The following is a 230686-nucleotide window of genomic DNA, read 5'->3' as shown; positions in this document are numbered from 1 at the left end:
TCTGCCGCCCGCAAAACAAACGCCCCGCTTTCGCGGGGCGTCTCGTTTCAGGTGTTGTCCGGATCGTGCGCGAACTCGACGGGCCCTACGTCCATGCCATCGTAATCCTCTACGCCGTTGGCTTCGGCCAGGGCCTGCAGCTCGTGGTTGCGCTTGTCCAGCGAGGCTTCGTTGTGCACTTCCACGCGTTCCACGTGCAGCACGTGGTAGGGCGCTTCAGCTTCTTCCAGTTCCGGCTCGAACACCTCGACCACGGTGTAGCCCTCCCCTTCCAGCACCTTGGCCAAGCCATGCAGCGGCTCCGGGGTGGTGTTGACGAAGAAGTAGCCCCAGACCAGATCGCCATTGAGATCCCAGTCGGTATTCTCGCGGATGTTGGCGAACATCTCGTTGATTGCGGTGATATCCATCTTTGTTCCTCGTGGGTTATTTACCGCAGCCCTGCAGCTTGATGGACTGACCCTGGCGCAGCACGTAGGCCGGGGCCTTGAGCCCGTTGGCCCGCGCCAGCTCGCGCACGTTGCAGTTGAACTTGTCGGCGATCCGGCCCAGGGTCTCACCCTTGCCGACCTTGTGGCTGCGCACCGGCTTCGCCTTGGGCTTGGCCGCCGGCACCGCCACCGGCGCCGCCGGCGTGGTCGTCACCGGGGTGCTGGCCTGGATGCCCGCCACCGGCACCACGCTGCCCACCGCCACGTTGCCGGTGTAGCTGGTAGCTGCCGGGCGCACGATGGCCGCATTGAGGTCGGCGGTGATCAGCGTGCGCGCGAGGTCCGCGCGCGGGCCGCTCACGCAGTAACGGTTGTACAGCCCGGCAATGCGGGTGGTGGCGTTGATGAGGGTGCCGGCCGGGATCCAGCCATCGGCTTCGTAGCGCGGATTGAGGTTGCGCAGCGCACGCATGTAGCCATCACGGGTGCCGGTGCTGCCCAGGCAGATGGTCAGCTCGTAGATGGTGGTGGACTTGGCCAGGCGGATCGTGGCCGGCTGCGCACTGACCTTGGGGAAGTCCACGCCGTACTGCTGCGGGTGCAGGTAGATCCACGCCGCAGCGATCACCATCGGCACGTAGTCCTTGGTTTCGGCCGGGAACTGGTTGTAGACGCTGTCCACCCAGAAGCTTTGACCCACGTTCTGCCGATACACCCGCCCGGCGCGGCCTTCGCCCCCGTTGTAGCCGGCCAGCGACAGCTCCACGTTGTTGTTGAGTTCGCGCATGCGCTCGTTGAGGTAGCTGGCACTGGCTTCGGCGGCGCTGCGTGCATCGAAACGGGTGTCGAAGCCGGTGCCATCCGGACCCAGCCCGAAGCGGCGCCCGGTAGCCGGCATGAACTGCATCAGCCCGGCGGCGCCGGCACGCGAAGAGGCATGCACGCGGCCGTTGGATTCCTTGGCCATGATCCCGAACAGCAGCGCCTCGGGCAGGCCGCGCTTTTCCCATTCCGGCCACATCACCGCGCGCAGGGTCTGGTAGTTCTCGTAGGTATTCATCAACGCCGGGCGCATGTCGGTCAGCCAGCGGCGGATGCCGGCCTGCACCGCCGGGTTGTATTCGACCATGTTGTCGAAGGCGTGGCGCTTGTCGTTGAGCAGCGCGGCGGCGCGGGCGGCCTCGGGCACATCGGCGGTCAATGGGCCTACATGGTCCGGATCGGCCTCAAGCAGGCCGCCATCGCCGGCGATCACTTCGCTGTCGTCGCCATCGCGCGCATCGGCGTTGTTCTTCAACAGGCGCTTGTAGGTCACCAGCAGGTTGCTGACCTGGCAGCCCTTCTGCGCCACGCAGGCGCTGATCACGTCCTCCATGTCCTCCAGCGCGGCATCGCCTTCGTTCTTGCCCTTGGGGTCGGCGTTGTTGACCAGCACCAGCGCATCGGCGTAGCGCTTCTCGGCGGCGGCCATGCGCTGTTCCAGGGCCTCGATCTTGACCTTGTCGCGGGCGGACACGCGCTGGGCGTGCGCATCGGGCACGAACGACAGCAGGGAAGCGAACGCCAACAACGGCCAAACACGGGCAAGCAGGACAGGAACGGGCATTTTTGGCACTGTGGGCGAAAGACAGGGCAGAGTAGCCGTGCCACTCGTATCGGGGCAACCCGGTCAGGCGGCCGATACACGCCGACGTTTAGAATCCTGCCCATTCACATAGCCCCTCCACAGAGCGAGTTGACCATGGATCCGATCCTGCTCGGCAAAGGCGTCACCGATGACATCCCCGTCACCCTGCAACCCCGGCTGGGCAACCGCCACGGCCTGGTGGCCGGCGCTACCGGTACCGGCAAGACCGTGACCCTGATGACACTGGCCGAAGGCTTTTCGCGCATCGGCGTGCCGGTGTTCCTGGCCGACGTGAAGGGCGATGTCTCTGGCCTGGCCGTGCCCGGCACGGGTGCCGAGCCCCTGCTGCAGCGCGCAAAGGACATCGGCGTGGCCGATTACGCGCCGGCCGGCAGCCCCACGATCTTCTGGGACCTGTACGGCAAACTGGGCCACCCGGTGCGCACCACCGTCAGCGAAATGGGCCCGACCCTGCTGGCGCGCATCCTGGAACTCAACGACACCCAGTCCGGGGTGCTTGACATCGTGTTCAAGCTGGCCGACGACCGTGGCCTGCTGCTGCTCGACCTGGACGACCTGCGCGCCCTGCTGGGCCTGGTGGCCGACGAGCGCAAGGACATCTCCACCGAGTACGGGCTGGTCAGCGCGCAGTCGGTGGCGGCGATCCAGCGTTCGCTGCTGCGGCTGTCGCAGGATGGCGGCGAGTCGTTCTTCGGCGAACCGGCGCTGGAGCTTGCTGACCTGATGCGGGTCAATCACGACGGTCGCGGTGTGATCGGCATCCTGGCCGCTGACCAGCTGGTGCTGAAGCCGCGCCTGTACTCGACCTTCCTGCTGTGGCTGCTGTCCGAGCTGTTCGAGACGCTGCCCGAGGTGGGCGACCTGGACAAGCCCAAGCTGGTCTTCATCTTCGACGAGGCGCACCTGTTGTTCGATGACGCCCCGGCCGCGCTGGTGCAACGCATCGAGCAGGTGGTGCGGCTGATCCGTTCCAAGGGCGTGGGCGTGTATTTCTGCTCGCAGTTCCCCGACGACGTGCCGGCCAACATCCTGGGGCAGCTGGGCAACCGGGTGCAGCATGCGCTGCGCGCGTTCACCCCGCGCGACCAGAAGGCGGTGAAGATCGCGGCGGAAACCTTCGTGCCCAACCCGAAGCTGGATGTGGTGGCCGCGCTGTCGCAGCTGGGTACCGGCGAGGCGCTGGTGTCCACGCTGCAGGACAAGGGGATTCCCTCCCCCGTGCAGCAGACCCAGATCGCTCCGCCACGTTGCCGGATGGGCGCCATTACCGAGGCCGAGCGGGCGCAGGTGCGCGCCGGCAGCCCGGTCGGCAGCCGCTACGACACCGCCGTGAACCGCGAATCGGCGGCCGAGCTGCTGGCCCAGCGCGCGGCCAAGGCGGTGGAACAGCCTGACGCGCCCAAGGCGCGCACCCGCGAGCAGGATGAGCAGCAGGAAAGCGGGTTCGGCCAATCGATCAAGGATGCGATCTTCGGCACCAAGCGCCGCCAGGGCATGATCGAAACCATGGCCAAACAGACCACCCGCACCGTGGGCACCAAGCTGGGCAACCAGATCGTGCGCGGCATCCTGGGCGGCATCTTCGGCGGCAAGCGCTGAGCCGATGTCGCGTTGGCGTCCCCCGGCGGAAAAGAGTACGGCCTTGATCACCGCACAGGGCCACCAGCGGTTGAAGACCGAGCTGGACGACTTGTGGCGCGTTCGGCGCCCGGAGGTGGTCAAGGCGTTGGCGGCGGCAGCCGCCGAAGGCGATCGTTCGGAGAATGCCGAGTACACCTACCGCAAGAAGCAGCTGGGCGAAATCGACCGCCGGGTGCGCTACCTGACCAAGCGGCTGGAGGCGCTGCGCGTGGTGGATACCGTGCCGACCGATCCACGCGCGGTGTTTTTTGGTGCGTGGGTGGAGTTGGAGAACGTGGACAGCGGCGATGTCAGCCGGTATCGCATCGTGGGCCCGGATGAGACCGATGCGGGCGCGGGCTGGATCAGCATCGATTCGCCGCTGGCGCGCGCGTTGTTGAAGAAGCGTGTGGACGATGAATTTGAGGTGGAGTTGCCGAGTGGGCGGACCGGGTTTGCGATCCTGGCGGTGGAGTACCCGGCCGGGTGAGGTGTCTACGGCGGTTACGGCGTTCGTTGCGGTGCGTTACCGACGTTGAACCGTTATCGGCAAGGTGCCCGTGCAACCATGGCAGGTCCAGGAGCACGGTTGCTACCGGGCCGGGGCGGGGTATTCCCTTCCATCCCGGGCCGGGCGGAAGTACTCGACCTGGCGGTAAAACAGCACGTCCTGATCGGGATGCCAGCCCGGAATGCCCATCAACGGCAGCGGGCGAAGCTCCAGCGGATCATTGAGCAGGTCCGCACGCGAAATGGCCTGCGCCACCTGCTCCACCGCCTGCGCGTCATCCTCGCCCTGCACCACCACGCACTTGCCCACCAGCAATCGCGAAGGCAACAACGCCTGCTCCATCAATGCATGACCGAACACGGCAGACACGGCGATGGCGCCGCTGCGCCACCGCTCTGCGCCCTGTACGAACAGCGCGCTCCAATCATGCCGGTCCCACGCATGCAGCAACGAGGCATCGCGCACTCGCACGATCACCCCTGTTTCGTCGAACTGGGTCAGCACGGCCTGTGTACGATTTCGTCCAACGGCAGATGCATCAACGAGTTCGGCACACTGCCGCGCATTGAGCGCGTGCTTGATCGCCGGATGGCGCGCCCAGACCAGTGCATTGAACAGGTCATGCCAGTTGCGCGGACGGGTCGCGATGCGCCCCTGCGCAATGCGCCGCTCGTAGTGCAGGCCATCGGCAAGCAACGCATCATCCTGCTCGACCAGCTGCTTGCCGGGCAACGCAAGCCGCTGGTCCAGCGCGTCAATGGACGGCCAGTCGGCGGCCGCCATCACATCCTGGTAAGCAGCAAACGCGGCAAACAACGGATGGGCGAAGCACGCCCGATCCACCTCCCCGCGCGCCGGCGCAATGAAACGCCGGCGGCCGACCGCCCCGGGGGCGGCCGCGCCGGTCACAGCACCTTGAGGTCGAGCTGCCGGATCGTCGCGCTTTCTTCGATCAGCGCATCACCGTACAGATCGTGCTCATCGCTCTCGGTGATCTCCACGTTCACGAACTGGCCCACGCGCAGCGTTGCTTCATCAGCGTTCTCGATATGCACCAGGCCGTCGATCTCCGGCGCATCGGCCCTGGACCGGGCCACGGCGATACCATCTTCAATGGCATCGACCAGGCACTGCTGCACGGTGCCGATCTTGGCTTCCAGGCGCGCCGCGGAAATTTCGGCCTGGCGGGCCATGAACCGGGCCAGGCGCTCCTGCTTCACTTCTTCGGGTACCGCGCCGGGCAGAGTGTTGGCCATCGCGCCGGTGACCGGCGAATAGGCGAACGCGCCAACGCGATCCAGCTGCGCCTCATCCAGGAACGACAGCAGCTCCTCGAACTCGGCCTCGGTCTCGCCCGGGAAGCCGACGATGAAGGTCGAGCGCACGGTGATGTCCGGGCACAGCTGGCGCCAGCGCTGCACGCGCTCCAGGGTCTTGTCGACCGCACCGGGACGCTTCATCAACTTGAGGATGCGCGGACTGGCATGCTGGAACGGGATATCCAGGTACGGCAGGATGCGGTTTTCGGCCATCAGCGGCACCACATCGTCCACGTGCGGGTACGGGTACACGTAGTGCATGCGGGTCCAGGCATCCAGTTCGGACAGTCCTTCGCACAGCGACTTCATGCGGGTCTGGTAGGCCTTGTCGCGCCACATGCGTTCGGCGTACTTGACGTCCACGCCATAGGCGGAGGTGTCCTGCGACACCACCAGCAGCTCCTTGACCCCGCCGCGCACCAGTCGCTCCGCTTCGCGCAGTACGTCGTCCACCGGGCGCGAGACCAGCTTGCCGCGCATCGAGGGAATGATGCAGAAGCTGCAATGGTGGTTGCAGCCTTCTGAAATCTTCAGGTAAGCGTAATGGCGCGGGGTCAGCTTGATGCCGTAGTCCGGCACCAGGTCCACGAACGGGTCATGCCTGGGCGGCAGCGCGGCGTGCACCGCTTCCATCACACTGGTGTAGTCCTGCGGACCCGACACCGCCAGTACGTCCGGGTAGGCCTTGCGGATCTCCTCGGGGCGCTTGCCCAGGCAGCCGGTGACGATCACCTTGCCATTGGCGTTCATGGCCTCGCCGATTGCGTCCAGCGATTCGGTTACCGCCGAATCGATGAAACCACAGGTGTTGACCACCACCACGTCGGCCGCATCGTAGGAGGGAACGATGTCGTAGCCCTCGGCCCGCAGCTGGGTGAGGATGCGCTCGGAATCGACAAGGGCCTTCGGGCAGCCAAGGCTGACGAAGCCGACTTTGGGGTTCAGCTGGGACATGGAATCGCGGGACTCTGGGGGCCTGGGCCCACGCCGGAATGGCGCAGGGACCTGGGGGCCGGAAACGGCGGCAAGTATACCGGCGTTGGAGCTTGGGTCTGAATCGGGGCGAACTCTTGCAACCACGTGCGCTTCAGCGCCGCTGAACCGCGCGGACAGCCGGAGATGGGGCTCCCGATGATGCGCGGGCGGCGGCGTTCTGACGCCGCGCAAGAATCTCACATATCAATGAGACTGAGTGTAAAATAATCCGTCAAGAAGTGGCAATATGTAAATAAATCTGGGGTGGTGTAAAAAAATGACCGCGATCGGGTACGAATGGGTAAGAAATCATTGCAGGCTTGATGCGCTCCCCCCGCGCCGGTCTGCGCACATCCGCCCCGTGACCAGGGTTGAGCAGTTTGCCGATCATGTGGCGGTCCCTGCCGGTGTGGCGCCGGGGCAGGAGGCAGATGTGCTCGATCATCTGCTGTTCGCCCTGAAGCATGAGCATACCAACCTGGCCATTCTCATGGAGGGCATGCGCCATGTTCCCGCAGGGCGGGTCTCGGCGACCTTCCGGCAGACACCTGGGGGGGCGTATGCACGACTGGCCGGTTTTTTCTGGGAGCAAAGCAATCGCTGTCAACTTGAAGATCTACCGGCAGCGACCGGCGCGGTAGTCGACGTATTCGACCCCTCCAGGTTTGTCACCGGCCAAGACCAGCGTAATGCTCGCTGGCGTGTGAACTTCAATGGCCTGGGGACGCTGGTGTACTGCGCCACCGTGGAGAGGACACCGGCCATCAAGGAAGCGATAGAGCGTTCGGTGTTGGACAGGGCCAATCACGTCCTCAGCGGCATGGACTCGAATATCCGCGACCGGGCGTTGGAATGGGCGTATTTGAGTGAGACGCGAGGGAGCTTCGAGATCGAGGGTGAAGTACCCGGGGCGTCCAAGCAAGCAGCTTTTGTACGCGTCCTGCAGCAGGCGCATTTACGCGAACCGTTGACCGAAGACTATCTGTCGGAGTTGCAGAACATTGCGATCACCAATCCCCTGCAGAGAGCAGCGTCCTTCCGGCAGGAGCAGAACCATCTTGCCCGGGCAGATCGCGGGGCCGCTGCAGTGACCTATGTGCCGCCACCTCCCGTACTGGCACATGAGTTGATGGACGCTCTGATGGATTGGTCGAACAATCACCTGGAGGGAGTAGACCCGTTGGTCGCTGCGTCGGTGGTGTCCTTCGGTTTCGTCTTCATCCATCCCTATATGGATGGCAACGGCCGCCTCTCCCGGTTCCTGCTGCACCAGACCCTCTGCCGCGCGGGCGCTCTGGAAAACGGCCTGATCCTGCCGGTCTCGGTGGCCATGAAAAAACATGAAGCCGAGTATCTCGATGCGTTGCAACAGTTCTCGCGGCCGATGCGTGCAAAATGGGATGTCCGCTGGATCGATGCAGAGCAGTTCGAATACACCTACCTGGGTGATGCCCAATACGGCGCTTACCGCTATTGGGACGCTACGTCGGCTGCGGAGTTCTGCATGAAGATGGCTGAGCTTGCCCTGGACGATGAGCTTCGCAACGAAACCGAGTTCCTCATGCGCTACGACATGGCGCACAATGAGGTCGACAAAGCCTACGACCTGATCAATACCGATCTTGCTGTCCTGCTTGTCAGTGCCTTCCAGCAAGGCGGCGTCGTTTCAAAACGGAGGCGCGACCAGTTCCAGCATCGCGTTCCGGAGGCAGCGTTCGACTTCATTGAATCCACGGTCAAGGCAGTTCTGGCCACAGAAAGCATCAACTTTGACGCGAGGCCGCAGGCCGATAATGAAGGCCTGAACCAACAGGAGTCTGGCAATGGGTGAGTGGGTAACGCTTGATACGCATCACGGTCCGGTCCGGGCCTGGCAGGCCAGGCCGGACGGCAAGCCACGCGGGGGGCTGGTGGTCATCCAGGAGATCTTCGGCGCCAACGCGCACATCCGCGAGGTGGCCGAGGGCTTTGCTGCCGAGGGCTATGAGGTACTGGCGCCCTCCCTCTTCGACCTGATCGACGGTACCGGGACCGACCCCGACGCCCTGCCCTATGACCCGAACGGGGTGAAACAGGGCCTGGAGCATGTCAACGCGCTGGGCGTGGAGAAGGCACTGGAAGTGGTGCGGGCGGCCGCTTCGCGATTGGCGCCACATGGAAAGGTCGGTACGGTCGGCTACTGCTGGGGCGGCAGCATTGCCCTGCTCTCGGCGATGCGCCTGGGCCTGCCCTCGGTCAGCTACTACGGCGCGCGCAATGTCCAGTTCCTGGACGACCCACTCAAGGCCCCGGTCATGTTCCACTTCGGCGCCCAGGACAAGAGCATCCCGCCGGAAGCCATCCAGGCCCACCGCGAGAAGCTGCCCAACATGGAGACATTCGTCTATCCGGCCGACCACGCCTTTAACCGCAGCGTCGGACATGCGTATGATCCGGACAGCGCCGAGCTGGCGCTGAAACGCACCCTTGCCTTCTTTGCGGAGCATCTTGGATGAGCGATTTCGAACTGGATTCACGCCTGGCCGCCAACAGTGTATTGGTGGACCAAGGCCCGTTGTCGCAAGTGCGGTTGATGAACGACGAACGTTACCCGTGGCTGGTTCTGGTGCCGCGCGTAAGCGGCATCACCGAATGGCTGGAGCTGGACGGCAACCAGCAGGACCAGCTGCGCACCGAACTGAACCGATGCTGCCGGGCGCTCAAGGGCACCGATGGGGTCCAGAAGATCAACTTCGCCACGCTGGGCAACATCGTGCCGCAGCTGCACTTCCACGTGGTTGGCCGGCATGTCGGCGATCCAGCGTGGCCGGCGCCGGTGTGGGGCCACGGCCAGGCCCACCCCTTCGATGAGGCGGTGCTGCAGGAACGTGTCGCGATGTGGAAGGAACGGCTAGGATATTCGCCCCAACCCTAAGCGGACCCTGCCTCTGATGCGCTCCAACCTTGTCGCCGCCATCGTCCTGATCCTCGTCGGCCTGTTCCTGCTGGCCAGCAACCTGGGCTGGACCAACATGAACATGGGTCGTCTGATTCTTACCTGGTGGCCGGCGATCCTGGTGGCAGTGGGGATCGGGTTGTTGTTCGGACGCGGGAAATAAGAAAAAGCGCGGAGCGATCCGCGCTTTTTTGCCCTCAGGTGCGCGGCAGGGTCACGCCGGTCTGGCCCTGGTACTTGCCGCCGCGGTCCTTGTACGAGGTTTCGCAGATGTCGTCGCTGTCGGCCTGGAAGAACAGCATCTGGGCCACGCCTTCGTTGGCGTAGATGCGCGCGGGCAGCGGCGTGGTGTTGCTGAATTCCAGGGTGACATGGCCTTCCCACTCCGGCTCCAGCGGGGTCACGTTGACGATGATGCCGCAGCGCGCGTAGGTGCTCTTGCCCAGGCAGACGACCAGGGTGTCGCGCGGAATGCGGAAGTACTCCACGGTGCGCGCCAGGGCAAAGCTGTTGGGCGGGATGATGCACTCATCGCCCACGATGTCCACGAAGCTGCCCGGGTCGAAGTGCTTGGGGTCGACGATGGTGGAGTTGATGTTGGTGAACACCTTGAACTCGCGCGAGCAACGCACGTCGTAGCCGTAGCTGGAGGTGCCGTAGCTGACGATGCGCTGGCCGTTGGCCTGCTTGACCTGGCCGGCTTCGAACGGCTCGATCATGCCGTGCTGCTCGGACATGCGGCGGATCCAACGGTCACTCTTGATGCTCATGGGGGGTCCTGGGTGCGGGAATGGGCGATTCTAAAGCGATCAGAGCAGCGAAGACAGGATCGGAATGCTGGCGCGCGGGCGCTTGGCCACTTCTTCCACCAACCGCTCGGCGGCGCGCAGGTAGGCCTGCGCGGCCGGCGAATCCGGTGCCGCAGCGGTGATCGGGGTACCGGCATCGCCCTGCTCGCGGATGCCGATATCCAGCGGCAGCGAGCCCAGCAGCGGCACGCCATACTGCGCGGCCATGCGTTCGCCGCCCCCTTCGCCGAACAGGTGCTCCACGTGGCCGCAGTTGCTGCAGGTGTGCACGGCCATGTTTTCCACGATGCCCAGCACCGGCACCTCGACCTTCTCGAACATCTTCAGCGCCTTCTTCGCATCCAGCGTGGCGATGTCCTGCGGGGTGGTGACGATGACCGCGCCAGCCAGCGGAATTTTCTGGGTCAGGGTGAGCTGGATGTCGCCGGTGCCCGGCGGCAGGTCGATCAACAGGTAATCCAGGTCGTCCCAGAGGGTGTCGTTGAAGAACTGGGTCATGGCCGAGGTTGCCATCGGGCCGCGCCAGATCATCGGGGTCTCGTCTTCGATCAGGTAGCCGATCGACATGGTTTCCACGCCAAACGCGCGCAGGGGCTCGATCGACTTGTTGTCCGGGCTTTCCGGGCGCCCGCTCAGGCCCAGCATCATCGGCACGCTGGGGCCGTAGATGTCGGCGTCCAGCAGTCCGACACGGGCGCCAAGCCGGGCCAGTGCCACCGCCAGGTTCACCGCCGTGGTGGACTTGCCCACGCCGCCCTTTCCCGAACCGACCGCGATCACGTTGCGGACGCGCGGATGAAGGGTCAGGCCCTTCTGCACCTGGCTGGCATGGGGACGTCGAGAGGGGCTGGCACTCACTGCGGGAACTCCGGAAAAGCCGAACGGGACAGCCCACCACTATACAGGGGGGCTCCGGCGGCTACCGGCGCAGCATCGCCTGCGCCGCGTTGTGCCCTGGCGCACCCGTCACCCCGCCCCCGGGATGCGTCCCCGAACCGCACAGGTACAGGCCCGGTAGTGCCCCACGGTAGTCGGCCTGGCCAAGCATCGGCCGGGCGCTGAACAACTGGTTGAGACTGAGCGCCCCATGGAAGATGTCCCCGCCAATCAGCCCGAAGGTGCGCTCCAGATCCAACGGGCTCAACACCTGCCGGCCCAGCACCAGCGCGCTGAACCCCGGTGCATGCCGATCCACCGTGGCGATCATCAGATCGGCCACTTCATCGCGATGGTCATCCCAACTACGCCCCCCGGGAAGTACCGGCGCCACGTGTTGGCAGAACAGGCTGGCCACGTGCTGTCCCGGCGGCGCCAGCGAGTCGTCCAGGGTGCTTGGGATCAGCATTTCCACGATGGGCTCGCGCGACCAGCCGTGCTGGCGTGCATCGCTGTACGCGCGGTCCATGTAGGCCAACGTGGGCGCCATGATGATGCCGGCCGTGAGGTGGTCGCCCGCCCCGGGCAGCACAGTGAACGAAGGCAGCGCCGACAGCGCGAGGTTCATCCGGAACGTACCCGAGCCGCAGCGCCAGTTGGCCATGCGCTCGCGGGTGGCCAGGGGCACCTCATCGGGCGCCAACAGCTGTTCGTAGAGCAGCTTGGGATTGACGTTGGCCACCACCTTGCGGGCCCGGATGACCTCACCCTGCAGCGTCTCCACCCCCACTGCACGACCGTGTTCAACCACCACCCGGCGCACCCCGGCGTCGGTGCGGATCTCGGCCCCGGCGGCGGTTGCCGAGCGGGCCATCGCCTGGGTGATCGCCCCCATGCCGCCAATGGCATGGCCCCAGGCGCCCTTCACCCCATTACTCTGGCCAAACGCGTGGTGCAGCAGCACATAGGCCGTACCGGGCGCATCTGGACTTGCGTAGTTGCCCACGATGCCGTCGAAGCCGAACAGCGCTTTGATCGGTTCGCTTTCAAACCAGCGATCCAGGTATTCCGACGCCGAGATGGTGAACAGGTCCAGCAGCTCCTGCCGCAGTGCCGGTGCCAGCCCATGCAGCCGCCGTCCAAGCTGGCCGGCCCGCCAGAGCGCCGGCAGCTGGGTCAGCCAGTGGCCCTCGCCAACGTTGGGCGGCGCCTGCAGCGACAGCGCGCGCAGTACATCGGCAAAGGCTTCCAGGCGCTGCTCGAATGCCGGCAGGCGCTCGGCATCGCGCGCGGAGAAGCGCGCCACTTCCGAACGGGTCAGCCCGGCACCGGCCAGCAGGTAGTCCCCGTCCAGTGGCAGGAAATTATTGATCCGTCGGGGCACCACCCGCAGGCCATGCGCGGCCAGCGCCAGCTCCTGGATGATCCTCGGCTGCAGCAGCGACACCGTATAAGAGGCCACCGAATTGCGGAACCCCGGATGGAACTCCTCGGTGACTGCCGCCCCGCCCACCACCGCGCGGCGCTCCAGCACCAGCACCCGGCGGCCGGCGCGGGCCAGGTAGGCCGCGCAGACCAGGCCGTTGTGCCCGCCACCAATGATGACCGCATCCCATGTCCGCGTCGTTGAAGTGCCCATGCTGGCTGTATACACCGGCACCGGGGCGCTTGTCCCTGCGTGGCGGCAAGCGTTGCCGATGCGGGCATTGCCCTGTGCCCGGCGGCCACGTTGCACCGGCTTGCCAACGGCCATGACCTTCGACACCCTTGCAGGCCGGGTCAGCGGCGTATCGTCTGGCCCACGGTTCCCTTCCAGGGACCATCCTGAAAGATTCTTCGGCCCGGAGGCCCAACCAGTGATCTCTCGCACTCCCAAGATTGTTCTGCTGACCCTGGCCGTTTCGGCCGCGCTGGTTGGCTGCGGCAAGAACGAAACCCCGGCTACGGACAGCGCGGCCTCCACCGCCACCCCGGCTGCCACCGATTTCAAGCTCGACGAAGCCAAGCTGCCGGCCTACAACGCCTTCCACCCGTCCGACCTGGACAAGAGCCTGGACGCCTGCACCGCGTTCGGCGATTTCGTGAACAGCAAGTGGCTGGCCGCCAATGAAATCCCGGGCGACCGCACCAGCTGGGGCGCCTTCACCATCCTGGACGAGCGCTCGGTCGCCGTGCAGCACCAGCTGGCCGAACAGGTCGCGGCGGTGAAGAACCCGACCGGCATCGAAAAGATCGTCGGCGATTTCTGGGCCACCGGCATGGACGAGGCCAAGATCAACGCGCAGGGCATCGAGCCGATCAAGGCCGACCTGGCCGCCATCGACGGCCTGCAGGACAAGGACGCCATCGCCGATTACCTGCGCACCACCGCCGCCAAGGGCGAGAACGTGCTGTTCGGGTTCGGTCCGGAGGCGGACTTCAAGAACTCCAGCATGAACATGGCGTACGCGAGCCAGGGCGGCCTGGGCCTGCCCGATACCACCTACTACACCGACGCCAAGAACGCCGACAAGCTCAAGGCCTACCAGGCCCACGTGGCCAAGGTGCTGGAACTGTCCGGCGTGGCCGCCGCCGACGCCGCCAAGCAGGCGGCGGACGTAGTCAAGTTCGAAACCCGCCTGGCCAAGGCCTCCAAGTCCAGCGAACAGCTCTCGCGCGATGTCTCGCTGTACTACAACCCGGTCACCGTGGCCGACGCCGACAAGCTGACCCCGAATTTCAGCTGGAGCAGGTTCTTCGAAGCGCAGGGCATTGCCGCACCGGAGAAGTTCTCGCTGGCCATCCCCAGCTTCCACCAGGAAGTGAGCAAGGCGCTGGGCGACACCGATCCGTCGGTGTGGCGTTCGTACCTGCGTTTCCGCACCATTGACGGCGCGTCGCCGTACCTGGCCGATGCCTTCGTGCAGGAAAACTACGACTTCTACGGCAAGACCCTCAACGGCCAGAAGGAAATGAAGCCGCGCTGGAAGCGCGTGCTGGGCACCATCGAAAACGATGCCGGTGAAGCGTTCGGCCAGCTGTACGTCAAGGTCGCCTTCTCGCCCGAAGCCAAGGCCAAGATGGAAGAACTGGTCAAGAACCTGGCTGCCTCGCTGAAGGAGCGCATCCAGGGCCTGACCTGGATGAGCGATGAAACCAAGGCCAAGGCCATCGCCAAGTGGGAAACCTTCACCCCGAAGATCGGCTACCCGGACAAGTGGCGCGACTGGAGCGGCCTGACCACCGGCCGTGACAGCTACTTCGGCAACGTGCGCGCCGCCAACGAATTCAATTACAAGTGGGCGCTGGGCAAGATCGGCAAGCCGGTGGACAAGACCGAGTGGGGCATGACCCCGCAGACGGTCAACGCCTACTACAACCCGTTGCAGAACGAGATCGTGTTCCCGGCCGCCATCCTGCAGCCGCCGTTCTTCGACCCGAAGGCCGACGACGCGCTGAACTACGGCGGCATCGGTGCGGTGATCGGCCATGAAATGACCCACGGATACGACGACCAGGGCAGCCGCTTCGGGCCGACCGGCAACTTCGAGAACTGGTGGACCGATGCGGACACCAAGAACTTCAGCGGCCTGACCGGCAAGCTGGTCAACCAGTTCGACGGCTACAAGGTGGGCGACCAGGCGGTCAACGGCAAACTGACCCTGGGCGAGAACATCGCCGACCTGGGTGGCCTGGCCACCGCCTACGACGCCCTGCAGAAGGCCAGCGCCGGCAAGGAAGACCCGAAGGTGGACGGCTTCAGCCGCGACCAGCGCTTCTTCTTCAACTGGGCCACCGTGTGGCGCACCAAGTACACCCCGGAAAACGCCAAGGTCCGCCTGGCCACCGACCCGCACGCCCCGGCTGCGTTCCGTGCCATGGGCGCGCCGTCGAACCTGCCGACCTTCGCGGCCGCGTTCGAGTGCAAGCCCGGTTCGCCGATGGTCCGCGTAGGCGACAAGCAGGTGGTGATCTGGTAATCGGTCGCGCCACGGCGTGATGCGTTGAAGCAGAAGGCCCGGGGGAAACCCCGGGCCTTTTTTCTGCATGCCGCGTTTTCATCGCGGCTTGCTATAGTTCCGCGGTCTTCAATCCTTTTGGATTTGTTTCGCATGCCCAACCTTCGTCCGCTCGCCATTGCCCTCGGCCTGGGCCTGGCCACCCTGGTCGTCACCGACGCGTCCGCCGCCCCGAAGAAGAAGGCGGCCAGCCGTGCGCCTGCGGTCAGCGCGCAGTGCAGCGACTTCTACGATGCCACCAATGCCAGCTGGCTGAAGGCCAACCCGGTGCCGCAGACCGGTGCCACCACCGCGATCGGACAGCTGGCCGAGCGCACCCGCGTGCAGCAGCGCGAGCTGCTGGACAGCGCGATGAAGGCACCGCAGGGCAATGTGCAGAAGCTGCTGGGCGACTTCTGGGCCAGCGGCCTGGACGAAGCCGCCGTGGAAGCCGACGGCTCCAATCCGATCGCACCGCTGCTGACCCGCATCAACGCCATCAAGAAAGCCAAGGATGTACCGGCCTCGATCGCCGCGCTGCATCAGGTCGGCATCCCGGTGGCATTCAACTTCGCCCCGGATGTGGACCTCAAGGCGCTGGACCGCCATATCGGTTACTTCATGCAGGGCGGCATGGGCCTGCCGGACCCGGCCTTCTACACCCGTACCGACGCCGACACGGTGGCCCTGATGGGGCGTTACCGTACTTACGTCAAGCAGATCCTGGCCCTGACCGGCACCCCGGCCGACAAGCTGGAGGCCGAATCGCAGGCGGTGATCGCGCTGGAAACCGAGCTGGCGCGCAACGCGCAGTCGCTGGCTGGCATCAACAACCCGTTCAACAACTACGCACCGATTTCCACCAAGGAACTCAACAGCCGCTTCCGCAACCTGCAGCTGGACGCCTTCCTCAAGGCGCAGGGCGTCAACGACGACCTGGTGTCGCTGTCCGACCCGGCGCTGTTCAAGCAGCTCGACGGCATGGTCGCCCGGATCAAGCCGGACCAGTGGAAGGCCTACCTGCGCTGGCGCGTGGGCGATGCCATGGCCCCGTACCTGTCCAAGGCCTACCGCGATGCGGAGTTTGAATTCCGCGGCCGCGTGATCCGCGGCGAAACCATCGCCCCGGCGCGCTGGGAGCAGGTGCTCAATGCGATGAACGTGGCCGCTGGCCCGATGGTCGGCCGCGAGTACGCCGCGCGTTACCTGTCGGCCGATGACCGCCGCCAGGCGGGCGTGATCGTCGACAAGATCCGCGAAACCCAGATCGAGGCGGTCAAGGCCAGCACCTGGCTGAGCCCGGAAGCCAAGAGCGAAGCGCAGGCCAAGCTGGCCGCGCTGAAGATCGAGATCGGCACCCCGCTGCGCGACCTGGATTACAGCGTGCAGCCGATGGGCCGCGGCAGCTTTGGCGGCAACATGCTGATCGCTTCGACCTGGCGCCACCGCGAGGAAATGAAGCGCATTGGCAAGGGCAACGCCGACCGCCGCTGGGACGTGCTGCCGCAGCAGCCGGCGCTGGCCTATGACATCGCGCAGAACCGCCTGATCGTCACCGCCGCCGTGCTGCAGGGCCCGGTGTTCAATGCCAAGGCCGATACCGCCGACAAGTTCGGCAGCTACGGCGCGCTGGTCGCCCACGAACTGACCCGTGCCATCGATGCCAAGGGTTCGCTGGTGGATTCCAAGGGCGAACTGCGCAGCTGGTGGACCCCGGCCGACAAGACCGCCTGGACCCTGTTGGGCAACCGCGTAGCCACGCAGTTCAGCAGCCTCGACTTCCCCGGCGTGAAGGGGGCCAAGGTCAACGGCGAGCTGACCCGCGAAGAAAACCTGGCCGACCTGGCAGGCGTTGAACTGGCATGGGCCGCCTACAAGTCGGTGGAACCCGATGCCAAGCCGGCCGCGCAGCAGGGCTTCTTCCGTGCCTGGGCCAGCCTGTGGCCGCAGCAGCTGTCGCCGAACGAAGCCGCGCAGCGGCTGACCTCGGACATGCTTGCCCCGGGCAAGTGGCGCACCAATGCCCCGCTGTCCAACCTGCCCGCTTTCGGCGCCACCTTCAGCTGCAAGCCGGGCCAGCCGATGCAGCGCGTGGACACCGACCAGATCAGGATCTGGCGCTGAGCCAGGCGGTCATGGATTGAATGAAGGGCGCCCTTTGGGCGCCCTTCGTCCATGCGCGTAGAGCCACGCCCTGCGTGGCTGCGCGGTGCTTGGCGAAGAGCAGCCACGCAGGGCGTGGCTCTACACGCCGCGCAGGTGGTTGGGCCGCTTCGGGCCGCCCGGCGGACGCCGCTTGAATGGCGGCTGGCCGCGCCAGTAACGGATCAGCAACCAACCGAACAGCATGCCGCCCAAATGGGCGAAATGGGCCACGCCCGGCTGCCAGCCGGTGGCGCCCAGCACCAGTTCCATCACGCCGAACACGATCACGAAGGTACGTGCCTTCATCGGAATGGGCGGGAACAGCAGCATCACGCGCTGGTTGGGGAACAGCATGCCGTAGGCCAGCAACAGGCCGAACACGCCACCCGAGGCCCCCAGCACGGTGGCCGGGTCGGTCATCATCGCGCCCACCAACAACTGGCAGACGCCGGCACCGGCCACGCACACCAGGTAATAGGTCAGGAAGCGCTTCTCGCCCCAGGTCTGTTCCAGTGGCGCCCCGAACATGAAGAGCGCCAGCATGTTGAAGAACAGGTGGCTGAAGCTGCCATGCAGGAAGCCGTAGGTCAGCAGCTGCCACGGCTGGAAGTTGCCCCCCGGCGAGAACGGATCGAAGCCACCGCGCAGCGGTTGCAGCATGAACGGCTCGAACGTGCCGTTGCCGAGCAGGAACGGCTGCTGCAGCAGGAACAGCACGATGTTGGCGATCAACAGTGCCTTGGTGACGGTGGGCAGTCGCGGGAACATGGGGGCATCCTTTGGAACCGCGCCCATCATAGCCGCGCCGAAGGCGCGGCGTGGCAACCCCGGCCGTTGGCCGGCTTCCGAAGGTCTAGACCGGCCCCCACAAGGCAGCATCCAGATCATGTCCGCCGCGCGGCATATGCTTGACCCGGCCACGCTCCATCACCACGCCTTCAGCGCGCAGCCGCTGGTTCTGTTCGCGCCAGCCACGCGAGCCTTCCGGCATGGCGATGCGGCCGTCCGAGCGCAGCACCCGGTGCCACGGCAGGTCCGGGTCGTCGTTCATGCCCAGCACCCGCGCAGTGAGTCGCGCCCGGCCCGGCAGCCCGGCCTTGGCGGCGACCTGGCCATAGCCCATCACCTGCCCGCGCGGAATGGCGCGGATCACCGCAAGGATGCGTTCGCGCGCCTGCGCGGCAGCGTCAAGCGCTTCCCCGCCCGGGGCCGCCTTCTTCACGCGCGCACGCGGCTGACCAGCAGCACGCCGACCAGCACCAGCGCCGTCCCCAGGATCTGCCAGGGGCCCATGGGTTCGTCGAGCAGCCATAGACTCATCACGATGGTGGATACCGGCCCGAGCATACCCACCTGCGCGGCCAACGACGAGCCGATCCGCTTCACCGCCAGCATGATCGCCGCCACCGGCAGCACGGTGCAGACCGTTGCATTGACCAGCGACAGCCAGTACACCGGCACCGGCTGCTGGAACAGCACCGGCAGCGGGTGCAGCACCGCGAAGTGCAGCACACACAGCACGCAGGCCACGCAGCTGGCATAGGCGGTGAGCCGGATCGCGCCGATCCGCGCCACCACCTGCCCGCTACCGAACAGGTAAAGCGCGTAGCTGAGCGCACTGGCGAACACCAGCGCACTGCCCAGCACGATGCGGCCGCCTTCCAGGTGCAGGTCGTGGCCGAAGGCGAGCAGAACGCCGAGATAGCTCAACACCAGCGCGGCCACCTGCCAGCGCCCGGGTCGCTTTTTCAGCAGCACCAGGCTGATGAGCAGCACCAGGGTGGGATTGAGGTACAGGATCAGCCGTTCCAGGGTCACGCTGATGTACTGCAATCCCTGGAAATCGAGCAGGCTGGACAGGTAATAGCCGGTGAAGCCCAGCCACACCACCCGGCCGCGATCGGCCCAGGACAGCGCCGTGGCGCGCCGGGCCGACCACACCGCCAGCAGCGCGAACAGCGGGAACGCCATCAGCATGCGCAGCGCCAGCAGCGTGGTCGCATCCACGCCGTGGCGATAGGCCAGCTTGACGATCACGGCCTTGCCGGAGGCCGCGACCGCGCCGACGGCGGCGAGCAGGATGCCGGAGGTGGCAAGGCGTGGGGAGGACGTGGGGCGTGCGTGCGACATCGGGGGGATTGTCGCATCTGCCGGGTTGGCTTCGGCGGGTTTCAACTTCGGACGGTTTCAACTCCGGGCGGGAAGCGGGCGCCGTGGCAAGTTGGCTTCGGGGGCTTGTGCCGCGCTGCGCGCGGTCGCCAGGCAGGGCCAGGCGCTACGAATTGCTACGGGCGCCGGAGAATATGCAGTTGTGTTGATGCGCGCTTCAGCGCATCAACACTACCTCTTCCGCGCTGGTCGGATGGATGGCGACGGTGTCGTCGAGCTGGGCTTTGGTGACGCCCATTTTTACCGCCACCGCGAAGCCCTGGAGGATTTCATCGGCCGATTCGCCCAGCAGGTGCACGCCCACTACCCGCTCTTCTTCGCCCACGCAGACCAGCTTGAACAGGCTGCGCTGGGTGCCGTCGGCCAGGGCCTGCAGCATCGGGCGGAAGTTGGTGCGGTACACGCGCACGTCGCCGTGGCGCGCGCGCGCTTCTTCTTCGCTCAACCCCACCGCCCCCAGTGCCGGGTGCGAAAACACCACGCTGGCAACATTTTCATAATCCATCTTCGCCTGCGGTTGGCCGCCGAACAGCCGGTCCATCAGCTTGCGCGCGGCGGCGATCGCCACCGGGGTCAGGCCAACCTTGCCGGCGATGTCACCTACCGCGTGCACGCTCGGCACCGCGGTGGTCTGCCAATCGTCGACCTCGACCTCGCCCTTGTCGCCAACCACGATGCCCAGCGCCTCCAGGCCCAGCCCGGCACTGTTGCCGCGTCGGCCAGTAGCGAAGAACACCTGGTCGAAGCGTGGCTCGGTCGGGCCATCGTGGCCATGGGCGATGAGGTCGTCACCGTCGCGGCGCAGTTCGCGCAAGCGGTAATTGAAGTGCAGCTGCACGCCCTGTTGGCGCAGGTTCTCGGCCAGCTGCGCGGTCAGTTCGGCATCGAAGCGCTCCAGCAGCCGCTCGCCACGCACCAGCAACGTCACCCGGCTGCCCAGCGCCTGCAGCAACCCGGCCAGCTCCACGGCGATGTAGCCACCGCCGACGATGGCTACGCGCCCCGGGGCGCCGCACAGGTTGAAGAAATCATCCGAGACCGAGCCCAGCTCGGCGCCGGGAATGTCGGGGCGCTGCGGATGCGCACCGGTGGCCAGCAACACGTGCTCACCAGTAATGCGGATACCGTCGCTGCATTCCACCGTATGTGCATCCAGCAGCCGGCCCCTGCGCGGCACGCGCACCACGCTGTTGTCGTTCAGGCGCTTGAGGTAGCTGGCATGGATGTTGGCGATATAGCCCTGGCGATGCACCACCAGTTCCTTCCAGTCCAGCGACGGCCGCGTGGGTACATCAAAGCCCATCGCCGCCGCCAGACCGATGCGGCCGGCGAGGTCGGCGGCCAGCCACATCGCCTTCTTCGGCACGCAGCCGACGTTGACGCAGGTGCCGCCCAGTTCGCCCGGTTCCAGCATCGCCACCCGCTTGCCATGCTGTGCGGCGCGGAAGGCTGCGGCCAGCCCGCCGGAGCCGCCGCCCAGTACGATCAGATCGTAGTCATAGTGCGTTGTCATGGGCGTCAGCATGCCACGCCACGTTGCGATTCAAACGTGACGAAGCGGTTCGAATCGTTTCATCGCCGCAACGCTGGCCAGCGGCCGTAGGTCATCGCGCGCCAGATCCATTCCAGTGGCCCGAACCGGAAATGGCGCAGCCACACATGGCTGAGCAGCACCTGCAGCGCGAACAGCGCCACGGCGAACGGAATCTGCCAGGCACGCGGCATCGTCTCGAACGCGCCCAGCCCATAGCCGTAGAACAGCCAGGTGCAGACCAGCGACTGCAGGATGTACTGGGTCAGCGCCATGCGCCCCATCGGCGCCAGCACGCGCAGGCGTTGCCGCCAGTGCACGATCCAGGCCAGGTAGCCCAGGCACATCAACAGGCTGGCCAGCGAGGACACCGCGTAGGCCGCACCGGTGGTGGGCGTGAACGTGCCCGGCGCCAGGTATGGCACCCACGCCGCACTGACCAGCATCAACACCAGGCCGCACGGCAACGCGCCGCGCCGCAACCAGCGGTACGGGCGTTCGAAACGCGCCGGGTCGGTGAACGCGCCACTGCGCGCGAACCAGCTGCCAATCAGAAACATGCCCAGTACTTCCGGCCCGATGATCAGCGCGCCGGACAGGGCCGTGCCCAGGTCGCTGGCCCGCTGCACCACCGCCTGGCCGAAGCTGCCATGGCCGTACGCCTGGCGTTGCAGTTCCACGGTGTGCTGGCCCTGCGCGATGGCCGAACCCAGGGTGCCTCCCTCGCCGTCGACCTGCCCCACAAGGCCCACCATCGCGCCCAGCAACAGCATCATCAGTGCCGCGCACAGGTAGGTGATCACCCCCATCGCCGGCAGCCACCGTTGCGGCGCTTCGCGCGTGGCCAGCAGCGGCAGCGAGACCAGCGCGTAGATCACCAGGATGTCGCCGGACCACACCAGCAGCGCGTGACACAGGCCGATCAGCAGCAGGCCGCCGCTGCGGCGCAGGTAGAAGGAGGTGAAGTCGCGACGCGCCGCCTCGGCGCGCTGCGCCATGATTGCAAAGCCGGCCCCGAACAGCAGCGAGAACAAGGTGAAGAACTTGCCCTGCACCAGCACGTAGATGGCCGCATCGGCCCAGTAATCCAGGCCCTGCCAGTGCGGGTCGATGCCGGTGAACGCCAGGTCCAGCGGGCCGCTCAGCGCTTCCATGTTCATCAACAGGATGCCCAGCAGCGCGACCCCGCGCAGGATGTCGATGACTTCGATGCGGTCGCCGGCAGCCAGCGGCTGCAGCGTGGGGAGAGCAGGCTTCACGGGCGACTCGCGGACACGGGGCGGGTAGAGCCACGCCCTGCGTGGCTGCGTAACCCCGGCAAAGCCACGCCCTGCGTGGCTGCCAGGAAATCCGCACTCAGTGCTGGTGGCCGCCGTCGCCGTGCACGTGGCCGTGCTCGAGTTCCTCGGCCGCCGCTTCGCGCACGTCGACGATCTCGACCGAGAAGTGCAGGTCCTTGCCGGCCATCGGGTGGTTGAGGTCCACGTCGACCACGCTCATGCCGACCTTTTCAACGGTCACGGCGCGCGGACCGAAGTTGGTCTGCAGCACCACCTGCTGCCCCTTCACCAGCCTGGTGTCACCGAAATGCTTCTTCGGCACGCGCTGGGTAAGCCCTTCCTTGCGCTCGCCGTAGGCATCGGCGGCCTTGACATCGACGTCGAAGGTGGCACCACCTTCCTTGTCCATCATGGCGTTTTCCAGGCCCGGAATGATGTTGCCGTGGCCGATCAGGATCGCCAGCGGGTCACGGTCCTTCGAGCTCTCGATCGGCTCCTGGCCCTGCTCGGCAACGGTGTAGTGGAAGCGGACAACGCGGTCTTTTTCGATCTTCATGCGGAACTCTTGTGCTGAGGCTGCCAGGGCAGACGGGTGGGACGGGTTGTCGCCCGCCAAGTACGCCGCCATCATGACGGCCATCTGAGGCCGCGCATTATCCGGACATCACGCACATGACGCCAGTTCCGCGCTTGACCCGCTCTGTTGCCCGGCTTGCCGCCCTGCTCGCGCTGGCCCTGCTGGCGGGCTGCGGGGGGAGCAGAACGTCCCGCCCCGGCACGCCGCCAACCTCCACCCAGGTCTGGCCCACAGTGGCGCCCAACGATCCCCAGGCAGCCAATGCGGTGCTGATGCGTGCCATCGGGCTGGTCGGCACACCGTACCGCTACGGCGGCAACACGCCCGAATCGGGCTTCGACTGCAGCGGGCTGGTGGCGTACGTCTACCGGGAAATGCTGGACCTGAAGCTGCCGCGGACCTCGCGCGACCTGGCCGCCGTGCAGGGTCCAAAGATCGATCCGCAGCGGCTGGCGCCCGGCGACCTGGTCTTCTTCGGCGACCGCGGCAACGTCTTCCACGTGGGCATCTATGTGGGCGAGGGGCGCTTCGTGCATGCCCCGAGCACCGGCGGAACGGTCCGGCTGGATTCGCTAGGCGGCACCTACTGGAAGCAGCACTACACGGGCGCGAAGCGTGTGCTTCACTGAAATGAACAGGGGAAAGGTTCAAAAATGTGCGGCCGGTCACATTCATGTAAACGAAAATTTAACGAAATTTGTACCAAATCACACGTGTTACACGGCATCATCACCCATCGTTTTTTTTCAGTGACCGCCGCGTGACGACAGCCGACCTGACGTGCCAAGGCCAGAGCGCCACTTTCCGGCGCACTACCCGCCCCGCTCTTCTCGCTTTCGCCCTCTGCCTGGCCAGCCTTCCGGCCTGGGCGCAGACGGCACCGACGACCGCCGTCGATGCTGCTCCGGTTGCCACCGTTGCCGCCACCGGGATCCCCGCCGCCGCCAAGCCCAAGGCTGATGCGCCGGCCCGCAGCAAGGCCGATGCCGCTGCCAGTGCCACCCTCGCCGCCCTGCTTCCGCACCTGGCGGCCAATGACACCATTCCGCTCATGGACCGCTCGGCGATGTTCGCCGGCGACCTGAGCCGCCTGCTGGCCAACTACGATGCCAGCTCCGGCGCCAACGGCGCCGTGGTCGGCGACGCCGCCGACAACGGCAAGGTGCAGTCGCTGCTGCGCCGTGCGATGACCCTGCTGGGCACCCCGTACCGTTGGGGCGGCACCTCGCCGGACAGCGGTTTCGACTGCAGCGGCCTGGTCGGCTATGTATTCAAGACCGCGCTGGGCATCGAGCTGCCGCGCGTCTCGCGTGAAATGGCCCATGACGGCGAAGCCGAGCTGATCAACGACCGCAATGCGCTGGCTGCAGGCGACCTGGTGTTCTTCGGCCGCAGGGGTCGGGTTGACCACGTGGGCATCTACGTGGGCGAAGGCCGCTTCCTGCACGCGCCCAGCACCGGCAAGGACGTCCGCGTGGACAGCCTGGTCTCGGGCTATTGGAGCGGCAAGTTCATGCAGGCCCGCCGCGTCGAGCTCTGAGCCGGCCCGCCGGCCGCTGTACCTGAAGGCCGCTGCCCTGTGCAGCGGCCTTTTTCGTTGGGCCACCCGGTGGCCGGTACGGGGGGCAACTGGCGTTGTTCCTACTGTCGTTCGAGCAAATCCACAGCACGCGACCAGTCCCGGCCGGGTACGGCAGGGGCTGTTGACCCCGGCGTGGGGCGGCTCGCCGGGTTCACGCCGACCAGCAGACTCCGCCCGCGATCTTTCCAGTAAAGGTGACGCATGGCGGCAGTCCCTGAATATCCGGCCCGGTGTGTGATCTGGTTTGGGCAACCCCACGCGGCCGAGCGGGCCGCACTCGCAGCGGAAGGGTGGCAGGTGCGTGGCGTCGCCAGCGACGAATGCGTGGCCATCGGCATGCGCAGCAACGACCTGGTGGTCGGGCTGCTGGATCTGCGTGGCGCGCCCCCCGGCAACCTGGACCACCTGCAGGGGCTGCTGGAACAGCACCGGCACATGCGGCTGCTGGCGATCCTGCCAGCGGGGCCGCTGCCGGCGCACGCGCCGCTGCAGGCGCTGTTGGCGTGCTGCGCCGAAACCTATGCGGCGCCGCTGGATGTGTCCGGGCTGGTGCAGCAGCTGCAGCAGCTGGCCGACGGCGATGCATCGCGCGGCCCGGCCGGGGCGCAGGCGCTGGTGGGCGACAGTGCGGTGCTGCAGGTGGCGCGGGCGGCGCTGCGCAAGTTCGCGCCGGTGGAGCTGCCGGTGTTGATCACGGGCGAGACGGGTACGGGCAAGGAACTGGCGGCGCAGGCATTGCATGCCCTGTCGCCGCGCCACGCGCGCCCGTTCCTGGCGGTGAACTGTGGGGCCATTCCCCCGGCGTTGATGCAGTCGGAGCTGTTCGGCCACGAGCGCGGCGCGTTCACCGGGGCGGCGACGCGGCGGCTGGGCCTGTTCGAGACGGCCAGCGGGGGCACGGTATTCCTGGACGAGATCGGCGATCTGCCACTGGATGCGCAGACGAACCTGTTGCGGGTGCTGCAGGAAGGCACGATCGAGCGGGTGGGCAGCAACCATCCGCTGGCGGTGGATGTGCGGGTGGTGGCGGCAACGCATGTGGACCTGGAACAGGCGGTGGAGCGCGGGCAGTTCCGCCGCGATCTGTTCTATCGGCTCAATGTGCTGCGCCTGCCGATGCCGCCGTTGCGCGACCGCGGCAGCGACATCCTGCTGTTGGCGGAACACTTCCTGGCGAGCTTCCGTCGGCGCCATGTGACGCGAGCGCGCGGCTTCAGCACGGAAGCGGCGCGGGCGCTGCAGCGTTTCAACTGGCCGGGCAATGTGCGCGAGCTGTTGAACCGGGTGCAGCGTGCGGCGATCGTGAGCGAGGCGGAGTTGATCGACGTGGCGGATCTGGAACTGCTGCCGCCGCAGGTGGAGATGCCGCAACGGCTGCTCCACGACGCGCGCCAGGCCGCCGAACGCGATGCGCTGCTGCAGGCATTGCGCGAAAACGCATTCAACATCACCGCCTGTGCTCGCACGATGCAGGTCTCTCGGGTCACGGTGTATCGCCTGTGCCGGAAGCATCAACTCGCTCTGCCTGAGCTGCGTTGAAAGCGGAAAGCCTTGGTTTGCGAACGTACGGACGTGGGGCCGGCGGAGGCGGGTCGGTGGCCGGCCCTCATGAACCCGACATCGCGCGATTGGTCGATACGCGCGCTACAGGATGTACGGCACCTTGAACGCCAAGGTGAAGTCCGGCGAATCCGGCGTCAGCCCGATTCCCAACAAACTCACGATCGTGGTGTTCTGGTTCAACGCATAAGTGATGCCCAGATTGAGCGTGGCGGCATTGGCGTCGCTGCCGACGATCTTCACCCATTGGCCGCCCTTGAAGCGGGTGGAGGCGCGGGCGCTGAGCTTGTCGCTGAAGGAGATGCTGAGGCTGGTGCGTTCGTTGAAGGCGAAGGCGACGCCGGCACCGAAGTAATAGGAGCCGCCGAGTTTCACGTCACCTGGGTTGACGGTATCGGGGTTGGCGTCGAGGTCGTCGAAACTGTTCTCGAACGAATGGATGTAGCCGAGGTTGGCGAACAGGATGGCAGGGTCGGCGGTCTTGACCGCCGACAAGCCAACATTGGCCTGCCAGACGCCGTTGCCGGTCGGCTGTTGTTCGGGCACGGCGAAACGGATGAAGTCGTCGTCATCACGCTCCAGCACTTTCCAGCTGAGGCCGTAGGGTTCGCGGCCGGTGGGAGCGGTGGCGCCGACGGTCAATACGGTTTCCGGCCAGCGCCCGCGTTCGGAGAACAGTTTGTAGTTGGCGCTCAGGCTGACGTCGCCGAGGCCGTTGCCGGTGGTTTCTTCCTGGGCGATGGCAGCGGCCGAGCCGCCGGCGCCGCCCTTCTGGAAGACGGTCTTCCGGGCCAGGTAAGGCACGTCCAGGTTCAGTGCCAGGCGCGGGCTCACGCCCCAGCGCGCGGCGAGGTTGTAGGTCAGGGTATCGGACTCGACGTTCTCGATCGCGATGTTGCCCAGGAAGATGGCATCAAGGGCGAGGAAGCCGTTGAGGGTGAGTTGCTTGCGGTCATAGCGTGAGTAGGTCAGGCTGTTTTCCAGGGTGAAGCGCCGGGTGAACAGGGTCGCGGTCTGTTGCTTGACGTCGTCGACGCTGCGGCGCGAGGCCTCTTTGGCCTGCTGTGCTTCGGCAGCGGTGCTGGCGTACCCATCGCCGGTGGGCGGTGCGGCCGGGGTGTTGGCCGGCAATGGCTCGGGCGGCGCGGCGCCGGCCAGGGGTGCGGTCTTGCCGCTCAGGCGAGCCTGCATGGCCTGCACCTGCATGTCCAGTTCGCGCAGTCGGCGCACTTCCTGGGCGTAATTGGCCTTGAGGGTTTCCAGCTGCTGGATGAGTGCCTTGACGTCGGCTTCGTCGGCCGGGGTGGCGGGCGCGTTCTGCGCGTCCGCCGCAGCTGACGCCATCAGTGCCAGCGCCGCCAGCGCCAGCGGTGTCATGCGTATCGAGGTGTGCATTTCCCTGCCCTGCGGTTTGGTCTCGTTCCCCCGGCCGGCCGGTGTTACTGGCCGGGCCCCACGCCTACGCCACGGACCAGGTTCATTGCCTGGGCCACGTTCTGGTTCAGCGACCCACCGTTGGCCAGCGTCTGCCGCACCAGGTCGATCTGCATGCGGTTGCTGGCCGATTGCCCATCACTGGCAACAGCAATGCTCTGGCCGACGCTGCCATTGCGGATCCACTGCTGGACCGCGCCCACGCCCTGGATCTGCAGCTGCACGTTGGCGCTGTTGCCGTCCTGCTGCGCCACGGCGCTCACGCCGCCCTGCTGCGCGCTGGCCTGCGGGGCGCTCTGTTCGGTGGAGGTGGGTGCGGTGCCCTCGCGCACGTTCAACTGGGTGGCGTTGCTGGCCACGTTGTTGTCACCGGCCACCTGGATGCTCTGGGTGAGGCCGGCCACGTTCTGCAGCCCGCTGGAATCCACGCTGCGCCCAGGAGTCTGCGGCAGCGGCGCGTCGGCCGCAGTCACCGTGACGCTGGGCGTGAAGCTCACCTTGGGCGTGCTGCCACCGTGGCTGAAATCCATGCCCAGGGTCAGTGCGCTCTGTGCGGCCTGGTTGCCGGCCTGCCATTGGGAAACCATCGTCACGCCGAACCAGGCCACGGCATTGCCGTTGACGGTGTAGCGGCCGCGCATCAGGTTAAGTTCCGGATCGGGGATTTCGCTCAATCCCTTGCCGGGGCGTCCCTGCTCCTGCGCCTTGGGTGCATCGGCGGCCTGCACCGGGGCGATCCCGAGCAGCGCGACGAGCAATGCACTGTGCGTCCAGTTTGCGATATTCATGGTGCCTCCTAGAACAGATCGGCATGGGTGAAACCGAAATCCACCAGTTCCGCGTCGGTGATCGGTCCCTGCCGTGCATACAGCGAACGCGCACTGGGCTGTTCGCCGGGCTGCAGCAACACCGTGTTTCGGTCGAAATCGGTACCGATCACGACGAACACGGCCCGCGACGGCCATGATTCGAGAAATTCGTTGACGGGTATGCTGCGGTTGCCCAGGATCGGGTCCGCTACGTCCACCAGGTCACCGCGGACCTGCTTGAGGACCACGAAATGGCGGAAGCCCCGCACATCCATCAACACCAGTCCAGGCACGCGCAGCGAGCGCAGGCGCTCTTCGTTGACGCGGTAGCCGCGTCCGCGCATGCCCATGGATTCCACGTACCGCTTGATGTCCAGCAGCGAAAACCCACGCTGATGGACCAGGTCGGGGTCAGAGACCCCCATCATGCCTTCGATCACCGTGCCTTCGTCCGCGTCCAGGTGGTAGGCATAACGCAGGATCGTGGCCAGTGCGGCCGCGCCGCAACTGTAGTCGGTGTGTTGGCGCACCACGTTGCGGAAACGCCGCTCCTGCATGCTTTCCACGCGCTGGGTGAACACCGCGCCATTGGGCAGCACGCCGCTGAAGGCCACATCACCGGCGCGCGTGGCGCCCACCGGCAACATCAACAGCGACAACGCGCAGCACAGGGCTCGGGTCGACCACATCGGCATTGCTCCAGAAGAAGGAAGGAGCCCCTGCCCCAAAGGGGGAGGATGGAACAGGGGCTCCCGGGGAACCCGGCCATTGGCGGATGGCCGGGTTTGTTGCGCTCAACGCGTGTTGCCTGCAAAAACGGACAGGATTACTCGCCGCCACCGCCGCCCGGGGTGCCGCCACCGGTGGACGGCTGGGCCACGGCCAGGGCCAGGCTGTTGGCCTGCAGGTTGCCGGTACCGGCCGCGACGTTCACGCCGATGTTGCCGCTGGCGCTGCGGAACGCATCACCGGACAGCGAGGCGTTGTTCTCGGCACGTTCCACCACCCAGCGGGTGGTCTGGACGGTGCCGCTCAGGCTGGCACGCAGGTCGGCATAGCCCACTTCACCGTAGGCCAGGACACCCTGTTCTTCGGTGTCAAACGCAAAGCCGCCCACGCCTTCCCGGTTCGGGTTCTGCACAGCGCCCTGGGTCTCGTTGTCGTAGTCGATATGGCCGGTCGAATCGCCGCCCGTGTGGCGTTCGCCTTCCCAGCTGTCCGCGTACAGGTTGGACTGCTGGTAGGCGGCACCCTGGCCCCTGTAACCACCGAGGCCGACCGCCGCCGTGCCGCCACGGACCGTACCGCGCAGGGTCACGTCGGTGGTGTCACGCAAGGCCTTCACGTAGCCTTCGTTGGACACGGTATTGCCGGTGGAGACCTGGTTCGAGCTGATGCTCGCGGTGGCCATGCGGGCGGTGGATACCGACGCAGCCAGGGCGTTCTTCTGCTCGTTGTTGTTGCCGGCGGCGCTGTTCACGCCGATGTTGCCGGTGGCGCCGCGGAAGGCGTTGCCGCTGAGGCTGGAGTTGTTGACCACGCCATCGTTGGTGGTGGTGTTGCCGGCACCGTACTGGTTCACATACACCTGGGCATCGGACATGCCGAAGGTGAACGAGGCATCGGCAGCGGACAGCGACGCGGCGTTGTCCTGGGCGTTGTTGTCACCGGCGGCGGTGTTGAAGCCGAGGTTGCCCGAGGCGTCCTGCGCCACGTTCTCGCTGATGGAGGAGTTGTTCTCCAGCAGCTTGTTGTCGCCATCGTTGTCAGTGATCGACTGACGGTTGTCGATGATGGCAATGGCGGCCGAGTCCACTTCCAGGTCACCCGAGACGGTCGGACGGCCGCGGAACTGGATGTCCGCACCCACCTGCAGGTCCGATTCCAGGTTCACGTCCACGCCATGGTTGTTCTTTTCCTTGCGCTCGTCGGCCTGGATGTTGCTGTTCTTCTGGACGTTCTCGTTGACGGTGACGTTGCGCGTGTGGTTCACGTCGCTGGTGTCACTGTAGGTCTTGGTGGTGGTCCTGGTGTTGGTGTCGCTGTGGGTGTTGGTGGTGCTGTTGTTGCGTACGCGGGTACGCGAATCCCAGTCGTTGCGGATGTTGGTGTCGATATCGGTATCGATGTTGGTATCGATATCGGTATCGATGTTGGTGTCGATATCGGTATGGATGTCAGTGTCGATGTGGGTATCGATGTCCGGCCCGCCGTGGCGGGGTTGTGCGGCCAGCGAGGCAGACGCCAGGGCGACGGCCAGCGCAAGTACGGTCCTTTTCATGGTGGTGTTCATGGTGCCCTCTCTCTCATCACGACAATCGGGTGGATGGAACTACTCACGGGGTGGATTGCACCGAGATGCCCAACTGGTTGGCGGTGGTGTTGCCGGATCCCGCGATCTGGTTGAGTTGCAGAACGCCGTCGAATCCCTGCAGTGCGGTGTCCTCCACGGCGACACTGCGGGTTCCGGCGGAACCACCGCGACGTGCGGTGTTCTGCCCCCCTGCTGACGCGAGTGCCCCCGACGCGGCCAAGGCCTCGTCGTTCGTCTCGCGTATGCCCTGTTGCGCCAGCGTGGCAGTGACGACGTTGAGCGTCGCGTTGCCGATGCCGCTGGCCTGGTTGATCATGGCGACGCCGCTGGCGCCGTTCAGTGCCTGGCCGCCGATGCTGGCGCTGGCCTCGAGCGCACCGTCGGCGCGCACGCGATTGTTGCCGTTGCGTTGGCGCGCATCGATATTGACCTGCGCGTTCCCGCCACTGGCAATACCCAGCAGGTTGGCCTGCAGGTTGAGGTCGCCGGCGGCCATGTTGACCACCATGGCGCCGTCGGCGCCGCTCAGCGCGCGGCCGTCAAGGCGGGTCTGGTTGAGGTAGCCCAGCATGCTGGCGTAGTCGTCTACCTGCTGCGCGTACAGCGGCAGTGGCAGCACGAACAACACCCCCAGCGACAGCAGTACGGTTGCACGTTTCATTTGCCGGGCCCACCGGCTGGGGCACCGGCCGGCTGGCCGAGCGGGAACTGCGCAAGCGCACCACGCACCTGGTCGCCGATGCCGCGGGTGGCATTGCCCACCGCACCCATCGGGCCGCCGATGCTGCGACCGAGCGAGCTGCCCGAGAGCACACCGCTGTTGGTGGCCTTGCCAAGGGTGCTGTTGATGGTACTGGTGGTGACGCGCTCCACGGTGGTCTGCGGGTGACCAGCGGACATGCCTGTGTTGGAACCGAGCGAGGCGTAGTCGTCGTCGCTCAGCTCGTCCATGCCGGTCGAGGTCCCCAATGCGCCAGCGACTTCGCGCGTGGGCGAAGGATCGGCGATGAGCGCCACGCCCGGGGGGGCGGGCCGGTAAGCCGGCCGCGCGGACACATCCCGCAGCAGCACCATCTCACCCGGTTGCGCCTTCACTCCCTGCCGCGCGCCTGATGCCTGCACCGTTGCCGGTGCCAGCACCATCACCAGCAGCAGCCACGTCACCGCAGTTGCCTTGCTCCCTACGCGAACGCTGTCCATTGCGACCTCCCGTTACATGCGGAGGGATGGAGCAGCAATCGTGCCAAGTTCGAAAGCCCCGGTTTACGGGCGTTTCGCAACCCACGCAGCGTGGCAGTGGATCGTTGGTGTTACACCGGCATGCACGTTCACGCGGGCTGAACACGAGCATGCATGCGCCGAGAACCGCGATAACGCTGGCTTCACCGTGGGTTGTATCAGCGGTGTTACACCCCGCGATACAGATGTCACAGCGCGCAGTCATGAAACGCAGACGGGCCGGCAAAAAGCCGGCCCGTCTGCATGACGGCCTGACGTTTCGTACTAGGACGTACGCTCTTCGCCTTCGTCCACGCCCAGGTTGGTGGACGGGTTGTCGTAGACCTGGCGGTCGAGCAGGCCGGTTTCCTTGGCCACCAGCACCGGCACCAGCATCTGGCCGGTGACATTGGTCATCGTGCGCATCATGTCCAGGATGCGGTCGATGGCGTACAGGTAGCCGATGGTCTCCAGCGGCAGATTGGCCGCACTCAGTACCACCGTGGCCATCACCACCGCCGTGCCCGGCACGCCAGCGGTACCGAAGCTGCCCAGCACCGAGGCGATCAGCACCACTACATATTGCTCCGGCGTGAGCGGTACGCCGGTGTACTGCGCGATGAACACCGCGCACAACGCCGGATAGATCGCGCCGCAGCCGTCCATCTTGATGCTCGCACCGAGCGGCACGGCAAAGGACGCGTAGTCCTTGTTCACGCCCAGGTTGTGGGTAATCGAACGCATCGCCGCCGGCATCGCCGCGAAACTGGACGAGCTGACGAACGCCACCTGCATGCCGGGCGCGGCACCGCGGAAGAACTTCAGCGGGTTCAAACCGTGTACCAGCAGCAGGCCGCCGTAGACCAGCACGATGTGCAGTGCGCAGGCCACGTACAGCGCCAGCACGAAGCTGCCCAGCGGCAGCAGTTTTTCGAACCCGTAGCTGCCCACCAGGCCGGCGATCAGGCCGAAGGTGCCCAGCGGGGTCATCTCCAGCACGAACCGGGTAACCTGGATCATGATGTCGCTCATCTGCCCGGTCAGCCTGCGCGCTTCGGCGACCTTGTCGCCCAGCTTGACCATGGCAAAGCCGAGCAGGCCGGCAAAGAAGATCACCGGCAGGATCGAGCCACGGCCGGCGGCCAGCACCGTCTCGCCCGCCGCATTGACCCGGGTTCCAATCCCGGTCAGCGCGTAGAACACGTTGGACGGCACCACATCCATCAGCACTTTGACCACGCTGGGGACATCGCGCGGCGTGTAGCCGTGGTCCATGCTCAGGCTCAACGTGCCGGTGCCCGGCTGCATCACCGTGCCCACGGCCAGGCCGATGCCCACCGCCAGCGCGGCGGTGATGATGAACCACAGGAAGGTGCGCCCCCCCAGCGCGGCCACCGACTTCTGTCCGTGCAGCGAGGAAATGGCGTTGATCACCGCGAAGAACACCAGCGGCACCGCGATCATCTTGATCAGCGTGACATACAGATCGCCCAGCGGGCCGAACCAGACTTCGGCGGCGGGACCCAGCAGCCAACCGGCCAGCGCGCCCAGCACGAAGCCGCCGAGTACGCGCTGCCAGAACGGGATCCGCAGCCAGGCAGACACCAGCGTCATGAGCATTCCAGGGAGAGAGTGACAGCCCCTCACCTTAGCCCAACCGGCCCGCCGGGACGAGGCGCACAGAAACAAATCAGCGTGTCATCGGCGTGCCTTGCGGCGTTCTGCATAATGAACGCCCGTTTCACCATTGAGATACGCGCGTCCATGTCCCGTTTCACGCCTCTTGTGGCGGCCGTCGCCACCACCCTGCTGCTTGGCGCCTGCGCCACCTCCGCCCCCACCTCCCGCGCCGGCGCCGGCACCGTTCAGGTCGATGTACCGGCGGTGGCCCATCCGGCCGGTGAAACCCCGCAGTGGTGGTACCGCAGCGGCGCCGCCCGCGCCGCCGGCAGTGGCGCGATGGACGGCCGGGCCAGGAACGTGATCCTGTTCCTTGGCGATGGCATGAGCCTGACCACCGTGGCCGCCGCGCGCATCTTCGAGGGCCAGCGCAACGGCAACCCGGGCGAGGAGAACCTGCTGTCCTGGGAACGCTTCCCGGCCACCGCCTTCAGCAAGACCTACAACACCGATTCGCAGACCCCCGATTCGGCCGGGACCATGACCGCCATCACCACCGGCGTGAAGACCCACATGGGCGCCATCGGGGTCAGCGCGGGCAGCCGCAGCGACTGCGCCGACAGCCTGGGCAAGGGCCTGCTGACCTGGCTGCAGCTGGCCGACAGCGCCGGCATGGCCACCGGGGTGGTGTCCACCGCGCGTCTGACCCATGCCACCCCGGCCGCGACCTATGCCCATTCGCCCGAGCGCAACTGGGAGAACGACGCCGACCTGCCCGAAGCCGCCAAGGCCGCCGGCTGCAAGGATATCGCCCAGCAGTTGCTCGGCACCTCGCGCTACGGGCGCGGCCCGCTGGTCGCGCTGGGCGGCGGCCGCGCCCAGTTCACCACCGTGGAAGAGACCGACCCGGAGTACGACGACAAGGTCGGCCTGCGCCTGGACGGGCGCAGCCTGGTCGGTGAATGGAAGCAGGCGCATCCGCAGGGTGCCTATGTCTGGAATGCGAAACAGCTGCAGGCCGCGGCCAACGCCCCGGCGATCCTGGGCCTGTTCGAGCCCGACCACATGCGCTATGAGATCGAGCGCAAGGACGACCCGGCCGGCGAACCCAGCCTGGCCGAGCTGACCAGGGCCGCGATCGCCAACCTCTCGCGCCACCAGGAAGGCTACGTACTGATGGTGGAAGGTGCGCGCATCGACCACGCCAACCACAGCGGCAATGCCTACCGTGCGCTGAGCGATACGGTGGCGCTGTCCGATGCGGTGCGCGCGGCGGTGGAGGCCACCTCCGACCAGGACACCCTGATCATCGTCACCGCCGACCACTCGCACACGCTGAATTTCGTGGGCTACCCGGCGCGTGGCAACCCGATCCTGGGCAAGGTCAAGGACAAGGGCGGCGAAGACGGTGCCGGCGCACTCGACCTGGCCCGCGACGGCCTGGGCCTGCCCTACACCACGCTCAGCTACGCCAATGGTCCGGGCAACACCGGCGCCACCAACCAGCAGCCGGCCGGGCCCAAGACCTACCCGCACAACCCGAGCAGTTTCGATCCGGCCAAGGGTCGACCGGATCTGACCCAGGTGGACACCGAGCACCCTGACTACATGCAGGAAGCACTGGTGCCGATGAAGAGCGAAAGCCACGGTGGCGAAGACGTCGGCATCTGGGCACGCGGCCCGGGCAGCAAGGCCGTGCGCGGCACCATGGAACAGAACGCGATCTACCACATGATCGTGCAGGCCACCCCGCGCCTGCGCCAGCGGCTGTGCGATGCCGGTACCTGCGACGCAAAGGGCGTGCCGGTGGAATTGCCTGCGCCCAAGGCGTTCGAGCGCAAGGACGCCGGCAACTGATGTTGCCGCTGCGCCCGCCCGCACCGAGCCGGCCCCCTGCACATCGCGTGGCCGATCCCGCCAACCGATGAGCGCCGGAGATGGTCGCGCCTGCCGCCAGGGCCGATACTGTCCCTCTGCCTGACATTCCTCATTCGATGCCCACTGCCCTGCCCGCCGCCCCCGACCTGCCCGCCCCCGTGCTGGTGGGCTTCAGCGGTGGGCTGGATTCGACGGTGCTGCTGCACTGGCTGGCCCAGTCGCTGGCGCAGCGCGCGGCGGGGCTGCACGCGGTGCACGTGCACCATGGCCTGCAGGCCGACGCCGACCGCTGGGCGACGCACTGTGAAGCGGTGTGCGCGGCCTGGTCCATTCCGTTGCAGGTGATCCGCGTGACGGTTCCGCGCGAGGGCGGCGAGGGCCTGGAAGCGGCGGCACGGCACGCGCGTCGCGAGGCCTTCGCGCGGGTGCTGCGCGAGGGCGAACACCTGGCATTGGCACACCATCGCGATGACCAGGCCGAAACATTCCTGCTGCGCGCGCTGCGTGGCTCTGGCGTGGATGGGCTGGCCGCGATCCGCGCGCATGCCCCGTTCGCGGCCGGGTCGATCTGGCGCCCGCTGCTGCAGCTGCCGCGCAGCGACCTGCGGGCCCATGCCGAGGCGCACGGGCTGCAGTGGATCGAAGACCCCAGCAACGCCAGCGATGCGGCCGACCGCAACTTCCTGCGCCTGCATGTCATGCCGCTGCTCAAACAGCGCTGGCCGCAGGCCGATGCCGCCTTCGCGCGCAGCGCCGAGTTGAGCGCGCAGGCGCAGCGGCTGCTGGACGCGTCCGACCACGATGCACTGCGGCGCTGCACGGTGTCGCCCGGCGTACTCGATTGCGCGAAGCTGCAGCGGCAGCCGCGCGAACGTCGTGCGCGGCTGCTGCGGCAATGGGTGCGCAGCGCCGGTCAACCGCCATTGCCGGCCGCGGGCGTGCAGGCCATTGAACGTGAGCTGCTGCCCGCTGCCCATGATGCCGATGCGCAGTTCGCCTGGCAGGGCGTGCGCATCCGGCGCTGGCGCGGCCAGCTGTACCTGCTGCCGATGGCATTGGCGCTGCCGCTGGACTGGAGCGTGCACTGGGATGGGTCGAGCCCGCTGGCACTGCCCGATGGCGGCGAACTGTCGCTGATCGGCAGCACGCGGCTGGCCGAACCGGTGCAGGTCAGCGCGCGGCGGGGCGGCGAGCGCATCCAGCTGCCTGGCCGCAGTCATTCGCACGCGCTGAAGGACCTGCTCCAGCAGAGCGGGCTGCCACCGTGGCAGCGCCGCCAGGTGCCCTTGCTGTATGCAGACCAGACCCTGGTGGCCGCCGGCGACCAGGTGATCGCCGCACCGCTGCAGCAGTGGCTGGATGAACAGCACGCCCGCCTGCGCTGGACGCCGGGCGCGGCGTGAATTGACCCCTTGCAGCTGGCGCTTCACACTTGCCGCATGGCCAAGAAATCCCCCACTGACGCCTCCCCGGTCGCCCACTTCGAGCATTCGCTGGAAGAACTGGAGCTGCTGGTGGAGAAGATGGAAACCGGCGACATGAGCCTGGAGCAGTCGCTGAGCGCCTACGAGCGCGGCGTGGGCCTGTACCGCCAGTGCCAGCAGGCGCTGGAGCAGGCCGAGCTGCGTGTGCGCCTGCTCAGCGACCCGACCCGCCCGGAAACCGCCGAGCCGTTCGACCCGCCCAGCCATGACGGTTGAGGCCACGTTCGCACGTTGGCGCGACCGCATCGAAAGCCAGCTCGACGCCAGCCTGCCCTCGCCGGACAACGCACCGCAACGCCTGCACCAGGCAATGCGTTATGCGGTGCTGGGTGGCGGCAAGCGCATGCGCCCGCTGCTGGTGTACGCCAGCGGGCAGATCTTCGGCGGCGACGAACACGCGCTGGACGCACCGGCGATGGCGGTGGAGCTGATCCACGCCTATTCGCTGGTGCACGACGACCTGCCGGCGATGGACGACGATGCCCTGCGTCGCGGCCGCCCGACCACGCACATCGCCTTCGACCAAGCCACCGCGATCCTGGCCGGCGATGCGTTGCAGACGCGCGCCTTCGGGCTGCTGGCCGATGCGGCGTTGCCGGCCCTGCTGCGGGTGCATTGCCTGCAGACGCTGACCCACGCGTCGGGCGCGGCCGGCATGTGCGGCGGCCAGGCGTTGGATATCGATGCAACGGGCCACGCGCAGCCGCTGGCCGACCTGCAGCACATGCATGCATTGAAGACCGGCGCGCTGATCCGCGCGGCGGTACGCATGGGCGCGCTGTGTGGCGATGCACCGCACGCAGACCTGCTGCAGCTGGATGATTTCGCCAACGCACTCGGCCTGGCCTTCCAGGTCCGCGATGACATCCTGGACGTGGAAGCCAGTTCAGAACAGCTCGGCAAGACGGCGGGCAAGGACCAGGCGCAGGCCAAGTCCACGTTCCCGGCGTTGTTGGGAATGGACGGTGCGAAGGCGGAGTTGGCCGCACTGAGCGAGCGCATGCACGACAGCCTTGCCGGGTACGACGAACGCGCTGATGCGTTGCGTGCGCTTGGGCGGTTGGCGGTAGAGCGCAATCACTAAAGAACCGGCCTTCGGTCGGTGTGCGTCTGCTGCAGGCAAGAGCCCTGGTCTGCGAACGTATCTGCGCAGGGCCGGCGGGGGTGGGTTTGCGGGACCGTAGAGCGCCATGGATGGCGCGAACGAGCTTACATGGATGTACTTGCAGCGTGTCCCGCAAACCCACACCCGCCTGCCCAGCCCTGACACGTTCGCAGGCGACGGCTTTTGCTTACGCTCTTGCTCCAAACAAAAAACGCCCGGCAATGCCGGGCGTTTCTGCATTCCCGGAAAACAGGAATTATTTGATCAGGCGCAGGGTGAAGGGATAACGGTAAGCCTCGCCGTTGTTCGCCTTCACCGCCGCGATGATGCAGAACACGATGTTGAGGATGCCCACCAGCGGCGCCAGCAGGCCGCCGATGATCACGATCATCAGGATGAAGCAGATGATCATCGCCAGGGTGATGGTGATCTGGAAGTTCAGCGCTTCCTTGGCCTGGTCGGTGACAAAGCCCTTGCTGCTGTCGTCCTTGCTGATCAGCCAGATGATCAACGGGCCGATGAACCAGGTGAAGATGCCCAGCAGGTGCGCGGCCAGCGCCATGGTGCGCTGGTCGCTGGGAACCGGGCCGTCGCTGGTCGGCGGCGGCGGCGGGGCGGTGATGTTGTCGAATTCGCTCACGTGAAACTCCTTGTCCAGTGTATGGGTGGTGCGTGGCAGGCTCCCCGCCTGCCCAGGCAGCTGGAACAGGATACGTCAATCGATGCCGTCAATCGTTACCGGCAACGGTCATCCGCCCGATCAGGATCGAGCCCACGTGCACGTGCGAGCGGCGGTCGATGTCGCTGCCGACCGCTTCGATCGCCCCGAACATCTCCTTGAGGTTGCCGGCGATGGTGATTCCGTCGACCGGGTACTGGATTTCGCCGTTCTCCACCCGGAAGCCGCCCGCGCCGCGCGAGTAGTCGCCGGTGACGCCGTTGACCCCCTGCCCCATCAGTTCGGTCACCAGCAGGCCGTTGCCCATCTGTCGTGCCATCGAGGCCAGGTCGCCCGCGTTGGAATGCACCCGCAGGTTGTGCACGCCACCGGCATTGCCCGTGGTCACCAGGCCCAGCTTGCGCGCCGAGTAGCTGCCCAGCACATAGCGCTGCAGCACCCCGGCCTCGATCAGCGACGAATCGCGGGTGGCCACGCCATCGCCATCGAACGCGGTCGAGCGCAGGCCACGGCGCAGCAGCGGCCGCTCGTCGATGGCGAACCAGTCCGGGAACAGCTGCGTGCCCACGCTGTCCAGCAGGAAGCTGGCGCGGCGGTACAACGCCCCGCCGGAAACCGCGCCCAGCAGGTGGCCGATCAGCGAACGCGCCACTTCCGGTGCGTACAGCACCGACATCTGCGTGGTGGCCATCGAACGCGGGTTGAGGCGCGCCAGGGTGCGTTCGGCCGCGCGGCGGCCGATCGATGCCGGGTCTTCCAGGTCTTCGCGGGCCAACGCGCTGCTGTACCAGCCATCGCGCTGCATGCCATCGCCCTGCCCGGCAATCAGCGCGCAGCCCACTGAATGGTGGCTGCTGCGGTCGCGGCCAATGAAGCCGTGCGAGTTGGCATACACCGACAGGCTGGTGGCCGTGGCCGCCGAAGCCCCATCGGAATTGCTGATGCGCGGGTCGGCGCTACGCCCGGCCGCTTCACAGGCCAGCGCCAGGTCCAGCGCTTGGTCGGCCTGCAGTTCCCAGGGGTGCCAGCTGTCCAGGTCCGGGAACTCACGCGCCATCAGCGCCGGGTCGGCCAGGCCGGCGGCCTCGTCGTCCTCGGTATGCCGGGCGATCGCGCAGGCCTGGGCCACGGTGGATTCCAGGCTGGCCGGCTGCAGGTCGGCGGTGCTGGCACTGCCCTTGCGCTGGCCGAAGTAGACCGTGACGGCGATACCACGGTCGCGGGTGGACTCCACCGTCTCGACCTCGCCCAGGCGCACGTTCACATCCAGCCCACGCTCCTCGCTGCAGCTGACTTCGGCCTGGGTGGCGCCCAGCGCCCGGGCCCGGGCCAGCAGCTGCTGGGAGATGTCGGCCAGCTGTTCCAGGCGCTGCAGGCTGTCGTCGGCGGCATGGGCTTCAGGGGAGATCACGTTCAATGCTTTATCCTGTACGGGTGAGTGCCTGGCGCAACGCCGGGCGCAGTTCTGGATGTGGAAAGAAGACGATGCGCGGACGCGACGAAGAAACCGGTGAATTCCTTGATATCAGCCGCAGCCAGAACCGGCGCGAAGCGCTGGATGTCCTGGCCCTGGGCGAGAAGCTGGTGTCGCTGACCCCGGCCCAGCTGGCCCGCGTGCCGGTGCCGGAAGACCTGCTGCCGCACATCGCCGAGGCCAAGCGGATCACCGCGCATATCGCCCACAAGCGCCAGCTGGCGTTCCTGGCCAAGCACATGCGCCGCGAGGACGATGCCACCCTGGATGCGATCCGCGACGCGCTCGATGCCAACAGCGAAACCTCGCGCCGTGAAGTGGCCGCGCTGCACCGCGCCGAAGACTGGCGCGAGCGCCTGCTCAAGGACGGCGACACCGCGCTGAGCGCCCTGCTCGACGAATACCCGCAGGCCGACCGCCAGCAGCTGCGCACGCTGGTGCGCAACGCCCAGGCCGAGCGCGCGAAGAACAAGCCGCCGCGCGCCTACCGCGAGATCTACCAGGTGCTGCGCAACCTGCTGCTGCCGGCCGCACTGGGCCTGGATGCAGTGGCGGCCGATGCCGACGAAGACGACATCGGCGACGCCGACAGCGCCGAAGACTGAGCCGGGCTGAAGGGATGGGCGCATCCGGCAATCAGGCCTGGGTGCCGCCCACGGTGATGCCGTCGATCAGCAGCGACGGCTGGCCCACGCCCACCGGCACGCTCTGGCCGTCCTTGCCGCACACGCCCACGCCTTCGTCCAGGGCAAGGTCGTTGCCGATCATGCGCACCTTCTGCATGGTTTCCGGCCCGTTGCCGATCAGGGTGGCGCCCTTCACCGGCGCGGTGACCCTGCCGTCTTCGATCAGGTAGGCCTCGGTGGCCGAAAACACGTACTTGCCGCTGGTGATGTCGACCTGGCCGCCACCGAAGTTCACCGCGTACAGGCCGCGCTTGACCGAGCGGATCATCTCTTCCGGATCATGCTGGCCGGCGCGCATGTAGGTGTTGGTCATGCGCGGCATGGTCATGTGCGCGAACGATTCGCGACGGCCGTTGCCGGTCGGGGCCACGCCCATCAGCCGCGCGTTGAGCGAATCCTGCATGTAACCGACCAGGATGCCGTCCTCGATCAGCGTGGTGCACTGGGTCGGGTGGCCTTCGTCATCGATGTTGAGCGAACCACGACGGCCCTCCAGGGTGCCATCGTCGACGATGGTCACGCCCGGTGCGGCCACGCGCTCGCCGACCCGGCCGGCGTACACGCTGGTGCCCTTGCGGTTGAAATCGCCTTCCAGGCCGTGGCCCACCGCCTCGTGCAGCAGCACGCCGGGCCAGCCCGGGCCGAGCACCACCGTCATCACCCCGGCCGGGGCCGGGATCGCCTCCAGGTTGACCAGTGCCTGGCGCAGCGCTTCGCGCGCGAATGCTTCGGGGCGCCCGTCGGCAAACAGTTCTTCATAGCTGTAGCGGCCGCCGCCCCCGGAATAGCCGGATTCGCGGCGGCCGTGCTGTTCCACGATCACCTGCACGTTCAACCGCACCAGCGGGCGGATGTCACCGGCCAGCACGCCATCGCTGCGCGCGATCAGCACGGTGTCCACGCCGCCGGACAGGCTCACCATCACCTGCTGCACGCGCGGGTCGGCGGCACGCAGGAAGCGGTCCAGGCGCTTGAGCACCTCCACCTTGGCCTCGTTGCCCATGCCGTCGATCGGGTCCAGCGCCGGGTACAGCGCGCGGGCATTGCCGCGCACCAGCGACCGCGCCGGCTGCGCCCCGCCCTCGCGGGAGATCGCGCGCGCCGAGCGCGCCGCGCCCAGCAGCGCATCGCCGTGGATGTCATCGGAATAGGCAAAACCGGTCTTCTCACCGGCAATGGCGCGAACGCCCACGCCCTGTTCGATGGAATGGGCGCCGTCCTTGACGATGCCGTCTTCCACGCTCCAGCTTTCGCGGCGGGCGTGCTGGAAGTACAGGTCGCCAAAATCGATGCCCGGCCCCAACAGGGTGCCAAAGGTGCGTTCCAGGCCGCCTGCATCCAGCCCGGCGGGCAGCAGCAGGCGGTCTTGGGCAAGGGTGAGTGCGTTGTCGGTCATGGTCTTGATCTATGGGCGCGGGCCGGTATAGCAAGCCATGCGCGGGAGAGGGGTGAAGGCGGGGAGGGTCAACGCGCCACCGGCGGCTTGCCGGCTGGCGCCGCCGGGGCGTCGTCGCGGTCGATCACTTCCACCTTGGGTTCGGCCCACGGGCCGGTAACACGGTAGGTCTTTGCACCAATCTCGCCCAGCGGCTTGGACAGCACTGCGTTGGCCGCCGCGCCCACCGCCGCGCCCACCGGGCCGCCGGCCACCGCGCCCACCACGGTGAGCAGGTTGCCGGCGCGTGGGTTGACGTCGATGGTCTGGTCGAACTGCTGCCGGCGCAGGTCGGTGCGGCCGCGGATGCTGATGTTGGCGGCCGGGCCTTCGATCAGCACCTTGTCGGTGGTGGCCATGCCGTCGGCGAATGCCAGCGTGCCCTCCACCTGGTTGAAGGCAAAGCCCTTGGAGAAGAAGTCGCGGAAATCGAACATCAACCGGCGCGGCAGCTGGGTCACGCTGAGCAGGCCCAGCACGCGGCCGGCGCCCGGCTCCAGCTCCAACAGCTGGCCGTTACGGGCGTGGACCTGCATCTGGCCCTGCAGCGCCCCCAGCTGGAAGTCCGAGGGACCGCCCTGCCAGCCGGCATCCAGGCTGATCTGGCCCTGGCCACCGCGCAGCTGGCCGCCGTAATCCAGGTTCTGCATCAGCCCGCCCAGGTCCTCGCTGTCCACGTTGACCTGGAACTGGGTACGGGCGGCCTCGCCCATGCCCAGCCAACGGCCCTGGATGTCGATGACCTGCCTGGGCGCGCGGAACTGCAGCTGGTCCACGCTCAGCCCGTTGCTGAACGGCCGGGTGCGCAGCACGGCCTGGCCCAGCCGCGCCTTGCCGAACTGCAGGTCGTTGATGTCCAGCGACAACGGCGGAATCTTCGCCGGGTTGGTGTCGTTGGCGCTGGCCTGCACCCGCGCCGGCAGGGTGGCGTCGGCCGGCAGCACGATCGGTGCGCCATCGCCGGGTGCCTTCACCGGGGTCGGCAGCGACTGCCAATGCACCCGGTCGAGCTTGCCGACGATGGCCGCGCCATCGGCGTTGGGCACGCTCAGGTCGCCCGACAACGACGGACCGTCCAGGCGCACATCCACGCCGGAGGGGCTCGGCCGCAACTGCAGGCGGGTCTGCGGGAACACCCCGCCCACCAGCAGCAGCTGCCCCACCTGCACGTCCACGTGGCGCAGCGGCATCGGGTCGGCGTCCGGCGCACCGCCGGGCGAACGCGCCAGCGCGATCCAGTCCAGCGCGTCCAGTGAGCCGCTGCGGCCATTGACCACCAGCCCGTTCGCGGGCGGATCGCGGTCGACGGTGTCACTGCCCAGCGTGACCTGCACGCCGGTCTGGTTGTCGTGGGTGCGCGCGGCCAGGGCCAGGCGTTCGCCGAAGGCCACGTCCACACGGCCGGCGCCCATTGGCAACTGCGCCTTCACGGCGGTGGCCAGAGGTGCTTCGGCCGGCTTGTCCAGCGGCGCCGGCAGGTCCAGCCGGGTGCCAACCAGGTCCGAGTGCAGCGTGAGCAGGGTCGGCGGTTCGGTCTTGCCGCCGGGCGTCAGCTTGGGCAGTGTCACCCCGATGGTCCAGCGCGAGGTGCCTTCAATGTAAGGCTTGAGCCAGGCCAGTTCGGGTGCGCGGTCGAGCAGCTGGCCGGCATCCAGCGAAGCGGCCAGCTCCGATTCGAAGGCATGCTGCGGGTCGCGCACGTAGCCGCCGGCACGCAGGCTGAGCTGGCCGTCCTGGCCCAGGTGGCGCACTGCCAACCCTTCGGCGCCGAAGCCATCATGGCTGTACCTGGCCTGGCCGCGCATGGCATCGAAGGTCAGGTTGAAGCGTTTGTCCGACAGCGTGGCGCCATCAAGATCCACGGAGCCCTGCAGGTGTCCGCCGCCCTCATCATGGTGCAGCGGCTGCAGCAGGTCGAAGGTGACGGCCGCCGGGCCCTTGGCGGTCAGGTTGTCCAATGAATCGGCATAGGTCCTGTGCAGCGGGCTCTGCTTGAGCATCGCCAGCAACGCGCCGGCATCGCTGCGGCTGGTGGCCTTGACGTACAGCTGGGACGCGCCGAAATCGGCGATGCCCGCGTCGAAGTGGTCCACCGACACCCCGGCCAGGTCGCCACGGCCGTGCAGCTCGAAGCCGGGGCCGATGAAGGCGATATCGCCATCGACCTTGTTCATGGTCGGCCAGTCGCGCTGGAACCGGATGTTGCCGTTGTCGATGCGCCCGGTGGCCTCGAAACGGCCGTTGTGCTGGTTGAACGGCCAGTCTTCCAGGTCGCCGGTGACCAGCCCGACACCGCCGCGCACGTAGCCGCCCACCAGCGCTGCATCCAGCCAGTCGGTGGCGGTCCTGCTCATCCTGGAATGGATCCAGAAGCGCTTGGCCGCCGTCATCGGCACATCGTCGAGCTTGGCCGCCAGCTGCATCCAGGGGCGCGTGCCATTGCCCTGGAACCACATCGTGCCGCGCACATCGGCGGCGTAATCGGTGCCCTGCACGCGCAGTGCCGGGGTGCCGATGCGCCAGCCGCCGCCTTCATCGCGCCAGCCCACCATGCTGCCGGCCAGGCGCACGTCGTGGCGCACGCCGAAGCCGGTGGGCCAGTCGAAGTGCATCACCCGGGTCGGCTGCAGGTCGAGCCGGAAGCCGTTGGCATCGCCGTCGAAATGGCCCCCCACCCCGCTCAGGCCCGGCGCATGGCCGGCGGCGGCGAACTGGATCTCTTCCAGCTCGCCTTCAAAACTCAGCGGGCCATCGCGCTCGCCGGCCACCCGCACGCGGCTCATGCGCACCTGCGGTGCGGCGTCGTGCAGCCATGCGCGCAGCCCGGCATCGATCCGATCCGTCAGCGCCAGCCCGCGCAGCAGCGCGGTGGCATCGATGTTGTCGCCGGCCAGGGCCATGTGCTGGCCGCCGGCGACCAACAGGCCATCCAGCTTTTCGGTGCGCCCTTCCATGCCGATCCGCAGGCGCGGTGCGTCGGCACGCCAACCGCCCTGCACCCAGCGCCAGCGCGCGCGCAGCTGCAGGGTATCAAGCTGCAGTTGCGGGCGCTCACCACCGGCCAGCCGCGCACCGCGCAGCTGCACGCCGGCCAGGTCGGTATCGGCAGTGATCATCACCGGGCGGCGGTCGCGCAGGTCCACCCAGGCATTCAACGTGCCGGTGCCCTGCTGCAGGGCCACGCCACCGAACTGAAGCAGCGACGACCACGCACGGAAGTCGGCCGGGTCGGCAGCGAGCCAGGCTTGCCCGTTACCGTGCGCGCGATCGAAGTCCACCACTGCGGTCAGCGGCGCGGCATCAAGGTCGGCCCAGGCGCGCGCACCCACTGCCAGCCGCTGCCCGTTCACCCGCAGCCGCAGGTCGATGCGCGGCAGCTCGGTCTGTACGTTCAACGACGGCGCGTCCACCCGCAGCCGACCGCCGATGACCTGCAGTTCGCCCAGGCGGCGCAGGGTATCCAGCGGATCGCCGCCCGCCTTCGACTGCGGCAGCCCCTGCACCGACCAGCGGCCATCGGGCGCACGCTGCAGCACCAGGGCCAGGCCCCGCAGCCGCAGCTCGGTCAGCGAATGCCCCGGCAGCAGCCCCGAGTACATCGAGACCTGCACTTCGGCCTCGCCAATCCGCAGCCCCTCGCCTTCACCGATGCGCAGGCCCTTCAGCGCCAGCAACGGCCCGCGCCGGGTCCAGCGTGTCTGCAGCTGGTCGAAGCGCACCGGCTGCCCGGCACGCGCGCTCAGCCAGCCGGCCACCTTGTCCGGGTGGCGTTCGGCCAGCGGCAGCACCTGGCTGATGCTGCCCACCAGCACCGCCACACATACCAATACGATCGCCATGGCATAGACAGCATGGCGGCGAATCCTTCGCAGTCGCAGGCGCAACGGCGCGCTCATCGGGTCCTGCGAACGCCGGCGCAGCGCGGCGCGGGCAGGCTCAGGTCACAGCAGCACGACATCGAACTGCTCCTGCAGGTACTGCTCATCGGCCTGGAAGTGGATCGACTTGCCCAGGAACTCCTCCAGTTCGGCCACCGCCGCCGATTCCTCATCGGTGATCCGCGCCACCACCTTGGACGAGGCGATCACCAGCAGGCGCGCGGCGTCGAACTGGCGCACGGCCCGGGTGATCTCGCGGAAGATCTCGTAGGTGACCGTTTCGGCCGTCTTGATCGAACCGCGCCCGCTGCATTCCGGGCAGGGCTCGGACAGCTGGCGCTCCAGGCTTTCCACGGTGCGCTTGCGGGTCATTTCCACCAGGCCCAGTGGCGAGAAATCGTAGACCGTGGTCTTGGCATGGTCGCGCGCCAGCGCCTTCTCCAGCGTGCGCAGCACCTGGCGGCGGTGTTCGGCATCGGCCATGTCGATGAAGTCGATGATGATGATGCCGCCCAGGTTGCGCAGGCGCAGCTGGCGCGCCACCGACTGCGCGGCCTCGAGGTTGGTGCGGAACACCGTTTCCTCCAGGTTGCGCTGGCCCAGGAACGAGCCGGTGTTGACGTCGATGGTGGTCATCGCCTCGGTCTGGTCGATGACCAGATAACCGCCGGATTTGAGCGGCACCTGTTTGTCCAGCGCGCGGCCGATCTCATCCTCCACCCCGAACATGTCGAAGATCGGGCGGTCGCCGCTGTACAGCTCCAGTTTTTCGGCCAGCACCGGCATGTATTTGGCCACGAAGGCCTGCAGCTGGGTGAAGGTTTCCTTGGAGTCCACCTTCACCTTGTCCACGTCCTTGCGGATCAGATCACGCACCGAGCGCAGCGGCAGGCTCAGGTCTTCGTAGATCACGCTGCACGGGGCGGCCTCGCGGCCGCGGCGCTCGACCACGTTCCAGACCCGCGACAGATACGCGATGTCTTCGGCGATGGCTTCGGCCGGCTGGCCTTCGGCATTGGTGCGCACGATGTAACCATAGCCACCGTGCTGTGCGGAAAGCTCGGTGACCAGCGCCTTGAGTCGGGCACGCTCGGCTTCGTCCTCGATCCGCGCCGACACGCCCACCACCTTCGACTGCGGCAGCAGCACCATGTAACGCGAGGGAATGCTGATCTGGGTGGTGAGCCGCGCACCCTTGGTACCGATCGGGTCCTTGACCACCTGCACTACGATGTCCTGGCCGTCGCGCAGCAGCTCCACGATCGGCACCGACGACGGCGGTGGCAGCGTGGTGCCTTCGGTATCGAGGCTGGCTACCGGGGCCGGGCGCACCACGTCGTTGGCGTGCAGGAACGCGGCGCGCTCCAGCCCGACCTCGACAAAGGCAGCCTGCATGCCGGGCATCACCCGCTGCACCTTGCCCTTGTAGATGTTGCCGACCACCCCGCGGCGCCAGCCGCGCTCGATGTGCAGTTCCTGCAGCATGCCGTTTTCGATGACTGCCACTCGGGTTTCGCGTGGGGTGACATTGACCAGTATTTCTTCAGACACGGGCGACTCCCTTCGATTCAAACGCCTGCAGCAACTGCTCGGTCTGTTGCAGGGGCAATCCCATCACACCCGAATAGCTTCCCGCCAGGTGGCGGATGTAACGTTCGGCCCCGCCCTGGATCGCGTAGGCCCCGGCCTTGCCCATCGGCTCACCGCTGGCGACATAGGCGGCAATGGCCGCCTCGTCCAGCGCGATGAAACTCACCTCCGACACCACCAGCACGACCTGTTCGTGGTCGGCGGCGACCAGCGCCGCCACGGTCATCACCTGGTGGGTGCGGCCGGACAGCCGGCGCAGCATGGCGGCGGCATCGGCAGCGTCCACGGGCTTGCCGAATACCTCCCCGTCCAGCACCACCTCGGTATCGGCGCCCAGCACCACCGCGCCGGGGTCGTCGGCCACCAATGCCAGGCCGGCACGGGCCTTGTCGGTGGCCACGCGCTGCACGTAGTCCTGGGCGGTTTCCCCGGCGGCCCGTACTTCGGGCACATCCAGGTCCAGCGCGCGGAACGGTCGGTCCAGGCGCGCCAGCAGTTGGGTTCGTCGGGGCGAACGAGAGGCAAGATAAAGCATCGCGGAAGCATAACCTGCGGGCCCTGTCTGAATCGCGAGCAACACCACCGAATCGTGATCAACCCCGATAAACCTCACCAGACGTTCATCGCTCCGACACCAACCTCAACGCCTTCACATGGAGATGCACATGCGCCGCCCGACCCTGTCCCCGCTGCTGCTTGCCCTGTCCCTTGCCCTGGGAACCTCGATGACCGCCCACGCCCAGACCCAACCGGCCATTGCCGTACCGGCTGACAGCACCCTGCTCAACATCTCGGCCAACGCCGAAGCCCGCCGCGTGCCCGACGTGGCCACGCTGTCGGCCGGCGTGGTGACCCAGGCCACCGATGGCAACACCGCCATGCGCCAGAACGCCGAACAGATGGTCAAGGTGCTGGCCGCGATCAAGGCCGCCGGCATTGCCGAACGCGACGTTCAGACCAGCGGGGTCAACCTCAGCCCGCAATACCGTTATGCCGAAAACGAAGCACCGAAGATCACCGGTTACCAGGCCAGCAACACGGTCAGCCTGAAGGTGCGCGACATCGCCAGGCTGGGCAAGGTGCTCGACGCACTGGCCGCGCAGGGCGCCAACCAGATCAATGGCCCGCAGTTCGAGATCGACCAGCCCGAACCGGTCTACGACGAAGCCCGCCTGGCCGCGCTGAAGAAGGCCCAGGCCCGCGCCGAGACCTACGCCAAGTCGCTGGGCCTGCGCGTGCGGCGCATCGTGAGCATTTCCGAAAGCGGCGGCGGCAACTTCCGCCCGGTGATGATGCGCGCCGCGGCCGCGCCGATGGCCGCCGATGTTGCCACCCCGGTTTCGCCCGGCGAGTCGACCGTGTCGGTCAACCTGGACGTGGTGTTCGAGCTGGGCCGGTAAGACGCCCATGCCGGTAGCGCCGGCCGTTGGCCGGCCCACGGGATATCGGGGCCGGCCAATGGCCGGCGCTACCGGCGTATTTCTGACCGTCAGCCAAACATCCTGCCGTCCCCTGACTTCCGGCCCGCGCCGGGCTGCGGTATTGCTGTCATTGCGGGGCCCCGGCCCCTGCACGTTGATGTTCCCGCACGCACATCTGGCAAGGAGAGTGGAGCATGGTCCGTACGCATCCCCCGGTGGTACCGCTGCAAATCGACGTCTCGCGCGTGCTCGGCTGGAGCACCGCGCTGGCCCTGCATCTGCTCGCGCTGATGCTGCTGCTCATTCCCGCCGCCTATGTGGCCGCGCCACTCCCACGCGACCGGATGGTGGTGCGCATGCTCACCCCTCCCGTGCCGCAGCCCGAGCCGCCCCCGCGGGTGCAGCCACAGGAACCGGTGCCGGTGCGGGCGCCCACCACCACCCCGCGCGTGGCCCCGCTGCCGCCACCCACCGCCACCGCAGACGATGTGCTGGCGGCCCCGCCACTCCCCGCCAGCGACGTCCAGACACCGACCCTGGCGCCTGTCGAGCCGGCGCCGGCCGCCTCGGGTGAAGGCGTGCAGCTGCAGTACCGCACCGCGCCGCCGCCGAGCTACCCGATCGCCGCCCTCCGGGCCGGTGAGCAGGGTACGGTCACGCTCCGCGTGCAGGTCGATGCCGAGGGCCGGCCGGCCAGCGTGTCCATCGAACGCAGCAGCGGTTCCCGGGCGCTGGACAATGCCGCCCGGCAGCAGGTGCTGCGCCACTGGCGCTTCGTTCCCGCCCAGGTGGACGGCCACGCGGTACCCGCCGTAGGCCTGGTCCCGGTGAGCTTCTCGCTGCCGGAATGAAATACGGGAGTGAAGGGCGTGGGATTGCGGACACGGCATCCCACGTTTTTTTGATGGCCGTCACCAAACCGTCGAATTAAGCAATTTTTCACGGTTACGTCACCTGCCGGAAACCTAGATTGTCGCCGACGCTTCCGGCTTTACCGGACGCCGCTCACAACATTGTTGGTTTTCCCAGTCAGGAGAGAAGCTGTGAAACACCCGATTCAACGGTTCTACAGCAGCCGCCGCAACAATCTGGCTCAATCCGTTTCCGCAGCACTCACCGGCAGCGTGCTGCTGCTGGCCGGTGCCTTTGCCTCCTCCTCGGCCATGGCCCAGGACCCGGCCGCCACCAACCTGGACCGCATCACGGTCACCGGGTCGAACATCCCACGCACCAACACCGAAACCCCGTCACCCGTGCAGGTCGTAACGCGCCAGGACATCGACCGGAGCGGCAAGACGACCGTGGCCGAGTACCTGCAGACGCTCACTTCCGACGGTTCCGGCTCCATTCCCAAGACGTTCGGCAACGGCTTTGCCGGCGGCGGCGCGGGCATCTCGCTGCGCGGCCTGGGCGCCGGCTCCACGCTGGTGTTGTTGAATGGCCGCCGCATGGCCACCTATGGCCTGGCCGATGACGGCCAGAAGGTCTTCACTGACCTGAGCACCATTCCGCTGGATGCGGTCGAGCGCGTGGAAGTGCTCAAGGACGGCGCCTCGGCCATCTACGGCTCGGACGCCATCGCCGGCGTGGTCAACATCATCCTGCGCAGCGACTTCCAGGGCGCGATCCTGCGCGGCTCCTACGGCCTGTCCGGCGACAGCGACGGCGATGCGAAGAAGGCCACGCTGACCGCCGGCGTGGGCGACCTTGCCGAAGACGGCTGGAATGCGTTCTTCAGCCTGGACGTCGGCAGGACCGACGCCATCAAGATCAGCGACCGCAAGGACCGCAAGTGGATCGGCACCGGTGACCTGCGTCGGTGGGGCATCGCCGCCTCCGACGCGCAGTTCCTCACCGGCGCCTACCTCAACGGCGCTACCGGCGGCGGCTCCGGCCCGAACGGTTCGGTGTTCGATGACCGCAACGTGGATGCCGACAACCCGGCCTTCCTGGTCCCGCTGCCGGGCTGCCAGAGCGTGACCAACATCCCCGGCCAGACCGATGCCTCGATCGCCGAAGACGGCTGTCTGTACGATGCGGTCCAGCAGTTCCGCGACCTGAGCCCGAAGGAGGACTACGTCAACGTGTTCGGCCGCGCCAGCTTCGCCTATGGCGAAGGCGGCGAGATCTACACTGAAATCGGCTACTCGAAGAAGGAAACGGTGTTCAGCAACACCCCGTCGGGCGTATCCGGCAGTTGGGGTTACCCGGGCGGTCCGCGCAACGCCAGCAGTGGCGACGGCGCCGTGGTGCTCTCCCCGACCCACCCGGACAACGTGATCCCCGGCCAGGCCTCGCGCCTGCGTTACACGGCCTGGGACGTGGGTCCGCGCGTGACCACCAACACCAATGAGTTCACCCGCTTCCTGGTCGGCACCAAGGGCACCTGGGGCGAGTGGGACTACGACACCGCCTACCTGCATTCGGGGACGGAGCTGACCAACAAGCGTTCCGGCTTCCTGCGCTACAGCGCCGTGCAGTGCGCCCTGGGCGACCCTGCCTGCGCCGGCGGCACCTGGCGGGTCGGCGAGAATGCCGGCCTGAATTCGCAGGCGCTGTACGACTACATCTCGCCCGACATCAGCGCCCGGGCCTCGTCCAGCCTGGACATGTTCGACTTCACCGTGACGCGCAGCCTGATGGACCTCAAGGGCGGCCCGCTCGGCCTGGCGTTGGGCACCGAGTGGCGCAAGACCAGCAACAGCCTCACCCCGCAGACCTACACCGACCAGGGCGACATCATCGGCCTGGGCTATTCGGCCTACGACGGCACCCAGAACGTGTACGCCGGTTACGTCGAACTGTCCGCCCCGGTGCTGGAACAGCTGGAACTGACCGGTGCGGTGCGCTACGACAAGTACGAAAGCGGTGACGGCAAGGCCACCCCGAAGCTGGGCGTGAAGTGGACCCCGGTGGACTGGGTGGCACTGCGCGCCACGTATGCCGAAGGCTTCCGTGCGCCCAACCCGGCCGAGAACGGCGACGGCGGCCTGGCCGCATTCTCCACGGCTCGCGATCCGGTGCGCTGCGCGATCAGCCCGCCGGCCGATGCCACCACCAACTGCGGCGCGCGCTCGGTGGCGATCATCACCAGCCCCAACCCGGACCTGGTGCCGGAAGAGTCCAAGAGCTACTCCTTCGGCATCGTGTTGCAGCCGACGGCAACCACCTCCCTGACGGTGGACGCCTGGGAAATCAAGCGCACCAATGAGATCGCCCAAGGCAGCACCGCCGATGCGATCGCGGCGGGCAACGTGCTGCGCGATAGCGACCTGATCAACGGCATCCCCGGCACCGGCACCATCCTGGCGGTCAACACCGCCTACGTGAACGCCAACTCGTCGCGTGTGCGCGGTATCGATACCGATATCCGCCAGACCTTCGACATCGGCCCGGGCCAGCTGGAAATGGACCTGCAGTGGAGCCACGTGCTCAAGTTCGAGCGCACCGAAGGCGACAGCACCGTCGATTACGTGGGCACGCATGGCAACTGCGACGTGACCAACTGCATCGGCACGCCGGAAGACCGCATCAACTTCGGCACCACCTGGAAGCAGGACGCGTGGAGCGTCAGCGGCGTGGTCAACTACATCAGCAGCCTGGAGAACAAGGACCGCCGCGGTGGCGACTACCTGGCGTTCTACTGGGATGGCACGCCGGTGGAGAAGATTTCCTCGTTCACCACCTTCGACCTGTCCGGCCGCTGGAACATCACCGACGCGTTTGAGTTGAATGCTTCGGTGCAGAACGTGTTCGACCGCATCGCACCGCTGGACCCGACCACCTACGGTGGCGTGAACTACAACCCGCTGCACTTCAGCGGCGCGATCGGCCGGTACTTCACCGTGGGTGCGAAGTACACCTTCAACTGATCCCATGCAGGTGTGGGACACAGCGCCCGGGCATTGCCCGGGCGTTTTTTTGTTGAACCTCCGATGCATGCCTTCGGCCGGGGCCAAGCGCCGTACGGAAGCATGCCGCCGTGTCCTCGTTCAGGGGGGCATGTAGGCCTGACTCGCGGCGTCTGGTCGGTCAGATTCCATGCCCAAGAGGCAAATACAGCGAATGCGAATTCGTCGTGGTTTCGCGGAAGCCATAAGCGCGATAGAAACGGGCCGCCTTCTCATGCAGCGCATCCACCAACAGCACACGAACGCCAAGCTGTTCGCGCAACCCCAACCGCGCCACGGCGTGTGCCAGCAGGTAGTCCCCATGCCCCTTGCCCTGCTCACTGCTCGATACGGCCAACCTCCCCATGCGGATGGCCGGCACGGGATGGTTGGGCAAATGATATGAACGCGCCATTCCTGGAAGTCCGGCACTGCCTAGACGGCGACACTTGCGCCCCCATTCCAGCCAGGCTCCTCTCTTGGGAATCCAAAACGCCCCTCTTTCCGCCCCCGTCCCGCCTCGTGCGATCGCCCCTCACGCAAGCGCCATGGAGACGGTCCCGAATCGACCCTCCGCAGACATTACCGTCGATATTACCGTCGTTCACAATCGGCCTGACACGCGTGCAGCCTTGGCATCCATCCCGGCCCCGGTGGCGTCGCTGCCTGAGCTCCCGCGAATCGAGCTGCCTGACATTCACGCCATCAGACGCGACATTGACTCGCACATGCAGCGCGGTATCAGCAGTAACGTCTGCCGGGCTGAATTCGGCACCTCCCACCGCGCCCCGCCAACTCGGTCGCTTGATCTCACCTATGCGTTTACCAGGATTGACCAGGCAAAAACGCTGGAAGAAGCACTCCCGGCAGTGAATGTCCTGCTCCGGGCAGGCGGATGCGCACCAAGGGCAATCCCGAACGGCAGCCACCCCGGTGACGGTGCTGGCACGATGAAGCAATCCCGTACCCCTCTCGAACTCCAGAGGGACGCTGCCGGCGACCCGGCAAAGGAACGGGTACTTGCCGGCGAACCGGTCGACAAGGTAGCCCGCGTGCACGGCATCGAGAAAGGCAGCGGTCCGTATCGCATGCTGGAACACATCGCCGTGGAAGGTCCCGCGAAAGCGCGAATCATGGCCGGCGAACCGGTCGACAAGGTAGCCCGCGTGCACGGCACCGAGAAAGGCAGCGGTCCGTATCGCATGCTGGAACACATCGCCGTGGAAGGTCCCGCGAAAGCGCGAATCATGGCCGGCGAACCGGTCGACAAGGTAGCCCGCGCGCATGGCATGGAGAACGGTAGTGGCCCCTATCGCATGCTTGAATACATCGCAGTAGAAGGCCCCGCCAAAGCGCGAATCGCTGCAGGTGAACCGATCGATGCAGTGGCCGCCGCGCATGGGATCGCAAAGGGCAGCAGTGCATATCTCACGCTTGAGAGAATGCTCTGAACGGCCTGCCCTGAGCGTTGAGCTGGACGGATGTAAAAGCAGACGCCCGGGTATTTCCCGGGCGTCTTTTCGTTTGTCCTGCCGGTAGAGCCACGCCCTGCGTGGCTGCGCCATCCCATCGCTGCGCGGCGGACAAAAAAAAGCCTCACATTGCTGTGAGGCTTTTCAAAACCTGGCGCCCGAAGTTGGACTCGAACCAACGACCCCCTGATTAACAGTCAAGTGCTCTAACCGGCTGAGCTATTCGGGCGGGGTGCGCATTGTAACCAGTTTTTCGCGGCTTGTAACCCGCCTGCGCGGAATTTCTTCACGCGCGGTGATACGGATGGTTGGCCAGCATGGCCGCCGCGCGGTACAGCTGCTCGGCCACCACCAGCCGCACCAGCATGTGCGGCAACGTGAGCGGCCCGATCGACCACTTCTCGTCGGCCAGCGCCGACACGTCGGGCGAATGCCCTTCCGGACCGCCGATCAGGAACGCCAGGTCGCGGCCCTGCCCTCGCCAATGTTCCAGGCGCTGTGCCAACTGTTCGGAACTGAGCTGCCTGCCCGGCACGTCCAGCGCCACCACATAGGCATTCTTGGGCAGCGCGGCGATCACCCGCTTGCCCTCGTCTTCGGTGGCGCGGCGCGCATCGCGGCCCTTGCCGCGCAGGCCAGGCTCGATTTCCACCAGTTCGAACGGCAGCCAGTGCGAAAGCCGCTTCTGGTACTCGGCAAAGCCCTGCGCCACCCAGGCAGGTGCGCGCTCACCGGTGGCGATCAGCCTGGCTTTCATCGTCGTGCTCCTTCAAATGACGACGGCGCCACCAGGCGCCGTCGTCGTTACCCCACGCGCAGGTTTCAGCGCGCGGCGTAGTCGTCTTCGTCATCTGCGCTGTTGGACTGGCCCGGCGGCGGCTGGTCGCCGACGGTCCACAGGCGCTCCAGCGCGTAAAACTCGCGCACACGCGGCAGCATCACATGGACCACCACGTCGCCCAGGTCGACCAGAACCCACTCCGCTTCGCCCTCACCTTCCACGCCCAGCGGCATCTGACCCAGCTGCTTGGCGAACTTCACCACTTCGTCGGCAATCGACTTCACGTGGCGGCTGGAGGTGCCCGACGCAATCACCATGTAATCGGCGACGCTGGACTTGCCGATGACGTCAATCTCGACGACTTCCTTGGCTTTCAGAGACTCCAAAGCCTCACGGACGCACTCGAGCAGCTTGTCATTGGACGGCGCCGGGTTCGGCAGTTGAACCTTGATGGTCTGGGGCTGGGCTTGGTTGTTCAAAGCAGGGAAACTCGATAAATGTGGGAGCGATTATACGGGTCGAAGGAGCTGAACGTGTTCACGGCGCACGGACACCGTACAGGCCGTGGCCGGCGATGTAATCGGCCACCGGGACCGGCAGCAGTGCGCGCCAGTCCCCGCCGCTGGCGATCCGCTCGCGCACCGCTGTGGCCGATTCGCTGCGCATCGGTGCATGCAGGCGCAGCACGCGCCCGGCCGGGGCGCTGAACAGCTCATTGTCCCTGGCGGCCCAACGCCCTTCCAACGCCTGCTGCAGCGGGGCCGGCAGGGTCTGTTCAAGTGAACTTCCCGGGCGGTCTGCGACGATGAAATGCGCCAGCTCGAACAGGGACTCCCAGTCATGCCAGCTGCGCAGGCCCAGCAGGCTGTCGCTACCCACCAGCCAGGCGATCGGCTGGCGCGGCCCCAGTTCGATGCGCAGTTCGCGCAGGGTATCCACCGTGTAAGAGGGAATATCGGGCTGCCGCTGGGCGCGCTCGAGTTCGCGCCGGTCCAGCAGCAGGCCCGGCTCGTCGCCGATCGCCAGGGCCAGCATCTCGGTGCGCTGGGCGGCAGTGGCGCCCGGTATGGGCCGGTGCGGCGGATCAGCTGCCGGCAGCAGCCGCACCGCCACCTGCAACTGGTCGCGCGCCGCGCGCGCGATCGCCAGGTGCCCCAGGTGCACCGGGTCGAAGGTTCCACCGTAATGGATGCGCAGGCCCATCGGGCTCAGGCGCGGGCCAGCAGGCGTACCGCGCGCGCTTCGGCCACCGCCACCAGCAGCCGCTCCAGGCCCAGCCAGGGATCGCCGTCGGCGCGGCCCTTGGCCATGCGGTCCACCAGCCCGGCTTCGGCCACGAAGCGCTCCCAGCGCTTGGCTTCCGGGTGGCGTTGCAGGGCCCGCTTGAACGGGGCCTGGCGCGACTCCCAGATGCCACGGCTCTTCATTTCCGCCGCCAGGTTGCCACCCCGCGCCTGCACCCGTGCCAGCGCGGCAGTGGACAGCATCTCGCGGATCACCATCGGCATCAGCGCGGCCACCGCCTCGCCTTCGCCGCGCAGGCCGGCCAGCATGCGCAGCACCGCCGCCGGTTGCCCGGAGAAGGTCGCCTCAAGCAGGCGGAACACGTCGTAGCGGGCGGCGTCGGCCACCAGCGATTCCATGGTGTCCGCGTCAAGGGTCTGGCCACTGGCCAGCAGCGCCAGCTTGTCGATTTCCTGTGCGGCAGCCAGCAGGTTGCCTTCCACCCGCTCGGCCAACCGCTGCACGGCGGCGGGATCGGCACGCAGGCCCTGCTGGCGCAGGCGCCGTTCGATCCAGTCGGGCAGCTCGTGGGGCTTGATCGCCCAGGCCACCGACAGCACGCCGACCCGGCTGACCGCCTCGGCCCACTTGCCCTGGTGCGCCTTGCTCCACTCATTGCAGGTGATCAGCAGGATCACATCCGGCGCCGGGTTGGCACAGAACCGGCTGATCACCTCCCCACCTTCCTTGCCCGGCTTGCCGGTCGGCAGGCGCAGCTCCACCAGCCGGCGCGCACTGAACAGGCTGGGCGCGTTGAAGGTGGCATCGAGCTGGTTCCAGTCGAAATCGCGCCCATCGGCGTCCAATACCTCGCGCTCGGTGATGCCATCGACCCGGGCCCGGGCGCGCACCGCATCGGCCGCTTCCAGCACACGCAGGGTTTCCGGCCCGGCAATCAGGTACACCGGCGCCAAGGGCTGGCTGGCCGCCTGGCTGGCGAGCTGTTCGGGGCGCAGTTCCATCGTGCGGCCGGTCCGTGAGCGGACCGGTCAGCCGCCCTGCGGCGGCGTGGGGGCCGGAACGCTGGCTGGTGATGCGGCCGGCATGCCCGCCGGAACATCCGCAGGCGTTGCCGCCGGCTCGTCGGCCGGCTTCGCGTTGGGCGGCGTCAGCTGACCGCGTTCCAGCTGAGCCCGGACCACGCTGTCGATGCGGCGCAGGATCGAGGCAGACATTTCGCGGCGCAGTTCGTCAGCCAGGATCTCGCGCTCGGTGGTGGTGCCGGTTGCGTCGGTGGGCGGCGACACGTAATCGCGGGACAGCTCGATCACCTGCTGCGGCACCAGGTCGCTGCCGTCCTCACGGCGGAACACGAAGATCACCGCATAGCGCAGGCTGAACTCCTGGGCGCGGCCCTGGGCATCGATCGCGATGGGCAGGTCGCCCCAACGCTCGGAGACCACCTGCAACCGCGCGGCCGGCTCCTTGCTGTCCGCATCGGCAATCTGCGCACCCGATGCCTGCAGGCCACGGCGCAGCAGCTTGGCCAGCTCACTGTAGGGGGCGGTGGACACCACCTTCACCGCGGCGGTGTCTGCCGGCAGCATCAGCTTGTTGCGCAGATGGAAGCCGCACCCGGCAAGGGTCGCGGTCAAGACAAGGGCAAGCAGGAATCGGGTCATGTTCACAGTCTGGAGGAGCCGGGCTCGCCCGGCAACAGGAAAAAACGGTTACCCCGTACGATGCCCGACCCCACGTGAACACCGCTTGAGAAACAGCGCCATCGTCCTGCGCACGTAAAAATTCGTAGTGCCACGCCCTGCGTGGCAACCGCGCAACGCGCGGCACAAGGGTCCAATGCCGATTACCTGCCGGTCGCGGCTATGCAACCGGCGTTCAATCCATTCGAAGCCACCCGCCAGACGATCATGACCCCCGCTCGAAAAGCAGCCACGCAGGGCGTGGCTCTACGATGTTGAAGGTCCAGCCGATCACCCCGCCACGATGTTCACGATCTTGCCGGGCACGATGATGATCTTGCGCACGGTCAGGCCGTCCAGGAACTTCGCCGCGTTCGGCTCGGCCAGGCCCAGCGCTTCGATCTGGTCGCGCGGGGCGTCAGCTGCCACCTCGATGGTGCCACGCAGTTTGCCGTTGACCTGCACCGCCAGCGTCACCGCATCGCGCACCAGCGCGCTGCTGTCGGCCTGCGGGAACGGTTGGTCTTCCAGCAGCGTTTCGCCGTGGCCCAGCATCTGCCACAACGCATGGCTGGCATGCGGGGTGATCGGGTTGAGCAGCAGCACGGTGGCCTGCAGCGCTTCCTGGCGGACCGCACGGCCCTGCCCGGAGCCGTCATCGAACCTGGCCAGCGCGTTCATCAGCTCCATCACTGCGGCAATGGCGGTGTTGAAGCTGTGGCGGCGGCCATAGTCGTCGCCGACCTTGCCGATGGTTTCGTGGGTCTTGCGGCGCAGCGCCTTCTGCCCGGCGGTCAGCGCGGCCAGGTCCAGCGCCGGGGCGGCGCCTTCGGCCGCGTGCTTCTGCACCTGCGCCCACAAGCGGCGCAGGAAGCGCGCCATGCCGTCCACCCCGGCTTCGTTCCATTCCAGCGACTGTTCCGGCGGTGCGGCGAACATCGAGAACAGGCGCACGGTGTCGGCGCCGTAGCGGCTGACCATGGCCTGCGGGTCCACGCCATTGTTCTTGGACTTGGACATCTTTTCGGTGCCGCCGATCTCCACCGGCTGGCCATCGGCGATCAGCACCGCGCCGGTGATGCGGCCGCGCTCGTCGCGCTGCACGTCCACGTCGGCCGGGTTGATCCAGTCCTTGGAACCGTCCGGGTTCTGGCGGAAATACGTATCGGCGATGACCATGCCCTGGCACAGCAGGTTCTGCGCCGGTTCGTTGCTGTCCACCATGCGCGCATCGCGCAGCAGCTTGTGGAAGAAACGGAAGTACATCAGGTGCAGGATGGCGTGTTCGATGCCGCCGATGTACTGGTCCACCGGCAGCCAGTAGTTGCCGCGCTTGTCCACCGCGTCACGCGCACCCGGGGAGGTGTAGCGGGCGTAGTACCAGCTCGATTCCATGAAGGTATCGAAGGTGTCGGTCTCGCGCTCGGCCGCGCCGCCGCAGTCCGGGCAGGTGGTCCTGCGCCATTCCGGGTCGGACTTGATCGGCGAACCGGTGCCGACGAAGTTGACGTCTTCCGGCAGTACCACCGGCAGCTGCTCCTCCGGCACCGGCAAGGCGCCGCACTTGGGGCAGTAGATCACCGGAATCGGGCAGCCCCAGTAACGCTGGCGGCTCACGCCCCAGTCACGCAGGCGGTAGTTCACGCGGCGCTGGCCCTGGGCCTTGCGCTCGAAACGTTCGGCCAGCGCCTCGAAGGCGCCCTGGAAGTCCAGGCCGTCGAATTCGTCGGAGTTGACCAGTTCGGTCTCGCGGGTCTTGTCGCCGTACCAGTCCTGCCAGTTGCGCGGGTCGTAGGCGGTTTCGTCCTTGCGCGGGGACTTCAGCGCGATGACCTGGCGGATCGGCAGGTCGTACTTGTTGGCGAATTCGAAGTCGCGCTGGTCATGCCCGGGAACGGCCATCACCGCGCCGGTGCCGTAGCCCATCAGCACGAAGTTGGCCACCCACACCGGCACCTGGGCGCCAGTGACCGGGTGCACCGCGCGCAGGCCGGTGTCCATGCCGCGCTTTTCCTGGGTTTCCAGTTCGGCTTCGGACACCCCGCCCTGCTTCATCTCGGCCAGCAGCGCGGCCAGCGTCGGGTTGCTCCTGGCCGCGTGCAGCGCCAGCGGGTGCTCGCCGGCGATGGACACGAAGGTCACGCCCATCACGGTGTCCGGGCGGGTGGTGAACACGCGCAGCGGGTCCAGCGCGCTGCCGTCGGCGTCGCGCACGTCGAACTGGATCTCCAGCCCTTCGGAGCGGCCGATCCAGTTGCGCTGCATGGTCTTGACCGAATCCGGCCAGCCCGGCAGTTCATCCAGGCCGTCCAGCAGTTCCTGGGCGTAATCGGTGATGCGCAGGAACCACTGCGGAATCTCGCGTTTTTCCACCAGCGCACCCGAGCGCCAGCCACGGCCGTCGATGACCTGTTCGTTGGCAAGCACGGTCTGGTCGATCGGGTCCCAGTTCACCACCGCGTTGCGGCGGTAGGCCAGGCCCTTGCGCATCAGCCGGGTGAACATGCGCTGTTCGTGCACGTAGTACTCGGGCGTGCAGGTGGCGAACTCGCGCGACCAGTCGATCGCATAGCCCATGGCCTTGAACTGGCCACGCATGTGCTCGATGTTGGCGTAGGTCCACTTGGCCGGCGCGGTCCTGTTCTTGATTGCCGCGTTCTCCGCCGGCAGGCCGAACGCATCCCAGCCCATCGGCTGCAGCACGTTGTGCCCGGTCATCCGCTTGTAGCGGCTGATCACATCGCCAATCGTGTAATTGCGCACGTGGCCCATGTGCAGCGCGCCCGACGGGTACGGCAGCATCGAAAGGCAATAGTACTTCGGCTTGTCCGAAGACTCGTCCACCTCGAAGGCACGCGTACCGTCCCAGAAGGTCTGGGCGGCGGATTCAACCTGCTGCGGATCGTAAACGTTGGGTTCGACGCTGGTCATGGAAAACACGGATGCGGCGGCAAAGCGGCACAGGGTACCGCAGTGCGGCAAAGGGCTCCAATCATCGCCCTGACCGATACCGGACCGGAATGGCATCCCGTTGATAATTCACGGAATTACCCATGCCCGGATTATTTACGGCGGCGATCCCGCGCGCATTCCCGCGTGAATTGCGGTCAAAGCCGTCATTCAGGCGTGACGGACCTTGCTTGCCACCGGCAACGCGGCCGCCAGCCAGACGACCCAGGCAACGAAGGCCAGGCGCTGGGCCACCGGTGCCGGGATCACGACCTGCAGCACGAACGCGCCCACCAGCACCGCCAAGCCTGCAGCCACGTGCAGCGCCGCCAGCCGCCCCCAGCCCGGCAGGTGCCGTGCGGCAAAGCCGGACATCAGCGCGCCAGGCACGAAGGCCAGCACCCAGACCATCCAGGCGCTGGCGTGGTACTGGCTGGCCGGGCTCTCGATGTCGGTCGGGTCCAACGGCAGCACGCCCATCGCGGCGAAGGCCAGGCCGGACAGCACCAGCATCTGCCCGCCCACCCGCATCGTCCACGGCGCGGTGACCGGTACCCGCGCCAGCAGGCGCATCGCCACCACCACGGCCAGCAGCCCCGGCAACACGAAGCCGAGCAGATCGAAGACCACCGCATGCGGCACCCCGGTCGCCCCGAGCAGCGCCACCGGATGGCCCAGCGGCAGGTAGCCGGGCAATGCGGCGCCGAAACCCAGCACCGAGGCCAGGAACAGCACCGCGCCCGCAGCACCGAACAAGGGGTCGAAACGTTGCAGTGTCTTCATCGGAAGGTCCATTGGGGTTGCTTCTCAATATGGCCAGCACCATACACTGGGTACATCTTTATCGTTGATCTCCAGACCATGAGCGAACTGCCCCACGTCTTTGACGCCACCACCGAAACTTTCGAAGCGCAGGTTCTGCAGAAGTCGCTGCAGGTCCCGGTGCTGGTCGATTTCTGGGCCACCTGGTGCGAGCCCTGCAAAACCCTGGGGCCGATGCTGGAAAAGCTGGCCGGCGAGTACAACGGTGCTTTCGAGCTGGCCAGGGTGGACGTGGACAAGGAGCAGCAGATCGCTGCCGCGTTCCAGATCCGCTCGGTGCCAACGGTCTTCCTGGTCAAGGGCGGCCAACTGGTGGATGGCTTCCCTGGCGCGATTCCGGAAGGCCAGCTGCGTGAGTTCCTGGCCCAGCACGGCATCAGCCCCGCCGAGGCCCCCGAAGCGGCGGCGGAAGAACCGGCACCGCTGGACCCGCAGGCGCGGGTGGATGTGCTGCGCGCGGGCATCGCCGCCGAGCCGGACAAGGAAGAGCTCAAGCTCGATCTGGCCCTGGCCCTGCTGCAGACCGGCGCCACCGCCGAAGCCAGCGCGCTGATCGATGCGTTGCCGGCCAACCTGTCCACCGACGACCGCGCCGTGCGCGCCCGCGCCCGCCTGGATTTCGCCAAGGCGCTGCAGGACGCACCCGCACCGGAGCAGCTGGAGGCCCGCATTGCGGCCGATGGCGGCGACCTGCAGGCCCGCCACCTGCGCGGTGTGCAGCTGCTGCTGGGCGGCGAAGACGAAGCCGCGCTGACGCAGTTCCTGGCCATGCTGCAGCAGGATGAGTCGTACAGCGACAACCTGCCGCGCAGATTGATGATCGATGCCTTCAAGGTCATCGACGACGCCGCCTTGGTCGGTCGTTACCGCCGTTCGATGGCCGCGCTGCTGTTCTGAGTGCCCCGACGTTCAGAATCCCTGCACTGGTGCCGGGCAATAATGTGATCGCGGTCCAGTTTTCGACCGCGATCCATTCGAGGGGAACCGTGAGTTCGATTCGCTTCCCGCGCGCCTGCGCCGGTTCCGCCCGCCTGCTGGTGCTGCTGGCGTTACTGCTGTCCACCTTCCCGTTGCTGGCCCAGGACTGGAGCTACCGGGTCCGTCCCGGCGACACCTTGTGGGACTTGGGCGCGCGTTACCTCAAGCCTGACGTGCCATGGGAGAAGCTGCAGGCGCACAACCGCGTTTCCGACCCATACCGGCTACCGCCCGGCACCCAGCTGCAGTTCCCCATTGCCTGGCTGCTGGTGCAGCCGGCACCGGCGCGCGTGCTCGCCGTGCGCGGCCCGGTGCAGGTGCGGCTGGGCGACAGCGGCCCCCTGCGCGATGTAGTCGAAGGCGAACTGCTCGGCATCGGCGCACACCTGCACACCGGCGCCGACGCCAGCGTCACCCTGGCCTTCGCCGATGATTCGCGCCTGCAACTGCGCGAACACTCGCACCTGCGCCTGGACCAGCTCAGCCGCTACGGCCACACCGGCATGGTCGACACCCGCCTGCGCCTGGAACAGGGCCGCACCAGCAACCGGGTCACACCGGCCAAGGGCCCGGCCTCGCGCTACATCATCGATGCGCCCACCGCCACCAGCAGCGTGCGCGGTACGCAGTTCCGGGTCAGCGCCGGTGGCGAGGGCCACACCGCCGCCACCGAGGTACTGGAAGGGCGCGTGCAGGTCGGCAACCGGCGCGGCCAGCAGCTGGTCACACGCGGCCAGGCCACGCGCAACCGGGCGCTGGACGCCCGCCCCGACCGGCCCGAAGCACTGCTGCCCGCCCCTGCCCTGACCCGCGCCGGGCTGCGCCTGGACCCGTTGCCGGCGCGGCTGGCGTGGGAACCAGTAGCGCAAGCCACCCACTACCGGGTAGAAGTAGTGCGCGCCGATCAGCCGGAGATTCTCTTGTTCGCCAGGGACACCGCCGACACCACCATGACCGTGCCCGACCTGCCCCCCGGCCTGCTGCGGCTGCTGGTGCGCGCGGTCAGTGCCGATGGCGTGGAAGGCCTGGATGCACAGGCCGATTTCGAGGTCCACGACCAGCCGGCGGCACCGCTCACGATCCGCCCGGTCAATGGCGAAACCATCAACAGCCCGCGTCCACGCTTCGAATGGAGCCAGGTCGCCGGTGCCGCCAGCACCGTGCTGCAGGTCGCGACCGAGCCGCAGTTCCTGCAACCGGTGCTGGAGCAGGAAAACCATGGCACCCGGGCGCGTGCCCACGCAGACCTGGCCCCGGGCGAGTACTTCTGGCGGGTGGCCTCGCGCGACGGCAACGGCCAGCGAGGCCGGTTCGGCCAGCCGGTAGCACTGGGCATCAGCGACGCGCCGGTCGACCCCGCGCTGCAACCACCGCAGGCCGCCAAGGGCCAGCTCACCCTGCGCTGGCAGCCCGGCGAGCCCGGCCAGCGTTACCGCGTACAACTGGACCGCCGCGGCGATTTCGCCCGGCCGCTGCTCGACCAGCAGGTGGAGCAACCGGAGGTCTCCCTCAAGCGCCCGTGGCACGGCACCCTGCATGTACGCGTGCAGTACATCGATGACGATGGCTTCGCGGGCCCCTTCTCGCCCGCGCAGCAGGTCACGCTGCCGTGCCGCACCTGCCAGGGCGCCGGTGCGGGCGCCCTGTTGCTGCTCCTGCTGCTGTGAGACCCCTCACGCTCTCCTGGCCCCGGCGCATCGTGCTCGCGGTGCTGGTGGGCGTGCTGGCGGCTGTGGCCAGCCACGGGCAGTGGCTCTGGAAGCAGGATGAAGCGATCTACGATGCCTACGTGGGCGCCTGGGAGTACACGCCCGATCCGCGCCTGCTGGTGGTGGCCATCGATGACGCCAGCCTGCAACAGCTCGGCCAATGGCCGTGGCCGCGTTCCACCCATGCCCGCCTGCTCGACCGCCTCACGGCCGCCGGCAGCCAGCGCGTGGTGTTGGACCTGATGCTGTCCGAACCGGACCGCCAGGACAGCGCGCAGGATGCCGAGCTGGCCACCGCAATCCGCCGCAACGGGAACGTGGTGCTGCCGGTGTTGGCCGCGCCATCGAGTGGGCCGCGCATGGCCGAGGAACTGCTGCCGATTCCACTGATCGCGGCCAACGCCTCGACGCTGGGCCACAGCGACATTGAAGTAGATGCCGACGGCGTTACCCGTGGCCTGTACCTCAGTGCGGGCATAGGTTCACCGCATTGGCCGGCGCTGGGCCTGGCGCTGACCAGCCAACGCGGCCCGTTGTCGGGCCTGCGCGCGCCCCGCCCGCAGCACGATTCGCCGTACCAGTGGCACCGCAACCACTACGTGCGCGTGCGCTTCGCCGGCCCGCCCGAACGCTTCCCGCAGGTGTCGTATGTAGACGTACTCAATGGCGATGTCGATCCCGCCGTGCTGCGCGACCGGCTGGTGCTGGTCGGCATGACCGCCAGCGGCATCGCCCCGCGCCTGCTCACCCCGACCACCCGGGAGCGTTGGATGAGCGGCGCCGAATTCCAGGCCAACGTGGCCTCGATGCTGCTCACCCACAACGTGATCAACGTGCTGGCGCCACCGTGGCAGGCGGCATTGAGCGGACTGTTGGTGGCGTTATGCGCATTGGGCCTTACCCTGTCCCGCGCTGTAGCCAGCGCACTGCTCGCGCTGCCGCTGGTCCTGCTGTCCAGCTTCGTGATGCTGCGCGCAGGCCATGTCTGGTTCGCCCCGGCCGCCGCGCTGACCTGCATGCTGGCGGTGATCTGCGCCTGGGCACTGTGGCGGATCGCCGCCTGGCGCCGCCAGGCCAACAGCGATGCCTTGACCGGGCTGGGCAATCGCCTGCGTTTTGAACAGACCCTGCAACAGGAACACGACGCAGGCCGCCGCAGCGGCCGCCCGCTGACCCTGGCGCTGATCGACGTGGACCACTTCAAACAGCACAACGACCTGCACGGCCACCATGCCGGCGATGCAGTGCTGCGCCGGATCGCCACCGAGATCCGCGCGCATGCGCGCCGCCCGCGCGACATGGCCGCACGTTTTGGCGGCGACGAGTTCGCACTGGTGCTGCCCGACACCACCGCCGACGGCGCGGTGCAGGTGGTCGAAGACCTGATTGCTGCGGTACGCGGCATGCACCTGACGCTCGGCCCGCAGCAGCACGCGCAGATCACTCTCAGCGTGGGCCTGTACACCCACACCCCCGACGCCACCACCGAACCGCGCCATTACTTCGAAGGCGCCGACGCAGCCCTGTACCGCGCCAAGGCAGCAGGCCGCAACGGCTACGCCACCGGCGACATGGGAACCGGACCCGACGCGTAGAGCCACGCCCTGCGTGGCTGAAATCTGAAAGCCCGCGCAGAAACAAACCGCGACCATCGGCACCCCGTCCCGACGCGCGACCACACCACGGTGACCATGTCGCCCGCTGGGCATGACGCCACAACTGGCGCGGCGGCGCCAGGCACTCTCCATACGTATGCGGATGGTAGACTTCCTGCACCTCCCCTGCCTGCACCTGCTTCCAATGAAGGCCAACCTGTTCCGCCACGGACTCAATCTGTGGCCGCCGTTCCTGTTCGCCGGCATCCACGTAACCGAGGTGAGCCCGGACTATCGCCATGTCCGGGTGGAACTGCGGATGCGCCCATGGAACCGGAATTACGTCGGCACGCACTTTGGCGGCAGCCTGTTCGCGATGACCGATCCATTCTGGATGCTTACCGTCATGCAGAACCTGGGGCGGGATTACTACGTGTGGGACCGGGCGGGCGAAATCGAGTTCCTCAAGCCCGGCCGTGGCACGGTCAGCGCCGAGTTCCGGCTGGATGAGGCGCTGCTGGATCAGTTGCGGGCGGCTACCGCCGGCGGCGAGAAGTACCTGCACTGGTTCAGCAATGACATTGTCGATGCGCAGGGCGAAGTCGTGGCGCGCGTGCGCAAGCAGGTGTACATCCGGTTGAAGCCGCAGGCGCGCGGTTGACGCCGTGCCGACCAACACCCGGCACCCGGCACGGTAGTGCCACGCCCTGCGTGGCAACCGCAGAAATTCCGCCCCGGGTAGTGCCACGCCCTGCGTGGCACGTATCGACCAACGGTCGCTACCTACCTGGCCCTTTCCGTCAACACAGCATTCCCCGACAGGACGCATTCTGCGGCGGCTGACAGCGTAAACCGGCCCGTCGCCCCGCTACAATGCGCCGATGTCGCCCGAAGCCCCCCACCTTGTTCCGCGCCCTTCCCTGCAGCGCCTGTTCCTGACCGGCCTGCTCACCCTGTTGCCGATCTGGCTCACCTGGGTGGTCATCAAGTTCGTGTTCGTGCTGCTCTCGGGCATCAGCAGCCCGCTGGTGGTGCCGCTGTCGGCGCAGATTGCCGCCTCGTTCCCGCATTACCTGGGCTGGGTCAAGGTCGAGTGGATGCAGAACGTGATCGGCCTGCTGGCCACGCTGCTGGTGATCCTGAGCGTGGGCGTGCTGAGCCGGCGCGTGATCGGCCAGCGCCTGCTGCGCTGGTTCGGCGCGGTGATCAAGCGCATTCCACTGGCCAGCACCATCTATGAAAGCGCCAAGAAGCTGCTGGACATGCTGCAGACCGAGCCGGGCACCACCCAGCGCGTGGTGCTGATCGATTTCCCGCACCGGGACATGAAGGCGGTGGGGCTGGTGACGCGGGTGATCCGCGAACAGGGCACCGGCCGCGAGCTGGCGGCCGTATATGTGCCGACCACCCCGAACCCGACCTCGGGTTATCTGGAAATCGTGCCGGTGGAACTGCTTACGCCGACCGATTGGACCGTGGACCAGGCCATGAGCTTCATCATTTCCGGCGGGGCCGTGGCCCCGGAATCCGTGCCGTTTACCCGCGCCGGGGAGCGCTGAATGCGGGCTTGACGTTTCGGTGTGCATTGCCTGGGACACGCCTGGCGTGTCTTTACGCTGTACACCTGGAACCTGACCGGGAGCCGGGGATGGTTGTGTCCGGCTGATTCAGGCAAGCTCCCGGGTCTGTATAGGATTCACGGAAGCATTCGATGCCCCACCCCGCCCGTGCCTTGGCGCTTGTCATTGCCTCGCTGCTGGTCTTCAGCGCCGCTGCCCCGGCCGAAGCCGCCAAGAAGAAGGCCAACCGGCCCGCCGCCGCACAGACGCGCCAGGCCAAGCCCAAGGCCAAACCACGCGCCCGCCCTGCTGCGCCGCCTGCCCGGCAGCCGCTGGTGCGCCAGCAGACCAAGGCCGCCCAGCTCGAGCGCATCTACGATGAGTACTGGGACGCCTCGATGCGGCTCAACCCGCTGCAGGCCACCTTCCAGGGCGATGCCCGCCATAACGACCAGCTGCCCAACATCCTCTCGCCGGCCTACCGCCAGCAGTCGCACGACTTCACCGAGCAGTGGCTGGGCAAGGTCGAGAAGATCGGCCCGGACGGCCTGACCGGCCAGGACCTGCTGAGCTACCAGATCTTCGTGCGCGATGCGCGCATGTCGCTGGCCGCCGAGAAGTACCCCGGCTGGATGCTGCCGGTGAGCCAGTACTACAACCTGGGCAGCATCATGGCCATCCTGGGCTCAGGCTCCGGTGCGCAGCCGTTCAACACCGTGCAGGATTACGACACCTGGTCCAAACGCTCGCTGGGCATCCCGCCGCTGTTCGACCAGGCCATCGCCAACATGCGCGAGGGCATGCGTGCCGGCGTGGTGCAACCGCGCGACCTGATGGAAAAGGTGCTGCCGCAGCTGGATGCGGTGATCAAGCCCACCGCCGAAGAGAGCATCTTCTGGGCACCGGTGCGCAACATGCCCGACGATTTCCCCGAGGCCGACAAGGCGCGCATCACCGCCGAATACAAGCGCATGATCGAATACCGGCTGATGCCGGCCTACCGCGCCCTGCGCGGCTTCATCGCCACCGAATACCTGCCGGCCACGCGCAGCAGCGATGGCCTGTCCGCCCTGCCCAACGGGCTGGCGTGGTACACCCAGAACATCGTGCAGAGCACGGCCAGCACGCTCACCCCGCAGCAGATCCACGCGCTTGCCGAACAACGCGTGGCCAGCCTGCAGCAGCAGATCGCGGCGGTGATGAAGGAAAACCGCATCCGCGGTTCGCAGCAGAAGCTGATGCGCAGCATGCGCACCGACAAGGACTTCCAGTACGCCTCGCCGGATGCGCTGGTCGCCCGCTACAGGCAACTGCAGCAGCAGGTCGGGGCGCGCCTGCCGGCGCTGTTGGACACCCTGCCCAAGGCCTCGTTGGAAATACGCCCGGTGGAAGCCGACCGCGCCGCCAGTGCGGCAGCGGTGAGCTACCAGCCGCCGCTGCCCGATGGCATGCGCCCGGCGGCGCTGTACGTGAACACCAATGCCCTGCCCACGCGGCGCAGCTGGTCGGCACCGGCGCAGTACCTGCATGAAGGCATTCCCGGCCATCACGTGCAGCTGGGTCTGCAGCAGGAACTGGACAAGCTGCCACGCTTCCGCCGCCTCGGCGGCGACGTGGCGTTCGTGGAAGGCTGGGGCCTGTATGCCGAATCGCTCGGCGATGAACTGGGCGTCTACCAGGATCCCTACGCGCGCATCGGCTACCTGCAGGGCGCACTGACCCGCAGCGCACGCATGGTGGCCGACACCGGCGTGCACGCGCAGGGGTGGAGCAAGAAACAGGCGGTGGATTACCTGGTCAAGACCGCCGGCGTGGCACCAGAAGACGCGGTCGCGGAGGTGGAACGCTTCATGGCGCTGCCCGGCCAGACCCTGGCCAACGGCCTGGGCGAACTGAAGATGATCGAACTGCGCGACAAGGCCAAGGCCGCACAGGGTGCGCGCTTCGACCCGCGCCGCTTCCACGCCGAAGTACTGCGCGATGGCTCGATGCCGCTGGACATCCTGGATGCGAAGATCGAGCGCTGGATTGCCGCTCCGGCCACCAGCGAGGCGCCGCCGGCGCGTTGAAACGCCATGCGGGCCGCAGCGTGCGGCCCGCACTGCAGATCAGGCTTCCTCGGGCTTGGGACCAAGCTTTTCCTCATCACCGAAGATCATGGCCTGCATGAACTCGTGGCACCACCATTTCCGGGCCATTTCCCTGGTCACTTCCGCCATGTCCGGCGGAATCGGCTTGACGTCATGCCCGGGCTCCGGCGGGTCGATGCCAGGCTCCGGCGGGTTGATGGACGGATCGTCCACGGCGGCCTGCATGCGCTGCATCAGCGTCTGTTGCCGGGCCTGCAGACTGCCTTCGTTCAAGGGCGTGGCAACGCCCAATATTTCAATCATCACTCCACTCCATTCGGGGTCAGGGGAAACGGCAACCGTTTGAGCCGGGCATCGATCCCGAGCGCATACGCACCGGCGCGTTGTTGCGCGGCCGTCTCCAGTGCATCGGCATCCACACTGGCTTCCACCGCGGCGGCAATGGCCGACACCGGATCCAGTTCAAACAGCAGCGGGCCGGCCTTGAGCATCGGCAGTGCCGAGCGCGCAGTGGCCACCTGCAGCGCCGGTGCCTGCGGCTGGCCGGCAAGGTGTGCAAGTACCGCATCGCCCAGTTCGGGGTTCTGCTCCGGCACGTACAGCACCAGCGACGACTCGGCGGCAGCGAGCAGCTGTTCGCAACGGCGCACCACCAGCGTTGCTTCCACGCCTTCGGCCGCCAGGCTGGCTGCAATCACCTCGCGCAGCCTGCCCAGCACTGCCTCGCGCAATGCCTGCACGTCGCCCAGCGCTGCCGCCAGCAGCGGCACCGCTTCGGCAATGGCGTCCGCATAGCCCTGCCGGAATCCGTCGACACGGGCCTGCGCGATGGCCGCGTCCACCTGGGCCGGCACCGCCCCCAGCACCGCCGAGGCACGGCGGCGCGCGGCCGATTCGAGCTGGTCCGCACGCGCCGCCTGGCCCAGGGCGCTGGGTGCGATCACCCCGCCCTGCGCATGCGCCAGCACGTGCTCAGGAAAGCTTTTCAACATAGGTCACCGCCGTCCAGAAAAGGTCCATATCGATACGCTCGCGCGCCAGCGGGCGTACGCCGTCACCGGCCATCGGCGCAAACGGAAGCGACAGCCGCGCAGAGAGCCAGGCCGGCAGCAATGGGGCCAGCGGTTGAAGCTCTACGCCTCCCCACTGCAGCAGCACGGCAGACAGGTCCGTCGGCACCGGCTCCTGTACCACGCCAACAGGCTGCTGCGCATGGCCTGCCCGCATGAACGCCTGCACCGTGGCAGGGAGTGCCGAACAACCGCGCTGCGACGGCAGCCACTCGCGCAGGCGCGCGGCCGCCATCAGGGTTGCCAGCTGCGGCAGCTGCGGCCAGAGGCCGATCAACCGCCGCGTCAGCTGGTCCGGTGGCGCCTCCAGTGACGCTGGCATGGGAAGACGTCGTTGCCGGATCAACGTGGTATTCAGCCAGCGCTGCTGGTCAAGCGTTGCGTCGGCGTACGCCGCCTTCCACGGCCGGTAGTACGCGGCCGGTGCATACGCGATGTGCATGACCTCATGCACCGCGCCACCGCCTCCAGCCGCGCGTACCATCCTGACGACCGGACATCCGCTGCCATGTGTTGCGTGCACGGTTGCCTACCGCCGGTACCAGCCGGACCAGCACCCAGCCGCCCAGCAGCAACAGCAGGGCCACGGCGCCGCACAGCACCATCAAGGCTACCGGCAGGCTGCGCTCGTTGCCGGCAGTCACCGCCAGCGTGCGCGGGCCCTCGACCTCCGTGAGGATGACCGACACGTTGTCGTACTCCACGCCGTCGAAGGTGTTGCGCAGGAATCGCTTTACTGTCTGCAGCAGTACTTCGGCATCGATGCCGGGCTCATGTGCCACCACGGCGGCCACGTGCATGCGACGACGTTCGGCACGCCGGCCTTCGGTACCCAGGTTGGCGTCATAGTTCAGATGCACACGACTGGACTGCACGCCATCAATCAGCTGCAGCGACTCCTCCAACCGCTGTTCCACCGCCGAAATCAGCCGCGCACGTTCACCGAGCGGCGTACTGACAAGAGAATCGGCCGGGAACGCCGCAGATACCTGGCTGCGCGGCGCCGACGGCAGGTCGTTGCGTTGCATCAGGTCAATGGCTTCTGGCAGGTCGCGTGGCCCGACCTGGACCTGATATCCGCCTTTGCCGAGGTTGAGCTTCTCGGCATCGATATTGTGGCGCAGCAGCACGGCAATCACTTCATTGGCCTGGCGCTCGTCCAGGTTTTCCAACAACGGCTTGCGTGCGCAGCCCACCAGCAGCACCAGCGCAAGCAGCGGCAGCACCACGCGCCACCGGCCCAGGCGACGCACAGTGTCCGCAAAAGGCGGCATGTTCATGATTTGAGCAGCGTCTCCACCGTCTTGTTGGCGTGGTTGGCGAGGCCGGCGGCCACGATCATGCGCTTGGTGTAATCGGCCAGGTTCAGCTGCAGCTCGTACAACGCAGCGGGGCTGGACGCGGTGACGGGGTCGTTGCTGGCTGCCTGGATCGCGGCAAGGTCATTGCCGGCGCTGACATAACCGTTGGCCAACGCATGGCTCATGCGGTCAGAGAGCGGTACGGCGACGCCTTCAGCGCCGCCCACCACGTCGATCTCGGTGGCGATCTGTGTCACTTGCACGGGTGCATCTCCTGCGGAACTTCCGCATACGGTCCTGGTACCGGCAGCACGGCTGCCGGCACAGGATTTCATCAGCCCAGGTTGCGGGCGTTCTGCTTCTGCATGTCCGACAGGCTCTTGGCCGAGTTCGACTGCAGGGTGCGGTAGGTGGTGTAACCGGACAGGGCGGTCTGGTAGTCGGCAAGATACGCCGGGTTGGTCGGATCGCCGCCTTCACCGTTCTCGTCACCTGCGATCTTCGCGAACGCTTTATCCAGCGCGTCCTTCAGCTTCGCCACACCTTTGTCGAATTTATCGCTGTGATCGCCCAGCCAGCCCCACTGCGGCCCCTGCACATCACCGTCAAAATCGCTACCAGGTTCAGGCCTGATAACGCCATGTACTGCCAAAGTCATCGCAATTTCTCCAAAGAAATAAGGAAACTCAACGGCTACCTGCCGTGGAAAACTCCCAGCGACCCTCGCCCACAGAAAGCAGCTGGTCCTGGGAATACTGGTAGGAACGCCCCTTGAGCAGGTCGTCCCACAAACGGATGCTGATGCGCACGCGACGCTCGCCCCACTGCTGCACGAAGTCGTCGCGGTAACGCGCCATGGCGTGCAGCGATGCGTCATCAAGGAATACATCGTTGGAGATGCTCGCCCGCCCAGCGTGGTTGCCGGTCCGGGTGGTAATGCCCCGCGCGCGCAGTTCGTCGCGGGCCATCGCCACCAACTGCCCATCGCCCACCGAGCGGACATCGATGCTGGCGGCGTACGGCATCTGCGGCACCAACAGTGCCTGCACCTGGCGGCGGCGCTCGGCATCATTCATGCCCAGTGCGGTGATCACCACTTCCGGGTGCTGCGGGTCGCGCAGGCGGATGACCGCATACGGCACGCTGGAACTGTCCAGCACCGCGCCAATGCGCGCCGCCTCCACATGGCGGTCGCGGTACTGATCGCCCAGGCGCCCGGCGCGCTGGCTGGCACGCTGGCCCCAGGCCACGGCTTCGGCGTTGTCGCCAAACGCGTACAGGCGGCCATCCGCATCGTGCACAACGGTGTAGTTGTAGGGTGACTTCGCCAGCACCGCTTCCAGCGTGCGAACCTGAGTGGCCGGGCGCTGGCGGTCGTAGAGCCACCAACCGCCTGCGCCGACCACCAACACCAGCGCCATCGCGGCAATCCAGTGACGGGCGCCAACACCGCGCGTGGGGCGTTTCACAGGCGTAGAGGTCACACCTTCGTCGACGACTACCGGCAGGCGATGATCCAGCACCGCAGTCGACCAGGACTCCGCGTCCGGGCGCACCGCCAGCGCCAGCCCTGCAACGTGCACGACGACATTGAGCGGCAGCGCCTGTGGAAGCCAGAGATCTGAACCTTCCGTACGAACTTCCAGCGTAATGCTGTCGTCGGTCAAGTGGACACGGAACGACGCAGGTGCAAGATCGCCGGGGATGTAGAACACGTTGTCGGCATTTGCCAACGTGGCGCCCAGCTGGCCCTGGTGCAGGGTGCGGGCCGGGCCGACATGGAACACGGTGTCGCCGGGCGAGAGGGTGAATTCCACACCATCGAGCGGGCCGGAAAGCAATTTCAACTTGTGCGCGGGGAACATTGGAGTCCGGGGAATGCGGGATCGGAAGCGCCGTTGCACAAGGCATTGCGGCGACGACGCGCAGACTGACAGCTCCCCCGGACCCCTTACATGAAGAAAGTTTCAATGTCCGTTTACTGCATTTTGTTGCAGTGCTGCCTATCGTTGAATGCACTGACGTCGCACGTACTGCGGCGATCGAGCGGTTTCGATTCTGCCGCGATCAGTGGTGCGAGCGTTGGTACAGCGCAGAAACTTTCTCGACGTATCGCCGCGTTTCGGCAAATGGGGGCACGCGGTTACCGTGGCGCTGCACCGCGCCTTCGCCCGCGTTGTAGGCGGCCAATACAAGGGTGAGGTCGCCACCGAAACGGCGCTTGAGCCAGACCAGGTACGCGGTGCCTGCGCGCAGGTTCTGCAGCGGATCAAACAGGTCGCTGGCGCCAAAGCGCTTGCCGGTGGCGGGAATGACCTGCATCAGGCCGAGCGCGCCTGCGTGGGAACGCGCCTGCGGGTTGTAGGCGGATTCCACGGTGACGATGGCATGCAGCAGTCGCGCGTCCACACCGTGCTCAGCGGCGACCTGCTCGATCAGGGGGCTCCAGCGCGCTGCGGCCTTCGGAGCGGGCGTCACGTTGGGCGCACGTGGAACCGGCTGTGGCACGTACGGCCGCAGCGGATCAAACGCCTTGGCCCCCGCGAGGGGGGCCGTGGATACCTGTAGCTGGCCATTGCGATCCAGGCTGGCGAACACCTGGCTGGCACTGGCCGGTGGGACGGTGGCGGCCAACGCCACCACCAGCCCCGCTTTCCACTTCATCACGCCAGCGCATCCGGACCGGCGATCGCCAGATGCAGATCGGCCAGCGTGACCACATCCCGCAGCGCCTCGGCAGTCGGCAGGGTAGCGCCGGCTTCCTCGATCTGGATCAGCAACGCGTGCATCTCCAGCGAGTCCACGTCCAGGTCTTCGACCAGACGCTGCTGCGAACCGACCTCCTCCAGCGGCCGCCCAAGATGGGCGGCCGCCAGTTTGCGCAGGTCCTGCAGGCTCAATACCGTGGTCACGGTGCTGCCCGCTGCTGGATGACACGTTCCAGGTCGGCCATAAGCGCTGCCCGCGGATCAATCGGAGTACCTACCCGCGCGACCGGCTGGGGGTCCCAGCTTGCCTCCTCGTTCTGCGTCGACGCTACTTCACGTTCGGCCTCTTCCCTCAACTTCCGCGCTCTCAGCAGATCGACGATACGGGCCAACTCCACCTTGTGTGCCGACTTGGGTTCCGCCGTTTCGAGGTCGGCGACCCTGGCGACAGGCTGGGCCTCCCAGTTTGCACGGGCAAAGCGTGTCGGCGAGTCATTGCCGGAGTCGTGGCTTTCGGTACGCTGCCACTCCGCTGCGGTATCGGCAGCATCGGAAATGGATTCGATCTCGGAGAAGTCCTCGAGCACCCCGTCTGCCTCGCTCGACTCCGAACTACTGATCGAGGAGGCGGCCCCGGATGCGGGTTCATCCCGGCCCGGACCGAACTTTTCCCTGAAGCGCTCCCATTGTTTCGCGCGGAATGCCGCGAGCTCCGTATCGCTCTGTTGCCGGCTGAGCTCACCACGGGACACCCTGGATCCCTTGATGATCAGCTGCCCGAACGTATCGGCGTCGATGCCATCATCCGAATCCACGCTCAGCTGCGAAACGCTGCGCGTGAACGGCAGCGAGGTCCGCGCGACCTCCAACGGCGTTGGCGTCGCCCGGTTCAATACAGACTGTGGTGATTCAGCCGATGGCGTCAGCCCACGCGGCGTGAAATCAACGGTGATGCTTTCGTCGTCCCGCGGCAACTCCACCGCATCATCAAACCGGACCTGGCGCGACAGTTCGCCACGCGACGACCGGGAACCGGCAATGATCTGGTCGCGCAGCGAGTCGGCGCGGCTGCTCGCAGAACTCACACTTGCGAGCGAGTCCAGGCGGCTGCGTGCCCCCACCGGCTGCACCGATTCAGGCGCCGAGGGGATCGATCGTGCCGGCACAGACATCGGCGAGGGAACGGCAGCGGGTATCGACGGCATCATCTTTCGGCTCCTGAATGCTTCGAATGCCTGGTCCAGTACGGACGCTGGCTCTCTGATCACCATGGGGGTCGGCGGCGCCGGGGAACGATGGTTCCTGTCCAGCGCATGCTTCGGCATGACGTTGCCCTGCCCGTGTCGCTGGATGAGCTCCAGGAATTCATCCAGCGGTGCCGCCGCCGGCTCCTTGACGGGACCGGTGCTGAACGGAACGAACGGCGTACCGGCGTTTTCGCCGCGCTTCTTGACGTAGTCCTTCACGTCGCTGGGCAGAATCACCCGGAGGGGGCTGAAGCCGTTCACCGCGTCCCACGGCCTGTCCGCCTTGTACGCGCGCTCACCCGTCGGTGCGAACGGATCAGGGTCCAGCGGCCCCACGTCTATCCTCAGCGCGCTCAGGTAGTGCCTGTACTCCTGATACAGGCCGTTGGCTGCGAACGGCGCACGGGGGTTGCCCAAGCGATTGCCATCATTGCGATCCTGCAGCCGGCGGTTCTGCTCGTTCCGCTGGCCCTCCAGACGCTGCTGCGTACCGCCCAGACGTTGCTGCCGCTGCAGTCGGTTACTGGAGTGATCGGTCTGATCCAGGCCATGAAGCTGGCGGCCACGCTGCTGCTGATCGTCGGGATGGATAATATCGTCCAACTGGCCGTCCGGCGGGAGCTGGCCGCCCGATGGGTTGCGGATCTGGTGATCGGTGCGTTCGTACTTGTTGCTCTGGTCACCGAGCCCGCGCGTGTCCTTCTGGTTACCCTGGCTATCCACATTCCTGCGGAGATGCTGGGCGCCTTCGCCGTTCTGCGAGTTCAGAGCGTTCTGGTTGCCCTGATCGAACTGGTTGCGCTTGTCCAACTGGTTGCGCTTGTCGAACAGGTTCCGCTGGTCAACCTTCGTTTCCCGATCAGCCCGCAGCACACCGTCGCCATTGCCAGCGTCGGCACGGCCGCGCGGCTGCTCCGGGTCGGTGTTGGCCGAACCATCAGCGCGCACGGGGCCCTTCTGGTCGTCATTGCGAGAGATCAGGTCGTCTGTCGAGGTCGCTTTGTCCTCAACATCCACCTGAATGCGGTCGCCCTGCGGAACGCGCGTCTGCCCATTGCCGTTGGCGAACTTTTCAAGACGCTCCTGTGTCTCCAGCAGCCGTCGCTCCAGCTTGTCGATGTACTCATCCTGATTTCGTACGATCTCAGTCAGCCGCCCCCGTTCGAAGGCATCCTCCCGGGCGTCATTCAACAGGTTGCGCAGATCGCTCAGCTGGAGCGGCGGCTTGTCGAGCAGCTTGATGAGGTCGCTGAAGTCGTTCTTGACAACGTTGTAGTTGATCGGAGCGCCGTCCCGCATCTTCTGCTGCACCCATGCAGGCGGTTCGGGTGGGGCGTTCGAGCGCTGCGGTGCGTCAGGCTCGTCCCCAGCGGAGCCCCGCTGGCTTTGCAGAATGTATTCCGGCGTCTTGAGCAACTGCAGGACCGCAGTCTGCAGGTCCTCGGTGCCGCCGCTCTCCAGCAGCGCCTTCAGCACCTGATCCAGGTGCCTCGCCGCCTGCGCCTGCAGTACCTCGCCCCATTCCGGGGCGCCCTCGGCCTGCTGGAACTTGCCCACAAGGTTGGGAAGCCGCTCGGTCAAACTGTTTGTCATGGCTTCTGGCAGGATTGCCCGCGCCACCCCAGCCAGCAGTTCCTGCCCACCGATTTTGGCAGCGCACTCAACCATGACCCTCTTCCCTGCAGCAACCGCATCACAGACCTTCTCGGTACTCGGGCAGAAAGCAAGGTAAACCGCGTCGGGTTCGGTTCGTTTGCATTTTCCGGTCTTGATTCCCGTCTTGATGATGGCGTCATCAAGCTGCTTCAAATGCTTGACCAGCTTTTCATCGCCGGGTGATGCACGCAGCAGCGACGCCACGCCCTCGCGTACCGCACCGATTGCCGTGAGATGAACCAGCAGAACAGGGCCCAGATTGTCACAAGTGTCTGGGCTAAGCAGCTGCAGCGTTCGGTTCAACGCAGCCGCGTCCTTTCCGGAGACGTTCTTGAGGGCGTCCTTCATAACGTCGTGTGCCACGCCGATCGCGTGGCCATGTGTCCTGCGCTCATGCGTACCGGGCGTGCGGCCAAGCTGGCAACGCGTGAAGCTCGGCGCGTTGCGCATATCGGTCAGGGACAGCTTTCCCAGCACCCCGTGCAGAAAGGCATTATTGGGAATTCGGGGGGCCGCGGCGGGCCCAACCGGGTTCGCATTCATACCAGGCATAACGTTTCTCCAAACAGCTGCATAAGTCAGTTCCGTGCACGAAGCGCTTGGTGGCTTCGGCGAAAGTGTCGGCCGCGGAGCTCAGGCTCACGGGGCCCGCAAAACGTACTCAGGGGTCTTCAACAGGTGAAAGATGGCGGCTTGCAGGTCCTCGGCACCGCCACACTCCAGATACACCGTCAGCGTCCGGTCCACGAATCGGGCGGCCTCCGCCTGCAACACCTCGCCGAACTCCGGAGCACCTTCGGGCTGCTGGAACCTCGCCAGCAGGTGCGGCAGCCGCTCGGCAATGCTGTTGGTCATGGCTTCTGGCAGGATCGCCTGCGCTACCCCGCCCAACAGTTCCTGACCACCAATCTTGGCGACGCAGTCCACCATGACCTTCTTGCCCGCCGCAACCGCATCGCAGACCTTCTCGGTGCTCGGGCAGAAAGCAAGATATACCGCGTCGGGTTCGGCTCGTTTGCACTTACCGGCCTTGATTCCCGTCTTGATGATGGCGTCATCAAGCTTCTTCAAATACCGGATCAGCGTCTGATCATTGGGCGTAGCACGCAGCAACGCCTCCGCCCCCGCACGCACCGCGCCGATTGCCGTGAGATGAACCAGCAGCACAGGGCCCAGGTTTTCGCCGGTCCGTATACTCAACAGCTGCAGCGTTCTATTCAGCGCGGCCGCGTCTTTGCGGGATGCGCTTCCGACGCCGGCCACCATCAGGTCGTGGGACACACCGATCGCGTGACCATGAGCTCTGCGCTCATGTATACCGGGCGTGTGGCCAAGCTGGCAACGCGTGTAACTTGGGGCATTCCTCACTTCGTGCAGGGACAGCTTCCCCAGCACCCCGCGCAGGAAGGGATTGACCGGCATTCGGGGCGACGCGACCGCGCCGACCGGGTTCGCATTCATACCAAGCAAAGTGTTTCTCCAGGCAGCCGCACAGGTTGGAAGCCGCGGAGGAAGCTCACGTCGGCTTCGCTGATCTTGTCGATTGCTGGGCTCAATTTCTCTACAATATTATTGAATTTACGGATCATCTCATTGAGCTTCTCGCCCAACACCTTGTGACGTGCTTGATCTGTTCCATGTTGCTTTCCTTGGAACTGATCCAGGCGTTGTAACGTGCACTGTCCATCACGTGATCGGCGGGCAGCGGGACGGCAATACCCCCTCTCTACTTTCCATCAGCGGAAATACCGGCACTGAGTTCCAGCGCCGGCTGAGTGATCTACTGCTGCGAACAATCAATGCCTGGGCGCAGTGAGCTCCACCGCGCCTGGACTTCATCAGGTGTTGTGCACGTAGGCGTTGTTGGCCTCGGACATTTTGTCGATGGAGGAGCTCAGGATCTTCACGATGTTGTCGAACTTCTGGGTCATCTCATTGAGCTTTTCACCCAGTACTTTGCTGACGTGCTTGATCTGCTCCATGTTGCTGTCCTTGGCAGAGACCCAGGCGTTGTACTTGGCACTGTCCCATTTCACCGGATACGTCCCGTCTGGATTGTTCGGCCGATATGGCATGGTGTCTACAAGGTCCTGCACCGCCTTCATATTGATCTTGACGTGAAACTTTCCATCGGCGGACTGGGTAACTGCCAGCGGAATGCCCATGGACTTGACAAACGCGTCCGCTTGAGCGCGCGTTGAGAATGAAGCAAGAGCATTGGAATCAAGGCCATAATCATCCATCAGTTTCATCAGATCATGAGCAATCTTGTTGAAATCGATGACGACGTCGCCCTTGTCTCCAGACGCTTCAGGCTTTATCTGCTCCATGATGTCGGAGAATTCCTGGTAGAACTCCAGAAACTTGGCCAGGGATTCCTGGTACTTGCTCAACCATTCGGTCTTCAGCACCTCCAGCAACGCACTGATCTGGGCAAAGAAGTCGGCGTGCGAGTTCCAGATCAGGCCGCTCATATCCATGTCGGCCGGATTCTGCATCGGCGACACGAAGCCCGGCAGGCTGACGTTGTCCTCTTCTTCCACCAGGATCTGCGGCACCAGGAATGAAAAGATGCGCAACAGATCAGTCTGCTGGCGCGTAGACGTCTGCAGGGTGTGCTGCAGCGCGCTGGCCAGCTCGGACTCCTTCTGCTTCTTCCGCTTCAGGTCTTCCATGGCAACCGAATCCGCAAGGACTTCCGTTGCCGCCGGCCCCAGCGTGCCCAGGCCGTCTCCTTCCAGCGCGCTGCTCAGCGCAATCTGTTGGGCCATGGCGCTCCTCGCGCTACGGGCCGCCTGTCCCAGCTGGAGCAGGCGGGAGCGGGTTTCCGGGTCTAGCGCAGGGGCTTCCAGGCTGCCCTGCTTGATGTCGCCCTGCAGGGTCTGCAGGTGGTACATGGCCCCCTGTGCGGCGGCGCTCTTGGTGATTTCCATCAGCTACTCAAGACTTTGAAATGATGTGGGCGGAGGTGGACGAGATCAGGTTGAGCAGGCTTTCATACAGCTGCGCGGCGGCGTCGCGCATCTCACGCGAGCGGGCCGACTGATCCTGCTGCTCATCTGCGATGCGCCGGAAGACATCGGCCACCTGCAGCAATAACTGACGCTCCGCCTCGGTCATTTCGGCTTCGATCTGCACACCTGCGGAGATGGTGCCGCCGATTCCCGGAGCCAGCATGTTCAGCATCATCGCTTGGCTGGCGGGAATCTGCGCGTGCGCCATGGAGGCCCCATGACCTTGATTCAGGGGCTCCGGCGCTGTGCCATGCGAACCCTGCTTTGCCGAGTGGTTGATGGCACGTCCGTCGGCCGCGAGATCGGGCTGAATATCTGCGTCGGCGAGCGCGCCACCCTTCTGCGCCGGCACGGAACTTCCGTCAACGTTTCGTGCCGAACGAAGCTGATCGCTTGGCGTGCCGCTGGCCTTTATGCCACCGCTGACCTTTGCATCGGAAACGCTTGCATTGTTCCCGACACCCTGATTGTTCTTCAGGCTGCCGGTCTGCATCGACGTCGACTTGAAGGTCTGCTTCAACGCCGCCCCGCCGATTGCGCCGGTGAGCACGGCCGAACCGATGGCACCCCCCAGGTTTTCACGGGCCTTCTCGACCCCCTTCTCCCCGGCAATGATGGTGATCTCGCGCTGCATCGTCACCATCTGCGCGCTGTTGTCGCGATCCAGCTTTTCGAACTTGAGCAGCAACTGCCGCAACAGGGCCAAAAGACCACTGAACGGACTGGAGACGATCCAGGCGCCTGCGTTGGCCGAACGCTCCCGCATATCCGCGTCGGCACCGGTTACCCCCTCCGGGCTGCTGGCAATCACCGGGCCATCCATGACGGTGCGCGCGGCTCCTTGGGCAGCAGCGCCTTCTGCAGCGCGTACAGTCGCGCCTTCTTCATGCTGGGTCGGGTCCTGGCTGCCGATAAGGGCGGACAGTACCTGCTGCAGCTTGCCCACGATGCCGGTCAGGCGGGTGCTCGCATCGTCCAGGGAGATCGTGGGTGCACGCAACACCACGGGCGATGCGGCGCTGGTACGTCCGTCTCCGGTCTTCGGGCCCACCAGCAGCTGGCCAGCAATGGCGTCGGTGAGAAGGCGGACGATTTCGTCGTCCATGGCCGTCTGGACCGGCGCGACAGGACGCAAGCCGGCGGCTACCTCCTGCCCGGAGCCCTTGATACCCGGTTCCGAAGGCGGAGAGGCATAACGTGTGGCGTTCAGTACGATTGCGTCGGTCATTGGGTGATCCTTGAAAGTTGAGAACTGTCGGTGCGCGGCTCAGGCCGCGGCACTGCCGATACGGGTGGTGACAAACCGGGCAGCGTCGTGCTGCGCTTCCTGTACGTTTGTCATCTGATTGAACAGATCGAAGATCAGGTTGTTGGTCTGCATGAAGTATTCGAGGATCTTCTGGATCAGGTCACGGAAGATCTTGCTGTCCGCCAGGCCAACTTCCAGATCCTTCAACAGCTTGGCGGCATCGATGTACATATCGGCGATGATGATGGCGCCTACGCCCTGGCTGGCCTGGTTGGCGAACTGCAGGGTGTGCGAGGCCTTGACGGCCTGACCGGTGCGCACCGCAAGGTTATCGGCATTGCTGCCAGTGACCTTGGCGGCGGTCTTGCTGATCGCCTTGGCAACGTCGTCCACGGTGTGGCTGATTGAGCGCGCAGCCGCTTTGATCATCTGCGGCAGTGCTTTGCTGATGGCTTCGGAGACGGCGCGGGTGACGGCCTTGGCCAGGTGCTGCACGGCAGCGGTGCCGGCCATTTTCTTGGTCAGCACAACGGCGGCAATGATCATGGCAGCCACGGCGATCACGCCGAGCACGTCTTTGATCTTGTCGACAATGTCCGTGGACACCCCCAGCTTGGTGAGCACGTCGCCGATCACGTTGCCGACCTGCTTCACCAGCTCCATCACCAGCTTCATGATGGGCTCCATGATCTTGCCCATCACGTTCAGGCCCAGCTCTTCGCCGATGGCCAGGGCCAGGCCCACACCCGCCAACACCATGCTGGCACCGCCGGTGAACGGCGCGGCGACCACCGCCACCACGGTCACCACCCAGCCGATGATCTTGCCGATGCAGCCCATCTTCTTCTGGGCGGCCTCGGCCTTGGCCAGTTCATCCTGGTACTCCTGCGAGCGGCGCAGGTTCTCGGCCTCGCGCAGCTTCAGCACCTCCTGGAGCAGCTTCGTTTCGGCTTCCAGCTTGGCGTCATTGGCCTTGCCGATGATCTCCTGCAGCACAGCCAGCAGCTCGCTGAGCATCGCGGCATTGGTGCGGGCCTTTTCATCGCCACGCGCACTGACACTGCCATTCGGGTCGAGTTTGTCGGCTTCGCTCTTGAAGGCTTCCAGGTCGCCCAGCGCCTTGTCGAGCACGGCCACCGCCGCTGCCAGCGCCTTGGTCGCTTCGCCCACCCGGGCCTGCTGCTCGGCCGCCTTGCCCTTGGCCGCTTCCAGCTGGGCGCGGATGGCGTCCTGCTCTTCCGGCGGTGCGTCGGCCAGCGCCTGTTCCAGCTTCGCGACCTCGGCCTCGGCCTGCTTCAGGGCTTCCAGTGCGGCGGCAAGTTCGCCTTCGGCGGTACCAACGTCGCCCATGGCCGCGTCCACCAGCGCCTGCGCCAGGCGGATCGCTTCGGACAGCTCGGCGGCCGTGGCGGCGCGCTGGGCCAGGCGCTGCTTGACCAGTTCCAGCTGCGAGGCCAGGCTGCGGCTGTTTTCCGTGGTGATCAGTTCGCTCAGCTGCATGACCAGCAGGGTCATGGCCGCTTCCGGGGTCATCGGCGCCTGCGGGGCGCTGCCCGCGCTGGCCTGCTGCATGGCGGCCCGGACCAGCCGGGGCATGTCGGCCTTGCGCAGCGCCGGTGCGTTGGGGTTCGGTGCTTCCGCCGCAGCGGATTGCCCGCTGCGCTCGCCGGCTGCCTTGGCCAGCATGTCCAGGACTTTCCTGTCGATGGCCTCGACCTGCTGCAGCGACGCCGAGCCAAAGCCGGCGGCAACCGTTGCGGCATCGTCCCGTGCGGCGGGTGTTGAGCTGAAGGCCAGCGGCGTGTGGCTGGCGGAAGCGGTGATGATCATGCGGAATCGGTTTCCTCAGTGGTATCGGGAGGGGCGGTGCCATTGCTGGCCAACGCCTGCAGGTAGACCTTGGCCCGGGCAAGCAGGGCCGGATCGGTGGAGCGCAGCTGCACGGTTTCGAAGCAGCCCTTGGCCAGAGCGAGCTTGCCCATGGCCAGGTGGCACTGGCCGACATGCAGCATCGGCCGTTCGTCGCCCTTGAGCAGCGCGTAGGCCAACGCGTACATGTCGATGGCCTTGGCGTATTCCTTCTTCATCTGCAGCACTGCGGCCAGGCCGAGCGCGTAGTCGCCGTTGTAGAAGTCGTACAGGTACAGGAAGCGGAAGAAGGTTTCGGCTTCGTCCAGGCGGCCGTCGGTGTAGAAACGGTGCGCATAGGCGTAGACGCTTTCCAGCAGGTCATCGCTGACCCCCTTCAGATCCTTGATCGCGGCACCGGTCTGGGCGCCTTCGAACAACAGTTGGGCCAGTTCATCGAGCTGGGCCTGGTCGGTTTCGGATCCAGCGGGGGCGTCGGGGGCATAAGTCATGGTGGTTTACCGGGTTGGTGCCAACGGCGCTGCAGGACAAGCACAGTGTGGCGGGGTTGCAAAGGGGGGACTTTCGGGTTTCCCTCATCCGACGGGCGGGCGCGGAGGCGTGCCGTCAAGATCGGGTGTCGGGTCTGGCGCGGACGCGCTGTCGTGAGCGGAATCTGAAGGCGGTTCGGCGTGGTTGCGCTCGATATCCTTCAGCCACAGCAGGATCCGGCTGATCGGGGTGGTCAGGTCGGCCGGCACGAACTGGTAGCGGCGCACCTTGAAGAACACCGCACGAGCGACCGGGATGTCGCGAACTACCGGAATACCCCATTTCTCGGCCAGGGCGATGACCTTGCGCGCGCGGTTGCCGCGTTCGCGCAACGACACGAACTGCAGGCCGGGGTAGTCCGGGTGGATGAAGATGCCCACCGCAATGTGGGTGGGATTGGCCAGGATCAGCGAGGAGCCGGCAATGTCCGACTGCACCTGTGCGGAGAGTTCTTCGCCGATCTGGCGACGGCGCTGCTTGATTTCCGGGTTGCCGTTGTGGTCCTTGTGCTCCTGCTTGACCTCGTGCTTTTCCATGCGCATTTCGCGGATGTAGAGCCGGTATTCGACGAAGGCGGCGGCCAGCGCGATCGGCGACAGCACCGCCAGCAGCAGCGCGGTGCTGCGCCAGCCGACGCTGTGCCAGAGCGCGCCGGCGGCCTTGTCGGGCATCTGCACCTGGGCGAACAAGATGGGCGCGAACAGCTTCCAGGCCAACACGGCGAAGATCATGCCGGCCAGCAGGTACAGCACTGCGGTGACCAGGCCCTTGATAGTCTTGAGCGAGAACAGGTTCTTGAAGCCGGAAATCGGATTGACCCGGGCCAGGTCGATGCGCACCGCTTCGGCGGCGATGACACCGCGGCTCTGCACCAGCGAGATGAGTACCGCCGCGACGATCGCGGCCGCCCCCACCGGCACGGCGATCCACAGGAACGCGGTGGTTGCCTGCCAGGCGGCCTCGGCCGGGGTGAGGCTGAAACCGCGTTCGGCCATGCCACGGTAGAAGCCGTGCAGCGCACGGCTGGAGATCATCGTGGTCATGGCGACCAGCCCGGCAATCAGCACCGTCAGGCCGGCCAGATCACGGCTGACGAAGCTCTTGCCCTTCCTGGATTCCTTGAGCAGGCGGTGCGGGGTGGGCTTTTCGGTCTTCACTTCGGCACCGCCAGCAGCAGTTGCAGGGCGTCGGTGGTATCGCGGATCAGCGGCACCTGCTGGGCCACGGTGGGCATGAGGTAGAACAGCAACGCGATGAAGGCGATGTACGACTTGACCGCCAGCGAGATGGAGAACGGATTCATCTGCTGGGCAAAGCGCGACAGCACGCCAAGCAGCACTTCCACCAGGAACAGCAGCAGCAGTACCGGCAGCGCCATGCGCACCGCGCCGGCCAGCAGGGTGCCGGCGAAGTCCTGCACGCGCGCCAGGTCCAGCGTGAGCACGCCGCCCATGGGAATCAGCACGTAGCTGTCCTGGATCACTTCCAGCAGCACCACCATGCCGTCGGTAGCCAGGAACACCACCACGCTCATCAACTGCAGCAGGTTGGAGGTTTCGGTGGCCTCCATGCCGCTGACCGGATCGAGCATGGCGCCGATACCGGCGCCGCGCTGGTTGTCGATGATGGCGCCCATGCCGTGGAAGATGTGGAACGGCAGGGCTACCACCAGCCCGATGGCGGTGCCGATCAGCACTTCGCGCAGCACCACGCCGGCCATCGAGAGGATGTCCGGCGGCACCGTGGCGCCGGCCGTGGAGGGCCACAGGCCGATCAGGATCATCATCGCCACCACGGTCCGGGTCATCTTGGCCGGCATGACGCCCGGCGACAGATAGGGAATCCAGACCAGGCAGGCGCCGATGCGGGCCATGCCCAACAGGGCCGGCAACCCATGGTCGCGGGCCAGCGCGACCAGTTCGGTGTCGAGCGCGGAGAGCTGCACGGCCCTACCCGTTCAGCGCGGTGTGCAGCGCCAGCCGGGCGAAATCCAGCATGCGCGCCGACATCCAGGTCATCAGCACCAGCAGGCAGGCGATCACCGCCAGCAGCTTGGCACCGTAGGGAAGGGTCTGCTCCTGCAGCTGGGTGACGGTCTGGAACAGACCGATGGCCAGGCCGACGATGGTGGCCACGGCCACCGGCGCGGCCGACAACAGCAGGATGAGCAGCAGGCTTTTGTTGCCCATGAACATGATCGCGTCCATGGCTACATCGGCACGTCGAGGTACTGGCGTACCAGACCCTGCGACAGCAGGCTCCAGCCATCCATCGCCACGAACAGGATCAGCTTGATCGGTGCGGAGATGGTCACCGGGCTCATCATCATCATGCCCAGCGACAGCAGCACGCTGGACACCACCAGGTCGATCACCACGAACGGCAGGTACAGGTAGAAGCCGATGCGGAAGGCATCCTTCAGCTCGCTCAGGGCATAGGTGGGCATCAGCGCGAACAGCGAGCGCTCATGCGGCTCCAGGTCGGGCACGGGCATGCCGTCTTCGGCGTGGCGGGCGCGTTCGAAGAACTTCAGCAGTTCCGGGTCCGAATAGGTGGCCAGGTACACTTTGTAGCCGTCCAGGCTGCTGTCCAGGAACGTCACCACCGCCGCGACCGAGTTGAGCGGCGCCTCCAGCGCGAGGTAGGCGTCGTACATGTTCTGCACGATGGGCTGCATCACGTAGAAGGCCAGCATCAGCGCCAGCGCGTTGAGTACCATGTTGGAGGGCACCTGCTGCAGGCCCAGGCCGTTGCGCAGCAGCACGAACACCACCGAGAACTTCAGGTAACAGGTGCCCGCTGCGATCAGGAACGGAAGCAGCGCGGCCATCGACATGACCGCGATCAGCGAGATGTCGTTGTTGACGAAATTCATGGCAGCACGGGCGCCTGCGCCAGCTGCACGCCGAGCTGGTCGCCCACCTGTACCAGTTCGCCACGAGCGACAAGCTGGCCGTTGACGCGCAGCTGCAGCTGCTTCCAGGCGTCAACCGGCAGGTTGACCACGGTACCGGGCTGGAGGCCATCCAGTTCGCCGATGGAATGCTGCAGCTGGCACAGCACCACGTCCACGTTGACCGGCAGGCGCCGGATGTCGATGCCCGGCGCGGCGGCGTCGGTGCCCGCCGGGGTGGCGGAGGGGGCAGGCGGGGCGATGTCGGCGCTGCCGTCATCGTCGTCGAGGAAGTCGAAGGGTGTGTTCACGGAGATGGTCTCTAGGGTGAAGTCGAAGGAGTACAGGCGGTGGGCGCCGGTGCGTGCGACCGGTTGCAGCTGGTCGAGCAGCAGCACCGCACCCGGTGCCAGGCTGCGCAGCCGGTGCAGCGGCAGGCGCAGGCGGGCGATGCCCAGCTCCACGGGCACGCGCAGGCGCTGGGTGGCGGGAGACAACGCGACACCGGTGCCGCCGTCGGCGTGTTCGACCCAGGCCAGGCCCTGGGCGGTGGGCAGGCAGGGCTGCGGCCCCTGGCCCATGCCAAGCGCCGTGACCGGCACCACCTCGCGAAGGCAGACCTGCGCGGCATGGAACGGTTCGGCGGCAATGTCCAGCAGCGGCCGGTCCGGCAGCCAGCACGCCAGCGCGGTGTGGTCGACCAGTTCGGACCAGGCCAGGCCGGCCAATGGCGGCAGCATCGCCGGGCACCACTGGTCGGCCGCCACGACCAGGCGCAGCGCGCCGCCATGGCCGTTGACGTCAAAGCGCAGCATCGCGCCCCGCGCCGGCAACGGCTGCCAGGCGGGAGTGATCCCCGCGCGCGCGACCGCCTCAACAGTGGCGGCCTGCGTTGCGCCAGCCGGGGTCAGGGCGGGAAAGGGCCAGCGCCGGGCGTTCATGCGTGGCCCTGGTCGCCGCGACGACGGCGCTCATCGGTGGCGCTGTCGCTGCTTTCCACGGCGATCTGCAGTTCGGCGCCCGGCGGCGCCAGCGCGGACGACAGCGCCTGCCCGACCCGTGCCGAGGACGGCTGCATGTACAGCCGGCCGCCGTCCAGGCGGGCGCTGACCGAGTGGCCCGCACCCCAGCTGTTGAAGGACACGTTGATGTGGCTGGCAGTGTCGGCGCGCTGGACCATGGCCGTCTGCAGCGCTTCAGCCTGGCGCACCGCGCGGACGTGCTGGCGGGTGCCGAGGTTGGCCTCGGCACGGCGCGCGTCGGCCATCGACTGGCCGTCGGGTGCCGCCTCGCCGTTGTGCTGCTGCGGCACCACAGAGGCGCCGGCGGCAGTGGGGGGCGTGCCGGTATCGGGCACTGCCGGACGTTCGGCCACCGGCGACGGGACGGGGGCTGCCGCAGCCGTCGGGATGTCGGTGACGCCGGCGGCAGGCGGCGCTGTGCCAGCTGCCGGCGGCGCGCCAACCACGGCGCCGGGTGCGGTCAGCCCGCCCTGCCCACCTTGCGCAGACGGCGAACGCGAAGGCGTCGGTGCGGCGACGGCGCCCGCAGCGGCCTGCGCCGACGCGGAAGGCGCGCCTGCCGGTTCCGTGTTGAGCAGGGCACCGTTCGCAAGCGCCGGCTGCAAGGCTGCTGTGGCCACGTGGGCGCCCGCAATTGCAGGTGCCTTGGTGCCGGTCAGGACGCCGTCAACCAAGGCGGCGGTCGGTGGCGTCGCACTTTCGTTGCCCGGCAGCACCGCTGGCATGGGCGTGGCGACCGTCGGCAGCGGGCGCGACGCATTACCCGGCAGCGCCGGCGTTGCCGCCTCCGCCTGCGCATGCTTTCTCGCCACCTGCAGATCCTGGTGGCCGACGTGCAGGCCGAGCCTGCTGCGCTCGTGCGGGACCGTCGACACGGTCGCCACATCCCGTTGCGGCAACGGAAGCAGGGTCTGCTCCAGCGTCAGCGCCGTATCTGTCTCCGAATCGTCCGGCGCCGGCATCCTCTCATCGTCGCGCGGCGGCGCCTGTTCGGCCGCCTGCTGCGCGGTCGGCTGTGGCTGCCGGGCCTGCACGCGTTCGCTCAGCGGGACCGGTTCAACCGGGCTGGCAGCCGCAACGGCAGACTGCTGTTCTTGAATCTTCAACGACATGTGTATTCCTCTTGAATCTGGCGTTCCTGGCGGCGCAGGCGCGCCTGCCGGTGCTTCTGGTCGATGTGCGCGCCGACGGCCTGCAGGCGGCGCGCGCGTGAGTGGTGCCCGGCGGCGGCGTGGCGCAGCTGGTGTTCCTGGTCGCGTGCATCGCCGGCCTGTTCCTGCAGGTGGCCTGCACGCAGTTCGCATTCCAGGACGTGCGCGCGCGCGATGGCGACACCGCGCAGGCGTTCGAACAGGCGCTGGCGGTCCAGCCCGTGTTCTTCGCCAAGCTGTGCCTGCTGCAGCCGTTCGTCGGCGGCGCTGCGCAGCGTCTTCGCTTCCTGCTCGCGCCGTGCGGCCTGCTCTGCCTGCTCGCGCGCTTCGCGGCGCAGGCGGTGCGCGCGATGGTCGAGCAGCGTGGCCAGCCGGGCCGGGTCAGCGGGCGAGCGCATCGAGTGCCTCCACGGCAGCATCCAGCGCCACCGGTTCGTGCAGCGACTGGCGCAGGAAGGCCAGCAAGCGGGGTTCGCGGGCCACGGCATCGTCCTGCTCGGGTTGCGCGCCGGGACGGTATTCGCCGATGTCGCGCAGCAGCTGCAGGTCGTCCAGCCGCCCCATCACCGCGCGCACGCGGGTGGCGGCGGCGGCCTGGCGTTCGCTGGCCAGCTGCGGGTACAGGCGGCTGGCGCTGCGCAGCACGTCGATGGCCGGGAAGTGGCCACGCTGCGCCAGGCGTGGGCTCAGGTACACATGCCCATCCAGCAGCGATTTGACTTCCTCGCCCACCGGGTCCGGGTCGGCGTCGTCTTCCAGCAGCACCGTGTAGAACGCGGTGATGCTGCCGGACTGCGCATTGCCGGGGCGTTCGACCAGCCGCGGCAGCGCTTCGAACACCGAGGCGGGAAAGCCCCGGCGCGCGGGCGGTTCGCCGGCCGACAACGCCACGTCGCGCAGCGCGCGGGCGTAGCGGGTGGCCGAATCCATCACCAGCAGCACGCGGCTGCCCTGGTCGCGGAAGTACTCGGCGATGCGGGTGGCGACCATGGCTGCGTTGACCCGGGTGGCCGGCGAGGAATCGGAGGTGGCCTGGACGATGATCGTGCGGGCGGCGGCGGGACCCTGGCGGATGGCGTCGACGAACGACGCCACTTCGCGGCCGCGTTCGCCCACCAGCGCCACCACCCGCACATCACAGTCGGCATTGGCCAACAGCATTTCCACCAGCGTGGTCTTGCCGCAGCCGGCGGCCGCGAAGATGCCCATGCGCTGGCCTTCACCGACCGTAAGCAGGGCGTCGAGCGCGCGGATGCCGGTGGCGAACGGCACCTGGATCGGGCGCCGCTGGCGGTAGTCCAGCGGCGCGGCCTGCACCGGCGCGGACACGCCGGCGTCATCCACCGCGCCTCCGGTCTGCAGCCGCTCCACGACCTCGCCGAAACCATCCAGCACGCAGCCGAGCAGGTGCGTGCCCAGCGCCACCTGCAACGGCCGCCCGGTGGCGGCCACGACGACGTCGGCGGCCAGGCGTACCGGTGCACCGATCAGGGCCAGGGTGGCCACGCCATGGTCGACACGGGTGACCACGCCATGGGTCAACACACGGTCATCGCGTGCGGAACGGCGCACGTGGCAGTGTTCGCCCACGGCGACATCGGCCAGCGGTACGCGCAGCTCCCCGGCACGCATCGCCACGGGCGTTGCGCACGGGCGCCAGCAGGGCGTGGCCGCTGTCACCGCAGCAGGGCCTGCAGTTCGATCACACGGGCGTGGAAGCCCTCTATGGCCGCCGCCAGCAGACTGGATTCATGGCGGCAATCGGGCTGCAGCACACCGCCGACCAGGCAGCCGTCTTCCAGCTGGCGCAGGGCCAGGCAGCCGTTGGCGAAGTGCGCGGCCGGCGCCGACAGCGCCGTGAGCAGTTCGTCGGCGCGGTTGCTGAAGCGCTCGGCCGGCGAGGTATCCAGGCGCCCCCACAGGTACACCATGTCGTCAACCGGATCGAGCAGCAGCTCGCCCACGTCGGCAAAACCCATGACCACGGACGAATGGGTGTCGAACTGGAACCGCGACGGGTCGCAGCCCAGCTCCTGGAGGGCGGCGTTGAGGGTATCTAGCAGGGAGGTCATAAGCTTCTCATCACATCAAGGGTGACCGTGTCGGAGATCTCGGCGAACGAGAGCACCGGGGTCGAGGGGAGGCGGTTTTCAATGAAGCGCTTGACGAAGCGGCGGATGTCCGGCGCCACCATCAGCACCACGTCGGGGCGGTGCGCGGTCACTTCGCCCACGTGCAGCGCGAAGCGGTCCAGCAGTTCGCCGGCTTCGGCCGGTTCGAGGTTGAGGTAGGCCGCGCCCTGGCTCTGGCGGATGCCGGCACGGATCTGGTCTTCGACCGGGCTGGAGACCAGGATCGCGGGGATGCGACCGTCGCGGGCGAAGCGCGCGGAGATGTAGCGCGACAGCGCGCCGCGCACGTGCTCCACCAGCAGGATCACGTCCTTCTCGCGCTGGCCCCACTGGGCGAGGGTTTCCAGCACTACCTTCATGTTGCGGATGGACACGTCTTCGCGGAGCAGGCGCTGCAGTACTTCGGCCACGCGCTGGATGGGCATGTGCCGGTAGGTTTCCTTGACCAGTTCCGGGAAGCGCTTTTCCAGTGCGTCCAGCACGTGCTTGGCTTCCTGGATGCCGAACAGCTCGCCCACGTTGCGCAGTACCGCCCCGTGCAGCAGCCGCCGCAGTTCCTCGTAATCGCTGGAGACATCGCAGCCCAGCGCGCGCACGTCTTCGTGGGTGTCGGCTGGAACCCAGCGCGCGGTGCCGCCGTCGTGCGGTACCACCAGGCCCATGTCGAGCGCGTCGAGTTCGTCCTGCCGGCCCCAGACGCGGACATGCCCCCCCACGACCTGCGATGCAGCGGCGGGGATCTCATTGATCAGCACCTTCACTTCGTGGTCCTGGGCCGGGGTGTGACTGCGCATGACCAGGGGGGCGAGCTGCATGCCGGTATTGACGAACGCGTCGTGGCGCAGCTGTTCTTCCCACTGGCCCGCCATACCGGCCTCGTGCAGCGGCGGCGGCATCAGCAGGATCAACGGCAGGGTTTCGCTGGTCAGCCGCGCGGCGGTGTCGCCCTTGCCGGCCGGAGCGGCAGCACCGCCCTGCCCCGTGGCAGACGCGGCGGTGCCGTCGGCGGTCTTGGCACGGCGCAGGCGCCATACCAGCATGGCGGCCAGGCCCACGGCCAGGCCGGCAAACACCGGCAGCGGGAAGCCGGGCAGCAGGCCCAGCAGCAGCACCAGCACCGCGCCGGTGCCGAGTACGACATTGCTGTTGAACAGCTCGCCCAGGATGTTGGCGCCGAGGTTGTTGCTCTCGCCGCTGACCCGGGTGACGATGAAACCGGCGCTGATGCAGATCAGCAGGGCCGGAATCTGCGCGACCAGGCCGTCGCCGATGGTCAGCAGGGTGAAGGTGTTGAGCGCCTGCGAAAACGCCATGCCGTGCTGCAGCATGCCCACGGCGATACCGCCGAACAGGTTGACGAACACGATGACGATGCCGGCGATGGCGTCGCCCTTCACGAACTTCATGGCACCGTCGTAAGAGCCGTACAGCTGGCTTTCGCGTTCCACATCGCGGCGGCGGCGCTGCGCCTCTTCCGAGGTGATGGCCTCGGCGCGCAGGTCCGCATCGATGCTCATCTGCTTGCCGGGCATGCCGTCCAGCGAGAAGCGTGCGACCACTTCACCGATACGCTCGGAGCCCTTGGTGATGACGATGAACTGGACCAGGGTGATGATGGCGAAGATCACCGCGCCCACCACCAGGTTGTCGCCCACCACGAAGTCGCCGAAGGCGCTGATGATGTGGCCGGCATCTGCGTCGAGCAGGATCAACCGGCTGGTACTGACCGACAGCGCCAGCCGCATCAGGGTGGTGAACAGCAGCACCGAGGGGAAGGTGGAGAAGTTGAGGATGCGCTCGACGTAGAACGAGCTGAGGAAGATGACGATCGCCACGGCCATGTTCAGGCCGATCAGCAGATCGACCAGGAAGGTTGGCAGGGGGATGATCAGCATGGCCACGATCACGGCCATCAGCACCACCAGCGCCATTTCCGGGCGCAGGATGCCGCGGGCGCGCGCGCCCAGCCCGCTCACGGCGGTAGTGGCATTGCTGCTCATACGCTCACCCCGCCGGCGTGGCCGGCGTGCCAATGCTCACGTTTCATGCTTTCCACCACCATGATCTCCAGGGACTGCGCGGCGCGCTCACGCGCGACGTCATCGCTCCATACCGCGTCGGGCAACCCGCCCAGCGCACGGCGCAACGCCTGCACCAGGCGCGCGCGTTCCGGTGCCGACAGCGCCACGCGCGCGTCGGCCAATGGGCCGGTGAACAGGCCGGCCCAGTCCTGCAGGCCGCGCACCACATCCAGCAACCCGCCCACCACCGCTTCGGCGGTGGTGGACAGCCGCGCCAGCAGTCGGTCGCGGGTCGCCTCCTGCACCAGCAGGTGGTCGGTCGAACGCAGCACGGCCAGGTTGCGCACCTGGCGCAGCAGCCGGCCAAACTCCAGGTGCGAGGCGCTGGGGTCGAGCGAGTACATGTCCGCGCCGAGCGCCTGTTCCATGAAATCGACCACCTGCGCGCGCCGCTCGAAGCCGTACAGCGCGATCCAGCCGGCGTATTCGCCGACGCAGTCCTGGTGGTTGCCGATGAAATCGCGGTAGCTCTGGCGCAGGGCCCGCGCAGAGAACTGGCTGCCGCGTGCGGCCAGCCGCGCCTTGATCGCCACGTTCAGGCCACCGCGCGTGGCTGCGCCATTGCCCTGCGCGGCCTCGTCGGCGAGCAGCTGCTCCAACGACTGCTGCAACAGCTCGCGCAGTTCCTGCAATTCGTCATCGGCGATCAACGAACGCAGCACCGCCAGCATGTCGCTGGGATCGGGGAACAGCTGCCTGAGCAGCGCCAGAAGCTGCATCGGGCTGCGCATGCCGTCCAGCAGCGCGCGCAGGTCGGTGACCTTGCTGTACACCTCATCGTCCAGTACATGGTCGATCCAGGCCTGCGATTCGCCGGTGCCGGTGCTGCGCTGCCCGTCACGGCGGCGCTGCAACGAGGCCACCAACGCGGCCAGGTCGTCCTGCATGGACATGGCGGTGGCCAACGAGCCCGGCCTGGACGGTTTGCCCAATCCGGACAGCAGGTCTTTCGCGGTATCGTCACGGTCGCCCTGGGTACTGGCCTGGCGCGGCGTGACCGGCAGCGGCACGGTGACGTGTCGGTTAATGGCCGGCAGTGCCATGCGCGCCCTCCGCCGGATTGAGGTGCGGATGCAATGTACGAATCTGGTCGCGGACGTCGTCGCCCACGCCGGGGCCATAGATGTCAGGCATGCGGTAGCCGTCGACGGGATCGCTGCCGGTGAGCAGGCGCGGCTGGATCAGGAACACGCGCACCAGGCTTTCGGCCGAGCGGCTGTCCTGGCCGAACAGCTTGCCCACGCCGGGTATGCGGCGCAGGCCTGGAATGCCGCTGTAACCGTCGTCCGATTGCGTTCGGGTGTATCCCCCCACCAGCAGGCTGAGCTGCTGCGGCACTCTGGCCACGGTGTCGATCACGGTACGGTTGACCAGCGGCAGCGCGTCCACGGACCGGGTGCCGTCGGCCGCGCCGTCCTCGATCTTCAGCTGCATTTCCACTTCATTGCCGCTGGAAATGCGCGGACGCACGCTGATCAGGGTGCCATAGGTCACCTGCTCCAGCGATGTGGCACGCTCGCCTACCAGCTGGGTGTAGAAGGTCTGGTTGCTGTCGAAGTAGGCTGGAATGTTCTCCTGGGTCAGCAACACCGGGCGCGAGATGATGTGCGCGTCGCCCTTGCTCGCCATGGCCTGCACCGAGGCAAGGAAACGACTGCCATCGAGCGTGCTGACCGAGGGCGACTGGTTGATGCCGATCGCCAGCCGATTGCCGATGTTGATGCCACCGCTCCAGTTCACGCCCAGGCGGTCCAGCTCGGTCTTCTTGATGTCGATGATCCACAGCGACATCTCGATCTGCTTGCGGGGGACATCAAGCTCGCCCACCAGGCGCTTGACCTGCTCGATCTGCGCCAGCGTGCCGCGCACGACCAGGCTGTTGGTTTCCGCATAGGCCATCACCACGGCGGGACTCGGGCCTACCGGCACGGAGCTGGCCACCTGCGCTGCCGGCTGCGCTGCCGGGGTTGCCGGCAGGACCTCTTCGGTGATGGTGGCCGGATCGACCGGCATCGACGGCTGCTTGACCACGGCACCGAAGTCGCCCAGCTGGAGGACCCCGGCCAACACGTCGGCCAGGCCCGGCAGGGAGACTTCGCTGGTGCGCAGGCCGTAGCGGCGCCCGTTGACGAAGCTGTGCTCCAGCTTGATCACTTCCACATGATGCGGGCTGGCGTCGGCGCCTTCGTAGAGGTCATCGAGGTAACGCGCCGCGTTCATCACGATGTCCACATACACCGGCGGGCCGGCCACGTAGAACGTGCCGTCGGCGCCGCCACCGCGCACCGGGTAACGCGTATCGGACAAGCGCGCCTTGCGCAGGAAGTCCGACAGCGTGGCGATCGAGGTATGCCGCAGCCGGCCCACGGCGTTCTTCTGTTCGTCGGCGTCGTACACGTAGATGGACTGGCCGTCGCTGTACCAGACCAGGCCCAGTTCAGCCGAGACCTTGGCCAGTACGTCCAACGGCCGCGCCAGGTCGAAGCTGCCGCTGACTTTCTTTTTCTGCGCTTTCGGGCTGATCACCACCGCCTGGCGCGCACGCGCACCGATAGCGTTGAGCAGGTGGCTGGCGTTGTCGGCGCGGGAGACGAAGCCGGACGCGTGCGGCAGGTCGGCGCGATCCTGGATCGCGGTGCCTTCGAGCGGGGTCTGTGCGAAGGCAAGGGAAGGTACGGTCAACAACAGCAGGTACAACGACAGGGAACGCATGGATCACTCGTTGGGCGTCGAGACGGCCCGGTAGACGGAAAGGGGCGAACAGCCGATCAGCGATTTGACGTCGGTGCAGAAGTGCGACAGCGACGCATAGCCGTGATCGGCGGCGAGATAGGTGAACGAGCGCGCGCGGCCCGGATAGGCCAGCAGCGCCCGCGCGGCGCGCTGGATGCGCAGCTCACGTTTGAGCGGGCGGCCCAGTACCTGCCGGCAGCGCCGGTGGAACTGCGCCGAAGACAGGCCATAGCGCTGCGCCAGCGCAGCCACGGTGTTTTCGCCGCCTTCGTCGAGCAGGAAGCGCATCAGGCCGTAGCTTTCGCTGCGTGCCAGGTGGCGCAGCAGCTGGGCAGGCTGGCTGTCCTCGGGCTGCCCGGCACCGCGGGCCAGCTGGTCGATCAGCCAGGCGGCCGCCACATCCGGGTTTTCCAGTGCGGCCGGCACCACCCAGCACAGCTGCGACGGCTCGCCCGCCGGGCGCTGGACGCGGCAGGCATGGTCGAAGTGGGCCAGCGCCCGTGCCATGCCACTGCCGGCCAGCGGGATGATGTTCAATCCGGTCGTGCGCGGCAGCGGCACCCCCGCCAGCAGCAGGCGGTCACCGGGCGACAGCTGGACGGCCTGCCCACCGACCATGAAGTCGACGTGGCCCAGCCCTGCATTGACGATGATGTGCATCCGACCACTCCATTCAGGCTCTGCCGAGGCGGCACGCGGTCTGCGGCCCCTCTCGATGTGGGCTGCATGTTGGAGACGGCGGGGGGGCAAGGCTCTACAAGAAGTTAGAAAGCCGGCCCGAGTTGAGGTATTTGTAGCGACCCCACCTGCACGGTTGCGCGAATGCGCCACCAGGAATCGATCCCATGACACCCCTGCTCGGCATCCACCATGTCGCCCTGATCTGTGCCGATTACGACCGCTCGCGCGACTTCTACGTCCGCGTGCTGGGCCTGACCGTCAAGGCCGAACACCACCGCGCCGCACGCGATTCGTGGAAGCTGGACCTGGCCCTGCCCGACGGCGGCCAGCTCGAGCTGTTCTCGTTCCCCTCGCCTCCGGTGCGGCCCAGCCGCCCGGAGGCACAGGGCCTGCGCCACCTGGCGTTCCGGGTGGCGGCACTGGAGCCGATGATCGAGCGGCTGGCCGCCGAGGGCGTGCCGTGCGAGCCGATCCGCATCGATGAATACACCGGCCAGCGCTTCACCTTCTTTGCCGACCCCGACGGGCTGCCGCTGGAGCTGTACGAAACCACCTGAATACGTTGTGGCCGCTCCCCGGGATGCGTTCCGTACCAGAGCGAATGGGTATACAGTCCAGCTGTCCCGGCCCCGAGCCGGCATTCACGGACATCCCTGGGAGGGGAACATGCGCAAGACCTTCAAGACCCTGCTGCTGGCACTGCCGCTGGTGATGGCCGCGATGTCGGCCGCGGCGGCCGATGGCGCGGCCGGCCGCTGGAAAACCATCGACGACAAGACGGGCAAGGTGAAGTCGATCGTCGAAATCACCCAGGACAGCAAGGGCACGCTCAGCGGCAGGGTGGTCGAGATCCTGCATTCCGACCGCGGCCCGAACCCGGTCTGCGATGGCTGCGAGGGCGCCAACAAGAACAAGCCGGTCAAGGGCATGACCATCCTGTGGAACCTCAAGCCCGACGGCACCAATGCCTGGGCCGGCGGCACCATCCTGGATCCGGCCAACGGCAAGACCTACAAATCCAAGCTCAAGCTGCAGGCCGGTGGCGCCAAGCTCGACGTGGCCGGCTGCATCGCCTTCATCTGCCGCACCCAGACCTGGGTCCGCGAATAAGCCATCAGCTGCATAAAGCGCTGGAAGATCAACGGCCTGGGGCCGGGGCGGGTTTACCGCTCCGGCCCTTCGCCTTTCCGGGGACCATGCGATAATCCCGCGTTCCCCCGGCCCCCACGCAGATCATGACCCGCACTGCTCTTGTCACCACCGCCCTGCCCTACGCCAACGGCCCGCTGCACCTGGGCCATCTGGTCGGCTACATCCAGGCTGATATCTGGGTGCGCGCGCGGCGAATGAGCGGCGGCAGGACCTGGTTCGTATGCGCCGATGACACCCATGGCACCCCGATCATGCTGGCGGCCGAAAAAGCCGGCGTGACCCCGGAAGCGTTCATCGCCAACATCCAGGCCAGCCACGAGCGCGATTTCGCCGCCTTCGGCGTCGCGTTCGATCATTACGACTCGACCAACTCGGCCGGCAACAAGGCCTTGACCGAAGCGTTCTACCTCAAGCTCGAGGCGGAAGGCCACATCACGCGCCGTTCGGTGGCCCAATTCTACGACCCGGCCAAGGGCATGTTCCTGCCCGACCGCTACATCAAGGGCATCTGCCCCAACTGTGGCAGCGCCGACCAGTACGGCGACAACTGCGAAGTGTGCGGCGCCACCTACGCTCCCACCGACCTGAAGGACCCGCGTTCGGTCATTTCCGGCGCCACGCCGGAAATCCGCGATTCGGAGCACTTTTTCTTTGAAGTGGGCCGCTTCGAAAGCTTCCTGCGCGAGTGGCTGGCCGGCGACGTGGCCCTGCCCGGGGTCAAGGCCAAGCTGGGCGAGTGGCTCAATGCAGAAGGCGGGCTGCGCGCGTGGGACATCTCCCGCGATGCACCGTACTTCGGGTTCCAGATTCCGGGCCACCCGGGCAAGTACTTCTACGTGTGGCTGGATGCGCCGATCGGCTACCTGTCCAGCTTCCAGGCGCTGTGCGCGAAGAACGGCGAGGATTTCGACGCGCACCTGCGCGCCGGTACCAGCACCGAGCTGCACCACTTCATCGGCAAGGACATCGTCAACTTCCACGGCCTGTTCTGGCCGGCGGTGCTGCACGGCACCGGCCACCGCGCGCCCACCCGCCTGCACGTCAACGGCTACCTCACGGTCGATGGCGCGAAGATGTCCAAGTCGCGCGGCACCTTCGTCATGGCCCGCACCTTCCTGGATGCCGGGCTGGAACCGGAGGCGCTGCGCTACTACTTCGCGGCCAAATCGTCGGGCGGCGTGGACGATCTCGACCTGAACCTGGGCGACTTCATCGCGCGCGTCAATGCCGATCTTGTCGGCAAGTTCGTCAACCTGGCCAGCCGCTGCGCCGGCTTCATCAGCAAGCGCTTCGACGGCCGCCTGGCCGATGCGCTGCCCGATGCGGCGCAGTACGACCGCTTCGTCGCCGCCCTGGCCCCGGTGCGCGAAGCGTATGAACGCAACGATCCGGCCGCCGCGCTGCGCCTGACCATGGCGCTGGCCGACGAAGCCAACCGTTACATCGACGAACAGAAGCCATGGGTGATCGCCAAGCAGGAAGGCGCCGATGCGCAGCTGCAGTCGGTGTGCACCCAGGGCCTGAACCTGTTCCGCGTGCTGGTCACCGCGCTCAAGCCGGTGCTGCCGGCCACCGCCGCGCAGGCCGAAGCGTTCCTGGCCGCGCCGGTACAGCGCTGGACCGACATCGCCTCGCCGCTGCTGGCCCACACCATCGCCGTGTACAGCCCGCTGTTCACCCGTATCGACCCGAAAATGATTGACGCCATGACCGACGCTTCCAAGGACACCCTCGCCGCGCCCGCACCTGCAGCCCCGGCCAAGCCCGCCAAGGCGGCTGCGCCTGCTGCCGCGCCGGCCCCCGCCCCCGCTGCGGCGGCGGAAGGCCCGACGTATATCGGCATCGACGATTTCGCCAAGCTGGACCTGCGCATCGGCAAGGTACTGGCCTGCGAGTTCGTCGAGGGCTCGGACAAGCTGCTCCGCTTCGAGCTGGATGCCGGCGAGCTGGGCAAGCGCCAGATCTTCTCCGGCATCCGTGCCAGCTATGGCGAACCGGAAGCGCTGGTCGGCCGCAGCGTGGTGTTCATCGCCAACCTGGCCCCGCGCAAGATGCGCTTCGGCCTGAGCGAAGGCATGATCCTGTCGGCCGGCTTCGACGGTGGCGCACTGGCGCTGCTGGATGCCGACAGCAGCGCGCTGCCGGGCATGCCGGTTCGCTGACGCCAACGTGCCACGACCCACGGTCGTGGCCTACCGGGAGGGTGTAGATGGAATTGGCCCTTGTCGACTTCGACCACACCATCACCACCTGCGATACGTATGGGCGTTTCCTGCGCCGGGTGGCCACGCCCGAGCAGCTGGCCCAGGCATGGTGGAAGGTGGGTCCGTGGCTGTTGGCCTATCGGTTGAAGCTGATTTCCGCCGAGCGCATCCGTGCGCGCGTGACCCGGTTGACCCTGCGCGACCGCCACGCCGACGATATCGCCACCCAGGCGGCCGGGTTTTCGCGTGAGGTGCTGCCCGAGGTGGTGCGCCCGCAGATGCTGGAACAGATCCGCTGGCACCTGCAGCAGCGGCACACCGTGGTGATCGTGTCCGGCTCGCTGGACCTGTACCTGCGGCCGTGGTGCGAAGCACTGGGGCTGGAGCTGATCTGCAACCGACTGGAAAGCTGCGATGGCCGGCTGACCGGGCGCTATGCCGACGGCGACTGCGCGCCGCGCAAGGTCGAACGGATCCGCGCGCGCTACGACCTGTCGCGCTACGTGCGCATCCATGCTTACGGCGACAGCCGTGAAGACCGCCCGATGCTGGCCCTGGCGCAGGAACGCTGGTACCGCGGCAAACCCCTGAAATGAAGAGTGTGATCGAACGCCTCGACCGCCTGCTGCCGCAGACCCAATGCCGGCAGTGCGGCTACGACGGCTGCCGCCCGTATGCCGAGGCGATGGCACGCGGTGAGGCGGGCGTGGACCATTGTCCGCCCGGTGGCGATGCCGGTGCACGTGCGTTGGCACGCGTACTGGAGGTGCCTGCGGTACCGTTCGACCGCAGCCGCGGCGAGCACAAGGCGGCGCAGGTGGCGCGTGTGGTCGAAGCGGACTGCATCGGCTGCACCAAGTGCATCCAGGCCTGTCCGGTGGATGCCATCGTGGGCGGTGCCAAGTACATGCACACCGTCATCGCCGATCTGTGCACCGGGTGCGAGCTGTGCATTCCACCGTGTCCGGTGGATTGCATCGACCTGGTTACGGCAACGCCGCGGTAATCACGATCTCCACCTTCCAGCTTGGGTCGGCCAGCTTGGCTTCCACCGTGGCACGGGCCGGGGTCATGCCCGCCACCACCCACTCGTCCCACGCAGCGTTCATGCCGGCGAAATCGTTGATGTCGGCCAGGTAGACCTCCGCGCGCAGCACGTGCTGCTTGTCGCTGGCGACCAGGGCGAGCAGCTTGTCGATCTCTTCCAGCACCTGCCGGGTCTGGCCGGTGATGTCCTGGCTGGTGTCTTCAGGAACCTGGCCGGACAGATAGGCAGTCTTGTTGTGTACGGTCATTTCGGACATGCGCGGACCGACGTCGAAACGTTCCAACATGGCGATGGCTCCTCTGTGATGGTGTACCCATTGTCACCGATGCCAGGTAAAGCCGTCGTTGCGCCCGGTCAAAGCGGCCACAGACCGCACAGCGACCCCGCTTGGCAAGCGCCGGCCGGAAGCGCACGATTCGCCGCGAGGCACGGTGGCGTGCCCGGAGCACGTTGTCCCGATGACCGACCCCGCCCCTGCCCCCTCATCCCGCATCGGCTGGCGCCGCGCGGCGACCGTCGTCGTCAGCCTGGGGATCCTGGCGCTGGCCCTGCGCGGGCTGGCCAACGAGTTCGACGATCACGGTTACCGTGCCATTCGGGACGCCTTCCACCAGCTCGGCGCGGGCCAGATCGCGCTCACCGTGGTGCTTGGCCTTGCCAGCTACGCCTGTCTGATCGGCTTCGATGCGATCGGGCTGCACCGTAGCGGCAAGCGCCTGCATCCGGCGCGGGTGGGTATCACCGCGTTCCTGGCCCACACGCTGGGGCAGACCCTGGGCTTGGCGGCGCTGACCGGTGGTGCGGTGCGCCTGCGCGGCTATGGCAGTGCCGGGCTGAGCCTGGCCCAGATCGGCCAGGTGGTGCTGATGAGCACGCTGGGCTTCCTGTTCGGTGCGTGGCTGCTGCTGGCCCTGGCCTTCCTGCTGGAACCCGGCGCCGCCGCGCTGGCGCTGCCGGTTTCGGCGCAGGCGGTGCGCGTGCTTGGCGCTGTGGGATTGCTCGCTTACGTGGGCACGGTGCTGGTGGTCGGGCGCGAGGGCCGCACGTTCCAGATCCGTGGCCACGCGCTGTGGCTCCCCGACCGCCGCACCATGCTGGGGGTCACCCTGCTCAGCGTGGTCGAGCTGGTGCTGGCCAGCGCGGCGTTCTACGTGTTGTTGCCGATGGACACCCCAACCGGCTTGCCCGGCTTCGTCGGCCTGTATCTGGTGGCGGTCCTGGCCGGCCTGATTTCCAGCGTGCCAGGCGGGCTGGGCGTGTTCGAGTGGAGCCTGCTCAAGCTGCTGCCGCAGGTCGCGCCCGCGGCTGTGTTGGCGGCGGCGTTGATCTACCGTGTCACCTATTACGTGCTGCCGCTGCTGCTGGCCACCCTGCTGGCGGTGGCCCCTGCACTGCGCCGCCCGCTGCGGGTCGGTGCCGGGGCCACCCGCGCCGGTTGGACCGCGCTGCGCCCATGGCTGCCGAAGATCATCGCGTTGGCGGTGTTCAGCGTCGGTGCCGCGCTGGTGATCGATGGCACCTTGCCGACACCGCGCCGGCACCTGCTGCACGCCTCGCTGCCGATCCTGGAAACCTCGCACCTGCTCGGCAGCCTGGCCGGCGTGGTACTGCTGTTGATCGGCCAGGGGCTGCAGCGGCGCAGCCACGCTGCGTGGGTGCTGGCACTGGCCATCTGCGTGATCGCGCCGCTGCCGATCTGGCTGCGCGGCGGGCAGGTGCTGATCGCGCTGGCGGCGGTGCTGGTGGCGACGGCGTTGTGGGCATCGCGCCGTGAGTTCTACCGGCAGGGCGCGTTGCTGGACGAAGCATGGTCGTGGCCGTGGATCCGCAATCTGGGACTGGTGCTGGTGGCGGTGATCTGGCTGCTGTTCTTCGTGTACAGCCATGTCGAGTACCAGAACGAGCTGTGGTGGCAGTTCGCAGCGCAGGGCAATGCTCCCCGTGCGCTGCGTGCACTGCTGGTGGTGGCCATCGCGCTGGCGATTTTCGGCCTGGCGCAGCTGCTGCACAGTACCCGCACCCCGTTGCCAGCGGCCGACCCCGGCACGCTCGATGCGCTGTCGCCAATCCTGCTGGCGGCGCAGGACACCCAGGCCTGCCTGGTGCTCACTGCGGACAAGGCGGTGCTGCGCGATGACGCCGGGCGCGGCTTCGTGATGATGCAGCGCTACGGCGGTTCGTTGATCGCGATGGGCGATCCCGTCGGGCCGCCGGAGGTGGCGCGTGCGTTGATCTGGCGCTTCCGCGAGGAAGCCGATCGGCTTGGCCTGCGCCCGGTGTTCTACCAGGTGGGTGAAACGTACTGGCAGACCTACCTGGACCTGGGGCTGACCCTGGTGAAGCTGGGCGAGGAAGCGATGGTGCCGCTGCAGGACTTCGGGCTGGAGGGTCGCGAGCGTGCCGACCTGCGCCAGGCGTGGAACCGTGGCAAACGCAGCGGGCTCAGCTTCCGGGTTGCCCCGCCCGGCGAGGTTGCCGCGTTGATTCCCGCGCTGGCCGAGGTGTCGCAGCAGTGGCTGGACGACAAGGCCGGCGACGAGAAGGGCTTCTCACTGGGCAGTTTCGATCCGGATTACCTGGCACGCTTCCCGGTGGCCCTGGTCGAGGCCGAGGGCCGCATCGTCGCCTTCGCCAACCTGTGGCAGGCACCGGCTGGCCACGAGCTGTCGGTGGACCTGATGCGGCACGTCGACGATGCGCCAAAGGGCACGATGGATTTCCTGTTCATCGAGCTGTTCCTGTGGGGCCGCGAGCATGGTTTCCACCGTTTCTCGCTCGGCATGGCACCGTTGTCGGGCCTGGCCCAGCACCGGCTGGCGGGGCGCTGGAACCGTTTCGCCAACGTGGTCGCACGCCACGGCGAACGCTTCTACGGCTTCAGCGGGCTGCGCCGCTTCAAATCAAAGTTCGCGCCGCAGTGGCGCGCACGTTACCTGGCTGCGCCGGGCGGCATGCACCTGCCGGCGGCGCTGCTGGATGCGACGCGGTTGATTTCACTGGCACCGCGAAAGGCGTAGCCCGGCGGTCAGGACCCGGGCTTCATCTGCGCGAACGCCGCGGTGAAGCCGGCAATGCTGTCGCTGCCGTGCACGGCGTGCAGCGCCTGATCGGCCAAGGCACGCTCGTCCCAGATCCACGCGAGCCTGGGGTCGTCCCCCAGTTCGCGCCACACTGTCTGGAGCCCATCGTCGGAGGGGTGCGCGCCGCCGAACAATGCCTGCGCGTAGTCCAGGCTCGCAGGGCGCCAGGTGAGGTAGGCCACTGCACGCTGCGACAGCGGGATGCCGGTTACGGCGTCGGGCAGGAAGTAGCGCGCGCTGGCAGGCCAGGTGGGCTGCGCGTCCGGCGAATCCCCTGGCGGTGCCGTCAGCCGCTTGAGCGACTCCCCGCTGACCTCCAGCACCTGCGGTTTGCCCTTTCCACCAGCGGCTGCCGAACGCTTGTCACTGCCCAGGGTGAACGCGTAGGTCCTGTCCTGCTGCGCGCGCGCGGCCATTTCCACCACCGCGTTGCGGAGCTTCAGGCAGTCCGCGCCGATCGCGGTCGCGCCACCGGCTTTCGTTTCACCCACCAGCACCACATCGTTGCCGTGCATCAGCAGGAAATCGAGCTCTCCCTTGACGTGTCTGCTTCCCGCCGGACGCAGCGCGGGCGGGACGTTGGCACCACGGACGATGCGATAGCCCGGATCATCACTGGAAGCGGTCGCCTCGTTCATTGCGTTGCAGAGCTGTGTCAGTGCGGTGCCGACGCGATCTTCCACGTCCCGCCCGCGCGCGCCGCCACCGCTCCGGGACTGATGCGGTGCCCGCTGCGCCAGATATTCGATCACGCTGGCCTCCCGTTCCAGTTCCTGCTTTTCGGCCAGCACGTCCGCATGCGGCGCGAAGTCGGCCGCGATTTTTTCGCCCAGCGCGCAGGCGCCTGCCGTCACCTTGGCCCACTCGCCCGTGCCTGCCCGTGCATCCTCCACGGCGGCGGCCAGCGCTTCCAGTTGCGCCTGTCTTGCTGGATCCGGTTCGCGTTCAATGCGCGCAGGATGCGCGACATCCCTCAACTTCCTCGCGGCCTGCAGCGCGGCATCGCATTTCGGGGAATCGACAAGCAGGCGATAGTCCTTCACCTTGGGAAAGCGATGCTGCAGGATCGCCTTGCGCAGGTCGACGTCATTGTCCCTGACCAGCCGCTCCAGCGTCTCCTTCAAGCCGGCGCAGAACTGTTCGCCGGTGGAGGCGTCACGGTTGCCTGCGCGCCAGAGCGACATGGCGTCGGCCATCTTCTGTGCAGCAGACCCATCCACCGCCCGGGGCGCGGTACGGTCATCGGCCATCAGCGCGTACAAACGCCGCTCGACAGGCGCGTTGGAGATCATCGAAGGCGCCTGCAGGCGTCCGACCGCAGGCCGCTCATCGGACACCTTGACAGCCGGGGGCTGGCGCGCCGGCCCAACGGATGACACTGGACACACACAACACCCCGCTCAGGACGATCTGCGTCAATGGTGTACGCAACTGGGATGAAGCGGCTTCCATGATTCCATCAACGAGCCGGCAGGTGTTCAAGCAGCGTCTTCGCCAACCGGTCGTAGTCGCCCTTGAAATGGTGGTCGCCCGGCAGCGCAATCACCGTGGCGCCGCCCTTCGGCAGCGCCGGGCAGAGTGCATCGCCATCGTCCTCGCCGTACAGGCATACCGTCCGGTCCGCCGGTAACCGGGCGATCTCCGGCGCGATGGGCAGGCCACCGTCACCACCGCCCAGCCAGTTGCTGACATGGAATTCGTAGTCGGCCGTGCGCCCCACTGACATGAGCCCGATCAACGCGATGGACTCGCGCGTGGCCGGATCAAGCTGGTTGATCGCCGCCGGCAACACGTCGGCACCCTGCGAGAAGCCGACCAGCAACAGGCGCTTGCGTTGCCACTGATGGCCGTAATGGCGCGCGATGCGTTCCAGGTCGCGGGCAAAACCTTCCGGCGTGCGCGCGGTCCAGAAGTAGCGCAGTGAATCCAGACCCACCACTGAAATGCCGCCGTCGCTCAATGCAGCCGCCACGTCTTTGTCCAGGCCCGCCCAGCCGCCATCGCCGGAGACGAAGATGGCCAGCGTATCGCCGGCTTTCTGCGCCGGCACTTCCACCACCGGCAGGCCGTTGAGGTCATCCGGTGGCGGCGCCAGGCTGATGCCCTTCTGCGCGCCGATCACCTGTGCGGCAGCCAGGAGGCCAGGCAGGTCATTGCCGCGACCGGTGCGCTGGAACTCGCGCCCCATCCCGACCCGGCGCACGAACGCCGAGGCGTCGCCCGCCGCGCACTGGCGGTCGCCAGCGGCGTTCAACCACGGAAACGCAAGTTCGGCCGGCTGCAGGCGGCCATGGCTGACACCGGCCCCGCACACGGCGCGTTCGCGTGCCTGGTCAGGACAGAACCCGGTGGTGAGCAGTCCGGCGAAAACCTGGGTATCGGCCTGGGCGGCCACGGCATACGCCAGCTCCGCACCGTTGCCATCGCCCGCGATCAGCGGCAGATGGTAACCGGGCACGTGCAGGTAGGCCTGGAACCAGCGCGAAAAATTCTCCACGTCGCCTGCACCGAACGTACAGGTGCCCCCACCTTCCCTGGCCAGCCCCTTGCGCAGCCGTGCCACGTCCACCTGCGCAACCAGCGCACCCTGGGCACGCAGGGCTTCGATGCGTTCACGCGTGCGTTCGGGTTCCCGGCCGCCATCGAACCAGACCACCACCCGCTGCGGGTGGCCTTCCGGCACATGGATCGGGATGTCGTTGAAACGTCCGTGGCTGACCTGCTGTGGCGCCGCCGGGGCCGACCCTGACCCCATCATCAGCGCCAGGCCCAACATCAGGCCCAGCCCCCTGCCCACACTGGCTCGCGGCATCGTCACGCATCCCGGAAAAGTGGCCCAACGATACGCCTTTTTATTCCGCGTCTCGTCGCGCCTGCCGCCACAACTGCAGCGCGGCCACGGCCAACCACAGCACCACCGCGGCGATCACCAGCTTCTGCCCGGCGCCGCGCGGCGGGCCGCGCCACAGCACGTGCAGCCACAACAGTGCGAAGCACAGCCAGGCCCACCACCAGGCGACGGTGGCCCAGCGCGCCCACTGCGGGTCGGCGCGCAGGTACCAGCTCTGCAGCAGCATCGCCACGCTCACGCACAGGAACGCGGTGTTGGCCGCCAGGCCATGGATCAACGGGGCCAGCAGCGGCGCCTGTTCCGGCAGCCAACTGTCGCCGATGGCCACGCCCATCAGCCCCAGTCCAGCCACGCAGAACAACAGCGGCGCCGCCGCGCTGCGCCGCGGCGAGCGGCTGGCGGCATGCAGCGACCAGGCCAGCAGCATGATCGCCACGGCCAGCAGGCCGTAGGCCGTTCGCAGCGCCAGGCCCCACGGCCCATGCAGGTACAGGCTCAGCGTGGCCTGCACCCAGTCAAGATCCTGCCGGACCCACTGCGTCCACAATGCGGTGATCACGAAGCCGGCCATGGCCAGCAGCGCCAGCCGCGCTGCGTGCGCATGGGCAGGCAGGCGCGCGCGGGCGTCGTCAGAACCGGTCATCGGCAGATTCCCTCAGGGCGTGGCATCGGGATGGCGCAGCCGCCAGGCGGCAAAGGCCGCACGGTAGCGCTGCAATTCATCGTTGTACAGGTCCAGCACGCACAACGGGCAACCACTGCCGCAGCACTCGTTGGGGCCGGGTTCCTCCGGCGGTTGCGGGCGCGGATCGGCATCGGGCGTGGCGGGCAGGAAGGGAACAGGCATGGCGCGGCGGGAGGCGGTCAACCCGTACAGTGTAATCGACCGCTGTCAGTGCCCGAGCCGGCGCCGCAGGTTGGCGCGCGCGGGTGCATCCAGCCGTTCGTGGAAGAAATCGCTGAGGAAAATGCGCGGACTGCGCAGCAGGTGCTGGAGGAAGCGTCGCCGGTTGATCCGGAACAGGAAGCCCGGCACGTGTCCGGCGTACTCCTCGGCGATGCCGCGGTCGTAGGCGTCGAACACCTCGGCCGGCGCGCCGAGGATGGCCATGTCGCAGTCCAGGAACAGCGCCGCTTCCGGGTCGACATCGGCTGCCACCAGGGTGCCATGGCGCGCGGTCAGCAGGATCAGTTCCTCCACGCGGGCCATGTCCACGCCGGCACCTGGCAAACCCCGCTCCACCTGCGCACGGGCCAGCGCAGCCGAGCGCGATTCGTTGTCCTTGCGGCCGGCCTCGTAGATCGCATCGTGGTACAGCGCGGCCAGTTGTACTTCGCGCGGATGCACCCAGCCGGGGCCATCAGCGACGGCCTGGCAGTGCACCAGCATCGCGCGCACATGCGGGTAGCCGTGATAGGCCCGGGGGGGAGTGGCGTAGGCGGTTTCCAGGTCGGCCTGCATGGACGCAGGCAACGAGAGCGGTGAGAAGGTCATTGCAGCATCATTGGCCGGTCCGGTGCGGTTGGCAAGCATGGCAGCGGCGTTTTTTTCACCACTCATTGCAAACCCCCGCGCGGCGGGGGCTGCGGACGGTTACCCACAGGTTTGCCCGGGTCTGGTCCACATCCGCTGTGGATGGCGCAACAGGCCGACAAGCGGCGCACCGGGGGCCAGACACCGGCCTAGACTGGGGACACGAATACTCCGTCGTCCCTGCGAGGTGACCGCGATGAACGGCTGGAAATCCCTTGCCCTGCTGGCCCTGCTGGTCGTCGCGCCGGCCCTCGCTGCGCCGCCGGCCAGCGGCGTGCCCGCCCCGGCAGCCGGGCCCATTCCGTCCCCCGAGCAGATCCTGGCCATTCCGCCGGACCTTCGCGACATGCTGCAGCAACGGGTGATCGCCCCCACCCTCTCGCGCGAACAACGGGTGGTGCGGCTGGTACACCTGATCTTCGATGAAGACGCCATGCACCTGGAGTACGACCCGTACGCCACCCACACGCTGGCCGAAACCTGGCAGACCCACCGCGCCAACTGCCTTTCATTCACCCTGATGTTCGTCACACTGGCGCGCGCGGCAGGCATCGATGCGCGCGTGCAGGAAGTGGCGCAGGTGGTCACCTGGCACCAGGACCAGGGCGTGATCTACAACGTGGGACACGTCAACGTGGGGCTGGACCTCAACGGACGTACCGCCGTGGTCGACCTGGACCGCAACGTGCTCTATGACCGCTACGGGCCGCGCCCGATCCCCGATGAGCGCGCCCTGGCGCACTTCTACAACAACCGCGGGGCCGAGTACATGGCCGACGGTGACACCGCGCAGGCCCGGGTCTACCTGGACGCGGCACTGGCGATGGCGCCGGCCCTCCCCGCAGGCTGGAACAACCTGGGCGTGCTCGACACCCGCGAAGGCCGCATGGACCAGGCCCGAAAAGATTACGAGCAGGCATTGCAGCTGCAGCCGCGGCACGCGGCGGCGCTGACCAACGCCAGCGCACTGTACCGGCGGCTGGGCGACGAGCACCGGGCCACCGTGCTGGCGCGGCGGTTGGAGCAGGTGCAGAAGAGCGATCCCTTTGCCCAGTTCCGTTTCGGCAACGAGGCCGAACAGCGCCATGACTATGCGCAGGCCATCGAGTACTACCGGCGTGCGGTGCGACTCTACAGCAGCGCGCACCAGTTCCATTTCGGCCTGGCACGCGCCTACTTCCTGGCCGGCGACACCCGCCACGCATCGCTGGAAATGCTGCGGGCACGCGATCTGGCCGGAGAAAACGCCGATACGCTGCGGGCGACCTACCAGGCCAAGCTGGACAGCCTGCAGAAGTGGCGGCAACGCACGTCCATCAATTGAATCGCCGACGCCGGCCGGTAGCGCCGGCCGTTGGCCGGCATTCGCCCGCGCAGGCGGCTACGCCTTCTTCAGAAAACAGGTCTTCAGGACCAGGCCCTTGATTTTGTCGGAATTGCCTTCGATGTGCTCGGCATCGTCCTCGACCAGGCGGATGTTGCGGATCACAGTGCCCTGCTTGAGCGGAATCGAGGAGCCCTTGACCTTCAGGTCCTTGATCACGGTAACGGTGTCGCCGCTGGCCAGCACGTTGCCGTTGCTGTCGCGCACCACCAGGGCCTGGCCGCCTTCATCGCCGGCTGCCCATTCATGCCCGCAGTCGGCGCAGATCCACAGCGCGCCATCGGCATAGGTGTTTTCCAGGGTGCATTGCGGGCAGGCGGGTACGGCGGACATGGTGAGGCCTTCAGGTTCGGGACAACGCCTATTGTAACCGCCCGGCCCAGGCAGGCCTTGCACCGGCGGCCCGCTTGCCGCACAGTGCGCGCCCCCTGACCTCCGGCCCGGCCCCGCATGAAAATCGGTATCGACTTTGGCACCAGCAACTCCGCCGCCGCCGCCGTGGTGGACGGCCGGGTCGTGCCGATCCGGTTTGGCGAGGCCGAGCAGTTCCGCACCACGGTGTATTTCCCCGAGGTGATGCGCGATCCCAACGATTTCGAACTGACCCCGGCACTGGAGCACGAGCTGGACCGGCTGATCGATGCCGCCGCGCGCGACGCGCGTGCGGCCGGGCAGGAACGGACCCCGGACGCGCTGCGCCGCGAAGCCCTGCGCGTGGTGCGCCGGCAGTGGATGGAAGAGCAGATGCGTGCTCCGCTGAGCTCGACCAGACTGCTGCAGAACGCCGTGTACGGTGACGACGCGCTGGAAGCCTACTTCGAAGAAAACGAAGGCAACCTGGTGCAGAGCCCAAAATCGATGCTGGGCTACAACCTTCACCCGCGCGCGCGCCAGACCATTGCCGGCATCGCCACGCACATCCTGGAGCACATCCGGCTGACCGCCTCGCGGCAGTTGGAGACGCCGGTGCGTACCGCCACGCTGGGCCGCCCGGTGCAGTTCCGCAGCTCCATCGGCGCGGCGGGCAACGACCAGGCACTGGACATCCTGCACACCGCTGCCATTGCAGCAGGCTTCGACAGCGTCGATTTCCTGGAAGAACCGGCGGCAGCGGCCATGCACTACCACGCCGAAAGCGCGCAGGAACACGATGCGGTGGTGGTCGATATAGGCGGCGGCACCACCGATGTGGCGCATGCACGGGTAGGCGGTGCGCAGGCCCCGAAAATCCATCGTGCCTGGGGTATCGCCCGCGGCGGTACCGATATCGACCTGGCGCTGAGCCTGGGCGCCTACATGCCCCTGTTCGGCCGTGGCCACAGCCGCGTGCCGGCGCACCACTACGTGGAGGCGGCGATGGTGCAGGACATGACCCGCCAGCGCGACTTCCGCCAACACAACTACCGCGAGGTGGACGCGCCGTGGGGCAAGCGCCTGCAGGCGCTGCAGGAGACCGGGAATACCGCGCGCCTGTACCGCGAGGTGGAGCGCTGCAAGATCGCCCTGAGCAGCGCGCCGCAGCACGCCAGCGCACTGGATTTCATCGAACGCGATCTGGGCGTGGACGTCGACCCCTCCCGGCTGGAAGCGGCCGCCGGCAGCTACCTGGGCGAGCTGACCGCCCTGCTGGAGCAGGTGCGCGCCGATATCGGCCATGATCCCGCCGCAATCTTCCTTACCGGAGGCATGTCGCGCGCCGGTTACCTGCAGTCGGCCGTGGCCGCCGCCTTCCCTGGCTCGACGCTGGTGCGCGGCAACCCTTCGTTCGGCGTGGTACACGGCCTGGCCTGGGCCGCTGCCAACTGAAGACCCTTGCAACGCAAGGGTTTCGAGCCGTGGAACCACCGTATTAACAAAACGTTACGTCGAAAGCGCTATCATCTTTCGGCTTCAATGCGCAATGCGCATGTCGTACCCAGCCTCGAAGAGGCCACCGTCCTTGCCGAAACCGCCGCCATCCGGATCCGTCCGTGGCGCTGGGATCGTTTATCGCTAAAGAGAGATTCGATTGGGCGAATTCGCTGAGCCCGACCCCATCGACTGCCGCCGCTGCGACGCAGTGTGTTGCCGGCTGTCGGTGACTGTCATGCCCGATGACGCGGTACCCGGCCATCTGCTGGATACCGACGAAGCGGGCCGCACCGTGATGGCGCGCAACGACGAAGGTTGGTGCGCCGCGATCGACCCCTATCACCTGCGCTGCACGATTTATTCGCAGCGTCCCGCGATCTGCCGCCAGTTTGCGATGGGCGGCGATGACTGCCGCTCCGTGCGGCAGGACTACCGTCGACAACAACACGATGCGTCGACGATTTTTTCCACGTTACACCCATGACAGGAGCATCCATGGCCCGTTCGCCAAAGACCTCCCCCAAGGCAGGCAACACCGTTCGCGTTGACCGCAAGCAGGGTTCCAACACCGCACTGAGCAGCGCCAGCATCGCTGCCGATCTGGCTGCATTCCGCAAGAGCGGCGGCAAGATCGAAGTACTGGGCAATACCCTGGCGCTGAAAAAGGCCGGCTGACGCCGCTGCCGTCCGCACCGGCCCCAGGCCGGTGCGGGGGCCGCACTCAGCGGCCGCCGAGCGTGACCCGGACGTTGCCCGAATGGGCATTGATCGAAATATCGCCGTCACCGCTACCCAGCCGCGTGTCCAGGCTGCGGCCCGGGCCGTAACGCGGCCGCTCCACCTGGCCGGCATCGGACTTGATGTCGCCACTGAACGTCTTCACCGCCAGCTGTGCCGAGACCTTGGCCGGCAGTTGCAGCGCAATCGAACCACTCACCGTCTGCAGCGTGACTTTGCCGCCCGGCGCCAGCCCGGCCGCGGCCACGGTGAGACTGCCCGACACCGCTTCAGCCGCCAGCCGCTGCACCTGCGCGGCGTCCAGCTTGATGCTGCCCGAGACCGTTTCCGCCGCGACCTCGCCGGCCATGCCGCCACTGGCCTGGATCGACCCGCTGACCGCACGCAGTGCCACGCGCTGTGTCTCCACCTGTGTGCGGATGCTGCCACTGACCGTACTCAGCGAGGCCTCGCCACTGCGACCGGCCGCCGCGATATCGCCACTGACCGCATTGGCCTGCAGCCGGCGCAGGTCCACCTCGGCCACGTCGATGTCGGCACTGACCGTACCCAGCTGCACTTCCACCGACCGCGGCACCCGCAGCTCCAGGGTGGCGCCCCCATTGTTGCCGTTGCGCGGATAGATCACTTCCCAGCGCACCCGGTTGGTGCTCTTGTCCTGCTGCAGGCGCAGGCCGTCGGCCATGCTGCCGGTCAGGGCCACTTCATTGCGGTCCCAGCCACGCACGGTCACCTTGCCGGCGATGTTGCTGACTTCCACGCGCCCACCCGCCGCCAACGGATGGCGCTCATCGACACGGGTGGCGGCCTGTGCTGCCAGCGGCAACAACAGCGCCAGGGCAGCGGTGAAACGCAGGGGGTTTCGCATGGGACTCTCCTTCAGGACGGCAGGCCAGCGGCGTTGACGGCCTGCTGGGTCAGTTCAAGACGCAGCGCATAAGTGCGCTGCAGTTGGGTAAGCAGGTAGCCCGAGCGCGGGTTCTCGGCGATCGCCGCGCGGATGTACACCGCGCTGGAATCGAGCTCATGCAGCGCCGGCTGCCAGTCCGCACCGATCTGTGCTGAAGGCAGGGAGGCCATGGCCTGCTGGTACTCGGCGGCGATCACATCGGCCTGCCGCTGCAACGGCGACGGACGCGGCGTGGGTGGGGTGGAGGTAGGCACCACCATCAGCACCGCCAGCGCGGCAGCCAGGCCCAGGCCGATCCGCAGCGGCCAGCGGCGCGCACGTCGGGGCGGTGCACTATTGGGCACTTCGGCCACGCGCGGCGGCAGCTGCGCGGCGATGCGCTGCCACGCCTGTGCCGGCGGCAGGCGTTCGGCGGGTAGCGCGCGCAGGCGCGCTCGCAGGTGGGTATCGATGTCGGTGTTGTCGTTGTTCATGCAGGTTCTCCCAGGCGCGCGCGCAACAGGCCGCGCGCGCGGTGCAGCTGTGCCTTGGAACTGCCGACCGCCATCTGCAGCTGGTCGGCGATTTCCTGGTGTTTCCAGCCCTCGATGTCGTGCAGCACCAGCACCGCCCGGGCACGTGGCGGCAGCGTTTCCAGCGCGCGCTCCAGATCCAGCGTGGTGCCGGCGCAACGATCCACTGCCGGTACTGCCGCCAGCAGGTCCCAGCCTTCGTCGCCGCTGTCGGCCGCATCGCGCGCCGCGTTGGCGCGCAGTTCCATCAATGCTGCGTTGACCCCCAGCCGGTGCAGCCAGGTACCCAGGCTGCTGTCGAAACGGAATCCGGGCAGTGCGCGCCAGGCCTGCAGGAACGCCTCCTGCAGCGCGTCCTCGGCGCGTGCGGCATGGCCGCCACACAGCCGCCACAACACCGCATACAGGCGCGGCGCATGCCGGTGGTAGATGCGCTCGTACGCTGCGGTATCGCCGGCCACCGCTGCCCGCACCAGGGCGGACTCGTCGGTGGGGTCGGCGTCGTTGGCGGCGCGGAGGGCGGGCATGGTCGTATCGAGCATATCCCTTGGATGCGGCGGTGATCGAAAAGGTTTAAACCTTTCCGGCACCCACCGCATCCAATCTCCTGTCACCACGCCGGGCGTGGCCCAAGGAGTTCGCATGTCCCCCAGTTGCCTGGCCCTTCTGCTGTCGCTGGTCAGCGCGTGCACGCTGCCGGGAAGCCCGGTGACGCTGCGGGTGGCATTGCCGCCCCGCCCGGACCTGTGCGTGCAGTACCAGGATCATGCGCCGCTTTGCGTCTCCGCCCTGGTCGAGGTGCTGGCGCCGTCTCCCGGCCCGGCCTGAGCCATCGCGGTAGACTGCGGCTCCCCCGGTATTACCGTTGCAAGGAACCGCGCCTTCGATGAAAGAGCATCTGCCTGCCTGGACCCATGAGTGGCTGCAGTACGGGGCCCCTGCCCTGAAGATCCTGATCACCCTGCTGGTGGCGTGGCTGCTGCGGCTGATCGCGCGCCGACTGCTGCGCCGTGTGGGCGAGCACTACACGCTGCCGCCTGAAATGGTCATGGGCGCGCGGCGCGTGTTTACCTTCGTGGTCTATTTCACCGTGCTGCTGGTGGTGCTGCAGATCATCGGGGTGCAGGCCAGCGTGCTGTGGACCGCCTTTACCGGCTTTGCGGCGGTGGGCGCGGTGGCGTTCTTCGCAGCATGGAGCGTGCTGTCCAACATCTTCTGCACCCTGCTGATCTTCACCACGCGGCCATTCCGGTTGCACGACTACATCGAAGTGCTGGAGAACGGCGAGAAGCCCGGGCTCAAGGGGCGTGTCATCGACGTCAACCTGATCTACACCACGCTGCAGGAAAACAGCGGCGGGCACGAAGGCACGGTGCTGCAGATTCCGAACAACATGTTCTTCCAGCGCACGGTGCGCCGCTGGCGCGACCCGTCGCGGGCCCCGGGCGGGATACAGGGCGACGGTTGATCCGGCCGGTAGGCAACGACCGTTGGTCGTTGCGCAAGGACAGTCAGCGTAGTTGACTATCCTTGCTGCCCCGCCGGTTGTAAGTACCGGCGTCGTGGTGAACGGCGTCTTCGGCTTCCTGGCAGCGCACGCACAGGCGAACGCCGGGCACGGCGCGGCGGCGCGCTTCGGGAATGGGCGCTTCGCATTCCTCGCAGTGGGTCAGCCCGGGCCCATGGCGCAGCTGCGCGCGGGCGCGCTGGATGGCGTCATCCACGGTTGCGTCGATCTGGTCCTGGACGGCGCCGTCGCCTGCCCAACCTGTGGCCATGCCGTGTCTCCCATACCATTGCCAGACAGCCAGCATAGAGTCGCCCGGGCAGTGCCGGTTTACGGTCGGCTGAACATCCACCCCGCCGGGTGAACCGTTCAGCCCGGTGTTACCAGATCAGGTCGTCGGGTACCTGGAACTGCGCGTAATACGCATCGTCATCGGCATTGCCCGTGCTGGGCTCGATGGTTGCGGCCCGGTCCTTGCCGTTGTCCAACACGATCGCGGCCGGATCCCGTTCGCGGATCTTGTCGGCGGCAGCGCGCGGCACCAGCTCGAACCCCTCGCCCAAGCGCACGATCACCAGGCTGCCCACGGCCAATTGGCGGCGCAGGACCTCGTTGACCAGCATCGTGCGGATCACGGTGCCGTCGTTGAAGCGGTACTCGCTTTCGCCTTCGCGCTTGACCCGGTTGCTCTCGATGATCTGGCGGACCTGCGCCTGCAGCTCCTGCAGGCGGTTCTTTTCCTTGCGCTCGGCCTCCAGCGCGCGGTCGCGCTCGGCTTTTTCCGCGCGCAGGCGCCCGGCGTCGCGCTGGCTGTCGGTGGGCGCCACCGGGGCCTTGCCGTGGCGGGCCTTCACCTGTTCGCGCGCAGCCTGCGACACCTGGGACTTCTTGACCAGCCCGGCCTTGAGCAGCTGTTCCTGCAGGGGGTTTGCCTTCGCCATTGCCTTTGCATCTGTTGTTGCGGGATTCCGGGGGCCATCATACTGCCCTCACCGCCGCTCCCCAACCGCTGCATGACCGCCCTGAAATACCTCGCCGGCTACCCCGACGCCCTGCAGCAGCAGGTGCGCGAGCTGATCGCGGCCGACCGGCTGGGGCCCTGGCTGGAGCACCGTTATGCCGAACTGCACACGGTACGCAACGACCGCCAGCTGTACGACTACACCCAGTCGCTGAAGGAGCGCTACCTGCGCCAGTCGGTGCCGTTGTCGAAGGTGGTCTACGACAGCCGCCTGCAGGTGCTCAAGCACGCACTGGGCACGCATACCACCGTATCGCGGGTACAGGGCAGCCGGCTCAAGGCCAGCCGCGAGATCCGCATCGCCAGCGTGTTCCGCGAGGCACCGGCCCCGTTCCTGAAGATGATCGTGGTGCACGAACTGGCGCACCTGAAGGAATCGGACCACAACAAGGCGTTCTACCAGCTGTGCACGCACATGGAAGCGGACTACCACCAGCTGGAGTTCGACCTGCGCCTGTACTTGACCCACCTTGAGCGAAGCAGCGGCTGACGGCTCAGCCGATGCCGGCCCAACGCAGCAGGGCCGCCGCCGCCGCACCCAGTACCACCACCAGCAGGAACGGCAGCCGCAGCAGCAATGCCACCGTCGCCACCGCCAGCGCCCCCAGGCGCGCATCCAGCGCCACCGACGCACCGGACGCCACCGCATTCATGGCGGTCAGCGAAGCCAACAGGCCAATCGTGAGCGTGCCGGCGACCCGGGTCATGCGCGGCGATTCCAGCCAGCGTGCGGGCACCCGCCAGCCGGCCAGCTTGATCGCATACGCTGCCGCGCAGCCCAGCAGCAGCCAACCCCACAGGCTCATGCACGCTCCCCGTGCTGGCGCGGTTCGACATCCGGCTCCAACCCTTCATCGCGGGGCCCAGGCACGAACGCCCCCCATAGCGCGGCAACCGCCGCGGCCAGCAGGATCGGAATACCCGGCGGCACCCACGGCAGGGCCAGCACCGTGACCAGGGCCGCCACGATGGCAATGGCCACCGCATCGCGCCGGCGCAGCCGCGGCCACAGCAGCGCCAGGAACGCCGCCACCGCAGCACCATCCAGGCCCCACTGGCGCGGATCGCCCAGCGCATCGCCGGCCATCGCACCCACGGCGGTGAACAGGTTCCAGAGCAGGAACACGCCGACTCCGGCGGCCCAGAACCCACGCCGCTGCTCCAACGGCACGGCCTGGCTGGACGCGGTGGCCGCCGATTCGTCGATGGTGATCTGAGCGCCCAGCCAGCGCCGCCAACCGCGCAGGCCCAGCATCCGGTTCATCTGCATGCCATAGACCGCATTGCGCACGCCCAGCAGGGTGGCGGCGGTAAACGCAGCTGATCCGGCGCCGCCACCGGCGATGACGCCGATGAACGCGAACTGCGAACCGCCGGTAAACATCAACAGGCTCAGCGCCTGGGCCTGCCACGGACTCAGCCCGGCAGCCACCGCCAGCGCACCAAAGGAGATGCCATACAGGCCAGTGGCCACGGCGATGGAAAGGCCGACTTTCACGGCGGGGGAGGCATGCCAGTTCATCATCGGATGATGCCAGCACCTGTACCGGACCGCAGCCCTGTCACGCGCAGGCCTGGTCCCGAGCCAGTACACTCCCCGCCCGCGTCCCGCTTTGTGCTGCCTGCCTCATGACCGATCCGATCCGACTCGACAAACGCCTGACCAGCCTGGTCGGCTGCTCCCGTGGCGACGCCCAGCGCTATATCGAGGGCGGCTGGGTCACCGTCAACGGCACCGTGATCGAACAACCGCAGACCCTGGTCACCGACGAAGTGGTGGTGCTGCGCGAGAACGCCGAGGCGACCCGCGCCGAAACCGTAAGCATGCTGCTGCACAAGCCGGCCGGCATGCCGGCCGATGAACTGTGCGCGCTGGTCACCCCCGACAGCCGCAGCGAGCTCGACGCCACCGGCGTGGCGCTGCTGCAACGGCACTTCCATGCCCTGCAGCTGGTGATGCCCCTGGCCGACGAAGACAGCGGCCTGGTGGTGGTCAGCCAGGACGGGCGCGTGGTGTCGCACCTGAAGGACCGCGGCGCGACGCTGGAGCAGGAATACCTGGTCGAGGTCAGTGGCGAGCTGGTGCCGTATGGCATGAAGCGGCTTGCCCACGGCCTGAGCTTCCGCAACTGGCCATTGCCACCGTGCAAGGTGAGCTGGCAGAACGAAACCCGGCTGCGCTTTGCGATCAAGCCGGTGGCGCCCGGCCAGCTGCGTGACATGTGCCGGCAGGTCGGGCTGGAGGTGGTCAGCGTGCGCCGCCTGCGCATCGGTCGGGTGGCGATGGGCAAGCTGGCCCCGGGCCAGTGGCGTTACCTGGCGCCGGACGAACGCTTCTGATCCGCGCACGCCCCCTGCACTCGCGGTGCACGCGCGGGCCGCTTAGGATCGGGGCATGACCGGGAAGAAATCGTTCTGGCGCCGCCTGCTGCGTGGTGTGGCCATCCTGCTGGCGATCGTGACCCTGCTGGTACTCAGCGGGCTGCTGCTGGGCGATCACCTCACGCCCAAGGCGATGGGGCCGCACAGCACCGTGTTGCCACTGCAGCCTGCGCAGAGTGCGATCGACCGCGAGCTGGTGCGGCTGCAGGCCGCGCACCCGGATCAATCCGGCGTGGCCTTCCTGTCCGAGGGGCTGGATGCCTACGCCGCGCGCGCGGTCATCACCCGCCATGCCGCACGCAGCCTGGACCTGCAGTACTACATCTGGAAGGACGACCTGATCGGCCACCTGATGGCGCAGGAGCTGTACCAGGCGGCCGAACGCGGGGTGCGCGTGCGCCTGCTGCTGGACGACATGAACGCGCAGGACAAGGACGCGTTGATGTTGGCGCTCGATGAGCATCCCAACATCGAGATCCGCCTCTACAACCCGTTCCGCAACCGCGACGGCCTGTGGCGGCTGGTGGAGATGGTGCAGCGCTTCTTCAGCGTCAACCACCGCATGCACAACAAGCAGTGGATCGCCGATGGCCGGGTAGCCATCGTCGGCGGGCGCAACATCGGCGAGGAGTACTTCAGCGCGCGCAGTGACGTGAACTTCCGCGACCTGGACCTGATCGTGGCCGGCAAGGCGGTGCAGCAGGCCAACGCGATTTTCGACGCGTACTGGAACAGTGAAGCGGCGGTGCCCGTGGCCGCCCTCGCCTTCCACACCCCGGCCCAGCTGCGCCTGCTGATGCTTGAATCGGCGCATGAAGCCAAGCTTGCGGCCGCCAAACCTTACCTTGAGCGCGTCGAGCGTTCGCCGGCAGCGCGTTCGTTCTATACCGATGCGGTCGAGCTGCACTGGTCGCCCAGCGTGGAGATCGTGTCCGATCCGGCGGTGAAGCATCGACGTGACGACCAGGCCAACTGGCTGGTCACCCGGCTGGTGCGCGAGCTGGAAGCCACCCGCCACAAAGCTTTGTTGATCTCGCCCTACTTCGTGCCGGGTGATGAAGGCACGCGCGGGTTGGCCGCGATGGTGAAGCGTGGCGCCTACGTCGGCGTGGTCACCAACTCACTGGCAGCCAACGACGTGGCGGCCGTGCACAGCGGCTACATGCATTACCGCGCCCCCCTGCTGCGCGATGGCGTGCACCTGTACGAACTGCGCTCGCGCGGCCCGGGCGGCGGCAGCGGCGGGCTGTTCGGCAGCAGCGGCGCCAGCCTGCACACCAAGGCGTTCATGATCGACGACCAGCGTGGTTTCGTGGGCTCGTTCAACCTGGACCCGCGCTCGGCCTACCTCAACACCGAGATGGGCGTGTTGTTCGACGATCGTGAGCTGGCTGCGCAGCTGCGCGGGGAGTACCTGCGGCTGGCCGATCCGAAGCAGAGCTACTGGGTAACGCTCGACAAGAACGACCAGGTGCGCTGGCTGGATCGGGCAGAACAGCCCCCTGTGCTGCTGGACCGTGAGCCGGACACGTCCTTCTGGCAGCGGGCCAGCGCGCGCGTGATCAGCTGGTTGCCGTTGGAATCCCAGCTTTAGGAGCAGCCACGCAGGGCGTGGCGCTACCAGCAGCGCAATCGTCCTGCACACGTAACGGTTCGTAGCGATCAGACAGGACGATCCTGCATCACCCGCCTGCCCATTCGTCCGCTTCCAGCGTTTCCACGGCGCGCCCGTGCAACCGGCGCCAGATCCACTGCAATGCATGCGCCTGCGTGCCCTGCAGCTGTTCCAGCAGCGCCAGCGCCTGGGCCTGGCTGATCCGGCCATGCCGGCACAGCAGGCTGGCCGAGGCCGCCGCGCGCGCGAAGCACAGGCTGGCGGCCAGGCCACCGCCGGTGGCGTCAGCCTCGCGCAGCAGCGCTTCGTGCACCGACGGCGGCAGTTCCCAGGCGGCGGCAATGCGGCTGGCCACCGGCAACGTCCATGCATCCAGCAGCGCACTGGCCACCGTGGGCGACGGGACCACCGCCTGCTGGTGGGCGGCGTCCAGCAGGTGCCGCATCACCAGCGCCGCGCCCAGGCCCTGGGTCAGCCCCATCCATTGCGCGGCAAAGCCATCCTCATGCGTGACCAGGCGGGCATGGTCGGCCGCTGCCCGCGAGGCCAACAGCGCGTGCTCCCAGACCACGCTGCCGAACTGCGGGAAGGCCTCGCTGTGCAGTTGCATCACCGGCTGTACCAGCACCGCGCTGATGATCTGGCGGATGCCGTCAGTGCCCACCAGCGTGACCGCTCGCTGCAGGCTGTCCACTGGTTTGGCCTGCAGCCGGTACGCCGGGCTGTTGGCAATGCGCAGCAGGTTGCCGGTCAGCACCGCGTCCTGGCCGATGATCGAGGCCATGCTGCGGGCCGAGGCGTCGCTGTCGTTCACGGTCTGGATCAGCTGGGGCAGCAGTTGCGGCCGGCGCGGCAGGTGCCGGGTCGACCAGTCCTGCGCCTCCAGCCCCGCCGCGACCGCCCCCAGCAACGCGTCGTCCTGCGCGCCCGTTGTGCGCGCACTGCCGGTGCCTTGCAGCAGCGCCAATGCATGCAGGCCGGCTTGAAGTACCTCACCCGCGTTGCCTTTGGAGGGCTCTGCGAGGGCAGCCTCCTGCGGCTGCGCGCGGCGCCGGCTGCCACTGCCCTCCGGTGCGGCGGCTGCACGCGCCGGGCGGCGATACAGCCCCCAACCCAGACATCCAGCAACCAGCGCGCCGGCCGCCCCCGCCAGGATGACCATCATCGGCCCGGGCCCTTGCCAGCGCGGCACCACACCCGAATTGTCGCCACTGCACCCACGTGTTCCGTCCTGGCTTGCCGGTACCGCGCACCGTTGCCACGGCATCGGCCCGGAACGGGGCAACTTTAGCGCTGGCTGGTCACCGGACCCTGACAACACCGTCCGGCGGAATGCACTAGAATGGCGCCGCGCGACCCGTCCTGCCGAACCGACGACGTCGCTTTTTTTGTTTTGCATCCCATCTTTTGCTGGTACGTTCACCGGCGTTGGCTGCCGTTCGAACCATCGGAGTCACCATGTTATTTGAAACCCTCGAAACGTCCGGTCATGAACAGGTGGTGTTCTGCCACAGCCGCGATGCCGGTCTGAGGGCCATCATCGCCATCCACAACACCACCCTTGGCCCGGCCCTGGGTGGCGTGCGCATGCGCCCCTACGCCAGCACCGATGACGCGCTGGCCGACGCGCTGCGGCTCAGCCGCACCATGACCTACAAGAACGCGTTGGCCGGATTGAACGTGGGCGGCGGCAAGGCGGTGATCATCGGCGACCCGCGCAAGGACAAGACCGAGGTGCTGTTCCGTGCCTTCGGCCGCTACGTGGACTCGCTGGGCGGGCGCTACATCACTGCCGAGGACGTCGGTACCGACGTCAATGACATGGAAAACATCTACCTGGAAAGCGAGTACGTCACCGGCGTGCACCAGGTGCATGGCGGCTCGGGCGACCCGGCGCCGTTCACTGCCTACGGTGCGTTGCAGGCGTTGATGGCAGCCATGCAGCACAAGCTCGGCCACGAGGAAGTGGGCAAGGTCAGCATCGCCGTGCAGGGCCTGGGCCACATCGGCATGGAACTGGTGAAGCTGCTGCGCGATCGCGGCGCCAAGCTGTTCGTCACCGACCTGGACAGCGCCCTGGTCGAGCGTGCGGTGACCGAGTACGGCGCAGAGGCGGTCAAGCCCGATGACATCCATGACGTCAACGCCGATGTGTTCGCGCCGTGTGCGATGGAAGGCGCGATCAATCCGCAGACCTTGCCGCGGTTGAAGTGCAGGATCGTCTGCGGTACCGCCAACAATCAGCTGTCCAGCCCGGAGATCGGCGATGAGCTGCATGCGCGCGGCATCCTGTATGCCCCGGACTATGCGGTCAACGCGGGTGGGGTGATGAACGTGTCGCTGGAAATCGACGGCTACAACCGCGAGCGGGCCATGCGCCTGATCCGCAGCATCTACCACAACCTGGGCCGCATCTTCGCACTGTCCCAGCAGGAAGGCATTGCGCCGCAGCGCGCGGCCGACCGTATCGCCGAAACACGCATCCAGTCGATCGGCAAGCTGAAGATGCCGTTGGGCCGGGCCACGCCGCGCCTGGGTACGCTGCGCGGCGGCTGAGCCGGCCAGCGGGTGGAATGAAGAAGGGCGCGATGATCTCGCGCCCTTCTTCATTGTCTGCGGCGGTGTCCGCCGCGGGTGGATCAGAACGCTGCGGAGTAACGCAGGGCCACCTGCCTCAGGTCGCCACGCGGGCCGAAGCGCTGGTCATAGCCGAACGACAGCTGCGAGTTGCGCGTCAGCCAGGACTGCACCGAAAGGCCGAACAGGCCGCCAGAACGTGCCGGCTGCAGCCCGGCAACGGGTGCCCATGCGTCGACGCCAACGAAGCTGGCGTCGAATGCCAGGCCATCGCTGGACAGCGTCTGCTGCCATTCGGCATAGCCGCGCAGCGACCAGCCACGCAGACGCGTTTCCGCACGAAGGCCCGCCAGCGCCTGGCTGCGGCTCGACGAGCGGCTGTCGGCACGCAGGCCGAATCCGAAGCCGCCGTTTTCGCTGAAGCTGTCGCTGTCCAGACGCGCATAGTCCGCGCCGAGGTAAGGCGTCAACGATGCCGCAGCGCCGCCGAAGCGGTAGCCCGATTCCACGCTGGCGGTGCTGAAGTCGCCGCCGTAACGGGCGTTGACCCCGTACTGCCCCGCGCCCAGCAACAGCTGGCGGTCGATCTCGCGGGTGAACTGGCCTGCACCCAGCTGCGCCAACGTGTAGGCCGCACCGCTGTTCCAGCCGGCGTACAGCTGGGCCTGCGACTGGCGGTCACGACCGCTGTCGCTGCCCCAGTCGCGGCTGCTGTTGCTGCGGGTTTCGCCGAAGGCAAAGCCCATCACGCCGTTGCTGCCCAACGCCATGTCCTGGCCCATCATCCAACCCTGGGTCTGGAAGCCGCTGCCGGCAAAGCTGCCCTGCCCGGCCTCACCCAACGCACTCTGCCAGGCGCCGCTTCGATGCGGCGCAGCCGACACCACGTCGAAGCGCGTCGACAGCGCGCGGCGATTCATGTCCAGGTTGTCGAAGGTCATGCCGTTGGCCAGGCTGTGCGCCTTGCCCGACAGGCTCTCCAGGCTGGCCTGCAGACCGGCCGCGCCCTGCACCCGCTGCAGCTCGCCGGCCGCGTCTGCGAAGCCCGACGCACTATTGCCCGTCCCGGCATCAAGCAGACCAAACGCCTGCTCGACGCGGACGGCCGATGCGGTCGAGACGGCATTGAGCCCTGCCGACGTTGCAGCAGCGCTGACGTCGACCCGATCGATGTTCAACCACGCCGTGCTGGCATCGTAGGAGAGCGTAGCGTCCAACAGCACCACGTTGCCGAGATGGGAGTAATCTTCGAACTGGCCACTCAGGCCCTGGCCGGCAACGATCAGCGCCTGGCGGGTCCCGTTCTGGGGAACGTAGCCAGGAACCGCCCGGTCGATGACCACGTGACCACCGTTCAACGTCGCCTTTCCGGTCACCTGCAGCGCCTCCGCGCCCAGGGCGGTGCTGAAGAAGCCACTGATCTCATTGGTGTAGTCGCCCTCGATGACGGCGTTGATGCCCCCCTCGAACATGTACAGCGAACCGTTGTTCACCACGTTGCCGGTGATCCGCGGGGCGCCGGGGCGGAACTGCAGGCCGCCGCCGTCGATCTGCACGTCGGAGGTCAGCGAGGCTCCGCCACGCAGCGACAGTGCGCCCTGGAGGATTTCCGTCTGGCCCGTGTAGGTGTTCTTGCCGGTAAGGACCAGCGTTCCCGCGCCCAACTTCACCAGCCCGCCATCACCGCTGATGTCGTTGCTCCACACGCTGCCGGAGGACGCGCCCGGTACGGTGACCACGGCATTGCCCCAGTCGAATCGGCCCGGGCCGTTGATGGCCTTGCCCACGTTGAGCAGACCGTAGCCGAACACGCTGTCCACGCCGGCTGCCCCCAGATCGGTGGCGGTCCCGAGCAGCGTCTGCCGCACCTGGTCATTGGTGAAGTACGGGTACTTCTGCCAGACCAGCGCGGCCGCACCGGACACCAATGGGGCCGCATACGAGGTGCCGCCGCCCCAGAGGTAGCTGGGCGCGCTGCTGGTGGTGCTCTGCGGATCGACGAACACCGCCTCACCCGGTGCGGCCAGGCAGTAGTTGGCGGCCACGCCACAGGCATTGGCGTAGGACGCCAGGGTGCCGGGCTGATTGGAATTGATCGCGGTCACGGCCAGCCACCCACGCTCCAGATCAGCCGCCGGCCGGGTATCGTTCGGCCCCGGCTGGCTTGGCAATGCCGCCATGCTGGAGGGATTGGGCTTGCTTTCATTGCCGGTGGCAAACACCACCAGGCCGTTGCTGGAAATGATGAAGTTCCGGTACTCGCCCGCGATCGGGGCGGTGGCGCTCGGGTTGGTCCAGTACAACCCGCCCCACGAGTTGTTCATGATCTTCACACCGTCGCTGACCAGCGCCTGGTGCACCACTTCAAGCCCCAGCGCGCCATCGACCTGGTTGCCGTTGCCGGTACCGTCATCGACCGGTGCTTTGTCGGCGATGATGCGCGCCGACACGATCTGCGCATCGGTGGCGACGCCCCCCGGCCAGTTGCCGACCGCGCGGCCGGCGGCAAGCGACGCCACGGTGGTTCCATGCCCGACCACGTCGTCCACGGCCAGGTTGTTGGCGCCCGGATCAATGTAGTTGTGACTGGAGATGACCCTGCCGGTCAGGCTGGGATGGGCGCGGTTCACCCCGGAATCGACCACGCCGATCTTGACCCCCGCGCCGGTAAGACCTTGCCGGTCCTTGCCATTGATCAGGGAAAGATGCGCATCGATTGCCGGCTGGGTCGGCTTCTCCGTCGGCGGCGTGACCGGAGGCCCCACCACCGGCGGTGCCACAGGCGGCACGATCGGCGCCACCGGCAGGTCCCCCCGGGTGTTGCCGCCACCGCCGCCGCCACATGCGCTCAATGCCACGGCCAGCGCACCGGCCAGCACGTTCCTGCTGAATACTGCCTGCTTCATCCCTGCTCCCCATTACGTAATTGAAACCACGCGCGGCGTCCTGCCTGGCCGGCCGACACCGGTGGTAAACCCCGACCCTCTATACTGGGCCCCCCACGCAGTCTGCCGGGAAACGCGCCGCCATACCATGCCCTGCGTTCCCATTTCGTAAAATCGCTCACGCAACAAACGAGATTGCCATGTCCAACATTGTCATCGCCGCTGCCAAGCGCACCGCCATCGGTTCCTTCCTCGGCCAGTTCAACGGCGTGCCCACCCCGACCCTGGGCGCCACCGCGATTGCCGCCGCCCTGGAACAGTCCGGCGTGCCGGCGGCGGACGTCTCCGAAGTGATCATGGGCTGCGTGCTGCCGGCCAACCTGGGCCAGGCACCGGCCCGCCAGGCGGCAGTTGCCGCGGGGATTCCCTACTCCACCGGCGCCACCACCCTGAACAAGGTCTGCGGTTCGGGCATGAAGGCCATCATGCTGGGCCATGACCTGATCAAGGCCGGCTCGGCCAGCATCGTGGTCGCCGGCGGCATGGAATCGATGTCCAACGCACCGCACCTGCTGCCCAACTCGCGCACCGGCAACCGCTTCGGCAATTTCCAGGCGGTCGACCACATGGCCCATGATGGCCTGGTCAATGCTTACGACGGCAAGGCCATGGGCGAATTCGCCGAGTGCGCGGTGGACAAGTACCAGGTCAGCCGCGAGGAACAGGACGCCTACGCGATCGAATCGGTTCGCCGCGCACAGGCCGCGCAGGCCGCAGGCGCGTTCGACGACGAAATCGTCGCGGTGAAGGTCGCCGGTCGCAAGGGCGACGTCGAATACCGCCAGGACGAACAGCCCGGCCGTTCGGACATCGCCAGGATTCCGACCCTGCGCCCGGCCTTCAGGAAGGACGGCACGGTGACTGCCGCCAGCTCTTCGAGCATTTCCGACGGTGCCGCCGCAGTGGTGCTGCTGTCCGAAACCGACGCTACTGCCCGTGGCCTGCAGCCGCTGGCCCGGATCGTGGCCCATGCCACCCACTCGCAGGAACCGGAATGGTTCACCACCGCACCGATCGGCGCCATCCACAAGGTGCTGGAGAAGGCCGGCTGGAGCCTGGACCAGGTGGACCTGTTCGAGATCAACGAGGCGTTCGCCGTGGTCGCCATGGCGCCGATCCGCGAACTGGGCCTCGACCCTGCAAAGGTCAACGTCAATGGCGGCGCCTGCGCCTTGGGCCACCCGATCGGTGCCTCCGGCGCACGCCTGGTGGTGACGCTGGTCAACGCCTTGCGCAAGCGTGATGCAAAGCGCGGAATTGCTACACTGTGCATTGGTGGCGGCGAAGCAACGGCTATCGCCATCGAATTGATTTGATTGATTTTAACACCCGTTTCGCAAAACTGAATGCGGGACCGCTTGACAGCCCAACGTGGCTTGTCATCATGTTGCCGGGCGCGCAATAGCGCGTTGCCTAATCTAACGACGAGGATTCACACAAATGAGCATCAACAAGCTGCTGATCGCAATGGCCCTGGGCCTGGCTCTGACCGCCTGCTCGAAGCAGGAACAGGCTGCTGACGCCGCCGCTTCGGCCAACGAAGCTGCTGCCGACGCCCAGGTCGCTGCCGACCAGGCCGCTGCTGCTGGCGCCCAGACCGCCGACGCTGCCCAGGCTGCTGCCGACACCGCCACCACCGCTGCTGACGCTTCGGCTGATGCCGCTGCCCAGGCTGCTGGCGCTGCCACCGACGCTGCTGCCGGCGCTGCCACCGACGCTGCCAAGGCCGGTGAAGCCACCGCCGAGCAGGCCAAGGACGCTGCTGAAGAAGCCAAGAAGTAATAACTTCTTTCTTCATGCAAGTCTGAAGAAGCCGCTGGTTCGCCAGCGGCTTTTTCTTTGGCCTTCACGGACGGGTGAATAGGATCTGGCTTTCCCGAGTCCCTTTGGAGAGCGCCATGAAAATCCGATCGATCACCCCCCCACTGATGGCCGCCTCCCTGGTACTGGCACTGGCTGCGTGCAAGGGCCCGGAAGCCGAACAGGCACGCCAGGACGCGGCGCAGGCCGCTGAGAGCGCCAATGCCGCCGCACGTGAAGCCGTGGACAAGGCCGCCGCCTCTACCCGCGACGCCGCCGATGAGGCCGCCGCCGCGTCCGGCCAGGCCGCTGCCGACACCCAGCAGGCGCTGGACCGCGCGGCTGCCGCCACGTCCGAAGCCGCCGGCGAGGCCAGCACCGCCGCCCGCGATGCTGCCGCGCACGCCAGCGACGCTACCGCCAACGCCGCAGAAAAAGTCGCCGACAAGGCCCGCGACGTGGCCGACGATGCCAAACAGAACGCCGACGCCGCCAAGCGCTGAGCGACCCATGCGATGTTGCGCCAGGCAGCGCCCGGCGCAACATCACGCGTAGTGCCAGGCCCTGCCTGGCAACCACGTACCGCTTGCGATCAAGGCAACGCCCGCGCCATCACCGCGCCAAAATCCACCTCATCCGGCAGCGTCCCAAACGCCGCACCATGCACACCGCCCAGCCGCGAGCGCACGAATGCACCGGCAACCGGGCTCTGCGCCCGCAGCAGCACCGCGGCCTGCAGCAGCAGCGCCAGACGCTCGGTCACCACCCGCGCCTGCGCTTCGGATGGCGTGGCTGCCAACAGCCCACGCAACGACTGCAACGCGCGGTCGTAGTCGGCATCGCGCCCGGCCACCGCGTCCAGTTCCGCATCAAGCACCGGCAGCACGTGCGGCTCGCGTCCCAGCGCGCGCAGCACGTCCAGGCACTGTATGTTGCCGCTGCCTTCCCAGATCGAGTTCAACGGCGCCTGCCGGTACAGGCGCGGCAGCATCGATTCTTCGACATAGCCGGCGCCGCCCAGGCACTCCTGCGCCTCGTTGACGAACACCGCCGCGCGCTTGCACACCCAGTACTTGCCCACTGCCGTTGCAATGCGTGCGAAGGCGGCTTCCTGCGCATCCTGCGGCGCCCGGTCCACGGCGCGGGCCACGCGCATGGCGAAGGTCGTGGCCGCTTCGGATTCGATCGCCAGGTCGGCCAGCACGTTGGCCATCAACGGGTGCTCGCACAGGCGTCGCCCGAAGCTGCTGCGATGGCGGGTGTGATGCAGCGCCTGCGCCAAGGCCATGCGCATTTCCGCCGCTGCGCCCAGCATGCAATCCAGCCGCGTCATCATCACCATGCCGATGATCGTTGCCACGCCCCGCCCTTCGGCGCCGACCCGTCGGGCCCAGGCGCCGCACAGTTCGATTTCGCTGGACGCGTTGGACCAGTCGCCCAGCTTGTCCTTCAGCCGCATCAACCGGAATGCGTTGCGGTTGCCGTCGGCCAGGCGCCGCGGCATCAGGAAGCAGGTCAGCCCACCCGGCGCCTGTGCGAGCACCAGGAACGCATCGGACATCGGCGCGGAGAAGAACCACTTGTGCCCCACCAGCGCATAGCTGCCATCGTCGCGCAGTTCGGCGCGGGTCGTGTTGCTGCGCACATCCGAGCCGCCCTGCTTCTCGGTCATGCCCATGCCCAACGTGATGCCGGCCTTGTCGGCGATCGGCACGTCGCGGGGATCGTAGACCGCCGCAGCCGCTTTGTCGGCCCATTCGGCCAGCAGCGGATCCTGCTGCAGCACCGCCACTGCCGCATGCGTCATGGTCAGCGGGCAACTGGTGCCGGCGTCGGCCTGGTGGTGCAGGAAGCTGAGCGCCGCGCGGGCCACATGTGCGCCGGGGCGGCCGTCCTGCCACGACAATCCCGCCACCCCGTGGCGCTTGGCCAGCTCCATCAGCTGGTGATAGGCCGGGTGGAACTCCACCGTGTCGATGCGATGGCCCTGGGCATCGTGCGTACGCAACCTCGGGCGGTCGCGGTTGGCATCGAAGCCCAGCCGGTAAAGGGTGTCGCCGGCTACGCCGCCATAGGCCTGCAGGGCATCAATGAACGCAGCGCCCCCTTCGCGCTGCACCGCCCCGGTCAATGCCACATCGTCGGCCCACAGGTTGCGGCCAGCAAACGGGGGCGGCTGGTTGGCCACCTCATGGGTCTCGAATGCAGGTAGTACAGAGGACATCATGCAGGCCTCCTGGAGGACCCGATGATTCTGCCGCATCCGCATGCGGCGCGCAGCCGGCTCATCCGCTCACGCCGACGTCAGCGCCTCCATCAACAGGATTTCCGGCGCATCGGGGTTGACGCGCACTGGACATCGCTGCACGTCAGCCAGCATCGAACGCGCTGCGCTGCGGATGCGCGCGTGGTATTCGGGGGCGGCATGGGTGATCAGGCTGGTGACATGGAAGTCGAAGACATCTTCCATCACATCCGGCTGATCCTCATGGAGCATCTGCAGCAATCCGCGCAGCTTGCGGATTTCAGAATCGAGGACATCGGCCGGAAACAGCATGTTCTTCTCCATGAGGGCAACAGCAGTGTTGTGCCACAACGGGAGTGACTCTGCTGTCAACGCCTTCCATTCAGGCGTTCATCGCGTCGACAAAGCCCGCAGACAGCCCCAGCTTGCCCCACCAGCCCTGCTGGGTGCCACTGAGCACGCGCAGCATGTGGCCGCGCCCACCCGGAAGCTTCCCCATTGGCTGGAACAGCACATCGCGCGCCTGTGCCAGCAGATCGCGTTCGGATTGGAAAAGCGGGGTAAGCCAGCGACTCCAGAACTGGTAGATGGCCACGTGCGCGCTGCGCTGGGCCTGGTAGGCCTGCAATGCTGCGCCCGTTGCATCGTGCGCGCGCAGCGCATCGCGCAGCGCCAACGCGTCCATCAGCGCCATGTTCACGCCCTGCCCCAGCTGCGGGCTCATGGCATGCGCCGAATCGCCGGCCAACACCAGCCGGTCGCGGTGCCAGCGGGTCATCACGGCATCGCGGTAGCCGGCACGCGCAAGCTGCACGCCCTCGCGCACGTCCTGCAGGCGCAGGTGCGCCTGCGGCCACAGCGCGGCAATTTCGTCCAGCCAGCGCGCCATGCCGTCGCGTTCCCATTGCGCGAACTGCGCGCGCGGCAGGCTCCAGAAGAAACTCAGGCGCGGCTGCGCATCATCCGGCCGTGTGCCCACCGGCAGCAGCCCGATCATCTTGCGCGCCGCCACGTAACGCTGCCGCAGTTCGTCGTGGTGCGGCCAGTCGCCGCGCGGCAGCAGGCACCACAGCGCGCCCCACGGATATTCACGGTCCAGCCGCGTGCCCTGCACCAGGGTGCGCAGCGACGATGCCGAACCGTCGGCGGCAATCACCAGGTCATACGGACCATGCCAATGCCCCCGGGCGTCGCGCACACGGCCGGTGGCGGTGTCCACATCGACGATGGCGGTATCCGGCTGCAGGTTGCCCGGGTGTTCCCAGGCCTGCGCCAGCAACGAGAACAGCGCACCCCGCTGCATGCCGATGCCATGCAGGTGCGCATGCAACGCGGAGTAACGCATGTCCATGACCGCGCGCCCGCAGGGGGTCTCGCCGTAAAGCCGGCGTACTGCCGCGCCGTGCTGCAGCACCTGCGGCAGCAGGTCCATCTGCCACAACACGTCCAGCCCGCTGGGCTGGAGCAGGAAACCCGCGCCGACCGGACCAGGCGTGGCGGCGCGCTCGAATACGTGCACATCGTGATGGTCACGTGAAAGAAGAATCGACAGTGCCTGGCCTGCGGTGCCATAGCCGACGATGGCGATGGTGCGTTTTTTCATCTGACGTCCTGTCCGGCGTTAAAAAAAACCCCGCCGAAGCGGGGTTTTCAATGCGCAGTGGTAGAAATTACTCTACAGCCGGCACGATGTCCGAGGCCTGGGCGCCCTTCGGGCCCTGGCTCACCTCGTAAGTGACCTTCTGGCCTTCCTGCAGACTGCGGAAGCCCTTGGAGTTGATCGCGGAGAAGTGCGCGAAGACGTCAGCGCTGCCGTCATCCGGCGAGATAAAGCCAAATCCCTTGGCGTCGTTGAACCACTTGACGGTACCGTTCGGCATGGTAATGCAAGACCTTCTTCAATGAATGGGTGGTGTACGCTCAACCAGCGCACTGGCGGAGTATGCAAAGCTTGTCATGCAATGACAATCACCCGCGTGCCAATTCGCCAATCAGTTCCGGCAATCCGGCCGAAGCCGCGTCAACATTGGCCAGTACTTCGGCCATCGTGATCTCGTCGCCATCGCCACAGCCGGCGGCCCAGTTGGCCACGATCGCCAGGCAGGCGTAGTCCAGCCCCAGCTCGCGGGCCAGGCCCGCTTCGGGCATGCCGGTCATGCCGACCAGGTCGCAGCCGTCACGGCGCATGCGCGCGATTTCCGCATTGGTTTCCAGCCGCGGCCCCTGCGTGGCGCCATAGCAGCCGCCGTCCTGCAGGCGCACGCCGGTGACCTTTGCCGCCGCCAGCACCTTGCTGCGCAGCATCGGCGTGTAGGGGTGGCCGAAATCCACGTGCAGCACCTCGCTGCCCGGCTCCTCGCTGAGCGTGGAGATGCGGCCCCAGGTGTAATCGATCAGCTGGTCCGGGCAGGCCAGCACGCGCGGGCCGAAATGTTCGGTGATGCCGCCAACGGTGTTGAGCGCCAGCACCCGCGCGGCACCAATTTGCTGCAACGCAGCAAGATTTGCACGGTAATTGATCTTGTGCGGCGGCAGCGAATGGCCTTCGCCATGCCGGGCCAGGAAGGCCACGCGCTGGCCGAGCAGCGTGCCGACCCGGATCGGGCCGGACGGCGTGCCGTAACGGGTTTCGACCGCGTGGCTGCTCACATCATCGAGCTGGGCCAGCGTGTACACACCGGTGCCGCCAATCACGGCCAGGGCGATATGTTCCATGGGCGCTGCTTATTCCTTCATCGCGTAGATGGCCGGCACGCCGCGCAGCGCTTCGTTGACGTCCATACCAAAACCAAACACGTAGCGGTCCGGCAGTTCGACGCCCGCGTAGTCGGCCTTGACGTCCGGCAGCGCGCGGTCGTGCTTCTTCACCGTCAGCGCGGCGATGCGCACGTCGGTGGCGCCCTGCTCCAGGCACCAGGTACGCACGCCCTGCAGGGTAAAGCCTTCGTCCAGGATGTCATCGACCAGCAGCACGCGGCGGCCGAACAGCGAGGTGGCCGGCTTGTGCTTCCAGACCAGCTCGCCGCCGGTGGTTTCACCGCGGTAGCGGGTGGCGTGCAGGTAGTCGAACTGCAGGTCCTGGCCGCGTGCGCCCAGCTCCAGCGCCAGCTGGCCGGCGAACGGCAGCGCGCCGTGCATGATCGACAGGAACAGCGGGACCTCGCCCTGGTAGTCGGCCGCGATGGCATCGGCGATGGCCGCGATGGCCGCGTCGATGGTGGGACGGTCGACCAGCAGGTCGGCCTGGGCCAGGGCCTGGGAAATGGTGAGGTTGGGCATCAGACGGTTCTTCCAAGGGTGTCGAGCAAACGGGATTGGGAGGTGCCATGGCGGGCATCGGCCAGCAGGCCGTCCCAGCCAAGCGCGCCACGGCCGATCAGACCGAGCAGCGCAGCAGTATTGAGCGGGCGGCCGTCGACCGCCTGCAGCGCGTCGTCGACCAGTTCCGGGTGGCAGACCAGCACCACGTCGCAGCCTGCGTCCAGGTGCGCATGCACACGCGCCTGCACGCCACCGGCGGAGAACGAAGCGGCCATGCCGATGTCGTCGGAAAACACCACGCCGCGGAAGCCCATCTCGCCACGCAGGATCTGCTGGATCCAGCGCGACGAATAACCGGCCGGTTCCGGCGCAACCTGCGGGTAGACCACATGGGCCATCATCACCGCGTCGGCGCCGGCATCGATACCGGCCACGAAGGGAACCAGGTCCAGCGCGCGCAGCGCGTCGAGGTCACGCGGGTCGCTGGCGGCGGCCACATGGGTATCTTCCAGCACGCTGCCGTGGCCGGGGAAATGCTTGAGCGTGGCGGCCATGCCGACGCTGTGCATGCCCCGCACGTAGGCGCGGGTGAACGCGGCCACCACCTGCGGGTCGGCGCTGAAGGCGCGGTCGCCGATGGCGCGGTTGCCACGGCCCAGGTCCACCACCGGGGCGAAACTGAGGTCCACGCCACTGGCGCGCACTTCGCTGGCCATCAGCCAGGCATGCTGTTCGGCCAGGGCCAGGGCGGCATCGGGGTCCTGCGCGTACAGCGCATCGAAGCCCTGCAGCGGCGGCAGCGCACTGTAGCCCTCACGGAAGCGCTGCACCCGCCCGCCTTCCTGGTCCACGCAGATCAGCAGCGGGCGCGGCGCGGCGGCGCGGATCGCGGCCGACAGCGCGGCGACCTGCTGGCGCGAGGCGAAATTGCGCTTGAACAGGATGACGCCGGACACGGCATCGTGCTGCAGCCAATCGCGTTCCTGGGCGGTAAGTTCGGTCCCGGCAACGCCGATCACGAGCATGGGTCGATCTCCAAATCAGGGCGCCGTGATGGCGCACTGCCGCATTGTCGCAGAAGCCGTGTGTGGGAGGCCACGGGCTGTGAGCGCCCGCATTCATGACCGAGGGGCGGGGTACCACGCAGCCACGCAGGGCGTGGCTCTACCGGAATTCACCAGCGGGTGTAGGGGTTGGCGGCCAGGGCCAGGTTGTAGTAGCAGACCTGGTCGGTAACTTCCTCGCCGACCCAGTCGGGCAGAGCGATGGCCTGGTCGGCCTGCGCCAGTTCTACCTCGGCCACCACCAGCCCGGCATTGTCGCCCAGGAATTCGTCCACTTCCCACACCAGCCCACCGTGTTCGACCAGGTGTCGGCGCTTGTCGATCAGGCCGCCCACGCACAGCGCGAGCAGCGCGCGCGCGTCGTCGACCGGGATCGGGTAGTCGAATTCCTGGCGGGTGTGCCCAATCTCGCGCGATTTCATGTTGAGGAACGCCGCGTCGCCCTGGATGCGCACCCGTACCGAGGCCTGCTGGGCGCCGCTTTCGATCGAGGCGGTGTCGTTGATGTAACCCTGCGCCATCGGAATCACCGCGTGCGCGGCGGCGCGCCAGCCATCGCCGGTGACCAGGAACTTGCGCTCGATCTCGATGCCCATCTCAACGCTTCTCGAAGACGGCGATGCTTTCCACGTGCGCGGTGTGCGGGAACATGTCCATCGCGCCGGCCGAGACCAGGGTGAAACCCTGCTCGTTGACCAAGTACCCGGCATCGCGGGCCAGTGAACCGGGATGGCAGCTGACGTAGACGATGCGCTTGAACTGCTTGAGCGGCAACTGCTGCAGCACTTCGATCGCACCCGAACGCGGCGGATCCAGCAGCAGCTTGTCGAAGCCCTGGCGCATCCACGGGGTCTGGCGCTGGTCCTGGGTCAGGTCGGCGGCGAAGAACTGCGCATTGTCCAGGCCATTGCGTGCGGCGTTCTCCTTCGCCCGCGCGACCAGCCCGGCCTCGCCTTCCACGCCCACCACTTCGCGCACGGTGCGCGCCAGCGGCAGGGTGAAGTTGCCCAGGCCACAGAACAGATCGAGCACGCGCTCGTCCGGGCCGGCATCGAGCAGGTCGAGCGCCAGGGCGATCATTTTCTCGTTGAGGTTGGCGTTGACCTGGATGAAATCCAGCGGGCGGAACGCCAGCTCCACATTCCACGGTGCCAGCCGGAACGACAGCGGCACCTCACCGGGCACCAGCGGGTGCACCGAATCGACGCCGTCCGGCTGCAGGAAGATGGTAAAGCCGTGTTCTGTACCGAATGCCGCCCAGGCGGCCTTGTCGGCATCGCTGAGCGGCAGCATGTGGCGGATGGTCAGCACGATGGCATCGTCGCCGGCGATGAACTCCACCTGCGGGATGTTGCGTTTGCCGTCCAGCGTTTCGATGAACGTGGACAGCGCCGCCACCTTCAACCCGATTTCCGGGATGACGGTCAGGCACTGGCTCAAGTCGGCCACGAAACGCGGGTCCTGCTCGCGGAAGCCGACCAGGGTCTTGTCCTTCTTCTCCACCCGGCGCACCGAGAAGCGGCCCTTGCGGCGGTAACCCCAGCTCTCACCCACCAGCGGCGGCAGCACGGTGCCCGGGCTGACATGGCCGATACGGGTCAGGTTGTCGAGCAGCACGCGCTGCTTGGCCACGATCTGCCGGGACTCCTCCAGGTGCTGCAGCACGCAGCCGGCACAGACGCCGAAGTGCGGGCAGCGCGGGGTCACCCGCTGCGGCGAGGGCTGCAGGACCTCCACGGTCCGCGCCTCGTCAAAATGGCGGTTGCGGGCGGTCGGTTCGGCCCGCACCACCTCGCCCGGCAGCGCGCCGGAGATGAAGGTGACCTTGCCGCCCTCGCCTTCACGGCGGGCAACGCCCCGGCCATCATGGCTGAGGTCGAGGATGTCGGTCTGGAACGGGGTCTTGTCGAGGCGGGAGCGGGATCGGGCCACGTGGCAACAGGCTGCGGGCAAAAGGGTGCGTATTGTCGCAGATACGCACCGCGAGCTGCCGCGAGGACCCGCCAGGACGCCTGCAGGCCGCCATATCGTGTTTAATATGCGCACAGCTGACATGGAGGCAGCCCCCAATGCAGATGACCCCGAGGGTTCCCATGCCCCGATTCCTGCTCGTCGAGGACGACACCATCAGCCGCGGCTTTTTCCGGGCCGCGCTGGAGACCCTGCCCGCGCAGGTAGAGACCGCCGATTCGCTGGCCAGCGCCCTGGAACGGGGGCGCCGCAGCGAACACGACCTGTGGCTGATCGATGTGAACCTGCCGGACGGCAACGGCAGCGAACTGCTGCGTGCGTTGCGCGCGTCGCGGCCGGACACGCCGGCACTGGCCCACACAGCCGATGGCGACACCAGCATCCATGCCCGTCTGCGTGATGACGGTTTCAGCGAAACCCTGGTCAAGCCGCTCAGCCGCGAGCAGCTGCTGCAGGCCGTGCGCCGTGCGCTGGTCAACAGCCCCGGCAGCGCAGCTCCGGCGGCAACGGGCGGCAGCAACGAGGTCGAACGCGAGGACTGGGACGAAATCACCGCACTGGCCGCCCTGAATGGGCAACGCCATCACCTGATCGCCCTGCGCGAGCTGTTCCTGGCCGAGCTGCCCGGGGTACGCGACGCGGTGGCCCAGGCGGTCCAGCAGCACGATGTGGGCACCTTGAAGGGCCAGCTGCACCGGCTCCAGGCCAGCTGCGGCTTCGTCGGCGCCGCCCGCCTGGCCCGCGCGGTACGCCAGCTGCACCAGGCCCCCGAATCCAATGGCGCCCACACCCAGTTCCGCGCGGCCGTCGAATCCCTGTTGCATTGACGGGACGGCGTAGGGGCACGCCATGGGGGGCGCGAATCACCGTCGGCGCGCCAGATCCTCCAGCATCTCCCATGATTTCAGGCCGCGTCCGCCCAGGTGGTGCAGCAGCACCGCGCGCATGCCGCGACGCAGGCTGGCCAGGTCGTCGGCCCCCAGCAGCCGGTCTTCGGCCAGCGCCAACAGCGCACTCCCGGTCGCCGTCCCCCGCCGAGGATCAACCCCGCGCTCGCTCAACAGCCGCCGCGGCCCTTCCAGCGGATCCAGCTCATAGCGGGCGGCCGGGTCGATCGGCTCGCCATCGCTGCCGTGCGCCAGATCGAAGCCAAATCCCAACGCCTCCAGCAGATCGCGTTCAAACCGCCGCAGGGTCCAGGCCAACGGCTCGGCGGCCGCCAAGCGCTGGCGCACCTGCCCGTAATGGTCGTACAACTCGGGCAGCGGGTCCTGGCGGGGCGCCAGCCGCATCACCAGTTCGTTGACATAGAAGCCGGCCAACATGGCATCGCCGGTCAACCGGGGCGCGGCGTCCAGCGCTTCGGCCCCGCGCAGCTGGGCCAGTTCGCCCCGCTGCACCGCCGTCAGGCGGATCCACTGCAAGGGTTGCAGCGCGGCGCGCAGCGCCTGGCTGCGCGGGCTGCTCACCCCTCGGGCCAACACCCCGATCCGCCCATGCTGCTCGGTCAGCACCTCAACCAGCAGGCTGGTCTCCCGCCAGGAGCGGGCATGCAGCACGAAAGCCGGTTCGTCGTCGATACGCATGGCCAGGGGCGTCGAGCGGCAACCCTGCCGGGTTTACTCGTAGCCGAACGCCTTCAGCGCGGCCTCGTCGTCCGACCAGCCTTCGCGCACGCGCACCCAGGTTTCCAGGAACACCTTGGCGCCGAACAGGCGTTCCATCTGCATGCGCGACTTGGCGCCGATGTCCTTCAGGCGGGTACCGCCCTTGCCGATCACGATCGCCTTCTGGCCTTCGCGCTCGACCCAGATCACCGCACCGATGCGCAGCAGGTTGCCGTCTTCGACGAAGCGCTCGATTTCCACCGTGGTGGCATACGGCAGCTCTTCACCCAGCTGGCGCATCAGCTGCTCACGGACCAGTTCGCCGGCAAGGAAACGCTGGCTGCGGTCGGTGATTTCGTCTTCGCCGAACATCGGCGGGGCCTCGGGCAGCAGCTTGAGCAGGTCGCGCACCAGCGCTTCCAGGCCGTTGCGCTTCTGCGCGGAAATGGGGTGCACGGCCGCGAACGTACGGCCTTCGGTGACCTGCTGCAGGAACGGCAGCAGTGCGGCCTTGTCCTTCAGGCGATCGACCTTGTTGACCACCAGCACTACCGGAACACCGGCGTCGCTGAGCACGTTGAACGCCAGGGTGTCTTCCTCGTCCCAACGGCCGGCCTCGATCACCAGCATGCCGGCGTCCACGCCTTCGAGCGAGCCGCGCGCGGCGCGGTTCATCACCCGGTTCATGGCCCGCTTCTGCACGCGGTGCAGGCCAGGCGTATCGACCAGCACCAGCTGCCCTTCCGGGTAGCTGGCAATGCCCAGCAACCGGTGGCGGGTGGTCTGCGGCCGGTTGGACACGATGCTGACCTTGGCGCCGACCAGGGCGTTGGTCAGGGTCGACTTGCCGACGTTGGGGCGGCCGATGACGGCCACGCTGCCGCAATGATGGGGGGTTGCTTCGCTCACTTGGAATCCAGTTGCTCGAGGGCGGCTGCAGCCGCCTGTTGTTCGGCCAGCCGTCGCGAGGCACCTTCGCCTTCGGTGCTGACAGCGGGATCGGCTACGCCGCAGCGTACCCGGAAGGTCTTGGCATGATCGTCGCCTGATTCTGACACCAATTCGTACAGCGGCAACGCCTTCTGTCGGCCTTGCAGCCATTCCTGGAGGCGGGTCTTGGGGTCTTTTTCGGGCTTGCCGGTCGCTGGCAACGCCTCCATGGAGGGGCCGAACCAGGGCAGCACCACCGCCTGGCAGACCGCAAAGCCTGCATCCAGGTAGATGGCGGCCACTACCGCTTCCAGGGCGTCGGCCAGGATCGAGTCCCGCCGATGGCCACCGGATTTCATTTCCCCCGGCCCCAGGATCAGGCGTTCGCCCAGCTCCAGGGTGCGGGCGATCACCGCCAGCGCACCTTCGCGCACCAGCTCGGCGCGGGCCCGGGTCAGCGCCCCTTCGTCGGCCTTGGGCCAACGCTGGTAGAGGGCTTGGGCAACCATCATGTTGACGATGCTGTCGCCAAGGAATTCCAGCCGCTCGTTGTTGGGCGTGCCGGCGCTGCGATGCGTCAGGGCCTGCTGGAGCAGGCCCGGATCCTGGAAGGCGTGACCAATGCGGTCACCACGTTGAAAAGTGTTATTCGGCACCGCTGAGGGTCAATTCCTGGTGTGCATCAAATTTTCCAACCACGTCGAGGTTGCCCACCAGCGGGCGACGCACTTCGTAGTTGACCTTCATGTTCCAGCCGCCGCTGACGCGTTCGAACTTGACGTTGGCCGGCTTGACGTTCTCCGAATAGCTGATGTCCAGCCGGCGGAAGAACATTTCCTGTACTTTGCCCGGCTCCATGTTGGCCACCCCGGGTTCCTTCGCCACGCCCTTGAGCGCGGTCTTCACTGCATAGAACTCCGAGTACATCGGGAACAGTTTCATGCCGATGTACAGGCCGAACCCCACGATGCACAGCACGACCAGGAACGAGGTCAGGGTCATGCCACGCTGCATCTTCATCGTCTTCATTGCGTTCTCCCCAGATACGCGTTTGCCATGGAATCAGTTGATGCCGGTGCCGATGCGGGACGGTTCGAAGCCATCCCTGCAGAACCAGCCCGAGCAGTTCAGCCAGATCAGGAAGGCCTTGCCACGGAGATTTTCCTCCGGCAGCAGGCCCCAGAAGCGGCCATCATCGCTGTTGTCGCGGTTGTCGCCCATCACCAGGTACTTGCCCGGCGGCACGGTCCACTGGCCCTCGCCACGCGGGTAATCGGTCTCCAGCACGGTATGGGTGCGGCCCGGCAGGTGCTCCACCAGCAGCGAGGCACCCTCCCCCTGGCCACGATGACCCGCATACAACCCCTTGTTCTCGTACTTGAGCGGGGTGCCATTGAGGATGACGCCATCGCCCTGGAAGGCGACCTCGTCGCCCGGCACGCCGATCACGCGTTTGATGAAGTTCTCGCCCTTGTTCGGGTCGTTCTCCGAATGGCCCGGGAAGTGGAACACCACCACGTCGCCGCGGGCCGGCTCGCCGATCGGGACGATCTTGGCGTTGTTCAGCGGCAGGCGCAGGCCATAGGCGAACTTGTTGACCAGGATGAAATCGCCGATCAGCAGGTTCGGCATCATCGAACTGGACGGGATCTTGTACGGCTCTGCAATGAAGCTGCGTACCACCAGCACGATCGCCAGCACCGGGAAGAACGCCCGGGAGTAGTCGACCAGCACCGGCTCGCTGTCCAGCAGGCCGGCGCGCGCGGCGCGGCGTTTGGCGAAGTACAGCTTGTCGGCCAGCAGGATCAGGCCCGAGGCCAGCGTCAGTACGACCAGCAGGATTTCAAACAGTTTCATGCGGTGTCCTTGGGAACGGGTGCCTTACTTGTCCATCTGCAGCACGGCCAGGAAGGCTTCCTGCGGAATCTCCACGCGGCCCACCTGCTTCATGCGCTTCTTGCCTTCCTTCTGCTTCTCCAGCAGCTTCTTCTTGCGCGAAACGTCGCCACCATAGCACTTGGCCAGCACGTTCTTGCGCATGGCCTTGACCGTGGTGCGGGAGATGATCTGCGAGCCGACGGCGGCCTGGATGGCCACGTCGAACATCTGCCGCGGGATCAGCTCCTTCATCTTTTCACACAGCTCGCGGCCGCGCCGGTCGGCATGGCTGCGGTGCACGATCAGCGACAGCGCGTCGACCTTGTCGCCGTTGATCAGCACGTCCACGCGCACGAACGGACCGGCATCGAAACGCACGAAGTGGTAGTCCAGCGAGGCATAGCCGCGGCTGACCGACTTGAGCTTGTCGAAGAAGTCCAGCACCACCTCGGCCATCGGCAGCTCGTAGCTGATCTGTACCTGGCTGCCCAGGTAGTTGATGCCGATCTGGCTGCCGCGCTTTTCCTCGCACAGCTTGATGATGTTGCCGATGTACTCCTCGGGGGTGAGCACGTTGGCGCGGATGATCGGCTCGCGGATTTCATCGACCATGTTCACCGGCGGCAACTTGGCCGGATTGTCCATGTTGATGATCGTGCCGTCGGTCTTGAGGACCTCGTAGACCACCGTCGGCGCGGTGCTGATCAGGTCCAGGTTGTACTCGCGCTCCAGGCGCTCCTGCACGATTTCCATGTGCAGCATGCCCAGGAAGCCGCAGCGGAAACCGAAGCCCATCGCCTCGGAGCTTTCCGGCTCGAAACGCAGCGCGGCGTCGTTCAGGCGCAGCTTGTCCAGCGCTTCGCGCAGGTCCGGGTAGTCCTCGGCGTCGACCGGGAACAGGCCGGCAAACACGCGCGGCTGCATTTCCTGGAAGCCGGGCAGTGGCTTGGCGGCCGGATCGGCGGCCAGGGTCAGGGTGTCGCCCACCGGGGCACCGTGCACGTCCTTGATGCTGGCCGTGACCCAGCCCACTTCACCGGCACGGAGCGCCGGCAGCACTTTGCGTTTGGGGGTGAACACGCCGACGTTGTCGACCTGGTGGTTGCGGCCGGTGGACATCACCTGCAGCTTGTCGCCGGCCTTGATCTGGCCCTGCATCACGCGCACCAGCGAGACCACGCCCAGGTAGTTGTCGAACCACGAGTCGATGATCAATGCCTGCAGCTTGTCGGTATCGCGCGGCACCGGCGGCGGGATGCGATGCACGATCGCCTCCAGCACGTCCACCACGTTCAGGCCGGTCTTGGCGCTGACCGGCACCGCGTCGGTGGCGTCGATGCCGATCACGGCTTCGATTTCAGCCTTGGCGCGCTCGATATCGGCGGTGGGCAGGTCGATCTTGTTGATCACCGGCACCACTTCCAGGCCCTGTTCGACAGCGGTGTAGCAGTTGGCCACCGACTGCGCTTCCACGCCCTGGGCCGCATCGACCACCAGCAGCGCGCCTTCGCAGGCGGCCAGCGAGCGGCTGACTTCATAGGAGAAGTCGACGTGCCCGGGGGTGTCGATGAAGTTCAGGTGGTAGGTCTGCCCATCTTTGGCCAGGTACGGCAGCGACACCGACTGGGCCTTGATGGTGATGCCGCGCTCACGCTCGATCGGATTGGAGTCGAGCACCTGCGCCTCCATCTCGCGGGCCTGGAGGCCACCGCAAAGCTGGATGATGCGATCGGCCAGCGTGGACTTGCCGTGGTCGACGTGGGCAATGATGGAGAAGTTGCGGATGTTCCGCATCGAATCAGAGGACATAGGTGGCGGCGGCGCGTCGCGTCGTCAGGATAACGGCACATTATCGCATGGCCGACCCCTCCCCGCGTGCCGGGTAGCCAAATACGACCGGGCCCGCCGAAGCGGGCCCGGAAACGCTGCGGTGGCGGGGCTTACTGCCCGGTCTTGACCGCCACGAAGGCGCTGTTGCCGCTGGCACGGATCAGCAACATGACCACGTCACCCTTCTTGTAGCTCCCCAGTGCCTTGTTCAGCGCGGCCACGCTGCCCACCGGGGTGCGCCCGACCTGCAGGATCACCATGCCCGGCGACAACCGGGCATCCCGGGCGCCCTGCCCCTTGACCTGGGTGATCCGCACGCCCTCGCCCGATTCAAGCCCGAGCTGCTGACGCTGCGACGCGGTCAGGTCGGCCACGTCCAGCCCCAGCAGGGCATTGGCACCCACCTGCGGGGCGGCGTCCGGCGCCGCCGGACCGGCGGTACCGCGCGCGGCATCCTCGGCCAGCTCGGTCAGGGTGGCCGTGATCTCACGCTCGCGGCCGTCGCGCAGCACGCCCAGGCGCACCTTGCTGCCCGGCGGCTGTGCACCGATCAGCGGCGGCAGGTCGCTGAAGGTGTTGATCGCGGTGCCGTTGACCGAGCGGATCACATCGCCCACTTCCAGTCCGGACTTGGCTGCAGCGCTGCCGGGGACCAGCTCGTTGACCAGCGCACCCCGGCTGTCGGGCAGGTTGAAGCCCTGCGCCACGTCGCCGGTGATGGCGCCGACGATCGCGCCGAGCTGGCCACGACTCACCCGCCCGTTCTTCTTGATCTGGTCGACCGCGCCCATGGCCAGGTCGATCGGGATCGCGAAGCTGATGCCCATGTAGCCGCCCGAGGCGGAGAAGATCTGCGAGTTGATGCCCACCACTTCACCGCGGGTATTGAGCAGCGGACCGCCGGAGTTGCCCTGGTTGATGGCCACGTCGGTCTGGATGAACGGCACATAGCGCTGGTCCTGGCCACCGGTGCTGCGCCCGACCGCGCTGACCACGCCGGCGGTGACCGAGTGGTCCAGGCCGAACGGCGAGCCGATCGCGACCACCCACTGACCCGGCTTGAGCGTGTTGGAATCGCCCACGCGCACGGTCGGCAGGTTCTTCGCATCGATCTTGAGCAGGGCCACGTCGTACTGCTGGTCGCTGCCGATGACCTTGGCGGTGAATTCGCGGCGGTCACCGAGCTTGACCTTCACTTCGCCGGCGTCGGCCACCACGTGGTGATTGGTCAGCACATAGCCGTCGGGCGAGATGATGAAGCCCGAACCCATGCCACGGCCGCGGATGCTTGGGCCTTCATCGTCGCCACCGGGCTGGCCCGGCATCTGGAAGTCGGGGCCGAAGAAGCGGCGGAAGAATTCGGGCATCTCATCGTCGCCCGGACCCGGACCAGGACCGGCGCCGCGCGCCTGGCGGTTGCTGCGCACGATGGTGGTTTCGATATTGACCACGCCCGGGCCGACCTGCTCGACCAGGTTGGTGAAGTCAGGCAGGCCGCTGACCAGCGGTGCGGCCGGCGCACGCGGGGTAGCGGCGACCGTCGAGGCAGCCGGCGCGGGTGCCTGGGCGCAGGCCATCAGCGGAAGGGTCATGGCCAACAGCACCATGGCATGCGTACGGATACGGGCGGTCATCAGACTCGAGCCTCCGGGTCAGGGATCATCAGGGAGAGGGGCGCGCTGCACCGAGGTGCAGCGCCTGGATGGAAGAAAGGGATGCAGGATTCAATCGCGCTGGCGACGTGCCGGCGGCGCGTCGGCCGCGTCATCCTGCAGACGCGGTTCGAACGGATAGAACGCCGCCTGCGGCTCCTGGGTGGAGAAGCTGGCGTTGAGCGCACCGTTGCTGCCCAGGGTCGAGCGCGGCCACGGCCGGGCCTGCAGGTTGGCGGCATCAACGAACGGCAGGGAACGGGCACCGATCGCCGGCACGACCGGGGTTGGCGCCGGCGCGCTGGCCACCGCACGCACCGGTTCGGCGCTGCGGCTGGCCACGCTGCGCGCGGCCTGCTGGGTACGGGTGGCACTGGTTCGGCGTGCGTTGACCGCTGCGGCCGGCACGGCGGCCACCGCCAGGGCGGCATCGGCCACCACGGTGGGGTTCAACGGCGCGCGCGGCGGTGCCGGCGGCAGCTGCGCCTGGCTGGCAATGATCGTGATGGGCGCATCCGGCGGCAGCTGCCCAGGCAGCTGCTCGCGGCTCATGAACAGTGCAATGGCAGCCACCGACGCCGCCAACGCGGCACCGCCGCCCCACCGCAGCAGACTGCCACGGCGTTCGCGCGGAACCGACGTTGCAGCCAGCAGCACCGGTGCCGGCTCGGCGGCCACGACGAGCTGGATACGTTCGGCAAAGCCCAGCGGTGCCGGCGCGCAGGCCTGCCCGCGCAGCACATCGCCGAGCAGTTGCCAGCGCTCGTGGCAGCCGGACAGCGCCTCGTCATGTTCCAGCCGGCGCAGCAGGAAACGCGCTTCTTCCAGCGGCAGCTCACCGTCGACCAGTGCCGACAGCTGCTGGCGGTGGTGGGCATCGAATTTGTCAGGCATCTCGTGGTTCATACGCGGCTCTTCTCGCGGGTGGCGCTGCCGACATCCAGCAGCGGCCGAAGTTCAGTGTCGATCGCCTCGCGGGCGCGGAAGATCCGCGACCGCACGGTGCCGATCGGGCACCCCATCTTCTGCGCGATTTCCTCATAGCTCAGGCCTTCAACCTCGCGCAGGGTGATGGCCGATCTCAATTCTTCCGGCAACGCCGATACCGCCTTCATCACCGTCTGCTCCAACTCCTGGCGCATCAACTCGCGTTCGGGCGTGTCGGTGTCGCGCAGGCGGGTGCCGCTGTCGAACAGTTCGGCGTCCCCGATGTCGATGTCATCGGTGGGCGGGCGGCGGTTGTGGGCGGCGAGATGGTTCTTGGCAGTATTCACGGCGATCCGGTGCAACCAGGTATAGAACTGGGCGTCGCCGCGGAAACTGCCGATCGCGCGGTACGCGCGGACGAACGTATCCTGGGCAACGTCCTGACATTCACTCCAGTCGGCGATGTAGCGCCCGATCAACGCAACGATCCGATGCTGGTACTTGCGCACCAGCACATCGAACGCCGCGCTTTCGCCGCGCTGCACGCGCCGGACCAGCTCCAGGTCCAGCTCCTGTGGTGTTTCAACCTCGGCCATGGGGGGCCGCACTCCTGTCAGCCCAACCGACGTCGGGCAATGAGACTGCCAATCCCGGGAAAAGTTCAGCGCCGATCACCGCACGCCGTACCAGCTTTTAACCACCGTTCCGTTAAGGTTCCAGATCACGGCCATGAACCGGGTCCTCCCTACCCCCCAGCTATTGGGATTTGACGGGGAGGAAACAACCTCTGGATCATAGCCCCCTTCTCCATACACAACCGGATGGAACGCTCCCATGCTTTCAGGCTTCGATGGGCTCCGCTTCTCACATTGGCACCCCGAGATCCGTGACGATGGTGTCGTGGTGCTCAGCCTCGACCGCCACGACAGCAGCGTCAATGCGATGTCGCAGGACGTCCTGCTGGAACTGGGTGACCTGATCGAACGCCTGGCGCTGGATCCGCCCAAAGCGGTGGTGGTGCAGTCGATCAAGCCGGCCGGGTTCATCGCCGGTGCCGATCTGAAGGAGTTCCAGGCGTTCGACCGCCGCGGCACGGTCAACGACGCCATCCGCCGGGGCCAGACCACCTACCAGAAGCTGGCCGAGCTGCCCTGCCCGACCGTGGCGGCCATCCACGGCCATTGCCTGGGGGGCGGCACCGAGCTGGCGCTGGCCTGCCGTTACCGCGTGGCCTCCAACGATCCTTCCACCCGGATCGGCCTGCCCGAGACCCAACTGGGCATCTTCCCCGGCTGGGGTGGCAGCGCCCGCCTGCCGCAGCTGGTCGGCGCGCCCGCGGCCATGGACATGATGCTGACCGGCCGCAACCTGTCGGCATCGGCCGCCCGCAACATCGGCCTCGTCGACAAGGTCGTCGCACCGGCGGTGCTGCTCGATACCGCCGTGGCGTTGGGCCTGTCGGGCACCACCCGCCCGTTCAGGCAGCGCCTGACCGCCTGGGCCACCAACACCTGGCTGGCGCGCAGGATGCTCGCCCCGCAGATGGCCAAGCAGGTCGCCCGCAAGGCCAAGAAGGACCATTACCCCGCGCCCTACGCGCTGATCAACACCTGGGCCCGCACCGGTGGCAGCGGCATCCAGGCCCGCCTGGACGCCGAACGCCGCGCCGTGGTCAAGCTGGCCGGCACCCCCACCGCGCGCAACCTGATCCGCATCTTCTTCCTGACCGAGCGCCTGAAGGCGCTGGGCGGCAAGGATCACGGCATCCGCCACGTGCATGTGGTCGGCGCCGGCGTGATGGGCGGCGACATCGCCGCGTGGTCGGCCTACAAGGGCTTCGAGGTCACCCTGCAGGACCGCGAGCAGCGCTTCATCGACCCGGCCATCGAACGCGCCCAGGCGCTGTTCGCCAAGAAGGTGCGCGACGAGAGCAAGCGCCCCGCCGTCGCCGCCCGCCTCAAGGCCGACCTGGCCGGTGACGGCGTGGCCGTGGCCGACCTGGTCATCGAAGCCATCATCGAAGACGCCGAAGCCAAGCGTGGCCTCTACCAGACGCTCGAGCCGAAGATGAAGGCCGATGCCCTGCTGACCACCAACACCTCCTCCATCCCGCTGGTGGAACTGCGCGACCACATCCAGCGCCCGGCCCAGTTCGCCGGCCTGCACTACTTCAACCCCGTCGCCCAGATGCCGCTGGTGGAAATCATCCACCACGACGGCATGGCCCCGGAAACCGAACGCCGCCTCGCCTCCTTCTGCAAGGCCCTCGGCAAGTTCCCGGTCCCCGTCGCCGGCACCCCCGGCTTCCTGGTCAACCGCGTGCTGTTCCCGTACATGCTCGAAGCGGCCACCGCCTACGCCGAAGGCGTGCCCGGCCCGGTCATCGACAAGGCCGCCGTCAAGTTCGGCATGCCGATGGGCCCGATCGAACTGCTCGATACCGTCGGCCTGGACGTCGCCGCCGGCGTCGGCAAGGAACTCGCCCCCTTCCTCGGCCTGCAGATCCCCGCTGCCCTGCAGACCGTCGAACCGGGCAAGCGCGGCAAGAAGGATGGCCAGGGCATCTACAAGTGGGACAACGGCCGCGCCCAGAAGCCCGACATGCCCGCCAACTACCAGGCCCCGGCCGACCTGGAAGACCGCCTGATCCTGCCCCTGCTCAACGAAGCCGTCGCCTGCCTGCACGAAGGCGTGGTGGCCGACGCCGACCTGCTCGATGCCGGCGTGATCTTCGGCACCGGCTTTGCCCCGTTCCGCGGCGGCCCGATCCAGCACATCCGCGCCACCGGCGCCGATGCGCTGGTGGAACGTTTGAAGGTGCTGCAGCAGCGCCACGGCGACCGTTTCGCACCGCGCCCGGGTTGGGATGCGGCGGTGTTGCGTGAACCGGTGATCTAGGCGCAGCGGGATCGCGCCAAGAGCAGCCGGGCAGAGCCCGGCGCTACAAAACGCCACCGCGAGGTGGCGTTTTGCTTTTGCCGGTGCCTTCACCGTGGCCACCCGCCAAGTATCGAAGGGTCGGCGGGGGTGGGTTTGTGGGGGCATGAGCCGCATGGATGCGGCGACTGAGCTTACATGGACGTACTTGCAGCGTCCCCCACAAACCCACCCCCGCCGGCCCAAAACAGTGAAACCTGCAAACCAAGGCTTTGGAAACGAAACAACCTGTTACCCGAACGGGCCATGCAGCAGATGAAACACCGTGCCATCCTTTCGACCTGTCCCCGCCAACGAGAAAGCCCGCATGACGACCATCATCGCCCCGCGCGTCCATGACATCGGCGGCCTCGAAGTCCGCCGCGCCGTGCCCAGCATCCAGGCCCGCAGCGTCGGCCCGTTCGTGTTCGTCGACCAGATGGGCCCCGCCGTCATGGCCCCCGGCGCCGGCATCGACGTCCGCCCGCACCCGCATATCGGCCTGGCCACCGTCACCTTCCTGTGGTCCGGCGCCATCGGCCACCGCGACACCCTGGGCTCGGACCAGGTCATCCGCCCCGGCGACGTCAACTGGATGACTGCCGGCCGCGGCATCGCCCACTCCGAACGCACCCCGCCGGTCGAACGCGAACACGACCACCCCATCCACGGCATGCAGACCTGGGTCGCGCTGCCGAAGAACTTCGAAGAAACCGACCCTGCCTTCTACCACCACGCCGCCGCCACCCTGCCCCAGCAGCGCCGCAACGGCGCCTGGCTGCGCGTCATCGCCGGCCGTGCCTATGGCGAAGAATCCCCGGTCAAGGTATTCGCCGACACCCTCAACGTCGCCATCGACCTTGAGCCCGGCGCCGAACTCGACCTCGACACCGGCCACGTCGAACGCGCCCTCTATATCCTCGAAGGCGACGCCCAGCTCGACGGCGTGGATCTTCCCGCCCAGCACCTGATCATTCCCGAAGCCGGCGCCCGTGGCCGGTTGCGTGCCAAGACTCCGTTGAAGGCCATGCTGCTCGGTGGTGAACCCCTGGACGGACCGCGCCACCTCTGGTGGAACTTCGTGTCCAGTTCCAAGGAACGCATCGAGCAGGCCAAGCACGAGTGGGAATCGGGGGAGTTCGGCACCATTCCCGGCGACGACAAGGAATTCATTCCGTTGCCGGAGTACTGAGTACGCGCTGCATCATCCGATTTCCGACGTGATTCCCCCTGGGCATCCGCGTGGAGATCTTCAATGAGCATGAGCAAGCGTGTGGCCGCCGAGTTCCTCGGCACCTTCTGGCTGGTTCTCGGCGGCTGTGGCAGCGCCGTCCTCGCAGCGAAATTCGGCGGGGATGGCAACCCGCTGGGCATCGGCTTCCTCGGCGTCGCCCTGGCCTTTGGCCTCACCGTACTGACCGGCGCCTACGCGTTCGGCCATGTCTCCGGCGCCCACTTCAACCCCGCCGTCAGCGTCGGCCTGTGGGCCGGGGGACGCTTCCCCGCGCGCGACCTGCTGCCCTACATCGTCGCCCAGGTGCTGGGCGGCCTGCTGGCCGGTTTCATCCTGCTGCAGATCGCCTCCGGTGCGCTCGGCTTCCAGATCGACGGCAGCCAGGCCGGTGCCTTTGCCAGCAATGGTTACGGCGCACTTTCGCCCGGCGGCTACAGCGTCGCCGCCGCGTTCCTGTGCGAAGTCGTACTGACCGCCATGTTCCTGGTCGTCATCATGGGTGCCACCCATGGCCGCGCCCCGGCCGGGTTCGCCCCGTTGGCCATCGGCCTGGCCCTGACCCTGATCCACCTGATCAGCATCCCGGTCACCAATACCTCCGTGAACCCGGCCCGCTCCACCGCCGTGGCCGTATTCGCCGGCAGCGGCGCGCTCGGCCAACTGTGGCTGTTCTGGCTGGCCCCGCTGCTGGGCGGCCTGATCGGCGGCATCGCCTACAAGTGGATCGGCGCCGAAACGCCCCCTCGGTAACCGGGTTCAGAATCATTTGAAACGGTTATTTGAAGATCCGGTCACATTCCGTTAAGGTCGAAATCACCAGACCGTCACCTGACGGGTCCTTCCGGTACGCGCATGGGGCATGCGCAGCACATCGGCCAGGGAACGCTTGGCCACCGGAAGCGCCCGCAGGGGACGGCACGGCTACTTGCACACTTGGGGGAACGCATGAAGATCCTGCACGCCTTGATATTCCTTGGACTGTCACTGACGGCCGGCATCGCCTCGGCGCAATCCGTGGCCAAATGTCCGGCCCTGCCCGAGACCAGCGGCCTGCAATGGCAGGAACAGGTCGAGCCCAGCTTTGTGCTGTGCAAGGCCAGCACCGCCGAAGGGCGCGAGGTCATGACCCTGATGCTCTCCGGGCGCGACCCGAACATTCCGCTGGAACGCCCGCTCCGTCAGGAAAAGGGCGCGTTCGCCGGCGAGTCGTTGTACTGGTACCACCCCGATCTTGGCGGACAGCAGCCGCCGGGGTATGCCACACGCCGGGTGACCGTGGTCAAGTTCGACAAGAACCGCTACGCCCAGATTTCCCTGTACGCCGGCGACGCCAGCGAGCTGCGAACGCTGCAGACGATGTCGCAGAGCATGAACCTCAATCCTTCGGCGGTTGCCGCCGAACGGTGATCTACGGTAGCGCCGGCCGTTGGCCGGCCAACGGCCGGCGCTACCGGGTTTCAGAAGCGGCCTTCCTGGAAATCGACGAAGGCCTGCATCAGTTCCTGCCGGGTGTTCATCACGAACGGGCCGTGGCGCATGACCGGTTCACGCAGCGGCCGGCCGGCGACCAGGATCAGCCGCGCACCGGCTGCACCGGCGCGCAGTTGCAGCCGTTCGCCGCCGCCCAGAACCGCCATCTCCTGGCGATCGAGCGGACGCGCGTCCTCGCCCTCGCCGATCGTCAGCGCGCCTTCGAATACATAGGCAAACGCGTTATGGCCTTCCGGCAGCACGTAGTCCCAGCCGGTGTCGGCATCGAGCTGCACATCCAGGTACAGCGGATCGGTAGCCGGCTGCACGATCGGGCCGACCGTGTCGCCCACCTGCCCGGCAATCACCTTGACCTGCACGCCCGGCGCCGGCTGCGCGACCGGAATGCGGTCCGGCGCGAACTCCTGGTACTTCGGGTCGGTCATCTTGTCGCGCGCAGGCAGGTTCACCCACAGCTGGAAGCCACGCATCTGCCCCGATTCCTGTTCGGGCATTTCCGAATGCACCAGCCCGCGCCCGGCGGTCATCCACTGCACGCTGCCCGGGGTCAGCAGGCCTTCGTTGCCATGGTTGTCCTTGTGCCGCATGCGTCCATCGAGCATGTAGGTCACGGTCTCGAAGCCACGGTGCGGGTGGCTGGGGAAGCCGGCGATGTAATCCTCGGCGCGGTCGGTGCCGAATTCATCCAGCAGCAGGAACGGGTCCAGGTCGGGCAGCGACGGGCCGCCGATCACCCGGGTCAGGCGCACGCCGGCACCGTCGGAGGTAGCCATGCCACGGATGGTGCGCTGCACGCGCACCGGGGTTGAGGTGCTCATGTTGACTCCGGCGAAAGGAAGATGGATACAAGATGGGTGCAGCCCCTGGAGGCGCCAACCGTCATGCCCGCAACCGATTGTTCCAAGCGTGGTGTTTTGTACCTGTGTACGACCAAAGTACTAGCGGCAAGCCTCCGCACGCGCATTGACCCGGTCACTGCCAGAGCGGACCCTTACGGAGTTCTTCAGGGAGACGCAATCTCATGAAAGGTTTTTCCAAGCTGGGTTGGGCGGCGCTCGCGCTGCTCGGCGCATTCTGTCTTGGCACCGTCGCATTGCGGCGGGGCGAACACATCAACGCGCTGTGGATCGTGGTCGCCGCAGTCTCCATCTATCTCATCGCGTATCGCTTCTACAGCCTGTTCATCGCCGACAAGGTGATGCAGCTCGATCCCACCCGGGCCACGCCCGCGGTGATCAACAACGATGGCCTAGATTACGTGCCGACCAACAAGCACGTGCTGTTCGGCCACCACTTCGCGGCCATCGCCGGTGCCGGCCCGCTGGTGGGCCCGGTGCTGGCGGCGCAGATGGGTTACCTGCCCGGCCTGTTGTGGCTGGTGGTGGGCGTGGTGCTGGCCGGCGCGGTGCAGGACTTCATGATCCTGTTCATTTCCAGCCGCCGCAACGGGCGTTCGCTGGGTGACCTGGTGCGTGAGGAAATGGGCCAGGTGCCCGGGACGATCGCGTTGTTCGGCGCCTTCCTGATCATGATCATCATCCTGGCGGTGCTGGCGATGGTGGTGGTGAAGGCCCTGGCCGAAAGCCCGTGGGGCATGTTCACGGTGATTGCGACGATGCCCATCGCGATCCTGATGGGCATCTACATGCGCTACATCCGTCCGGGCAAGATCGGCGAGATTTCGGTGGTGGGGTTGATCCTGCTGCTGCTGGCGATCTGGTACGGCGGCAAGGTGGCGGCCGACCCGGTCTGGGGCCCGGCGTTCACCTTCACCGGGATCCAGATCACGTGGATGTTGATCGGCTACGGCTTCGTGGCGTCGGTGCTGCCGGTGTGGCTGCTGCTGGCCCCGCGTGATTACCTGTCGACGTTCCTGAAGATCGGCACGATCGTGGCGCTGGCCATCGGCATCCTGATCGTGATGCCGGAGCTGAAGATGCCGGCGCTGACGCAGTTCGCGGCCAGCGGCGATGGTCCGGTCTGGAAGGGCGGAATGTTCCCGTTCCTGTTCATCACCATCGCGTGCGGTGCGGTGTCGGGCTTCCATGCGCTGATCGCATCGGGCACGACGCCGAAGCTGCTGGCCAATGAGCGCCACATGCGCTACATCGGCTACGGCGGCATGCTGATGGAATCGTTCGTGGCGGTGATGGCGCTGGTGGCGGCCTCGATCATCGATCCGGGCATCTACTTTGCGATGAACAGCCCGGCGGCGGTGATTGGCGCCGATGCGGTATCGGCGGCGCACTACATCACCACGACGTGGGGCTTCACGATCACGCCGGAGCAGCTGGAGGCAACGGCGGCGGCGATCGGCGAGCCGACGATCCTGCACCGCGCCGGTGGCGCACCGACGCTGGCGGTGGGTATCGCGCAGATCCTGCACCAGGCGATTCCGAGTGGCAGCAACGCGATGATGGCGTTCTGGTACCACTTCGCGATCCTGTTCGAGGCATTGTTCATCCTGACGGCGGTGGATGCGGGTACGCGTGCGGGCCGCTTCATGCTGCAGGACCTGCTGGGCAACTTCATTCCGGCGCTGAAGAAGACCGAATCGTGGACGGCCAACATCGTTGCCACGGCGGGCTGCGTGGCGCTGTGGGGCTACCTGCTGTACACGGGCGTAGTGGATCCGTTCGGTGGCATCCAGACGTTGTGGCCGCTGTTCGGCATTTCCAACCAGATGCTGGCGGGTATCGCGCTGATGCTGGGTACGGTGGTGCTGTTCAAGATGAAGCGCGACCGCTATGCGTGGGTGACGGCGGTGCCGGCGGTATGGCTGCTGATCTGCACGACGTATGCGGGGCTGATCAAGATCTTCGACAGCAATCCGGCGCAGGGTTTCCTGGCGCAGGCGCACAAGTACCAGGATGCGATCGCCAGCGGCACGATCACGGCGCCGGCCAAGACGCTGGGGCAGATGCAGCAGATCGTGGTGAACGCGTATGTGAACACGGGACTGACGGTGCTGTTCCTGTTCGTGGTGTTCTCGATCCTGGCCTATGCGATCAAGACGATCGTGGTGGCACGCCGCACGCCGCAGCGTACGGATCGTGAGACGGAATACGTGGCGCTGCAGCCGCACCAGATGGCGGACCTGTGATGAGCACGGGTCTGGTTCCGGTCGGGCAGTACCAGGCGCACCGCCGCATCTGGCGGCGCCTGGTGCAGACGGCACGTCTGTGTTGCGGCATTCCCGACTACGACAACTACGTGCGGCACGTGCTGGAGAAGCATCCGGACCGCACGCCAATGGACTACAAGACGTTCTTCCGGGAACGTCAGGAAGCGCGTTACGGCGGCCGCAATGGGGGGCGCTGCTGTTGATCTCTGGTTGTTGATGGCTTGAAAACAGAAAAGGCGGCGCATTCGCGCCGCCTTTTCTTTTGGCGCTGCATTTCTGTCGGGTATGGCGGGGCGCCGGTGGGCCCGCGGGGGGCGCCGTAAACCCATCCATGGGGCTTGGTCGCCGCATCCATGCGGCTCACACCCCCGCAAACCCACCGCCGCCCCGCCATCCACAGTTCCCTGATGACGGAACGAAAAAGCGGTAGCGCCGGCCGTTGGCCGGCTCTCGCGATGCTGATCGGATCCTTACGTTCCGGCCATCCATTTAAGAATCAGGCCCGTTACATACGCCAATCCGGTGCCGGTGGCGTACCCCACGGTGCCCAGCAATACGCCGACGGGCGCCAGGCTGGGATGAAACGCCGCTGCCACCACCGGTGCCGATGCCGCTGCGCCAATGTTGCCCATCGAGCCGATGCCGAAGAAGAACAGCGGCGCTTTGACCAGCTTGGCGACGGTCCACAGGACGAGAATGTGGGTCAGCATCCAGATCACGCCGAGCAGGAACAGCCATGGGCGATCCAGCAGCGAGAGCAGGTCCATCTGCATGCCGATGCAGGCGATCAGGAAGTACAGGAACACGGTGCCCAGGCGGGATGCGCCTGCCGATTCGAGCCTGCGTGCGCGGGTGAAGCTCAGGCCGAGGCCGAGCAACGTGGAGAGCAGGACCACCCAGACGAAGGTGCTGTCGAGGCTGAACTGGCTGGCCCAGCTGACATTGCCTTTGAACCACGCACTGAGCGGGGCGGCGATGGCGTGGGCCAGGCCGACCCCGCCCAGGGCGACGCCGACGATCAGCATGAGGTCAGTGAGGCTGGGAATGCGGGCGTTCTGGGCCTCGTAGGCGCTGATGCGCGCTTTCATTTCGTCGATGGCGCGGGTATCGGCCCCGTTGCGGGTGTCGATCTGCTGCGCACGGTTGGCGAGGAACAGCAGGACGGCCATCCACAGGCTGGCGCAGGCGACGTCGACGACGGCGAACTGGCCGAAGGTGGTGGCGTCGGTGCCGAACACTTCGCGCATGGCGACCATGTTGGCGCCGCCACCGATCCAGCTGCCGGCCAGTGCGGCCATGCCCGCCCAGGTATCGCCGGCCATGGTTTCGGGGTGGATCCAGGACATCAGCTGGAACGACACTACGGCGCCGAGCATGATGCCGAAGGTGCCGGCGCAGAACACGATGAGCAGCTTCGGGCCGAGCTTGAGGATGCCCTTGAGGTCGATGGAGAGGGTGAGCAGGACCAGGGCGGCGGGCAGCAGCACGTCGCGGGCGATGGGGTTGTAGAGGGCGGTGTTGTGCCCGTCGATGAGGCCGGCGGTGTTGTAGATGGCAGGGATGAAGTAGCACAGCAACAGTGCGGGCACCCAGGCGAAGATTTTCTTCAGCAGGGGGGTCGGGCCGCTGGCGGCCCAGAAAATCAGGGCCAGGGTGGCGGCGATCAGGCCAAGGCCAACGATGTCGTTGGTGATGAGGGCAGTACTGGGTTCGGTCGGCATGCGATCCTCTGTCGATCGAAAAGGCAAAAAAAAGCGCCGCATGAGGCGACGCTTTCCTGAGCTTAACATTGTCTTCACTGCGCGCCACGTTGCGCTGCCGCGTGGTCAGGCCTGCGGCAGCGAGGCGCTCAGATCGAGGATGATGCGGGTACCACGCGGTTCGCTCTGTTCGATGGTGAGTGCCCAGCCGAGGTGTTCGCACAGGCGGGCAATCAGTTCCAGGCCGATGCCGCTCTGCCCGTTGCGATCACCGCGGGCCATGCGCGCGTAGACGGCGGCGATTTCTTCCGGGCTCATGCCTTCGCCCGGATCCTGCAGGGTGACCACGGCACGGTCGGACACGTTGATGGTGATGGTGCCGCGGCCACTGTTTTCGATGGCGTTGCGCAGCAGGTTGCCGATGGCGGCCTGGACCACGCCCAGTGGCGCGATGATGTCCACGCTGGCCAAGCCCTGCACGGCGATCTGCAGGTCCTTGTCACCCATCAGGTGGCGGTGGTCTTCGATGATGTCCGGCACCAGCTGGTCCAGCGGGATGCGTTCTTTCAACGCGGCCAGGCGCGCCGGTTCGCGCGCGAGCACCAGCAGCAGCTGGATCAGCTGCTCCACGCCCTGCGCGGTGCGGTGTACGCGCTGCATCTGCTGGCGCGCGCGGTCGGGCAGCGCGGGTTGCTCCAGCGCCAGTTCGGCGGCACCGGTGATCACCGCGATGGGGGTGCGCAGTTCGTGGCTGGCGGTGCTGATGAACACCCGTTCGCGTTCGACGAATTGTTCGTTGCGCGCCAGGTAGTCGTTCAGTGCGGCGGCGATGACGTAGAGCTCGGAACTGCCGCGCGGATCGACCTCGACCCGCTGTCCGGGCACACCGGGCTTGAGGCCGTCGATATGCCGCGCCAGCGAACGCAGCGGGCTGACCAGCCGACTGACACCGAACGAGGCCATCACCACCGTCACCACGATCATCACCACGCTGGCCAGCATCACCCAGCGCGTGGCGAATTCTTCCAGGTCGTGGAAGTCGTTGATGTCCAATGCCAGGGCCAGCCGCCCCTGCCCCGCCGTGTCGCGCACCATCACTGCGCTGGCGCGGCCGGCGATCTCCACCCCGTCGTGCAGTCCCGGATGCAGGGTACGCAGGATGGGCGGAACGTCGGGGCTGTCATCGACGGTGAACAGGCGCAGGGTGTCCGAGTCCTGCCAGCGGTAATGCGGTTCGTGTTCGATGTGGCTGACGATGCTGTCCAGTTCGGAGTTCAGCAGCGCGCGCCAGGCCGAATGTTCGGCATGTTCGTGCACGTAGTTGCCGACACTGAACACCGCCAGTGAAATCATGGCCAGGTAACCGAGCAGCCACCATACCAGTCGCCGATGCAGCGGCGCAGGCTTACGCAGCTTCATCGCTGCCTTCACCGGCTGCCGCGCCCAACCGATAACCGACCCGCGGCAGGGTGTGGATGAGCTTGCGCGCGAACGGACCATCCACGCTGCGGCGCAGTTCGTAGATATGCGAGCGCAGCAGGTCGCCGTCGGGCAGCTCGTCGCCCCACAACGCGAACTCCAGCTGCTGGCGGGTCACGGCGGCCGGGCTGGCGCGCATCAGCACCTCCAGCAGCTTGCGGCAGGCCGGGTACAGGTGCAGCGCCTGGCCGGCGCGCTGCGCTTCCAGGGTGGCCAGGTCCAGGCTGAGGTCGGCCACTTCCAGCACCTTGCGCGGGTTGCGGCCCTGCGCGCGCACGCGCAGCGCCTCCAGCCGCACTTCCAGCTCGGGCAGGGCGAACGGCTTGGTCAGGTAGTCATCGGCACCGGCGCGGAAGCCGGCGATCTTGTCGGGCAGTTCGTCGCGCGCGGTGAGCATGATCACCGGCACTTCCGAGCCGTGTTCTACACGCAGGCGGCGCAGCACGTCCGGGCCTTCCATGCGCGGCAGCATCCAGTCCAGGATCAGTGCGTCGTAGTTCTGGGTCGCGGCCAGGTGCAGGCCGGTGACGCCGTCGGGGGCGACGTCGAGGACGTGGCCGCGCGCTTCGAAGTACTCGAACAGGTTGGCGACCAGTTGACGGTTGTCTTCAATGACCAGGAGCCGCATGCGTGGGGAACTCGGGGGTGGTACCCGGCATGGTAGCGCCAGGGATGTCGGAATCCGGTCGCAATCAACCCGATTCGACACCTTTCTTACACGCCATGCAGGACAGTGCCCGCTTTCCCCATGAACGGTCGCCCTTGTCGCCCCTCCTGCCACGCCACACCTGGCGCCTGTTGACCTGCCTTGCCCTGTTGCTGGCCCTGGCCGCCGGCATCGGCCTGCGCGCCCCCACCCCGCCCGACGAACCCCGTTTCGTGCTGGCCGCACGCGCCATGGTGGACACCGGTCAGTGGCTGCTGCCACACCGGGGCAGCGAGCTGTACGCGGAGAAGCCGCCGGTGTTCATGTGGATGCAGGCGGCAACCTACCAGGTCATTGGCCACTGGAGCCTGGCTTTCCTGCTGCCCTCGCTGCTGGCGGCGCTGGCCACGCTATGGCTGAGCTGGGACCTGGCCCGGCGCCTGTGGAACCGGCGCATCGCATGGTGGGCAGTGCTGGCGTTGTCCAGTTGCCTGCAGTTCGGCCTGATGGCCAAGCGCGCACAGATCGACATGGTGCTGGTGGCGTTGACCACCCTGTCGTTGTGGGCCCTGCTGCGCCACCTGCTGGAACGGCCCAACACGCGGATGCTGTGGGTGGCCGGTTTTGCCGCCGGGCTCGGCACCGTCACCAAGGGCGTGGGTTTCCTGCCGCTGCTGGTGCTGCTGCCGTGGGCGTTGTGGCGCTGGCAACAGCGCAACCGGCCCGCTCCCTGTCTGCCCCGCGCACGCGCATTGCTGTGGCTGCTACCGGCGTTCCTGCTGGGCACGGCGGTCTGGCTGGGCCCGCTCGGCATCGCGCTGCTCAACGATCCCACACCGGAGCTGCAGGCCTACGCCCGCGAGCTGCTGTTCAAGCAGACCGGCACCCGCTACGCCAATGCCTGGCACCACGTGCAGCCGGCCTGGTACTACCTGCAGGTCATGGCCACGTTGTGGTTGCCCGGCAGCCTGCTGCTGCCTGCCCTGCTGCCCGCGTGGTGGCGCCGCCTGCGCCGCGGCGACGGGCGCTGGTGGCTGCTGCTGGGCTGGGCGCTGCTGGTGCTGGTGTTCTTCAGTGCCAGCCCGGGCAAGCGCGAGGTCTACATTTTCCCGATGCTGCCGGCGCTGTGCGTGGCTGCCGCGCCGTTGCTGCCCGGCCTGCTGCGCCGCGCCGGCACGCGTTGGCTGCTGCTGGCCTATGTACTGGTGCTGGGCGTGGCCGCCACCGCGATCGGCGCGCAGCTGCTCAGCGATGGCGCCTGGGCGCATGCGCAGCTGGCCCGGCGTGGAATGCCTGGGACGCTGTTGCCGGTACTGGGCGGATGGCTGCTCGGCTTCGGCGTCGTGGTGCTGCTGTTGGCCGCCTGGCTGCGCCAGCGTCGCGCCGGCACGCTGGTGGTGGTGACCGCCCTGCTGCTGTGGAACCTGCATGGCTGGGGCCTGATGCCGGCGCTGGGTCCGTACAGCTCGGCCTCGGCGGTGATGCAGCAGGTGGGCGAGCGGATTGGGCCCGATGCCGAGCTGGGCGCACTGGCCTGGCGTGAGCAGAACCTGCTGCAGGCCGACCGGCCGGTGACCGACTTCGGCTTCAAACGACCGTGGGACCAGCAGTGGCACGACGCGGGTCCCTGGCTCGCACAAGCGCCGCAGTCGCGCTGGCTGCTGGTGCTGGAACAGGCGATCAGTCCCTGCGTGGATCGCGCGCAGGCGGTGATGATCGGCAGTGCCAACCGCAATCGCTGGTGGCTGGTGCCGGGCACGGCGTGGAATGCGGCCTGCCACGCGGATCTGGCGCAGGATGCGGCAGCCGGTGTCGACGACGGCGACTGAATCGCAGGTGCACGGCGCGGCGCGATTAACGCGCGGGGAACATCGCTCCGACCGCGCTCCGACACACCGCTGACGACCATGGCGCCGGTTTCCCCGCCGGCCCTGCCTTGATGCTTCCCGCTCCCGCTGCGCTCGTTTCCCCCGCACCGAACGCGTCCGTGCACGCATCCACCTTCCTGCGCCGTCACCTGGGCTGGCCGCTGCTGGCGGTCCTGGCCGCCAGCACGCTGCTGATGGCGGGCGGTGGCGATCAATGGCTCGCCGACCAGTTGTACCGCCTGGAAGGTCACCAGTGGCTGCTGCAGAACGCCTGGACCACCAGCCAGTTGGTGCACAAGGGTGGCAAGTGGTTGAGCGCGGCGGCAACGCTGCTGGTCATCGTGCTGTGCTTCCACGCCTGGCGGCATGAACGCGCCGCCGCATGGCGCTGGCCCCTGCTCTATCTGGTGTTGGCCGTTGCGCTGGGTACCGGCGTGGTGTCGCTGCTGAAGTCGGCCACCAACATGGATTGCCCGTGGGACCTGGCGCGCTACGGTGGCCTGCGTGAGTACGTGGGCCTGTTCGCCACGCGCCCGCAGGGCATGCCGCGTGGCGCGTGCTTCCCGGCCGGACACTCCAGTGCCGGTTTTGCCTGGGTCAGTCTGTACTTCATGGCATTGCTGGTCCGACCGGCGTGGCGCTGGCGCGGCCTGGCGATCGGGCTGGTTGCCGGCGGCGCGTTCGGCGCTGCCCAGCAGTTGCGCGGCGCGCATTTCCTGTCGCATGACCTGTGGACGCTGGCGACCTGCTGGACGGTGTCGCTGTTGCTGTTCCTGCTGGTACGGCGCATCGCCGCAGAAGGAACCCGCGCATGAATGCCATCGCCTCGCGCACCCCGCGCCTCACCACGTTCACCGCCCTGCTCCAATGGCGCCCGACCTGGTCTACCGAAACGCTCATCGTCCTCACCAGCGTGTTCTTCGCGCTGGCCTGCAACGGCCTGTTCTGGCACAGCGCGATGGCCACCCACCCGGGCAGCCTGCGCTTGGCCCTGTCGCTGCTGCTGTTGCTGATCGGCGCGCACAGCCTGCTGATGGGCCTGCTGGTATGGCGCTGGAACGCCAAGGTGATGATCGGCGTGCTGCTGCTGGGGACGGCGATGGCCGCCCACTACATGGGCAGCTACCACATCTACCTGGATGCGGACATGCTGCGCAATGTACTGGCGACCGACCACAAGGAAAGCCGCGAGCTGATCACCCCCAGCCTGATCGCACCGCTGGTGCTGCTGGCGTTGCTGCCGATGGGGGTGCTGTGGCGCGTGCAGCTGGTGCGCCGCAGCTGGGGCAAGGCCCTGCTCTGGCGTGGCGGTTTCCTGCTGCTGTCGGCGGCGGTCGCGCTGGGCGGCTCGCTGCTGTCGTTCCAGGAAATGTCGGCGCTGATGCGCAACCAGCGCGAAGTACGTTACTTGGCCACGCCGGGCAACTACCTGCTGGGGCTGCCCAAGGCACTGCGTGGCGACAACCCGATCCAGCGCGCGCCCAAGCTGCCGATCGGGCTGGATGCCAAAGTGACGCCGCGCGCGGCCGACAGCAAACCGCGGCTGCTGGTGATCGTGATGGGCGAAACCGCGCGCGCGCAGAATTGGGGCTTGAACGGCTACGCCCGGCAGACCACGCCGCAGCTGGCGCAGACCAATGCCATCAACTTCCCCGACATGCATTCGTGCGGCACCAGCACGGAAGTGTCGTTGCCCTGCCTGTTCTCGCCCTATGGCCGCCATGACTATGACGAGAAGAAGATCCGCGCGCACCAGTCGCTGCTGCATGTACTGGACCACGCCGGCATCGGCACCTTGTGGCGCGACAACCAGTCCGGCTGCAAGGGGGTGTGCGAAGGGTTGCCGATGCAGGCGCTGGACGATGCCACCCACCCCACCCTGTGCGCGAACGGGCGCTGCATGGACGAGATCCTGATCGACAACCTCGCCGAACAGGTGCGTGCCAAGCCCGGCGACCGCGTGGTGGTGCTGCACCAGCTGGGCAACCATGGCCCGAGCTACTTCGAGCGCTACCCCACCCGCTTCCGCCGCTTCACCCCGACCTGCGATACGCCGGACCTGGGCAAATGCAGCCGCGAGGAAATCACCAACAGCTACGACAACGCGCTGCTGTACACCGACCAGCTGCTGGCCCACACCATCGGCACCCTGCAGGGCATGCAGGATTACGACACGGCGATGATCTACCTGTCCGACCATGGCGAATCGCTGGGTGAAAAGGGCCTGTACCTGCACGGGGTGCCCTACGCGATCGCCCCACAGGAACAAACCCGGGTACCGATGACGATGTGGTTCTCGCCGGGCTTTGTCGCCAGCCGGGGCCTGGACCTGGCCTGCGTGCGGCAGCGCGCCAGCCAGTACACCGACCACGACAACCTGTTCCCCTCGGTATTGGGCCTGATGCAGGTGAAGACCGCCCTGTACGAGCGCGACCGCGACCTGTTCGCCGCCTGCGGGCGCTGACGGGACCTGTGGCCCTTGCGGTGCGGCGGCGGCCCCACTAGCCTTCGCCGGTCTGTCACCACCCAAGGATGTCCCCGTGAACCACCGCCCGCTCCTGCTGGCCCTGGCTGTCGGTGCCGCTGCACTGACGCTGGCGGCCTGCCAGAAGGAACCGTCCCCGGCCGATGCACCGGCCGCAGGCACCGCCGCGCCGACCGAAACCGCGGACCAGTTCATCGCCCGCGTCAATGCCGAGTACAAGGCCCTGTACCCGGAAATGACCTCGGCGCAGTGGTTGTCTTCGACCTACATCAATGACGATTCCGAGCGCGTGGCGGCCAAGGCCAACGAACGCTGGCTGACCATCCTCAATGGCTGGATCGCCCAGGCCGGCAAGTACGACGGCCAGCCGATGAGCGAGGACACCAGGCGCCAGATCCACCTGCTCAAGCTGATGACCGCCATGCCGGCGCCGCGCGACCCGGCCAAGCTGGGCGAGCTGACCCGCATCGCCAGCCGCATGGAAGGCGCCTACGGTTCGGGCAAGTACTGCACCGACGAGGCCAACCCGGCTACCTGCCGCCAGCTCGGCGACCTGGAACAGGTGCTGGCGCGCAGCCGCGACTACGACAAGCAGCTGGACGCCTGGCAGGGCTGGCACGCCACCACCAAGCCGATGCGTGCCGATTACCAGCGCTTCGTCGGCCTGGTCAACGAAGGCGCCAAGGAAATGGGCTTCGCCGACGCCGGCCAGATGTGGCGCAGCGGCTACGACATGCCGGCCGAGCAGATCGGTCCGGAAACCGACCGCCTGTGGGAACAGGTCAAGCCGATGTACGAGCAGCTGCACTGCTACGCACGCACCAAGCTGGACGCGACCTACGGCAAGGACAAGGCCGAAACCGAAGGCGGCCTGATCGCAGCGCACCTGCTGGGCAACATGTGGCAGCAGGACTGGTCCAACCTGTGGGACCAGCTCGAACCGTACCCCGGTGCGGGCAACCTGGACATCACCGCTGCGCTGGAAAAACAGTACCAGGCCAACCTGAGCGGCGCGCTGGCCAAGGCCGGCAGCAGCAACGCGAACGTCGAAGCGCTGTACAAGGCGCAGCGTGAGGCCGAACTGCGCACCGCCAAGCAGATGACCGAACGCGCGCAGGACTTCTACGTGTCGCTGGGCATGCCGGCGCTGCCGAAGTCTTACTGGGACAAGACCCAGTTCATCAAGCCGCTGGATCGCGACGTGGTCTGCCACGCCAGCGCGTGGGACATGAACATGGAAGGCGATGTGCGCACCAAGATGTGCATCAAGCCGAACGAGGAAAACTTCACCACGATCTACCACGAGCTGGGCCACATCTATTACGACCTGGCCTACAACCCGCTGCCGCCGCTGTTCCAGGGCGGTGCCAACGATGGCTTCCACGAAGCGATCGGCGACACCATCGTGCTGGCGATGACCCCGCAGTACCTGAACTCGATCGGTCTGGTCGACAAGCCGCAGGAAAGCCGCGAAGCGACCATCAACGCACAGATGCGCATGGCGCTCAGCGGCGTGTCGTTCCTGCCGTTCGGGCTGATGATCGACCGCTGGCGCTGGGGTGTGTTCGATGGCTCGATCACCCCGGACCAGTACAACAAGGCGTGGTGGGACCTGAAGGCCAAGTACCAGGGCGTGGCCCCGGCGTCGGCACGCGGCGAAGCGTTCTTCGATCCGGGTGCGAAGTACCACGTGCCGGGCAACACCCCGTATACGCGCTACTTCCTGGCCCGCATCCTGCAGTTCCAGTTCTACAAGGGCCTGTGCGATGCGGCCGGCTACAAGGGCCCGCTGCACCAGTGCAGCTTCTACGGCAACAAGGAAGCCGGCCAGAAATTCTGGGCGATGCTGAGCAAGGGCGCCAGCCAGCCGTGGCAGGCCACGTTGAAGGAAATCACCGGGGGCGACAAGCTCGATGCCGGCCCGATGATCGAGTACTTCACCCCGGTCAACGACTGGCTCAAGCAGCAGAACCAGGGCCAGATGTGCGGGTGGCAGGCACCAGCCGCGGCGGCAGCGCCGAAGGCTCCGTAAGGCAAAAAGCCGGCCCCTTGGGCCGGCTTTTTTGTTTGGGTCTACGTGGGACACGCGCGGCGTGTCGCTACGTGATTGCATGCACTACGAGCAGCCACGCAGGGCGTGGCTCTACGTCATTGCATGCAATTCGGGGACCGTCGTAGATCCACGCCCTGCGTGGATGCCACGTAGCGGCTCAGGATTTGGGTTTCAGGGACGCGGCAAGTTCGGTCTTGAACTGCTCGAAATCCTTGCCGTCGGCCTTGGCTTCGGCATGCGCGGCGTCCTTCAGGGCATCCGAATAGACCAGGCGCACCGGGGTGCCCTGGCGTTCGTGCAGTTCGGCCGCCTGCATGATCAGCGCCAGCACGCGCGCGGCGCTGGGGGTCTGGCCGGCGATGCGGCCGTCCATGCCCAGCACCCATTCGCCATCGCGGCGCACCACGCCGGCCAGCAGCGTGCGCTGCTGGTCGCGCAGTTCGGCATGTGGCTCCACCGGCGACGCATTGGCCTTTTCACGGTTGGCCGCTTCGGTTTCGCGGCGCTTGCGCAGGTCACGGCGCAGCTTGGAGGTGGTCGACATCAGGGGGACTTCCGGACTTCAACAGATGAGGAAAGGATAGCGCACCGGCTCAAACCAGGGCCGCGGCGGTCTCGCGGCGGCGTTCGCAGCGCCGCTCCCAGAACCAGAAGGCGGCGCCGATGGCGAAGAAGCCGGCGTAACCCAGGGCCAGGTGCAGCGGCGTGCTGCTCAGCATCGGCGAAATCACCCCGGCCACCACCGTGTTGATCATCAGCTGGATGAACATCTGCATGGACGAGGCCAGCCCGCGCTGGTGCGGGTACATGTCCAGCACCGCCAGCGCCAGGATCGGGAAGATCAGCGCCATGCCCACGCCGCCGATGAAGATCGGCAGCACCGCCCACGGCAGCGCGATCTGGCCCACCGCCAGCACGTAGGCCAGGTTGACCAGCGCCGACACCGCGCACAGGCTGAAACCGATCCCCACCTGCCGCGCTGCGGTGATCCGCCCGGCCATGCGCCCGGACAGGAACGAACCCATGGTCATGCCGCCGATGGTGGGAATGAACAGCCAGGCAAAGCCGCCCTCGTCCAGGTGCAGGTGCTGCATCACGAACACCGGTGCGGAGGCGACGTACAGGAAAATGCCGGAGAAATTGAACGCACCGGCCGCAGCCAGGCGCAACAGGCGCGGGTTGGTGCCCATCTGCAGGTAGCTGCGCAGCAGCGCGCGGGTGGACAGCGGCGTGCGTGCTTCAACCGGGTGGGTTTCCGGCAGCCACTTGCCGGTGGCCACCAGCAACACCAGCGCAAACACCACCAGGAACCAGAAGATCAACGGCCAGTCACCGCCGCCGAGCAGGATCCAACCGCCGATGATCGGCGCGATGGCCGGGGCAATGCCGAAGATCATCGACACCTGGCTCATCAGCCGCTGCGCGTCGGCGCCGTGGTACAGATCGCGGATCACTGCGCGGCCCACGATCACGCCCACGCCGGCAGTGACGCCCTGCAGCGCGCGGAACACCAGCAGCGTGGTCAGGTCGCGCGACAACGCACAGCCGATCGAGGCCGCAATGAACAGCACCAGCCCGCCCAGGATCACCCGGCGGCGACCGAACGCGTCCGACAGCGGGCCGTGCGCCAGGCTCATCAGGCCGTAGAACAGCAGGTACACGCTGACCGTCTGCTGCACCGCCACCTGGTCGACCTGCATGCGCTCGCCCAGCAGCAGGAACGCAGGGAAGATGGTGTCGATCGAGAACGGGCCGAACATGGCCAGGCCGGCAAGCAGCAGGGCCAGGCGGCGGGTGGAGGGTGAGGCGGGTGTCATCGGGTCTTCCGTCAGCGGCCGTGCGCGAACGCACGCAAGGCGCCGGCCGCAGCCTGCGGTGGCGCCTGATGAATACGAGGATCCGGCCATGATAGGCCGTCCGCCTGCCTGGCACCATGCCCGGCGGTCGGTTACGGACCGGTCTGCGCCCCCTGTTCATGTGCCGGACGGGCGTTGCCAGCAAGGCCGCTGGGCTATAATTGCCGGGCTACATGGTGGGAGAAGCGGACACCCCGCTGCCGAAGGCGCAACGCCCGTAATCGCTCAGGCCCGATACCACCCGCACCAAAACTCTGGAGAGACCGGCCAGTGCCGGCGCCGAAGGGGCACGAAGCACGCAGCCGCGCGCTTCCAAACTCTCAGGCAAAAGGACAGAGGGGCACCCAGGAAGACCGCAGGGTCCGGTGGATCGTTGTCGCCCACGACACGCCCCGTCCGCGCTTCCGAACGTGCGTGCCCACTCTTTTGGATGCCAGCCATGTCCCAGACCCGCCCCTCAACGGCCGCCCCTACCCTGCGCGAGCTTGAACACCACCACGCGTTCGTCGAACGCCACATCGGCCCCAACGACGCCGAAATCGCGCAGATGCTCGACGTGGTCGGCCACGCCTCGCTGGACGCACTGACCGACGCCATCGTGCCGTCCGGGATCAAGTCGCCTGCCGCGCTGGCGCTGCCCGGCTCGCTGACCGAAGTGGAAGCGCTGGCCAAGATCCGCACCATCGCCGACCGGAACCAGGTGTTCCGCACCTTCATCGGCCAGGGCTACTACGGCACCCTCACCCCGAACGTCATCCTGCGCAACGTGCTGGAAAACCCGGCATGGTACACCGCCTACACCCCGTACCAGGCCGAGATCTCGCAGGGCCGCATGGAAGCGCTGATCAACTTCCAGACCCTGTGCGCCGACCTGACCGGCATGGAGATCGCCAACGCCTCGCTGCTGGATGAAGCCACCGCCGCCGCCGAAGCGATGACCCTGGCCAAGCGTTCGGCCAAGTCCAAGTCCGACACCTTCTTCGTGCACGACGCCGTGCACCCGCAGACGCTGGAACTGCTGCGCACCCGCGCCGAGCCGATGGGCATCGTGCTGCGCGTGGGCACCCCGGCCGAAGCGCTGGAAGCGGACGCCTACGGCGTGCTGCTGCAGTACCCGGACACCTTCGGCCATATCGGCGATTACAAGGCACTGGCCGATGCCGTGCACGCGCGCGGCGGCCTGGTCGCCGTAGCCACCGACCTGCTCGCGCTGACCCTGATCGCCGCCCCCGGCGAATGGGGTGCGGACATCGTGGTGGGCAACTCGCAGCGCTTCGGCGTGCCGTTCGGCTTTGGCGGCCCGCATGCGGCCTTCATGGCCTGCCGCGATGCCTACAAGCGCTCGATGCCGGGCCGCCTGATCGGCGTGTCAGTCGACGCGCAGGGCAACGCCGCCTACCGCCTCACCCTGCAGACCCGCGAGCAGCACATCCGCCGCGAGAAGGCCACCTCCAACATCTGTACCGCGCAGGTGCTGCTGGCGGTGATGGCCTCGATGTATGCCGTGTACCACGGCCCGGATGGCCTGACCCGCATCGCCCGCCGCACCCACCGCCTGGCCGCGATCCTGGCCGCGGCGCTGCGCAATGCCGGCATCAACGTCGGCGAGCAGTTCTTCGACACCCTGCACGTCAAGGACATCGACGCCAAGGCGATCCACGCCAAGGCCGCCGCCGCGCGCATCAACCTGCGCGCGATCGACAGCGAAGCGGTCAGCATCAGCCTGGATGAGACCACCACCCGCGCCGACATCGTCGCGCTGGGTCAGCTGTTTGGTACCAGCGTGGATGTGGAAGCGCTGGACGCTGCCACCGCCGACGCCCTGCCGGCTGGCCTGGTGCGCACCAGCGCGTTCCTGACCCACCCGGTGTTCAATACCCACCACAGCGAACACGAGCTGCTGCGTTACCTGCGCTCGCTGGCCGACAAGGACCTGGCAATGGATCGCACCATGATCCCGCTGGGCAGCTGCACCATGAAGCTCAACGCCACTGCCGAGATGATCCCGGTGACCTGGCCGGAGTTCGCCAACATCCACCCGCTGGCCCCGGCCGACCAGGCACTTGGCTACAAGGAACTGATCGACGGGCTGGAAGCGATGCTGGTCGAGTGCACCGGCTACGACGCGGTGAGCCTGCAGCCGAACTCCGGCGCGCAGGGCGAATACGCCGGCCTGCTGGCGATCCGCGCCTACCACCGCTCGCGCGGCGAAGGCCATCGCGATGTCTGCCTGATTCCCGATTCGGCGCACGGTACCAACCCGGCCTCCGCACAGATGTGCGGCATGAAGGTGGTGGTGACCAAGACCGACGGCAACGGCAATGTCGACGTGGACGACATCCGCATCAACGCCGAGAAGTACAGCGACCGCCTGGCCGCGATCATGATGACCTACCCCTCCACGCACGGCGTGTTCGAGGAAGAAGTCGTCGAGATCTGCGAGATCATCCACAAGCATGGCGGCCAGGTGTACACCGACGGCGCCAACATGAACGCCCTGGTCGGCGTGGCCAAGCCCGGCAAGTGGGGCTCGGACGTGTCGCACCTGAACCTGCACAAGACCTTCTGCATTCCGCACGGCGGCGGCGGCCCCGGCGTGGGCCCGTGCGCGGTCAAGTCGCACCTTGCCCCGTTCCTGCCGGGCAAGCTGGGCGACAACGGCCCGGTGGGCATGGTCAGCGCGGCCAGCTTCGGCAGCGCCTCGATCCTGCCGATCAGCTGGATGTACATCACGCTGATGGGTACCGAAGGCCTGCGCAAGGCCACCCAGGTGGCCCTGCTCAACGCCAACTACATCGCCAAGCGTCTGGCCCCGCACTTCAAGACCTTGTACACCGGCCGCAACGGGCTGGTGGCGCACGAGTGCATCCTGGACGTGCGCCCGCTGGAGAAGACCTCGGGCGTGGGCGCTGAAGACGTGGCCAAGCGGCTGATCGACTTCGGCTTCCATGCGCCGACCCTGAGCTTCCCGGTGGCCGGCACGCTGATGGTGGAGCCGACCGAAAGCGAATCGCTGCACGAGCTGGACCGCTTCATCAACGCGATGATCCAGATCCGCGAGGAGATCGCCGCGATCGAAGACGGCCGCCTGGACCGCGAAGACAACCCGCTCAAGCACGCCCCGCACACCGCCACGGCGGTATCGGCCAGCGAGTGGTCGCATGCCTACCCGCGCGAACTGGCGGCCTTCCCGCTGGCCAGCCTGCGCCAGCAGAAGTACTGGCCGCCGGTGGCACGCGTGGACAACGTGTACGGCGACAAGAACGTGATGTGCGCCTGCATCCCAGTGGACGCGTACAAGGAAGACGAGGGCGTGGAGGTCTGATCCTTCTGCCCGGTTGAAACGAAGACGGCCCGCGCAAGCGGGCCGTTTTTGTTGGCAATGCTCGCATCGCATCCGTAGAGCCACGCCGCGCCCCATGACCGGCGTGCGCCATTTCGATGAACGCATCGCCACGCGCCCATTTCTGGCCGCAGGGCACGGGACATGCTTCGGTAGCGTGGCTGCTCTTCGTTTCAGGGTCATGAACCCTGACCCGTGTCTTCGGCCGGCTCCACACGTCGGGCGGTTGCGTTGCGCCGCGTTGATGTGGCTTCGGACGCTTGTGCCGCGCTGCGCGCGGTAGCCACGCAGGGCGTGGCTCTACACCGACCGCTACGTAACGGGTCAGCATCAGAACAAGAGCCGTTTCCGTCAATCACGCGCCAGCGGGGCGGCGCCCCATTCAAGCAGAAGTTCGCACATCTCTCGTTTCAGCAGTCCGCGCGATTCCGCCGCACGCGCCGTGCGATTTCGCTGGTGATGGCGATGATCGCGGTCAGCGCAGCCATCGACAGGAACTGGATGCGGGTTTCCGCTTCGGACAGCAGCAGGCCGAAAATCAGCGCCAGCACGCACAGCCCGAACAGGGTCAGGTACGGGTAGCCGGCCATGCGGAACGGCAGGCGCGCGCCGGTCTTGTTGGCGCGATTGCGCAGGATCAGCTGCGACAGCAGCGACATGGTCCACACCAGCAGGCAGGTGGAGCCGACGATGTTCAGCAGCACCGGCAACACCTTGCCCGGAAACACCAGCTCCATCACCGTGGCCGCGAAGCCGAACAGCACGCTGGCCAGCACCGCAATGATCGGCACCTGGCGCGGGTCGGTCCAGCCCAGTACCGCCGGTGCCTCCTGGCGACGCGCCAGCGAATACATCATGCGCGAGGCGCCATACAGGTTGGCATTGAGCGCCGACAACAGCGCGATCACCGCGATCAACGTGATGGCGGTGGCTGCGCCCGGGATGTTGGCCATCTGCAGCACGGCGGCGAATGGCGACTTCAGCCCTTCGCTGGTCCACGGTACCACCGCGATGATCACGCTCAGCGAACCGATGTAGAACACCAGGATGCGCCAGGCCACGGTACGGATGGCGCGCGCGATGCTGCGTTCGGGATCTTCGGTTTCGGCCGCGGCCACCGCCACGATTTCGGTGCCGCCGAAGGCAAACACCACCACCAGCAGCGCTGCGCCGATGCCGGCCAGGCCCTTGGGCGCAAACCCACCGTGTTCGGTGAAGTTGCTCAGGCCCGGCGAAGCCACGTCCGGCAGCCAGCCCATCAGCAGGGCCACGCCGATCAGGATGAAGCCGATGATCGCGGCGACCTTGAGGATGGCGAACCAGAACTCGAATTCGCCGAAGTTCTTCACCCCCAGCAGGTTGATCGCGGTGAAGAACAGCATGAAGGCCAGGGCCGCCATCGGTACCGGAATCACCGGCCACACCGTGGCCAGCAGGCCGGCCGCACCGACCGCTTCGGCGGCGATCACGATCACCAGCTGCACCCACCAGAGCCAGCCGACGGTGGCTCCGGCGGTGGCGCCCATGGCGTCGGCGGCATACACCGAAAACGCGCCGCTGGTCGGCTTGGCTGCCGCCATTTCGCCCAGCGCATTCATCACGATGATCACCAGCGCGCCGGCCACCAGGTAGGACAGCAATACCGCCGGGCCTGCCGTCTGCACGCCCACGCCGGAGCCCAGGAACAGGCCGGCGCCGATCGCGCTGCCCAGCCCCATCATGATCAGCTGGCGGGGCTTGAGCGCGTGCTCCAGGCGGGAATGGGGGGAGGTTGCGGAAGAGGCCGGAGTCTGGGATGCGGGCATCGGAATCGAATGGCGGGCAACAGGTGCGACACCATACCTTGTCCAGCCGGCGGACGGGATAGGCCGAACGCCCTTGCCCCTGTAATCAGGGCTCGGCACGCCCCGCGATTTGGGCGCGATAGGCCCGCGGCGACACCCCGACTTCGGCCTTGAACTTGCGGGTGAACGCGCTCTGGTCGGTGAAGCCGCAGGCCTGGCCGATGCTGGCGATGGTGTCGCTGCCATGCAGCAGATGCACTGCCATCTGGATGCGCAGGCGGGTCAGCACCTGCTGCGGGGTCATCTGGAACACTTTGCGGAAGGTGCGCTCCAGCTTGGAGAGCGAAAAGCCGGTGATGTCCAGCAGAGTCTGCATGCGCACGTTCTCGGCGTAATGCGCGTTCAGGTGCGCCAGTGCCAGCCGCAGCTGCTCGTACTGGGTACCCAGGCTGTCTTTCTGGCCGAGATCGCGCGAGATGCCGATCAGGCCACGGATCTGGCCTTCCACCAGCAACGGCCGCTTGCAGGTCAGGCACCAGCCCGGCTCGCGGTTGGCAAACAGGTGCAGCTCCATCAGGTTCTCGATCACCTTGCCGGCCAGCACCTGCGCATCCTGCGTGGCGTAGTCCGCGCCCAGCCCGGTCGGGTAGATTTCGGCTGCGGTGCGCCCGATCACCTCTTTGCGCGACTTCAGCCCCAGCCGCCGCAGCATGGTCTGGTTGATGTGCGTATAGCGCCCGTCGCGGTCCTTCATGAAGAACAGCACGTCGGGGATCGCATCGAACAAGGCTTCGATGTCGGCAGGTTCAACGCGCATGCGGGGGTGGCAGAAGGAAGGACACGCTGCCAAGGATACCTGCCTGGCCGCTGCTGCCAATCGTCCAACCGCCGGGGTGTGAAGCGCAGGTGCAAGCGGACGCCGAATCTCCGACCGGCGATTAACGCCCCCGCCGCCACTGTGAGGCGTTCAATCCCCCTGCCAGCCCGGAGTCACCTGATGGCCACCAGCAAGCCCCGCACCAGACCCGCCCCGCCCGCCGACCGCCGTGGCGACGGCGACGAACTGCACCAGCGCGCCGGCGGTGGCCACCCTGTCCTGACCACCAACCAGGGCATCCCGGTGGCGGACAACCAGAACTCGCTGCGCGATACCCTGCGCGGGCCGACGTTGCTGGAGGACTTCATCCTGCGCGAGAAGATCACCCACTTCGACCACGAGCGCATCCCCGAGCGCATCGTGCACGCGCGCGGCAGCGCTGCCCATGGCTACTTTGAACTGACCCGCTCGCTGCATGAGTTCACCCGTGCGCGGGTTCTCACCGAAGTCGGCGTACGCACGCCCGTGTTCACCCGCTTCTCCACCGTCGCCGGCGGCGCAGGCTCCGTGGATACCCCACGCGACGTGCGCGGCTTCGCGGTGAAGTTCTACACCCGCGAAGGCAACTGGGACCTGGTGGGCAACAACATCCCGGTGTTCTTCATCCAGGATGCGATCAAGTTTCCGGACCTGATCCATGCGGTGAAGATGGAACCGGACCGCGCCTTCCCGCAGGCGGCAAGCGCGCACGACACGTTCTGGGACTTCGTCTCGCTGATGCCCGAATCGATGCACATGATCATGTGGGCGATGAGCGACCGTGCCATTCCACGCTCGCTGCGCATGATCGAGGGCTTTGGCATCCACAGTTTCCGGCTGCTCAACGAGGCCGGTGAGTCCACCTTCGTCAAGTTCCATTGGCGACCCAAGCTGGGCCTGCAGTCCACGGTGTGGGACGAGGCGGTGAAACTGCAGGGCGCCGACAATGACTTCCACCGCCGCGACCTGTTCGAGGCGATCACCGCCGGCGACTTCCCCGAATGGGAGCTGGCAGTGCAGTTGTTCACCGAAGAAGAGGCCGAAGCGTTCCCGTTCGACCACCTGGACCCGACCAAGATCATTCCCGAATCGCTGGTGCCGTTGACCGTGATCGGGCGAATGGTGCTGGATCGCTGGCCGGACAACTTCTTCGCCGAAACCGAGCAGGTCGCCTACTGCCCGGCCAACGTGCCGCCCGGCATCGACTTCAGCAACGACCCGCTGCTGCAGGGCCGGCTGTTCTCCTACCTGGACACCCAGCTCAGCCGCCTGGGCGGCCCGAACTTCCACCAGATTCCGGTCAACGCCCCCCAATGCCCCTTCGCCAACCACCAGCGCGACGGCCACATGCAGATGGGCATTCCCAAAGGCCGCGTGGCCTACGACCCCAGTTCGCTGCAGGGCGACAGCCCGCGCGAAACCACCGACGGTTTCCCCAGCCATGCCACCCAGGCCGATGACGGCCGCAAGGGCCGCGTACGCGCGCCCAGCTTCGCCGACCACTACAGCCAGGCGCGCATGTTCTTCCGCAGCCTGGAGGCGCCCGAACAGGCGCACCTGGCCTCGGCGCTGGTGTTCGAGCTGTCCAAGGTGGAAACCGCGGCCGTGCGCGAGCGCACCGTGAGCCACCTGCGCAACATCGATGAGTCACTGGCCAAGCGGGTAGCTGCCGGCCTTGCGCTGCCCACCCTGCCCGATCCCGCGCCCACCGCCACGCCGGCCAAAGACATGCCCAAGGCGCCGGAAGTGCGCGTGATAGGCCGCACCAAAGACCTGCTGAAGGGACGCTGCGTGGGCATTCTGTTCGACGAAGGCTCAGATGCCGGGCTGATCGCAAGCCTGCGCAAGGCGGCTGAGAAAGCCAACGCCACGGTCAAACTGGTAGCCCCGAAGGTGGGCGGCGGCACGCTCAGCGACGGCAAACTGCAGCCGGCCGACGGCCAGCTGGCCGGCACGCCTTCGGTGGTGTTCGACGCCGTGGCGATCGTGCTCAGCGCAGACGCCGCCAAGAGACTGTCCAAGGAGTCGGCCGCCATCGACTTCGCCGCAGATGCCTGGGCACACCTGAAGGCGATCGCTGCCGACGAAGGCGCGCAGCTGCTGCTGAAGACTGCGCGCGTAGGCAAGGACAACGGCGTGGTCGAAGCCGAGGACGCCAAGGGCTTCATCGCCGCGGCCGCCACCCGCCAGTGGGCCCGCGAGCCCAAGGTCCGCACCCTCGCGTAAAGGAGACACGACCATGCCCCGTGGCGACAAATCCAGCTACACCGACAAGCAGAAGCGCCAAGCCGCCCACATAGAGAAGAGCGAGAAGGCGGAAGGACGCAGCGAAGAAGCCGCAGAGCGGATCGCCTGGGCCACCGTGAACAAGCAGGATGGCGGTGGCAAGAAGGCGCCTGCGAAGAAGGCCGCGACCAAGAAGACCGCAAAGAAGGCGACGACGAAGAAGGTTGCCAAGTCGGGGTAGGGGTGGTTCCCAAACAACCGCCGATGCAGGCGCCACGTTCCTTGACGCATGGACCCAGATCGCAACCGGCTTCCGCATGACCCCAAACACGGGGTGTCGGCAAATTCCGGCACCCCGTCGTCGTTTGAGGCGCCCGCTACGCCGCAACTCCCAGAACCGCGTCCGACTTCCGTCGCATCGCCTCAGCGGCAAGCTGGATCGCCAGTGGGCCCGCGAATGATTCGCCCAATAGCACGAAAGGCGTGGTCGGTAGCCGGATACGCAGGGCATCGGCGAGTGAAGCGTAGTCCTGCGATCCGCGGCCCGGATACGCCAACACTTCCGTGCGTATCCCAAGCTCGGCCAACCGAGCCACCAATGGCGCAGAAAGCAGACTCGTGCCGTCCAGGCCAGGCATGAGCACGGCAGTTTCGCGCCGGTACGGCGTTTCGATCGGGCGACGTGCAGAAGCCCCGCTTTCGCCGGGCTTCTGATTTGCCGGGCAGAGCCCGGCGCTACGCGGCTTGCGGGTGCTCAGGCGAACGGGTCCTGCAGGACCATGGTGTGGTCGCGGTCCGGGCCGGTGGAGACGATGCTGATCGGGCAGCCGGCCAGCTCTTCCAGCGCGCGCAGGTAGGCGCGTGCCGCCGCCGGCAGCTTGTCCCACTCGGTGATGCCGTGGGTGTTCTCGCTCCAGCCCGGGAATTCCAGGTACACCGGGGTGCACTCTTCCCAGCCCTGCGCATCCAGCGGCGCGTATTCGGTGCGCTTGCCACGGTATTCGTACGCGATGCAGACCTTCAGCTTTTCCATGCCGTCGAGCACGTCGAGCTTGGTGATGCACAGGCCGCTGATGCCGTTGATGGCCACGGCGCGCTTGAGCGCGACGATGTCCATCCAGCCGCAGCGACGCGGGCGGCCGGTCGAGGCGCCGTACTCGGCACCACGGTCGCGGATGCCCTGGCCGATTTCGTCGTCCAGTTCGGTCGGGAACGGACCGCCGCCAACGCGGGTGGCATACGCCTTGGCGATGCCCAGCACGTAGTCGATCGCATCGGCGCCCACGCCGGCACCGGCCAGGGCACCGCCGACGGTGGTATTGGAGCTGGTGACGTACGGGTAGGTGCCGTGGTCGATGTCCAGCAGCGCGCCCTGCGCGCCTTCGAACAGCACGCGCTTACCCTGCTTGCGCAGGTCGTGCAGGATGCCGGCCACGTCGGACTTCATCGGCTCGACGTATTCGCCGAAAGCCAGCGCTTCGTCGTAGGTCTTCTGGAAGTCGACCGCGTCGGTCTTGAGGTAATTGGTCAGCACGAAATTGTGGTAATCCAGCGCGGTGCGCAGGAGCTCTTCGAGCTGGGCCGGGTAATGCAGGTCGGCGATGCGGATGCCACGACGTGCCACCTTGTCTTCATACGCCGGGCCGATGCCACGGCCGGTGGTGCCGATCGCCTTGCCGCCGGCCGCGCGTTCGCGCGCCTGGTCCAGGGCGATGTGGTACGGCATGATCAGCGGCGCGGCCGGGGAAATCTTCAGGCGCGAACGCACTTCCACGCCGGAGGTTTCCAGCTCGGCGATTTCCTTCTGCAGGGCCGCCGGGGAAATCACCACGCCGTTGCCGATCAGGCACAGCGCGTCGGCACGCAGGATGCCCGACGGGATCAGGTGCAGCACGGTCTTCTTGCCATTGATGACAAGCGTGTGGCCGGCATTGTGGCCGCCCTGGAAGCGCACGACAGCGCCGATTTCCTCGGTGAGCAGATCGACGATCTTGCCCTTGCCTTCATCGCCCCACTGGGCACCCAACACGACAACTGACTGACCCATGACGGGTAACTCCTGGTTTTGTGCGGCCATCGGGGCCGCGGGTTTGGGACCCTGCCAGGGCGCGGTTCGACGCGGGGTGGCGGGCTCCAGCGGGGAGCGCGCCGGCGACGAGGTGCCCGGACACGGAAAAAGCCGGACGGGGTACTCCGAAAACAGAGGGCCCGACCGGCTTTTGTGCATTATCCGGGTTTCAGGGGGCGCTTGCCACCCCGGCCAAGCCCCGCTTCACCCTGCGTTGAAGTGCCGGCCAACGGCCGGCGCTACCCGCTGGAGCCGGCTGTGCCGGCCCCACCGGTCAACGGTCGTTCTTGAGGTACTGAAGGAACGGGTCGTTCTTGTCCAGCACGATCACCCCGTTGCCGTCGGTCATGGAGTTCCGGTAGGCCTCCAGGCTGCGGTAGAACGAGAAGAACGACGGATCGGCCGAGCCCGCCTGGCCGTAGATCCGGGCGGCTTCGGCATCGCCGGCACCCCGCAGGCGCTGGGCGTCGCGCTCGGCTTCGGCCACGATCACGGTGCTTTCGCGGTCGGCCTGGGCGCGGATGGTCAGCGACTGTTCCTCACCCTCGGCGCGCAGCTTGGCCGCTTCCTGCTTGCGCTGGGCACGCATGCGCTCGTACACGTCGTTGATCACCTGGCTGTCGGTCGGCAGGTCGATCTGCTTGATGCGCAGGTCGATGATCTGCATGCCCAACCCCTTGACCGCCTCGTTGATGCCGGTCAGCTGGCCGGCAATCAGTTCGCTGCGGTCGCCGGACACCAGCTGCTGCAATGAACGCGAGTTGATCTGGTTGCGCAGCGAGTCGGTGATGATCGGGGCCAGCCGCGCATCGGCCACGCTGGCATCGCCGCCGGTGGCGCGGTAGTAGGCGCGCACGTCGGAGATGTAGCCAATGGCGAAGAAGTCGACGCTGACGTCCTTCTGCTCGGCGGTGAAATAACGGGCCGGGGCGGTGGCCAGCACCTGGAAGCGGCGGTCGAACACGCGCACCGTCTCCACCAGCGGCAGCTTGAAGTGCAGGCCCGGCTTGATGTCGGCACGGACCACCTTGCCCAGGTTCAACACCATGGCGGTCTGGTCCTCGCGGACCACGAACACCGAGCCCAGCAGGCCCAGCACGGCGGCAACGGCCAGGCCGATCCAAAGCGAACTCTTCATCGGATGGCTCCTTCACGACCGGTCGGTCGGGTGGTCGGGCGCGTGGTCGGGCGCTCGGCGTTGCGCACGCCATCGACCGGGGTGCTGGCCGGCAGCGACGGCATCATCACCTCCGGGGTCAGCAGCGGGCCGGCGCTGTCGCCGGCATTGCCGGCACGGTTGTCGGGCATGGGCACGTAGATCAGCTGGCGGCCATCGCCGCCGATGACCTTGCGGTTCTCGGCCAGGACCTTTTCAACGGTTTCCAGCCACAGGCGCTTGCGGGTGACTTCCGGGGCGTCCTTGTACTGGGCCTGCAGCAGGCTGAAGCGCTCGGCATCACCCTGCGCACGGGCCACCACGGCCTGCTTGAAACCTTCGGCAGTGGTACGGGCGCGCGAGGCCTGGCCACGGGCTTCGGGCACGACCTTGGCCGCGTAAGCCTGGGCTTCGTTGATCAGGCGTTCCTTGACCTGCTGGGCACCGTTGACCTCGTCGAAGGCCGGCTTGACCTCTTCCGGCGGACGGGCGTCGGGCAGGGTCAGGCCGGTCACGACCAGGCCGGTGCGATAGGCCTTGAGCGCGGCCTGCAGGCGTTCCTGTGCGACCACGGCCAGCGGACCACGGTTGTTGAGCACGGTGTTGAGGTCGGCACGGCCAACCTGCTCACGCACCGCGCTCTGCGCGGACTGCTCCAGCACCTGGTCGGCAGACACCGAGCCGAACAGGTACAGGCGCGGATCGTCGATGCGGTACTGCACGTTGAGCGACACGCGCACGATGTTCTCGTCGCGGGTCAGCACCGGCACTTCGCTGCTGAAGGTCTTGATCTGGGTCGCGTTGACCTTGGTCACCGACTCGATCGGCCAGGGCAGCTTGAAGTTCGGGCCGGGCTGCAGGATGCGCGAGAACTGGCCGAAGCGCAGCACTACGCCGCGTTGCTGTTCGCCGATCAGCTGGAAGCTGGAGAACAACAGCAGCAGAACCACCGCCACCGCCACCCAACGCAGGATGCCGCCATCGAACAGGTCCTTGAGCGGTCCGGGCAATCCGCCCCAACCACCGCCACCGCCGCTACCACCGCGGGGACCAAACGGCCCTCGTCGATTCTCGTCGGGACCTTGTCCGCCCCTGTTGCCGCCGGGTGTATTCCAGGCCATGCACGCTCCATCAGTAAAGGTTGCCTGCGGGCCACTCCCGCACCGTCAACCGTTGTATCCCGCTCGATTCTACTAGATGGGGCTGACCGGCAGGATTGGAAGGGGCAACCCGGCGCAGGGCGCGATTCATCACCGGGCCCGGACCGGTCCGGCCACCCAGGCGGCGCTGCGCGGTAAGGTGGAGCCCCCTCTCTGCAAGGCCCCCCATGGCGATTCCCGACCCGTTTCACGCCTTCCGCATCCACCAGGACGAGCAGGGCCACCGCAGCGGCCAGGAGGCGATCAGCCTGGACCAGCTCAATCCGGGCGAGGTGGTGGTCCGCGCCGAATGGTCGTCGGTGAACTACAAGGATGCGCTGGCCGGGACCGGCAAGGGCCGCATCCTGCGCCGCTTCCCGCTGGTGGGCGGGATCGATGTGGCCGGTACGGTGGTGGCCTCCACCGACCCGGCGTGGCGCGAAGGCGACGCGGTGCTGGCCACCGGCTGCGGACTCAGCGAAACCCGTGATGGCGGCTACAGCCAATATGTGCGGCTGGCGTCCAGCGCGGTCATCGCCCGTCCAGTCGGATTGGGCGCGCGCGAGGCGATGATCGTGGGCACCGCCGGCTTTACCGCCGCGCTGGCCCTGGTCCGCATGATCGACAACCGGCTCACCCCGGAGCACGGCCCGCTGGCAGTGACCGGCGCGACCGGCGGGGTCGGCTCGCTGGCGGTGGACATTTTCAGCCGGGCAGGCTTCCAGGTGCATGCGATCAGCGGCAAGGCCGACCAGGTCGACTACCTGCGCGGGCTGGGCGCCCGCGAAGTCTTGCCGCGCCAGGCCCTGGCCACCACCAGGCCGATGGAATCGGCCCGCTTCGGCGGCGGCCTGGACAATGCCGGCGGGCCGATGCTGGCCAGCCTGCTCGCCCAGACCGCGCCCTACGGCAGCGTGGTGAGCGCCGGTCTGGCCGCCAGCCCGGCGCTGGACATGACGGTAATGCCCTTCATCATCCGTGGCGTTTCGCTGCTTGGGGTGTCGTCGTCTTCGGCCCCGCGTGCGCTGCGCGAGCAGGTGTGGGAGAAGTTGGGCAGCGACTGGAAGCCGCGCCACCTGGACACCATCTGCACCCGCGAAATCGGACTGGATGGGTTGCCGGCGGTGTTCGAGAGCATGCTCGCCGGCGCCTCGCAGGGCCGCACCGTGGTGCGGATCGACTGAGCGTTGCAGCTGGGCGACGGACGGCACGGCGGACGCTTCACGCTGACGCGGGCGCGGCTCTACACTGCGGGCATCACATGGGGAACAACATGGCACGCATTCTGATCGTCGACGATTCACCGTCGCAGCAGTTGGGTATCAAGCGCATCGTCGAGAAGCTGGGGCACGAGACGTTGACCGCCGAAGATGGCGCTGCCGGCGTCGAAGTGGCCAAGGCCGAGCTGCCCGACCTGGTACTGATGGATGTGGTGATGCCCAACCTCAACGGGTTCCAGGCCACCCGCACGCTGGCGCGCGAAGCCACCACCAAGCACATTCCGGTGATCCTGGTGACCACCAAGGACCAGGACACCGACCGCATGTGGGGCATGCGCCAGGGCGCCAAGGCCTACATCACCAAGCCCTTCTCGGAAGATGAGCTTTCCGAGGTGCTGGAGCGGGTGTTCAGCAGCAAGGAACCGCCGGCCGCTTGAGCGCGGCGTAGCGCCGGGCTCTGCCCCGGCAAAACATGCATGCCGCCGGGCAGCGCCCGGCGCTACTCGCCAAAGGCCTTGGCAAGCGACTTATAGGCCTTCTTCTGCGCCTCGTTGGTCGGCACCGGGGCGATGATCTCGATTTCCACGATCTGGTCGCCGTCGGGATTGCCCGGCAGACCGCGGCCGCGCAGGCGCAGCTTGCGCCCCGCATCCGAACCGGCCGGCACCTTCAGCTCCACCGCGCCGCCCAGGGTGGGCACGCTGATCGAGGTCCCCAGCGCGGCCTGCCACGGGGTGACATCCAGCGTGTAAAGGATGTTGCGGCCATCGACCTCGAACTGCGGGTGCGCGGCGTACTCCACCTCCAGCAACAGATTGCCGCCGTTGGTACCCTGCCCGGTCAGCCGGATCACCTGGCCGGGGCGAATGCCCTTGGGCACGCGCACGTCCAGCTGCTTGCCGTTGACGGTGATGCGCAGGCTGTCGCCGCTGTACGCCGCTTCCAGCGGCACCGACAGCTTGGCGCGGGTATCGCGGATCGGCTGCGGGCCGGCCCCGGCGCCACCAAAGCCACTGGCCCGGCCGCCCCCGCCACCGCGCTGGCGGGCGAACAGGCTTTCGAAGAAATCACTGAAGCCACCGCCGCCGGCGCCGCCACCAAACACTTCCTCGAAATCGAAGCCCTGCGCGCCGCCGTAGTTCGGCGGGGCATGGAACTCCTCGCCCGGCCGGTAGCCCTGGGCCTTGAGCTGGTCATAGGCCGCGCGCTTCTGCGGATCGCGCAGCGCCTCGTAGGCCTCGTTGACCGCTTTGAACTTCTCTTCCGCGCCGGTTTCCTTGCTCACGTCAGGGTGGTACTTGCGCGCCAGCCGGCGGTAGGCGGTCTTGATTTCGGCATCGCCCGCGCTGGGTTCCACACCCAGCGTGGCGTAGTAATCCTTGAATTCCATCCATACACCTCGAATAAGTTCGGCCACCCGCGCCGGCGGGGGCCGTCCCCGCAATTCTAGCGGTTGCCAGTGCGACCGCCGTGATCGGGCGGATGATCCTGCGCAATGCGCTCGCCACAGGCGTCGGTTACGGTCCATATGGGAATGAACAGGCCGGTTTCAACGTTTTGACGCCGCCCTCCCATGGCCCTTACTACCCTGCCCTTGAACCAGGAGCTCCCATGACCATCCACGTTGGCGACCGCATTCCCGAAGTCACCCTCAAACGCATCCGCGAAGGCATGGAGACGCTGGACACCCATGCCCTGTTCGACGGTCGCAAGGCGGTACTGTTCGGCGTGCCCGGCGCTTTCACCCCGACCTGTTCGGCCCAGCACCTGCCCGGCTTCGTGGAGCATTTCGCCGATTTCCGCCGCCGTGGCATCGACGTGTTCTGCATGGCAGTCAACGACCCGTTCGTGATGAAGGCCTGGGGCGAAAGCCAACAGGTCCCCGATGGGCTGCAGTTGCTGTCGGACGGCAACGGCGATTTCACCCGCGCGCTGGGGCTGGAACTGGATGCCAGCAGTTCCGGCATGGGCATGCGCTCGCGCCGCTTCGCGCTGTATGTCGAAGATGGCGTGGTGCGCGAAACCTTCATCGAAGCGCCCGGCAGGTTCGAGGTCTCTTCGGCCCAGTACGTGCTGGAGCACCTGCCCAGCTGATCCCTGGGCGACCGCACCGTGACCGTGGGTCGGTACACCGGTCATTGAAGTATCCGGAACCGCACCTGGGTCCAGGCGCCATCGGTGGCGAGCGCGGTCAGGGTGTGTTCGCCGGCTTCGTCGAAATCGCGCTGGAAGCTGCGCGCGCCCTCGCTGCGCGCGATCCAGCGGTCATCCAGCAGCCAGTCCACCGTTTGTTCGCTGCCCAATGCACGCAACTGCAGGCGCACGCCGTGCTCTGCGTTGGGTGCACGCGCCAGCGTGGCCCGGTCGTTCAGGCCCTCGATATGCAGGCTGCCCGCGCTGCTGCGGCCATCATCGCGGCAGTCCGGCGACAGCGCCGGCAGCTGCGCGGCCTGGCGTTGCGCCAGCGGCAACCACGGCGACACCAGCGCCGGCCAGCGCGCGATCTCGCGGCGCTGGACGGCGTGCGGCAACCTGCATTCGGGTGACAGCCGCAGGCCGGTGCGTGCATCCACGTCGAATGCCTGTCGTCCGGCCTGCCACAGCCGCGCATCGCGCTCGGCGAACGTAGGCGGCACCACGCCATCGAGCACATAGGCCTGCAGGCGTCGCTGGCACAGCGCCGGCGGGGTGGTCTCGGCACGCTCGCCGGTCGGCCAGCACACCTCGGCCTGGGTGACATTGGCCGGCAACGGAGCAGCGGCGGCATCGCCACGCTGCCTTGGCAGGCTGTCGACCACCTCGAACATCAGCGGCAATGCGGTCACCGCGCCGTACTGGCCCGGCAGCGGGGTGCCGTCCGGGCGGCCCACCCATACGCCCACGGTGTAGTGGCGGGTGGTGCCGATCGCCCAGGCATCGCGGTAGCCGTAGCTGGTGCCGGTTTTCCAGGCCACGCGCGGGCGTCCGGTCACATCGAACGTGCCGGCGCCGTAGCCGGGACGTGGATTGGATTCGAGCACTTCGCGGGTGATCCACGCGGCGCCAGGCGACATCAGCCGCCGCTCGATCACCACGTCGTCGGGCGTGTAGCGCACGCGGCCGGCGATGCCGTTGCGGTTGAACGCGGCGAACGTACCCACCAGATCCTCCAGCCGTGCGCCGGTACCGCCCAGGATCAGCGACAGGTTGGGGGCGCTGCCGTGCGGAAAGCGCAGCGTGATGCCGGCATGCGACAGGCGCGCGGCAAAACGTGCCGAGCCGACCCGGTCCAGCAGGTCCACCGCCGGCACATTGAGCGACAGCCGCAATGCCGTGGCGGCGCTGACCGGGCCGTTGAACGCCGCGTCGAAGTTGCCCGGGCGGTAGCCGGCGAAACTCTGCGGCGCGTCCACCATCAGGCTTTCGGAATGGATCAGGCCGTCGTCGATGGCCATGCCATACAGGAACGGTTTGAGGGTGGAGCCCGGCGAGCGCCAGGCCTGGACCATGTCCACGTGGCCCAGCCGCTGCTTGTCCCCGAACGCCACCGAACCGACGTAGGCGCGCGCCTCCAGCGTGCGGTTGTCGACCACCAGCAATGCCGCCGAGGTGCGCTCGGGCAGCTGCGAGAAATACGAAGCCACGCGCTCTTCCAGCGTGCGCTGCAGCCCGCTGTCCAGTGTGCTCTGGATGCGGGCGGCGCGCGGCTGCGCGGCATGCAGACGTTGCGCCAGCAGGGCCGCATGCAGCGGCGGCTGCAGGGCGCGGGTCACCACCGCCTCGATGCGCGCATCGTCCACCTCCTCGCGCGTCCACACGCCGAGCGCGACCATGCGTTCGAGCACCTTGTCGCGCGCGGCCTGCGCCGCCTCCGGGTGGCGGTCCGGGCGCAGCCGGCTGGGCGATTGTGGCAACACCGCCAGCAATGCCGCCTCGGCATGCGACAACTGCGCCGCCGGCTTGCCGAGGTAGGCCCAGCTGGCCGCTTCCACGCCTTCGATGGTGCCGCCATAGGGCGCGCGCTCCAGGTAGAGCGCCAGGATCTGGGCCTTGTCCAGGTGCAGTTCCAGCTGCACCGCACGCAGCAGCTGCTTGGCCTTGCCCCACGGCGTACGCGTGTGGGGGTCGAGGATGCGCGCCACCTGCATGGTCAGGGTGGAACCGCCGGAAACGATCCGCCGTTCGAACACCCACTGCTTGCCGGCGCGCAGCAACGCCCACGGGTTGACCCCGGGGTGCCGCCAGAACCAGCGGTCTTCGTAGTTCAGCAGGGCCTGCAGGTACAGCGGCGAGACACTGTCGGCCGTGGCCGGATAGCGCCATACGCCATCGGCGTCGGCAAAGGCGCGCAACGGCGTGCCATCGCCGGCCACTACCAGCGTGCTGGTGTCACGCTGTTTCGGCAGCGGCGGCGGGAATGCCAGGTCCAGCACCAGCAGCAGCGCCAGCAGCGCGGCCGTGCCCCAGCGCAGCATCGGCCACCGCCAGGGTCGCCAGCGGTTCCAATGCAGTCGGGAGCGAGGGGGCGTCATTGCATCACTGCCGGCATCGCGGGCCCCGGCGTCGGCCGGGGCCCGCCATTGTCACGGCTGGACCACCGTCAGGGTGGTCGGGTTGCTGCGCCCCACCCCGCGCAGGTCGGGGCGGTACATGTCCTCGACCAGCGGTGGCGGCACGGTGTAGGTACCCGGGGTAACCGCACGCACGAGGTAAAACACCTTGGCGGTGCTGCCGCGCGAGAGCTTGAGCGCGGCCACGTAGCGGTCGTCGCGGAACTCTTCGTGGCGCAGCGTGGCCGCCTCGCCACGGTCTTCCACGCGCAGGCCATCGACCACCACATCGGCCCACTGCTTGGCATCGCCCAGGTTGAAATTCTCTATCTCCAGGCCAGCCGGCAGCAGGTCGGTCAGCAGCGCGTCGGGCATGTCCACGTTCGGGGTGACGCTGACCCGAACGATCAGCGCTTCACCTTCCTTCAGCGCACGCGGGGTCCACGGCTTGCCGTCGGTGGTGAACCAGCTGCGTTCAACGCCGAGGGTGCGGTTGTCCGGCTCCGGCGCGGTGCGCGGAATGCCGGCCACTTCCAGGCTGGCGAACATCGGCGGCTCGCCCTGCGGGCTGAAGCGCACGCCCTTGGCCAGCGCGGCGTAGTCGAAACTGCGGCCGAACATGCGGCGCGCTGCGATGGCCTCCACTTCGCCGCCGATGGCGAGTTCGCCGGACACCTGCTTCTGCTGGTTGGCCGCCAATGCCTTGCCCAGGCGGGCAATGGCCACCTGTTCCTGCGTGCTCAGCCACATCCAGCCATTGTTGCGGCGGGCGTCCAGCGCGCGGCCCAGTTCGACCGCGCGGGCGTCGTAGGCCGGCTTGGACAGCTTGCGCTCGTGCAGCAGCGCGATCATCAACGCATCGTCGCGCACCGCGCTGCCGTAATCGCCGAAGTACTGCGGGCGTTCGCTGCTGGGCTTGGCGAAACCGGCCGCAATGGCCGCATCGCCCCGCTTGTGGTCGCCCTGCAGCGACAGCGCGATGCCCAGGTGCACCAGCGACAGTCCGGTCAGCGACTTGCCGCGCTCGTTGTCGTACAGCGCGCGCAGGGTACCCAGCGGGGCCCGGTTGACCCGCGCCAGCACGTAGCCCGAATACGCCTGGTTGGCAAACTTCAGGTTCTCGCGGCGATCTTCGCCATAGAACTGGTTGCCGCCGGACAGCAGGTCCTCGCTGAGCCGGTTGAGCGCCTTCTGCAGCACACCGTCGGGCACGGCGAAGCCGGCGTCCTTGGCATCGAGCAGGAACTCGGCGATGTACGGGGTCAGCCACGGATTGACGTAGCCGTCGTCGCCCCACATCGAGAAGTTGCCGTTGGCCACCTGCATCGAGGCCAGGCGCCCGAACGCGCCTTCCATGCGTTCGCGGCGGGTCTTGGCATCCAGCCCATCGGCCCCGAGCATGGCCGAGGTGGCTTCATCCAGCATCAGCGCCGCGTAGCCCTTGCTGGTGGTCTGCTCGGCGCAGCCGTACGGATACTTCAGCGCGCCATCAAGCGCACTGGCGAAGGGAATCGGCGGCAACGCGCTGACCAGCATGCGCGCGGTGACCGAGTCGTTCATCAGGCCGTCGGCCAGGCCCGTGCCCATCTCCACCGCCGCCAGCGGGTCCAGCGTGCGGGTCTGCGCGCGCAGCACCTGCGGCCAGGCCGCGCGTACCGGCAGGTCGTAGCGGCGGTCAACCTTGAAGCCGTTGCCTTCCACCCGCACCCGCACCTTGGCCACCGTGTAGCCTTCCCGCGCCACCAGCGGGAAGCTGAGCGTGCTCTTGGCATCGGCATTGAGCTTGAGTGCGCGACTGGGTTCGCCCAGGGTCAGCGGGCCGATGCCGTCCACCTGCACCTTGAACTCGCCCGGCGTACCGGTGAAGTTCTGCACGTCCAGGGTGACGGTGCTGCGGTCGCCCGGCGCCAATACGCGCGGCATGCTGGCTTCGGCCAGGATCGGCGCGCGCACCACGGTTTCGAGGTCGCGCTTGCCGTACTGGTCGTCGGAATACACCAGCGCCGACACCCGCAGGGTGCCGTTGAAGTCCGGCACTTTCAGCGCGATCCGGGCAATGCCCTTGGCATCGAGTTTCACCGGGCCGGAGAACAGGTCCACGGTCTGCACCCGCGCGGTGGGGCGCTTGGCCTGCGGCAACGCGGCCAGGGCCATGTCGCCACCGAACTTGAGCTTGCCGCTGCTGCCATCGAAGCTTTCGATCACCCGGCTGTAGATGTCATAGGCATCCACACCCAGGCGACGCTGGGCGAAGAAATGGCCGGCCGCATCGGGCACCGGGAAGCGGGTGATGTTGAGGATGCCCACGTCCACCGCCGACACCGTCACATGCGCCAGCTTGCCCGCCAGCTGCGGTGCACTCACCGTCACCGGCAGGGTCTGCTCGGGCCGCATCTGCTTGGGCGCAGACAGACCCACCGCGATCTGGCGTGCCTTGCGGTCCATCGGCACGTGCACCACGCCCACCGCGCGGGCCGGGGTGATCCTGCTCGGCGCACTGCCGCCGCGGAACACCAGCGCGGTGATGTAGACGTCGTGGCGCTCCCACTCGGCGGTGACCGGAATATCGAAGGTGCTGCCGGGCTTGGCGTCGATCTCCTGCACGTACAGCATCTTGTCGCTTTCGACCATCAGCACGCCCTTGCCGGCGTGCGGCGGGGTGACAGTGACGCGCACCTTGTCACCGGCCTTGTAGCCGGTCTTGTCCAGGCCCAGCTTGACCTTGTCCGGGCGCGCATCCAGGCCACGGTTTTCGTCGTTCCAGCTCCAGCCGGCATGGAACGGGTAGCGGCTGGTCAGCCCGGTGGCCGGGTCGAACACATCCAACCGGTATTCGCCCCACTCCACCGGGAAGTCCACGCCCACGGCGGCGCTGCCGGCATCGACGGTACGGCTTTCCTTGTTCTCGAAGCGGCGGCTGAAGTCGTAATCCCAGCGGTTGTCGTTGAAGGTCCAGTGGTAGTCGCGCAGTTCGCGTACCAGGGTGGCTTTCAGGCCCTTGCCCGGTTGCGGCTTGCCGGCCGCATCCACGCGCATGATTTCAAAGCGCGCGTTGCTGTTCGCATCGGCGCCATCGTCCGGGTTGAACAACGGGCGCACGCCCACCAGGACCGGGGCCGGCCACATCACCCGCTTCAGGGTACGGCTGACCGTGCGGCCGCCGGTTTCGTACACGCTGCCCGACAGCACCACCGCCACCGGCGCGCTGGCCTTGACCTCGGCCGGCAGGACCACGTCCTGGCGCAGCTTGCCGTCGGCCGGGAACCCGGTATCGATCACATCGCGCGCTTCGCGCGGCAGTTCCAGGGTGGGGTCGCCGAAGAAGTAGCCCGGCAACGATTCCACCGGCGACTGCTCGGCGGCCACGGCCAGGCGTGCGGTGAAGCGGTTGCCGTCGGCCGGCGCACCGTACAGGTAGGCCGCATCGGCCCGCAGTTTGAGCGGCTCGCCCGGCTTGAGGGTCTTCTGGGCGCTGTCCAGGTCCAGCTTCATGCGCTCGGGCAGGAACTCCTCGATGCGCAGGGTCATGCCCTGGATCGCTTCCTTGCTGGCCGGGTTGGTGCGGAACTCCACCTGCCAGCGCCCGGTCGGCGCTTCCACCGGAAGGGTCTGCTCGAAGCTGAGGTAGCCCTGCTCACCCGGTTGCAGGCGGGTTTCGCGGAAGGTCTTGCCGTCGGGCTGCTTCAGGCGCAGGAACACCGGTTGAGGTTTGACCGGCTTGCCGTCGTTGTCGCGCAGCAGCGCGGAAATGCGCACGGTTTCACCGGGGCGGTACAGGTCGCGGCCGGACCAGGCGAACACGTCGAACCAGGCGTTGTCGCGGCCGGCCACGGCGAACTCGCTCAGGTCCAGCGCCGGCTGGTTGAACGGCAGCATCGAGGTATCCGGGCCGCTGCTGGCGATCAGCACGTGGCCCGCATCCAGGGTGTAGTTGAGCAGTGCGTTGCCGTTGCCATCGGTGCTGCCCTTGAGCACCACCTCGCCCTTGGCGTCGATGATGCGCAGGTCGATCTTCTTCAGCGCCGCCCCGCTCTGCAGCGAAGCGGTGTGCACGAACAGCGTGTCCTTGTAGGCACGGGTGTGCAGGCCGATGTCGCTGACGGTGAAGAAGGCGGTGTCGAACTCGCTGTCGAACGAGCCGCTGCGCTTCATCACCGCGAAGTACAGGCCCGGTTCCCGCAGTTCCTTGATGTCCTGGGTGGGCAGGTAGGTGAGCACGCGCTCGTTCTGCTTGCCGCCCAGCACGAAGCGGTTGACATAGACCGGCTCGGCCAGCTGCGACATCGGGGTCTTGTCGCCGTACTCGCTGTCCAGTTCCCAGCTGCCACGGCGGCCGCCGCGCTGGTACTGGCTGAAGAAGCTGGGCAGTTCCTTGTCGCGCACGCGCAGGAACTCCACGTCCACTTCGCCCACGTTGACCGATACCACCGGCAGGCCGCGGCTTTCGCGCGCGGGCAGTACGCTGCCCTGCGAGGCGAAGCCGGCCACCGGCTTGAGCTCGCCGGTGAAGACCTTCTGGCGCAGCTCCTTGCCGATCCGGCTGCCGTCGGCGGCCAGCAGGTCCGGCGAAACGATCAGGGTGTATTCCCTGGCTGCCTCCACGAACGGGTAGCGCAGGGTCTTGCCGTCGTCGGACAGGGTCCAGCTGCTGTCCTCGGTGCCGACCTTCTCGCCAAAGCGGACCAGCGTGTCGAAGTCCTGGGTGCCGACCAGCGGCCGCGAGAACTCCAGCGCCAGCGACAGGCCGTCGCTCTTCTGGTCGGGGAAGGCCCGCAACAGGGTGAACTCGCTGACGGTTTCGACCTTGGCGGCGATCGGCGCGCCGGAGGGCGTCGGCAGCTGGCCGCTGTCGTTGCGTTTGCAGGCCCCGATGCCCAGTGCCAGGCCGGCGACCAGCGCCACGCCCAGGATTCCTTTCCAGCTCCATTGCCCGACCCGACTGCGCGTAGCCATGACGTCACTCCTTGAACAAGGGCTCCAGTATAGGGGCGCGCAGCCGGGCAGGGCCCGGCTCTACCGGGACGCGCGATATGTCAACCGGCGACGTACAGCTCGACGTACTCGTGGACCGGCATCGCTTCCAGCGCGACCGGGTCCAACGATACCTCCAGGATGCGACGTTGCTGGACGGTCGGGAAGGTGGCGGCCAGGTGCGCGCGGAACTTGTCTTCCAGCCGCGGGATGCCCTCGGCGCGGCGGCGGGCGTGGCCGAGCGGGTACTCGACCGTGGCGGCCAGGCTGCCGCCATCGGCGAACCGCAGCTCCAGGGCATTGGCGATGCTGCGCTTGTCCGGGTCCAGGTAATCGGCGGTGAAGCGCGGCTCTTCCACGCAGTGGATCTTCGCGCGCAGCGCGTCGATGCGCGGGTCAGCGGCGACGTCGTCTTCGTAGTCCCCGGCCACCAAGCGGCCGAACAGCAGCGCGATGGCCACCATGTACTGCACGCAGTGGTCGCGGTCGGCCGGATTCTGCAGCGGACCCGATTTGTCGATGATGCGCAGGCAGGCCTGCTGGGTGCGCAGGGTGATGTGGGCGATGTCGTCGATGCGCCGCCCTTCCGCGCGCAGTTGGGCATGCAGCTGCATCGCCGCTTCCACTGCGGTCTGGCCATGGAATTCGGCCGGATAGCTGATCTTGAACAGCACGTTCTCCATGACGTAGCTGCCGTAGGGGCGCTGGAAACCGAATGGCTGGCCGCCGAAAGACACGTCGTAGAAGCCCCAGGTGGGGGCGGTCAACGCACTGGGATAGCCCATCTCGCCGGTGACCGCCATCAACGCCAGCCGCACCGCGCGGCTGGTCGCATCGCCTGCCGCCCAGCTCTTGCGTGAGCCGGTATTGGGCGCGTGCCGGTAGGTGCGCAGCGCCTGCCCATCGACCCAGGCCAGCGACACGGCGTTGAGCATGCGTTCGCGGTCCAGCCCGAGCATGTGCGCGACCACCGCAGTGGAGGCCACTTTGACCAGCACCACGTGGTCGAGCCCGACCCGGTTGAAGGCATTTTCCAGCGCCAGGCAGCCCTGGATCTCATGCGCCTTGATCATCGCCACCAACACGTCGCGCATGGTCAGCGGCGGGCGACGCAGGGCCACGGCGTTGCGGCTTAGCCAGTCGGCCGTTGCCAGGATGCCGCCGAGGTTGTCCGAGGGGTGGCCCCATTCGGCGGCCAGCCAGGTGTCGTTGAAGTCCAGCCAGCGCACCATGGCGCCGATGTTGAAGGCGGCCTGCACCGGGTCCAGCTCGAAACGGGTGCCGGGTACGCGCGCGCCGTTGATGACCCGGCTGCCGGGAACCAGCGGGCCCAGCAGCTTGCTGCACGCGGGAAACGCCAATGCGGCCAGCCCGCAGCCCAGGGTGTCGATCAGGCAGTGCCGCGCGGTGGTGAAGGCCAGTGGCGAGGCCACCTTGTAGTCGCGCACGTAGTCGACGATGTCGACCATGACCGTGTCCCATGCAACGCGGTCGTGGGTGGGGGAACTGCCTGTAGCCATCGTCGCGCTCCTGTTCGGAAGGCAAAGCCGGGCCGTGCCCGACCGCCCGTTACAGCGTATCGGCCGGCACCCGCACCGCGCCCTCCATCAGCACGCGTGCGCTGCGGCTCATGATGGCCCTGGTGACCGTCCACTGGCCGTCAACAAGGCGCGCCTCGGCGCCGACCCGCAACGTGCCGGACGGATGCCCGAAGGTCACCGCCCCACGCTCGCCGCCACCGGCGGCCAGGTTCACCAGCGTGCCGGGAATGGCCGCCGCGGTGCCGATCGCCACCGCGGCGGTGCCCATCATGGCGTGGTGCAGCTTGCCCATCGACAGCGCACGGGCGTGCAGGTCGATATTTCCTGCGGCGATCTGCTTGCCGCTGGAGGATACGTAGTCCTGCGCCGAGGCCACGAAGGCCACCTTCGGCGTGTGCTGGCGGGTGGCGGCCTGGTCGATGCTGTCGATCAGGCCCATGCGCACCGCACCGTGCGCGCGGATCGCCTCGAAGCGGACCAGCGCAGCCTTGTCGTCGTTGATCGCCGGCTGCAGCTCGGTGCCGGTGTAGCCCAGGTCCGCTGCATTGAGGAAGATGGTGGGAATGCCGGCGGTGATCATGGTCACCTGGAAGCTGCCCATGCCGGGCACGTCCAGCGTGTCGACCAGGTTGCCGGTGGGGAACATCGAACCGCCCTCGCCTTCGCCGTCGTCGGACGGATCCAGGAACTCCAGCGCGATCTCCGCTGCCGGAAAGGTCACCCCATCCAGTTCGAACTCGCCGATCTCCTGCACCTGCCCGTCCACCACCGGCACGTGGGCCAGGATGGTCTTGCCGATGTTGGCCTGCCAGATCCGCACCGTGCAGGTGCCGTTATGCGGAATGCGCGCCGGGTCGATGAAGCCGTTGCTGATCGCGAACGGTCCCACGGCGGTGCTGAGGTTGCCGCAGTTGCCGCTCCAGTCCACGAACGCGGTATCGATGGACACCTGCCCGTACAGGTAATCCACATCATGGTCGGGCACCGACGGCGCCGAGATGATCACGCACTTGCTGGTACTGGAGGTCGCCCCGCCCATGCCATCGGTGTGCTTGCCATACGGATCGGGCGAGCCGATCACGCGCATCAGCAGCGCATCACGGGCCGCGCCGGGGGCCTGGGCGGCAGCCGGCAGGTCCTGCAGGCGGAAAAACACACCCTTGCTGGTACCACCGCGCATGTAGGAGGCGGGAATGCGGAGTTGGCCAAGATAGGTCATGTCATGCCACCTGCGTCGATTCCAGGAAGTCCTGCGCAAAACGCTGCAGTACTCCACCAGCTTCGTAGATCGAGACTTCTTCCGCGGTGTCCAGGCGGCAGGTGACCGGCACCCGCAGCTGTTCGCCGTCGCGGCGGTTGATCACCAGGGTCAGCTCGGCGCGCGGCACACGCTCACCGACCACGTCGAAGGTTTCGGTACCGTCGATACCCAGGGACAGGCGGTTCACGCCCGGCTTGAACTCCAGCGGCAGTACGCCCATGCCGATCAGGTTGGTGCGGTGGATGCGTTCGAAGCCCTCGGCGGCGATGGCTTCCACGCCGGCCAGGCGCACGCCCTTGGCGGCCCAGTCACGCGAGCTGCCCTGGCCGTAATCGGCGCCGGCGATGATGATCAGCGGCTGTTTGCGCTCCATGTAGGTTTCAATCGCTTCCCACATGCGGGTGACCTTGCCTTCCGGTTCGATGCGCGCCAGCGATCCCTGCTTGACCTGGCCATCGACCACGGCCATTTCATTGATCAGCTTCGGGTTGGCGAACGTTGCACGCTGCGCGGTGAGGTGGTCGCCACGGTGGGTGGCGTAGGAATTGAAGTCCTCCTCGGGCAGGCCCATCTTCGCCAGGTATTCGCCTGCAGCACTGCTGGCCAGGATCGCATTGGACGGCGACAGGTGGTCGGTAGTGATGTTGTCGCCGAGCACCGCCAGCGGGCGCATGCCCCGCAGCGGGCGTTCGCCGGCCAGCGCGCCTTCCCAGTACGGCGGACGGCGGATGTAGGTGCTCTGCGGGCGCCAGTCGTACAACGGGCTGATCGGTGCGCCATGTTCGACCTTGAAGGTGAACATCGGGTCGTAGACCTGGCGGAACTGCTCAGGCTTGACGCTGGCAGCCACCACCGCGTCGATTTCGGCATCGCTCGGCCACAGGTCCTTCAGGGTGATCGCGCTGCCATCGGCGCGGAAGCCCAGCGCGTCCTTCTCGATGTCGAAGCGCACGGTGCCGGCGATGGCGTAGGCCACCACCAGCGGCGGCGAGGCCAGGAAGGCCTGCTTGGCATAGGGATGGATGCGCCCGTCGAAGTTGCGGTTGCCCGAGAGCACGGCGGTCGCATACAGGTCGCGGTCGATCACTTCCTGCTGGATCTTCGGATCCAGCGCGCCACTCATGCCGTTGCAGGTGGTACACGCAAAGCCCACGATGCCGAAGCCCATCTGCTCCAGGTCGCCGATCAGGCCGGCCTCTTCCAGGTACAGCTGCACGGCCTTGGAGCCGGGCGCCAGCGAGCTCTTCACCCACGGTTTGCGACCCAGGCCGGCGCGGTTGGCATTTCGCGCCAGCAGCGCGGCGGCAATCACATTGCGCGGGTTGCTGGTGTTGGTGCAGCTGGTGATGGCGGCGATGATCACCGCTCCATCGGGCATCAGGCCCTGTTCCTGCTCCAGCCTGCCCGAGGCGAGCTTGGCTTCGTCGGCAATGCCGCGCGCGGCCAGCTCGCTGGTGGCCACCCGCTTGTGCGGATTGGACGGCCCCGCCATGTTGCGCACCACGCTGGACAGGTCGAACTGCAGCACGCGCTCGTACTGGACGTTGGCCAGGTCGTCCGACCACAGGCCGGCGGCCTTGGCGTAGGTTTCCACCAGCTGCACCTGTGCTTCCTCGCGGCCGGTCAGGCGCAGGTAGTCCAGGGTCTGCTGGTCGATGGAGAACATCGCCGCGGTGGCGCCGAACTCCGGGGTCATGTTGGAGATGGTGGCACGGTCGCCGATGGTCAGCGCGGTGGCGCCTTCGCCGAAGAACTCGATCCAGGCACCCACCACGCGCTCTTTGCGCAGGAACTCGGTCAGCGCCAGCACGATGTCGGTACAGGTAATGCCCGGCTGCGGGCGGCCGGTGAGTTCCACGCCGATGATGTCGGGCAGGCGCATCCACGAGGCGCGGCCGAGCATGACGTTCTCTGCTTCAAGACCGCCCACGCCGATGGCGATCACGCCCAGCGCGTCCACGTGCGGGGTGTGGCTGTCGGTGCCCACGCAGGTATCGGGGAAGGCCACGCCATCGCGCACCTGGATCACCGGCGACATCTTCTCCAGGTTGATCTGGTGCATGATCCCGTTGCCCGGCGGAATCACATCGACGTTCTTGAACGCCTTCTTGGTCCAGTTGATGAAGTGGAAACGATCTTCATTGCGGCGGTCTTCGACCGCGCGGTTCTTTTCGAACGCGGCCTTGTCGAAGCCTGGGTACTCCACCGCCAGCGAGTGATCCACGATCAGCTGGGTGGGTACCACCGGGTTGATCTGGGCCGGGTCGCCGCCTGCGTCGGCGATGGCATCGCGCAGGCCGGCCAGGTCGACCAGCGCGGTCTGGCCGAGGATGTCATGGCACACCACGCGCGCCGGGTACCACGGGAAATCCAGGTCCTGGCGGCGCTCGATCAGCTGCCGCAGCGAAGCCTCCAGGGTGGCCGGGTCACAGCGCCGCACCAGGTTTTCCGCCAGCACGCGCGAGGTATACGGCAGCCTGGCGTAGGCGCCGGAAGCGATCGCATCGACCGCCGCGCGGGTATCGAAATAGTCCAGCGAGGTGCCGGGGAGGGTCTTGCGGTAATCAGTGTTCATGGCTGGCGGTAGCTGCTTCTGTTTGGCGGGCCGTGCGGGAATACGGAAAGGCCGGCCCGTGGGCCGGCCCTTCTTTCAGCGGCGCTGGTCGATCGGCACGAAGGCCTGGTCTTCCGGGCCGGTGTAGTTGGCGCTGGGGCGGATGATCTTGCCGTCGATGCGCTGTTCGATCACGTGCGCGCTCCAACCGGAAGTACGGGCGATGACGAACAACGGGGTGAACATCGCGGTCGGCACGCCCATCATGTGGTAGCTGACGGCGCTGAACCAGTCCAGGTTCGGGAACATTTTCTTGATGTCCCACATCACCGATTCCAGGCGTTCGGCGATGTCGTACATCTTCAGGTTCTGCTGCTCGCTGGACAGTTCGCGGGCCACGTCCTTGATCACGTTGTTGCGCGGATCGCTGACGGTGTAGACCGGGTGACCGAAACCGATCACCACTTCCTTGCGCTCGACGCGGGCCTTGATGTCGGCCTCGGCTTCGTCCGGGGTGTCGTAGCGCTTCTGCACTTCGAACGCCACTTCATTGGCACCGCCGTGCTTGGGGCCACGCAGCGCGCCGATGCCACCGGTGATGCAGCTGTACATGTCGCTGCCGGTACCGGCGATGACACGGCAGGTGAAGGTGGAGGCGTTGAACTCGTGCTCGGCGTACAGTATCAGCGAGGTGTGCATCGCCTTCACCCACGAATCCTGCGGCTTCTCGCCGTGCAGCAGGTGCAGGAAGTGGCCGCCGATGGAGTCGTCGTCGGTTTCCACGTCGATCGCGCGGCCGTTGTGGCTCCAGTGGTACCAGTACAGCAGCATCGAGCCCAGACACGCCATCAGCTTGTCGGCGATGTCGCGCGCGCCGGGGTGATTGTGGTCGTCCTTCTCCGGCGACACGCAGCCCAGCACCGACACGCCGGTACGCATCACGTCCATCGGGTGCGCCGACGGCGGCAGTTCTTCCAGCGCGGCCTTGACCGTGGCCGGGATGCCGCGGAGCGACTTCAGCTTGGCCTTGTAGGCGACCAGTTCGGCACGGGTCGGCAGCTTGCCATGCACCAGCAGGTGGGCGATTTCCTCGAACTCGCTGGTGTTGGCCAGGTCCAGGATGTCGTAGCCGCGGTAATGCAGGTCGTTGCCACTGCGGCCGACGGTGCACAGCGCGGTGTTGCCGGCAGCGGTGCCCGACAGGGCGACGGACTTCTTCGGCTTGAAGCCGGGGGCGGTGGTTGCTTCGCTCATGATCCCTCCAGAAAACAATGGTGCAACGTTACTTCTTGGCAGCGAACAGCGCATCGAGCTGCTGCTCGAAGGCGTGGTAGCCGATACGGTCGTACAGTTCCTCGCGCGTCTGCATGCTGTCCACCACGTTCTTCTGGTGGCCGTCGCGGCGAATGGTCTCATACACATTCTCGGCAGCCTTGTTGGCCGCGCGGAACGCCGACAGCGGGAACAGCTGAATGGCCACGCCGGCCGAGGCCAGTTCGTCGCGGCTGAACAGCGGGGTCTTGCCGAACTCGGTGATGTTGGCCAGCACCGGCACCTTCACCGCATCGACGAAGCGGCGGTAGGTAGCCAGATCGTAGGCAGCCTCGGCGAAGATGCCGTCGGCGCCGGCGTCCACGCAGGCGATGGCGCGCTCGATCGCCGCGTCCACACCATCAACCTGGATGGCGTCGGTGCGCGCGATCAGGAAGAAGTCGGGGTCGGTCTTTGCGTCGGCAGCGGCTTTGACCCGGTCCACCATCTCGCCCTGGGTAACGATCTCCTTGCCTGGACGATGCCCGCAGCGCTTCGCGCCGACCTGGTCCTCGATATGGCAGGCGGCCGCGCCAGCCTTGATCAGCGACTTCACGGTGCGCGCGATGTTGAACGCACTCGGGCCGAAGCCGGTATCGATGTCGACCATCAGCGGCAGGTCGCATACATCGGTGATCCGACGCACGTCGATCAACACGTCTTCCAGGGTATTGATGCCCAGGTCCGGCAGGCCCAGCGATCCGGCCGCGACGCCGCCGCCAGACAGGTAGATGGCGCGGTAGCCGGCCCGCTGCGCCAGCAGGGCGTGGTTGGCGTTGATGGCGCCGATCACCTGCAGCGGCGATTCGGCGGCCAGCGCGGCGCGGAAGCGGGCGCCAGCGGAAGAAACAGGGGTGCTCATGGGCAACATTCCATCGTGGTTGACGGGTAGACAGGCGCAAGGCACGTGCCAATTCGCACGTCATTGATTCCATTGAGATTGGAGTCCAATCACCATGTTTCACCTTGAAACATTGAAACAGATGTAACATGGATGAAACTGAAACACGGCCCGCGCCCATGTCGATCCGCCTGCCCCGCCCCCGCCTGCCCGATCCCGACCCCGGCGCCCTGCCGGTGATCTGGACGGTAAGCGTGTCGCGCCTGACCGGCCTGCTCGGCGACGTCATCCCGGAGTTCGACCGCCGCGCCCGCATCGTCCCCATCAACCTGGGCTTTGAAGAGGCGGTGGATGTCATCGGCCAGCGCCTGCGCCGTGAACACTGCGATGTGGTGATCGCAGGCGGGTCCAATGCCGCCTACCTGCGCAGCCGCCTGGAGGTTCCGCTGGTGCCGATCCAGGCCAACGGCTTCGACCTGATGGAAGCGCTGGCACGCGCCCGGCGGATCGCCCCACGGATCGGGCTGGTGACCCACGCCACCGACGTGCCCAGCTTCGGCAGCTTCCAGCACAGCTTCGGGCTGGATATAGAACACCGCCGCTTCGTCACCCGCGAAGATGCGCGCGACTGCATCGCCGACATGCGCGCCAATGGCATTGAAGTGATCGTCGGCACCGGCATGGCCATCGACCACGCCGAGCGCGTGGGCCTGCCCGGGGTGCTGCTGTACTCGGCCGATTCGGTCCGCCAGGCGTTCGAACATGCGCTGGAACTGACCCAGACCCTGGCCCGTTCCGGCGCGGCGGCACCGCGCCGACGTGCCCCGACCCGGCAGCGCCCTACCGAGCACCGCCTGCTCGGCGACAGCCCGTCGATGCAGCAGGTGCGCGAGCGCATCGCACTGTATGCCCCGCACGACAGCACGGTGCTGGTCACCGGTGCCACCGGCACCGGCAAGGAAATGGTCGCGCGCCAGCTGCACGCCGCCAGTGGCCGCAGCGGCCGGTTCGTGGCGCTCAACTGCGGGGCGATCAGTGAATCGCTGCTGGAAGCGGAGTTGTTCGGCTACACCGAAGGCGCGTTCACCGGCGCGCGGCGCGGCGGGCGGGTCGGGCTGGTCGAAGCCGCCGATGGCGGCACCCTGTTCCTGGATGAGATCGGCGAGCTGCCGCTGCCGCTGCAGACGCGCCTGCTACGGGTGCTGGAGGAGCGCGAAGTGCTGCGCGTGGGCGCAACCGAGCCGACGGCCGTGGACGTGCGCGTGGTGGCGGCCACCCTGCAGGCGCTGGAATCGCTGGTGGAAGCGCAGCGCTTCCGCCGCGACCTGTACTACCGGCTGGCAGCGCTGCGCATTGCGCTGCCGCCACTGCGCGAACACCCGCAGGACGTGCCGGCGTTGCTGGAGCATTTTTTCCGGTTGCTGGGCCAGCGTCCCTCGCCGCTGGATGCGGCCGCCACCGAGCGGCTGTGCGGGTATGCGTGGCCCGGCAATGTGCGCGAGCTGCGCAACCTGGTCGACCGCCTGCGTATCCACTGGCCGGCAGAGGCCGGCACGCTGGGACTGGCGCACCTGCAGCGGTGGCTGCCCGAGCTGGAGCAGGCCGAGGTCGGTGCTGCAGGCGTGGCGCTGCTGTCCGGCGCCGGCATCGCCCCGGCACGGCCTGCGCCCGCGACGCTGCAGCAGTGGCTTGCCGACCACCAGGGCAACCGCGAACAGCTGGCCGCGCACCTGGGCATCTCGCGCACGACGCTGTGGCGGTGGCTGCGCTCACCCGTGTGACCTCGAGCGGGACACTCACGCTGCGCAACCGGTGCCTGTTGCGTCATTCCTGATACGCAACTCAGGCTTCAACCGACAATGCACTAGGGAAACTCCTAAACGCATTTGCGGGATTCCCGTTATGCGACTTATTCATCATTCCATTTCCTGCACAGGCAGGAACTGACAGCGCACGACAACCCGCACTGCGTGTCGCGCGCCCATGCGTCGCGTTGCGATCGTGCGGATTGGCCGGAATTTCCGTGCTGTCGATGCATCCGCGGGTCCGCCGGGCTCGCGCTCGACGATGCAGAGCGTCGATGACAGCGAGAGAAACAATTGTCGGATGCCCCGTCGAACAGGTTCATCAAGAACAACCGCAAGTGAACTCTGTCCGTGCAACGCAATGTCCAAAAACGCGGTACGTCGCTAGGTTCCAGATCACACCGGCCAGGCCCGTCGCGACCGGTGATGACCGACGACCACCACAAGGACACCTGCATGTTCCCAGCCGCTTCCGCCCGGGCCCTCCCCACCCTCATCACCACCCACACTGGACTGACCCTGCGCCGGCAGCGCGAGGCTACCAGTCGCCCCGCCCACACCATGCCGTTGACCGGCATCAGCAACCAGGGGACCCGACCGCAGCCGGCACCGGCCAGGGTGACCCGGATGCCGGCTGCAGCTGCCAACGCAGACCCGGACCAGGACGACGCCCCGCGCGCGCCGGGGCCGACCGACGATGCACTGGACGTGCTGAGCCGGCAGATCCACGCGCTGCTGGCGCAATCACGCGGGCATGCGCCAGCGACCTTCGCCAAGGCATTGGACGCACTGGCACTGGACCCGCAACAGCGACTGACACGCAAGCAGAGCAGCGCGCTGCTGCGCGCGATCAAGGGCCTGCCGAACGGCGCCGGCGTGTCCGAACGGGACAAGCTGGTGCGCAGTGCGCTGCATGACCTGACCCGGGCGGCCCGCGCCGAGGCGATGCTGCACGAACAGATCGCGCGGCATACCGAACGCGAGCGCATCAATGCACTGCCCGGTTCGCAGCGCAGTGCCGGCACCGGCGGCATGTTCGGGATCCGCTTCGGATTGCCGGGCGCGGTCCATGCCGGGGCCGCGGCCGGTGCACGCCAGGAAACCAGCGTGGCCACCTTCGACGACCTGACCGTAGCTACCGTCCGCAGTGCCACGGTGATGGCCGAGGCCACCGTCCAGGCCGCCGTCGCCCCCGGGGTAGGCGTGGAAGGCAAGCTGAGCGGCTACTCGACCGAAGGCGATGCGGACATCTCCATGTCGATGCGCACCCGCGTGCTGCGCCTGGCGCACGCATCGGTCGCCCGCCGGCTGGGCGGCAACGTCCTGCAGCGCGCGTTCAAGCGCGTGACCGATCCGCGACGCGACCGCTATGACGAACGCGCCAGCCGCGCGATGGCCTGGCAATCAACATTGCCGGTACTGCTGGGCACGCAGGCGGTGGCCCAACCGTTGGCGTTTGGCAAGCGGGGGCTGCTGATCACCGCCGGCATGACGACCCATGGCGGTGCGCTGGCCGCCAGTGCCGGCTATGGGGTAGGCCAGCTCGGCGCCACCGGCGCGGCGAACCGCACGGAACTTCGGGCGGCGCTGCCGACCCGGCTGACCGAGCTCGGCGAAGACGGCCTGCCCGCCAGCAAGGCCCCCGGCATCCGCACCGTGCTGGAGGCGCGCGTGGCGCACCTGGTGGGCAACCGGCAACCGCCACGTTCGCGCGCGCTTCAGCTCGTCCAGCAGGGGATGGCTTCGCCCCGGCACCCGGACGACCTGGAGCGGCGGCTGGAGGCGGTGGCGCATGTCGGTGCCGCGTTCGACCACCTGCAGGCGCTGGCCGACCTGTCGCTGCGGGCGCCGGAGCAGGCACGCGCACCGTTGGCGTCGCTGGCACGCGACTGGGGCAGCAGCACCGCCGCGCGCGAACCGGTGATGATCGCCATGCTCGACACCCTCGCCTGGCTGCAGGCGGCGCCCGCCCCCGACCCCGGCTCACCCACCGTGCAGGCGGACTGGACCCGGCTGCAGCACACCGTGCAGGCGCAGGCACGACGCATCCACGACACCACCCTGCCGCACGACCGCGCGTGGGTGTACCGGGCCACCCATGCGTTCCGCGAACAGATCCAGCGCATCGCCACCACCCGCGGCAACCTGTCGTTGTCGGCCACGCTGCCGTTACTGACCGCGTCAGCAGACATCGGGGTGGCACGCCATGTGCGCCAGGATCCGGATCCACTGCGCGACGGCGACTATCTGGAGCTGACCGTGGCCGCCCATCTCGCCCCGGCGCTGGGCACGATCCTGAGCGAGGTGGAACGCCGGTTGCCCGATTGGGGCACGCTGCCACTACGCGAAGCCGAAGCCTTGGCCGCGCCGATCTCCGCCAACCTCGGGGTCACCGGCACCGCCCAGTGCGTGGTGCGCTTCTTCCGGCCTTCGTTCCAGACCGATCCGGATTTCCCTGCATCCGCGCGCGGCAATCACCTGCATGCGGTGCGCCTTGCCACCGGTGCCGCGCAATCGCTGGGGGTGACCGTACCGGTCCCGGTGTTGCCAGGGCTCGCTCCCACCATCGCAGTCCAGCACAACCGTGCGACCCAGTTCACCCGTTACGACCGTCTCGGCGAAGGCACGTTGACCAGTGCGCTGATGCGCTACCTGTCGCTGTGCTCGGCCACGCAGCCGCGTACCGACACCTGGGCCGCGTTGCTGGAATCGCATGGCGCCGACCTGGACCGGCTGGCCGAAACACTGCTCGATCCGACTTCGGTGCCGGCGCAGGAAGCACGCTACTGGCTGCAGCGCGAGCCCACCACCACCACCGGAGGTGCCACGACCCGCCGCGAAAACGCCGACACCAGCCCGCTGGACGCGTTCCAGCAGCACGCCGACCGCGACACCCGGCGCGCGCAGCTGTACGCGCTGTTCGAGGCAGTGGGTGCGATCACCACCCGGCAGAAGGCGATGTCTTCCCTGATCGGCGCGCTGACCCTGCCCGTGGTCGGTTGAGCGAAGCCGGTCTGCCGTATGCCCGCGTGGGCACGCGGCAGGCCGGCATGCCCACTTACGGATACAACAACCGCTTGCTCCACTGCCGGTCGGCATCGATTTCATAGCACCAGCGTTCATGCAGGCGGAACTGCGCGCCATACCAGAATTCGATCCGGCGCGGCACCACCCGCAACCCGCTCCAGCCCTCCGGCCGCGGCACGTCGCGGCCGGCGAAGCTGGCTTCGGCGCTGGCCACGCGCGCATCGAAGGCCTCGCGTGATTCCAGCGTGCGCGACTGCAGCGATGCCCACGCGCCGATCTGGCTCAGGCGCGGGCGCGAGGCGAAGTACGCATCGGCTTCGGCGTCGCTGACCTGCTCCACACCGCCCTCGATGCGCACCTGGACGCCGGCCTCGCGCAGGCTGCGCCACAGGAACAACAGCGCCGCGTGGGGATTGGCCTTCAGTTCCCGTCCCTTGTGGCTGTCCAGGTGCGTGTAGAACACAAAACCGCGTGCATCGAAGGCTTTGAGCAGCACCGTGCGCGCCGAGGGCAGGCCATTGGCCGTGGCGGTGGCCACGGTCATCGCATTGGGTTCGATTTCAGCGCTGCCCTTGGCTTCGTCGTACAGCACGGCGAAGGTGGAGAGCGCTTCAGCGTAGAGATCGGTCATGGTTGGTTTCTTGCGGCTCGGTTTGGGTTTATTGTCACCGCATGCCCGTTGCCGCGTACATGCCCCGGAACAAGGGATTTCCCGATGCACTGGTCGCGCAGGCGCTGGACGATGCGCTGGCCGTGACGGCCACGGTGCCAGTATTGGCGATCAGCGGCCTGCAGGGCAGCGGCAAATCGACGCTGGCCGCGCAGGTGGTGGCCCTGGCCCAGCGCCGTGGTCTGCGCGCGGCGGCATTGTCCATCGACGACTTTTACCTCACCCGCGCCCAGCGACAGCGCCTGGCGCGCCAGGTGCACCCGCTGCTGCTGACCCGTGGCCCACCCGGCACGCACGATCTGCCCCTGGCCCACGCCACGCTGGATGCAATTGCCGCGCAGCGCGCGGTTGCCTTGCCACGGTTCGACAAGCTGGCGGACGAACGCGTGCCCGAGACCGAATGGCCGCGACTACACGACGGGCTGGACGTGCTGGTGTTCGAAGGCTGGTTCCTGGGCACGCCGGCGCAGGCCGAGGCAGCGCTGGACACCCCACTCAATGCGCTCGAGCGCGAGGCCGACGCCGATGGCCGCTGGCGCCGCTGGTGCAACCAGGCCCTGGCCGAGCATTACCCGGCGCTGTGGCAGCGCTGCGACCGGTTGTGGTTCCTGCAGCCGCCGGATTTCGCCGTGGTGCCGCGCTGGCGCTGGCAGCAGGAGCAGAACCTGCAGGCCGCCCAGCCCGAGCGCAGCAGCATGAGCCGCGCCCAGCTGGAGCGGTTTGTGCAGTACTACGAACGGGTCAGCCGGCAGGCACTGCGCACGCTCCCGGCCCTGGCCGACCGCGTGGTGGTGCTGGACGAACAGCGCCGGGTCGTGCCGGCGCCGGGCTGAGGCCGCCCCCCGCCCGCTCAACCCACCAGGAAGGTCACGCGCAGATTGACCCGCCATTCGGTGATGTTGCCCTGGCCGTCGGTGATCACCTTGGTCTCGTTGATCCAGGCGCCCTGGATGCCCTTGACCGTTTCGGACACTTTCTTCAGGCCGCTGCGGACCGCGTCTTCGACGCTGGTGGGCGAGGATGCATTGATCTCGATGATTTTGGCCACTGACATGGGGCGTGCTCCAGGTGCGCGCGGGACATTCCGCACTGCCCACCATGGGGTCCCGCGCGTAAAGGCTGCGACACGGAGGTGTTAGCATTCCGGGTAATGAATCCCGCTCCGAACCTCATCCTGATTGGCCCGATGGGCGCCGGCAAAACCTGTATCGGCCGGCGGCTCGCCGAGCGCTTCACCCTGGACTTCGTGGACGCCGACCAGGCCATCGTGGACGCGGCCGGGGCCAGCATTCCGACGATCTTCGAGCATTCGGGGGAGGCCGGCTTCCGCCAGCATGAGCGGCAGGTGCTGCAGCAGCTGTTGGCTGGCGAGCGGCAGCTGATTTCCACCGGTGGCGGCGCGGTGCTCGATGCCGGCAACCGCCAGGCCATCGCCCAGCGCGGCTTCGTGGTCTACCTGCGGGTGAGCGTGCCGGCCCAGCTGGAGCGGCTGGCCCGCGACCGTGGACGGCCCCTGCTGCAGCGGCCCGACCGCGAGCAGGTCCTGCACGAGATGGCGACCGTGCGCGACCCGCTGTACCGCGGGCTGGCCGACCTTACCCTCGATACCGATCTGTACACGCCCAGCGAGGCTACCGCGCAGCTGGTGCTGCGTCTGGCCGCGCAATGGCAGCGACTGGAACCTTCCGCATGACCGCTCCCCCCCGCACCGTCGCCGTCGGCGGCGACACCCCCTACACCATCCACATCGGCCCCGGCCTGCTTGCGCAGGGCGAACTGCTGGCCCGCCACGTGCGCGGCCGCCACGTACTGCTGCTCAGCGATTCGTCGGTGGCCCCGCTGTACCTGGCCGGGGTCAAGCAGGCGCTGCTGGACGAGCGCCCCGACCTGGCCATCGGCGAACTGGTGCTGCCGGCCGGCGAAGCCTCCAAGACGTTGGCCAATTTCGGGGCGGCGATCACCGCCCTGGCCGCGCTGGGCGCCACCCGCGATGCGTGCGTGATGGCCCTGGGCGGCGGCGTGGCCGGCGACCTGGCCGGGTTTGCTGCCGCCTGCTGGATGCGTGGGGTGGACTGCGTGCAGCTGCCGACCTCGCTGCTGGCGATGGTCGATTCCTCGGTCGGCGGCAAGACCGCCGTGGACATTCCCGAAGGCAAGAACCTGGTGGGCGCGTTCCACCCGCCGCGCGCGGTGATCGCCGATACCGCCGTGCTGCGCACGCTGCCGCCGCGCGAACTGCGCGCCGGCCTGGCCGAAGTGATCAAGTACGGTGCGATCCGCGACCCGCTGTTCTTCCAGTGGCTGCAGGCCGAACACGCCGCCCTGCTGGCCGGCGACGACGCGGCGCTGGCCCAGGCCATCGCACGCAGCTGCGAACACAAGGCCGAGATCGTCGCGCGCGATCCGCTGGAGCGCGGCGAGCGTGCCCTGTTGAACCTGGGCCACACCTTCGGCCATGCCATCGAGACCGAACAGGGCTACGGTGCGCCGGGCAACGACAACCTCAACCATGGCGAAGCGGTGGCGGTGGGCATGGTGCTGGCCGCGCGGCTGTCGGCCCACCTGGGCATGAGCCACGACGACGACACCACCCGCCTGCGCGAACTGCTGCTGCGCTATGAACTGCCGGTCGCGATTCCAGCCGGGCTGGCCCCCGAAGCGCTGCTGGCCCGCATGCGGCTGGACAAGAAGAACGTGGCCGGGCGCCTGCGCCTGGTGCTCTGGCAAGGCATCGGCCGCGCCGAAGTGGTGGCCGACATCGACGAAGCCGACGTGCTGCGCGTGCTGCACACGGGCTGAGCTGCGACCGTTTGCCGCGCCCGCCCGGCGGGCCGGTGACGGCCGCGTTGCCGGTTCACGGCTACAATCGCCACCATGCGCGTCTTCCTGCAGCAACCTCCCGGCGGAACCGAACCGGCCCGCTACCTCCAGCTCACCCTGCAACCGGACCTGTTCGGTGGCTGGGAGCTGCTGCGCGAGTCGGGGCAGATTGGCGGGCGCGCCAAGCTGCACCGCCAGCTGTTCCCGGATGTGGGCCAGGCCCAGGCCGCGTTTGAGAAGGCGCGCGATACCGAGCTCAAGCGCGGTTACCAGATCACCTATACCAGCGGTGTGCCGCCGCGCTGAGCGGCCCGCCTTCACCTGGCCCTGCGCCACCGATTCCAAGGAAGCATCCCGTGACCAGCCCCTCCCGCCACGATCGCCTGCTGCGCGCCCTGCGCCGCGAACCGGTGGACTGCACCCCCGTCTGGCTGATGCGCCAGGCCGGCCGTTACCTGCCCGAGTACCGCGCCACCCGCGCCAAGGCCGGCAGCTTCCTGGCCATGGCCAAGAACCCGGACATCGCCTGCGAAGTGACCCTGCAACCGCTGCACCGTTTCGACCTGGATGCGGCAATCCTGTTCTCGGACATCCTCACCATTCCCGACGCGATGGGCCTGGAGCTGTACTTCGTCGAAGGCGAAGGTCCGAAGTTCCGCCACCCGGTCCGCGACACCGCCGCCATCGCCCGGCTGGCCGTGCCGGACATGGAAACCGAACTGCGCTACGTGATGGATGCCGTGCGCGTGATCCGCCGCGAACTGGACGGCCGCGTGCCGCTGATCGGCTTCTCCGGCAGCCCCTGGACGCTGGCCTGCTACATGGTCGAAGGCGGCGGCAGCAAGGATTTCGCGCGCATCAAGGCGATGGCGCTGAACGAACCGGCCGCGCTGCACCAGCTGCTGTCGGTGGTGACCGATGCGGTGATCGCCTACCTGGCCGCCCAGCGCGCGGCCGGCGCGCAGGTGCTGCAGGTATTCGATACCTGGGGCGGCGTGCTCAGCCCGGCCATGTACCGGGAATTCTCGCTGCGCTACCTGACCCGCATCGCGCGTGAGCTGGAGCGCGGCGATGGCGGGCAGCGCACCCCGCTGATCCTGTTCGGCAAGGGCACCGGCCTGCACCTGGCCGACCTGGCCGACACCGGCGCCGATGCGCTGGGCGTGGACTGGACCCTGGACCTGGCCGACGCAGTGGCGCGCACCGGCGGCCGCGTGGCGCTGCAGGGCAACCTGGACCCGACCACGCTGTATGGCAATCCGGAAGCAATTGAACGCGCCGCCGGGCAGGTGCTGGACAGTTACGCACGCGGCAATGGGGGTTCGCGCGAGGGCCATGTGTTCAACCTTGGCCATGGCATGTCGCCGGACATGAATCCCGAGCATGTGCAGGTGCTGGTTGAAGCGGTGCATTCCCTCAGCCGACGTTGATTGAACGTCCGGGTGTTGCGTTGGACACGCATGGCGTGTCCGCGCGGTGTCCATCACCGGCCATTGCCCTGCATCTGCGATCATGTGCACCTCGTTGATGAAGGGTGCACACGATGACGACCCCCAGCTACGCCTCGTTCCGGCCCCTGTTGTGGCTGGTGTCGCTGGCGATCTTCATGCAGATGCTGGATTCGACCATCGTCAACACCGCCCTGCCCGCCATGGCGCGCAGCCTGGGCGAGAGCCCGCTGCAGATGCAGTCGGTGGTGTTCAGTTATGCACTGGCCGTGGCGACCTTCATTCCCGCCTCCGGCTGGATCGCCGACCGCTTCGGCACCCGCCGCACCTTCCTTGCCGCGATCATCCTGTTCACCCTTGGATCGCTGGCCTGCGCGCTGGCGCAGACCCTGCACCAGCTGGTCGCCGCGCGCGTACTGCAGGGCGTGGGCGGTGCGATGCTGCTGCCGGTCGGGCGCCTGGCCGTGATGCGCTCGGTATCGCGCGAACAGTTTCTGCGCGCCATGAGTTTCATCGCCATTCCTGCCCTTGTGGGACCTCTCATTGGCCCCACGCTGGGCGGCTGGCTGGTAGAGGTGGCGTCCTGGCACTGGGTGTTCCTGATCAACCTGCCCATCGGCGTGATCGGCTATGCGGCCGCACTGAAGATCATGCCGGACCATTACGCCGAACACCGGACCCGCTTCGACATTGCCGGTTACCTGATGCTGGCCTTCGGCATGGTGGTGCTGTCGCTTGCACTGGACGGCATCTCCGGGATGGCCACCCCGCACGCGCTGGTGATGCTGATGACCGTGGCCGGCCTGGCCGCGCTGGTCGGCTACTGGCTGCACGCGGCCAACTCCACTGCGCCGCTGTTTTCATTGGCCCTGTTCCACGTCCCCAGCTACCGCATCGGCATTCTCGGCAACCTGTTCTCACGGATCGGCAGCAGCGCCATGCCGCTGCTGATTCCGCTGCTGCTGCAGGTCGGCATGGGCATGAGCCCGATGAACGCCGGGCTGTTGATGATTCCCGTCGCCGCCGCCGGCATGCTGTCCAAACGCTACGCGGTCAAACTGGTGGAGCGCTTCGGCTACCGTCGGGTGCTGATGGTCAACACCGTGCTGGTCGGGCTGACCATGGCCAGTTTCATCTTCATGGTGCCTGGCCAGCCGATGTGGTTGCGGGTGGTGCAGCTGGCCGTGTTTGGCGCGGTCAACTCGCTGCAGTTCACCGTGATGAACACCGTGACCCTGCGCGACCTGGACCGCGACTTCGCCAGCTCCGGCAACAGCCTGCTGTCGATGGTGATGATGCTCGCCACCGGCTTCGGCGCCGCCGCGGCCGGCAGCCTGTTGGCCGCGTTCGGCCACCTCGACGCACTGCACGGTGCCACTGCCGCCCTGCACGCCACGTTCGTGTGCGTGGGCGCGATCACGCTGACCTCCACCGTGATCTTCTGGCAGCTTCCCGACACCCGCCCCTCTCCACGCGATGTGGAGGAGGTCGCCGAATAGCCGCAGGCTATTCCGCGACCGGGCAGCAGCGGACCGTTGGTCCGATGACCTTGCGCCTGCGGCCGTTCGGAAGAATGAACGAAACCGGCTGTTTTACGCCCCGCCCCGCGCCCCCACCACCACCCGCGCAATCGCCTGCTCCAGCAGGTCGCCGGTCACCGGCTTGCGCAGGAACCCCTGGAAGCCCGCCTCGCGCACCTGTTGTTCAATGCCCGGATCGGTGCGCGCGGTCACCGCCAGCAACGGCATCGCATAGCCCTGGTTGCGCAGGTGGCCGGCCAGTTCCATGCCGCCCAGGCCAGGCAGGTCCAGGTCCAGCAGCACCACGTCGAAGGGTGTGTCGCTCACTTCGCGCAACGCCGCCAGCGCATGGCCAGCATGCACCACCTCGTGCCCGCGCGCGCTCAACAGGCCGATGATCACGCTGGCCACGGTCTCATCGTCTTCCACCAGCAGCAGGCGCAGCGGCGGCAAGGGTTGGCCCTCGGCAACACCGGCGCTGCCCACCGTGGCATCGGCCATCTGCAACGGCAACGGCAACGTCACGCTGAAGCGCGTACCCACGCCCAGTTGGCTTTCCACGCCGATCTGACCCTGCATGGCCAGCGCCAGCTCGCGGCAGATCGCCAGGCCCAGGCCGCTGCCGCCGTACTGCGCGGCGGTGCGCGCGCCATCGGCCTGCTCGAAGCGCCGGAACAGACGCTGTTGCTGGTCGCTGCTGATTCCCGGCCCAGTGTCGGACACCTCGAAGTACAGGCCGCGCCCAGGGGCCAGCGCGCGCACCTTCAGCCGCACTTCGCCGTGGCTGGTGAACTTGACGGCATTGCCCAGCAGGTTGAGCAGGATCTGGCGCACCCGCACCGCATCGCCGACGGTGCATAAACCGGCGGGCAGGTCGTTGTCGACCACGAAGCGCAACCCCTTCTGCTCGGCCAGCGCCGCCATCAGGGTGCAGGCATCGTCGATCACTCCCTGCAGCGCGAAGGTCTGCGCCTGCAGCTGCAGCCGCCCCGATTCGATCCGGGCAAGATCCAACGCGTCGTTCACAAGGTGTAGAAGATGTTCGCCGGCGTGACGGATCGATTCGGTGTAGCTGCGCTGCTGCGGAGTCAACGGCGAGCCCAGCAGCAGCTCGCTCATGCCCAGCACGCCGGTCATCGGCGTGCGTACCTCGTGACCCAGGTTGGCCAGGAAACGCGTCTTCGCGGCCGAAGCCTGTTCGGCCAGCTCCTGCTTGTGCAGGGCCAGCTGGTAGGCGTGGCGGCGCTGCACCCGGCGCCGGTACAACCAGGCGAACAGGCTCATGAGCAGCAGCGCGATCGAGGCCATCACCAGCAGCCCCGACAGGCTTCGCCACCACGGTGGCTGCACGCGGAATTCGAGCACCTGCACCCGCGACCAGACCAGGTCGGCCGAGCGCGCCTGCACTTCCAGCCGGTAGCGCCCGGGTGGCAGCCGCGAGAACACGCGCTCGCCGCCAGGCCCTACATCCACCCAGTCCGGGTCGTAGCCGGCCAGACGGTAGCGGTAGCTGTTGGACGACGAATCGGCGAAGGACAGCAGCCGTGCCACGATGCGCAGGTCGCGGTCGGCATCGGCGATCTCCAGTGGCACAAGATGGGTCAGGTCCAGCACCCGTTCACCGCGCCGCACCTCGACGCGCTCGATCACCAGCGGCGCACGCCGGGTTGCCGGCCGCACCTGGTCCGGATCGAACAGCACCACCCCGGCCGGGGTACCGCCGGCGATGTGATTGCTGGCCGTCCGCACCAGCGTGCCACGGCGGAACTCCTGGCTGGGCAGCCCATCGCGCACACCGTACTGGCGCACACTGCCCTGGTTGGCATCCACGCGGATCAAACCGCGCGAACTGGCGGCCCAGACGATGTCCTGCGCATCGACCACCAACGCGGTAGCCGACAGCTGCGGGTAGCCGACGGCCGCATCGATCTGCGCCTCAGGCTCCAACTGTTTTCCGTTCCACTTGTAACGGGTCAGTCGACCTTCCCCGGATACCCACACACTGCCATCGTTGGCCCGCGCCAGGGCGTGGATGCCGGACGCGGTGACGCCCGGCAGCGGCTCGAACCACTCACGCGCCGGCACCCACTGCAGCAGGCCTTGGCTGGTAGCCAGCCAAAGGTGGTCTTCGGGTCCACACAGCAGGTCCTGGACCAGCTGGCCGATGGCCAGCCCGGCTGCCCCCGGTGCGATCTGGTGGAGGACGCGCCCGTCCAGATCGCGCTGTTGCAGCCCACCGGAGGATCCGCTCCATATCCGGTTGTCATCGCACAGCACCAGCGATTCGACCGGGCCATCCATGACGGCATCGACAGCGGCGTCGCGGCCCCAGCGTTGCAGGGATCCGTCACCCGGCTGGTAGCGCAGCAGCGCCTCGTGAGAGCCGATCCAGACCTGGCCACGCGGGTCTTCCAGCACGGACTGCAGCCACTGTGCACCATCCACCCGGGTGCGGTGCTGTTCCACTTTGCCGGTGCCCGGGTCGAAGCGGTCCAACGCGCCATGCGTACCGACCGTCCACACCCCTCCATTGGCCGACACCGCCATGCCCAGCACATAACCATTGCGCAGCGAGGTCGGATCGTCCTCCAGCCGCGACAACACCGAGAATTGCCACCAGCGCGGCAACAGGTGCCAAAGCCCGCTGTTGGTGCTGGCCAGCCAGATGCCGCCTTCGCGGTCTTCGTGGGCGCCGGTCCAGTTGGGGCGGACCTGGCCGCGCGCCACCGCACTGTACAGCGGCACCTGCTGGAACCGGCCCTTGTAGACCCGGCCCAGCCCGGAACGGGTGTCGAGCCAGTATCCATCCTGTTCGTCGCGCAGCATCATGCCCAGCACCTGGTCGCCGGCATCCACCTGCCACGGTGCCGGTTCGAAGCGGCCGTCGGCGCGGCGTACCACCGTACCGGCGTTGGTGCTGATCCACAGGCTGCCATCGAGTTCGGCGGTGAGCCCGTTGATCAACGAGGTGGGCAGCTTGGCGGCTGGCACCCGCTCGAAGTCGCGCCCGGTCCAACGCGCCAGCCCCGCCGTGGTGCCTACCCAAAGGCTGCCGTCGGGGGTGGTCGCCATGTGCGTTACCGACGCCGCAGGCAGGCTGCGCCGATTGCCCGGCTCAGGCATGAAGCGGGTGATCACGCCGTTGCGGTCAAGCCGGTGCAGGCCGCCTTCGTACGTGCCGAACCAGAGTGCCCCGTCACCGGTGGAGGCCAGGCTCCAGATCGTGTTGCTGCCGATCACCGGGTAGCTGGCGCGATCGAAGAAACGCAGCTCGCGACGGTCGGCGGACATCATCGCCAGGCCGGCGTTCTCGGTACCGATCCACAGCTGGTTGCGCGCATCCACATGCACGCTCCACACCAGGTTGTCGCGCAGGCCATCTTCGGCACGCCAGACCCGGTAGTTGCGGCCATCGAAGCGTGCAAGGCCATCGTTGGTCGCCAGCCACAGGTAACCGTACCCGTCTTCGGCCATGCGGTTGACCGTGTTGGACGGCAGACCGTCGAACACGGTCAGCTGGCGCGGCGTGGGCGGGACGGGTTGCGCCACCGCCAGCGACGGCCACATGCACAGCATCCCGAACAGGAGCAGCCAACGCGTAGGCAACACCAATGGATCTCCTGGAGCGGGTCGGGGTCGTCCTGCGAAGGGCTGACCGGGCAGGACCTGTCGTAAAAAGCCCAAGTCGCGGGGTAGATGGTAAACGGTTCGCTTGATCTGGACGAACCATCAGCCCGCGCCTGCCTGCTGCAACGCCTGACGCAAGGCCGCAGCCGTGACAGGTTTGTACAGCAGGCCAGCGCCGCCCGCGGCACCGACCTGGCCCGCCAGGCCAGTTGCCCGCCGCCGGCTCATCGCCAGCACCGGCATGTCCACGTCCTGCACCTGCAGCATGCCGAGCAGGGTCAGACCGTCGATGCCGGGCAGGTCCAGCTCCACCAGTACCAGGTCGAACCGGCCTGCCGCCAGCTCGGTCAAGGCCGCCAGTGCGTGTGGCGCATGCACTGCCTCCCAGCCCTGTGCGACCAGCAGTTCGCAACCGGCGATGGCTGCCTGCGGGTCATCATCCACCAGCAGTACCCGCCGGCCGGACCGGGACGCCACGGCCGGCATCGGCACACTCGCCTGCACGCACCACTGCGGGCCCGCTCCGGCATGCACGCTCAGCGTGCCACCGAGCGCCCCCGCCAGGCGCTCGGCGGGGGTCAGCGCCACGCGCAGCGATGCCAACGACGGCGTCGGCACGGCCGTACCTGCGCCCCGCCCCGGCCGGTACGCAGCACGCCCGCTGGCGTTGAACGCCAGCAGCAGTCCCTCGCGCCCGGGCCGCCACGCCACCTGCAGCACGACGCGCCCGGCGCCGGTGTGCCGGCCCAGAACGCGCGCCACCGCGTCGAGTAGTTGACCGAGCCTTCGGGAATCGCCATGCGCGTGCGCGCCGTCTGCCACCTGCAGGCACAGGGCCAGCGCGGTGCCCCGACAGCACGACGCCAGTACCTGGCGGGCCAGCCACTGGCGGTGGACGCCCACTACATCGAAGACGGCCGCCTGCAGGGGCGCGCAACCGGCCTCCAGCCGGGCCTCGTCCAACGCCTGGTTGACCCGCTCCAGCAGCATGTGGCCGCCCTGCAGAATCCGCTCCAGCTGCTGCCGCTGGGCAGCATGCAGGTGCGATGACAGGAGCAGCTCGCTCATGCCCAGTACGCCGGTCAGCGGTGTGCGCACTTCATGGCCAAGCGTTGCCAGGTAGTGCGCCTTGGCCTGGGCCGAGCGCAGCGCCAGCGAGAGCCCCTGCGCCGATGCCTGCGCCCGCCGTACGCGCGCCACGCGGCGTACCGCCGCCCAGGCACCGCCGCCCACCAGCAGCGCACCGGCGGTAACCCGCACCCCTACCAGCGCCGGGTGATGCCAACCGCTGCGCTCGACCTGCAGCAGCAGCGCCCGGGTCGACGACCAGCTGCCATCGGCCAATCGCGCCTGGAACTCCAGGCGGTGCTCGCCGGGCGGCAGGCTCGGGAAGCCGCGGGTGCCACGGCGGCCCACGCGGATCCATTCGCGATCCAGCCCGCACAGTCGGAACCGGTACTGCTGGCGCGCCTGCGCCGCTGCCCCCAACAGGCGGACGCTGACCTGGATGTCCCGATCCTCCGGCCGCAACCGAAGCACCGCCTTGGAAGGGAGCACCTGCAACATGCCATCACGATGCAGCTGCACCCGCTCCACCACCAGCGCGGGTTCGCCCCGGCAGGCTGCCAGGCCAGCCGGGGCGAACCGCACTCCCCGGCCCTGTCCGTCCACGGCCAGCATCGTCGATCCCTCGGCCTGCAGCTGCGCGTTGATGACGGCCTCCGGCACGCCATCGCTGCGCGTGTACAACCGAACCTGGCCTTCGCGGATGCGAAGGCGCAGCAGGCCCCGCGCGCTGCTGGCCCACAGGGCGCCGTGCGCGTCGCTGGCCAATGACGCCAGCCGTAACGAGGGCAAACCCTGCCGCGCGTCGATCTGCACGCCCGGCCGCGCCACGCCGTCCAGGATCAGGTAGCGGCGCACCCTGCCCGGGCTGGCCACCCATAGCGCACCGTCCCCCGCCAGATGCAGCGCGCTGACTTCGCCTTCCACGCCCGTGACCGGGTGGAAGCGGCCGTCCGCCCATCGCGTCAGCCCATGCCGCCCCCCCCACCACATCCCATTGGCCGCATCGCAATGCAGCGCCAGGGGACCGCTCGGACGGGGCTGGTCGAGCGCGTCCCAGCGCCAACGCTGCATACCCGCGCCACCGACCGGTTGCCGTTCGATCGCCTGTGCATCCAGCCGCCAGCGGCTGCCGTCGGCGCACGCCAGCCAGTGCGCTGGCGCATGCGGTTCCAGATGGACGCCGCTCATCGCCGGCAACGCACGCGGCGCATCGTCAAGCGGAATGAAGTGCTGCCAGTGCGGCGGCAGGCGCCATACCCCCAGATGCCTGCCCAGCAACCACACGCTCCCGTGGCGGTCCTCCAGCGCCATGCGGAACTGCGGCATATCGGCGCTGCCCAACGGCGCGACACTCACACCAGGCAGGCGCGGGGATCCGTTCTTCCAGACCTGCGCGTTCTCACCCAGCCATGGACCACCGCTGCGCGAGGCGCCCAGCGCACGCGTTCCTACCGAAGCATCCACCGGTTCCAGCTGGCCTGCGTCCGTCGAACGCCACGGCCCTGCTGCGCCTCCTACCCACAAGCGACGGTCGGCATCGACCAGCAACGAGGTGACCGGTGCACCGGCCAGCATCGATGGCGCTGCCATGAAGCGGCCGTTCCGCCAGCGCACCAGTCCACGCGGGGTTCCCACCCACAGCGTGCCATCGGCGGTCACTGCCAGGTGGTCGACGCGACGGGCCGGCACGCCGTCGCCGTTCGCGGTGGGCAGGTACTGGCGCAGCCGATGCTGCGGCCCGAGCCGGAACAGGCCCGCATCGCGCGTACCGAACCACACGGCACCATCCGGCGTCGGCAGCACGACGCTGATCGCCGCGCCCGCCAACGGCGGAAAGCGCGTGCTGTCGAAGCGGTCGATGTGGGTGCGATCGGCTGACATGCGCATGAGCTGCCCCTGCGCCGTACCGATCCACAAGCGGTCATCCGCGTCCGTAGCCATGGCCAGCAGCTGGTTGTCGGCCAGGCCCTGCTCCATCCGCCAGATCCGGAAGCGCTGGCCATCGAACCGGGCCAGGCCATCGTCCGTAGCAAACCACAGGTAGCCGTCGCGATCCTCAACCACCTGGTGCACGGCATTGGACGGCAGGCCGTCGGCGGTGGTGAAGCGCAACGCATTGGGCGGGGCGGCCTGCACCGCTGCGGCAAGCAGCAGCAATGGCAGCAGACCGCAAAGCTGCCGGAAGCGCGACCGCAGGGCGCCGGTCATGCGCCTGCCACGGCCGCAGCCAACCGTGCCCCGGTAAGCGGCAGGCGCACAAACACGTCGAAACCACCGGCCCGCGCGTCGCGCTCGGCATTGGCGTCCGCGCGCGTGGTCAGCGCCATGCGCCGAACCCCCGGCCACAACCAGGGCAGGCGTGCACTCAGGCGCCCGCCGGCCACCAGCATGTCCGGGTCCGCCGCAATCAGGTCCCAGGGCCCCGGGTCGACATCGCGTACCCAGGCCTGCGCATCACCCACGCCCACCGCCCGGTGGCCCTGCGCACGCAGCAGCGCACAGACCACTTCCACCGCCTCGACCTCGGCGGCAGGCAACATCACCATCACCCGCAGCGAACGCGCCATTGCCGCCCGCGCGTCGACGGCCACGGCCGCAAGCGGCGCCACTGGCACCGCACCGGCAGCAAGCGCGTGCCAGGGCAACGTCAACTGGAACTGGGTTCCACGCCCGCGCTGGCTGTCGACGGCCAGGGTACCGCCCATCGCCTGCGCCAACTCCCGGCTGATGGCCAGGCCCAACCCGCTTCCGCCGTGGCGAGCCGCAGTGTCTGCGCCATCGGCCTGGCTGAAGCGCTGGAACAGCCGCTGGAGTTGCGCAGCGCTCATGCCCGGTCCGGTATCGGCGACGCACAGCAACAACCCGCGTTCATCCGGGCCGGTACGCGCGCTCAGGCTGACCTGCCCGTGCGCGGTGAACTTCAATGCGTTGCCCAGCAGGTTCAGCAGAATCTGGCGCAGACGCTGCACGTCGCCGTGGAAGCAGGTACCCGGTGCGAACGTACTGGTCCAGTGCAATGCCAATGCCTTGCGCCGTGCCACCGGCAGCAACAGCGCATGCAGCTCACGCATCACCTCCGCCAGCACGAACGGCGCGGGCTGCAGTTGCAGGCGGCCGGATTCTATACCGGCCAGGTCCAACGCATCGTCCATCAACTGCAGCAGGTGATGCCCGGCCTGCTGCAGGCTGCCGACCTGCTCGCGCTGCACCGGCGATAGCGGCGACTGCAGCAACAGTTCGCTCCAGCCGAGTACCGGGGTCAGCGGCGCACGCACCTGGCGGCCCAGCTCTGCCAGGAAGCGGCTGCGCTGCATCGAGTCCTGTTCGGCACGATGGCGACGCGCACGCGCCTGGCGCCGGCAGGCGCGACGCCGCTTCCGGCGGTGATACAGGCGCGCCATCCCCACGACCGCCACGCACAGTGCGGCAACAACTGCCGTTCGTCCCGTTCCGGTTTCCCACCATCGGGGCACTACCCGCAGCGGCAGCTGGCGTACCGCCGACCACGCCCCGCCGGCATGCCGTGCCTGCACCAGCAGGGTGTGTTCACCCGCAGGCAGGCGCGTGAACAGGCGTTGTGCCACCGGACCGGTGTCGACCCATGCCGGGTCCTGACCCAGCAAGCGGAAGCGGTACTGGATGCGATCAGGATCGCCGCGACCGAGCAGGCTCACCGCGACCCGCACATTGCGATCGGCTGTTCGCAGGACCACCGGCGATGCCGTCAACGGCACCTGGATGACGCGACCCTGACGGCGACGACTCATTGCGTCGAACACCAGCACCGGCACGGCGCCCGGCGTCCGCACCATACGGGGGTCGAAGGCCAGCAACCCACCTTCACGCACGCCGGCCAGCAGCGCGCCCGAGCCCAGCCGGAGCAGCCGCTGCGACAATACCTCCTGCACCGGCAAGCCGTGCGCGGTACCCAGCACGTCAACGCCGCCCGAGCGCGGATCCACCCGCACCAGCCCGCGCGCAGCGCCCGCCCAGGCCACGCCATCGGCACCCACCACGAGCGCGTCGGCGCGCAGCTGCGGGTAGCCCTGGCCACCGGCCACGCGGCGCAGACGATGCAGACGACCCTGCACCCGGCGGTAATGTTCCAGTGCCGCCGGGCGGCTGACCCACAACGTGCCATCGTCGGCTTCGGCGATAGCCGATACGGCGCCTTCGCCATCGCCCGGGATCCGCTCGAAGCGCTCGCGTGCCGCCGACCAGCGCATCAGGCCCAGCGGATCGGTGGCCCAAACCTCGCCATCGCGCGTGCACAGCAGTTGCCGCACCGGCACATCCGGTGCCAGGCCCACCGCCTGCGGAGCAGCGCTTCGCAGCCGCTCCCCTGTCGTCGACCACCGTTGGATCGCCTGCGGGTGCGCCAGCCAGACCTGCCCGCGACCACATGCCTGCAGGGTGATCGCGCCCTGGTCGGTGCCCAGGCCCAGTGCCCATTCGCGCCGGCTGCGTCGCCGGGGGTCATAGCGCAACAACCGGTCGGCGCTGGCTACCCAGACCCGTCCACCCGCATCCTCAGCCAGGCCCACCGGCAGCGAGGTAACGCCAGCGTGTGGATACCCGATCACGTCACGACCGCGCCCGTTGCGCAGATCCAGGTACTGCAGCCGCCCCTGGCTGCCGGCAACCCACGCGTGGTGCTGGCCCGAGGCCGCCAACGCCAGCGCGTAATGACTCCCGATACCCGGCGCGCGGTCCGTGCTGGCAGGCAACGCCGTGAACTGCCGCCAGCGCGCCGACAGCCACCACACGCCGTGGTGTTCACTTACCCACCACAGGTCGCCGTTGCGGTCCTCCAGCGCCTGCCGGATCACCACCGGCCCAGGCGTGGCGCCTGGCGGCAGCGGCAAGGTCAATGGCAGTACCTGTCCTGATTCGCGCCGCAGCAACCGGGCGCCCTGCTGCTGCCAGAGCGTGCCATCGGCGCTGCGCAGCACGCTGCGCGCACCAACCGCCCGCGCGCGCTGCGCAGCATCAAGTGCCCAGGTACCACGCGCCGAGGTGATTTCAACGCCACCGTGCGGATCGGCCCAAAGCGTCTGGATCGGCGCGGCCGAGGGTGCCGGCAGGGCCACACGGGCGAAGTGCGTGCCATTCCAATGCCACAGCGAGGAGGACTGGGCGACCCACAGCGCACCTGCGCGGTCGCGGATCAGTGCCGTTACCGCATCGTCCCCCAACGGATGTCGCTGCCAGCCCGGGTCGCGTGGCGCCAGCCCATACAGCTGCTGGTCGCTGCCGATGGCCCAGACCCGACCGTCGCCACTGCTGCGTACCTGGCGCAGGTGACCTTGGCGCAAGGCCGGCGGTGCCGACGCGGGGAGCCGCTGGAAGGCGCTGCGATCGGCCCCCATCATGATCAACCCTTCGGTGGCCGTACCCAACCACAGACGGTCACGCGCATCCACATGCAACGCGCGCAGATCCACGTCAGGCAAGCCTTCCTCGCGCCGCCACAACCGGTAGCGCTGCCCATCGAATCGCATCAGGCCATCGCTGCCCGCCAGCCACAGATAGCCGGATGCATCTTCAGCGATATCGCGCACATGAGGGTCATGCAGACCGTCAGCCATGCCCAGCAGGCGTGGCAATGGCAGCTGTACGACGCCCGCACGGCTCACCGCCGGCCACATGAGCAACAGGGCCAGCAACAACGCTACGGTTTGCCCGTGCAGGGCTCCTCGCGGAGGCGTCACCGTCTACCGCAACGTTTTCGTTCTCATTCCTGCCACGGTAAAACCATCGCATCCTCGACGCATCCCGATACCTGTAAGAACGTCACAGAGCTGCGAATCAAGTTATGAATTGACTTTGGCATTTTCTGATGCCCAGCCTATGGAGAAACCGGCGTTTCAGCCTGGCCGCAGCGCGCGATACGCGCCTGCGCAATCGCCGCCACCAGCAGGTCGCCCGTGACCGGCTTGCGCAGGAAGCCATCGAAGCCCGCCGCCAACACCTGCTGCTCGGCGTAAGCGTCCGAGCGCGCGGTCACGGCGATCAGCGGCAGCGCATACCCCATGGCGCGCAGTTGCCCGGCAATGGCGATGCCATCGAGCGCGGGCAGATCGAGGTCAAGCAGGCCGATGTCGAACCGCCCGGTGGCCACTTCCGACAGCGCCGCCAGTCCGTGCAGGGCGTGCACCACCGTGTGTCCGCGGGCCCGCAGCAGGCCGGCGATCACCTCGGCCACGGTCACATCGTCCTCCACCAGCAGTATCCGCAGCGGCGGCAAGGCGATCGGTACACCCTGCAGCGGCGCGTTCGGCGCGGGTCCCTGCCGAGCGCTCCAGGGCAGCGGCAGGTGCACAGTGAACCGGGCGCCCTGGCCGGGTTGGCTGTCGATGACGATGCGCCCGCCCATGGCCACGGCAAGCTCCTGGCAGATCGCCAGGCCAAGGCCGCTGCCACCGTAACGGGACGCGGTACGCGGACCGTCGGCCTGTTCAAAGCGATGGAACAGGCGTTGCTGCTGGTCCTCGTTGATGCCTGGCCCGGTATCGGTGACCTCAAGGACGATGCCACTGCCATCCTCCACCAGATCGATGCCCAATCCGACATGACCCTGCTCGGTGAACTTGATCGCGTTGCCCAGCAGGTTCATCAGGATCTGGCGCACGCGCATCTCATCGCCACTGACCTGCACCGTGCCCGGCAGGTTGAAGCTGCGCTCGAACGCCAGCCCGCGATGGTGAGCCATCGGTTCCATCAGGGTTTCGACCTGGACCAGCATCGACATCAGGTCGAACGACCGGATGTCCAGCTCCAGCCGGCCCGCTTCAATCCGGGCCAGGTCCAGCGCGTCATTGACCAACCGCAGCAGGTGGGTGCCGGCATGCTGGATGGACGCGGCGTAGCCACGCTGCAGCTCGTCCAGCGGCGTGGCCAGAAGCAGTTCGCTCATGCCCAGGACGCCGGTCATCGGGGTGCGGACTTCATGGCCCAGGGTAGCCAGGAATCGGCTCTTGGCCTGTGAGGCCTGTTCGGCGATCTGCTGCTTGTGCACGGTCAGCTGCCACTGCTGGCGGCGGCGCAGCCGCGCGCGGGCGAAGGCCGCTACCGCTGCCACCAGCAGCAGCCACAGCATTACATAGCCCAGGATGGCCCAACTGCTGCGCCACCACGGCGGCTGTACCTGCACGCTGATCGTGCGCGAGGGCGTCCACTCGCCATGCGGCGTCGCCGCCTGCACGTCGATGGCGTACTGACCCGATGGCAGGCGCGACAACTGGCGTTCGCCATCGGCGTTCTGCATCACCCAGTTCTGGTCGTAGCCGGACACCCGGTAGCGGTAGCGGTTGCCCATGGGACTGGCATAGGACAGCAGCCGCGCCGAAATGATCAGATCGCGGTCGTCCGGGCCCAGGAGCAGCGGCGCGTCGACCGGCAACGATTGCTGGCCTTCGGCGTCGTCGCGGCGCACCTGGATGTTGTCGATGACCAGCTGCGACGGCGGCAGCGCCGCGTCAGGTGCATTGGGGTCGAAGCCCACCAGCCCGGTGGCGGTGACCGCCAGCACCCGGCCATCAGCGCCTGCCACTGGCGGGCGTCCACTGAATTCCATGTCCGGCAGGCCATCGCGCTCGCCGTATACCCGCAGGCGGCCTTCGCGCGAATGCCAGCACACCAGACCCCGCGGTGTGGTCGCCCAGACCTGGCCGTCGCGTCCCAGCACGATGCCGCCCATCGATACCGGTGGCACGCCCTGCGCGGAACCGACGCGCTCGCGCAGGGTCATGCTCAACCCGTCCCATCGGTAGCGCTCCAGGCTGCCCTTGCGCGCCATCCATACCTCGTCCGGGCTGAGCCAGGCCATGTCGTACAGGTTGCCGGGGGCAATGCCCGGGATCCGTTCAAACCGGTTCTCCTGCCAGCGCAGCAGCCCCATGTCGCCCATGTCGCCCATGATCCACAACTGGCCGCGCGGGTCGAACACCATCTGTTCCACCGGCACGTCGGGCAGGCCGCGGCCGTCGCCGATGCGGATGTCGTCGAGCAGGCCGCCCTGCGCGTCGCGTCGCTGCACGCCATGGTTCATGATCGACAGCCACAGCTCGCCATTGGGTGACTCTCGCATCAGGTCGATGCGTTGGCGCACGTCGGCGCCGCCACCGATCTTCCACTCGCGCAGTTGCCCGGTCACCGGCTGGAACAACCCCAGCCTGCCGGCGCGACCGAGCCAGAGCGCGCCATCGGCGCGTGGCAACACCGACCAGACCGCGCCTACGCCAATCTGCTTTTCAGTGGCGATCTGGCGCAGGCGTCCGCCGGCATCCAGCTGGTACACACCGTGCGCACCGGCCACGTAGTAGTCGTTGCCTGCTGCGGCCACCCCAAGCAGGTACACGCTGTCCAATGGCTTGCCATCGAGCTGGTACCAGGTGGAGAAGCGCTGCCAGTCCGGTGGAAGGTACGCCAATCCCTGGGTCAGCAAGGCTACCCACAGGCCGCCTTCATGGTCCTGCAGCATGTCCAGCACACCGCTGCGCTCGGTCAGGAAACCGCTGCCGGCATCGCCGGCCAGCAGGCGCAGGCGCTGCTCGTCGCCGCGGTACAGGCCGTCGGCCGTGCCCAGCCAGTACCCGCCGTTGCGGTCGTGCACGACCGAGGCGGCGCGCACATCGGCGCCCAGCGTCCACGGGGCCGGGCGCGCACTGTCATCAGCGCCGATCCGGAACAGACCGCCCTCGGTACCGGCCCATACGGTGCCATCCGGGTCGCGGGTCAGCCGGAACACGCTTTTCCCACCCAGTACCGACGGGGCGATACGGGTGAAGCCGCGCCCATCCCAGCGCGCCACGCCACTGCCAGTGCCTACCCATACACGTCCCTGTGCATCGGACAGCAGGCTGTAGATGGTGTCGTCGGGCAGCGCGGCGGGATCCGCGGCATCGGCCTGGTAGCGGACCAGCGTGCCGTCCTCCTCCCGCCGGCAGATGCCATGGCGATTGGTGCCTATCCACAGCGCCTTGCCCGCGTACGCCAGGGACCAGAACTGCCCCTCACAGCGCTCGCTGAGGTCCGGGAACCGCTCGAAGCGCTCGCGACCAGGCCCCAGCATGCTCAAGCCGACCCCGTTGCTGCCGACCCAGACCCGGTCAAGCGGGTCGATCAGCAGCGTTTCGATCTCGTTGCCGGGAAGCGAGCCGGGGTCGTCGGGTTCATTGCGCCAGACCCGCAGGCCCACGCCATCGACGCGGGCCAGGCCGTCGTCGGTGGCCGCCCAGATGTAACCCTGCCGATCCTGCGCCAACGCCAGCACCATGCGTGAAGGCATGCCTTCGGCCGCGCCCAGGCGGCGCATGCGCGGTGTTTCTGCCGATGTCCCTGCGGCCCACAACGTCGATGACACCGAATACAGCGCCAGTGCCAGCAGCACGATGCCTGCCCGCCAACCGCGCGTGCTCAACGCCATCGAGTTCTCCCTGTAGGCGACGATTGTCACACAGCGCGCTGCACAACGCCCCGGCCGCACCACGATCTGTTGCAGCCATGGTGCTGCCGGGCATCACGGGGCAGCGCGTATGATCGGCCCAGCCCTGAACGGAGCCGGCCGTGATCGAGCGCCTCACCTTTGCCCTGCTGTTGTATGCCGCCCCCTGGGGGGTGAGCGCCGCGCCGGATACCTACCGCCTCGACCCGGTGCACACGCGCGTTCTGTTCGCGGTCGAGCATGCCGGTTTCTCGCAGGCGCTGGGCACCGTGTCGGGCAGCGAAGGCACCCTCTCCTTCGATCCCGACGACTGGAACAGCGCCATGCTCACGGTCAGCGTGCCGCTGCAGCGCCTGGACCTGGGCAACGACAAATGGAACAGGGCCGCGCTGGCGCGCAACCTGCTCGACGCCGAACGCCATCCCGAGGCATGTTTCGTCTCCACTCGCATCGAACCGATCGATGCCACCCATGCGCGCGTGATCGGCGAGCTGACCCTGCGTGGCGTGAGCCGCGAGGTAACGCTGGACGTCACGCTCAATGCGATCAAGCGCCATCCGATGCCGCCGTTCCGCCGTACGGCTGGCTTTTCGGCCACCGCCACGCTGAGCCGCAGCGCGTTCGGGGTGGACGCCTGGCCCACGATGATCGGCGACCAGGTACAGCTGCGCATCGAAGCCGAAGCCCTGCGCGACCGCAGTGCCGCCGATCCGCAGGACACACCGTCCGTCGATGAACCGGGAACTCCCGCACCGGTAGACGACTCGGATACCCCATCTCCTTCGCCAGCCCGGAAGCGCGCGCCATGACCACCCGAAACACCCGTGACCGCTGGGGCGGCATCAGCCAGGGCCTGCATTGGCTGATCGCCCTGCTCATCCTCGTGCTGGGCATCGTCGGCCTGACCATGGGCGAACTGCCGCGCACCCCGAAATACTTCTGGGTCTACACCGCGCACAAATCGCTGGGCATCACCGTGCTGGCGCTGGTCGCGCTGCGCCTGGGCTGGCGCCTGTATGCCGGCGCGCCCGAACCGGTGCCCGGCACGCCGACCTGGCAGGAACGCATCGCGTCGGCCACGCACTGGCTGCTGTACGCGCTGATGTTCGCGCTGCCGTTGTCCGGCTGGATCTACGATTCGGCCAGCGGCCTGCGTCCGTTCCGCTGGTTCGGCCTGATCGACGTGCCCAAGCTGGTCGCGCCCAATCCTGGCGCGCGCGATATTTCCCACGCCATCCACGAGTGGGGCTTCTGGCTGCTGATCGCCGTGGTGGTCGCCCATGCCGGTGCAGCGCTCTACCACCACCTCTTCCAACGTGATGCCACGCTTGCGCGCATGCTGCCGCAGGGCTGGCTCGCCTCCCCCCAGAAGGATTGACGATGAACATCAAGCTCACCTCTCCCGCCGCCGTGGCCGCCGCGCTGGCCGGCCTGATGGCCACCGCCCCGGTGCTGGCCGCCGATTACGTGCAGCCCGCAGGCAACGGGTCCACGCTGGTATTTGCCACCAAGTACGACGGTGAAGTGTTCACCGGCAACTTCCCCGGCTTTTCGACCCGGCTCAGCTTCGATCCGGCCAACCCCGCCGCTGGCACGCTGGATGTGACCATTCCGCTGACCGACGCCAAGACCGGCAACGACGACCGCGATTCGACCCTGCAGACGGCGGACTTCTTCAACGTGGCCAAGTTCGCCACGGCCACCTACACCGCCAAGGGCTTCACCAAGAGCGGCGACAACACGTACGTGGCCAACGGCAAGCTCGAACTGCGCGGGGTGAGCAAGCCGGTCACCTTCACCTTCGAGTGGACGCCCGGCGCCAACCCGGTGCTCAAGGGCAGGGCGACGGTCAAGCGCCTGGACTTCGGCGTGGGCCAGGGCGACTGGAAGGACACCAAGACCATCCCCGATGAAACTGCCATCAGCACCGTCGTCAAGCTGCAGGCGAAATAACCATCGGTCGCGCCGGCCGTTGGCCGGCCATCGCGGTGCCGGAACCCCGTGGAGCCGGCCAACGGCCGGCGCTACCCGTTGTCGGCCATCCACGCCGACAGCGTGGCCCCCTCGAACGGCCAGTCCAGCTCCCGCCCCTGCCCGTCGCGCAGCACGGGCACCCGGCTGCCATAGCGCGCCTCCAGGGCTGCGTCGTCGTCGATGAACACACTGTCCAGCCCACGCACCCCGGCCTGGGCCAGGACGGCCAGGGCCAGATCGCACAGGTGGCAGTCGTCACGTTGGTAAAGGATGAACATGGCGTCGAAATGCTGCGTTGCAGCCAGGGTGCTGGCCAGGGAAAGCATAGAATAGTGCTCCATCCGATACCCGCAGTTTGGCAATCATGGCTGTCAGCACGTTCGACGTTTTCAAGATCGGCATAGGCCCGAGCTCCTCGCACACCGTGGGACCGATGAAGGCCGCCGAACGCTTCGTGCACCGCTGGCTGCTGGACCCGGGCCGCCTGCAGGACGTGGTGCGCATCCGCGCCGACGTCTACGGCTCGCTGGCGCTGACCGGGCGCGGCCACGGCACCGACAAGGCCGTACTGCTGGGGCTGGAAGGCCAGCGCCCGAACCTGATCGACCCGGACATCATTCCCGACACACTCGAGCGCATCCGCAGCAGCAAGCGCATCCGGCTGATGGGCACCCATGAGATCGCCTTCGACGAGAAGCGCGACCTGGGCCTGAACAAGCGCCAGAAGCTGCCCTACCACACCAACGGCATGCGCTTCACCGCATACGACGCCCAGGACCAGGTGATCGCCACGCGCGACTACTACTCGGTGGGCGGTGGCTTCGTGGTCAACCAGGACGATGCCGCCGATGACCGCATCGTGCCCGATGAAACCCCGCTGCCGTACCCGTTCAAAAGTGGCGACGAGCTGCTGGCGCAGACCGCACGCAGTGGCCTGAGCATTGCCCAGCTGATGTTCGAAAACGAGAAGTGCTGGCGCAGCGAGGACGAAATCCGCGACCAGCTGCGCGAGATATGGGAGGCCATGCAGCAGTGCGTGGTGCGTGGCATCCGCCAGGAAGGCACGTTGCCCGGCGGGCTGCACGTATCGCGCCGCGCCCCGGCGCTGCACCGCGAGCTGTCGTCCAAGCCCGAAGCCGCCATGCGCGATCCGCTCACCACGCTGGACTGGGTGAACCTGTACGCGCTGGCGGTCAACGAGGAAAACGCCGCAGGTGGGCGCGTGGTCACGGCCCCGACCAACGGCGCGGCCGGCGTGCTGCCGGCGGTGCTGCATTACTTCGACCGTTTCTGCCCCGGTGCCAACGAGCAGCGTGTGTTCGATTTCCTGCTGACCTCGGCCGCGATCGGCATCCTGTACAAGGAAAACGCTTCGATTTCCGGTGCCGAAGTCGGTTGCCAGGGCGAAGTGGGCGTGGCCTGTTCGATGGCCGCCGGTGGCCTGGTCGCGGCATTGGGCGGCAACCCCAGCCAGATCGAGAACGCCGCCGAGATCGGCATGGAACACAACCTGGGCCTGACCTGCGACCCGATCGGCGGGCTGGTGCAGATTCCCTGCATCGAGCGCAACGCGATGGGCGCGGTGAAGGCGATCAACGCCTCGCGCATGGCCATGCGCGGCGACGGCAAGCACAAGGTCTCGCTGGACAAGGTCATCAAGACCATGCGCGATACCGGCCGCGACATGCAGGACAAGTACAAGGAAACCAGCCGTGGCGGGCTCGCGGTGAACGTCATCGAGTGCTGATCCGCGGCGCGCGGGCGGTTATCCTCGGGGTTCCCCCACTGGAGACCGCCATGCGCATCCTGGCCGCCGCCCTGCTTGCCTGCCTGCCCCTGACCTCGTTCGCCGCCGATACCTACGACGCACGCCTGCAGGCCTTCGACTACGGCTGGCCGGTGAAGACCTTCAGCTTCGATTCGCAGCGCCAGCCGCTGGAAATGGCGTACCTGGACGTGGCACCTGCCGGTCGACAGATCGGTACGGTGGTGCTGCTGCATGGCAAGAACTTCTGCGCCGGCACCTGGCGCGATGCCATCACCGCGTTGAGCAGCGCCGGGTACCGTGTCATCGCGCCAGACCAGATCGGCTTCTGCAAATCCAGCAAGCCGCTGCGCTACCAGTACTCGTTCGGCCAACTGGCCGCCAATACCGAGGCGCTGCTGGCACACCTCAAGCTGGACACCAGCAAGGTCGACCTGGTCGGCCATTCGATGGGCGGCATGCTGGCTGCGCGGTTTGCGTTGATGTATCCGCAGCAGCTGCGCCAGCTGGCGCTGGTCAATCCGATCGGACTGGAAGACTGGAAGGCCAAGGGCGTGCCATGGCGCAGTGTGGATGCGTGGTATGCCAACGAACTGAAGACCAGCTTCGAGAGCATCAAAAAGTACCAGCTTGACGTCTACTACAGCGGCCAGTGGACGCCGGAGTATGAGCACTGGGCGCGGATGCAGGCCGGCATGTATGCCGGCCCCGGCAAGCAGGCCGTGGCCTGGAGCCAGGCGCTGACCTCGGACATGGTGTTCAACCAGCCGGTGGTGTACGAACTGCCCAACGTGCGGGTTCCCACCACGTTGTTCATCGGCCAGAAAGACCGCACCGCGATCGGGCGTGACCTGGCATCGCCCGCGCTGAAAGCCACCCTGGGCGACTACCCGGCACTGGGCAAGGCCGCCGCCGCCGCGATTCCCGGCGCGACGCTGGTGAGCTTCGACGACCTCGGGCATTCGCCGCAGGTGCAGGACCCGGAACGGTTCAACGCCGCCTTGTTGAAGGCGTTGAGCGAGCACTGATGTCGTAGAGCCACGCCGCGCCCCAAGACCAGCGGGCGCCGTTCCGGCAAACGCGTCGCCACGCGCCCGTGCGCTGCCGCCGGCACGTAGCGTGGTTCTCGCGTGGCTGCTCTTCGTTCAGGACCGCGAAGCCACGCAGGGCGTGGCTCTACGCGCGGATGATCTGCAGCACGTCGTCCAGCAACGCCGCCGCGGTGACGTCCGCACCCGCACCCGGGCCTTGGATCAACAGTGGCTGGGCGCTGTAACGGTCGCTGTGGATCGCCACCCGGTTGTCGGTCTGGGCGCCGCCGGCAAGCGGGTGGTCGCGCGGAACGATGCGCAGCCCTACCGCGGCACCGTCGTGGTCGAAACCGCCGATGAAGCGCAGGCAGCCGTTCTGCGCACGGGCCTGCTCCCATTGCGCCTGCAGCGGCGCATCCAGCAGCGACAACTGTTCAATGGCCGCCGCCGTCGGCAGCTGCGCCAGCGCGTCGGGCACCAACGAGGCGACCTGCACCTGTTCGGCGCGCAGCGCGATGCCGCTGGCGCGCGCCAGGATCAGCAGCTTGCGGCGCACGTCTTCGCCGGACAGGTCCACGCGCGGGTCCGGCTCGGTGTAGCCGGCACCCACCGCCTCGCGCACCCAGGCAGAGAACGGACGCTGGCCGTCGTAGTGATGGAACAACCAGGCCAGCGAGCCCGACAGCACGCCTTCCACCCGATGGATGCGATCGCCGCCGGCGACCAGCCCGCGCAGGCTGCTCAACAGCGGCAGCCCCGCGCCGACGGTGGCACTGTCTCCGTAGCGCGCGCCACCCTCCAGCCCGCTGCCGGCAATGGCCTGCGCACGGGCCAGCTGCGCGCCCTGCCCCAGCTTGTTGGCCGTCACCACGTGCACGCCACGCCCCAACCATTGCTCATGCCAGTCGGCCACCTCGTCGCTGGCGGTGGCATCGACCACCACATCGCCGCGCTGCAGCCCTTCGGCTTCGGCCCAGGGTTGCAGCACAGGGACCGTGCGCGCGGCATCGTTGGCACGCTCCAGCGCCTGCGCCGGCTGCTGTTCGCAGGCGCGTACGGTGCGCGAATTGGCCAGCCACGAGAACTGCGGCAGCTCGATACCGCGCGACTGGAGCGACTGATAGCGTTGCACGAACGCGGTACCCACCGTACCCGTACCCAGCAGCGCCAACCGGCGCGGCGCCGGTCGGGCGAAGGGAATCACCGCGCTCATGCATCCACCAGTTTTTTGCGGCAAGCCAGTTGCGCCTGCTGGTCGATCACCGCCTGGGCGCGTTCCAGGCCGGCCTGCAGGTCCGCGATCAGGTCTTCGGTCGCTTCGATACCCACCGACAGGCGCAGCAGGCCTTCGCTGATCCCGGCATGCGCACGGGCCTCAGCGGTCATCGCCGCATGGGTCATGGTGGCCGGGTGCGCCACCAGGCTCTCCACTCCGCCCAGCGATTCGGCCAGGGTGAAGCAGCGCAGGCCATCGACGAAGGCGCGGACCGCCGCGTGCGGGTCATCGCCCGGGCACGAAGCCAGCTCGAAGGACAGCATCGCGCCGAACCCGCTCTGCTGGCGCGCGGCGATCGCATGGCCCGGATGCGTGGCCAGGCCGGGGTAGTAGACGTTGGCCACCGCATCGCTGGCGGCCAGCAGCTGCACGATCCCGGCGGTGTTTTCCTGGTGCACGCGCAGCCGCGCGCCGAGCGTGCGCAGTCCGCGCAGGGTCAGGAACGCATCGAACGGTGAGCCGGTCAGGCCCAGCGCATTGGCCCACCACACCAGCTGCTCGTGCAATGCCGGGTCGCGCGCCACGACGGCCCCACCGACCACATCGCTGTGACCGTTGATGTACTTGGTGGTCGAATGCAGCACTACATCGGCACCGAAGGCGATCGGCTGCTGCAGCGCTGGCGACAGGAAGGTATTGTCGACCACGACCTTGGCACCGGCACGGTGCGCGGCATCGATGACGAAACGCAGGTCGGTGATGCGCAGCAGCGGATTGGACGGCGTTTCGATCAGCACCAGCGTGGGCGACTGCGCCAGCGCGTCGGCCAACGAGCGCGGGTCGGTCAGGTCGGCGGTGACCAGCTGGAAATGGCCCTTCTTCGCCAGCGCGTTGAACAGGCGCCAGCTGCCACCGTAGGCGTCGTGCGGCACCACCAGGGTATCGCCCGGTTCCAGCAACGCATTGAGCACCAGGTTGATCGCGCCCATGCCGGTAGAGGTGACCACGCCGCCGGCGCCGCCCTCAAGGTCGGCCAACGCTTCGCCGAGCAGGTCGCGGGTGGGGTTGCCGCTGCGCGTGTAGTCGTACTGGCGCTTGTTGCCGAAGCCATCGAAGCTGAAGTTCGACGACAGCACGATCGGCGGAGTCACCGCCCCGTGCGCGGTATCGCGATCGATACCGGCGCGCACGGCGGCGGTGACACGGCTACAGGTCGGCTCGGAACCGGCGGACTGGCTCATGCGTTTTCTCCCGGGGTACGAAATGCGGTGGCGAGGATCGCGTCGATGCGATCGGTTTCTTTCAGGAAGGCGTCATGGCCGTAGGGCGAGCGCAGCACGCGCAGGCTGCCGCGCGGGCCCAGCCCTTCGACCAGCCCGACCAGATCGGCCAGCGGCACCAGGCGGTCGCCTTCAACGGCCACCACCACGGTGGGCACGCTGATCGCGGCGGGGTCGACCCGGTGCAGGTCGATCGACTCGGACAGACGCAGATAGGCTTCCACCGGCGTGCGGGCGACGTACTGCGCACCGGCGGCGTCCAGGTAATCTTCGGCAGCCACGCGCACGCGGCCGTTGACCACTTCGGGCGGCGCATCGAAGCGCTCGCCGAATTCTTCCGGGGTGCGGTAGCTGAGCATGGCGAACTGCCGTGCCAGCGCCAGCCCGTGGCTTTCGCCGCACTGCAGCTGGCCCAGGGCAACGGCGCGGCGCTGCAGCGCGCGCCAGGCGGCGGCATAGGGATGCGGCCGATGCGCACCGCTCACCGCGATCAGCTTGGCCAGCCGCTGCGGATGGCGCACCGCGAACTGCTGGCCCACCAGCGCACCGTAGGAATAGCCCACGAAGCACTGCAGCTGGGCAATCCCAAGATGGTCGAGCAGCAGTACCAGCGCATCGGCCTGGTCGGCCGTGTCGATCGGCAGGTCCAACGCACCGTCGGCGCCGATGAAATCAAAGGCCAGGATGCGCCGCGATGCAGGATCCAGCGCGCGGCCGGGTGCCACCAGCCCTTCGGCCCAGCCCTTCTCGGGGAACTCGGCATTGGCGGCAACATGCCGGTGCGC

200 protein-coding genes, 1 tRNA gene, 2 pseudogenes and 1 riboswitch (1 of these 204 cut by a window edge) are annotated in these 230686 nt (G+C 67.4%); of the genes and pseudogenes, 77 read left to right on the top strand and 126 right to left on the bottom strand.

The window, feature by feature from the left end:
- Positions 1–47: 47 nt before the first annotated feature.
- Together WIX41_RS14855 and WIX41_RS14850 are read right to left on the bottom strand one after the other, a co-directional pair.
- The gene (locus WIX41_RS14855) at positions 48–410 is read right to left on the bottom strand and encodes a ribonuclease E inhibitor RraB (protein WP_339448783.1); all 363 of its coding nucleotides are present in this window, start codon (positions 408–410) and stop codon (positions 48–50) included.
- 16 nt (positions 411–426) lie between these two features.
- Positions 427–2037 (bottom strand): transglycosylase SLT domain-containing protein, encoded by a 1611-nt coding sequence (locus WIX41_RS14850; RefSeq protein WP_339448782.1) that lies wholly within the window; start codon positions 2035–2037, stop codon positions 427–429.
- A 135-nt stretch (positions 2038–2172) separates the two neighbouring features.
- Here WIX41_RS14850 and WIX41_RS14845 point away from each other — a divergent pair, with 135 nt between their 5' ends.
- Complete coding sequence (locus WIX41_RS14845; RefSeq protein ID WP_339448781.1) at positions 2173–3678, top strand: helicase HerA-like domain-containing protein; 1506 nt, start codon at positions 2173–2175, stop codon at positions 3676–3678.
- A gap of 4 nt (positions 3679–3682) precedes the next feature.
- Positions 3683–4189, top strand: a complete 507-nt coding sequence (gene greB, locus WIX41_RS14840) for a transcription elongation factor GreB (RefSeq protein ID WP_339448779.1) — start codon at positions 3683–3685, stop codon at positions 4187–4189.
- Positions 4190–4291: 102 nt separating this feature from the next.
- On the opposite strand, the gene WIX41_RS14835 is transcribed toward greB, so the two are convergent.
- Together WIX41_RS14835 and rimO are read right to left on the bottom strand one after the other, a co-directional pair.
- The gene (locus WIX41_RS14835; protein WP_339448777.1) at positions 4292–5053 is read right to left on the bottom strand and encodes a DUF3025 domain-containing protein; all 762 of its coding nucleotides are present in this window, start codon (positions 5051–5053) and stop codon (positions 4292–4294) included.
- Positions 5054–5115: 62 nt separating this feature from the next.
- Positions 5116–6483, bottom strand: a complete 1368-nt coding sequence (gene rimO / locus WIX41_RS14830; protein ID WP_339448775.1) for a 30S ribosomal protein S12 methylthiotransferase RimO — start codon at positions 6481–6483, stop codon at positions 5116–5118.
- Between the two features lie 298 nt (positions 6484–6781).
- Between rimO and WIX41_RS14825 the strand changes: the two genes are divergently transcribed.
- The 4 genes from WIX41_RS14825 to WIX41_RS14810 are packed head-to-tail and all read left to right on the top strand — an operon-like array spanning position 6782 to position 9602.
- The gene (locus tag WIX41_RS14825) at positions 6782–8335 is read left to right on the top strand and encodes a Fic family protein (RefSeq protein WP_339448773.1); all 1554 of its coding nucleotides are present in this window, start codon (positions 6782–6784) and stop codon (positions 8333–8335) included.
- Positions 8328–8999 carry a dienelactone hydrolase family protein gene (locus WIX41_RS14820; RefSeq protein WP_339448771.1) on the top strand — a complete coding sequence of 224 codons (672 nt, stop codon included), beginning with the start codon at positions 8328–8330 and terminating at the stop codon, positions 8997–8999. The genes WIX41_RS14825 and WIX41_RS14820 overlap by 8 nt, the downstream gene beginning before the upstream one ends.
- On the top strand, positions 8996–9418 hold the full coding sequence (locus WIX41_RS14815; RefSeq protein WP_339448769.1) for an HIT family protein: 423 nt from the start codon (positions 8996–8998) through the stop codon (positions 9416–9418). Before WIX41_RS14820 ends, WIX41_RS14815 begins: the two co-directional genes overlap by 4 nt.
- Before the next feature lie 16 nt (positions 9419–9434).
- Positions 9435–9602, top strand: coding sequence for a LiaI-LiaF-like domain-containing protein (locus WIX41_RS14810; protein ID WP_339448767.1), 168 nt, complete (start codon positions 9435–9437; stop codon positions 9600–9602).
- A gap of 34 nt (positions 9603–9636) precedes the next feature.
- Here WIX41_RS14810 and dcd read toward each other — a convergent pair whose 3' ends face one another.
- From dcd to WIX41_RS14795, 3 genes are all read right to left on the bottom strand, one after another.
- Positions 9637–10209 carry a dCTP deaminase gene (gene dcd, locus WIX41_RS14805; protein WP_068853484.1) on the bottom strand — a complete coding sequence of 191 codons (573 nt, stop codon included), beginning with the start codon at positions 10207–10209 and terminating at the stop codon, positions 9637–9639.
- A gap of 39 nt (positions 10210–10248) precedes the next feature.
- On the bottom strand, positions 10249–11106 hold the full coding sequence (gene apbC, locus WIX41_RS14800) for an iron-sulfur cluster carrier protein ApbC (protein ID WP_339448764.1): 858 nt from the start codon (positions 11104–11106) through the stop codon (positions 10249–10251).
- A gap of 61 nt (positions 11107–11167) precedes the next feature.
- Entirely contained in the window at positions 11168–12763 is a 1596-nt protein-coding gene (locus tag WIX41_RS14795; protein WP_339448762.1) for a phytoene desaturase family protein, read from the bottom strand.
- A gap of 220 nt (positions 12764–12983) precedes the next feature.
- Here WIX41_RS14795 and WIX41_RS14790 point away from each other — a divergent pair, with 220 nt between their 5' ends.
- Both WIX41_RS14790 and WIX41_RS14785 read left to right on the top strand, forming a co-directional pair.
- Positions 12984–15083 carry a M13 family metallopeptidase gene (locus WIX41_RS14790; protein WP_409187511.1) on the top strand — a complete coding sequence of 700 codons (2100 nt, stop codon included), beginning with the start codon at positions 12984–12986 and terminating at the stop codon, positions 15081–15083.
- Between the two features lie 132 nt (positions 15084–15215).
- On the top strand, positions 15216–17225 hold the full coding sequence (locus tag WIX41_RS14785; protein ID WP_339448758.1) for a M13 family metallopeptidase: 2010 nt from the start codon (positions 15216–15218) through the stop codon (positions 17223–17225).
- A gap of 120 nt (positions 17226–17345) precedes the next feature.
- Here the strand turns inward: WIX41_RS14785 and WIX41_RS14780 are convergent, their stop codons facing one another.
- The 6 genes from WIX41_RS14780 to WIX41_RS14755 form a co-directional block, all read right to left on the bottom strand.
- Positions 17346–18014 carry a rhomboid family intramembrane serine protease gene (locus WIX41_RS14780; protein ID WP_339448756.1) on the bottom strand — a complete coding sequence of 223 codons (669 nt, stop codon included), beginning with the start codon at positions 18012–18014 and terminating at the stop codon, positions 17346–17348.
- Positions 18015–18099: 85 nt separating this feature from the next.
- The gene (locus WIX41_RS14775) at positions 18100–18468 is read right to left on the bottom strand and encodes an MGMT family protein (protein ID WP_339448755.1); all 369 of its coding nucleotides are present in this window, start codon (positions 18466–18468) and stop codon (positions 18100–18102) included.
- Entirely contained in the window at positions 18465–19376 is a 912-nt protein-coding gene (locus tag WIX41_RS14770; protein ID WP_339448753.1) for a DMT family transporter, read from the bottom strand. Before WIX41_RS14770 ends, WIX41_RS14775 begins: the two co-directional genes overlap by 4 nt.
- Positions 19377–19572: 196 nt before the next feature.
- The gene (gorA, locus tag WIX41_RS14765; RefSeq protein WP_339448751.1) at positions 19573–20928 is read right to left on the bottom strand and encodes a glutathione-disulfide reductase; all 1356 of its coding nucleotides are present in this window, start codon (positions 20926–20928) and stop codon (positions 19573–19575) included.
- Between the two features lie 59 nt (positions 20929–20987).
- A complete protein-coding gene (locus tag WIX41_RS14760) occupies positions 20988–22205 on the bottom strand; it encodes a DUF418 domain-containing protein (RefSeq protein WP_339448749.1) in 1218 nt (405 codons plus the stop codon).
- 97 nt (positions 22206–22302) lie between these two features.
- Positions 22303–22782 carry an FKBP-type peptidyl-prolyl cis-trans isomerase gene (locus WIX41_RS14755; protein ID WP_339448748.1) on the bottom strand — a complete coding sequence of 160 codons (480 nt, stop codon included), beginning with the start codon at positions 22780–22782 and terminating at the stop codon, positions 22303–22305.
- A gap of 116 nt (positions 22783–22898) precedes the next feature.
- Between WIX41_RS14755 and WIX41_RS14750 the strand changes: the two genes are divergently transcribed.
- The 3 genes from WIX41_RS14750 (at position 22899) to WIX41_RS14740 (ending at position 25924) form a co-directional block, all read left to right on the top strand.
- Complete coding sequence (locus WIX41_RS14750) at positions 22899–23432, top strand: C40 family peptidase (protein WP_339448746.1); 534 nt, start codon at positions 22899–22901, stop codon at positions 23430–23432.
- 131 nt (positions 23433–23563) lie between these two features.
- Positions 23564–24343 carry a C40 family peptidase gene (locus WIX41_RS14745; RefSeq protein WP_339448744.1) on the top strand — a complete coding sequence of 260 codons (780 nt, stop codon included), beginning with the start codon at positions 23564–23566 and terminating at the stop codon, positions 24341–24343.
- Between the two features lie 243 nt (positions 24344–24586).
- Positions 24587–25924: a sigma-54 interaction domain-containing protein gene (locus tag WIX41_RS14740; RefSeq protein WP_409187412.1), complete on the top strand. Its 1338-nt coding sequence runs from the start codon at positions 24587–24589 to the stop codon at positions 25922–25924.
- Positions 25925–26029: 105 nt separating this feature from the next.
- Here the strand turns inward: WIX41_RS14740 and WIX41_RS14735 are convergent, their stop codons facing one another.
- The 7 genes from WIX41_RS14735 to WIX41_RS14705 all read right to left on the bottom strand — a co-directional run bounded on the left by WIX41_RS14735 (position 26030) and on the right by WIX41_RS14705 (position 33334).
- The gene (locus tag WIX41_RS14735; RefSeq protein WP_339448740.1) at positions 26030–27340 is read right to left on the bottom strand and encodes a transporter; all 1311 of its coding nucleotides are present in this window, start codon (positions 27338–27340) and stop codon (positions 26030–26032) included.
- A 44-nt stretch (positions 27341–27384) separates the two neighbouring features.
- Entirely contained in the window at positions 27385–28167 is a 783-nt protein-coding gene (locus tag WIX41_RS14730) for a hypothetical protein (protein ID WP_339448738.1), read from the bottom strand.
- Positions 28168–28175: 8 nt separating this feature from the next.
- Positions 28176–28877, bottom strand: a complete 702-nt coding sequence (locus tag WIX41_RS14725; RefSeq protein WP_339448736.1) for a C39 family peptidase — start codon at positions 28875–28877, stop codon at positions 28176–28178.
- Positions 28878–29014: 137 nt separating this feature from the next.
- A complete protein-coding gene (locus tag WIX41_RS14720) occupies positions 29015–30469 on the bottom strand; it encodes a hypothetical protein (protein ID WP_339448734.1) in 1455 nt (484 codons plus the stop codon).
- 55 nt (positions 30470–30524) lie between these two features.
- Positions 30525–31163, bottom strand: coding sequence for a hypothetical protein (locus tag WIX41_RS14715; RefSeq protein ID WP_339448732.1), 639 nt, complete (start codon positions 31161–31163; stop codon positions 30525–30527).
- Positions 31160–31702, bottom strand: a complete 543-nt coding sequence (locus WIX41_RS14710) for a hypothetical protein (RefSeq protein WP_339448730.1) — start codon at positions 31700–31702, stop codon at positions 31160–31162. The genes WIX41_RS14715 and WIX41_RS14710 overlap by 4 nt, the downstream gene beginning before the upstream one ends.
- Positions 31703–32005: 303 nt before the next feature.
- Positions 32006–33334: a dicarboxylate/amino acid:cation symporter gene (locus tag WIX41_RS14705; protein WP_339448728.1), complete on the bottom strand. Its 1329-nt coding sequence runs from the start codon at positions 33332–33334 to the stop codon at positions 32006–32008.
- A 150-nt stretch (positions 33335–33484) separates the two neighbouring features.
- On the opposite strand from WIX41_RS14705, the gene WIX41_RS14700 reads away from it, so the two are divergent.
- The 4 genes from WIX41_RS14700 to WIX41_RS14685 all read left to right on the top strand — a co-directional run bounded on the left by WIX41_RS14700 (position 33485) and on the right by WIX41_RS14685 (position 37786).
- Entirely contained in the window at positions 33485–35197 is a 1713-nt protein-coding gene (locus WIX41_RS14700) for an alkaline phosphatase (protein WP_339448726.1), read from the top strand.
- 137 nt (positions 35198–35334) lie between these two features.
- Entirely contained in the window at positions 35335–36621 is a 1287-nt protein-coding gene (tilS, locus tag WIX41_RS14695) for a tRNA lysidine(34) synthetase TilS (RefSeq protein WP_339448724.1), read from the top strand.
- A 36-nt stretch (positions 36622–36657) separates the two neighbouring features.
- Entirely contained in the window at positions 36658–36918 is a 261-nt protein-coding gene (locus tag WIX41_RS14690; RefSeq protein WP_339448723.1) for an exodeoxyribonuclease VII small subunit, read from the top strand.
- Positions 36908–37786 carry a polyprenyl synthetase family protein gene (locus WIX41_RS14685; RefSeq protein ID WP_339448722.1) on the top strand — a complete coding sequence of 293 codons (879 nt, stop codon included), beginning with the start codon at positions 36908–36910 and terminating at the stop codon, positions 37784–37786. The genes WIX41_RS14690 and WIX41_RS14685 overlap by 11 nt, the downstream gene beginning before the upstream one ends.
- 277 nt (positions 37787–38063) lie before the next feature.
- Here the strand turns inward: WIX41_RS14685 and WIX41_RS14680 are convergent, their stop codons facing one another.
- Positions 38064–38447: a DUF4870 domain-containing protein gene (locus tag WIX41_RS14680; protein WP_339448721.1), complete on the bottom strand. Its 384-nt coding sequence runs from the start codon at positions 38445–38447 to the stop codon at positions 38064–38066.
- A gap of 88 nt (positions 38448–38535) precedes the next feature.
- Positions 38536–39903 carry a metalloprotease PmbA gene (pmbA, locus tag WIX41_RS14675; protein WP_409187411.1) on the bottom strand — a complete coding sequence of 456 codons (1368 nt, stop codon included), beginning with the start codon at positions 39901–39903 and terminating at the stop codon, positions 38536–38538.
- Between the two features lie 68 nt (positions 39904–39971).
- On the opposite strand from pmbA, the gene yjgA reads away from it, so the two are divergent.
- A complete protein-coding gene (gene yjgA / locus WIX41_RS14670) occupies positions 39972–40565 on the top strand; it encodes a ribosome biogenesis factor YjgA (protein WP_339448719.1) in 594 nt (197 codons plus the stop codon).
- A gap of 31 nt (positions 40566–40596) precedes the next feature.
- Here the strand turns inward: yjgA and tldD are convergent, their stop codons facing one another.
- The 4 genes from tldD to WIX41_RS14650 form a co-directional block, all read right to left on the bottom strand.
- Entirely contained in the window at positions 40597–42042 is a 1446-nt protein-coding gene (gene tldD, locus WIX41_RS14665) for a metalloprotease TldD (protein WP_339448716.1), read from the bottom strand.
- A gap of 68 nt (positions 42043–42110) precedes the next feature.
- Positions 42111–45977 (bottom strand): YhdP family protein, encoded by a 3867-nt coding sequence (locus WIX41_RS14660; RefSeq protein WP_339448714.1) that lies wholly within the window; start codon positions 45975–45977, stop codon positions 42111–42113.
- A 45-nt stretch (positions 45978–46022) separates the two neighbouring features.
- Complete coding sequence (rng, locus tag WIX41_RS14655) at positions 46023–47510, bottom strand: ribonuclease G (protein ID WP_339448712.1); 1488 nt, start codon at positions 47508–47510, stop codon at positions 46023–46025.
- On the bottom strand, positions 47503–48084 hold the full coding sequence (locus WIX41_RS14650; protein ID WP_339448710.1) for a Maf-like protein: 582 nt from the start codon (positions 48082–48084) through the stop codon (positions 47503–47505). Before WIX41_RS14650 ends, rng begins: the two co-directional genes overlap by 8 nt.
- Positions 48085–48214: 130 nt before the next feature.
- On the opposite strand from WIX41_RS14650, the gene WIX41_RS14645 reads away from it, so the two are divergent.
- From WIX41_RS14645 to WIX41_RS14635, 3 genes are all read left to right on the top strand, one after another.
- Positions 48215–48949 (top strand): SIMPL domain-containing protein, encoded by a 735-nt coding sequence (locus WIX41_RS14645; protein ID WP_339448708.1) that lies wholly within the window; start codon positions 48215–48217, stop codon positions 48947–48949.
- Between the two features lie 215 nt (positions 48950–49164).
- Positions 49165–49821 (top strand): energy transducer TonB, encoded by a 657-nt coding sequence (locus WIX41_RS14640; protein ID WP_339448706.1) that lies wholly within the window; start codon positions 49165–49167, stop codon positions 49819–49821.
- A 192-nt stretch (positions 49822–50013) separates the two neighbouring features.
- Positions 50014–52842: a TonB-dependent receptor gene (locus WIX41_RS14635; protein WP_339448704.1), complete on the top strand. Its 2829-nt coding sequence runs from the start codon at positions 50014–50016 to the stop codon at positions 52840–52842.
- Between the two features lie 160 nt (positions 52843–53002).
- On the opposite strand, the gene WIX41_RS14630 is transcribed toward WIX41_RS14635, so the two are convergent.
- Complete coding sequence (locus WIX41_RS14630; protein WP_339448703.1) at positions 53003–53275, bottom strand: GNAT family N-acetyltransferase; 273 nt, start codon at positions 53273–53275, stop codon at positions 53003–53005.
- Between the two features lie 133 nt (positions 53276–53408).
- On the opposite strand from WIX41_RS14630, the gene WIX41_RS14625 reads away from it, so the two are divergent.
- Positions 53409–54311: a hypothetical protein gene (locus WIX41_RS14625; RefSeq protein WP_339448701.1), complete on the top strand. Its 903-nt coding sequence runs from the start codon at positions 53409–53411 to the stop codon at positions 54309–54311.
- A 173-nt stretch (positions 54312–54484) separates the two neighbouring features.
- On the opposite strand, the gene WIX41_RS14620 is transcribed toward WIX41_RS14625, so the two are convergent.
- The 8 genes from WIX41_RS14620 to WIX41_RS14585 all read right to left on the bottom strand — a co-directional run bounded on the left by WIX41_RS14620 (position 54485) and on the right by WIX41_RS14585 (position 61769).
- Positions 54485–54561, bottom strand: a tRNA-Asn gene (locus WIX41_RS14620).
- 57 nt (positions 54562–54618) lie between these two features.
- Entirely contained in the window at positions 54619–55089 is a 471-nt protein-coding gene (gene rlmH / locus WIX41_RS14615) for a 23S rRNA (pseudouridine(1915)-N(3))-methyltransferase RlmH (protein ID WP_339448699.1), read from the bottom strand.
- 65 nt (positions 55090–55154) lie between these two features.
- Positions 55155–55592 (bottom strand): ribosome silencing factor, encoded by a 438-nt coding sequence (rsfS, locus tag WIX41_RS14610; protein WP_339448697.1) that lies wholly within the window; start codon positions 55590–55592, stop codon positions 55155–55157.
- A 58-nt stretch (positions 55593–55650) separates the two neighbouring features.
- Positions 55651–56316: a nicotinate-nucleotide adenylyltransferase gene (nadD, locus tag WIX41_RS14605; protein WP_339448695.1), complete on the bottom strand. Its 666-nt coding sequence runs from the start codon at positions 56314–56316 to the stop codon at positions 55651–55653.
- Between the two features lie 5 nt (positions 56317–56321).
- The gene (holA, locus tag WIX41_RS14600; RefSeq protein WP_339448693.1) at positions 56322–57359 is read right to left on the bottom strand and encodes a DNA polymerase III subunit delta; all 1038 of its coding nucleotides are present in this window, start codon (positions 57357–57359) and stop codon (positions 56322–56324) included.
- A 27-nt stretch (positions 57360–57386) separates the two neighbouring features.
- Positions 57387–58019 (bottom strand): LPS assembly lipoprotein LptE, encoded by a 633-nt coding sequence (gene lptE / locus WIX41_RS14595; RefSeq protein ID WP_339448691.1) that lies wholly within the window; start codon positions 58017–58019, stop codon positions 57387–57389.
- A gap of 309 nt (positions 58020–58328) precedes the next feature.
- Positions 58329–60968: a leucine--tRNA ligase gene (gene leuS / locus WIX41_RS14590; RefSeq protein WP_339448689.1), complete on the bottom strand. Its 2640-nt coding sequence runs from the start codon at positions 60966–60968 to the stop codon at positions 58329–58331.
- Between the two features lie 189 nt (positions 60969–61157).
- Positions 61158–61769: a DUF998 domain-containing protein gene (locus WIX41_RS14585; protein WP_339448687.1), complete on the bottom strand. Its 612-nt coding sequence runs from the start codon at positions 61767–61769 to the stop codon at positions 61158–61160.
- 78 nt (positions 61770–61847) lie between these two features.
- On the opposite strand from WIX41_RS14585, the gene trxA reads away from it, so the two are divergent.
- The 6 genes from trxA to WIX41_RS14555 all read left to right on the top strand — a co-directional run bounded on the left by trxA (position 61848) and on the right by WIX41_RS14555 (position 69718).
- On the top strand, positions 61848–62705 hold the full coding sequence (trxA, locus tag WIX41_RS14580; RefSeq protein WP_339448685.1) for a thioredoxin: 858 nt from the start codon (positions 61848–61850) through the stop codon (positions 62703–62705).
- An 89-nt stretch (positions 62706–62794) separates the two neighbouring features.
- Positions 62795–64453, top strand: coding sequence for a FecR family protein (locus WIX41_RS14575; RefSeq protein ID WP_339448684.1), 1659 nt, complete (start codon positions 62795–62797; stop codon positions 64451–64453).
- Positions 64450–66090 (top strand): CHASE2 domain-containing protein, encoded by a 1641-nt coding sequence (locus WIX41_RS14570; RefSeq protein ID WP_409187410.1) that lies wholly within the window; start codon positions 64450–64452, stop codon positions 66088–66090. The genes WIX41_RS14575 and WIX41_RS14570 overlap by 4 nt, the downstream gene beginning before the upstream one ends.
- Positions 66091–66295: 205 nt before the next feature.
- Complete coding sequence (locus WIX41_RS14565; protein WP_339448680.1) at positions 66296–66751, top strand: DUF4442 domain-containing protein; 456 nt, start codon at positions 66296–66298, stop codon at positions 66749–66751.
- 220 nt (positions 66752–66971) lie between these two features.
- Positions 66972–67649 carry a DUF502 domain-containing protein gene (locus WIX41_RS14560; protein WP_339448678.1) on the top strand — a complete coding sequence of 226 codons (678 nt, stop codon included), beginning with the start codon at positions 66972–66974 and terminating at the stop codon, positions 67647–67649.
- A 152-nt stretch (positions 67650–67801) separates the two neighbouring features.
- A complete protein-coding gene (locus WIX41_RS14555) occupies positions 67802–69718 on the top strand; it encodes a DUF885 domain-containing protein (RefSeq protein WP_339448676.1) in 1917 nt (638 codons plus the stop codon).
- A gap of 39 nt (positions 69719–69757) precedes the next feature.
- Here WIX41_RS14555 and WIX41_RS14550 read toward each other — a convergent pair whose 3' ends face one another.
- The 11 genes from WIX41_RS14550 to WIX41_RS14500 all read right to left on the bottom strand — a co-directional run bounded on the left by WIX41_RS14550 (position 69758) and on the right by WIX41_RS14500 (position 79002).
- Positions 69758–70042 (bottom strand): hypothetical protein, encoded by a 285-nt coding sequence (locus WIX41_RS14550; protein ID WP_339448674.1) that lies wholly within the window; start codon positions 70040–70042, stop codon positions 69758–69760.
- Entirely contained in the window at positions 70042–70728 is a 687-nt protein-coding gene (locus tag WIX41_RS14545; RefSeq protein WP_339448672.1) for a hypothetical protein, read from the bottom strand. Before WIX41_RS14545 ends, WIX41_RS14550 begins: the two co-directional genes overlap by 1 nt.
- Positions 70712–71251 carry a hypothetical protein gene (locus WIX41_RS14540; RefSeq protein ID WP_339448670.1) on the bottom strand — a complete coding sequence of 180 codons (540 nt, stop codon included), beginning with the start codon at positions 71249–71251 and terminating at the stop codon, positions 70712–70714. Before WIX41_RS14540 ends, WIX41_RS14545 begins: the two co-directional genes overlap by 17 nt.
- Before the next feature lie 4 nt (positions 71252–71255).
- Positions 71256–72089, bottom strand: coding sequence for a type III secretion system inner membrane ring lipoprotein SctJ (sctJ, locus tag WIX41_RS14535; RefSeq protein WP_339448668.1), 834 nt, complete (start codon positions 72087–72089; stop codon positions 71256–71258).
- The gene (sctI, locus tag WIX41_RS14530; protein WP_339448666.1) at positions 72086–72373 is read right to left on the bottom strand and encodes a type III secretion system inner rod subunit SctI; all 288 of its coding nucleotides are present in this window, start codon (positions 72371–72373) and stop codon (positions 72086–72088) included. The genes sctJ and sctI overlap by 4 nt, the downstream gene beginning before the upstream one ends.
- Before the next feature lie 71 nt (positions 72374–72444).
- Positions 72445–72768, bottom strand: coding sequence for an EscF/YscF/HrpA family type III secretion system needle major subunit (locus WIX41_RS14525; RefSeq protein WP_339448664.1), 324 nt, complete (start codon positions 72766–72768; stop codon positions 72445–72447).
- 28 nt (positions 72769–72796) lie between these two features.
- On the bottom strand, positions 72797–73957 hold the full coding sequence (locus WIX41_RS14520) for a PrgH/EprH family type III secretion apparatus protein (RefSeq protein WP_339448662.1): 1161 nt from the start codon (positions 73955–73957) through the stop codon (positions 72797–72799).
- 220 nt (positions 73958–74177) lie between these two features.
- Positions 74178–74774, bottom strand: coding sequence for a lytic transglycosylase domain-containing protein (locus WIX41_RS14515; RefSeq protein ID WP_339448660.1), 597 nt, complete (start codon positions 74772–74774; stop codon positions 74178–74180).
- Complete coding sequence (locus tag WIX41_RS14510) at positions 74774–75022, bottom strand: phosphopantetheine-binding protein (RefSeq protein WP_339448658.1); 249 nt, start codon at positions 75020–75022, stop codon at positions 74774–74776. Before WIX41_RS14510 ends, WIX41_RS14515 begins: the two co-directional genes overlap by 1 nt.
- A complete protein-coding gene (locus WIX41_RS14505; protein ID WP_339448656.1) occupies positions 75019–78264 on the bottom strand; it encodes a hypothetical protein in 3246 nt (1081 codons plus the stop codon). The genes WIX41_RS14510 and WIX41_RS14505 overlap by 4 nt, the downstream gene beginning before the upstream one ends.
- Before the next feature lie 96 nt (positions 78265–78360).
- The gene (locus WIX41_RS14500) at positions 78361–79002 is read right to left on the bottom strand and encodes a hypothetical protein (RefSeq protein ID WP_339448654.1); all 642 of its coding nucleotides are present in this window, start codon (positions 79000–79002) and stop codon (positions 78361–78363) included.
- A 15-nt stretch (positions 79003–79017) separates the two neighbouring features.
- Here WIX41_RS14500 and WIX41_RS14495 point away from each other — a divergent pair, with 15 nt between their 5' ends.
- A complete protein-coding gene (locus tag WIX41_RS14495) occupies positions 79018–79341 on the top strand; it encodes a hypothetical protein (protein WP_339448652.1) in 324 nt (107 codons plus the stop codon).
- Between the two features lie 218 nt (positions 79342–79559).
- On the opposite strand, the gene WIX41_RS14490 is transcribed toward WIX41_RS14495, so the two are convergent.
- The 17 genes and pseudogenes from WIX41_RS14490 to WIX41_RS14410 form a co-directional block, all read right to left on the bottom strand.
- The gene (locus WIX41_RS14490) at positions 79560–80654 is read right to left on the bottom strand and encodes an IpaD/SipD/SspD family type III secretion system needle tip protein (RefSeq protein WP_339448650.1); all 1095 of its coding nucleotides are present in this window, start codon (positions 80652–80654) and stop codon (positions 79560–79562) included.
- 7 nt (positions 80655–80661) lie between these two features.
- Positions 80662–81963 (bottom strand): hypothetical protein, encoded by a 1302-nt coding sequence (locus WIX41_RS14485; RefSeq protein ID WP_339448648.1) that lies wholly within the window; start codon positions 81961–81963, stop codon positions 80662–80664.
- A 39-nt stretch (positions 81964–82002) separates the two neighbouring features.
- Positions 82003–83814 carry a type III secretion system translocon subunit SctE gene (gene sctE, locus WIX41_RS14480; RefSeq protein WP_339448646.1) on the bottom strand — a complete coding sequence of 604 codons (1812 nt, stop codon included), beginning with the start codon at positions 83812–83814 and terminating at the stop codon, positions 82003–82005.
- On the bottom strand, positions 83811–84344 hold the full coding sequence (locus WIX41_RS14475) for a SycD/LcrH family type III secretion system chaperone (protein WP_339448644.1): 534 nt from the start codon (positions 84342–84344) through the stop codon (positions 83811–83813). Before WIX41_RS14475 ends, sctE begins: the two co-directional genes overlap by 4 nt.
- Before the next feature lie 84 nt (positions 84345–84428).
- Positions 84429–85541 carry an EscU/YscU/HrcU family type III secretion system export apparatus switch protein gene (locus WIX41_RS14470; RefSeq protein ID WP_339448642.1) on the bottom strand — a complete coding sequence of 371 codons (1113 nt, stop codon included), beginning with the start codon at positions 85539–85541 and terminating at the stop codon, positions 84429–84431.
- Positions 85538–86329 carry a type III secretion system export apparatus subunit SctT gene (gene sctT / locus WIX41_RS14465; protein ID WP_339448640.1) on the bottom strand — a complete coding sequence of 264 codons (792 nt, stop codon included), beginning with the start codon at positions 86327–86329 and terminating at the stop codon, positions 85538–85540. The genes WIX41_RS14470 and sctT overlap by 4 nt, the downstream gene beginning before the upstream one ends.
- A gap of 4 nt (positions 86330–86333) precedes the next feature.
- Positions 86334–86591, bottom strand: a complete 258-nt coding sequence (gene sctS / locus WIX41_RS14460; RefSeq protein WP_068853566.1) for a type III secretion system export apparatus subunit SctS — start codon at positions 86589–86591, stop codon at positions 86334–86336.
- Positions 86592–86593: 2 nt separating this feature from the next.
- Positions 86594–87241: pseudogene (locus WIX41_RS14455) on the bottom strand (EscR/YscR/HrcR family type III secretion system export apparatus protein); the annotation flags it as partial.
- Positions 87242–87255: 14 nt separating this feature from the next.
- A complete protein-coding gene (sctQ, locus tag WIX41_RS14450; RefSeq protein WP_339448634.1) occupies positions 87256–88218 on the bottom strand; it encodes a type III secretion system cytoplasmic ring protein SctQ in 963 nt (320 codons plus the stop codon).
- The gene (locus WIX41_RS14445) at positions 88215–89411 is read right to left on the bottom strand and encodes a hypothetical protein (protein ID WP_339448632.1); all 1197 of its coding nucleotides are present in this window, start codon (positions 89409–89411) and stop codon (positions 88215–88217) included. The genes sctQ and WIX41_RS14445 overlap by 4 nt, the downstream gene beginning before the upstream one ends.
- Positions 89402–89848, bottom strand: a complete 447-nt coding sequence (locus tag WIX41_RS14440; protein WP_339448630.1) for a hypothetical protein — start codon at positions 89846–89848, stop codon at positions 89402–89404. Before WIX41_RS14440 ends, WIX41_RS14445 begins: the two co-directional genes overlap by 10 nt.
- Complete coding sequence (locus WIX41_RS14435; protein WP_339449491.1) at positions 89832–91082, bottom strand: FliI/YscN family ATPase; 1251 nt, start codon at positions 91080–91082, stop codon at positions 89832–89834. Before WIX41_RS14435 ends, WIX41_RS14440 begins: the two co-directional genes overlap by 17 nt.
- Before the next feature lie 44 nt (positions 91083–91126).
- Positions 91127–91522, bottom strand: coding sequence for a hypothetical protein (locus tag WIX41_RS14430; RefSeq protein ID WP_339448629.1), 396 nt, complete (start codon positions 91520–91522; stop codon positions 91127–91129).
- Positions 91519–93582: an EscV/YscV/HrcV family type III secretion system export apparatus protein gene (locus WIX41_RS14425; protein ID WP_339448628.1), complete on the bottom strand. Its 2064-nt coding sequence runs from the start codon at positions 93580–93582 to the stop codon at positions 91519–91521. Before WIX41_RS14425 ends, WIX41_RS14430 begins: the two co-directional genes overlap by 4 nt.
- On the bottom strand, positions 93579–94706 hold the full coding sequence (gene sctW / locus WIX41_RS14420; protein ID WP_339448627.1) for a type III secretion system gatekeeper subunit SctW: 1128 nt from the start codon (positions 94704–94706) through the stop codon (positions 93579–93581). The genes WIX41_RS14425 and sctW overlap by 4 nt, the downstream gene beginning before the upstream one ends.
- Positions 94687–96375 (bottom strand): type III secretion system outer membrane ring subunit SctC, encoded by a 1689-nt coding sequence (sctC, locus tag WIX41_RS14415; RefSeq protein ID WP_339448626.1) that lies wholly within the window; start codon positions 96373–96375, stop codon positions 94687–94689. The genes sctW and sctC overlap by 20 nt, the downstream gene beginning before the upstream one ends.
- A gap of 3 nt (positions 96376–96378) precedes the next feature.
- Positions 96379–97056 (bottom strand): helix-turn-helix domain-containing protein, encoded by a 678-nt coding sequence (locus tag WIX41_RS14410; RefSeq protein ID WP_339448624.1) that lies wholly within the window; start codon positions 97054–97056, stop codon positions 96379–96381.
- 185 nt (positions 97057–97241) lie between these two features.
- On the opposite strand from WIX41_RS14410, the gene gloA2 reads away from it, so the two are divergent.
- The 5 genes from gloA2 (at position 97242) to rnfB (ending at position 101439) form a co-directional block, all read left to right on the top strand.
- The gene (gene gloA2, locus WIX41_RS14405) at positions 97242–97634 is read left to right on the top strand and encodes an SMU1112c/YaeR family gloxylase I-like metalloprotein (RefSeq protein ID WP_339448622.1); all 393 of its coding nucleotides are present in this window, start codon (positions 97242–97244) and stop codon (positions 97632–97634) included.
- A 109-nt stretch (positions 97635–97743) separates the two neighbouring features.
- The gene (locus tag WIX41_RS14400; protein ID WP_339448620.1) at positions 97744–98187 is read left to right on the top strand and encodes a DUF2147 domain-containing protein; all 444 of its coding nucleotides are present in this window, start codon (positions 97744–97746) and stop codon (positions 98185–98187) included.
- A 125-nt stretch (positions 98188–98312) separates the two neighbouring features.
- Positions 98313–100391 carry a methionine--tRNA ligase gene (gene metG / locus WIX41_RS14395; protein ID WP_339448618.1) on the top strand — a complete coding sequence of 693 codons (2079 nt, stop codon included), beginning with the start codon at positions 98313–98315 and terminating at the stop codon, positions 100389–100391.
- Between the two features lie 47 nt (positions 100392–100438).
- Positions 100439–101029, top strand: a complete 591-nt coding sequence (locus tag WIX41_RS14390) for an HAD family hydrolase (protein ID WP_339448617.1) — start codon at positions 100439–100441, stop codon at positions 101027–101029.
- Positions 101026–101439 (top strand): Rnf electron transport complex subunit RnfB, encoded by a 414-nt coding sequence (gene rnfB, locus WIX41_RS14385; protein WP_409187409.1) that lies wholly within the window; start codon positions 101026–101028, stop codon positions 101437–101439. The genes WIX41_RS14390 and rnfB overlap by 4 nt, the downstream gene beginning before the upstream one ends.
- On the opposite strand, the gene WIX41_RS14380 is transcribed toward rnfB, so the two are convergent.
- Positions 101420–101767, bottom strand: coding sequence for a RidA family protein (locus WIX41_RS14380; RefSeq protein ID WP_409187408.1), 348 nt, complete (start codon positions 101765–101767; stop codon positions 101420–101422). The two genes, rnfB and WIX41_RS14380, sit on opposite strands and share 20 nt — an antisense overlap.
- A 172-nt stretch (positions 101768–101939) precedes the next feature.
- Between WIX41_RS14380 and mprF the strand changes: the two genes are divergently transcribed.
- Complete coding sequence (gene mprF, locus WIX41_RS14375; RefSeq protein WP_339448616.1) at positions 101940–104498, top strand: bifunctional lysylphosphatidylglycerol flippase/synthetase MprF; 2559 nt, start codon at positions 101940–101942, stop codon at positions 104496–104498.
- An 8-nt stretch (positions 104499–104506) separates the two neighbouring features.
- Here the strand turns inward: mprF and WIX41_RS14370 are convergent, their stop codons facing one another.
- The 5 genes from WIX41_RS14370 to WIX41_RS14350 form a co-directional block, all read right to left on the bottom strand.
- On the bottom strand, positions 104507–105853 hold the full coding sequence (locus WIX41_RS14370) for a hypothetical protein (RefSeq protein ID WP_339448615.1): 1347 nt from the start codon (positions 105851–105853) through the stop codon (positions 104507–104509).
- Between the two features lie 167 nt (positions 105854–106020).
- The gene (locus WIX41_RS14365; protein ID WP_339448613.1) at positions 106021–107373 is read right to left on the bottom strand and encodes a virulence factor family protein; all 1353 of its coding nucleotides are present in this window, start codon (positions 107371–107373) and stop codon (positions 106021–106023) included.
- A gap of 40 nt (positions 107374–107413) precedes the next feature.
- Positions 107414–108055 carry a DUF998 domain-containing protein gene (locus WIX41_RS14360; protein WP_339448611.1) on the bottom strand — a complete coding sequence of 214 codons (642 nt, stop codon included), beginning with the start codon at positions 108053–108055 and terminating at the stop codon, positions 107414–107416.
- Between the two features lie 12 nt (positions 108056–108067).
- On the bottom strand, positions 108068–108259 hold the full coding sequence (locus WIX41_RS14355; protein ID WP_339448609.1) for an oxidoreductase-like domain-containing protein: 192 nt from the start codon (positions 108257–108259) through the stop codon (positions 108068–108070).
- Between the two features lie 45 nt (positions 108260–108304).
- Positions 108305–108907 (bottom strand): HD domain-containing protein, encoded by a 603-nt coding sequence (locus WIX41_RS14350; protein ID WP_339448607.1) that lies wholly within the window; start codon positions 108905–108907, stop codon positions 108305–108307.
- A gap of 235 nt (positions 108908–109142) precedes the next feature.
- Here WIX41_RS14350 and WIX41_RS14345 point away from each other — a divergent pair, with 235 nt between their 5' ends.
- Entirely contained in the window at positions 109143–110270 is a 1128-nt protein-coding gene (locus WIX41_RS14345; RefSeq protein ID WP_339448605.1) for a tetratricopeptide repeat protein, read from the top strand.
- A gap of 57 nt (positions 110271–110327) precedes the next feature.
- On the opposite strand, the gene WIX41_RS14340 is transcribed toward WIX41_RS14345, so the two are convergent.
- Complete coding sequence (locus WIX41_RS14340) at positions 110328–110663, bottom strand: zinc ribbon domain-containing protein YjdM (RefSeq protein WP_339448603.1); 336 nt, start codon at positions 110661–110663, stop codon at positions 110328–110330.
- A gap of 117 nt (positions 110664–110780) precedes the next feature.
- Here WIX41_RS14340 and WIX41_RS14335 point away from each other — a divergent pair, with 117 nt between their 5' ends.
- The 3 genes from WIX41_RS14335 (at position 110781) to WIX41_RS14325 (ending at position 112856) form a co-directional block, all read left to right on the top strand.
- Positions 110781–112136, top strand: a complete 1356-nt coding sequence (locus WIX41_RS14335; RefSeq protein WP_339448601.1) for an Hsp70 family protein — start codon at positions 110781–110783, stop codon at positions 112134–112136.
- A gap of 229 nt (positions 112137–112365) precedes the next feature.
- On the top strand, positions 112366–112665 hold the full coding sequence (locus WIX41_RS14330) for a YkgJ family cysteine cluster protein (RefSeq protein WP_409187510.1): 300 nt from the start codon (positions 112366–112368) through the stop codon (positions 112663–112665).
- 11 nt (positions 112666–112676) lie between these two features.
- Positions 112677–112856, top strand: coding sequence for a hypothetical protein (locus WIX41_RS14325; RefSeq protein ID WP_068853593.1), 180 nt, complete (start codon positions 112677–112679; stop codon positions 112854–112856).
- 46 nt (positions 112857–112902) lie between these two features.
- Here the strand turns inward: WIX41_RS14325 and WIX41_RS14320 are convergent, their stop codons facing one another.
- From WIX41_RS14320 to WIX41_RS14310, 3 genes are read right to left on the bottom strand one after another with little or no spacing between them, the layout of a single operon-like run.
- Entirely contained in the window at positions 112903–113787 is an 885-nt protein-coding gene (locus WIX41_RS14320; protein ID WP_339448598.1) for a DUF4097 family beta strand repeat-containing protein, read from the bottom strand.
- An 11-nt stretch (positions 113788–113798) separates the two neighbouring features.
- Positions 113799–114302, bottom strand: a complete 504-nt coding sequence (locus WIX41_RS14315; RefSeq protein WP_339448597.1) for a hypothetical protein — start codon at positions 114300–114302, stop codon at positions 113799–113801.
- Complete coding sequence (locus WIX41_RS14310) at positions 114299–114883, bottom strand: RNA polymerase sigma factor (protein ID WP_409187407.1); 585 nt, start codon at positions 114881–114883, stop codon at positions 114299–114301. Before WIX41_RS14310 ends, WIX41_RS14315 begins: the two co-directional genes overlap by 4 nt.
- A gap of 100 nt (positions 114884–114983) precedes the next feature.
- On the opposite strand from WIX41_RS14310, the gene WIX41_RS14305 reads away from it, so the two are divergent.
- Both WIX41_RS14305 and WIX41_RS14300 read left to right on the top strand, forming a co-directional pair.
- Entirely contained in the window at positions 114984–115169 is a 186-nt protein-coding gene (locus tag WIX41_RS14305) for a hypothetical protein (RefSeq protein WP_339448595.1), read from the top strand.
- 58 nt (positions 115170–115227) lie between these two features.
- Entirely contained in the window at positions 115228–115809 is a 582-nt protein-coding gene (locus WIX41_RS14300; RefSeq protein ID WP_339448594.1) for a mechanosensitive ion channel family protein, read from the top strand.
- 43 nt (positions 115810–115852) lie between these two features.
- On the opposite strand, the gene WIX41_RS14295 is transcribed toward WIX41_RS14300, so the two are convergent.
- Both WIX41_RS14295 and WIX41_RS14290 read right to left on the bottom strand, forming a co-directional pair.
- Positions 115853–116119, bottom strand: a complete 267-nt coding sequence (locus tag WIX41_RS14295; protein ID WP_339448593.1) for a DksA/TraR family C4-type zinc finger protein — start codon at positions 116117–116119, stop codon at positions 115853–115855.
- Between the two features lie 109 nt (positions 116120–116228).
- On the bottom strand, positions 116229–116789 hold the full coding sequence (locus tag WIX41_RS14290) for a DUF2058 domain-containing protein (protein ID WP_339448592.1): 561 nt from the start codon (positions 116787–116789) through the stop codon (positions 116229–116231).
- 72 nt (positions 116790–116861) lie between these two features.
- On the opposite strand from WIX41_RS14290, the gene WIX41_RS14285 reads away from it, so the two are divergent.
- Complete coding sequence (locus WIX41_RS14285) at positions 116862–117359, top strand: M48 family metallopeptidase (RefSeq protein ID WP_339448591.1); 498 nt, start codon at positions 116862–116864, stop codon at positions 117357–117359.
- Positions 117360–117363: 4 nt separating this feature from the next.
- On the opposite strand, the gene WIX41_RS14280 is transcribed toward WIX41_RS14285, so the two are convergent.
- Complete coding sequence (locus WIX41_RS14280) at positions 117364–117675, bottom strand: AzlD domain-containing protein (protein WP_339448590.1); 312 nt, start codon at positions 117673–117675, stop codon at positions 117364–117366.
- Positions 117672–118391 carry an AzlC family ABC transporter permease gene (locus tag WIX41_RS14275; protein ID WP_339448588.1) on the bottom strand — a complete coding sequence of 240 codons (720 nt, stop codon included), beginning with the start codon at positions 118389–118391 and terminating at the stop codon, positions 117672–117674. The genes WIX41_RS14280 and WIX41_RS14275 overlap by 4 nt, the downstream gene beginning before the upstream one ends.
- Before the next feature lie 107 nt (positions 118392–118498).
- Between WIX41_RS14275 and WIX41_RS14270 the strand changes: the two genes are divergently transcribed.
- Both WIX41_RS14270 and WIX41_RS14265 read left to right on the top strand, forming a co-directional pair.
- Complete coding sequence (locus WIX41_RS14270) at positions 118499–119209, top strand: rRNA pseudouridine synthase (protein ID WP_339448586.1); 711 nt, start codon at positions 118499–118501, stop codon at positions 119207–119209.
- Positions 119210–119264: 55 nt separating this feature from the next.
- Complete coding sequence (locus WIX41_RS14265; RefSeq protein WP_339448584.1) at positions 119265–120845, top strand: phospholipase D family protein; 1581 nt, start codon at positions 119265–119267, stop codon at positions 120843–120845.
- An 88-nt stretch (positions 120846–120933) separates the two neighbouring features.
- Here the strand turns inward: WIX41_RS14265 and WIX41_RS14260 are convergent, their stop codons facing one another.
- The gene (locus WIX41_RS14260) at positions 120934–122031 is read right to left on the bottom strand and encodes an HDOD domain-containing protein (RefSeq protein WP_339448582.1); all 1098 of its coding nucleotides are present in this window, start codon (positions 122029–122031) and stop codon (positions 120934–120936) included.
- A 293-nt stretch (positions 122032–122324) separates the two neighbouring features.
- Between WIX41_RS14260 and WIX41_RS14255 the strand changes: the two genes are divergently transcribed.
- Positions 122325–123422, top strand: coding sequence for a Glu/Leu/Phe/Val dehydrogenase dimerization domain-containing protein (locus WIX41_RS14255; protein ID WP_339448580.1), 1098 nt, complete (start codon positions 122325–122327; stop codon positions 123420–123422).
- 83 nt (positions 123423–123505) lie between these two features.
- Here WIX41_RS14255 and WIX41_RS14250 read toward each other — a convergent pair whose 3' ends face one another.
- Positions 123506–126349 carry a S8 family serine peptidase gene (locus WIX41_RS14250; RefSeq protein ID WP_339448579.1) on the bottom strand — a complete coding sequence of 948 codons (2844 nt, stop codon included), beginning with the start codon at positions 126347–126349 and terminating at the stop codon, positions 123506–123508.
- 179 nt (positions 126350–126528) lie between these two features.
- Here WIX41_RS14250 and WIX41_RS14245 point away from each other — a divergent pair, with 179 nt between their 5' ends.
- The 3 genes from WIX41_RS14245 (at position 126529) to WIX41_RS14235 (ending at position 128691) form a co-directional block, all read left to right on the top strand.
- Positions 126529–127704 carry a thiolase family protein gene (locus WIX41_RS14245; protein WP_339448578.1) on the top strand — a complete coding sequence of 392 codons (1176 nt, stop codon included), beginning with the start codon at positions 126529–126531 and terminating at the stop codon, positions 127702–127704.
- 124 nt (positions 127705–127828) lie between these two features.
- Complete coding sequence (locus tag WIX41_RS14240) at positions 127829–128170, top strand: hypothetical protein (protein ID WP_339448576.1); 342 nt, start codon at positions 127829–127831, stop codon at positions 128168–128170.
- Positions 128171–128286: 116 nt separating this feature from the next.
- Positions 128287–128691 (top strand): hypothetical protein, encoded by a 405-nt coding sequence (locus WIX41_RS14235; protein ID WP_339448574.1) that lies wholly within the window; start codon positions 128287–128289, stop codon positions 128689–128691.
- 89 nt (positions 128692–128780) lie between these two features.
- On the opposite strand, the gene WIX41_RS14230 is transcribed toward WIX41_RS14235, so the two are convergent.
- The 9 genes from WIX41_RS14230 to rlmD all read right to left on the bottom strand — a co-directional run bounded on the left by WIX41_RS14230 (position 128781) and on the right by rlmD (position 136690).
- A complete protein-coding gene (locus tag WIX41_RS14230) occupies positions 128781–130412 on the bottom strand; it encodes an acyl-CoA dehydrogenase family protein (RefSeq protein ID WP_339448572.1) in 1632 nt (543 codons plus the stop codon).
- Between the two features lie 69 nt (positions 130413–130481).
- Positions 130482–130745: a hypothetical protein gene (locus tag WIX41_RS14225; protein ID WP_339448571.1), complete on the bottom strand. Its 264-nt coding sequence runs from the start codon at positions 130743–130745 to the stop codon at positions 130482–130484.
- A gap of 70 nt (positions 130746–130815) precedes the next feature.
- The gene (locus WIX41_RS14220) at positions 130816–132036 is read right to left on the bottom strand and encodes an FAD-dependent oxidoreductase (protein ID WP_339448569.1); all 1221 of its coding nucleotides are present in this window, start codon (positions 132034–132036) and stop codon (positions 130816–130818) included.
- 67 nt (positions 132037–132103) lie between these two features.
- On the bottom strand, positions 132104–132313 hold the full coding sequence (locus WIX41_RS14215; RefSeq protein WP_339448567.1) for a cold-shock protein: 210 nt from the start codon (positions 132311–132313) through the stop codon (positions 132104–132106).
- Positions 132314–132401: 88 nt separating this feature from the next.
- Positions 132402–133148 carry an S-methyl-5'-thioinosine phosphorylase gene (locus tag WIX41_RS14210; protein ID WP_339448565.1) on the bottom strand — a complete coding sequence of 249 codons (747 nt, stop codon included), beginning with the start codon at positions 133146–133148 and terminating at the stop codon, positions 132402–132404.
- Between the two features lie 9 nt (positions 133149–133157).
- Positions 133158–133712, bottom strand: a complete 555-nt coding sequence (locus WIX41_RS14205) for a hypoxanthine-guanine phosphoribosyltransferase (protein ID WP_339448563.1) — start codon at positions 133710–133712, stop codon at positions 133158–133160.
- The gene (gene nagZ / locus WIX41_RS14200; RefSeq protein ID WP_339448561.1) at positions 133712–134719 is read right to left on the bottom strand and encodes a beta-N-acetylhexosaminidase; all 1008 of its coding nucleotides are present in this window, start codon (positions 134717–134719) and stop codon (positions 133712–133714) included. The genes WIX41_RS14205 and nagZ overlap by 1 nt, the downstream gene beginning before the upstream one ends.
- Before the next feature lie 149 nt (positions 134720–134868).
- Positions 134869–135354, bottom strand: a complete 486-nt coding sequence (locus WIX41_RS14195; protein ID WP_339448559.1) for a CYTH domain-containing protein — start codon at positions 135352–135354, stop codon at positions 134869–134871.
- Between the two features lies 1 nt (position 135355).
- Positions 135356–136690 carry a 23S rRNA (uracil(1939)-C(5))-methyltransferase RlmD gene (gene rlmD, locus WIX41_RS14190; protein ID WP_339448557.1) on the bottom strand — a complete coding sequence of 445 codons (1335 nt, stop codon included), beginning with the start codon at positions 136688–136690 and terminating at the stop codon, positions 135356–135358.
- Positions 136691–136827: 137 nt separating this feature from the next.
- Here rlmD and WIX41_RS14185 point away from each other — a divergent pair, with 137 nt between their 5' ends.
- On the top strand, positions 136828–137556 hold the full coding sequence (locus tag WIX41_RS14185) for an Hpt domain-containing response regulator (protein ID WP_409187406.1): 729 nt from the start codon (positions 136828–136830) through the stop codon (positions 137554–137556).
- Between the two features lie 36 nt (positions 137557–137592).
- On the opposite strand, the gene recO is transcribed toward WIX41_RS14185, so the two are convergent.
- The 9 genes from recO to rpoE form a co-directional block, all read right to left on the bottom strand.
- Positions 137593–138315, bottom strand: coding sequence for a DNA repair protein RecO (recO, locus tag WIX41_RS14180; RefSeq protein WP_339448555.1), 723 nt, complete (start codon positions 138313–138315; stop codon positions 137593–137595).
- Positions 138316–138348: 33 nt separating this feature from the next.
- Positions 138349–139245, bottom strand: a complete 897-nt coding sequence (era, locus tag WIX41_RS14175) for a GTPase Era (RefSeq protein ID WP_339448554.1) — start codon at positions 139243–139245, stop codon at positions 138349–138351.
- On the bottom strand, positions 139242–139922 hold the full coding sequence (gene rnc, locus WIX41_RS14170; RefSeq protein WP_339448553.1) for a ribonuclease III: 681 nt from the start codon (positions 139920–139922) through the stop codon (positions 139242–139244). The genes era and rnc overlap by 4 nt, the downstream gene beginning before the upstream one ends.
- Positions 139912–140295, bottom strand: coding sequence for a DUF4845 domain-containing protein (locus WIX41_RS14165; protein WP_339448552.1), 384 nt, complete (start codon positions 140293–140295; stop codon positions 139912–139914). Before WIX41_RS14165 ends, rnc begins: the two co-directional genes overlap by 11 nt.
- Before the next feature lie 33 nt (positions 140296–140328).
- Complete coding sequence (gene lepB, locus WIX41_RS14160) at positions 140329–141123, bottom strand: signal peptidase I (RefSeq protein ID WP_339448551.1); 795 nt, start codon at positions 141121–141123, stop codon at positions 140329–140331.
- Between the two features lie 24 nt (positions 141124–141147).
- The gene (gene lepA, locus WIX41_RS14155; protein ID WP_339449488.1) at positions 141148–142938 is read right to left on the bottom strand and encodes a translation elongation factor 4; all 1791 of its coding nucleotides are present in this window, start codon (positions 142936–142938) and stop codon (positions 141148–141150) included.
- A gap of 146 nt (positions 142939–143084) precedes the next feature.
- Entirely contained in the window at positions 143085–144608 is a 1524-nt protein-coding gene (locus WIX41_RS14150) for a DegQ family serine endoprotease (RefSeq protein WP_339448549.1), read from the bottom strand.
- Between the two features lie 90 nt (positions 144609–144698).
- Positions 144699–145532: a sigma-E factor negative regulatory protein gene (locus WIX41_RS14145; protein ID WP_409187405.1), complete on the bottom strand. Its 834-nt coding sequence runs from the start codon at positions 145530–145532 to the stop codon at positions 144699–144701.
- Complete coding sequence (gene rpoE / locus WIX41_RS14140) at positions 145529–146149, bottom strand: RNA polymerase sigma factor RpoE (RefSeq protein ID WP_339448545.1); 621 nt, start codon at positions 146147–146149, stop codon at positions 145529–145531. Before rpoE ends, WIX41_RS14145 begins: the two co-directional genes overlap by 4 nt.
- 238 nt (positions 146150–146387) lie before the next feature.
- Between rpoE and WIX41_RS14135 the strand changes: the two genes are divergently transcribed.
- From WIX41_RS14135 to WIX41_RS14120, 4 genes are all read left to right on the top strand, one after another.
- Positions 146388–148451: a 3-hydroxyacyl-CoA dehydrogenase NAD-binding domain-containing protein gene (locus WIX41_RS14135; protein ID WP_339448543.1), complete on the top strand. Its 2064-nt coding sequence runs from the start codon at positions 146388–146390 to the stop codon at positions 148449–148451.
- Between the two features lie 346 nt (positions 148452–148797).
- Positions 148798–149661, top strand: a complete 864-nt coding sequence (locus tag WIX41_RS14130; RefSeq protein WP_339448541.1) for a pirin family protein — start codon at positions 148798–148800, stop codon at positions 149659–149661.
- Positions 149662–149724: 63 nt separating this feature from the next.
- Positions 149725–150453 carry an aquaporin Z gene (aqpZ, locus tag WIX41_RS14125; protein ID WP_339448539.1) on the top strand — a complete coding sequence of 243 codons (729 nt, stop codon included), beginning with the start codon at positions 149725–149727 and terminating at the stop codon, positions 150451–150453.
- Positions 150454–150648: 195 nt separating this feature from the next.
- Positions 150649–151110: a hypothetical protein gene (locus WIX41_RS14120; protein WP_339448537.1), complete on the top strand. Its 462-nt coding sequence runs from the start codon at positions 150649–150651 to the stop codon at positions 151108–151110.
- Positions 151111–151160: 50 nt separating this feature from the next.
- On the opposite strand, the gene WIX41_RS14115 is transcribed toward WIX41_RS14120, so the two are convergent.
- Positions 151161–152012, bottom strand: a complete 852-nt coding sequence (locus WIX41_RS14115) for a pirin family protein (protein WP_339448535.1) — start codon at positions 152010–152012, stop codon at positions 151161–151163.
- A 203-nt stretch (positions 152013–152215) separates the two neighbouring features.
- Here WIX41_RS14115 and WIX41_RS14110 point away from each other — a divergent pair, with 203 nt between their 5' ends.
- Both WIX41_RS14110 and WIX41_RS14105 read left to right on the top strand, forming a co-directional pair.
- Positions 152216–154297: a carbon starvation CstA family protein gene (locus WIX41_RS14110; protein WP_339448533.1), complete on the top strand. Its 2082-nt coding sequence runs from the start codon at positions 152216–152218 to the stop codon at positions 154295–154297.
- Entirely contained in the window at positions 154297–154521 is a 225-nt protein-coding gene (locus WIX41_RS14105) for a YbdD/YjiX family protein (protein WP_068853636.1), read from the top strand. Before WIX41_RS14110 ends, WIX41_RS14105 begins: the two co-directional genes overlap by 1 nt.
- A 267-nt stretch (positions 154522–154788) precedes the next feature.
- On the opposite strand, the gene WIX41_RS14100 is transcribed toward WIX41_RS14105, so the two are convergent.
- From WIX41_RS14100 to WIX41_RS14090, 3 genes are all read right to left on the bottom strand, one after another.
- Positions 154789–156039 carry a DUF819 domain-containing protein gene (locus WIX41_RS14100; RefSeq protein ID WP_339448531.1) on the bottom strand — a complete coding sequence of 417 codons (1251 nt, stop codon included), beginning with the start codon at positions 156037–156039 and terminating at the stop codon, positions 154789–154791.
- A gap of 105 nt (positions 156040–156144) precedes the next feature.
- The gene (locus WIX41_RS14095) at positions 156145–157437 is read right to left on the bottom strand and encodes a sensor histidine kinase (protein WP_339448529.1); all 1293 of its coding nucleotides are present in this window, start codon (positions 157435–157437) and stop codon (positions 156145–156147) included.
- On the bottom strand, positions 157424–158125 hold the full coding sequence (locus tag WIX41_RS14090) for a response regulator transcription factor (RefSeq protein ID WP_339448528.1): 702 nt from the start codon (positions 158123–158125) through the stop codon (positions 157424–157426). Before WIX41_RS14090 ends, WIX41_RS14095 begins: the two co-directional genes overlap by 14 nt.
- A 134-nt stretch (positions 158126–158259) precedes the next feature.
- Between WIX41_RS14090 and WIX41_RS14085 the strand changes: the two genes are divergently transcribed.
- The 4 genes from WIX41_RS14085 (at position 158260) to WIX41_RS14070 (ending at position 164528) form a co-directional block, all read left to right on the top strand.
- A complete protein-coding gene (locus WIX41_RS14085; protein WP_339448527.1) occupies positions 158260–159972 on the top strand; it encodes an ArnT family glycosyltransferase in 1713 nt (570 codons plus the stop codon).
- Between the two features lie 110 nt (positions 159973–160082).
- Positions 160083–160826, top strand: coding sequence for a phosphatase PAP2 family protein (locus WIX41_RS14080; protein WP_409187404.1), 744 nt, complete (start codon positions 160083–160085; stop codon positions 160824–160826).
- A complete protein-coding gene (locus tag WIX41_RS14075; protein ID WP_339448523.1) occupies positions 160823–162475 on the top strand; it encodes a phosphoethanolamine transferase in 1653 nt (550 codons plus the stop codon). The genes WIX41_RS14080 and WIX41_RS14075 overlap by 4 nt, the downstream gene beginning before the upstream one ends.
- A gap of 76 nt (positions 162476–162551) precedes the next feature.
- Positions 162552–164528: a M2 family metallopeptidase gene (locus WIX41_RS14070; RefSeq protein ID WP_339448521.1), complete on the top strand. Its 1977-nt coding sequence runs from the start codon at positions 162552–162554 to the stop codon at positions 164526–164528.
- 178 nt (positions 164529–164706) lie between these two features.
- Here WIX41_RS14070 and WIX41_RS14065 read toward each other — a convergent pair whose 3' ends face one another.
- Together WIX41_RS14065 and WIX41_RS14060 are read right to left on the bottom strand one after the other, a co-directional pair.
- A complete protein-coding gene (locus tag WIX41_RS14065; RefSeq protein WP_320457490.1) occupies positions 164707–165093 on the bottom strand; it encodes a hypothetical protein in 387 nt (128 codons plus the stop codon).
- A 49-nt stretch (positions 165094–165142) separates the two neighbouring features.
- Positions 165143–166366, bottom strand: coding sequence for a multidrug effflux MFS transporter (locus tag WIX41_RS14060; protein ID WP_339448518.1), 1224 nt, complete (start codon positions 166364–166366; stop codon positions 165143–165145).
- A 283-nt stretch (positions 166367–166649) separates the two neighbouring features.
- Positions 166650–166751: riboswitch (glycine riboswitch) on the top strand.
- An 84-nt stretch (positions 166752–166835) separates the two neighbouring features.
- Here WIX41_RS14060 and gcvP point away from each other — a divergent pair.
- Positions 166836–169730: an aminomethyl-transferring glycine dehydrogenase gene (gene gcvP / locus WIX41_RS14055; protein ID WP_409187403.1), complete on the top strand. Its 2895-nt coding sequence runs from the start codon at positions 166836–166838 to the stop codon at positions 169728–169730.
- Positions 169731–170158: 428 nt separating this feature from the next.
- Here the strand turns inward: gcvP and WIX41_RS14050 are convergent, their stop codons facing one another.
- The gene (locus WIX41_RS14050) at positions 170159–171553 is read right to left on the bottom strand and encodes an amino acid permease (protein ID WP_339448515.1); all 1395 of its coding nucleotides are present in this window, start codon (positions 171551–171553) and stop codon (positions 170159–170161) included.
- A gap of 85 nt (positions 171554–171638) precedes the next feature.
- Entirely contained in the window at positions 171639–172349 is a 711-nt protein-coding gene (locus WIX41_RS14045; RefSeq protein ID WP_339448513.1) for an AraC family transcriptional regulator, read from the bottom strand.
- A gap of 180 nt (positions 172350–172529) precedes the next feature.
- On the opposite strand from WIX41_RS14045, the gene WIX41_RS14040 reads away from it, so the two are divergent.
- Positions 172530–174614 carry a catalase gene (locus tag WIX41_RS14040; RefSeq protein WP_339448510.1) on the top strand — a complete coding sequence of 695 codons (2085 nt, stop codon included), beginning with the start codon at positions 172530–172532 and terminating at the stop codon, positions 174612–174614.
- 13 nt (positions 174615–174627) lie between these two features.
- Positions 174628–174843: pseudogene (locus WIX41_RS14035) on the top strand (hypothetical protein); the annotation flags it as partial.
- A gap of 525 nt (positions 174844–175368) precedes the next feature.
- Here WIX41_RS14035 and WIX41_RS14030 read toward each other — a convergent pair.
- The 3 genes from WIX41_RS14030 to hflK all read right to left on the bottom strand — a co-directional run bounded on the left by WIX41_RS14030 (position 175369) and on the right by hflK (position 178959).
- Positions 175369–176661 (bottom strand): adenylosuccinate synthase, encoded by a 1293-nt coding sequence (locus tag WIX41_RS14030; protein WP_409187402.1) that lies wholly within the window; start codon positions 176659–176661, stop codon positions 175369–175371.
- 295 nt (positions 176662–176956) lie between these two features.
- Positions 176957–177820 (bottom strand): protease modulator HflC, encoded by an 864-nt coding sequence (hflC, locus tag WIX41_RS14025; protein WP_339448504.1) that lies wholly within the window; start codon positions 177818–177820, stop codon positions 176957–176959.
- Positions 177817–178959 (bottom strand): FtsH protease activity modulator HflK, encoded by a 1143-nt coding sequence (gene hflK, locus WIX41_RS14020; protein WP_409187401.1) that lies wholly within the window; start codon positions 178957–178959, stop codon positions 177817–177819. Before hflK ends, hflC begins: the two co-directional genes overlap by 4 nt.
- Before the next feature lie 206 nt (positions 178960–179165).
- Here hflK and WIX41_RS14015 point away from each other — a divergent pair, with 206 nt between their 5' ends.
- A complete protein-coding gene (locus tag WIX41_RS14015) occupies positions 179166–180161 on the top strand; it encodes a YhdH/YhfP family quinone oxidoreductase (protein WP_339448500.1) in 996 nt (331 codons plus the stop codon).
- A gap of 89 nt (positions 180162–180250) precedes the next feature.
- Entirely contained in the window at positions 180251–180634 is a 384-nt protein-coding gene (gene pilH / locus WIX41_RS14010) for a twitching motility response regulator PilH (RefSeq protein ID WP_339448498.1), read from the top strand.
- 62 nt (positions 180635–180696) lie between these two features.
- Here pilH and WIX41_RS14005 read toward each other — a convergent pair whose 3' ends face one another.
- On the bottom strand, positions 180697–181587 hold the full coding sequence (locus WIX41_RS14005) for a DnaJ C-terminal domain-containing protein (RefSeq protein ID WP_339448497.1): 891 nt from the start codon (positions 181585–181587) through the stop codon (positions 180697–180699).
- A 221-nt stretch (positions 181588–181808) separates the two neighbouring features.
- On the opposite strand from WIX41_RS14005, the gene WIX41_RS14000 reads away from it, so the two are divergent.
- On the top strand, positions 181809–182291 hold the full coding sequence (locus WIX41_RS14000; protein WP_339448496.1) for a peroxiredoxin: 483 nt from the start codon (positions 181809–181811) through the stop codon (positions 182289–182291).
- Between the two features lie 41 nt (positions 182292–182332).
- Here WIX41_RS14000 and pbpC read toward each other — a convergent pair whose 3' ends face one another.
- The 7 genes from pbpC to prpB form a co-directional block, all read right to left on the bottom strand.
- The gene (gene pbpC / locus WIX41_RS13995) at positions 182333–184708 is read right to left on the bottom strand and encodes a penicillin-binding protein 1C (protein ID WP_409187400.1); all 2376 of its coding nucleotides are present in this window, start codon (positions 184706–184708) and stop codon (positions 182333–182335) included.
- Between the two features lie 51 nt (positions 184709–184759).
- Entirely contained in the window at positions 184760–189679 is a 4920-nt protein-coding gene (locus WIX41_RS13990; RefSeq protein WP_339448493.1) for an alpha-2-macroglobulin family protein, read from the bottom strand.
- Positions 189680–189759: 80 nt separating this feature from the next.
- Positions 189760–191217 (bottom strand): bifunctional 2-methylcitrate dehydratase/aconitate hydratase, encoded by a 1458-nt coding sequence (locus WIX41_RS13985; protein ID WP_339448491.1) that lies wholly within the window; start codon positions 191215–191217, stop codon positions 189760–189762.
- 49 nt (positions 191218–191266) lie between these two features.
- Entirely contained in the window at positions 191267–192457 is a 1191-nt protein-coding gene (gene prpF, locus WIX41_RS13980; RefSeq protein WP_339448489.1) for a 2-methylaconitate cis-trans isomerase PrpF, read from the bottom strand.
- Position 192458: 1 nt separating this feature from the next.
- Entirely contained in the window at positions 192459–195074 is a 2616-nt protein-coding gene (acnD, locus tag WIX41_RS13975; protein ID WP_339448487.1) for a Fe/S-dependent 2-methylisocitrate dehydratase AcnD, read from the bottom strand.
- Positions 195075–195149: 75 nt separating this feature from the next.
- The gene (gene prpC / locus WIX41_RS13970; RefSeq protein ID WP_339448485.1) at positions 195150–196307 is read right to left on the bottom strand and encodes a bifunctional 2-methylcitrate synthase/citrate synthase; all 1158 of its coding nucleotides are present in this window, start codon (positions 196305–196307) and stop codon (positions 195150–195152) included.
- A gap of 28 nt (positions 196308–196335) precedes the next feature.
- Positions 196336–197235, bottom strand: coding sequence for a methylisocitrate lyase (gene prpB, locus WIX41_RS13965; protein WP_409187399.1), 900 nt, complete (start codon positions 197233–197235; stop codon positions 196336–196338).
- Positions 197236–197384: 149 nt separating this feature from the next.
- Here prpB and prpR point away from each other — a divergent pair, with 149 nt between their 5' ends.
- Together prpR and WIX41_RS13955 are read left to right on the top strand one after the other, a co-directional pair.
- Entirely contained in the window at positions 197385–198986 is a 1602-nt protein-coding gene (gene prpR, locus WIX41_RS13960) for a propionate catabolism operon regulatory protein PrpR (RefSeq protein WP_339448481.1), read from the top strand.
- Positions 198987–199466: 480 nt separating this feature from the next.
- Complete coding sequence (locus WIX41_RS13955) at positions 199467–202013, top strand: hypothetical protein (RefSeq protein ID WP_339448479.1); 2547 nt, start codon at positions 199467–199469, stop codon at positions 202011–202013.
- Between the two features lie 55 nt (positions 202014–202068).
- Here WIX41_RS13955 and pdxH read toward each other — a convergent pair whose 3' ends face one another.
- Complete coding sequence (gene pdxH / locus WIX41_RS13950; RefSeq protein WP_409187398.1) at positions 202069–202668, bottom strand: pyridoxamine 5'-phosphate oxidase; 600 nt, start codon at positions 202666–202668, stop codon at positions 202069–202071.
- A gap of 41 nt (positions 202669–202709) precedes the next feature.
- Between pdxH and WIX41_RS13945 the strand changes: the two genes are divergently transcribed.
- Entirely contained in the window at positions 202710–203540 is an 831-nt protein-coding gene (locus WIX41_RS13945) for a kinase (RefSeq protein WP_409187397.1), read from the top strand.
- A 17-nt stretch (positions 203541–203557) separates the two neighbouring features.
- On the opposite strand, the gene WIX41_RS13940 is transcribed toward WIX41_RS13945, so the two are convergent.
- Positions 203558–203761, bottom strand: a complete 204-nt coding sequence (locus WIX41_RS13940) for a dodecin family protein (protein WP_339448473.1) — start codon at positions 203759–203761, stop codon at positions 203558–203560.
- A 96-nt stretch (positions 203762–203857) separates the two neighbouring features.
- Between WIX41_RS13940 and WIX41_RS13935 the strand changes: the two genes are divergently transcribed.
- The 5 genes from WIX41_RS13935 to mdtD all read left to right on the top strand — a co-directional run bounded on the left by WIX41_RS13935 (position 203858) and on the right by mdtD (position 208474).
- Entirely contained in the window at positions 203858–204400 is a 543-nt protein-coding gene (locus WIX41_RS13935; protein WP_339448471.1) for a shikimate kinase, read from the top strand.
- A complete protein-coding gene (gene aroB / locus WIX41_RS13930) occupies positions 204397–205506 on the top strand; it encodes a 3-dehydroquinate synthase (RefSeq protein WP_339448469.1) in 1110 nt (369 codons plus the stop codon). Before WIX41_RS13935 ends, aroB begins: the two co-directional genes overlap by 4 nt.
- A 75-nt stretch (positions 205507–205581) precedes the next feature.
- Positions 205582–205833: a WGR domain-containing protein gene (locus tag WIX41_RS13925; protein ID WP_339448467.1), complete on the top strand. Its 252-nt coding sequence runs from the start codon at positions 205582–205584 to the stop codon at positions 205831–205833.
- A 50-nt stretch (positions 205834–205883) separates the two neighbouring features.
- Positions 205884–206957, top strand: coding sequence for a uroporphyrinogen decarboxylase (hemE, locus tag WIX41_RS13920; RefSeq protein ID WP_339448465.1), 1074 nt, complete (start codon positions 205884–205886; stop codon positions 206955–206957).
- 113 nt (positions 206958–207070) lie between these two features.
- Entirely contained in the window at positions 207071–208474 is a 1404-nt protein-coding gene (gene mdtD, locus WIX41_RS13915) for a multidrug transporter subunit MdtD (protein WP_339448463.1), read from the top strand.
- A 93-nt stretch (positions 208475–208567) separates the two neighbouring features.
- Here the strand turns inward: mdtD and WIX41_RS13910 are convergent, their stop codons facing one another.
- From WIX41_RS13910 to WIX41_RS13895, 4 genes are all read right to left on the bottom strand, one after another.
- On the bottom strand, positions 208568–212071 hold the full coding sequence (locus tag WIX41_RS13910; protein WP_409187509.1) for a hybrid sensor histidine kinase/response regulator: 3504 nt from the start codon (positions 212069–212071) through the stop codon (positions 208568–208570).
- 153 nt (positions 212072–212224) lie between these two features.
- On the bottom strand, positions 212225–215398 hold the full coding sequence (locus tag WIX41_RS13905; protein WP_339448459.1) for a two-component regulator propeller domain-containing protein: 3174 nt from the start codon (positions 215396–215398) through the stop codon (positions 212225–212227).
- Complete coding sequence (locus WIX41_RS13900; RefSeq protein WP_339448457.1) at positions 215395–218826, bottom strand: sensor histidine kinase; 3432 nt, start codon at positions 218824–218826, stop codon at positions 215395–215397. Before WIX41_RS13900 ends, WIX41_RS13905 begins: the two co-directional genes overlap by 4 nt.
- Before the next feature lie 212 nt (positions 218827–219038).
- Positions 219039–222506 (bottom strand): hybrid sensor histidine kinase/response regulator, encoded by a 3468-nt coding sequence (locus tag WIX41_RS13895; RefSeq protein WP_339448455.1) that lies wholly within the window; start codon positions 222504–222506, stop codon positions 219039–219041.
- On the opposite strand from WIX41_RS13895, the gene WIX41_RS13890 reads away from it, so the two are divergent.
- The 4 genes from WIX41_RS13890 to WIX41_RS13875 all read left to right on the top strand — a co-directional run bounded on the left by WIX41_RS13890 (position 222505) and on the right by WIX41_RS13875 (position 224588).
- Entirely contained in the window at positions 222505–222633 is a 129-nt protein-coding gene (locus WIX41_RS13890) for a hypothetical protein (RefSeq protein ID WP_339448453.1), read from the top strand. The genes WIX41_RS13895 and WIX41_RS13890 overlap by 2 nt on opposite strands.
- Before the next feature lie 124 nt (positions 222634–222757).
- Entirely contained in the window at positions 222758–223444 is a 687-nt protein-coding gene (locus WIX41_RS13885; protein WP_339448450.1) for a YceI family protein, read from the top strand.
- The gene (locus WIX41_RS13880; RefSeq protein WP_339448448.1) at positions 223441–224013 is read left to right on the top strand and encodes a cytochrome b; all 573 of its coding nucleotides are present in this window, start codon (positions 223441–223443) and stop codon (positions 224011–224013) included. The genes WIX41_RS13885 and WIX41_RS13880 overlap by 4 nt, the downstream gene beginning before the upstream one ends.
- Before the next feature lie 2 nt (positions 224014–224015).
- A complete protein-coding gene (locus WIX41_RS13875) occupies positions 224016–224588 on the top strand; it encodes a YceI family protein (RefSeq protein ID WP_339448446.1) in 573 nt (190 codons plus the stop codon).
- A gap of 71 nt (positions 224589–224659) precedes the next feature.
- Here the strand turns inward: WIX41_RS13875 and WIX41_RS13870 are convergent, their stop codons facing one another.
- Positions 224660–224887, bottom strand: a complete 228-nt coding sequence (locus WIX41_RS13870) for a glutaredoxin family protein (protein WP_409187508.1) — start codon at positions 224885–224887, stop codon at positions 224660–224662.
- 86 nt (positions 224888–224973) lie between these two features.
- Between WIX41_RS13870 and WIX41_RS13865 the strand changes: the two genes are divergently transcribed.
- Positions 224974–226356 carry an L-serine ammonia-lyase gene (locus WIX41_RS13865; RefSeq protein WP_339448442.1) on the top strand — a complete coding sequence of 461 codons (1383 nt, stop codon included), beginning with the start codon at positions 224974–224976 and terminating at the stop codon, positions 226354–226356.
- A gap of 50 nt (positions 226357–226406) precedes the next feature.
- Entirely contained in the window at positions 226407–227402 is a 996-nt protein-coding gene (locus WIX41_RS13860; protein ID WP_339448440.1) for an alpha/beta hydrolase, read from the top strand.
- A gap of 148 nt (positions 227403–227550) precedes the next feature.
- On the opposite strand, the gene WIX41_RS13855 is transcribed toward WIX41_RS13860, so the two are convergent.
- The 3 genes in view from WIX41_RS13855 to metX are tightly spaced (each overlapping or abutting the next) and all read right to left on the bottom strand, a layout consistent with a single transcriptional unit that may run on beyond the window.
- Positions 227551–228618 carry a hypothetical protein gene (locus WIX41_RS13855; RefSeq protein WP_339448438.1) on the bottom strand — a complete coding sequence of 356 codons (1068 nt, stop codon included), beginning with the start codon at positions 228616–228618 and terminating at the stop codon, positions 227551–227553.
- Complete coding sequence (locus WIX41_RS13850; protein WP_339448436.1) at positions 228615–229862, bottom strand: O-succinylhomoserine (thiol)-lyase; 1248 nt, start codon at positions 229860–229862, stop codon at positions 228615–228617. The genes WIX41_RS13855 and WIX41_RS13850 overlap by 4 nt, the downstream gene beginning before the upstream one ends.
- Positions 229859–230686: the 3' portion of a homoserine O-succinyltransferase MetX gene (metX, locus tag WIX41_RS13845; protein WP_339448434.1), read on the bottom strand. 201 nt of this gene lie beyond the right edge of the window; the window shows 828 of its 1029 coding nt (coding positions 202–1029); its start codon lies beyond the right edge, outside the window — the gene reads right to left on this strand; the stop codon is at positions 229859–229861. The genes WIX41_RS13850 and metX overlap by 4 nt, the downstream gene beginning before the upstream one ends.

Source organism: Stenotrophomonas sp. AB1(2024) (genome assembly GCF_037482345.1).
In the GTDB taxonomy this organism is placed as follows: domain Bacteria; phylum Pseudomonadota; class Gammaproteobacteria; order Xanthomonadales; family Xanthomonadaceae; genus Stenotrophomonas.
This window is presented reverse-complemented; position numbering and strand designations above follow the sequence as displayed.

Excerpts from the sequence above, each read along its gene's own strand:
- WIX41_RS14280 (WP_339448590.1), bottom strand. The coding sequence starts at position 117,675 with ATGAGCCTGTGGGGTTGGCTGCTGCTGGGCTGCGCGGCAGCGTATGCG.
- WIX41_RS14845 (WP_339448781.1), top strand. The coding sequence starts at position 2,173 with ATGGATCCGATCCTGCTCGGCAAAGGCGTCACCGATGACATCCCCGTC.
- pdxH (WP_409187398.1), bottom strand. The coding sequence starts at position 202,668 with ATGACCGATCTCTACGCTGAAGCGCTCTCCACCTTCGCCGTGCTGTAC.
- WIX41_RS14400 (WP_339448620.1), top strand. The coding sequence starts at position 97,744 with ATGCGCAAGACCTTCAAGACCCTGCTGCTGGCACTGCCGCTGGTGATG.
- WIX41_RS13860 (WP_339448440.1), top strand. The coding sequence starts at position 226,407 with ATGCGCATCCTGGCCGCCGCCCTGCTTGCCTGCCTGCCCCTGACCTCG.
- WIX41_RS14820 (WP_339448771.1), top strand. The coding sequence starts at position 8,328 with ATGGGTGAGTGGGTAACGCTTGATACGCATCACGGTCCGGTCCGGGCC.
- WIX41_RS13955 (WP_339448479.1), top strand. The coding sequence starts at position 199,467 with ATGTTCCCAGCCGCTTCCGCCCGGGCCCTCCCCACCCTCATCACCACC.
- hflC (WP_339448504.1), bottom strand. The coding sequence starts at position 177,820 with ATGAAGAGTTCGCTTTGGATCGGCCTGGCCGTTGCCGCCGTGCTGGGC.
- WIX41_RS14715 (WP_339448732.1), bottom strand. The coding sequence starts at position 31,163 with ATGAAACGTGCAACCGTACTGCTGTCGCTGGGGGTGTTGTTCGTGCTG.
- WIX41_RS13870 (WP_409187508.1), bottom strand. The coding sequence starts at position 224,887 with ATGTTCATCCTTTACCAACGTGACGACTGCCACCTGTGCGATCTGGCC.
- lepB (WP_339448551.1), bottom strand. The coding sequence starts at position 141,123 with ATGAAACTGTTTGAAATCCTGCTGGTCGTACTGACGCTGGCCTCGGGC.
- WIX41_RS14305 (WP_339448595.1), top strand. The coding sequence starts at position 114,984 with ATGTCCCCCAGTTGCCTGGCCCTTCTGCTGTCGCTGGTCAGCGCGTGC.
- WIX41_RS14260 (WP_339448582.1), bottom strand. The coding sequence starts at position 122,031 with ATGATGGTCATCCTGGCGGGGGCGGCCGGCGCGCTGGTTGCTGGATGT.
- WIX41_RS14095 (WP_339448529.1), bottom strand. The coding sequence starts at position 157,437 with ATGAAGCTGCGTAAGCCTGCGCCGCTGCATCGGCGACTGGTATGGTGG.
- WIX41_RS14060 (WP_339448518.1), bottom strand. The coding sequence starts at position 166,366 with ATGACACCCGCCTCACCCTCCACCCGCCGCCTGGCCCTGCTGCTTGCC.
- WIX41_RS14850 (WP_339448782.1), bottom strand. The coding sequence starts at position 2,037 with ATGCCCGTTCCTGTCCTGCTTGCCCGTGTTTGGCCGTTGTTGGCGTTC.
- WIX41_RS14750 (WP_339448746.1), top strand. The coding sequence starts at position 22,899 with ATGACGCCAGTTCCGCGCTTGACCCGCTCTGTTGCCCGGCTTGCCGCC.
- WIX41_RS14755 (WP_339448748.1), bottom strand. The coding sequence starts at position 22,782 with ATGAAGATCGAAAAAGACCGCGTTGTCCGCTTCCACTACACCGTTGCC.
- WIX41_RS14360 (WP_339448611.1), bottom strand. The coding sequence starts at position 108,055 with ATGACCGGTTCTGACGACGCCCGCGCGCGCCTGCCTGCCCATGCGCAC.
- WIX41_RS14220 (WP_339448569.1), bottom strand. The coding sequence starts at position 132,036 with ATGAAAAAACGCACCATCGCCATCGTCGGCTATGGCACCGCAGGCCAG.
- leuS (WP_339448689.1), bottom strand. The coding sequence starts at position 60,968 with ATGACCAGCGTCGAACCCAACGTTTACGATCCGCAGCAGGTTGAATCC.
- sctJ (WP_339448668.1), bottom strand. The coding sequence starts at position 72,089 with ATGAACATGCCGCCTTTTGCGGACACTGTGCGTCGCCTGGGCCGGTGG.
- trxA (WP_339448685.1), top strand. The coding sequence starts at position 61,848 with ATGAGCGAACTGCCCCACGTCTTTGACGCCACCACCGAAACTTTCGAA.
- sctC (WP_339448626.1), bottom strand. The coding sequence starts at position 96,375 with ATGCGTTCCCTGTCGTTGTACCTGCTGTTGTTGACCGTACCTTCCCTT.
- WIX41_RS14560 (WP_339448678.1), top strand. The coding sequence starts at position 66,972 with ATGTCGCCCGAAGCCCCCCACCTTGTTCCGCGCCCTTCCCTGCAGCGC.
- WIX41_RS14690 (WP_339448723.1), top strand. The coding sequence starts at position 36,658 with ATGGCCAAGAAATCCCCCACTGACGCCTCCCCGGTCGCCCACTTCGAG.
- tldD (WP_339448716.1), bottom strand. The coding sequence starts at position 42,042 with ATGACCGACAACGCACTCACCCTTGCCCAAGACCGCCTGCTGCTGCCC.
- WIX41_RS14320 (WP_339448598.1), bottom strand. The coding sequence starts at position 113,787 with ATGCGAAACCCCCTGCGTTTCACCGCTGCCCTGGCGCTGTTGTTGCCG.
- WIX41_RS13855 (WP_339448438.1), bottom strand. The coding sequence starts at position 228,618 with ATGAGCGCGGTGATTCCCTTCGCCCGACCGGCGCCGCGCCGGTTGGCG.
- WIX41_RS13875 (WP_339448446.1), top strand. The coding sequence starts at position 224,016 with ATGAACATCAAGCTCACCTCTCCCGCCGCCGTGGCCGCCGCGCTGGCC.
- WIX41_RS13910 (WP_409187509.1), bottom strand. The coding sequence starts at position 212,071 with ATGCTGTGCATGTGGCCGTCGCTGGCGGTGGCGCAACCCGTCCCGCCC.
- WIX41_RS14290 (WP_339448592.1), bottom strand. The coding sequence starts at position 116,789 with ATGGCGAAGGCAAACCCCCTGCAGGAACAGCTGCTCAAGGCCGGGCTG.
- WIX41_RS14725 (WP_339448736.1), bottom strand. The coding sequence starts at position 28,877 with ATGTGGTCGACCCGAGCCCTGTGCTGCGCGTTGTCGCTGTTGATGTTG.
- tilS (WP_339448724.1), top strand. The coding sequence starts at position 35,335 with ATGCCCACTGCCCTGCCCGCCGCCCCCGACCTGCCCGCCCCCGTGCTG.
- WIX41_RS13940 (WP_339448473.1), bottom strand. The coding sequence starts at position 203,761 with ATGTCAGTGGCCAAAATCATCGAGATCAATGCATCCTCGCCCACCAGC.
- WIX41_RS14265 (WP_339448584.1), top strand. The coding sequence starts at position 119,265 with ATGACCGGGAAGAAATCGTTCTGGCGCCGCCTGCTGCGTGGTGTGGCC.
- WIX41_RS14430 (WP_339448629.1), bottom strand. The coding sequence starts at position 91,522 with ATGACCTCCCTGCTAGATACCCTCAACGCCGCCCTCCAGGAGCTGGGC.
- WIX41_RS14275 (WP_339448588.1), bottom strand. The coding sequence starts at position 118,391 with ATGAACTGGCATGCCTCCCCCGCCGTGAAAGTCGGCCTTTCCATCGCC.
- rlmH (WP_339448699.1), bottom strand. The coding sequence starts at position 55,089 with ATGAAAGCCAGGCTGATCGCCACCGGTGAGCGCGCACCTGCCTGGGTG.
- WIX41_RS14285 (WP_339448591.1), top strand. The coding sequence starts at position 116,862 with ATGACCGCCCTGAAATACCTCGCCGGCTACCCCGACGCCCTGCAGCAG.
- WIX41_RS14120 (WP_339448537.1), top strand. The coding sequence starts at position 150,649 with ATGAAGATCCTGCACGCCTTGATATTCCTTGGACTGTCACTGACGGCC.
- sctQ (WP_339448634.1), bottom strand. The coding sequence starts at position 88,218 with ATGAACGCCCGGCGCTGGCCCTTTCCCGCCCTGACCCCGGCTGGCGCA.
- WIX41_RS14355 (WP_339448609.1), bottom strand. The coding sequence starts at position 108,259 with ATGCCTGTTCCCTTCCTGCCCGCCACGCCCGATGCCGATCCGCGCCCG.
- WIX41_RS14730 (WP_339448738.1), bottom strand. The coding sequence starts at position 28,167 with ATGAATATCGCAAACTGGACGCACAGTGCATTGCTCGTCGCGCTGCTC.
- WIX41_RS14490 (WP_339448650.1), bottom strand. The coding sequence starts at position 80,654 with ATGGAAATCACCAAGAGCGCCGCCGCACAGGGGGCCATGTACCACCTG.
- WIX41_RS14440 (WP_339448630.1), bottom strand. The coding sequence starts at position 89,848 with ATGCGCTCGCCCGCTGACCCGGCCCGGCTGGCCACGCTGCTCGACCAT.
- WIX41_RS14785 (WP_339448758.1), top strand. The coding sequence starts at position 15,216 with ATGCCCAACCTTCGTCCGCTCGCCATTGCCCTCGGCCTGGGCCTGGCC.
- WIX41_RS14210 (WP_339448565.1), bottom strand. The coding sequence starts at position 133,148 with ATGGAACATATCGCCCTGGCCGTGATTGGCGGCACCGGTGTGTACACG.
- pbpC (WP_409187400.1), bottom strand. The coding sequence starts at position 184,708 with ATGACGCCCCCTCGCTCCCGACTGCATTGGAACCGCTGGCGACCCTGG.
- WIX41_RS14080 (WP_409187404.1), top strand. The coding sequence starts at position 160,083 with ATGCTTCCCGCTCCCGCTGCGCTCGTTTCCCCCGCACCGAACGCGTCC.
- lptE (WP_339448691.1), bottom strand. The coding sequence starts at position 58,019 with ATGACCCGATTCCTGCTTGCCCTTGTCTTGACCGCGACCCTTGCCGGG.
- mdtD (WP_339448463.1), top strand. The coding sequence starts at position 207,071 with ATGACGACCCCCAGCTACGCCTCGTTCCGGCCCCTGTTGTGGCTGGTG.
- WIX41_RS14195 (WP_339448559.1), bottom strand. The coding sequence starts at position 135,354 with ATGGGCATCGAGATCGAGCGCAAGTTCCTGGTCACCGGCGATGGCTGG.
- WIX41_RS14660 (WP_339448714.1), bottom strand. The coding sequence starts at position 45,977 with ATGAGCGCGCCGTTGCGCCTGCGACTGCGAAGGATTCGCCGCCATGCT.
- WIX41_RS14390 (WP_339448617.1), top strand. The coding sequence starts at position 100,439 with ATGGAATTGGCCCTTGTCGACTTCGACCACACCATCACCACCTGCGAT.
- dcd (WP_068853484.1), bottom strand. The coding sequence starts at position 10,209 with ATGAGCATCAAGAGTGACCGTTGGATCCGCCGCATGTCCGAGCAGCAC.
- WIX41_RS13850 (WP_339448436.1), bottom strand. The coding sequence starts at position 229,862 with ATGAGCCAGTCCGCCGGTTCCGAGCCGACCTGTAGCCGTGTCACCGCC.
- WIX41_RS14340 (WP_339448603.1), bottom strand. The coding sequence starts at position 110,663 with ATGTCCGCCGTACCCGCCTGCCCGCAATGCACCCTGGAAAACACCTAT.
- WIX41_RS14225 (WP_339448571.1), bottom strand. The coding sequence starts at position 130,745 with ATGCTGTTTCCGGCCGATGTCCTCGATTCTGAAATCCGCAAGCTGCGC.
- aroB (WP_339448469.1), top strand. The coding sequence starts at position 204,397 with ATGACCGCTCCCCCCCGCACCGTCGCCGTCGGCGGCGACACCCCCTAC.
- WIX41_RS14245 (WP_339448578.1), top strand. The coding sequence starts at position 126,529 with ATGTCCAACATTGTCATCGCCGCTGCCAAGCGCACCGCCATCGGTTCC.
- WIX41_RS14815 (WP_339448769.1), top strand. The coding sequence starts at position 8,996 with ATGAGCGATTTCGAACTGGATTCACGCCTGGCCGCCAACAGTGTATTG.
- WIX41_RS14045 (WP_339448513.1), bottom strand. The coding sequence starts at position 172,349 with ATGCGCGTTGAACCTGCCGACATCGAAGCCTTGTTCGATGCGATCCCC.
- WIX41_RS14090 (WP_339448528.1), bottom strand. The coding sequence starts at position 158,125 with ATGCGGCTCCTGGTCATTGAAGACAACCGTCAACTGGTCGCCAACCTG.
- rpoE (WP_339448545.1), bottom strand. The coding sequence starts at position 146,149 with ATGGCCGAGGTTGAAACACCACAGGAGCTGGACCTGGAGCTGGTCCGG.
- WIX41_RS14435 (WP_339449491.1), bottom strand. The coding sequence starts at position 91,082 with ATGCGTGCCGGGGAGCTGCGCGTACCGCTGGCCGATGTCGCCGTGGGC.
- WIX41_RS13905 (WP_339448459.1), bottom strand. The coding sequence starts at position 215,398 with ATGACCGGCGCCCTGCGGTCGCGCTTCCGGCAGCTTTGCGGTCTGCTG.
- WIX41_RS13890 (WP_339448453.1), top strand. The coding sequence starts at position 222,505 with ATGCGCGGTGTTTCTGCCGATGTCCCTGCGGCCCACAACGTCGATGAC.
- WIX41_RS14705 (WP_339448728.1), bottom strand. The coding sequence starts at position 33,334 with ATGACGCTGGTGTCTGCCTGGCTGCGGATCCCGTTCTGGCAGCGCGTA.
- gcvP (WP_409187403.1), top strand. The coding sequence starts at position 166,836 with ATGCCAGCCATGTCCCAGACCCGCCCCTCAACGGCCGCCCCTACCCTG.
- WIX41_RS13895 (WP_339448455.1), bottom strand. The coding sequence starts at position 222,506 with ATGCGCCGCCTGGGCGCGGCCGAAGGCATGCCTTCACGCATGGTGCTG.
- WIX41_RS14295 (WP_339448593.1), bottom strand. The coding sequence starts at position 116,119 with ATGGCCACAGGTTGGGCAGGCGACGGCGCCGTCCAGGACCAGATCGAC.
- rimO (WP_339448775.1), bottom strand. The coding sequence starts at position 6,483 with ATGTCCCAGCTGAACCCCAAAGTCGGCTTCGTCAGCCTTGGCTGCCCG.
- WIX41_RS14215 (WP_339448567.1), bottom strand. The coding sequence starts at position 132,313 with ATGCCGAACGGTACCGTCAAGTGGTTCAACGACGCCAAGGGATTTGGC.
- WIX41_RS13880 (WP_339448448.1), top strand. The coding sequence starts at position 223,441 with ATGACCACCCGAAACACCCGTGACCGCTGGGGCGGCATCAGCCAGGGC.
- WIX41_RS14300 (WP_339448594.1), top strand. The coding sequence starts at position 115,228 with ATGAAAGAGCATCTGCCTGCCTGGACCCATGAGTGGCTGCAGTACGGG.
- WIX41_RS14310 (WP_409187407.1), bottom strand. The coding sequence starts at position 114,883 with ATGCTCGATACGACCATGCCCGCCCTCCGCGCCGCCAACGACGCCGAC.
- WIX41_RS14540 (WP_339448670.1), bottom strand. The coding sequence starts at position 71,251 with ATGCACATCGCGTATGCACCGGCCGCGTACTACCGGCCGTGGAAGGCG.
- WIX41_RS14240 (WP_339448576.1), top strand. The coding sequence starts at position 127,829 with ATGAGCATCAACAAGCTGCTGATCGCAATGGCCCTGGGCCTGGCTCTG.
- WIX41_RS13865 (WP_339448442.1), top strand. The coding sequence starts at position 224,974 with ATGGCTGTCAGCACGTTCGACGTTTTCAAGATCGGCATAGGCCCGAGC.
- WIX41_RS14810 (WP_339448767.1), top strand. The coding sequence starts at position 9,435 with ATGCGCTCCAACCTTGTCGCCGCCATCGTCCTGATCCTCGTCGGCCTG.
- WIX41_RS14370 (WP_339448615.1), bottom strand. The coding sequence starts at position 105,853 with ATGATCTCCAACGCGCCTGTCGAGCGGCGTTTGTACGCGCTGATGGCC.
- metG (WP_339448618.1), top strand. The coding sequence starts at position 98,313 with ATGACCCGCACTGCTCTTGTCACCACCGCCCTGCCCTACGCCAACGGC.
- WIX41_RS14065 (WP_320457490.1), bottom strand. The coding sequence starts at position 165,093 with ATGTCGACCACCTCCAAGCTGCGCCGTGACCTGCGCAAGCGCCGCGAA.
- yjgA (WP_339448719.1), top strand. The coding sequence starts at position 39,972 with ATGCGCGGACGCGACGAAGAAACCGGTGAATTCCTTGATATCAGCCGC.
- WIX41_RS14135 (WP_339448543.1), top strand. The coding sequence starts at position 146,388 with ATGCTTTCAGGCTTCGATGGGCTCCGCTTCTCACATTGGCACCCCGAG.
- WIX41_RS14250 (WP_339448579.1), bottom strand. The coding sequence starts at position 126,349 with ATGAAGCAGGCAGTATTCAGCAGGAACGTGCTGGCCGGTGCGCTGGCC.
- pilH (WP_339448498.1), top strand. The coding sequence starts at position 180,251 with ATGGCACGCATTCTGATCGTCGACGATTCACCGTCGCAGCAGTTGGGT.
- WIX41_RS14630 (WP_339448703.1), bottom strand. The coding sequence starts at position 53,275 with ATGGCGCGTTCATATCATTTGCCCAACCATCCCGTGCCGGCCATCCGC.
- WIX41_RS14205 (WP_339448563.1), bottom strand. The coding sequence starts at position 133,712 with ATGCCCAACCTCACCATTTCCCAGGCCCTGGCCCAGGCCGACCTGCTG.
- WIX41_RS14380 (WP_409187408.1), bottom strand. The coding sequence starts at position 101,767 with ATGTTGGAACGTTTCGACGTCGGTCCGCGCATGTCCGAAATGACCGTA.
- sctE (WP_339448646.1), bottom strand. The coding sequence starts at position 83,814 with ATGATCATCACCGCTTCCGCCAGCCACACGCCGCTGGCCTTCAGCTCA.
- WIX41_RS14505 (WP_339448656.1), bottom strand. The coding sequence starts at position 78,264 with ATGAATGCGAACCCGGTTGGGCCCGCCGCGGCCCCCCGAATTCCCAAT.
- WIX41_RS14685 (WP_339448722.1), top strand. The coding sequence starts at position 36,908 with ATGACGGTTGAGGCCACGTTCGCACGTTGGCGCGACCGCATCGAAAGC.
- WIX41_RS14130 (WP_339448541.1), top strand. The coding sequence starts at position 148,798 with ATGACGACCATCATCGCCCCGCGCGTCCATGACATCGGCGGCCTCGAA.
- mprF (WP_339448616.1), top strand. The coding sequence starts at position 101,940 with ATGACCGACCCCGCCCCTGCCCCCTCATCCCGCATCGGCTGGCGCCGC.
- gloA2 (WP_339448622.1), top strand. The coding sequence starts at position 97,242 with ATGACACCCCTGCTCGGCATCCACCATGTCGCCCTGATCTGTGCCGAT.
- WIX41_RS14325 (WP_068853593.1), top strand. The coding sequence starts at position 112,677 with ATGGCCCGTTCGCCAAAGACCTCCCCCAAGGCAGGCAACACCGTTCGC.
- WIX41_RS14650 (WP_339448710.1), bottom strand. The coding sequence starts at position 48,084 with ATGCTTTATCTTGCCTCTCGTTCGCCCCGACGAACCCAACTGCTGGCG.
- WIX41_RS14585 (WP_339448687.1), bottom strand. The coding sequence starts at position 61,769 with ATGAAGACACTGCAACGTTTCGACCCCTTGTTCGGTGCTGCGGGCGCG.
- WIX41_RS14740 (WP_409187412.1), top strand. The coding sequence starts at position 24,587 with ATGGCGGCAGTCCCTGAATATCCGGCCCGGTGTGTGATCTGGTTTGGG.
- WIX41_RS14445 (WP_339448632.1), bottom strand. The coding sequence starts at position 89,411 with ATGTCGTTGAAGATTCAAGAACAGCAGTCTGCCGTTGCGGCTGCCAGC.
- WIX41_RS14855 (WP_339448783.1), bottom strand. The coding sequence starts at position 410 with ATGGATATCACCGCAATCAACGAGATGTTCGCCAACATCCGCGAGAAT.
- WIX41_RS14030 (WP_409187402.1), bottom strand. The coding sequence starts at position 176,661 with ATGGGTCAGTCAGTTGTCGTGTTGGGTGCCCAGTGGGGCGATGAAGGC.
- prpF (WP_339448489.1), bottom strand. The coding sequence starts at position 192,457 with ATGACCTATCTTGGCCAACTCCGCATTCCCGCCTCCTACATGCGCGGT.
- WIX41_RS14270 (WP_339448586.1), top strand. The coding sequence starts at position 118,499 with ATGACCGATCCGATCCGACTCGACAAACGCCTGACCAGCCTGGTCGGC.
- WIX41_RS14700 (WP_339448726.1), top strand. The coding sequence starts at position 33,485 with ATGTCCCGTTTCACGCCTCTTGTGGCGGCCGTCGCCACCACCCTGCTG.
- WIX41_RS14770 (WP_339448753.1), bottom strand. The coding sequence starts at position 19,376 with ATGTCGCACGCACGCCCCACGTCCTCCCCACGCCTTGCCACCTCCGGC.
- WIX41_RS14645 (WP_339448708.1), top strand. The coding sequence starts at position 48,215 with ATGCGCCGCCCGACCCTGTCCCCGCTGCTGCTTGCCCTGTCCCTTGCC.
- WIX41_RS14350 (WP_339448607.1), bottom strand. The coding sequence starts at position 108,907 with ATGACCTTCTCACCGCTCTCGTTGCCTGCGTCCATGCAGGCCGACCTG.
- WIX41_RS14075 (WP_339448523.1), top strand. The coding sequence starts at position 160,823 with ATGAATGCCATCGCCTCGCGCACCCCGCGCCTCACCACGTTCACCGCC.
- nagZ (WP_339448561.1), bottom strand. The coding sequence starts at position 134,719 with ATGCTCGTGATCGGCGTTGCCGGGACCGAACTTACCGCCCAGGAACGC.
- WIX41_RS14735 (WP_339448740.1), bottom strand. The coding sequence starts at position 27,340 with ATGCACACCTCGATACGCATGACACCGCTGGCGCTGGCGGCGCTGGCA.
- WIX41_RS14720 (WP_339448734.1), bottom strand. The coding sequence starts at position 30,469 with ATGAAAAGGACCGTACTTGCGCTGGCCGTCGCCCTGGCGTCTGCCTCG.
- WIX41_RS14780 (WP_339448756.1), bottom strand. The coding sequence starts at position 18,014 with ATGTTCCCGCGACTGCCCACCGTCACCAAGGCACTGTTGATCGCCAAC.
- WIX41_RS14485 (WP_339448648.1), bottom strand. The coding sequence starts at position 81,963 with ATGACCGACGCAATCGTACTGAACGCCACACGTTATGCCTCTCCGCCT.
- WIX41_RS14425 (WP_339448628.1), bottom strand. The coding sequence starts at position 93,582 with ATGAGCAGCAATGCCACTACCGCCGTGAGCGGGCTGGGCGCGCGCGCC.
- lepA (WP_339449488.1), bottom strand. The coding sequence starts at position 142,938 with ATGCGGAACATCCGCAACTTCTCCATCATTGCCCACGTCGACCACGGC.
- prpC (WP_339448485.1), bottom strand. The coding sequence starts at position 196,307 with ATGAGCGAAGCAACCACCGCCCCCGGCTTCAAGCCGAAGAAGTCCGTC.
- greB (WP_339448779.1), top strand. The coding sequence starts at position 3,683 with ATGTCGCGTTGGCGTCCCCCGGCGGAAAAGAGTACGGCCTTGATCACC.
- rnfB (WP_409187409.1), top strand. The coding sequence starts at position 101,026 with ATGAAGAGTGTGATCGAACGCCTCGACCGCCTGCTGCCGCAGACCCAA.
- aqpZ (WP_339448539.1), top strand. The coding sequence starts at position 149,725 with ATGAGCATGAGCAAGCGTGTGGCCGCCGAGTTCCTCGGCACCTTCTGG.
- WIX41_RS14015 (WP_339448500.1), top strand. The coding sequence starts at position 179,166 with ATGGCGATTCCCGACCCGTTTCACGCCTTCCGCATCCACCAGGACGAG.
- gorA (WP_339448751.1), bottom strand. The coding sequence starts at position 20,928 with ATGACAACGCACTATGACTACGATCTGATCGTACTGGGCGGCGGCTCC.
- WIX41_RS14365 (WP_339448613.1), bottom strand. The coding sequence starts at position 107,373 with ATGCCGCGAGCCAGTGTGGGCAGGGGGCTGGGCCTGATGTTGGGCCTG.
- WIX41_RS14005 (WP_339448497.1), bottom strand. The coding sequence starts at position 181,587 with ATGGAATTCAAGGATTACTACGCCACGCTGGGTGTGGAACCCAGCGCG.
- WIX41_RS14165 (WP_339448552.1), bottom strand. The coding sequence starts at position 140,295 with ATGAAGACGATGAAGATGCAGCGTGGCATGACCCTGACCTCGTTCCTG.
- prpB (WP_409187399.1), bottom strand. The coding sequence starts at position 197,235 with ATGTTGCCCATGAGCACCCCTGTTTCTTCCGCTGGCGCCCGCTTCCGC.
- WIX41_RS14495 (WP_339448652.1), top strand. The coding sequence starts at position 79,018 with ATGAGCTCTGCGCTCATGTATACCGGGCGTGTGGCCAAGCTGGCAACG.
- WIX41_RS14230 (WP_339448572.1), bottom strand. The coding sequence starts at position 130,412 with ATGTCCTCTGTACTACCTGCATTCGAGACCCATGAGGTGGCCAACCAG.
- WIX41_RS14515 (WP_339448660.1), bottom strand. The coding sequence starts at position 74,774 with ATGAAGTGGAAAGCGGGGCTGGTGGTGGCGTTGGCCGCCACCGTCCCA.
- WIX41_RS14145 (WP_409187405.1), bottom strand. The coding sequence starts at position 145,532 with ATGAACCACGAGATGCCTGACAAATTCGATGCCCACCACCGCCAGCAG.
- recO (WP_339448555.1), bottom strand. The coding sequence starts at position 138,315 with ATGCGTATCGACGACGAACCGGCTTTCGTGCTGCATGCCCGCTCCTGG.
- WIX41_RS14185 (WP_409187406.1), top strand. The coding sequence starts at position 136,828 with ATGCAGATGACCCCGAGGGTTCCCATGCCCCGATTCCTGCTCGTCGAG.
- WIX41_RS14640 (WP_339448706.1), top strand. The coding sequence starts at position 49,165 with ATGGTCCGTACGCATCCCCCGGTGGTACCGCTGCAAATCGACGTCTCG.
- WIX41_RS14555 (WP_339448676.1), top strand. The coding sequence starts at position 67,802 with ATGCCCCACCCCGCCCGTGCCTTGGCGCTTGTCATTGCCTCGCTGCTG.
- WIX41_RS14100 (WP_339448531.1), bottom strand. The coding sequence starts at position 156,039 with ATGCCGACCGAACCCAGTACTGCCCTCATCACCAACGACATCGTTGGC.
- prpR (WP_339448481.1), top strand. The coding sequence starts at position 197,385 with ATGTCGATCCGCCTGCCCCGCCCCCGCCTGCCCGATCCCGACCCCGGC.
- WIX41_RS14110 (WP_339448533.1), top strand. The coding sequence starts at position 152,216 with ATGAAAGGTTTTTCCAAGCTGGGTTGGGCGGCGCTCGCGCTGCTCGGC.
- holA (WP_339448693.1), bottom strand. The coding sequence starts at position 57,359 with ATGGAACTGCGCCCCGAACAGCTCGCCAGCCAGGCGGCCAGCCAGCCC.
- WIX41_RS14115 (WP_339448535.1), bottom strand. The coding sequence starts at position 152,012 with ATGAGCACCTCAACCCCGGTGCGCGTGCAGCGCACCATCCGTGGCATG.
- WIX41_RS14825 (WP_339448773.1), top strand. The coding sequence starts at position 6,782 with ATGACCGCGATCGGGTACGAATGGGTAAGAAATCATTGCAGGCTTGAT.
- WIX41_RS14050 (WP_339448515.1), bottom strand. The coding sequence starts at position 171,553 with ATGCCCGCATCCCAGACTCCGGCCTCTTCCGCAACCTCCCCCCATTCC.
- WIX41_RS14565 (WP_339448680.1), top strand. The coding sequence starts at position 66,296 with ATGAAGGCCAACCTGTTCCGCCACGGACTCAATCTGTGGCCGCCGTTC.
- WIX41_RS13935 (WP_339448471.1), top strand. The coding sequence starts at position 203,858 with ATGAATCCCGCTCCGAACCTCATCCTGATTGGCCCGATGGGCGCCGGC.
- WIX41_RS14475 (WP_339448644.1), bottom strand. The coding sequence starts at position 84,344 with ATGACTTATGCCCCCGACGCCCCCGCTGGATCCGAAACCGACCAGGCC.
- WIX41_RS13925 (WP_339448467.1), top strand. The coding sequence starts at position 205,582 with ATGCGCGTCTTCCTGCAGCAACCTCCCGGCGGAACCGAACCGGCCCGC.
- WIX41_RS14000 (WP_339448496.1), top strand. The coding sequence starts at position 181,809 with ATGACCATCCACGTTGGCGACCGCATTCCCGAAGTCACCCTCAAACGC.
- WIX41_RS14105 (WP_068853636.1), top strand. The coding sequence starts at position 154,297 with ATGAGCACGGGTCTGGTTCCGGTCGGGCAGTACCAGGCGCACCGCCGC.
- WIX41_RS14795 (WP_339448762.1), bottom strand. The coding sequence starts at position 12,763 with ATGGGCACTTCAACGACGCGGACATGGGATGCGGTCATCATTGGTGGC.
- WIX41_RS14410 (WP_339448624.1), bottom strand. The coding sequence starts at position 97,056 with ATGCACATCATCGTCAATGCAGGGCTGGGCCACGTCGACTTCATGGTC.
- WIX41_RS14345 (WP_339448605.1), top strand. The coding sequence starts at position 109,143 with ATGAACGGCTGGAAATCCCTTGCCCTGCTGGCCCTGCTGGTCGTCGCG.
- WIX41_RS14040 (WP_339448510.1), top strand. The coding sequence starts at position 172,530 with ATGGCCACCAGCAAGCCCCGCACCAGACCCGCCCCGCCCGCCGACCGC.
- WIX41_RS14255 (WP_339448580.1), top strand. The coding sequence starts at position 122,325 with ATGTTATTTGAAACCCTCGAAACGTCCGGTCATGAACAGGTGGTGTTC.
- WIX41_RS13945 (WP_409187397.1), top strand. The coding sequence starts at position 202,710 with ATGCCCGTTGCCGCGTACATGCCCCGGAACAAGGGATTTCCCGATGCA.
- WIX41_RS13985 (WP_339448491.1), bottom strand. The coding sequence starts at position 191,217 with ATGGCTACAGGCAGTTCCCCCACCCACGACCGCGTTGCATGGGACACG.
- WIX41_RS14550 (WP_339448674.1), bottom strand. The coding sequence starts at position 70,042 with ATGATTGAAATATTGGGCGTTGCCACGCCCTTGAACGAAGGCAGTCTG.
- WIX41_RS14335 (WP_339448601.1), top strand. The coding sequence starts at position 110,781 with ATGAAAATCGGTATCGACTTTGGCACCAGCAACTCCGCCGCCGCCGCC.
- sctS (WP_068853566.1), bottom strand. The coding sequence starts at position 86,591 with ATGGACGCGATCATGTTCATGGGCAACAAAAGCCTGCTGCTCATCCTG.
- WIX41_RS14150 (WP_339448549.1), bottom strand. The coding sequence starts at position 144,608 with ATGACCGCCCGTATCCGTACGCATGCCATGGTGCTGTTGGCCATGACC.
- WIX41_RS14625 (WP_339448701.1), top strand. The coding sequence starts at position 53,409 with ATGGAGACGGTCCCGAATCGACCCTCCGCAGACATTACCGTCGATATT.
- hflK (WP_409187401.1), bottom strand. The coding sequence starts at position 178,959 with ATGGCCTGGAATACACCCGGCGGCAACAGGGGCGGACAAGGTCCCGAC.
- WIX41_RS14315 (WP_339448597.1), bottom strand. The coding sequence starts at position 114,302 with ATGAACAACGACAACACCGACATCGATACCCACCTGCGAGCGCGCCTG.
- WIX41_RS13990 (WP_339448493.1), bottom strand. The coding sequence starts at position 189,679 with ATGGCTACGCGCAGTCGGGTCGGGCAATGGAGCTGGAAAGGAATCCTG.
- sctW (WP_339448627.1), bottom strand. The coding sequence starts at position 94,706 with ATGGCACTGCCGGCCATTAACCGACACGTCACCGTGCCGCTGCCGGTC.
- WIX41_RS14525 (WP_339448664.1), bottom strand. The coding sequence starts at position 72,768 with ATGACTTTGGCAGTACATGGCGTTATCAGGCCTGAACCTGGTAGCGAT.
- WIX41_RS14710 (WP_339448730.1), bottom strand. The coding sequence starts at position 31,702 with ATGGACAGCGTTCGCGTAGGGAGCAAGGCAACTGCGGTGACGTGGCTG.
- WIX41_RS14235 (WP_339448574.1), top strand. The coding sequence starts at position 128,287 with ATGAAAATCCGATCGATCACCCCCCCACTGATGGCCGCCTCCCTGGTA.
- nadD (WP_339448695.1), bottom strand. The coding sequence starts at position 56,316 with ATGGGCCTGCGCATCCATTACGGTGGAACCTTCGACCCGGTGCACCTG.
- acnD (WP_339448487.1), bottom strand. The coding sequence starts at position 195,074 with ATGAACACTGATTACCGCAAGACCCTCCCCGGCACCTCGCTGGACTAT.